Genomic DNA, 230,686 nt, shown 5'->3' with positions numbered 1-230,686 from the left:
TTCCGCAAACACGGATCGAATATCTGGTTCCAATGGGACGCGAAAGATCTGCTTCCCGAGGGTTTTGCTTCTGTGCACAGTCCGAACGGAACGTTCAAAAAAGAGATGGACATTATGGATGTCTGGTTTGATTCCGGATCGACGCATCAGGGAGTGCTGACGACCCGCCCAGAACTGCGCCGGCCGGCGGATATGTATCTCGAAGGTTCCGACCAATACCGCGGCTGGTTCAATTCTTCGCTGGCGACAGCGGTGGCGGTTACGGGACATGCGCCGTACAGGCAAGTGCTCAGCCACGGATTCACACTTGACGGCCGGGGGCTGAAAATGAGCAAGTCCGTCGGCAACGTCATTGACCCGATGAAAGTGATGAAACAGTTCGGAGCCGACATTATCCGGCTCTGGGTCGCATCCGTCGACTATCAGGCGGACGCCAGGGTCTCGAATGACATTCTCGCGCAGGTGGCGGAAGTTTATCGTAAAATCCGCAATACGATTCGTTTTATGCTCGGCAATCTGAACGATTTCGATCCGAAAAATGCAGTGGCCGTTGAGGATATGCCGGAACTGGAACAATTCATGACGGTTAAGTTGAATGAATTGGTGGATACATGCCTGAAGAGCTACAACGACTACCAGTTCCTGAATGTTTATAAGGCCGTTCAAAACTACTGTACGACGGATCTGAGTGCTTTTTACATGGACATTGTGAAAGACGCGCTTTATGTTCAGCCGAGAGCAAGCCTTGTCCGCCGTGCCGCACAGACGGTGCTCTACAGGACTGCAGTGGCCCTGACTAAATTGCTGTCGCCGATCATCCCGCATACGGCCGAAGAAATCTGGCAGTTCATCCCGGGTGCCGCTCGGGTTTCCGCTTACGTTCAGCTGACCGACATGCCGGAACCGGTTCATGTGCCGGATGCGAAGGCGCTTGAAGAGAAATGGGAAAAGATTCTTGCGGTTCGCGACGACGTGCTGAAGTCGCTGGAAAAGGCCCGGGATGCCAAACTGATCGGCAAATCGCTTGAAGCGTCGGTTGCTTTGTATCTGCCCGAGAATATGAAATGGTTAAAAGAACAGCCCGCTCTGGACAAACTGTTTATCGTCTCCCATGTCGACTGTTCCGACGGTCCGGACTCCGCTCCTGAAACGGCGGACCGCTATTCTCCGGAAGCCGTGAACGTCGGCCGCGCCGAAGGGGAAAAATGCGAACGCTGCTGGGCGATCCTGCCGACAGTCGGACAGGATCCGGAGCATCCGACTCTGTGTGCCTCATGCTGTGAAACGGTCAAACATGACTATGCGGGTGTCAGTCTCGACGACTGACCGGCCCGGCGGCCTGTGACAGAAGAAAAATTTTTCCTTAAGGCGTAATTTTTTCGCCGTCTTAAAATGCCCCCTTTACTGCACACTAAACATGTGCGCGGAATAAAGGGGGATTTAATTTGTTCAGCTACCGCAGGATAAAGAAACAACTGCTTAAACGCAAAGAAATGCTCGAAAAAAAAATGAAAAGCGACATGGAGACCGCCGCGGAACTGGGGTCGGTTTCCGACATTGCATCGGGAGAGCTGTCCGCTTATGATAACCATCCGGCAGAATCCGCCACACAGCTTTATGAACGGGAGAAGGATCTGGCTTTCAGCAAACGCATGCATGATGAATGGAACGATATTAATGACGCTCTGGCAAAAATGGAAAAAGGGACGTACGGCATTGATGAAATAACAGGCAAAAAGATTCCGATTGCACGCATGAAAGCGCTTCCGACAGCCAGAACCGCGGTTGAAAACGCACCGCCGAAACATAGCCGGAAAGAACGCCCGGTTGAAGAATCGCTGATCGCCGATTCCGGCCGAACGGGGTTCTCGGCTTTGAATCAAAGCGGTTTCGACGAACAGAACGCCTTTGATCTGGTCTCCGAATACAATGATCAGGAGATGATTTATGAAGACACTCCTTATAGCGATGATGAAGAAGGGATCGGTTTTGTCGAAGTTGTGGAAGCGATAGCGGCCACGGACATTGACGGCTATTCGGGCGACGAAAGGGTCCGCTTCTTAAGAAATCAGTACTACGATCAGTGGATGGACGGGATCGACGAAAGCGACCCGGCCGAGCACTGAAAATGGCGGCGGACGGCACGGTCCGCCGCCGTACATAATCTATTCCGGGATCCGGACGCGAAGGAAGCGGTTTTTAGGGCTGAGGGATGCCCGGCCGGGGCCAAGTGTGCTAAAATGCAGAAAGGATGCAATTGTCTTTTTAAAGAGAGAAAAGCTTGGAGGAATTTAAGTGATCTTCTACATAATTGCACTGATCATTCTGGCGCTCGATCAGTTATCCAAATGGCTGGTCGTTCAGAATATGAGCGTCGGAGAGGATATTCCGGTCATCCCGCATGTGTTCTACCTGACTTCGCTTCGCAACACGGGAGCCGCCTGGAATATACTGGAGGGACAGTTTGTCTTCTTTTTTATCATAACAGCCGTTGTGCTTGGAATCGTGATTTATTATATGCAGAAGGCGGGAAGAAAGCAGCCGCTGCTCGGAACGGCTCTTGCTCTGATTATCGGCGGAACGCTCGGAAATTTTGCGGATCGGCTTTTCAGGGGCGAAGTCGTCGATTTTATCCACATCTATATTATTCATTACAGCTACCCCGTGTTCAATATTGCCGATTCCTCGCTTTTCATCGGTGTCGTTTTGCTGATTATTTATCTTGTCGTGGACGGGAGGAGAAAGAATTAGGTAATGACGGATCTGGAGAAAGTTGCGCTTCAGCGCGATGAAGGAAAACGAATCGACAAGTGGGCTGCCGGACTGCTCGGCTCCGAGTCGCGAAACCGCCTGCAGCAGTTGATTAAAGATGGATATGTCCGGGTTAATGATCAGGGCGTCAAGGCCAATTATCGCTTGAAGGAAGGCGACCGGGTCACGATTTTTCTGCCTGATCCCGATCCGGTGGATATCCCCGCGGAAGCTATTCCGCTTGATATTGTCTATGAAGACGATCAGGTAATTGTCGTCAATAAACCGAGAGGGATGGTGGTCCATCCGGCCCCCGGCCATCTGACCGGCACACTTGTCAATGCCTTGCTCTATCACTGCAAGGATCTGTCGGGGATTAACGGCGTGCTGCGCCCGGGCATCGTCCACCGGATCGATAAGGATACCTCGGGCCTGCTGATGGCGGCGAAAACAGACGATGCCCACCGTTGTCTGGCAAAACAGCTAAAAGACAAGACGACGCGGCGTCTCTATCTGGCCATTGTCCACGGTGAATTATCCGATCCGTCCGGGACGATCGATGCCCCGATCGGCCGCGACGAAAAAGATCGGAAAAAGATGGCGGTGACCGCTCGCAACGGCAAAAGGGCCGTTACGCATTTCAAGGTGCTTGAGCGTTTTACCGGCTACACGTATGTCGCCTGCCGCCTGGAGACGGGACGGACGCATCAGATCCGTGTGCACATGGCTTATATCGGGCATCCGCTTGCCGGCGATCCGAAATACGGGCCGAGAAAGACACTGGCTATCGGCGGACAGGCGCTGCACGCCGCCGAGCTTGGCTTTACCCATCCGAAGACGCGCCGGTTTATGCTTTTCAAAGCGGAACCGCCGGCCGATTTCCAGAACCTGCTGAAAAAACTGCGCCGGTCGGTTTTAAAGTAAAATCCAGTGCTGCCTCTCAAATTTATACAAAGAGCACTGCGCTTTAAGAAAAACGATAATGAGTATCCCCCTCAACTCATGTATCCCGTCGGGGCGCATCGTGGAAGCGCCGTCGATTTTTCCGAAAAACGATCAGTTTTCACGAGCGGCCGTCCGGTGCCCCGAATGTTTGTGCGAACGGCGACCTATTCTGCTGAAAAGGGAGATACCTTGTATGGACAGACGTTACATGGCGGAAACACCTGATCTTCTTCTTCGGCCTGCTGCGTACCCCCGTAAATCGGTGTGCGCCGAAAAACGCATCAGTTAATCGCCGTAAAGCAGTAAAGTGCAAAATATTAACAGTAATCGGCAGTAAACGGACCGGAATCAATAGGTGCGAATGATCGGAACAGCAATTTGTACCCGATTGATTAAATCAACCCGCGGCCGGTAATTTTGGCCGTTTATCGGTCGACGCACCGAATCGTGTTAAAGCCGCACCGAAATAGAGAAAAGCCGCACCAAACAAGAGAGGTCGCCCCGAATCCGGCTATAGACGCACCGAAATGCGGAGAAGCCGCCCCGAAATGCCGAAAAAGCGCACCGAATCGGGCCAAACTTGCACCAAATCGTCGGGAAGCCGCACCAAACAAGAGAGGTCGCCCCGAATCCGGCTATAGACGCACCGAAATGCGGAGAAGCCGCACCAAAATGCCGAAAAAGCGCACCGAATCGGGCCAAACTTGCACCAAATCGTCGGGAAGCCGCACCAAACAAGAGAGGTTGCCCCGAATCGGGCTGCAGTTAGGTGCTGTTTTTCGGTCGGCGCCGGTGCTTAATCGGTCTTCGAGGATACATCCGGTTTATCAACCGTGACAGAAAGTTTATCAACTGCTGCAAAAGTTTGTTCATCGCAGAAACGCTCGCCGTCTGTGAAAACGTGCCATCGTGTCCGGAACTTATCCTCCTCCAAAAATATACCGGTTCTCGTTCGAAAACACGGTTCTTCGCGAAAACCGATCGACCGGAATACGGATGTCGATTCATTTTGAATTGACATTCGGACAGAATTTTGTCATACTGAATGCAGTTGAATGAATTCCTTTTAAATAAGTCCCGAGAGGCTGAAAAGGGTAATGGACGTTGACAGTGTATTTTGTCGGCAGTACAGTCTCTTGCTTCTAAACAGGCAAGTTTTTTTTATGGCTGAATAAGGGCAGCAGGTGAGTTTTGCTTTGGAAGAAAAAGAAATCATGGATGAGAAAGCGATCGCCAGGGCGCTGACACGACTGGCTCACGAGGTGATCGAGCGCAACGAAGGCATCGCTTCGGTCGTGCTGATCGGCATCAGGACAAGAGGCATTTATCTGGCCGACCGGCTTGCTGAAAGGATCGCCGGAATTGAGAACAGCAAAGTATCGGTCGGTGAGCTTGACATCACTCTCTATCGTGATGATTTAAAACAGAAGACGGCGGACCCGGAATTCAGCGGCAGCAGGATTCCGGTATCGATCGAAGGGAAAACCGTGATTCTGGTCGATGACGTGCTGTATACGGGACGGACGGCGAGGGCGGCAATGGATGCGCTGATGGATATCGGGCGGCCGCAGCGGATCCAGCTGGCGGTACTGATTGACCGCGGGCACCGTGAACTTCCGATTCGTCCGGACTATATCGGGAAAAATGTACCGACGTCGAAAGAAGAAATCATTGCCGTTCAGCTCAAAGAGGTGGATGGAGCCGACCGGGTCGTTATTCGGACACGGAACAAATAATTGAATAGCGTTCGTTAAGCATCTTTTAAGGGCAGTCCCGAGAGACTGATAAAGAGCAGCGTTAGCGCGGAACAGCGGTATTTTGCACATAACCTCTTTGTCGGATCTCCGGCAGAGAGGTTTTTTCTTGATTTTGAAGAGAACGGAACCGTTTTAGAAACGGCCTGCCTCGCGGTGAGACACATATTAAAAAATGGGGAGGAATCACGACATGGTCAATCTGCTCAGTTTAAGCGATTTAAGCCTGGATGAAATTGACGGCATTCTGAATCGTGCGCAACAAATTCTGGATATGAAGGAACGCGGCTGGTTTGCTCCGAAACAGACGCTGGTCGCCAATCTTTTCTTTGAACCGAGTACGAGAACACGGTTCAGTTTTGAAACGGCGGAAAAAAGGCTTGGCTTTCACGTCCTCAATTTCAGCAGCCAGGCGTCCAGTACCCAGAAGGGGGAATCGCTGTACGATACGGTCCGGACGATGCAGGCCATCGGCGCGCAGGCGGTGGTCGTCCGCCACCGAAGAGAAGGCTACTACCGCGAACTGATGCGCGGCATCGGCATCCCCGTCCTGAATGCCGGAGACGGCGCCGGGGACCACCCGACCCAGGCTCTGCTCGATTTGCTGACCCTTCGGCAGGAATTTCTGCTCTTCAAAGGGCTTACTGTGGCAATCATCGGCGATCTCAGGTACAGCCGGGTTGCCCGCTCCGACGCAAATGTGCTGTCCCGGCTCGGATGCCGGGTCCTTCTGTCCGGTCCGGAAGCGTGGAAGAATGACAGCCTTCCCGGCGACTATGTAACGGTCGACGAGGCTGTCCGTGCTGCTGACGCCGTCATCATGCTCAGAATTCAGCATGAACGGCATGAACAGGCGATGAAAATGACGAAAGAAGCGTATCATTGCCGTTACGGCCTGACGCGCGAACGGGCTGCTGTTATGCATCCGGGCAGCATCATTATGCATCCGGGCCCGATTAACAGAGGAGTGGAACTGGACGGCGATCTGGTCGAATCCGGTCGCTCGCGTTACTTCAAACAGATCGGCAATGGAGTGGCTGTCCGCATGGCAAGTCTTGAATGGGCGCTTCGTATAAAAAAGGAGGCCGAGGAAAATGATCGGGTTGCCGAAAAATGGTGAGGCCTTCCCGGCTGCTCTGCTCCGGGAAAATCTGAGCATGAATAATCCGCGAAAAGAAGAAACGGCCGGCGTGAATGAATCTGCATCAAAAGGGAAAGGCGCACCGTTAAACGGCAGAAAATTGCCGGAGCCGGCCGCGGGCGTCGGAGCAGTGGTTTGCGAAAAGGGAGTGACTGCAGGTTGAAGAGACAGCTTGTGCTGGAAAACGGGGAAAGTTTTAGCGGAGAAGGATTCGGCGGCAGCACGGAGATAAGCGGAGAAGTCATTTTTAATACGGGGATGACAGGGTATCAGGAAGTTCTGACCGATCCTTCCTACTATGGGCAGATTGTAACTCTGACTTATCCGCTGATCGGAAATTACGGCATTAATCGTTCGGACAACGAATCGGTCCGTCCGAGAATTTCCGGACTGATTGTCAAAGAAGTGTCGAAAACGCCTGCACACTGGCAGAAAGACAAAACGATGAGCGACTGGCTGGCCGAGTACGGCGTTCCGGCGATCGAAGGGATCGATACACGAAGGCTGACCCGAATCATCAGAGAACACGGAACATTGAGGGGGAGGATTGTATCGGCGGAGGCCGATGCGGCAATGGTAGCCGAAGCACTCAGAAACCGGCCGCTGCCGACCGATCAGATCAGCCATGTCTCGACACGTTCTGTCTATGAGACTCCAGGCCCCGGTCCGCGTATCGTCCTTGTCGATTTCGGAGCAAAGCAGGGCATTCTGCGTGAATGCATCAAGCGCGGCTGCGATGTCGTCATTGTTCCCTACCGGACGTCTGCGCGTGAGATTCTTAAACTTCATCCCGACGGCATTCTGCTCAGCAACGGCCCGGGAAATCCGAAGGACGTTCCCGGGGCCGTCCGAATGGTCGGAGAAATATTGGGTAAAATTCCGCTTTTCGGCGTGTGCCTCGGCCATCAATTATTCGCGCTGGCATCGGGTGCCAATACGGTAAAAATGCGGTTCGGCCATCGCGGAGTCAATCATCCTGTCCGCGACCTGCGCACCGGCAGATTCATGATTACGTCGCAGAATCACGGGTTTACGGTCGAAAAAGGATCTCTGCGGGACACGGAACTTGAGGTGACCCATCTGGCGATTAACGACGGGACGGTCGAAGGGCTGAGGCATAAGCGCTATCCCGCGTTCAGCGTTCAGTTTCACCCCGAAGCTTCGCCGGGACCGGACGACAGTCAGGGCCTTTTCGATGACTTTCTGAAAATGGTCAATAACTATAAGAAAGAAGGTGTCCGGTTTGCCTAAGCGGACGGATATTCACAAAATCCTCGTGATCGGTTCCGGACCGATCATTATCGGCCAGGCAGCCGAATTTGATTATTCGGGCACGCAGGCCTGCCAGTCGCTCAGAGAAGAAGGATTCGAGGTTGTGCTTGTCAATTCCAATCCGGCGACGATCATGACGGATACGGATATTGCCGACCGGGTTTATATTGAACCGCTGAACGTGGAGTTTGTCAGCAGGATTATCCGCAAGGAACGTCCCGACGGTTTGCTCGCTACCCTAGGCGGACAGACCGGGCTCAATCTCGCCGTCCGGCTCCATCAGTCCGGCCTTCTCGATGAACTCAATGTCCGCTTCCTCGGAACGAGCCTTGAAAGCATTGAGAAAGCAGAGGACCGTGAAAAATTCAGAGAGCTGATGATTGCACTCGGCGAACCGGTGCCTGCGAGTAAAACGGTGACCAATCCCGCTGAGGCGCGTGACTTTATCCGGGAAATAGATCTGCCGGCGATCATCCGTCCGGCATTTACATTGGGCGGCACCGGCGGAGGCATTGCAGCGACCGAAGAGGAATTTGAGACGATTACGGAAAACGGACTGAAGCTGAGCCCGGCTCATCAGGTGCTGATTGAGAAAAGTATCGCCGGGTTCAAGGAAATCGAATTCGAGGTGATGCGGGATGCCAACGACGGTGCCATTTCTGTCTGCCATATGGAGAATGTCGATCCGGTCGGCATCCATACCGGCGACTCCATTGTCGCCGCTCCCTGCCAGACGCTGAGCGACCGCGATCTTCAGCGCCTGCGCAGCGTATCCCTTAGAATTGTCCGTGCCCTGAAAATCGAGGGCGGCTGTAACGTCCAGCTGGCGCTCGATCCGGACAGCGACCGCTATTATGTTATCGAAGTCAATCCGCGGGTCAGCCGCTCTTCCGCACTGGCTTCAAAAGCGACAGGCTACCCGATTGCCAAAGTAGCTGCAAAAATTGCTGCCGGCTACCATCTGGACGAAATCAAAAACGCGGTCACCGGCACGACTTATGCAAGCTTTGAGCCGGCCCTTGACTATGTGGTGACGAAGATTCCGCGCTGGCCGTTTGACAAGTTCGATGATGCCAAACGGACACTGGGTACTCAAATGAAGGCAACAGGCGAGGTTATGGCCATTGGCAGAACATTTGAAGAGTCGCTCCTGAAAGCCGTCCGTTCGCTTGAAAACGGAAGCCTGCATCTGGAACTGAACGAAGCGGCGGAGATGACGCCGGACGATCTCTATGAGAACATTCGGAAAACCGATGATCGAAGGCTGTTCTTCATTGCCGAAGCGCTGAGGCGGGGGGCGCCTCTGGACGGGCTGTGCCAAATGACGAAGATCAACCGCTTTTTTCTGGAAAAGATTGCCCGTATCGTGGCAATCGAAGATCTTCTGAAGAAGCACCCCCGCGATCCATCCGCTCTCTGTGAAGCAAAAAAATCCGGCTTTTCCGATGCGAAGATCGCCGGCTGCTGGAAGATGACAGAGTCTGCCGTTGCGGCATGGCGCAAATCGCGGGGGATCCGTCCCGTCTATAAAATGGTCGATACGTGCGCCGGCGAATTCGAATCAAAGACACCCTATTACTACAGCACCTACGAGGAAGAAAATGAATCTGCGGTTTCGGACCGGCAGAGCGTCGTTGTGCTTGGTTCGGGTCCGATACGGATCGGGCAGGGTGTCGAATTCGACTATGCGACCGTTCATGCTGTATGGGCCATTAAACGGCAAGGCTATGAAGCGATTATGATCAACAACAACCCGGAGACCGTATCCACCGACTTCAGTGTTGCTGATAAACTGTATGTCGAGCCGCTGACTCTGGAAGACGTCCTGCACGTGATCGAACTGGAAAAACCGAAAGGCGTCGTCGTTCAGTTCGGCGGGCAGACGGCAATCAATCTTGCCGCCGGTTTGGCGGCAAACGGAGTGCGGATACTCGGAACATCGCTGGATGCGATGGATCAGGCGGAAGACCGCGACCGTTTTGAACAGCTGCTCCTGAGGCTGGATGTCGACCGGCCGGAAGGAGATACCGCCTTCTCAACGGAAGAAGCCTTAAAGATAGCGGCGAAACTGGGCTATCCTGTTCTCGTCCGCCCGTCCTATGTCCTTGGCGGACGCGCGATGGAAATTGTCTATCACGAAAAAGATCTGATCCATTATATGAAAAATGCGGTGCGTATCAATCCGCAGCATCCGGTTCTGATTGACAGATATCTGGTCGGGACTGAAATCGAACTGGATGCACTGTCCGACGGAACGGATGTTTACATCCCGGGGATTATGGAACATATCGAGCGGGCCGGCGTTCACTCCGGCGATTCGATTGCCGTCTACCCGACACAGACTCTGAGTGAAAAAATCAAAAAGCAGATTGTCGATACGGCGATTAAAATAGCGAGAGGGCTCGGTGTGGTCGGCCTGCTTAATATCCAGTTTGTCATTCATCGCGATCGCGTGTATGTCATCGAGGTCAATCCGCGGGCAAGCCGGACCGTGCCCTTTCTGAGCAAAATCACAGGTGTTCCGATGGCCAACGCGGCCGCCCGGCTGATTCTCGGCGCAACGTTGAACGGGCTCGGTTATGAGACGGGCATCCATCCGGAGCCGGAGAAAGCCGTTTTTGTCAAGGTGCCGGTCTTTTCCTTCGCTAAACTGCGCCGGGTTGACGTGACGCTCGGACCGGAGATGAAATCGACCGGCGAAGTCATGGGGCAGGACGAAACACTGGAAAAAGCTTTATATAAAGGGCTTCTGGCGGCGGGGATGGCGATTCCCTCCCACGGCTCGGTTCTGTTTACGATCGCCGACAAGGATAAGGAAGAAGCTCTGGCACTCGTCAGGCGTTTTTATAATATCGGCTATAACATTCTTGCCACTGAGGGCACGGCTAAAATGATCGCGGCTCAGCATCTGCCGGTGACCGTCGTCAATAAGATCGGAGGAGAGGCGCCGAATCTTCTGAACGTGATCAGGCACGGAGGGGCTCAGTTCGTGGTCAACACACTGACAAAAGGGCAGCGCCCGGCAAGAGACGGCTTCCGGATCCGCAGAGAATCCGTCGAGAACGGCGTCGTCTGCCTGACCTCGCTCGATACAACGGAAGCACTGCTGACCGTGCTTGAGTCGCTGGCCTTTCGCACGGAATGCATGCCGCCAATGGACGATCTCCGCACGGATGCCGTCGAAGATTCGCATTCTGCCGCAGACAAGGCGGGTGTGGTTCGATGATGCAGGAAAATATGCTGGTTACCGCCCAGCGCAAGATAGCGGATAACATTTTTGAGATAAAACTGCATGGAGAAATGACGGCCGCCGTTTCGCAGCCCGGACAATTTGTCCATATCCGTGTGAACGGATCGGATTCGATCAATCCGCTGCTTCGCAGGCCGATCAGCATCTGTTCAGTTGATAAGAAAGAGAAGGAAATGACGCTGATATACCGTCGCAGCGGGCTGGGCACAGATCTGTTGTCTCATGCGGGCAAAGGCGGGCGGATTGATGTGCTCGGACCGCTCGGGCATGGATTCCCGCTGCAGCAGGCGGAAGCTGCCGCAAAGGTCCTGATCGTCGGCGGCGGCGTCGGCATTCCACCGCTCTACGGACTGTCGCGGGAACTCGCCGGGAAGGGCGTCCGGATTACTCATGTGCTCGGTTTCCGCTCGGCAAAAGATGTCTTCTATGAAGATCGGTTTTCCGGGCTGGGGCGAACCGTTCTGCTGACAGAAGACGGAACAGGCGGCCGCAAAGGCCGTGTCACCGATGTGCTCGATGGTATAGATTTTACAGCTGCTTTTGCCTGCGGCCCGCTGCCGATGCTGAAGGCGATTAAGAGCCTGATCCCCGACAAGCCGCTGTATCTTTCGCTGGAACAGCGGATGGCCTGCGGCATCGGAGCCTGTCTGGCCTGCGCCGTCCGCGTCTCAGACAAAAATGATGCGAAAGGCTACCGGCGTGTCTGCTGCGACGGTCCGGTTTTCAGAGCGGGGGAGGTTGAATTATGCTAGAAGTCCATCTGCCAGGTCTCGACTTGAAAAATCCGGTGATGCCGGCCTCCGGCTGTTTTGCTTTCGGTGCCGAATACGGACGGCTTTACGACTTAAATAAGCTTGGGGCCGTCATTATCAAAGCGGCGACGCTTGAACCGCGTTTCGGCAATCCGGCGCCGCGCGTTGCCGAGACACCGGGCGGCATGCTGAACGCGATCGGCCTGCAGAATCCCGGCGTCGATCGGATCATCCGTGATGAATTGCCGAGACTTGCCGGGCTCAATGTGCCGGTCATCGCCAATATTGCCGGAAGCGACATGTCCGATTATGTGGCGACGGCAGAAAAAATATCAAAGGTTCCCGTCGTCAAAGCACTGGAGCTCAACATATCCTGCCCCAATGTGAAACGCGGCGGCATGATGTTCGGCACGGTTCCTGAAGTAGCGGCCGAGCTGACGGCCAAAGTCAAAGCGGTCTCGCAAAAACCTGTCTACGTCAAATTGTCGCCCAATGTAACGGATATTGTTGCCATGGCTCAGGCTGTCGAAGCTGCCGGAGCGGACGGCCTGTCGATGATCAACACGCTGCTCGGCATGCGGATCGACCTTAAAACACAGAAACCGGTTCTGGCCAACCAAACAGGCGGGCTGAGCGGCCCGGCGATTAAACCGGTGGCGATCCGAATGATTTATGAAGTCAGCCGGAAGGTCGGGATCCCGATCATCGGCATGGGCGGCATTCAGGATGCAGATGACGTGATTGAATACTTTTTGGCCGGAGCAAGCGCAGTCGCTGTCGGAACGGCGAATTTCATCGATCCGTTTGTCTGCCCGAAAATTATCGGGCAGCTTCCGAAGAAACTTGAAGCACTGCATGTAACGAATATTAACGAACTGGTCGGGAGGAGCTGGAAGCCTTGCGCGAAGAAGAACGCATCATCATTGCGCTAGATTTATCAACGAAAGACGAGATGTTCCGCATTCTGAAACGGATCAATCAGCCGGGCTGCTACGTTAAGGTCGGAATGGAGCTTTATCTTCAGGAAGGTGCGGATGTCGTCCGGGAACTGAAAGACCGCGGCTATTCCGTCTTCCTTGATTTGAAATTGCACGATATTCCCCATACTGTGAACAAAGCGATGAAAGGCCTGGCGCGCGTCGGTGCGGACATGGTGAACGTCCATGCAGCCGGAGGATCGGAAATGATGAGAGCGGCAGTCGACGGACTTGGAGACGGCGCATTAAAGAAACGTCCGATCTGTCTTGCGGTGACGCAGCTGACCAGCACGGACCAGAGCATGCTTGAAGATGAGCTGATGATCGGGTATCCGATGATCGACGTGATCAAACATTACGGCGAACTGGCCTTCCGGTCCGGCCTGGACGGTGTTGTCTGTTCGGCATGGGAAGCCGGACAAATAAAAGCCTGCACATCCCCTTCTTTTCTTGCCGTTACACCCGGAATACGTCTTGAATCGGATGCGGCCGGCGACCAGAAACGAGTGGCATCGCCGGCGCAGGCGCGAAGACTCGGCAGCGACTATATCGTTGTCGGCCGCAGCATTACGAGTGCTGTCGATCCGGCGGCGGCTTTTAGCAGGATATTAGACGAATGGAGGAATAAAGAATGGATTATAAACAATTGATTGCCGGTCATCTATTAAAAATTAACGCGGTTGTTCTCAATCCCGACACACCGTTTACATGGGCATCGGGCATCCAGTCGCCCGTCTACTGCGATAATCGGCTTATTCTGGCCTATCCGGCGATCCGGGCCGATGTTGTCAAAGCCTTCGTCCGTCTGATCAAAGCCGAGTTTCCGGATACGGAGGTGATCGCCGGGACGGCGACTGCCGGAATTCCGCATGCCGCCTGGATTGCTGAAGCGCTGCATCTTCCGATGGCCTATGTCCGCTCGTCCGCAAAATCACACGGCCGGAAAAAGCAGATTGAAGGCCTGATCAGGCCCGGACAGAAAGCGGTCGTGATCGATGATTTGATTTCGACGGGCGGCAGCGTGCTGACGGCTGTTCGCGCGCTGGAAAAAGCGGATGCCGATGTACAGGGCGTGGCCGCTATTTTTACATATCAGCTTCCGCAGGCAGACAGGAATTTCAGTGAAGCGAATACGAAACTGAAGACATTAACGGATTTTGAAACGCTGATCCATCTTGCGGTTGCTCAGGGAGTCATCAGTGGCGCCCAGCTCCGGCAGTTAAAGAAATGGTATGCGGATCCGGCTTCGGACAACTGGAAAACACTCAAATTATAAGAATAAAAGGGTGCTCAGCGCATCCTTTTCACTAAAATGTGAGATAATTCCGGCAAAAAGTATGTCAGATAATCTAACATAAATGATGCAGACCTAAAAAGTTACGGTCTATAATGAATCTATTAAAAGTGAAAGGGATGATTCTCCATTCAAAAATTGGAACGATGTTCCACTGAACGAAACATTAAAAATTAAAAGAGAGGGAAGATGAGCAGGTGTCGGAATTGGGTGCAAAGGCAAAGATTAACGTGGGCCAGGAAAATGAAAAAATCGGCAAATATCAACATCAGACGGTTTGGGCTGCTTCAATCGGCTATGCAATGGATGGACTGGACATGATGATGCTTTCGTTTGTATTGCCTCTGATTATTGCTTATTTCGGAATTAATTCGGCTCAGGCAGGGAGCATTTCTACGATCACGCTGCTGGGCGTCGTTCTTGGCGGCTACCTATTCGGCGTGATGGCTGACGTATATGGACGTGTCCGGGTCTTTACCTGGACGATTTTAATATTTTCATTGTTTACCGGTTTGTGTGCTTTCGCACCTAATTTTTCAACATTTAATGTATTTAGGTTCTTTTCCGGGCTCGGCCTCGGCGGAGAATTCGGAATCGGCATGACACTCGTTACCGAATCCTGGCCGAAAAAATACCGGACACGTGCGACTTCATATGTGGCGGTCGGGTATCAGGCCGGGACGGTTTTGGCAACGTTAACTGCTGCACTGATTGCACCGCATTTCGGCTGGAGAGGCGTATTCCTCGTCGGCGTCATTCCGGCCATTTTAGCCTGGTGGACGAGGAGACATCTCGACGAACCGGAAATGTGGAAAAATATCAAAAAAGAGAAAAAGAACAGAGTTTCCATCTCCGAACTTTTTCATTCTTCAAAGATAACCGGAACGACACTGGGTCTGATTGTTGTTTGCAGTGTGCAGAATTTCGGCTATTACGGCATTATGTCCTGGATGCCGACAATGCTGGCAAAACAGCATCATTATACAATCAGCGGCACAACCTACTGGACGCTTTCAACAATTGTCGGCATGGTCGTCGGCATCGTTTTCTTCGGCTGGCTCGCCGACCGCTGGGGACGAAAACCGGCGTACATTACTTTTCAGATATGCGCCGCATTAATCATTTGGATTTACTTCCAGATTTCAAACCCGACGCTGCTTGTTATTCTGGGCTCGGTGCTCGGCTTTTTTGTCAACGGAATGATGGGCGGATACGGTGCACTGCTTGCCGAACATTACCGTACGGAGGCAAGATCGACGGCTGAAAATATTATTTTTAACACAGGACGGTTCGTAGGCGGATTTGCCCCATTACTGATCGGCATTTTTGCCCTGAACAGTTCCCTGAGCGCCGTACTTGGATTTCTCTCCCTCATATATGTCCTGGCCGCGGCGTCGATGCTTTTTCTTGTACCGGAAACGAAGGGAAAGGAACTGGTCTGAGCTGACCGGCAATTGATATAATGAGTGTATCGGAGGGGGATGTTTCTTATCGAATGGATGGATCGTTTTGTTAAACTGATGGATGTGATCAGCGACTGTCCGTCCCCGGGCATCGGCATCGCGGAAATTTCCCGGCGGACCTTGCTCAGCAAGGGAACGATTCATCGGATGCTGCAGGACATGCTTGCCCACAAACTGGTTGTACAGAATCCTGAGACAAAAAAATATTTGCTGGGCCCCAAGTCGATGAAATGGGGAAGTGCTTTTTTGAAGATGCAGGATCCGCTGGGCCTGCTGTCAAAGTATTGCAATGATATCGGGGAAAAGACAAAATTGTATGCTTTTATCTGCCGATTCCAGGGGGACGAGATTTTCTGCACCTATACGCATCAGCCGTCCGAGGTGCGCAACAGTTTTTTTGTTCACGTGGGCCAGCGCATGCCGCTGCACTGTTCGGCGGCAGCCAAGATTATTTTAGCCTATCAATCGCCCGATATCATTCATCAATTACTCGAAAAAGAATCATTAAAACGTTATACAGATTTTACAATGACTGATAAATCAGAAATATACAAAGAAATCCGGGAAGCCCGTCAGAACCGGATTGCTTTCTGCAGGCAGGAGCTGGAACTGGGCGTTGCAGCGTTGTCTGTTCCGATTTTTCATAACGCCGATCAGACGGTCCTGAGCATCAGCCTGGTTGGCGAGCACTATCACATTGAATCGCGAAAGGAAACATTGATTCAGGACCTGCACGCGGCGTCACTGGAAGCCAGCGATCATTTGATGTCGATGAATGCTCTAAGCTCGGTCATCTGATTTTTTCCGGGAAGGAGGAATAGTGATGAAGAGGACCCATGAAATTCGGATGGCGATGACGGGTGATTCGTTTATTACTCAGCGTTTGCCGAGAGATGATGCGTCTCTGCAGGCGATCCGGGAACTGCTGATGGATGCGGACGTGCGGTTCACCAATCTTGAAACGACGGTGCATAACTTTGATGCCTACCCGTCTGCAGCAAGCGGCGGAACGTGGGCGGCTTCGCGGCCGAGTGTTCTGAAAGACTTGCGCTGGCTGAATTTTAACTTGCTCGCCTGCGCAAACAATCATTCTCTCGATTGGTCGCACAATGGTTTGCTGCAGACGATTCATTATCTCAGTCAAGAAGACTGGACATTTGCCGGCATCGGCAGCAATCTGGCTGAAGCAGGCCGGCCGTGCTATCTGGATACAAAAAATGGCCGGGTTGCCTTAATTTCCGTCACTGCGACATTTGAGAACTGGCATCGGGCAGGCGAGCAGCGTCCTGACGTGATCGGCAGGCCGGGGATCAATCCGCTCGGACATCATGCGATTCATTACGTTCCCGACCGCTGGATGCAGGTGCTGAAACAGATCGATCAGCAGACGGACATTGATGCGAAAGCCAATCTTGACATAATAGAAGGTTTTAAATCCGGCAACGGCGGCAGTTTTTGCGTTGGAGGAGCAGAATTCCGTTTGGGGAAACCGGGGACGTCAACCTTGATGGACCGCGGGGACGCTGAAAGAATCGGCCGTTCTATCCGCGAAGCTTCGCGTCAGGCAGACGTTGTGTTCATCAGCATCCATTCCCATGAAATGAGAGGGATGGATAAAGAACAACCGGCGGAATTTATCAGACAGTTCGCGAGATTCTGTATTGATCAGGGAGCACAGGCGCTGATCGGACATGGGCCCCATGTGCTTCGCGGAATCGAACTTTATAAAGGATGCCCGATTTTTTACAGCCTGGGCGATTTTATTTTTCAAAATGATACCGTTGAAAGGCAGCCGGCTGAGTTTTATGATCTTTATCACCTTGACTCGGACAGTACACCGGCGGATGGTTTTGATGCCCGCAGCGATCATGGAAACAGGGGCCTTGCTGCGAATCCGAAAGTCTTTGAATCGGTTATTGGATCGATGATCTTAGAGAATGGCCGGGTTGAAGAAATCCGGCTGACGCCCATCACAATGGGATTTGATAAGCCGCGATCAGGCAAGGGCCGCCCATCCCTGGCTTCTTCTTCCGACGGCACACGGATCATCGGACGCTTGAAAAAGCTGTCGGAACCTTTTGGGACAAAGATCTCAATCAGAGAAGGGATTGGCTGCATTTCAATAAGAGAGAATCAGCGGGTCAGTGAATTAAGCGAGGATGGCGATAGAAATGGTGAAGATCAATCGATGGAAACAGACTTTTGATCGCATGAATCAGTTCGGAAAAACAGATAATGGAATGACTCGGCTAGCTTACAGTAAAGAAGAGCAGGGGGTGACGGATTGTTTCATCGCCTGCTGCCGGGCATCGGGATTGGCTGTCACATTTGACCCGGCCGGAAATGTGATCGCGAGACGTCCGGGAGAGGATCCCGATTTGCCGGCCGTCGGACTCGGCTCGCATCTGGATACCGTATATGAAGGCGGCCAATACGACGGGGTTGTCGGGACACTGGCTGCTCTTGAAATTGTCCGTGACTTAAATGACCGCAAGATCCGGACGAGGCGGCCGATTGATATTTTCTCCTTTGCCTGTGAAGAATCTTCTCGTTTTGGATTTTCGATGATCGGGAGTAAACTGATGGCCGGCCTGATCAAAAAAGAAGATATTGCAAAATTAACGGACAAACAAGGCGAAACCATTCAGTCGATTTTTACTCGCCGCGGTTTAGATTTTGATAAAGTTGAAGAGGCCGGACGATCGCCGAATTCACTGGCTGCTTTTCTGGAATTGCACATTGAACAGGGACCGATTCTCGAGGCGCAAAACAGGGAAATCGGTGTGGTGACCGGCATCGCCGCGCCGACCCGGTTTTCCATATGTGTCAAAGGACACGCCGCCCATTCCGGATCAACGCCAATGAATCAGCGCCATGATGCGTTAATCGGAGCCGCCGAGATAGCGCTCGAACTGGAAAAGGCGGCAAGACGGGAGATGGCATACGGGACCGTGGCGACGGTCGGCGACATTGAAATTGAACCCGGAGCTATGAACGTTGTACCGGGTGAGACAAATCTGAAGGTAGACATCCGCAGTATTTCCAGGCCTTCGAAAAACAGGGTTGTTCAGCATCTGTATGAAACGATTGACCGGCTCGAACAGACGCGTCACTTGAGAATCGAACGGACGATGATCAGTGACGAGGAACCCGTCCGTTTGGATGGGCAGGTTATCGCTTCTTTTGAGAAGGCCTGCAAGAAATTGAAAGCCAGCTATGTAAAGATGCCGAGCGGCGCCGGCCACGATACGATGAACATGGCTGCGCTCTGTCCCGCCGGCATGATTTTTATTCCGTCTGTCGGGGGTATCAGCCATCATCCGGATGAACATACCGACCTGTCTCAAATCGTCAAAGGGATTGAGATCCTGGAGGAAACGGTGCTTCAGTGGGCGGAATCCCCTTCGGATGCCGACAGCGGGGAAGGAACAACGTATGAAAAATCTTCACTCTAAGATTCTTTTCAATCGGCCGGTGAACGATCGTTACTGGAAAATGGCCGTCGATGCTGCGGCACTTGAAGAGCCTGTCAGCCCCGGACAGTTTTTTCATATCCGCTGCAGCGACAACTGGAAAAATCTGCTGCGCCGGCCGTTCAGTATTTATCATTTTGATCGCCGTACGCGGATTCTGGAATTTCTTTATCTGGTAAAGGGGCCGGGGACACAGGCATTAACGGGAAGGAAGCCGGGGGAGACGCTCGATATGATCGGACCGCTCGGCAAGCCATTTACGCTTCCCGCCGGAGATGCGCCGATTTTGCTCGTGGCCCGAGGCGTAGGAGTAGCGACGCTTCATGCGCTGGCCCGGTCCGCAGCGGCGGACGGCAGCAGGACGGTTGCTATTGTCAGTGCCCGAAGACGTGAAGACCTGCTTGCCGTCGATGATTTGAAACAGTCCGGCGCTGCGGTATACGCCGTAACGGACGAAGATGGGACAAGTGCCGTGGATCAGGTTAAAAGACTGGCGGAAAAGCTGATTGAAAACGATGGTTTTTCTGCAGTTTATACGTGCGGATCGAGAAGGCTGGCGAAATTAATCCAGAACCTGGCAGTTTCCCGCAATCTGTATGGCGAAATAGCTATGGAAGCCCGTATGGCCTGCGGCCTGGGCGACTGTTACGCCTGCGCGTGCCCGGTCCGCAGAGAAAGAGGAATTGAAATGGCGCGGATCTGCTGCGAAGGTCCCGTTTTTCCGCTTCGCCAGGCGATACTTTCATGACCCGGAGGCCGGATTTATCAATAAAAATCAGTCGATTGATGTTAAAAAATCCGATTATGCCGGCATCCGGCACGTTTGGCATGGAAATGTCGCCTTTCATCGATTTTAACCGGTTGGGGGCGATCGTTCCCAAAAGCATCACGCTGAACGAACGGCCGGGAAACAAGGGCCCGCGTATTTGCGAAACTGAGGGCGGCATGATCAATTCGATCGGTATTCAGAGCAAGGGTATCGATTATTATATTGACTCGATCATCCCGGATTTCGCGAAGTACAATGTCCCGCTTATTGCCAGCATATCAGGCGATACGATCGATGAATTTGCCGTTCTGGCGCAACGCCTGAGCGAAATAGAAAAAGTCGCGGCTCTTGAACTGAATATCTCATGTCCGAACCTGCGCAACGACGGCATTGCTTTCGGCATGAACGAGAAAACAACGGAAGAATTAGTCGGGACAGTCAGGCAGGCAACGGACAGGCCGCTGATTGTCAAATTGTCGCCTAATGTCACGCATATACAGGATATAGCCTGTGCGGCGGAAAAAGGCGGGGCCGATGCGCTGACGGTTGCCAATACGTTTCTAGCGATGGCGATCGATACTGAGACACGCCGGCCCAAGATCGGCAACCTGATGGGCGGATTTTCCGGGCCGGCAGTCAGGCCGCTGATCATCCGGCTGATTTTTCAGGTTCATCAGGTTACAGCCCTTCCGATCATCGGAAGCGGCGGCGTCATGACGGGCCGGGATGTGATTGAAATGATGCTGGCTGGTGCATCGGCCGTCCAGGTCGGCACCGCGAATTTTATTAGGCCGGCCGCGATGCTGGACATTATTGACGAAGTGACCGACTACATGATCAGACATCACATTGATCGAATTGCGGATCTTGTTGGGAAAATCGATTTAGATGAGAGGGAAAAAGGATGATATGGGATTATGTCGTTAAAAATGGTCAACTTGTCACGCCCGATCAGTCGTTTCAAGCAAATATTTATATCAAGGACGGCCGGATTGCAGCCATTTCCGACCGGCTGTTGGAGGGTACGGCAAAAAAAGAAACGGATGCGAGCGGCAAATATGTTTTGCCGGGGCTGATCGACATTCACGTCCATTCCAGAGATCCGGGCCCGACTTATAAGGAAGATTTTTTTCATTCCACTCAGGCGGCGGCTGCGGGCGGGATTACCACTGTTTTTGAAATGCCGAATACGACCCCTCCGACAAACAATGTGGAAAATTTTCATCGGCAGGTTGCCAATCTGACCGGCAAAGCACATGTTGATTTTGCTGTCTGGGCGCTTTGCCTCGGGCATCTGAACAATGCGGATATTCCCGCTCTCCATGAGGCGGGAGCCGTCGGATTCAAATTCTTCTGGGGTTATGCCATTAACAAAAAGACGTTCCAGCTGACGTATAATTACAAACCGGGTATGGATGACGTCATTCCGCCTTTTTCCGACGGCGAAGTGTATGGGATTTTCCAGACCGTAGCTAAAACTGGGAATGTTCTCGCCATTCATGCCGAGGACAGCAGCCTGATCCAGGCTCTGACTGAAAAAGTGGAAAAATCCGGACGCAGAGACTATGATGCCCTGCTGGAGGGGCGTCCCAATCTGGCTGAGGAAATCACCATTCAAATGGCCCTGTCATTCGCCCGCGAATCGGGTGCCCGTCTGCATGTGCTGCATGTCAGCACGGGAGAAGGGGCTGAACTTGTCCGGCAGGCGAAGGCGAAAGGCTATCCGGTGAGTGCCGAAACGTGTCCGCATTATCTGTTCCTGAGCAATGAAGATTATCCGCGAGTCGGCCCGGTCCTTAAAGTCTATCCGCCCGTTAAATACAAGAAGGATCAAGAGCGCCTGTGGAGAGGGATCGCCGACGGCACGATTACGATTGTATCTTCCGATCATGCGCCGCACACGGCGGAGGAAAAAGACGGCGATCTCTGGTCGATCCCCGCAGGCATGTGCGGCACGGAGACACTTGCGCCGCTGATGCTGAACGCAGTCAATGAGGGACGCCTTTCGCTTCAGAAACTGACCGCTCTTCTGTCGGAAAATCCGGCTAAACGGTTTGGCATATATCCGCAGAAAGGATCGCTTGAGGTCGGAACCGATGCCGATCTGACGATTGTCGACATGGATCAGGAAACAGTAATCAAAGCCGAAAATCTGCACAGTAAAAGCAAGGTGACCGCTTTTGACGGCCGGCCGATCAAGGGATTGCCGATCGAAACCGTTGTTCGCGGCGAAACCGTCATGAAGAACGGAGAAATTGTCCATACCCCGTTCGGCCGTCTGGTTATCCCGAAAAAATAAGAGAAAAATAGGCAGGAGTCCTTCATTGGAAGAATTGCTGCTTCTTTTTGCAATACTTTGAAATCGTTTACATTTAAAGGATCTTTAGATGAAAAAATTTTTGAATGATTGTTACGATCCGGCTTTCGCACCTTAGTATGAACGGATGAAGCCTGATGTCATTGAGCAAACCTGTTATCCGCTGCACCCGCCGCCTCTTAATTGATTTATTGATCTTCTGATTTGTTGTAAGAAGTCCATCATCAAAAATTTTGAAATGAGTATCCCCCTCAATTCATGTATCCCGCCGGGCCGCAGCATGAAAGCGCCATCGATTTTTCCGAAAAACAATCGGTTTGCGCGAGCGGCAGTCTGGTGTTCTGAATGTTCATGCGAACGGCGATGGATTCCGCTGAAAAAAGAGGGACATCCTGCGCGGACAGGCGTTACATGGCGGAAACACCCGTTTTTTTCGCGTATTCTTGTAAATCATCGGAGAACGAGGGTGTATCATCGATAAATCGCCGCTTACCTTTGGTAAAGTGCAAAATATTAACCGGCAGAAAATCAGACGGACTGCAATTAATAAGTGCGAATGATCGGAACAGCAAGTTGTACCCGATTGACTGAATCAACCGCGGCAGGCAGTTTAACAGTTTATCAGCCGCCGCACCGAATCCGGTTTCAGACGCACCGAAACGGGAGAAAGTCGCACCGAAACGAGCTATAGACGCACCGAAAAGCCGGGAAGACGCACCAAACAAGAGAGGTCGCACCGAATCCGGCTTCAGCCGCACCGAACCGCCGAAGAGTCGCACCGAATCCGGCTTCAGCCGCACCGAAACGGGAGAAAGTCGCACCGAATCCGGCAGGAGTCGCATCGAAATGCCGGGAAGACGCACCAAACCAGAGCAGTCGCACCGAAACGAGCTATAGCCGCACCGAAATGCAGAATAGTTGCACCGAATCCGGCTTCAGACGCACCGAAACGGGAGAAAGTCGCACCGAAACGAGCTATAGACGCACCAAACAAGAGCGGTCGCACCGAATCCGGCTCCAGCCGCACCGAAATGCAGAATAGTTGCACCGAATCCGGTAGGAGTCGCACCGAAAAGCCGGGAAGACGCACCAAACAAGAGCAGTCGCACCGAATCCGGCTCCAGCCGCACCGAAATGCAGAATAGTTGCACCGAATCCGGCAGGAGTCGCACCGAAAAGCCGGGAAGACGCACCGAACCAGAGCAGTCGCACCGAATCCGGTTCCAGTCGCACCGAAATGCAGAATAGTCGCACCGAATCCGACCACAATCCGACGCTGTTTTTCGGTCGACGCCGGCGTTTAATCGGTCTTTGCAGGTACACCCGGTTCATCAACCGCGACAGGAAGTTTGTCGACTGCTGCAGAAGTTTGTTCATTGCGGAAACGCTCTCCGTCTTTCAAGAGAACGATGATTTCAGGAAGAGTCGATCATCAGTTGACGGCACAACAGACAATAAGCTAAAGGGATACTCGTATTTGAATACGAGATTTTGTCTCGAGATTTACACGGTGAAGCTTGAATATTTGTCTGACAAATTTTATGATTAGTTTTCCTGAAAATATTGTATGAGTCCATATCCCGCAGAAACAAAAAATACAATGCAACGGCTGTCAATCAGATTAAAATTGAAATGGTGCCGACGGCTGCTTAAAGATAAGTTGAATAGGATCACCCTTTCCGTTTGACTTTCAGGGCGCGCTGTGACATTATGTAGCATGTATTACGAGACTCGAAATTTACGTATATCGTATTATATAGATAGATTAGAAGAGAGGCAGACGGATGGATGAAAACATGATAGTCCATAAACTAATTGACCTTGTTCAGTACAAGGATATTTATCAGCAGCAGAGCTCTGGAATCAAACCGCAGGATATGTATGTCCTTGAAAGAATCTATTTTCATAAAACCGTTCAGATCAGGGATCTCACAAAAGACTACGGTATTCCGCCGTCCACCCTTACCGGAATATTGGACAGGCTGGAGCGTAAAAAGTATATCCGGCGTATCAGAAAGGCTAATGACAGACGGGCGATTGAGCTCGTAGCTTCAGACGAGGGCGATGCCGTTTTGCAGAGACATATATGTGAAGACAGACTCTTCGCCCGGAATCTGTTCAATACTCTTCCGCCTGAGCAGCGCCAGCAGCTTTTGAGCCTTTTGGATGAACTGCTCATCAACGTGAGCAGAGAAAATCTGTTTCATGAGGGTGGATAAAAGGGAGGGTTTGTATTGGCTCAGATAGAATTCCAGAACGTCTCTTACCGCCATGAAAAAAAATCCATACTTAAAGACATTTCAATGAATGTTGAGCCGGGCGATTATATTTCTATCATGGGGCCTTCCGGCAGTGGAAAAAGTACGTTCTTAAAACTTTGCTGCCACCTGATCAGCCCGACCGGGGGCAGGATTTTGTTTAACAATGAAGATCTTATGCGGCAGGATCCCATTCAAATAAGAGAAAAAATCAGCTACTGTTTTCAGACGCCTGTGCTTTTTGGAGAAACGGTAAGGGATAATTTATCGTTCGTCTATTCCATCCGCAAACGTGCTGCAGACTGGAAGAGGGTGGATTTTCTCTTTTCCCGGTTTAATATGAGCCGGGATTATCTGAATCATAAGATTGAGGGCCTTTCCGGCGGAGAGAAACAAAGGATCGCCCTGATCCGGACTTTGCTTTTCAGGCCTGATGTTTTGCTGCTTGATGAAGTGACTTCGGCTCTTGATGCCGATAACACGCTCATCGTGGAGAGGGCAATTGAGGCGCTGAATCAGGAGGGGATAACCATTCTATGGGTGACACACAATCCTGAACAAGGAAAAAAATACGCCGGCAAGCTATTGACCATAGAGGACGGTCAAATAAAATCATTGGAGAAACTCAGATGAACGAAGCCAATGTCAGTATCACTTCCCTTCTTATTGCGTCTTCACTTGTGATGGTCTCTTTGCTTTTTTCCTATTTTCAGAAGCTCAGACTAGAGAAAGAAACCTTGATTAGTGTCATTAGAGCTATTATCCAGCTTATTGCGGTCAGCTATATCCTTGAGTATATTTTTGGCCTGAACAATCCGTTATTTACGACATTGCTGATTGTGATTATGACGTTTAATGCCGCGTATAACGCATCCAAAAGAGGAAAGGGAATGAAAAACGGGCTTCTCGTCTCCTTCGTATCAATTGCGGCTGGAGCCGGGATGACCCTGTCCGTCCTGGTCCTTTCAGGTGCGATTAAATATCAGCCCAATCAGATCATTCCGGTCGGCGGGATGATTATAAGCAATGCCATGGTTGCGCTTGGGCTATGCTTCCGCCAGCTGTCTGCCGACTTTAAAAGCAGACGGGATGAGGTGGAAACCAAGCTCTCGCTTGGAGCGGATATTCTGCCGTCCTCCATTGAAATTATCCGTGATTCGATCCGGACGGGCATGCTTCCAACGATTGATTCAGCCAAAACACTTGGAATCGTTTCTCTGCCGGGCATGATGACGGGGCTCATTCTCGCCGGGATTTCGCCTCTTCAAGCGATCCGCTATCAGATTATGGTGACTTTCATGCTACTGTCGACAACGGCAATATCTTCCTTTATCGCTTGCTATCTTTCTTACAGGAACTTTTTCAATAAACGGAAGCAGCTGCAGTAAAGATAAGATCATCCAACAACGGTTAATAACACATAATCACGATCCTGAAAAAAATCATAGGAAAAAATAAAGCCGCTGAAAAGTCATAAAAATTTACGAGGGCATCATTTCTCACATAAAGTGCAGAAATGGTGCCCCTTTCCTTTATAATTGAAATATTCATGATCAAGCAGGCGGTACGATAAATCTCCAGCAATCGTCCATGATCCTGAGCTCATGCATAGAACTTTACGACTTGATTGTTCCAAGAACAATCTTTTGCGGGAAATGAATGAACCTGTTTCTTTTTCTTTTGTGATTAACGAACTAAAAAAATGACCCATTTTTTATTAAGCAGATGTATTCATGCCCGGTGAAGATATTGCTGTGCTTTATCCCCACAATAAGATGGCGCTCACCGGAGTCTCATTTTCAACCGCGGATGCGGCAGTCTGCTCTGCTCTGATCATCCAATCTGACAAAAACAAAGGAAAATCGATAACACGCGAGGCATTAATATCGCAGTTAAAGGGTGACCTGGAAATGAATCGTCCATTTGATTTAGGCTATATAGTTATCATTGTTGCGATGATATTACGAATCTTATTGAATATTCTTGTGATCATTTTCATTATACTGGCAATCATCAACTGGCTTCGGAAAAGACAGGGGGAAACGGGCATTTCCTTAAAAATTCTCGTGATTGCTACCCTGATCGTATTCATTTTGAATATAGCGGTTTTCATTTTGGCCGGTTTGCTGCCCTCATCATCCACATCCATTATGTGAAAACAAGCGGCTTCCTTCTTTCTGTTAGCTTATGAAAATAGTCGCAGTGAATGAAAATCCCGGATTGAATTCGGAATCATTCTTGACGCACGGCGCCCTGGGGTGAGACAATAAAAGCTGATAACTATTATAGTGTTATAGTGTGTTGGAAAAGCGAGCAGCCGATGCCCGCTTTTTTTGAAAGCGAGGGATCCATCATGTCTTTTGACGGCATTGTCACCCGCGCCGTTGTCCGGAGTCTGCAGGACTTCGTCGGCGGACGGGTTGCAAAAATATATCAACCGACGGCAACCGATCTGATTTTTCATCTGCGTTCCAGGAGTGCGCACGGAAAGTTGCTGATTTCCGTCAATGCAGCGTTTGCGCGGCTGCATCTGACCCGCCTGACTGAAGGAAATCCGCAGGAGCCGCCGATGTTCTGCATGTTGCTGCGCAAGCATCTGGAAGGCAGTGTGATTGAGCGGATCGAACAGGTTGGACTGGAGCGGATTGTTCACATCGATTTCCGAACGCGCAATGAACTCGGAGACTTATCGGAGAAACAGCTGATTATCGAATTAATGGGCCGGCACAGCAACGTCATTCTGATCGACAAAGATTCGGGCCGGATCATCGACAGCGTGAAGCATCTGACGTCCGCTGTCAACCGTTACCGGACGGTGCTGCCGGGTGAAACCTATGTCGCTCCGCCCGATCAGGGAAAACTGAATCCGCTGGAGATGCCGGTGAAGGATCTGATCAGCCAGCTGGAATGGAATGGCGGGCGGATCGACCGCCAGATCGTCGGTGCCGTCAGCGGTTTCTCGCCGCTGATCGGCAGTGAAATTGTCCATCGGGCCGGCCTGCCTTATCAGGAGGCGATTGCCCGTGCTTTTGAGATCGTGCAGGCCGCGATCCGCAATCATGACTATCGTCCGAATATTATCTATGGCAAAGGCGGCAGAGATGAGTGCCATGTGCTTGACCTGACTCACCTGGAAGGCAAGAAGCAAGAATTCTCCGATGTGAATGAAATGCTTGATCATTTTTATGTGGTAAAGGCGGAAACGGATGCCGTTAAGCAGAAAGCCGGCGATCTCAGCCACTTTATCGCACTGGAACTGAAAAAAAACAAAGCGAAACTGAAGAAACTTGAGAAGACCGTGCGGGAAGCGGACAATGCCGATACCTACCGCCTGTACGGCGAGCTGCTGACGGCGAACATGCACCGTTTCAAAAGGGGGGACCGCGCAGTCGAGGCCGTCAATTACTATGACGGCAATCAGGCGACCGTCACGATTCCTCTGAATCCGAACCGGACACCGTCGGGAAACGCCCAGGCTTGGTTTAAAAAATACAACAAAGCGAAGACCGCCAAACGGGTTGTCCGCGATCAGATCGGCCGGACAAAAGAGGAAATTGTCTATTTTGATAATCTGATGCAGCAGGTGGAAACGGCTTCGCTCAAGGACATCGCCGGGATCCGCGAGGAGCTTGAAGAGGGGGGCTATCTGAAAAAGAAACGGCCCGCCCGCGGGAAAAAGAAAAAAACGCGCCCCGAAATCGACCGCTATTATGCGTCGGACGGAACAGAGATCCTCGTTGGCAAAAATAACAAACAGAATGATTATCTGACGACAAAAGTAGGCGGGCGCGAAGAGGTGTGGCTGCACACAAAAAATATTCCGGGCTCGCATGTCGTGATCCGATCGGAACAGCCGAGCGAACGGACGCTTGCCGAAGCGGCGGCGCTGGCCGCTTTTTTCAGCAAATCGCGGCTGGGAAGCGGCGTCCCTGTTGACTATACAAAAGTAAAGTTCGTGAAAAAGCCGGGCGGCGCGAAACCCGGATTCGTCATCTATACGGATCAGAGGACACTCTATGTGACCCCGGATGAATCGCTTGTCCTGAAATTAAGGAAGAAACCCGAAGCCGAGGGGCAGGGCGGGTAAAGTTCTCCGCAGCGGCCGCAAAAATGACAAAAAACAGGTCGACATATTTTGCGGGTTTGCTTGCTTCAAAGGTGCTGTTTTGTTTAAAATGAGAGGGTGGAAGTGATTGGATGATAAACAGCATGACCGGTTTCGGCGCGGCATCGCTCAAACAGGATGAGACGACTGTCCGGGTTGAGCTGAAATCAGTGAATCATCGCTTTTTCGATCTTTCTCTCAACATCCCCAGACCTTTATTCTATCTGGAAGATAAAATCAGGAAGACCGTTCATTCCTATATTAAGAGAGGTGCGCTGACTCTTTTTTTAATGATCGACGGCAGTAAAGCCGTTGCCCCGCAGGTCGGTACGAATTGGCAGGTCGTCGATCAGTATCTGGACGCGGCCAGAGAAATGGAACGGCGCTGCGGCGGAAAAGAATGGGACTTCAGCAATATCCTGCTTTTACCAGGTGTTTTTTCCGTCCGGGAGGCAGACGGGTCGGCGGCGAGAGCAATGGAGCCGCTTGTCCTGAAGACGATCGGCCGGGCCTGCGAACAGCTTGTCGGGATGAGGCGGAGGGAAGGCGCCCGGCTCGGCGAGGATCTTCGAAAAAAGGTTGATTGGGTCGAACAGCAGATTTCCGAGCTCGCGGGATTTGCACCTCGCGTGCATGAAGCTTATGAGCAGCGGCTCAGGCATGATGTGTCTGACTTTCTGGGAAATCATTATGCGATCGATGAGGAGAGGCTGATGAATGAAATCGCCGTTTTTGCAGATAAGTCGGCGGTTGATGAAGAGCTGATCCGGATGAAGAGCCATCTTTCCCAATTCCGGGCTTTACTTGACGAGCCCCTGCCGGTCGGCCGCCGGCTTGACTTTCTTATTCAGGAAATGAACCGCGAAATGAATACAATCGGTTCGAAGGGAAACAGTGCCGAAGTGAGCGGAAGGGTTGTATCCATTAAAGGCGAGGTTGAAAAACTAAGGGAGCAGGTTCAGAATGTTGAATGACGTTATCACGAACAGGGAAGTGATTGTGCTGTGATCAGATTAATCAATATAGGATTCGGGAATATTGCGTCCGCGGGCAGAATTGTCTCGATTATCAGTCCCGAATCGCAGCCGATCAAGCGGCTGATCAAAGTCGCCCGGGATCATAATAAACTGATCGATGCCACATACGGCCGAAGGACCCGGGCGGTTATTGTCATGGATAGTGACCACGTCATCCTTTCTTCTGTGCAGCCGGAGACGGTTTCCCAGAGATTGATTCAGCATGACGATGTGACGGATGATGCATGAAAGGTTGGAGGTCTGTGCATGAGTTTTAAGGAGAAAGGGCTGCTGGTTGTTCTTTCGGGACCGTCCGGAGTCGGAAAGGGAACAGTCTGCAAGGCATTAAGAGAGAGAGGAAGTTCCCTTCAATATTCCATTTCTGTGACGACCAGAAAACCGAGAGAAGGCGAGATCGACGGGGTTCACTATTTTTTCAGGACCCGCGGACAGTTCCAGCAAATGATCAAAAAGGGGCAGCTGTTGGAATGGGCCGAATATGTCGGTAATTTTTACGGCACTCCGGTTGATTACGTGAAGAGCACTCTCGATAACGGGAAGGACGTCATTCTGGAAATTGAGGTCCAGGGAGCTCTTCAAGTCAAACATCGCTTTCCGGACGGCCTCTTTATTTTCCTTGCGCCGCCGGATCTGAAAGAATTGAAAAAACGGATTATCGGACGGGGCACGGAAACGGCCGAACTGATAGAAAGCAGAATGACCGTCGCCAGATCGGAGATGGAACTCATGCAGAACTATGACTACGTCGTCGAGAACGATCAGGTGGAAAAAGCCTGCGACCGGATTGAGGCAATTGTGCTTGCGGAACATTGCCGGGTGGATCGGCTGATTGAAAAGTATCAAAAAAATGAAGGAGCTGATGGACTATGATGATTTATCCGTCCATTGATAGTTTATTGGAGAAGGTCAACTCAACTTATACGCTGGTCACGCTTTCAGCGAAACGTGCACGCCAGCTTCAGGACGGAACGGGCCATTTGATGGTCGAACATCCGCGTTCCGATAAAGCGATCGGCCAGGCCCTTGAAGAAATCAACGCCGGCCTTCTGTATTACAAAAACTGATCATCCGGGCTCTGATCGGATACATCAACAACCTTTCTGCAGGTTGTTGTTTTTTGTACAACCGCAGGGTAACGGGCTTTCAAACTAAAAAACGGGATTTACCGATCGTCAGCGCGTAGAGAAAGATCCGGCGTTGCGAGGAAAGGGGAGAAAAAAATGACGCTTTCCGGGAAAAAAATTGTGCTCGGCCTGACCGGCGGCATAGCTGCATATAAAGCCGCCGAACTTTCGAGCCTGCTTGTGAAATCGGGAGCAATCGTCGATGTGGTCATGACCGAAGCTGCCAAGCGTTTTATTGGCGAGGCGACTTTTCAGGCACTGACACGCCGGCCGGTTTATGAAAGTGTGTTCGCGGAAAAAAGAGAGGGGCAGATCGCCCATATTGATCTTGCCGATACGGCGGATCTGCTGCTTGTCGCTCCGGCGACGGCAAATATGATTGGAAAACTGGCGGCGGGCCTGGCCGACGATATGCTTTCGACAGTGATTCTGGCGTCCAAGGCTCCGGTATGGATTGCTCCGGCCATGAACGTGAACATGTATGCTCATCCTGCTGTTCAAAAAAATCTTCGGACACTTGAGGAGTTCGGCTATCGGCTGATCGGTCCCGATCAGGGGAGACTGGCGTGCGGCTGGACCGGGAAGGGGCGGCTGGTTGAACCGAAAGCCCTGTTCGCGGAAATCGAGGCCTACTTTGCCGGCACCGGGCCGGCCGATTTGCTGCCTGCGCTTAATGGAAAGAAGATTCTGGTTACTGCGGGCCCGACATTGGAAGCGATCGATCCTGTGCGCTATTTCAGCAATCACTCAAGCGGTAAAATGGGCTATGCCGTTGCCTGTGCCGCCAAACGGGCGGGCGCCGAAGTGACGCTTATAGCCGGTCCTACCCAGCTGGAAGCGCCTCAGGATGTTCCTGTCATTAAAGTGAATTCGGCTCGTGAGATGTACGAAGCGGTGGTCAAACGGTTTGAAACCGTCGATGCTGTTGTTAAAGCGGCCGCAGTGGCTGATTATCGGCCGGAGACGGTCAGCCAACACAAAATCAAAAAGGGCGACGGTCCGCTGGTCGTAACGCTGGTCCGCAATCCTGATATTCTCAAGGAAATCGGCAGCCGGAAAACCCATCAGCTGCTGGTCGGTTTTGCGGCCGAAACGGAGGATCTGGAAACAAACGCAAGGCAGAAGCTGGAGGAAAAGCATCTTGATTTACTTGTCGCCAACCGGGTGGAGGATGGATTCAGAAAAGACACGAACAAGGTCACCTTTTTCTTTGCCGACGGCCGGCGGCAGGCACTCGAACAAATGTCAAAACAGAAGGTTGCCGAGGAGATTTGCCGGGCGCTTGCCGGTCTCCTGGAAACGAGCGTTCTGCATTGATTGCCGAAGTCTATGTTGATATAGCGGCCAGCCCCGTTGACAAGCCTTTCGATTATCAGATTCCTGAAGCGCTTTCTGATTTTGTCAGGCCGGGAATGCGGGTGATCGTACCGTTCGGAAGGACCCGGCGGCTCGGGTTCGTCGTATCGCTTAAAGAAGAATCCTCTTTCGGCAAATTAAAAACCATTGAACGCCTCGTCGACCATCTGCCGGTGCTGACCGGTGAATTACTGGATCTCGGCCGCTGGCTCGCCGATACAACGCTTTGTCCGACCGTTTCCGCCTTTCTGGCGATGCTGCCGGCGGTGATGAAAGCCGACTATCATAAAGGTCTGACGGTTGAAAATCCGGACCGGCTGCGCCAGCGCTTTCCGCAGCTGAGCCGGATTTTTCTCTCTGAAAAGACGATCGAATGGGACACGGTTGAAAAAAAGCATCCTGAACTGTTAAAAGAAGTGAACGAGGCGCTTGATGAAAACATCATTTCCCTGAACCGGCTTGTCGGAAATCAGGCCCGTGCCAGAAAAGTCCTGGCGTTTTCCGCGGCTGTCCCGCGGGAGGAGCTGCTCCGGGCCGAGGGAGAGCTTGACGGACGGTCGAAACGGCAAAAAGAAGCGCTGTCTTTTTTTATCGATCGGCCGCTTCGATTGCCGGTGAACGAACTGATTCATAAATATCATCTGAGCAGAGAAGCCCTGGGGCGATTAGAAAAAAAAGGCTTGCTGAAACGGGAAATGGTTGAGCAGTTCCGCAATCCTTATCGTCGGCCGGGCCCGCCGACCCGTCCGCTTCCTCTGACCGCGGAACAGAATCAGGCACTGGCTCCGATTCTTGGTTCAATCGAAAAGGACGAGCCCCGTGTTTTTCTTTGTCACGGGGTGACGGGCAGCGGCAAGACCGAGATTTATCTTCAGGCCATCCAGAAAGTGATTGCGCTCGGAAAGCAGGCGATTGTGCTAGTTCCGGAAATCTCGCTGACCCCGCAGATGGTGGAGCGTTTCAAGGGACGTTTCGGCGATGAGGTGGCCGTCATGCACAGCGGCCTGAGCCGGGGCGAAAAATACGATGAGTGGCGCAAAATCCGAAAGGGCCTTGTCAAGGTAGCTGTCGGGGCACGATCGGCCGTTTTTGCTCCTTTCGAACGGCTGGGCCTGATTGTGATCGATGAAGAACACGAGACAAGCTATAAGCAGGACGACAGTCCCCGCTACCATGCCCGGGATGTAGCTATTTATCGCGGACGCCGCCACGGCTGTCCCGTCGTGCTCGGCAGCGCGACACCGTCTCTGGAGTCTTTTGCCAGGGCTCAGAAGAAAGTCTATACGCTGCTCACACTGAAAGACCGTTTCAACCATCATCCGATGCCGCCGGTTGAGATTGTCGATCTGCGCGAAGAAATGCGGGCGGGCAACCATTCGATGTTTTCAAGAGCTCTGTTTTTTAAAATCAAGGACCGGCTGGAAAAAAGAGAACAGATCTTACTGTTTCTGAATCGGCGCGGGTATTCGACTTTTGTCATGTGCCGGTCGTGCGGAACCGTGATCAAATGCCCGCACTGCGACATTTCATTGACATACCATCATGCCGGCCGCCTGCTCAAGTGTCATTACTGCGGTTATGAAGAACGGATGCCCGACACCTGTCCGTCGTGCGGCAGCGATTCTATGCGTTATTTCGGAACGGGGACGCAGAAGGTAGAAGCCGAGCTGAATCGCCTGCTTCCCGAGGCACGGGTCATCAGGATGGATGTCGATACGACAAGGCAGAAGGGCGGCCATGAAAAACTGCTGCGCCGGTTCGGTGCGCATCAGGCGGATATTTTGCTTGGGACCCAGATGATCGCCAAGGGCCTTGATTTTCCGAAAGTGACGCTGGTCGGCGTTCTGGCGGCGGATTCGATGCTCCATCTTCCCGACTTCCGGGCATCCGAAAAAACCTTTCAGCTTCTGACGCAGGTTTCCGGCAGGGCCGGCAGACATGATCTTGCGGGAGAGGTTGTCATTCAAAGCTATACGCCGGATCATTATGCCATAGTCGACGCGGCGCATCACGATTATATGCGCTTTTATCACGAGGAAATGCAGCTCCGGCGCCGTCACGGCTATCCTCCGTTCTACTTTCTCGTACTTATTAATCTGACCCATCCGGAACCGGCGCGGGCGGCGGATGCGGCAGAGCGCATTGTCTCGATGCTGAAGAACAACCTGTCGCAATCGGCACGGATATACGGACCCGTTGTTCCCGCGATTGCCAGGATAAAAGATAGATATCGCTATCAGTGCATGGTAAAATACAAAAGAGAGCCTGAACTTTTCCCGATCCTGAAAAAGATCTCGCTGCATTTTCAGAATACGGAAAAAGACGGTCTGCAACTGTCGATCGATCTGAATCCCGTTGTTTTAATGTGAAAACGGAAACGGGCAGAGGACAATAAAGAGGATGATTGAATGAAAGTGATTTTTATGGGAACGCCTGATTTTGCCGTCCCTGTTTTACAAAGACTGCTGGATGATAGAAATTATGAAATCCGCTGCGTGGTGACCCAGCCGGATCGCCCGAAGGGAAGGAAGCACACGCTGACACCGTCCCCGGTCAAACTTTTAGCGCTAAAATATCGGATCCCGGTGCTGCAGCCGGAAAAGGTGCGCGATCCGGAAGCGGTGCGTGAAATTCTGTCCTATAGTCCGGACTTATTGATTACGGCGGCGTACGGCCAGATCCTTCCGCAATCCCTGCTTGAGGCGCCGCCGCTCGGGAGCATAAACGTACATGCTTCCCTTCTCCCCGAATACCGCGGCGCGGCACCGATTCAGCAGGCGGTCATCGATGGAAAGAAGGAATCCGGGGTCACAATTATGTACATGGTCCGCAAACTTGATGCCGGAGACATTCTGACCCAGGTTCGCGTAGCGATTGGCGACAGCGACACGTTCGGCATTCTTCACGACAAACTGAGTGCCGCCGGTAGCGATCTGCTGATGAAGACGCTGCCCGAACTGGCGGCCGGGCGTTTGACGCCGGTGCGGCAGGATGAAGCGAAAGCGACTTTTGCTCCGAGTATCAAGCACGAGGACGAGGCGATCGATTGGAACGAACCCGCGGAAACCGTCCGCAATTTGATACGCGGCCTTAATCCTTATCCGGGCGCTTTTACGCGGCTGGACGGAAAGATCTTTAAAATTTATGCCGCACGGCTTTCAAAACAGAAAACCGCTGCGGCACCGGGCACGGTCATCGATACGGGCGAAGAGGGCTTCCTGGTTGCCGCCGGATCGGGGAGCGTGCTTGAGGTGGCCGAATGCCAGCCGGCCGGGAAAAAACGGATGAGTGCCGCCGATTTTCTGCGGGGAAAAGGACTCGAAATCGGCGCGCTGCTGGGGAAAGAAGCATGACCCGTCATTCGGCACGGGAGACGGCTCTTGATTTGCTGCTCTCGATCACAGAAAATCATGCCTACAGCCAGCTGGCGCTCAATGATGTCTTATCGGGGAGCGGCCTGTCTGTAAGAGACAGAGCTCTGGTGACGACAATTGTCTACGGCGTGCTGCAGCGCAGGCTGACGCTGGATTATTTTCTGTCCGCTTTTACCGGAAGCGATCGCAAACTGGATCAATGGGTCAGGCTGCTCCTGCAGCTCTCTTTTTACCAGAAACTCTATCTGGACCGCATTCCCGATCACGCAATTGTCAACGAAGCGGTGTCGATTGCCAAGCGGCGGGGACATCGGGGAACGGCAGGATTCGTTAATGCTGTATTGAGGCAGTTTCTGCGGCAGGGGGCTCCCGATCTTTCGGCCGTTCTTCCGGAAAGCCGGCGGCTGTCTATCCAGTACAGTACGCCCGAATGGCTGCTGGACATGTGGGAGAAACAGTGGGGCCGGGAAACGTCGCTCAAGATTGCCGAAGCGGGGAACAGGATTCCCTGCACATTTGTCCGTGTCAATCGATTGAAGATTTCCAGAAAGGCGCTGGCGGAAAAGCTGGCAGCAGAAGGTGTCCGTACATCGGCCGGCGGTCTGTCCCCCGACTGTCTGCGGGTCGAGGAGGGCCAGCCGGCGGCAACCGAGGCTTATAAAGCAGGACGGATGACAATTCAGGATCAGAGTTCGATGCTTGTCGCCGATGCCCTTGCCCCCGCGGCGGGGATGACGGTTCTTGATGCGTGCGCGGGACCGGGAGGGAAAACCGCCCATCTTGCCGAGCGGATGGGAAACAAAGGAAAGATTGTCGCACTCGATCTTCATGAGCATCGGACGAAACTGATTGACAAGACTGCCGCGCGCCTTGAAATTTCTATCATTGAAACACGGGCTATGGACGCAAGAAATGCCCTTAAAATCTATGGCGAAGCATCCTTTGACCGTGTGCTTCTGGATGCTCCGTGTTCCGGTTTCGGCGTCATCCGCCGCAAACCGGAAATTAAATGGGAGAAGACACGTGCGGACGCCGAGCGGCTTGTATCGATTCAACGTTCGCTTCTTGAAGCGTCCGCACCCCTGGTCAAAGCGGGCGGATGGCTGGTCTACAGTACGTGTACCATTAATCGTGCGGAAAACGATGACTTGTTGAACCGTTTTTTATCGCAACATCACGATTTTAGTTGGGAACCTGCTTTTTTTTCACGTTTTCCGTCGGCCGTTCAGGCTTGCCGTTTGTCGCCGCAGGCATCGATGCTTCAGCTGATGCCGTTTCAGTTTGGAACGGACGGATTTTTTATCGGATGTTTGAGAAAAAAAAGAATATAATGTTGCCGCACGGGGAGCGTGACACAGGTGAAGGCTGTATACGGTACGGATCGCGGGAAAATCAGGAATCACAATGAAGACAGCATCGGCGTTTTTTACGGTGACGGGCAGATTCTGGCGGTTGTCGCAGACGGCATGGGCGGCCACGCGGCGGGTGATGTTGCGAGCCGGATGGCCATTGAAGTGATTCAGTCGAAATGGGAAAAAGTTTCCGGCACACTGAATGAAAGCGAAGCCGTGCAATGGCTGAATCAGCTGGTCCGCTCGATTAATGTACATTTGTACGACTATGCGGCGGAACATGAGGAGTGCAGAGGAATGGGGACAACCATAGCCGCTGCTTTTTGCAGAAAGGATTTTGTTGTCGTTTCCGCCGTCGGCGACAGCCGAATTTACATATGGAAACAGGGAGAACCGATCCGGCAGATTACCGAGGATCACACGCTCGTCAATGAACTTGTTAAGAGCGGCCAGATCACGAAGAAAGATGCTGAGGTTCATCCGAAAAAACATATACTGATGCGCGCGCTCGGAACCGAGCCGGCAATTGAACTGGATACGTCGACACTGACCTGGCCGGACGGAGCCCTGCTCATGATCTGTTCAGACGGGCTGACCAACAAACTGTCGGACGAGACGATCGGTCGGATAATGGGAAACGGGCGTTCACTGCAAGAGAAAACAGAGACGATGATCAGTGAGGCAAATAATGCGGGCGGAGAAGACAATATATCAATGATCATCGTCTCCCGTGATGGTGAAGAAGTATGATTGGAAGAAGAGTCGGAGGAAGATACCAGATTCTGTCGCGCCTCGGAGAGGGCGGCATGGCAATTGTTTATAAAGCAAAGGACCTGATCCTGGACAGATTTGTTGCAGTGAAAATTTTGCGGCCGGAACTGGCGGGGGACGAGGAATTTGTCAGGCGTTTTCATCGCGAAGCGGAATCGGTGGCCAGTCTGTCGCATCCGAACATTGTGGCAATTTACGATATCGGAGAAGAGGAAGACTGCTACTATATCGTCATGGAATATGTCCATGCGATGACTTTGAAAGAATTTATCAAGGATTATTCACCGATATCGATCAGTGAATCCGTCGATATTATGAAACAGGTTGCCAGAGCGATCGCACACGCCCATGCACGCGGCATTGTACACCGCGATATCAAGCCGCACAATATCCTGATTGACGAAGAAGAACATGTTAAAGTCACCGATTTCGGCATTGCACTCGCGATCAGCGATTCGACAATTACCTACACGCATTCCATTATTGGTTCGGCTCATTACCTTTCTCCGGAACAGGCGCGCGGAGGAAAAGCAACCGTTAAATCGGATATTTATGCGTTCGGCATCGTCATGTTTGAGCTGCTCACGGGCAGGCTTCCCTTCCCGGGAACGTCGCCCGTATCCGTAGCGCTCAAGCATCTTAGCGAACCGATGCCCCTGCCGAGCGATTTCCGTCCGGAAATTCCGCAGAGCCTGGAGAACATCATCATCAGGGCTCTGGCCAAACGTCCGCAGGATCGCTATGAAAGCATGACCGACCTTTATGAAGATCTGGAAACCTCGCTGAATCCGGATCGTGCCGGGGAAAGCCGGCTGATTCTGGCAGCGGACCAGGCGGATGATCCCGACGACGATGATGAGAAAACAATCAAAATGGCGCCGGTTGTAGCCGGCCGGTCGGAGGATACGATCGCTGCGGAACAACCGCCCGCGGCGCCGGATCCTGAAAAAGACGGCAAAAAGAAAAAGAAAAAAAGAAGATGGCCGGTCGTTTTCGGCATTCTGCTGCTTTTGATCGCTGCCGGACTGGTCATCGGCCTTACGCTGCTGCCAAAGCTTTTCTATGTTGAAAATGTCCGTGTCCCGGATGTAACCGGGAAAACCTATCAACAGGCCGAACAAATCTTAACGAATAAAAACCTTAAGGTCACCCGCACAAATCAACACAGCGCCACGGTGAAAAAGGGTCTGGTTTTTCTGCAGAATCCTGCGGCCGGCACCGATGTAAAAGCGAAAACCGCGGTCGGACTCTTTGTCAGCGAAGGGCCGAGTTCCGTGCAAGTGCAGAATTATGTGGGCTATGACCGGGATTCGGTCGCCAATTCTTTGCAAGGCCAGGGATTTAAAAAAATTGTCTGGCATCAGCAGGAATCATTAGGATTCCCGGACGGGGAAATTATCAGCCAGAATCCTGCGGCGGGAACGCAGGTCGTACCGTCCGATACGGTGCTGGAGCTGACGTACAGTACCGGCAATCCGAATGTGACCGTTCCGGATCTCAGCGGCAAAACTCAGGATCAGGCGAACCAGCAGCTGAAGTCGCTCGGCCTCAGCGCCGCCTTTGCAACCGGTACTTATTCCGATACGGTTCAGAAGGGCAATGTCCTGAGCCAGGATCCGGCTCCGGGAAGTCTGATGGCCAAGGGGTCGTCGGTCCGGCTCGCCTTATCGAAAGGAAGCGAGCCTCAGTCGAAAGAAATCGATCAGCCGATAAAAGTTGTCTATTCAAAAGGAAATGGCGGGAACAAGGGGCAGCCGGTCCGTGTCCAGATCTATTATACGGATGCAAATCACACTGATACACTTTTCACCGATGAAAGTATCACCGATACGAAAACTTATACCATTCCTTTTATCCTGAACCCGGGGCAACAGGGGTCGTACAGCATTCTGCTCGACGGGGTCCAGAAAAAAACAGGGACGGTTAATTATCCGAATTAAGGAGATGGATTTCTCTTTGTACCGTGATACCGCCGGCTTCCAGGCGGATGAAACGGCCGGGAACCCGATCCGGATTTGATTGAAAGGCCCGGTCTATGGCTTGCCCGCAAACAGAAGAACGGACCGATCACCATAATTTTTATGAGGAGCTTAAGCATGCCTGAAGGAATGATCATTAAGGCCCTGAGCGGGTTTTACTATGTCACAGACGGGAATCGGCAGGTCCGCTGCCGGGCGAGAGGCGTTTTCAGAAAACGCCACGTTGTGCCCCTGGTCGGCGACCACGTGACCTATGAGGCAAAGAAAGCGACCGAAGGATATATCCTTTCTGTTGGTCAACGGAGCACTATGCTCAATCGTCCGCCGATCGCTAATGTAGATCAGGCAGTTCTCGTTTTTTCCGTTGCCGAACCGGCTTTTGATGATCAACTGCTTGATCGGTTTCTCGTACATATGGAGGCACACCGCATCCCTTCGCTGATCTGTCTGACAAAATGGGACCTTCTCGATGCCGGCGGCGATGAAGCGATGCGCAAGTTGATGGCACGCTACACGAAAATCGGTTATCCCGTGATCAGGACTTCCAGTGTGAAAAATCTTGGACTTGCAGATTTACGCAAACATCTGGAAGGCATGATCAACGTCATCACCGGCCAGTCCGGCGTCGGGAAGTCTTCCCTTCTTAATGGGCTGGATCATTCGCTGAGCATTGACACTCAGGAAATTTCGCAATCGCTCGGACGAGGAAAGCATACCACAAGGCATGTCGAACTGCTTCCGATTGCGGCGGGCGGATTTGTTGCAGATACACCCGGTTTCAGCTCCCTTGAGATTCCGCCGCTTTCTCCCGGTGAACTGGAACAATGCTTCCCGGAATTTTCAGAGTTTCGGACATTGTGCCGGTTCAGAGGCTGCACGCACTTTGCTGAGCCCGGCTGTGCGGTGAAAAAGGCCGTGAAAGAACACCTGATTGACGTGAACCGATATGCTCATTATCAGGCTTTTTCTCAGGAAATCGGCAAAAGGAAACGCCGCTATTAATGATAGAACTGAGGATCCGGTTAAGGGCGGGTTAAATTTGCCTGCAATCAGGACATTGGAAGTAATCTTTCGCCCCACTTCTTCCGGCAAATAAAGAGGCTGACTCGGAAAGGCACGGATCAGCAGTTTTTCATTAAAATAAGCGGTCATCAAAAAAAACTGTTGACTCAAAGGCCATTCCTTGACTGGTGCACTGAGCCGGTGAAAAAGTCTTTCACTGCTCTATAAAAAAAGATGAACGGCTACGGGATAGAAGAATACTGTCTGACCGGATTCAGAAAGCTGAACCGAACATGAGCGGCCGCACCGAATCGAGGCAAAGCCACACCGAAATGAAGAAAAGTCGCACCGAATTGGGGCAAAGCCGCACTGAAATGAAGAAAAGTCGCACCGAACCGCCGGAATGTCGCACCGAATCGAGACAAAGTTGCACCGAAATGCAGAAAAGTTGTGCCGAGCCGTGTGCGAATCGCCCTGGACAAGAGGGGACGCACCGAATCGAGGCAAAGCCACACCGAACCGCCGGAATGTCGCACCAAAATACTGAAAAGTTGTGCCGAACCGTGTACGAATCGCCCAGGACAAGAGGGGACGCACCGAATCGAGGCAAAGTCGCACCGAATCGAGGCAAAGCCACACCGAAATGCAGAAAAGTTGTGCCGAGCCGTGTGCGAATCGCCCTGGACAAGAGGGGACGCACCGAATTGGGGCAAAGCCGCACCAAAATGCTGAAAAGATGTGCCGAGCCGTGTGCGAATCGCCCAGGACAAGAGGGGCCGCACCGAATCGAGGCAAAGCCACACCGAAATGCAGAAAAGTTGTGCCGAGCCGTGTGCGAATCGCCCTGGACAAGAGGGGACGCACCGAATTGGGGCAAAGCCGCACCAAAATGCTGAAAAGATGTGCCGAGCCGTGTGCGAATCGCCCAGGACAAGAGGGGCCGCACCGAATCGAGGCAAAGTCGCACCGAACCGCCGGAATGTCGCACCGAATCGAGGCAAAGCCGCACCGAAATGCAGAAAAGTCGCACCAAAATACTGAAAAGTTGTGCCGAGCCGTGTACGAATCGCCCAGGACAAGAGGGGCCGCACCGAATCGAGGCAAAGTCGCACCGAATTGGGGCAAAGCCGCACCGAAATGCAGAAAAGATGTGCCGAGCCGTGTGCGAATCGCCCAGGACAAGAGGGGCCGCACCGAATCGAGGCAAAGCCACACCGAAATGCAGAAAAGTCGCACCGAATCGCCGGAATGTCGCACCGAATCGGGGCAAAGTCGCACCGAATCAAGGCAAAACCGCACCGAACCGCGAATAAGCCGTTCCAAAATTCAGTTTTCAGTGTTTCAACAATGCCGTACAAAAGTCTGCGACTCAAATAAACGGCGTGGATCAGGTCGATCATTCATTTGATCGGGAAGCAGAAATGTTTAAAGGAGATGATCAAGAAATGCGTATCGCGATTGTTGCCGGAGGTCCGAGAACATTGATTCCAGACCTTACTTCCGACTTTTTTAAAGATTGTCTGTGGGTGGGAGCCGATCACGGAACATACATTTTACTGGAAAATCATCTATCTCCCGTTCGCGCTTTCGGCGACTTCGACTCTTTGTCGGATGAAGAAAGAAGTGAAGTCTTCGGAGCGGGGATCAGACTTGATACTTATCCGCGGGAAAAAGATAAAACAGATCTGGAACTGGCGCTTGACTGGGCGCTCGGCAGGGATCCGGATGAATGCCTGATCCTCGGTGCAACGGGAGGAAGGCTGGATCATGGGCTCGCCAATGTCCAAATGTTGCTCAAGGGCGTCGATAAAAAGACAAAACTGATTCTGCTGGACAAAAAAAATTGTATCACCTTGCTTACTCCGGGCATATATCATGTAAAGAGAAAGCACGTGTATCCTTATCTTTCTTTTTTGTCTCTGACTGAAAAGGTCGCGGGGCTGACCCTGAGAGGCGTCAAATATCCATTGACCGAGGCGGAGCTGTTGCTTGGATCGAGCCTCTGCATCAGCAACGAGGCGGAGGCCGAAATTTTCACGATTTCTTTTTCTGAAGGTATTCTGCTCATGATGCGCTGCAGTGACTGACACGGATTGATGATCATAGTTCCGGTACACGCTGCATATAGTTTAGAAGCGCGCAAAAAAGGCCGACGACGCAAGAAGCAAGGGGGAGCAAATCGATGAAATTTTATACAATTAAGCTGCCGAGATTTTTAGCGAGTATTGTGAGAGCCCTCCTCGGGTCCTTTCGTAAGGGGTAAGGGCACCTGTCAATGCGAAAAAGGCACCCTTGCAGAACGGGGGCCTTTTTTGCACGAACAGAACGGGAATGTTCCGATTCTTTTCTTTTATAGGGATTCAATAAAAGAGCGCCGATATGGGTGCTTTTTAACCCAAGCGGCGCTTCGCAATTATCCGGCCGTCAGACGCGTTCAACTTTGCCGGCCTTCAGTGCCTTGGTGGAAACATAGACACGTTTCGGCTTGCCGTCCACAAGAATGCGCACTTTCTGCAGATTTGCTTTAAACGTTCTTTTTGATTTATTTTCAGCAAATGAGCGATTCTGTCCGAACTTTGTCGTCTTTCCGGTTACAAAACAGCGGCGTCCCACGAAAATAACCTCCTTGCCAAACTATAATAATAAGCAACATTCCCATCTTATCATGTGGAGGCATTGCTTGCAATAGGGAGGAGCGGGCCGCCCGGCAAACACGTATTCAAAAGCAACAACTGATGCGCCCGCACGCAAAAGAATACCGCACGGAGATTTTTCCCGGCAGATCGTTTCATAAGCAGCAGTCATGTGAGGCCTTCAACCGCATCGCAATTCAGTTCTATAAATGATATGGGACATGCCCGGATTATTGCCGGCGATTTTTGAATCATTCCGCCGCTCGCTTAATGATTCGCTGTCGCATAGTCCTGCCTGCGCCTTCCTTCAATCCGCCATGCAGACGGCGGTCTTCCTGATCGGCCGGTGCTTTCAAATTCTGGCAGGCTAGTGTAAAATAGCGATAATGATCGATCATTGATTCGATAGGCAGATTTTGTTCCGGCCGGTGCGTGCTTCCGGCGGATGATCAGTGAAAAACGAGAATAGAGGGAGGAACCCGTAATGTCAATCTCGATTAATAATACCTATGGACAAATCGATATCTCGACAGATGTCATCGCGAAAATTGTCGGCGGTGCGGCTCTTGACTGCTACGGAATTGTTGGTATGGCCTCGAAAAATCAGCTCAAGGACGGATTTGCGGAGCTGTTGAAGAAAGATAATTTCAGCCGCGGTGTGATTATTCATTTCGATGAAGAACAAAACCTGATGATCGATATGTACATCATCGTCAGCTATGGTACGCAAATTTCGGAAGTCGCCGTGAATGTGCAGAACAAGGTGAAGGAAACATTGAACGCTGCATTGGGAATCGATGCTGCAGCCATCAATATATTTGTCCAGGGTGTCAGGCTGACAGAAGACGAAGTGCCGACTGAAAACAGAAAATCGGAAGCTTAAGAGAGGGGCATGCAGTTGTGAAATATCGCAGCGTTTTTGACATCATCGGCCCGATTATGATCGGTCCCTCCAGTTCCCACACGGCCGGTGCGGCCAAAATCGGGCGCGTCGCGCGGAAACTCTTCAGCGATCGTCCGCAGCAGGTCGATGTGACTTTATATGGTTCGTTTGCCGAAACCTATCGGGGACACGGTACCGATGTGGCACTGGCCGCCGGTTTGCTTGGCTTTGACGCAAACGATCCCAGGCTGCCCGATGCGCTGACAATAGCCGCCGATCAGCGGATGTCCGTTACTTTTACCGCTGACAGAGACACGCAGGTCGATCATCCGAATACGGCACGGCTTCATTTGACAAAGGAAAAGAACGAACTGGATCTCGTCGGCGTGTCAATCGGCGGCGGCAAAATCGAGATCACGGAGGTAGACGGTTTTTCCATTTCATTATCGGGGAGCAATCCTGCTCTGCTTGTGCTGCACCGCGACAAATATGGCGCAGTGGCGGAAGTCGCCGGGCTGATCGCAAAATATGAAATGAATATCTCTTACATGGAAGTTTCCCGGCATGAAAAGGGCCATCTGGCGATGATGGTTATCCAGACTGACGAGGAGATCGGCGAGGGACTGGCTGCAGAGGTTTCGGCTCTTCCCAATATGCTTAATGTTGCCGTATTATCCTGAGCCTGGAAACATTGACGAAAGGCACGGAGGGATTTTCTTTATGTTCAAAACTGTAGCAGAATTGGTGGAACTGGCACAAGACAGGAGTTTGCCTGTTTCCGAAGTGATGATTCAGACTGAAAGGGAAACGACAGGAAAAAGCCGTGAGGATATCTTTTCCAGAATGGCAGACAATCTTGATGTGATGGAAAAAGCGGTACAAAGAGGCATTCATGAAGACATTCGTTCGCATTCAGGCCTGACCGGCGGAGATGCCCGGCTTCTTCAGAAATATCTGTCGTCGGGCCGCTCTCTTTCCGGGGATGTTCTGCTCAATGCCGTAGTAAATGCCATGGCGACCAACGAAGTCAATGCGGCCATGGGGACGATCTGCGCCACGCCGACTGCGGGTTCGGCAGGCGTTGTGCCGGGTACGCTGTTCGGGCTGGCCCGGAAACTGCAGCCGGTGCGGGAACAAATGGTACGCTATCTGTTCACTGCCGGCGCGTTCGGGTTCGTCATTGCCAATAACGCATCGATATCCGGGGCTGCCGGCGGCTGCCAGGCGGAAGTCGGATCGGCGGCCGGCATGGCAGCGGCGGCGGCTGTGGAACTGGCCGGAGGAACGCCGCTTCAGTCGGCCCACGCTATGGCGATCGCACTCGGAAATATGCTTGGACTGATCTGCGATCCCGTGGCCGGGCTGGTTGAAGTCCCGTGTGTCAAGCGCAATGCCATCGGCGCATCCACCGCTATTGTCGCCGCCGATATGGCGCTGGCCGGCATTCAAAGCAAGATTCCCTGCGACGAAGTCATCGGCGCTATGTACCAGGTAGGCAGAATGATGCCGGCGGCGTTCAGGGAAACGGCCCAGGGAGGGCTGGCCGCTACTCCGTCCGGGAAAAAGCTGAAGAATGAAATATTCGGCCGGACCGGCCGCCCGTCGGTGCCTGATCAGCGATGACGATTTCCAGTGACCGGCAGCTTGTCTGCGATCTGCAGGGTGTCGGCCGGACATCGGCGGAAGAACTGAAACAGCTCGGCATCGTCACCCTTGAAGATTTATTCAGCTATTATCCTTATCGTTATGACAATTACGAAATCAGGGATCTGGCGGACGTCCGCGATGATCAGCATGTCACGGTTGCCGGCAAGGTGCACAGCGAACCGGTTCTTACCTTTTATGCCAAAAAAAGATCGAGGCTCGCCATCCGTGTCCTTTCCGGCCGTTATTTAATTACGGTGGTCGCCTTTAACCGGCCGTACTTAAAAAAGAGGCTGAAGCTGGGGGACGAAGTCACAGTCACGGGAAAATGGGAAAAAAACCGGGCCGTTCTGACCGCTTCGGAGTTCCATATCGGGCTGCCGAAACGTGATGAAAGCATCGCTCCGGTTTATCCGGTCAAAGGCGGCCTGACGGTCAGACGCCTGAGAGCGATCGTCAGACAGGCCCTCCGGCAGTATGCCGACAGCCTCACTGAAAATCTTCCTTCAGAAATAATTAAAGATTACAAATTAATGGGGCGCAGGGAAGCCATCTGCGAAATCCATTTTCCCTCGGAGCGGAGCAGATTGAGGCAGGCCAGACGCCGCCTCGTCTATGAAGAATTTCTGAATTACGAGCTGAAAATGCAGGCGTACAGGCTGAAAAAGCGGCGCTCTTCACACGGGATCGCCATGGCAGTCCAAAGAGACCGTCTCCGGAATTTTCTCAGCGCCCTTCCTTTTTCCCTGACACGCGCTCAGGAAAGAGTGGTCGATGAGATTCTGCACGACATGGCGTCGCCGGCTGCGATGAACCGGCTTCTTCAGGGAGACGTCGGTTCGGGAAAAACCGTCGTTGCGGCGATCGCGCTTTATGCGGCCGCGACTGCAGGCTATCAGGGCGCGTTGATGGCTCCGACGGAAATTCTCGCGGAACAGCATGCGGACGGCCTGCAAAAACTGCTCGGGCTTTTTTCCGTCAACGTAGCGTTATTGACCGGAAGCATCCGTGGAAAACGCAGGAAACTGCTTCTTGACGGGCTGAAGGGAGGCACGATCCATGTACTGGTCGGCACGCACGCCCTGATTCAGGACGAGGTCGTGTTCAACCGGCTCGGGCTTGTGGTTACCGATGAACAGCACAGATTCGGTGTCGGACAGCGCAGAGAATTGCGCGGCAAAGGGCAGGATCCGGATGTGCTTTACATGACGGCGACACCGATACCGCGCACGCTGGCAATATCCGTTTTCGGCGATATGGATGTCTCGACGCTCGATGAGATGCCCGGCGGCCGGAAGGCGATTAAAACGTACTGGGTCCGTCATGAAATGATGGAGCGGGTCATTCAATTCATGAGGAGCGAACTGGGACAGGGCAGACAGGCCTACGTTATTTGCCCGCTGATCGAAGAGTCGGAGCAGCTTGATGTACAGAATGCAATGGATGTTCATGCGCGGCTGACCCGGGCGCTTCCGGATTACTGCGTCGGCTTGATGCACGGCAGAATGGCTTCGGAAGAAAAAGAAGCTGTAATGGCCAGCTTTAAAAATAACAAGACTCATGTGCTTGTATCGACGACTGTCGTGGAAGTCGGGGTGAATGTGCCGAACGCGACGCTTATGGTGATCTACGATGCCGACCGCTTCGGGCTCTCTCAGCTTCACCAGCTGCGCGGCCGCGTCGGCCGGGGCGACAGCCAATCTTATTGCGTGCTCGTCGCAAATAGCCGCTCAGAAACCGCCATGGAAAAGATGAGAATGATGACGGAAACGGCGGACGGCTTCCGGCTTTCGGCTTTTGACTTGAAACTGCGCGGACCCGGCGACTTTTTCGGCAAGAAGCAAAGCGGTCTGCCTCAGTTCAGGCTTGCCGACATGGTCCATGATTACCGGACACTGGCGGCAGCAAGAGACGATGCCGCGAGATTGGTAAAAGATCCGCATTTTTGGAAGAGTGAAGCGTTTCTGCCGCTGCGAAAGCCGCTGGTGGAAGCCGGCATTCTGAATCATGAGCAGCTGGACTAAGCCGGGCAGAGTTCCCTGCAGCCGGAGTCGCAGCCGGAAAATGCCATGTACAGCTACCCGGAAAGCGGTGGATATGATATACTTACTATTATTACCTAGTCTTAAAAGGACGTTAGAAGCGACGGTGTCAAAGTAATGAGAAAAAGCAAAATGGACCGGCAGGCGTTATTGAAACAAACGATTGCCGAAAATCCGTTTGTCACCGATGACGAGCTGGCGCACAAGTTTTCGGTCAGTGTTCAGACGATCAGGCTTGATCGCCTGGAGCTTTCGATACCCGAGTTAAGAGAGCGGATCAAGCATGTGGCGAGGCGGCAGTTCGACGATGTCAAGGCTCTTCACGAAGATGAAGTGATCGGGGAAATTGTCGATCTGCAGCTCGATTCGAGTGCCATTTCTCTGCTCGAAATCAATCAGGACCTTGTTTTTTCACGCACGGGGATCGCAAGAGGACACCATCTGTTCGCCCAGGCCAACTCGCTTGCCGTCGCGGTGATCGATGACGACTTGGCGTTGACATCCAAAGCGTCGATTCATTTTATCCGGCCGGTCAGGGTCGGAGAACGCGTCATTGCTAAAGCGAGGGTGACGCGGGTGGAAAGGGTACGCACGATCGTGGAAGTGAACAGTTATGCAGGACAGGATCACGTTTTTAAGGGCACTTTTACTATGTATCGCTCGCACGGCGCAAGAGGGCGGGCGCGAAAGTGAAGCTATTGCCGCTGCCGGGCATAGGGTCCGGCAGTCCCGCCTCTTTTCATATGCTTTTGCCGTGACTGAAATGACGATTCAACATCAGCATATTGGGCTTGTGATTCAGGAGGTTTGATGAATATGGGTAAATGTGCATTTGTATTTCCGGGACAGGGATCGCAGAGTGTCGGCATGGGTGCGGATCTGATTAAAACGGTACCGGAAGCGGAAAAAATTTTTAAAGCGGCCGACACCCGCCTCGGTTTCTCTTTAACCGATCTGATTTTGAACGGACCGGAAGAAGAGCTGAAACGGACGGAAAATACGCAGCCGGCCCTTCTGACCGTGAGTGCGGCGCTGCACGCGCTGCTTTCCGGGGAAGGGATCAAAGCCGACTATTTGGCCGGCCACAGCCTCGGCGAGTACAGTGCGCTCTATGCTGCGGGCGTGCTCGGATTTGAAGATGCGGTTTATGCGGTCCGGGAACGAGGCCTGCTCATGGAGGCCGCCGTCCCGGCAGGCCGGGGAACCATGGCCGCCGTTCTCGGCCTTGACGCCGCCGCTCTTAAAGAAGTATGCGGACAAGCATCGGCCGGGAACGAATCGGCTCAGATTGCCAATCTGAATGCTCCGGGACAAATCGTGATTTCCGGTACCGTTGACGGTGTGGCGGAGGCGTCGCAGCTGGCCAGGGAAGCAGGTGCCCGCCGCGTCCTTCCGCTCTCGGTCAGCGGGCCGTTTCACTCCGAGCTGATGAAACCGGCGGCGGAAAAAATGCGTAGAATACTTGACGGGCTTCCTTTTGAGAATGCGAAAATTCCGGTCGTGGCCAACAGCACGGCGCAAACGGAAACGACAGCCGACGAGATCCGTGTTCACTTGATCGAACAGCTCTATTCGCCGGTGCGCTGGATCGAATCCGTTGAAAAGCTTAAATCGCTGGGGGTCGATACTTATATCGAGGTCGGGCCGGGAAGGGTACTTTCCGGGCTGATTAAGAAAATTCATCGCGGTGCCGTTATTCTTCAAGTCAATGATCTGAAAACTTTGAAAGAGACGGCCGAGAAGCTTGGGGGGAGAAAATAATTTGATACTCAAAGATAAGACGGCGCTGGTCACCGGCGCTTCAAGAGGAATAGGGAAGGCGATTGCCCTTGAACTGGCGCGTGCGGGGGCCTCGGTCGTCGTCAATTACTCGGGCAATAAAACCCGGGCCGAAGAAACAGCAGCGCAGATCAGGGAACTGGGTACGGAAGCCTTGACCTACCAGTGCGACGTAGCAAATGAGGAAGATGTTCAGGAGATGGTGCGGACGGCCGTTCAAAAATTCGGACATCTGGACATCGTTGTCAACAATGCCGGAATCATACGCGACGGTCTGATCATGCGGCTGAAGGAAGAAGACTGGGACGCCGTGCTGAATACAAATCTCAAAGGTGTTTTTCTTGTGACTAAGGCGGCGCTTCGTCCGATGATGCGGCAGAAACAGGGGAAGATTATCAATGTGGCCTCGGTCGTCGGCATCCTCGGCAATGCGGGCCAGGCGAATTATGTCGCCGCCAAAGCAGGTGTGATCGGCCTAACCAAATCCACGGCCCGCGAGGTTGCCTCACGCGGCATCACGGCCAATGCGGTCGCTCCGGGATTTATCTCAACAGAAATGACGGAAAAATTTCCGGAAAAGATTAAAGAAAAGATGAAGTCGGAGATTCCTCTTCATAGGCTTGGGACGCCGGAAGATGTGGCCGGGGTTGTCAAATTTCTGGCTTCGGAGGACAGCGGCTATATGACCGGGCAGATTTTAAGTGTTGACGGCGGTATGGCGATGCAATAAAATGATTTAGGCGTGTGTTTTGATAGGCGGCGGCTTTTACGCAAAAAGGCGGAAGATTATTTTGACTCATATTTATTTTCCTGTTATTTTTTAAATGTGTGTCCTTGAGAGGGGGTGAAGACATGGCAGAAGATGATGTACTGGAACGTGTAAAAAAAATCGTTGTCGACAGGCTGGATGTGGATGAAGCAGATGTAAAGCCTGAAGCTTCTTTTAAAGAAGACCTCGACGCCGATTCTCTCGATATTGTGGAACTTGTCATGGAACTGGAAGATGAATTCAATTTGGAAATTTCTGATGAAGATGCAGAAAAAATTCAAACGGTTGGCGATGTCGTTACTTACATACAGAGCCACAAATCTTGACATCATAACAATGAAGTCCCGTTTTGTAATCATTTATGGATACGGGACTTTTTTCTTTCATTTCACCCATTCTTGACGGATGGCTGAATGATCAGGTTTGGGGGCAATTGGAGGTGACGGCTGATGTCCGTTTCAAAAAAAGTGAAGGAATATGAAAAAGAAACGATTGACAGGCTCCATCAGTTTCTAAAAGAGTTTTCGATTATTTTCACGGATGAAGCTTTGCTGAAAAAGGCTTTTACCCATTCATCCTATGTGAATGAGCATCGCCGCGAGCTGCAGGAGGATTACGAACGTCTGGAATTTCTGGGAGACGCTGTACTTGAGTTAATGGTTTCGCAGTATCTGTTCAAACATTTTCCGGATTTGTCGGAGGGCGATATGACCAAGTTCCGCGCCGCTATTGTCTGCGAAACCGGGCTTGTCCAGTTTGCCTCCTCGCTGTCATTCGAAAATAAGATTTTTCTCGGCCGCGGCGAGGAGGCTACGGGCGGACGAAAACGGCCGGCCCTGCTGGCGGATGTTTTCGAAGCGTTCATCGGCGCCCTGTATCTCGATCAGGGTCTGGATACGGTCAATCAGTTTTTGAAAAGGGTTGTCTATCCCAGGATCAGCGACGGTACTTTTTCCCATGTGATGGATTTTAAAAGCCAGCTCCAGGAGACGATCCAGCGAAAAGACCTTGGAGAGCTCGATTATGACGTCATTATGGAAAAGGGACCCGGCCATCAGCGTGAATTTTTATCGAAAGTCCTTCTGAACGGCGAAGTGATCGGCAGCGGACGGGGACATTCAAAAAAAGATTCCGAACAGAGTGCAGCACGCGAGGCGCTCAAAAGTATCGACGGATAACAAAAACAGCCGGGAACGCTCGGCTGTTTTTGTTATCCGGGTCCCGGCAAGGCAGGCGATGTGCTAAAATGATGGAGTTAATAGAAACGGAGGGATCGGGATGTATCTCAAGAGACTGGATGTTTCCGGCTTCAAATCGTTTGCCAATAAAACATCTGTTGAGTTCGTTCCCGGTGTGACCGCGGTCGTCGGACCGAATGGAAGCGGCAAGAGCAACATTACGGAAGCGATCCGCTGGGTCCTTGGAGAACAGTCCGCAAAATCGCTGCGCGGTTCGAAGATGGAAGATATTATTTTTTCAGGAAGCGACGCCAAAAAGGCGGTTAATATGGCGGAGGTTACGCTGACGCTTGAAAATACGGATCATTACCTGCCTTTTGATTACAGCGAAATCAGCGTGACCAGGCGGGTATTCCGTTCCGGCGACAGCGAGTTTCTGTTGAATCGCCGGAGCTGCCGGCTTAAAGATATCGTTGATCTTTTTATGGATTCCGGGCTTGGAAAAGAAGCCTATTCCGTCATTGGCCAGGGGAAAATCGATGAAATTTTAAACAGCAAAGCCGAAGATAAACGAAGAATTTTCGAAGAAGCATCCGGCGTGCTGAAATATAAATTGCGTAAACAAACAGCGGAGAAACAACTGGAAGAAGCCGTGGTCAATCTGAATCGAGTCGAAGATATTCTGCATGAACTGAACAGCCGGCTCGGTCCGCTTGAAGAACAGGCGTCGACCGCCAGGGAGTATCTGGCCAAAAAAGAAGAGCTTGAAACAGTCGATGTTGCGCTTCTTGCCTACGATATCGGAGAGGTACATACGCACTGGTCGGCTTCAAAAAGCCGCGCGGAGAGCCTGAATCAGAAGAAAAAGGCGATGGCTCTTGACATTGAAGAAAAAGAGAAGCTTTTTCGTTCGAATCGCGAGGCTCTTGACAGATTGAATCGCGATATCGACCTTCTGCAGTCAGAGTCGGCCGAATCGGGTGAAAAGGTCGAGAAAATGCTCGGTCAAAAAGAAGTGGCGGCCGAGCGCCGGAAACATGCGAAAAGCAGCGCCCTGGAACTGCAAGAACGGCTCGAAAAGCTCGAGGAGCAGCTCGAGTCCGAGCGCCGTGCCCTGAACGGCAGCGAGTCGGCCTATCAGGCGGAGCGTTTAAAACTGAATGAGCTTCAGAAAAAGCTGAAAGGAAAGCTGGCCGAATTCGACGGATTTGAACATAATCTCGATGAAAGGATTGAAAAACTGAAGGGCGAGTACATCGAAGTGCTCAACCGGCAGGCTTCCATGCGCAATGAGCGGCGCTATCTGAACGATCAGCAGAAGTCGCTTCTGCAAAAGAAAAATCGGGTGGAAGCAAATTCTGAAGACGTCCGGAAAAGCGCCGAGGATGCGCGGAAGAGAAAAGAAAAACTTGTTTTTGAAATGAAGCGGCAGGCGGAAGAAGGCACGAATCTGCAAAAAACGCTGGCAGCATGCGAATCGCAGCTGGAAAAGGAACATGACCGCTACAGCAGGCAGAAAGAAGCGTTTGAAAAAGTCGACCTTTTGATTAAGCAAGCCGTCTCGCGAAGGGAAATGCTTGAGGCGCTCAGGGAAGAATATGCCGGTTATAATCAGGGCGTCAAGGCTGTTCTGAAAAACAGAAATAAGCTCTCCGGCATTCACGGAGCGGTGGCGGAGCTTATTCATGTGGATAAAACATACGGAACGGCGGTCGAAACGGCGCTCGGGGCATCGTCCCAGCACGTGATCGTCTCTGATGAGGCATCGGGGAGGGAAGCGATCCGTTTTTTACGCAGCCGTCAGGCGGGACGTGCGACCTTTCTGCCCGTCTCCGTTATGAAGGCACGATCGCTTCCTTACGGCGACAGGACACGCCTTTCCAAACATCCCGATTTTGTCGGGACAGCCGAGGAACTCGTTCATTGCGATCAGGCATACTGTGATGTGATCGGGCATCTGCTCGGAGCGGTTGTGATTGCCCGGAACCTGGCGGGGGCCAACAGCCTGGCCAAGCTGCTGGGCTACCGGTACAGAATTGTGACGCTTGACGGCGATGTCGTGGCTCCTGGCGGCGCAATGACCGGCGGCAGTCTGCGGCAGAACCGCGCCGGCTTAATCGGGCGGGCGGCGGAAATTGACCGGCTTACGGCGCAGATCGGGGAGATGCGCGCGAAGAAAGAGCAACTGGAGCGCGGCTTCTCAGAACTGAAGAACCGGATCGCTGCCGATGAGCTGCGGACGGGGAAATTGCGGGAAAACGTCAGGCAGGCGGCCGAGACCTACCGGAAGCTTGAGGAGCAGGTTCATGAAGCGGAAGCAGAAGAAAAAAACAGTTCCGAGAAATATCAGCTGCTCGCCAGGGAAACCGGAGACTTTACTTCCGAACAGCAGACGATTGCGCAGCGCCTGAAGGAAATCGACCGCGATCTTGCCATGCACACACAAAAGGGAGAGGATCTGAGTTCGCGCATTGATCGGCTGTCTGAGAACAGAAAGAACCGCGATTCCAGCAAGGCGGCTCTGCAGGCGGAGATTACTTCGCTGAAGGTGGAAACCGCCAGGCAGGGGCAGATCGTCGCTCATCAGAAAGAAAAAGCAGGGCAGTCGGGCGCACGTGTCGATGATCTGATTGCTTCTATCGAGGCGCTCAGATTATCCATCGACGATGTCCATTCGGAATTAAAGGATCAGTCCGACAGTACAAAGACGCTTGAACAGAAAGTTCAGGCAGCAAAACTGGAAAAAGAAAGACTCAGCGGGCTTCTGACAGAAAAGAAAGAGCTTCGCCGCGGCAAACAGGAACATTTATCGGAAGAAGAACGGCTTCTTAAAGAAAAGCGGCAGGCGCTTGATCGGCTGACCAATGCTTTTCAGGAAGAAAATCTGGCACTGGGCCGTCTGGACGTCCAGCTGGATCATTTGCTGGATACGTTGCGGGAAGACTATGAACTGACGATCGAAGCGGCCAGGGAGAAATATCCGCTGACGATGGATGTGGCGGAAGCCCGTAAAAAAGTAAAATTGATTAAACGGGCTGTTGAAGAGCTGGGGACTGTGAATCTCGGCGCCATAGACGAATATAAGGATGTTTCGGAACGGGAACATTTTCTTGCTGCACAAAGAGACGATCTGCTGAAAGCGAGAGCAACGCTGGAGAATGTCATGACGGAGATGGACCGCGAAGTCGGGCAGCGTTTTTCAAAAACGTTTAAAAAAATCCGGGAACAGTTTCAGGTGGTCTTTCAGGAGCTTTTCGGCGGAGGACGGGCCGATCTGAAGCTGATTGATCCGGATGATCTGCTGAACAGCGGTATTGAGATCCTGGCTGAACCGCCGGGGAAAAAACTGCAGCGCCTGTCTCTGCTCTCGGGGGGAGAGCGTGCACTGACGGCGATCGCCCTTCTATTTGCCATTCTTAAGGTACGTCCGGTTCCCTTCTGCGTGCTCGATGAAGTGGAGGCGGCGCTTGACGACGCCAATGTCGACCGCTTTGCCGGTTTTTTGAAGAAATTCAGCGCTGAGACGCAATTTATTGTCGTGACCCACCGTCACGGGACAATGGAGCATGCGGATGTGCTGTACGGCGTTACCATGCAGGAATCCGGGATATCGCGGCTGGTATCCGTCCGCCTCGAAGAAACAGAAGAACTGATCTCGGCAAATCGCTGATAGAAACCGTTTTGAAATAAAAAAAGACTGCGAAGGAGGGAAAGACATGAGCTTTTTCAGTAAAATGAAGGAGAAGCTGACAGGGCGTACGGAGACGGTGACCGATAAATTTCGTGACGGCCTGTCGAAAACGAGACAGTCGTTCTCAGAAAAAATGAACAACCTTGTCAAACGCTATCGCAAGGTGGATGAGGACTTTTTTGAAGAATTGGAAGATATTCTGATTGAGTCCGATGTCGGCGTCACGACCGTGATGGATCTGGTTGAAAAATTAAAAGATGAAGCGAGGACACGCAATATTAAAGACAGCGATAAGCTGAAAGACGTCATTGTCGAAGTACTCTCCGGATTCCTGACAAAGAATCCGGATGAAACAAAACTGAACCTGAATCCGGACGGACTGACGGTTATTCTCATGGTCGGTGTCAATGGTGCGGGCAAAACGACGACGGCGGGCAAACTGGCAAACAGGCTGAAGAGTGAAGGCAGAACCGTTTTGCTTGCGGCAGCGGATACGTTCAGGGCCGGGGCGATCGACCAGCTCCAGGTCTGGGGAGACCGTGCCGGCATCGACGTGATCAAACACCGGGAAGGTTCCGATCCCGCTTCGGTCGTCTTTGACGCTCTGAAGGCCGCAGAATCCCGGCATTCGGATGTACTGATCTGCGATACGGCCGGCCGGCTCCAGAATAAAGTCAACCTGATGAAAGAATTGGAGAAGATCAAACGGGTCATAGCCCGGGAATTGCCGGGAGCGCCGCAGGAAGTGCTGCTCGTTCTCGATGCGACGACCGGCCAGAATGCGCTGAATCAGGCCAAGCTTTTTCGCCAGGCCTCAAATGTCACGGGAATTGTCCTGACGAAGCTGGACGGTACGGCTAAAGGCGGTATTGTGCTGGCCGTCCGCCACGAGCTGGACCTTCCGGTGAAACTCGTCGGCCTCGGAGAAAAAATCAACGATCTGCATGCCTTTGATGCCGATGCTTTTGTGTACGGACTCGTTTCCGCCATGTTTGAAACGTCGGATGGCGAAGCAGAAGCAGAAGATTCTTCGCGGCAATCATAAAAATGAAGGAAAAAACTTGACAGGCCAAGACTGTTCCTGTATCATTGTTCCGTAAAGTAAAAGACCTTTACAGTCAAGGGGATTTTGCCATGCTTGAGAAGATCTTAAGGGTCAACGCCCTATACGATTTCTATCAGCCGCTTCTCACTTCTAAGCAGCAGGAATATCTAAATCTTTATTATCTTAATGATTTTTCACTCGGCGAGATAGCCGAAAAATGCCAGGTGACGAGACAGGCGGTCTATGACAACCTGAAGCGGGCGGAAGCCGCGCTTGAGGCGTTCGAGGAAAAATTAGGATTGCTGCGCAAATATCGGGCGCGTCTTTCTCTCATTTCCGAACTCAGGGAGCAGGCAAACTGTCTGAGCGGCGAAGAACACCGGAAGCTGAATTCGGCTCTTGACAAGCTGGAAAATTTAGACTAGGAAGTGGGAAGAATGGCATTTGAAAGCCTTGCAGGCAGACTGCAGGAGACGATGAAGAAAATTCGCGGCAAGGGCAAGGTTTCCGAAGCCGATGTGAAGCAGATGGGCCGTGAGATCCGCCTGGCGCTTCTTGAAGCCGATGTCAACTTCAAGGTCGTTAAATCATTTGTCCGCCGTGTACAGGAACGGGCGGTCGGGCAGGAAGTTTTGAAAAGTCTGACGCCCGGACAGCAGGTGATCAAAGTCGTTCAGCAGGAACTGACGAACCTGATGGGCGGAGATCAGACCAAGCTGAACTTTGCCGCTAAACCGCCGACCATCATTCTCTTTGTCGGCCTTCAGGGTGCCGGGAAAACGACCTCTGCCGCAAAACTGGCCAATTTTATCCGCAAGGCGAACAATAAGAAACCGTTGATGATTGCCGCCGATGTTTACCGCCCGGCAGCGATCAAGCAGCTGCAGACGTTGGGCGGGCAGCTGAATATCCCGGTTTTTACGCTGGGCGATAAGGTCAGCCCGGTGGAGATTGTCCGCCAGGGTATTGAGCAGGCAAAGGCGGAGCACAATGATGTGATCCTGATTGATACGGCAGGAAGGCTGCACGTGGACGATGTGCTGATGGATGAATTGGAACAGATCAAAGCGATCAGCCATCCGGACGAAATCTTCCTGGTCGTCGATGCGATGACCGGCCAGGATGCCGTGAATGTGGCCGGCAGTTTTAACGACCGTCTCGATCTTACCGGCGTCATCATGACCAAGCTGGACGGAGACACGCGGGGCGGGGCGGCACTTTCCATCCGATCCGTCACGGGAACGCCGATCAAGTTTGTCGGAACGGGCGAGAAAATGGATGCAATCGAACCGTTCCACCCTGACCGCATGGCTTCGCGTATATTGGGAATGGGCGATGTTCTTTCATTGATTGAGAAGGCACAGGCCTCCGTCGATGAAAAAAAAGCCCGGGAGATGGAGCAGAAGCTGCGGTCTGTCAGCTTTACTCTGGACGATTTTCTCGATCAGATCGGCCAGGTCCGCAAGATGGGGCCGATCGACGATCTGCTGGCGATGATGCCCGGAGCCAATCGTTTCAAGGGCATGAAGAACATGAAGATCGATGAGAAGAAAATCGACCAGATCGAAGCGATCATCCGCTCGATGACGCCGTCGGAGAAAAGCGATCCGGAGATCATCAACTCCAGCCGCAGAAAACGGATTGCGCTTGGCAGCGGTACATCGATCGCCGATGTCAATCGGCTGTTGAAACAATTTAAAGACATGAAGAAAATGATGAAACAGTTTATGGGCAAGGCGAAGGGGAAGAAACGCGGCAATCCGTTTAACCTGCCGTTTATGTGATCATCCGTTTCTTCGAAAAGTTGATAAAATGATTGATAATTTTAAAGGGGAAGGTGTTTGTTTATGTCAGTTAAGATTCGTTTAAAACGTATGGGAGCCAAGAAGCGTCCTTTTTACAGAGTCGTTGTTGCGGATTCACGTGCACCGCGCGACGGGCGCTTCATTGAGGAAATAGGGACTTACAATCCGGTTTCAACGCCGAAAACATTTGATGTGAATGAAGAAAAGGCGCTTGACTGGCTGAAAAAGGGCGCGCAGCCGTCCGATACGGTGCGCAACTTGTTTTCGAAAAAGGGCCTGATGGAAAAGTTCCACAACAGCAAGCTGAAAAAATAATCTTCAGAATTTGAAATTTTAAGGAGCGGAAGCGCAATGGACGAACTGATTAAAGCCATGGTTGTCCCGCTCATTGATTACCCCGAGGATGTTCAGATTCAGAGACAGGAAGATGAGAAACAGATTACCTATGTTCTTGCTGTGAATAAGAAGGACATGGGCAGAGTGATCGGCAAACGCGGCCGTGTAGCCGGAGCTCTGCGCACGATTGTCTCCGCCGCAGGCAGTGCAAAGGGGAAAAACGTCCAGTTCCTGATTCGTGAATAAGTGCAAAGAAAAAGAGGAGGGAAACCGGCCCTTCTCTTTTTCGCCTGCGGAAGCGATGCCTTTCAGCCATCGGATGAGGAGGAAGTTCAGTGACAGACTGGATCTATGTAGGAAAAATAGTCAATACCCGCGGAATCAAAGGTGAAGTGAAAGTCGTCAGTGTAACGGACTTTCCCGAAAAACGGTTTGCCAGGGGCGCGGTGCTCTATGTTCACGATGACCGCACGTCGTCGTACGAGCCGCTTACGGTCGCCGAACACCGGCGCCACAAGCAGTTCGATCTTCTTACCTTTGAGCGCTTCGGCACAATCAACGAAGTTGAGAAATACAAGGGATGTTCGCTTTATGTTTCAAAAGACCAGCTTGCACAACTTGAGAACGGCGATTTTTATTACCACCAGATTATTGGTGCGGATGTCGTTACCGACGCCGGAGAGCATCTCGGCGAGGTCAAAGAGATTCTTTCACCGGGAGCCAACGATGTCTGGGTGATCCGGACAAAGGGAAAAGATTTACTGCTGCCGTACATTACGGATGTCGTAAAGGCCGTTGACACCGAACATAGGCGTATTACGGTGCATTTGATTCCGGGACTGATCGATGATGAGGATTGATGTTCTGTCGCTGTTTCCCGCCATGTTTCATGGAGTGTTTAACGAGTCGATCCTCGGGAAAGCTGCTGAAAAGGGTGCCGTCTCTTACCACATCACAGATTTTCGCGATTACACGGTAAACAAACATAGAAAAGTGGACGACTATCCGTTCGGAGGGGGCGCGGGCATGGTCCTGATGCCGCAGCCGATTTTTGACGCGATCGAAGCTGTTCGCACGGAGGCCGATTTTTCTCCGCGTATTATTTTAACTTCTCCTCAGGGGAAACCGTTCAGGCAAAAAGATGCGGAACAACTGTCAGCCGAGGAGCAGCTGATCTTTATCTGCGGGCATTATGAAGGATTCGACGAGCGGATTCCCCGGTACCTGGTCACAGATGAATATTCGATCGGCGATTTCGTCATGACCGGGGGAGAGCTTGCCGCCATGGCAATGATCGACAGCATTGTCCGCCTGATTCCGGGCGTGCTCGGAAATGACACATCGGCAGTCACAGATTCTTTCTCCGACGGGCTGCTCGAGCATCCTCATTATACCCGCCCGGCCGATTTTCGCGGAATGACGGTGCCTGATGTGCTGATGTCCGGCAATCATGAAAAAATTGCCGAATGGCGCCGCAAAGAATCTTTAAGACGGACGTTTCTGCGCCGCCCGGATCTGCTGACAGGCCGTGCCTTTTCACAGAAAGAAACGGAGTGGCTCGCGGAATTCAAACGCGAAAATAAGGAATGAGACTTTGCGGAGCCGGCCAAAGGCCCGTTCCCGAATTTTAACTTGCACGAAGCGGATCGGTTATGGTAACATAGTTTTCGTGGCAATTATGAGCAGAATACGATGTTCCGCTGCAGTTTGACGGACTGTAAGAGCATTTGTACGGAAGGAGGCCATTTTAATATGCCAAATATACTTGATGAAATTACAAAGGAACAGCTGCGGAACGATATTCCCGATTTCAGACCGGGCGATACTTTGAAAGTACACGTGAAGATCATTGAAGGCACACACGAACGTGTTCAGATTTTCGAGGGCGTCGTGATCAAGCGCCACGGCAGCGGGATCAGCGCAACATTCACCGTTCGCAAAATATCTTACGGCGTGGGTGTCGAAAGAGCGTTTCCTGTGAATTCGCCTAAGATTGATAAAATTGAAGTTGTCCGCCACGGCAAGGTTCGCCGTGCGAAGCTTTATTATCTGCGCAATCTGCGCGGCAAAAAAGCGCGTATTAAGAGCAAATAAGCAGTGCCGGAGATACGGACAAGATAAAAGGGGGCCTGGGGTTAACCGGGCCTCTTTTTATTAATGGCTTTATTATAATGCATTAAGGGGGGAGCAATTTGACGATACAATGGTATCCCGGTCATATGGCCAAGGCAAAGCGGCAGATGATTGAAAGGATCAGGCAGATCGATGTCGTCATCGAACTGGCCGACAGCAGGATTCCTGCCTCTTCGCGCAATCCGCTGGTCGGAGAGATCGCGTCGGGCAAGCCGAGACTGCTGGTTTTGAATAAGATCGATATGGCGGATCGTGAAGCGACCAAGCTGTGGAAAAGCCATTTTGAAAGCCAGGGTCTGACGGTTCACCTTGTCGACAGCCGGACCGGCGAGGGAATATCCGCCATTCCGGAAACGGTTCACCGTCTGACGGCAGGACGCAGAGCAAGAATGGAGAAAAACGGGTTCCGGCCTCACGCCGATCGCGCTCTGATACTCGGTATTCCGAATGTCGGCAAATCGACGCTGATCAACAGAATGGCCGGAAAGAAAATTGCCAAAATCGGAGACCGTCCCGGAATAACGACGGCACAGCAATGGATAAAAATCGGGAAAACGATGGAACTTCTTGACACGCCGGGTATTTTATGGCCTAAATTCGACGATCCCGAGGTCGGGCTCCGTCTGGCAGCAACAGGAGCGATCAAGGAGGAACTGTTTGATTTTCAGGAAGTCGCTCTTTTTCTGCTGAAAATCATGATCGGCCGTTACCGTCAGCAGCTGGCCGGCCGATACAGCCTGGCCGGGCTGCCTGAACTGGCCGGCACGGAAGAAGATCATAACCGGCTGATCGGATTGTTTGATGCGATCGGGAGAAATCGCGGCTGTCTCGTCGGCGGTGGCCGGGTCGATTATGATCGTACCGCGGAGATTATTGTCCGTGATTATCGCCGCCAGAAACTGGGCTGCCTGACTCTTGAAATGCCGTGAGCATGCAGTCACCCTGGCTTCCGAAAAATGGAAAAACAAGCATTTAATAAACTGAAAACAGCGTCCGATAAATAAATCGAGGAGCATGGAAATGGGACCATCGTCAATTGCACGGATTAAAGAAGAATTATCGCAGGCGCACCGGCTGTCGCCGGAAAGAAAGCAGATGCTGGAGAACGATCCGCGAAAAGGCGTCCGCCGTCTGTTCAGGCTATGGGAAGAACGGCAGTTTCGGGCACGGCGTCTGATTGAAAAGTTTAATGAGATGAACCGCATGGAAGACGACCTGCACGGCCAGGGCGTTAAAAACATCGCCGGCATCGACGAGGCCGGACGGGGTCCGCTGGCTGGACCCGTCGTGGCCGCCTGTGTGATTCTGAACCCGACTGTCGTTCTGCCCGGAATCAATGATTCAAAGCAGCTATCGGCGACGAAACGGAACGAGTATTATGATCAGATCAAGAAAACGGCCGTATCGATCGGCATCGGGATCGTTTCGGCGCACGAGATCGATGAAATCAATATTTACCGTGCTGCCAAAAAGGCGATGCTGCTTGCCGTCGGACAGATGAGTGTCCGTCCGGGCCACCTTCTGATCGATGCGATGGAGCTGCCCGTCGATCTTGATCAGACTTCTCTGATCAAAGGGGACGCCAGGAGCAATTCGATCGCGGCGGCTTCGATTATCGCTAAAGTGACGAGGGACCGGATCATGGACGGATTGGATGAAGTCTATCCGGGCTACGGTTTTTCAGGACATAAAGGGTATGGAACGAGGCAGCATCTGCAGGCGATCGGAAAACTGGGCCCATGTCCGGAACATCGCCTGACTTTTGCCCCGCTTAAACGATGAATCGATCAGTATGAAGGTGATCCCTTGAATTTTCAGCCTTATGCAGTCAGCCAAAGTCAATTGATCGGAACCTTTGCGCCCGATCAGATTCTTCGCGGCCGGGTTCTTGAGATTCTTCCGGACCGGACGGCCCTAGTCCAGCTGGGAGCAAAAAGAATGGTTGCCAAGGTCGACGTCGTCGTACCGCCTCTGAAAGTCGGCCAGGACTATCTTTTTCAAATCCGGCAGAATGCGAATCCTGTGCTGGCGAGGGTTATTGACCGGAAATCGCCGGAAGCGGATCGGACAGCCGGATCGATGGTTGATGACGTGCTCTCGACCCTGAATTTGAAAAATGAATCGCTAACCCGAAGCATCATTCAGGCGTTTCTTGATCACGGCGATGCGTTGTCGCGCCGTTCGATTCTTGCTGCACGTGCTCTGTTAAGCGGCGCGGCCGGGTCTTCGGAAGATATTCCGGTTATTCGCTGGATGCTGAGCCGCAACCTGCCGATGACGCCCGTTTTTTTTCAGGCGGCAAAAAACCAGATTCATTCTCCTGCCCTCTCTTCACAACTGATCGGTCTGAAAAACGAACTCAGTCATCTGGCCGTTCCGACACCTTCTCTGCAATCACTGAAAGCCGCCCTCGATAAATTTCCGGCAACGGAGGGCGCTCCGTCACTGGCTTTTGCCGCCGGTCTGCTCGGTGCGAGGAAGACCGCTGCTTTGCTGCAGTCCTTTCTTAAAGGACAGGTTCCGGACCTGCAGTCGGCCGTGAAACAATTAGCACTGGTGAAATTTATCAAAAGCCCGATGATGGCTTCCGACGCGGAAGCGCTGCTGGGCAAAATCGGAAGCAAACTGCAGCCGGAAGCATTTATCGGAACCTTTACCGACTATATTTCCACCCATTCCGGAGAACCCGCGCTGCAAAGCGTCCTGAACGGCGCAGGCAGCCCGGGGCTGCTGTATAATGTGCTGAAACAGATCGGCTTCGATTACGAATACAGCCTCGGCATCCTTCTTAAAAACGGAAATCCGCCGAAAACGGGTACGATTAAGGAAAATCTGCTCGCCGTCCTTCAGGACGCGGAAACACCGGCAGAAGTCAGAAAAACGGTCGGCCAGGTTGTTCAAAGGATCACCGGCGAGCAGATCCAGATGGTTTCTTCCGATCCGTTTGTGGCCCAGTTTTCACTTCAGCTGCCGCTGCCCTTTCAAAAAGAAATCCGCCAGGCAACGGTTTACTGGGAGGGGAAAAAGAATGGCCGGAGAATGATCGATCCGGACTACTGCACGATTCTTTTCAGCCTGGATTTAAAGTATTTGAAACAGACACTGGTCAGCATGCGTGTCCAGAATCGTTCCGTCACGCTGACAGTACAGAACGACTCCGCCGATTTGCGGGCAATGCTGAAAAAGGGGCAGCCGATTCTGGCCGAAAAACTTGAAGCCTTCGACTATCATCTTCTCTCTCTCGTTCAGACAAAGAAGCTCGATGACCGCCTTGTCGAAAAAATAACGAGGCCGCTCGCGGTGTCTAACTATACATTGGATGTGAAGATATGACTGAGCCCGCCCCGAAGAAAAAAAAACAGGCTGTCGCCCTTAATTATGAACATGGGAAAGATGAGGTTCCTTATGTTTCCGCTAAGGGAGAAGGGGAACTGGCGAAAAAAATTATTGCGAAAGCCAAAGAGTACAATATCCCGATCCAGGAAGATGCCGCACTGGTCTCCATGCTTTCCGAACTGAATCTGAACGAAATCATTCCTGCGGAGCTCTATGGAGCCGTGGCGGAAATATTTGCTTTTCTTTATCAAATGGACGAACAATCAAAACCGAAAAAAAATTAGCGGTTTCCCGCGAAATGCGTTCGATATCTGTCAATAATCCGCAAAATCTTTATAATCCTCCGAATCCAAATTCCTTCTCATTTTATGTTAGGTCAATACGCCAATAATCCGCAAGACTTTTCTAATCCCCTGAATCCTGCATCATTTTTCACACTGTTCATATACTTAATCATCCATTATGTAAAACTCAAATCTAACAGAGTTCCACCGCAAATTAGAATTTTTTGCGACAAACTTGTGACAAATTAGTAGACAAAATCACAAATCTTTGTCTATACTGTTAAAGTAAAGGCTTTCAATTATTTAACAATTCAAATATTGGAAGAAGGGGAATTCATGAATATTCATGAGTATCAGGGAAAACAGCTTCTGAATAAGTACGGCGTTGCCGTTCCTCATGGCTATGTCGCTTTTACGGAAGATCAGGCGGTCGAAGCGGCAGAGAAACTTCAAACGGATATCAAAGTGGTTAAAGCTCAGATCCACGCAGGCGGCCGCGGAAAAGCAGGCGGCGTAAAAATTGCCAGATCCAACGAAGAAGTCCGGGCCTTTGCGGATGAATTGCTCGGCAAGGTGCTGGTCACTCATCAGACCGGGCCGGCGGGCAAAGAAGTCAAACGTCTGCTTATTGAGGAAGGAAGCGATATTGATAAAGAATACTATCTCGGTATCGTGCTGGACCGCTCCTCATCCCGTGTGGCTGTGATTGCTTCTTCGGAAGGCGGTATGGAGATTGAACAGGTAGCGGAAAAATTTCCGGACAAGATTTATCGCGAATCGGTCGACCCTTTAATCGGACTCTCCCCTTTTCAGGCGCGGCGGATTGCGTTCAGCATCGGCATCCCCAAAAAGCTTGTAAATAAAGCTGTTAAATTTATGCTCGGCCTGTATCAGGTTTTTGTTGAAAAGGATTGCTCCATTGCGGAAATCAATCCTTTGGTCGTCACGAAAGGCGGAGATGTTCTGGCGCTTGATGCCAAACTGAACTTCGACGATAACGGCCTGTACAGAAACAAGGATATTCTCGATTTCCGCGATCTCGATGAAGAAGATGAGAAAGAAATTGAGGCGTCAAAATACGGTCTGAACTACATCGCACTGGAAGGAAATATCGGCTGCCTGGTTAATGGAGCGGGACTGGCGATGGCAACCATGGACATCATCAAATCGTTCCACGGCGATCCGGCTAATTTTCTTGATGTCGGGGGCGGAGCGAGCAAAGAAAAAGTCGAGGCCGCTTTTAAACTGATTATGTCCGATCAGCATGTCAAGGGCATTCTCGTGAACATCTTCGGCGGCATTATGAAGTGTGACGTGATTGCCGAGGGCATTGTCGCAGCCACGGAAAAAATCGGCCTGACCATACCGCTTGTCGTTCGCCTGGAAGGAACGAATGTCGATCTTGGAAAAGAAATCCTGCACCGGTCCGGTTTGAACATCACACCGGCTCAGACGATGGCGGATGCCGCGAAAAAAATCGTGTCGCTTGTCGATCAGGCGGCTGGAGGTGTTGCAAAGTGAGTATTCTTGTCAATAAAAACACAAAAGTGATCGTACAGGGCATCACCGGTTCCCAGGGGCTCTTCCATACAAAACAGATGCTTGATTACGGAACGCAAATAGTCGGCGGGGTTACGCCCGGCAAAGGCGGCACGACAGTCGAAGGGGTGCCGGTCTTTGATACGGTCCGTGAAGCCGTTGAGAAAACAGGGGCGGACAGTTCCGTCATCTATGTTCCCCCGGCTTTCGCGGCGGACGCGATTCTGGAAGCTGCGGATGCCGGAATTCCGCTTGTTATCACAATAACAGAAGGAATTCCGATTCTGGACATGGTGAAAGTCAAACGTTATCTTGCAGACAAAAAGACGCGTCTGATTGGGCCGAACTGCCCCGGAGTGCTGTCAGCCGATGAATGCAAGATCGGCATCATGCCGGGCTATATCCATAAAAAAGGCCATGTCGGCGTTGTTTCCCGTTCCGGCACCCTGACTTATGAGGCGGTCCATCAATTGACTCAGCTCAACATTGGCCAGACAACGGCGGTAGGAATCGGCGGCGATCCGGTCAACGGAACAAGCTTTATCGACGTGCTTCGATTATTCAGCGAGGATCCGGAGACCTACGCCGTCGTTCTGATCGGCGAGATCGGCGGAAACAGCGAAGAAGAGGCGGCTAAGTGGGCGAAAAGCCACACAGATAAGCCGATCGTCGGTTTTATCGGCGGCCGGACGGCGCCTCCGGGCAAGAGAATGGGTCATGCCGGCGCGATTATCTCGGGCGGTAAAGGAACCGCTGATCAGAAAATCCGGGTGATGCGCGAGCAAGGGATCGCCATCGCGGAAACACCGGCGCAAATCGGCGAAACAATGGTCGGGCTCCTGAAAGAAAGAGGACTTTATAAAGACTGCCTCATCGCAAATTCCTGAAAAAAATGGGAAAACGCATCTGTCCGCGTTTTCCCCCCTTTTTTAAATACTCCGTATCAGAACCGCAGCATTAAAAGATACCGTTGCCCACGTCCTTTTTTATCCCCCTTTATTCCACTACGCAAACAGGAAGGTGCACATCCATGGATGACTTGACACGAAAGCTGATCCAGCTTGATCACTGCCGCGGGCTGGGCAGAAAAACCATTTCCGCATTTTTGAAAACGGACCCCGGACTCAGCCGGGCGGCAGATTACTCATTCAAAGAGCTCACGGAAATTTATCGCATGTCTCCGGTGCGTGCCGAACAGTTTCTGAAAGATTTTCATACTTTTAATCCTGAACGGATGATTCAGAGGTATGAGCGACAGGGAATTTCGATTGTTTCCGTTCATAGTCCGGATTACCCGCATTATTTGAAGAAAATTTTTGATCCGCCCCATTTGCTTTATATGAAAGGGAAAAAGGAGAGACTCAAAGATCTGAAGATGCTGAGTGTCGTCGGCACAAGATATCCGAGCACCGAAGCGAGCCGGATCATGGACTATCTGCTTACCCCGCTGATCGAATCGGGATGGACGATTGTCAGCGGCCTTGCTCTCGGAATTGACGGGCTGGCGCATGCGCTCGCTTTAAAGGGACAGACGATCGCGGTTCTCGGATCCGGCCTCTATTTCCCCTACCCGCTGCAGCACAGGTCCCTTTTTAACGAATTGATTGAACATCAGCTCGTGATCAGCGAGTATCCGCCGCCTTCCAGGCCGGAACGATGGCGTTTCCCCGAAAGAAACCGTGTCATCAGCGGCCTGACACTCGGTACGCTGGTCATTGAGGCGAAAGAGCGCAGCGGTTCGCTGATTACGGCGGATCAGGCATTGGAACAGGGGCGCGAAGTGTTTGCCGTGCCCGGCTCTGTTTTTAAAGAAAACAGCAAGGGCACGCATCGCCTGATCCAGCAAGGAGCTAAATTGGTGACACAGCCCGGCGATATTCTTGAAGAACTGCGGGTCTGAAAATGTCCTGTTTTTTAACGTGAGAACGATTTCACAACCCATATTATTCCATTTACACGTCTTTCGTTGCGCTCATTATTTTGCTTTGCGTTTGACAAAGCAATAATCAATCATTAATATTAGTGAAGATTTGAATAATCTCAGAAAGGGGGAGCAACATCATGGACGAATATCTCGTCATTGTGGAATCTCCCGCTAAAGCAAAAACAATCAAACGCTACCTAGGACCGAAATATCAAGTAAAGGCATCCATGGGCCATGTACGAGATCTGCCCAGGAGCCAGATGGGTGTCGATATTAATGACCACTATAAACCAAGGTATATTACAATAAGAGGCAAAGGCCCCGTGATCAAGGATCTGAAAAGCGCGGCGCGCAAGGCGAAAAAAGTCTATCTGGCAGCCGACCCGGACCGCGAGGGCGAGGCAATCGCCTGGCATCTGGCACACAGTCTGGATATAGACGATCATTCGGACTGCAGAGTGGTATTTAACGAAATCACGAAACCTGCGATCAAGGAAGCATTTAAAAAGCCGAGAAAGATAAACATGGATCTAGTGGATGCCCAGCAGGCACGAAGAGTTCTGGACCGTCTGGTCGGTTATAACATCAGTCCGTTATTATGGAAAAAAGTGAAAAAAGGGCTGAGTGCCGGACGTGTTCAATCGGTCGCGCTTCGAATGATTATAGAGCGGGAGAATGAGATTAAAGCGTTCATTCCGCAAGAATACTGGTCGCTCATCGGTAAATTCCGGACCGGCGATGAGACTTTTGAGGCGGCTTTTTACGGACTCGACGGCAAAAAAACGCAGCTGAAAACAAAAGAAGATGTAGAACGGGTGCTTTCCCGATTAGGCGATCCGCATTTCCTGATACAGAATGTCCAGAAAAGGGAACGTCTCAGGAATCCGGTTCTGCCTTTTATTACTTCATCGCTGCAACAGGAAGCCGGGCGCAAACTTAACTTCAGAGCCAGAAAAACAATGATGATCGCCCAGCAGCTCTACGAAGGAATTGAAATAGGAAAGCAGGGTACGACCGGACTGATCACTTACATGAGAACGGACTCGACCCGGATCTCGGATATAGCGAAGGCAGAGGCCAAGACTTACATTACCGATCATTTCGGTGCACGTTATGTCGGCAAAAATCAGGCCAAACCGAAAAATTCCGAGAATGTGCAGGACGCGCACGAGGGGATCCGCCCTACTTCCGTGATGAGGCATCCGAAAGAGATCAAAGAATACTTAAGCAATGATCAATTTAAGCTTTACAAATTAATTTGGGAGCGGTTTATTGCCAGTCAGATGGCGCCGGCCGTCCTGGATACGGTTCGCGCCGATCTTGTCCAGAAGGGCGTGACATTCAGGGCAACCGGTTCGAAGATCAAGTTTCAAGGATTTATGAAAGTGTATGTCGAGAGCAGCGACGACGGCAAAAAAGCGGAATCTGCTCACGATAAGAACAACTTCCTGCCTGAATTGGAAGACGGGATGACGGCGGTTAAAGAAAGCACGGAATCGAAACAGCATTTTACCCAGCCGCCGCCGCGCTACACGGAAGCGTCGCTTGTCAAGAAGATGGAGGAAGTCGGCATCGGGCGTCCGTCGACCTATGCACCGACCATTGATACGATTCAGCGAAGAAACTATGTGACGATGGATGCGAAACGATTTGTCCCGACCGAACTCGGAGAAATCGTTCTCAATCTGATTGTTGAATTTTTCCCGGAAATTATCAACATTGACTTTACGGCACAGATGGAGACGGATTTGGATGAAGTCGAAGAAGGCAAGGAGAACTGGATTGCGATCGTCGATAATTTCTATAAGGAGTTCTCGCAAAGGCTTTCCAAGGCTGAGAAAGAAATGCAATCGGTCACGGTGAAAGATGAACCCGCCGGAATCATCTGTGAAAAATGCGGCCATGAGATGGTCTACAAAATGGGACGGTTCGGTAAATTTCTTGCCTGCTCCAATTTTCCGGAGTGCCGAAACACAAAACCGATATTGAAGAAGACGGGCGTTGTCTGCCCGAAGTGCGGAAAAGGCGAAGTCGTCGAGCGCCGCAGCAAGAAGCACAGAATTTTTTACGGCTGTGACCGTTACCCCGAATGCGATTTTGTATCATGGGATAAACCGATTCAGCGGCAGTGCCCGAAATGCGGATCCCACCTGGTGGAAAAGAAAGCGAAAAACGGGAAAACTGTTCAATGTCCGAATTGTGATTATCGGGAAGAAGTGCAGTAAAGAAATGAGTAAACGAACCGATAGTAAAAACGGAGGGGACGATTAGGACCTGACGGGGACGTTGAAGGATGATTGGCGGATGTCCCGGCGGATTGCCGCCGGCTACTCTTTTCTAGAAAAAGTGAGGAAACAAATGTGGCAGAACAAGCAGTAACCGTTGTCGGAGCTGGATTGGCAGGCAGTGAGGCTGCCTGGCAGATTGCAAAAAGAGGCATCGCGGTCAATTTGTATGAGATGCGGCCGGGCAAGCAGACACCGGCCCATCATACGGATCAGTTCGCCGAACTTGTGTGCACCAATTCACTGCGGTCGAACAGTCTTGCCAATGCGGTAGGCATATTGAAAGAAGAAATGCGCCGGCTCGATTCTGTAATCATGGCTGCTGCGGATTCGGCAAGTGTGCCGGCGGGAGGAGCACTTGCCGTGGACCGCCACGATTTCTCAGGCCGGGTGACAGCCCTTATAAGGAACCATCCGAACATCCGGATTATTCATGAAGAAATGGCCGGCATACCGGAAGGGCCCACGGTCATTGCGACAGGGCCTTTGACATCGGACCGGCTTTCGGCTTCATTGAAAAGACTGACGGGAGAAGATTACTTCTATTTTTATGATGCGGCCGCGCCGATTGTTGCCGGGGAAACAATCGACCGGGAAACCGTTTACCTGAAGTCCAGATATGACAAAGGGGATGCAGCTTATCTCAATTGTCCGATGACCCGGGAAGAGTTCCGCCGCTTTTATGAGGCCTTGGTTTCTGCAGAAACCGCGCCGCTGAAAGATTTTGAGAAGGAAAACTATTTTAACGGATGCATGCCGGTTGAAGTGATGGCCGGGCGCGGCGAAAGAACCATTCTTTTCGGCCCGCTTAAACCGGTGGGCCTTGAAGATCCGAGGACCGGGAAACGTCCTTATGCGGTCGTTCAGCTGCGCCGGGACAACGCCGCGGGCACACTTTTTAATATGGTCGGTTTTCAGACGCATTTGAAATGGGGCGAGCAGAAAAGGGTATTCCGCATGATACCGGGTCTGGAGAATGCCGAAATTGTCCGTTACGGCGTCATGCATCGCAATACATTTCTGAATTCGCCGCAGCTTTTGAGTGCAACCTATCAGACAAAGGCGAGGGACGATCTGTTTTTTGCCGGGCAGATGACGGGAGTGGAGGGCTACGTTGAATCGGCCGCTTCAGGATTAATTGCCGGCATAAATGCCGCCCGCCTTGTCTCGGGGGCACAGCCCGTTGTTTTTCCCGGGGAAACGGTGATCGGCAGCATGGCCCGCTACATTGCAACGGCTCCTTCGAGTCATTTTCAGCCGATGAATGCCAATTTTGGTTTATTAAAACCTCTCGACGAGCGGATAAAAGACAAAAAAGAACGGGCCGGCCGCTTTGCCGCCCGGGCACTGAATACAATTCAGAATGTTGCTATAAAACTGTAAATTGTGTTGCTTATTGATTTGACTTGTGCTAACATGAAAAAGCAAGAGGCCGTATGCTCAGATTGACCCTATTTATGATTGTTTCATTGAATGATTCTTTACCGCTTGTAAATAGATCGGAAAGGTCTGTCCCGCTTGATTCAGCGGAGCAGGCTTGTTCCATGCGCAGAAACCATGTTTTCTTTTTCAGAAAAGTGTTTCCGCTCGCTTTCACATAGCTGGAAGGAGGATTTTTATGGGGGCTTTTCATGCGACGACGATTTTCGCCATTCATCACAATGGGCGGAGCGCGATGGCCGGAGACGGCCAGGTAACATTCGGTCAGTCGGTGATCATGAAAAAGTCTGCCCGCAAAGTTCGCAGACTGTATCATGGAAAGGTTATTTCCGGATTTGCCGGGTCAGTTGCCGATGCTTTTACTCTGTTTGAAAAATTCGAGGGGCGGCTTGAAGAGTACAATGGCAATCTTCAACGCTCTGCGGTTGAACTGGCCAAAGAATGGCGCGGAGATAAGATGCTGCGCCAGCTTGAGGCGATGCTGATCGTTATGGATAAAAATAATCTCCTTTTGATCTCGGGAACAGGCGAGGTCATCGAACCTGACGACGGCATGCTGGCGATCGGTTCGGGGGGAAACTATGCACTCTCGGCAGGCAGAGCGCTCAAAAGATGGGGTTCTCCCGACCTCTCGGCCAGAGACATCGCCGAGAAGGCGCTGATTATTGCCGGAGAAATCTGTGTTTACACGAATGATCAGATTATTGTTGAGGAACTTTGACTGGAATCATCAAAGGGAGGTTTAAGCTATGTCGGCACCGCTCACGCCAAAACAAATTGTCGAACAGCTTGACCGATACATCATCGGCCAGAAAGAAGCCAAACGGTCTGTGGCCGTTGCTCTGCGCAACCGTTACCGCCGGTCGAAACTGGATGCAAGAATGCGCGAGGAAATCATTCCGAAAAACATTCTGATGATCGGGCCGACAGGTGTCGGCAAAACGGAAATAGCCAGGCGTCTTGCAAAAATCGTCCATGCTCCTTTTGTTAAGTTTGAAGCCACTAAGTTTACGGAAGTCGGCTATGTCGGACGGGATGTAGAGTCGATGGTCCGCGATCTGGTCGAAACGTCCGTCAGGCTTGTCAGAGAAGAAAAAATGAAACAGGTAGAATCGAAGGCCGAAGCGGCGGCGAATAAAAAACTAGTTGAACTGCTCGTCCCGGGCGGGCATAAGTCGGAGCAGCCGAAAAATCCGCTCGAATTTCTTTTCGGCGGGCAGACGAAGGGAACGTCCGAGGCTGACGGTGCCAATCATCAGGCGGACGTCGATTCCTCTCTGCGCGAGAAACGGCTGCAGGCCGAGAAACTGCTCAGGCTCGGGGAGCTTGAGGATCGTCTCGTTTCCGTTGAAGTGACGGAGCAGCAAGGCAATCAGGTTTTTGATCTGTTTCAGAATGCAGGTATGGAACAGTTCGGCGCCAATCTTCAGAACCTTTTGGGAAACCTGGGTCCGAGGCAGACTAAAAAGAAGAAACTGAAGGTAAAGGAAGCGCGGAGGATACTGACCCGGGAAGAAGCCGAGAAACTGCTTGATATGGATGAAGTAACACAGGAAGCTGTTGACCGCGCGGAGCAGTCGGGGATCATTTTTATCGATGAAATCGACAAGATAACGGGAAAAGGGCAAAATGCCGGCGAAGTTTCACGCGAAGGCGTCCAGAGGGACATTTTACCGATTGTCGAAGGATCGACCGTGATGACAAAATACGGACCTGTGAAAACCGACTACGTTCTTTTTATAGCTGCCGGGGCCTTTCATCTCTCCAAACCTTCGGACCTGATCCCTGAATTACAGGGCCGTTTCCCGATCCGCGTTGAGCTGAAAAGCCTGTCGGTTGATGATTTTGTTAATATTCTCGTCAAACCGAACAACGCCCTGATCAAGCAATATAAAGCACTTCTTGAAACAGAAGGTATAAAGATTAAATTTTCTGACGAAGCTATTCATAAAATGGCGTCGATCGCATACGAGGTCAATCAGGATACAGACAATATCGGTGCAAGAAGATTACATACGATTTTGGAGAAACTCTTAGAAGATCTGTCTTTCGAAGCACCGGATATCACACTTCAGGAAGTGGTCATCACGCCTGAATATGTTGATGAAAAATTATCCACAATTGCGAAAAATCGCGATCTCAGCCAATTTATTTTATAGATTGATGCCCGGGGGAGAAGATCCTTAAAGGCAAAAAGACATTCAAGTATCTGGCACGATATTCAGCTGAATATTCGGATGAGTTCATTTAAAAGAACTCATGACACTCAGGAGGAATTTATTATGACATTACTGGAAAAAACGAGAAAGATCAATCAATTGCTTCAAGGAACCAAGACGCAGGTTGATTTTAACGAAATGGCCAAGACGCTGCGCGATGTCATCCAGACAAATACATTTGTCGTCAGCCGGCGCGGCAAGATTCTCGGTCTTTCGCTGAAACTTGAATTCGAAAATGAACGGATACAGAAGATGTTTGAAAGCAGACAGTTTCCGGACAACTACACACAAAATCTTTTCACGGTTGTCCAGACCTCTCCCAATCTTGATATTAACAGCGAGTTCAGCATCTTCCCCGATGAGAATAAAGACTTGTTCGCCAACGGCCTGACAACGGTTGTTCCGATCGTCGGCGGCGGTGAACGGCTGGGTACGCTGATCCTTTCGCGATTGAACGAGACATTCACGGATGAGGATCTGATTCTTGCGGAATACGGAGCGACCGTTGTCGGCATGGAGATCCTCAGGGAGAAAACAAATGAGGTGGAGGAAGAAGCGAGAGAGAAGGCCATTGTTCAGATGGCGATCAGCTCCCTCTCTTACAGCGAATTGGAGGCAATCGAACATATCTTCGACGAACTGGAAGGAAATGAAGGGCTTCTTGTTGCCAGCAAAATTGCCGATCGGGTCGGCATTACCCGTTCGGTCATTGTCAATGCCCTGAGAAAGCTTGAGAGCGCGGGCGTCATTGAATCTAGGTCGCTTGGCATGAAAGGTACGTACATTAAAGTGCTGAATGACAAGTTCCTGCTTGAACTGAATCGAATTAAAGAAGGATAAGCTTTTTATCAGGCAAGTTAAAACGGTTTTAAAGGATTTTTGGTGATCGAGCAGTTGTTCCGATCACCAAAAGTCCTTTTTTTATTCTTTGAAAATTCACATGTTACAAATAGAATAATACTTTCGATCGATACAAACTGTAAAATTTAATATTTTCAATTGATATTTGGTAAAATAGGCCTTTTTTTACCAAGATTATCTATGGATATAAAGGAAAAATCTGGTGAATAAATGCCCTTTTAAGACAAAATATGACAAAATAAAGGTCTATTTACCCATAAAAAAGCTAAACAAGGGGCAGAAAACGGTCGATATAAAAAGATTAGCGTAGACATTAGGCCAAAAGTTGATAAAATGAACTTATAAAGACAAAATAAAAGGATGTGTTGGGAAAATGTTTTCGCTGACTCCCCTATCCGCTATTGAACGGGCTATGAACGGATCAATGGCGGAACAAAATGCAATTTCTCAGAACATTGCTAATGTGGATACCCCCAATTATAAGGCACAAAAAGTAGTTTTTAATGATGTGCTCAATCAGTCAATGCAAACAAATCAGAACAACTCCGATAATTTTCCTCTCACCTCTGCGGATCAGACGGGTTATAGTACGGTGACAGATACATATGGCACCATTCAGAATAACGGAAATAATGTAGATATTGACCATGAGATGTCTGATCTCGCTCAAAATCAATTATACTATCAGGCGCTTGGACAAGCAGCAAGCAATCAATTCCAACAATTCAACACGGTATTGGGAGGGTAAGACGGCATGGGAATGTTCAGCGGACTTGACATCGCGGCTTCAGGTCTTACGGCCCAGCGATTCAGAATGGACGTCGTTTCTTCTAATATAGCGAATGCGGATACGACACGCGAAAAAAACGTCAATGGACAATGGCAGCCCTATGCCAGAAAAGTGGTCAACATGAATACCATTAATCCGTCATTTGAATCGGTTTTTCAAAATTCCCTCGGTTCAGCTGCCGGCGGAGTGGAAGTGAGCAGCGTGACGGAAGATCCGGCTCCTTTTCCCGTTAAATACGATCCGACGAATCCGGATGCCGATGCGAACGGCTATGTGAAACAATCCAATGTCGATCCGCTTAAGGAAATGGTTGACCTAATGGACGCCAACCGCTCGTATGAAGCGGGAGTAACGGCCATCAATGCAGATAAAAACATGCTCTCAAGTGCATTAAATATCGGAAAGTAGGCTATGCGAAATGAGTATTAATCCTGTAGGTTTTGCCCCTTCAACAACTGCCGTTTCTCAGACGTCGCCCAGTGTTTCGTCGGCTCAGCAATCATTTGCGAGTATGCTGGAAAATGCCATCGGAACGGTCAATGATTCTCAGCAGACGGCCAATCAGATGGTAACCGATCTGGCGAACGGAACAAGCAATGTCGATTTGCACAATGTGATGATTGCCATGCAGAAGGCCGATGTCATGCTGAAAACAGCCGTGCAGGTCCGCGACCGGGTCGTCAGCGCTTACCAGGATGTCATGGGAATGCAAATTTGACCGGATCGCCTGACGGAGGATGCTATGAAGGAAAAAGTGTTAGCTTTCATTAAGCGGCTTAAAGAGTTGTGGCTGGGTTTATCAAAAAAGAAAAAGATCTGGATTATCGGAGGGGCGGCAGCACTGGTTCTTGCGATCGTGCTCTTCGTGGTTCTGACAAACGTTAAACAGTACGCGCCGCTTTACAGCAATCTGTCGACGAGCGAAGCGGGACAGATCACGAGTACGCTGGACAGTAAGAAGGTTCCTTATAAACTTTCGGCAGGCGGAACGACGATCAGTGTTCCCTCCAATCAGGTCGACCAGCTGAAGGTCGATCTTGCCGCTCAGGGCATTCCGAAAACAGGAGAAATCGATTATTCTTTTTTCAGTCAGAATGCCGGATTCGGAATGACGGACAACCAGTTTAATGTTCTGCAGCGGGCCGCTATGCAGACGGAGCTGGCCAATCTGATTTCCAACACTCAGGGAGTCAAGTCGGCGAAGGTCATGCTGACACTTCCGCAGAATAGCGGATGGGTCGGAAGTCAGAGTTCGAACGACTCGGCATCGGCGTCGATCATGCTGAACGTATCCCCGGGTTTTCAGCTGACCAGCACGCAAATAAACGGGCTCTACCACTTGGTTTCCAAAAGTGTGCCGAATCTTCCCGAAAACAATATCGTTATTATGGACCAGTACTATAACTACTATGATCCGAAGAGCAACAGCGGCGGAAATTCGACTCTTTCCACCTATAATCAGCAGCAGCAGATCGTTCACGACATTGAAAATAACTTTCAGCGCCGGGTGACGCAGATGCTGACGCTGATGATGGGACAGGGCAAGGTCGTGGTCAATGTTACGGCCAACGTTGATTTTACGCAGTCCAAGGAAAAACAGGATTTGGTGGAGCCTGTCAATCAGCAGACGATGGAGGGACTTGCCTCCAGCACGCAGCATATCACTGAGACTTATACAGGACAGGGAGCAGGCGGACAGGTGGGAACCGGCACAAATGCCGTCCCGACTTATCAGGCAGGCACAAACGGCAACGGGACTTATCAGAAAGTCCAGGACCAGGTCAACTATGTATTTAACAAAATACACCGCGATGTGACGAACAGTCCTTATAAGATCACCGATCTCGGCATTCAGGTCATGATCGAACCGCCCTCGGCGAATAATAATAATTCTTTGTCGCAGCAGCGCATCAATGACGTGAAACAAATTCTGAATTCGATTGTCCAGACATCTATATCCGACAATCAGGGACAGGAATTGTCCGCCAATGTCGTCAATCAGAAGACATCGATCACGGTAGGACGGCTGAACGGCCAAATGTCGCAGGCCGCTCCGTCGATGAACTGGTGGCCCTATATTATCGGCGGCGGACTGCTTCTGCTGATTGCCGGGCTGGTCGTATGGCTGATCCTGTACAGAAGAAGAAGAGCCGCGTCTGAAGAAGAAGCTTATGTAGAAGATATTCCGCAGGAGGATGAACTTAAAGAATCACTGGAAGATGAAAATCCGGAACAGAAAAAATACAATGAAATTGAAAAAATGGCAAAACAAAAGCCCGATCAATTTGTGAGGCTGCTCAGAGGCTGGCTTTCCGACGAACGATGAAGGGAGGAGTACCAATTGGCAGAACGAAGAAATAAACTGACAGGGAAACAAAAGGCCGCGATCCTCATGATCGCACTCGGGACCGAGGTATCGGCTACCATTTTTAAACATTTGACGGAACAGGAGATCGAAGAACTGACTCTGGAAATATCAAATGTACGAAAAATCGATCCCGATATGAAAAAACAGATCATTGATGAATTTTTTCAGACCGCGCTGGCACAGGAGTACATCTCGCAGGGCGGAATCGGCTATGCCAAGCAAATTCTTGAAAAAGCTCTGGGTCCCGACGAGGCAAAACAGATTATTCAGCGGCTGACGACGACACTGCAGGTCAGGCCTTTCGACTTTATGAGGAAAAGCGATCCCCAGCAGATTCTGAATTTTATTCAGAATGAGCACCCGCAAACGATTGCCCTAGTGCTTTCTTACCTGGATGCTCAGCAGGCTGCGACCGTTCTGTCCGCTCTTCCTGAGGAAAATCAGGCGGATATCGCCAAAAGAGTCGCCCAAATGGACCGCACGTCTCCTGAAGTAATTGCTCAGGTGGAAAGAGTACTGGAGAAAAAAATATCCACTTCATCCGTGAATCAGGATTATACAAGGACAGGAGGCATTGCTTCCATTGTCAACGTTCTGAACGGTGTCGATCGGGCGACCGAGAAGAATATACTGGATCGCCTGGAAAAAAATGATTCAGATCTGGCAGAAGAGATCAAGAAAAGAATGTTTGTGTTTGAGGATATCATTGTCCTTGATGACCGGGCTATTCAGCGGGTGATCCGGGAAAGCGAGAACGAAGATCTGATTCTGGCAATGCGCACGGCGAGCGACGAGGTGAAAGATTTACTGTTCCATAATATGTCCGATCGTATGGCGGCCAGCTTTAAGGAAGAAATGGAATATATGGGACCTGTCCGCCTGCATGATGTGGAGGAAGCGCAGACAAGAATCGTAAATACGATCAGAAAACTGGAGGACGCCGGAGAAATTGTCATTGCCCGCGGTCAGGGGGATGATGTGATTGTCTAACCTCATTAAATCTCCCGAGAAGGTTAACGACAGACAAGTGATCGGGCTGTCGGCAGCGATCGACCCGGAACTGGATGCTCTAAACAGTAAGATGGACCGGGAATCTGTCGAAAGGAGTCTGGAAGAAAGAATACGCCGGGCAAAACGGGAAGCAGCGGAGATTTTGGAGGAGGCAGGGCAGAAACGTCTGGAATTCGATAAACAGATGGAAAACGATGCTGCCGAAGCGAAAAAAAGAAGAGATGAGACCTTCAGGCTTAAGGAAAAAGAAGGCTATGAGGCAGGTTTCAAGAAAGGGGCTTCCGAGGGAGAAAAAAGCTTTGAGTCGCGTGTGGCTCAGGCTAATCAGCTGATCAATCAGGCACGTGCGGCTTACCGGAGCTACCTGGAGGATGCAGAGCCGGAAATTCTGAAGCTGTCGATGGCCGTCGCTGAAAAGATCATCGGCATTTCCCTTGCGCTGGATAAGGACAAATGGTTTTCCCTTGTTTCAAAGGCCGTTCATGAGGCAAAGGATCAGGAAACGATAAAAATTACCGTTTCACCCGACCGTTTTGAGGTACTGAATCAGCGCAAAAACGAAATGGATTCGCTCGTTCAGGATGCTAAAATTTTTATTTACGCGGACGGCGATTTTGCCGAAAATGATTGTACTATCGAAACGGCTTTCGGGAAGATCGTTGCCAGTGTAGACAGCCAGTTATCCGTCATCAAGGAAAAATTAAAAGAACTGATGGAGGAGAAACGAAAATGAATGCGGACCGATTGATCGAAGCACTTCCATCAATTGACAGTTACCGCCGGTTCGGTAAAATCAATCGCGTCGTCGGTCTATTAGTCGAATCGAAGGGCCCGTCTTCATCCGTCGGCGACGTCTGTATTATTCATATGAAAGGCGGCCAGCGAAAAGTCCTGGCAGAGGTGGTCGGGTTTCGGGAAGAAAGCATTCTTCTGATGCCGTACACCTCCGTGGCCCATATTTCTCCGGGCTGTCTCGTTGAGGCGACAGGAAAGCCTCTTGAGATTAAGGTCAATGACGAGCTTCTCGGCCAGGTTTGCGACAGCATGGGGCTGCCAATGTCAGGTATGCATTTTTCAAAGCCGTTTGCGGTTGTTCCGACGAATCAGCCGCCCCCCGATCCGTTGAAGAGGCCGCGGATCAGCGAGCAGATTGAACTGGGAGTCCGTTCGATCGGCGGACTTCTGACCGTCGGCAAAGGCCAGCGTGTCGGGATTTTCGCCGGCAGCGGCGTCGGGAAGAGTACGCTGATGGGCATGATTGCCAGAAATACTTCTGCGGATTTAAATGTGATTGCTCTGATCGGCGAGCGCGGGCGTGAGGTCCGGGAATTTCTGGAAAAGGATCTGGGGCCGGAAGGAATAAAACGTTCAATCGTGATTGTTGCAACCGGCGATCAGCCGGCCTTAATGCGAATTAAAGGGGCGATGACGGCAACCGCTATTGCCGAATATTTCCGCTCAAGAGGAAAAGATGTCCTTTTGATGATGGATTCACTGACGCGCGTGGCAATGAGCCAGCGGGAAATCGGGCTGGCGGTCGGAGAGCCGCCGACCACCAAGGGCTATCCTCCGTCGGTTTTCGCCATGCTGCCCCGTCTCCTGGAAAGAACCGGTACGGACGTGAACGGGACCATCACCGCGTTTTATACAGTCCTGGTCGACGGAGACGATCTGGACGAACCGATTTCCGACACGGCGAGAGGCATTCTTGACGGGCATATCGTTCTTGATCGCGCACTTGCGCAAAAGGGCCAGTATCCGGCAGTCAATCTGCTGAAAAGTGTCAGCCGCGTCATGAATGAAATCGATACTCCCGAACATCTGGAAGCCGCAGGACACTTTCGAGCGCTTCTTGCCCAATATACCGAGTCTGAGGACCTGATCAGCATCGGTGCTTATAAGCCCGGAAGCTCGGCGGCTATCGATGAAGCGATCCAGTTTCATCCGAAGATGATCCGTTACCTGTGCCAGCCCCAGTCGCTGAAAGTGCCGTTGGATGAAGCGATTGATCAGTTGATCAAAGAATTCGGCAGAGGAGCTGAAAACAGTGCATGATTTTCGTTTTGAACGTGTGATGAAAATAGCGGAAAGCGAAAAGAAGACTCTGGAAGTACAGTATCGATTGCTTTTTGACCATTTCGAACAGCTGGCCCACGGACTCCTGGATTTGATCGAAGAGAAGAAATCCATTCAGAAAAATCTTCAGGACAAAATGAAGCAGTCGATTACCATTGATTTGGTAAAAAGCCAGATTTACGATGTGGAAAAAACGGAACGCCTGATCGACGAACAGACCGTGCAGTATGAACGGGCAAAGAATCAACTGGAACAATTCAAGGCCGTTTTGCTGAGAAAAGCGATCGAGGTGAAAAAATACGAGAAAATAAAACAAAAACAGATGTTTATGAATCACAGCGACGCACGAAAAAAAGAAACGAAAATGCTGGATGAGGTAGCTGCACTTCATTCTGCAAATAACGGCTGAAGGGATGAGCAAAATGGAGGAGAAAAAGAGCGGTTTCGGCTCGCGTTTATTAAAAATTCTTCTTGCTGTTCTCGTTCCTATTGTTTTTCTGCTTTTATTGGTTGGTATGCTTCTGAAACTGGCCGGATTAAATCCGATTGTCGAAGTCAAGGGCCTCCTGTTCGGGAACAATGCTGCGCAGACTTTCGGAGGGACGTCTTCGAACCAGATAACAACCCTGAAGCAGCAGATCGCTGCGCAACAGTCAACCATCAAACAGCTGCAGAGCGATAACACAAGCAAATCGGACCAGATTTCCCAGCTGAACACGCAGCTGCAGCAGGCGCAGGCGGCGGCCAGTCAGAAGAGCAGCGCGTCTGCGAGCCAGGCACAGACGGCAAGAGATGCCGTCTATGCACAAACCTATCGAAATATGGATCCAGCAAAGGCGGCGGCTATTTTTGAAAAACTGCCGACCAAGCAGGCGGCAGAATACATAAACATGCTGGACGACAAAACCAAAGCGTCAATCCTGCAGAACATGCCGGCGGACAAAGCAGCGGCGCTGACCCCGCTGCTTCAGGCACAGCCCGCGGCAGCGAGTACAAGCGGGACGGGCTCAAGCTCCGTGTCGACTTCCGCATCGAGCGGCACTTACCCGTAAAACAGGAAGGGGCAGGACCGTAACACGCTTTGATTTGAAAGGAGGTGATAGCATGACCATGAATCAGGTAACTGTCCCGGTTTCAACCGTTTCCGGCACGGTGAGCCCGCTCAAAAAAAATTCTGAAAAACAAATGGCCAATTCCTCTTTTTCAGCGATTATGAGCCGGTTCCGTTCGCCTGCCGACCCTTTGGCAGACGGGCAGGATCCGAAGGGAGCCTTCAATGAGAGCCCATTTCCGTCAGCCGGCCGGCCGGCGGAAAAATCCGGCAAACGATCAGATACTTCGGATTCCGTAGCGGAAAAATCCAATGAACGATCGGGTATTTCGAATTTCGCGGCGGAAGAATCCGGCAAACGATCAAATATTTCGGATTCCGTGGTGCGGAAATCTAAAAAACGATCGAATACTTCGGGTTCTGTATCGGAAAAGAAGAAAGAAAAACAGGAAAAGCGATCGACGCTCGGTCCGGCTGAAACGGATCTCCCGACCGCCGATGTATCGGCCGACGTTAAAAGTGAAAAATCAAGAACCGGCAGCAGCACGGATATGCCGAAAATCAAACGGCATCAAGGCAGTGCTCAGGCTGCAGCCGCGGAGCCGGCCGGGACAAAGGGTGCGGTTTCTCCGAAAACGGGAAAGCCGCATGCCGCCTCTTATTCCGTCCTTTCCGTTAAACTTTCGCAGGCTGCCGCGGTAAAAGGAACGGACCGCTTGGAAGCAACGAACGGTCCTCCCGGATTTCACTCCGTCCTTTCTGTCAGGGCTGCGACGGCTGAAGGCGCAGAAAAGAGTTCTGTGCCCCGGCCGCCGGGCGATCGGAAAACAGGCGGTTCGCAGGCTTCCGAAGGAACGGAAGCCGCTGCAGCGGCCGGCCGGAAAACAAATGTGACAAATTTCTCAACCGAACATTTTGTGAAGGGCAAGGGATTAACGGCTGCGGCGGCCGGTTCCCCGGAGAAATCAGCTGGTCCTGCTGCTCAGCCGTCTGAGCTTCCGGCCGGTCCGTCGGCCGGAAGCATTCAGGAGGCAGTGAGTTCAAGAGAAATGGGATCTGCTTTATTAAATGGGGGGCTCCAGGCGGCGCGGATGAGCGATTCCGCGGCAGCGGAAGTTCAGACCGCTTTGATTCATCGCCAGTCTGCCGGGAAGCAGAACCGTTCTTTTTCTGCAGATCCGATAACAGACAAAAAATTGATATCGGCAGAAACAACGAATAAATCTTTAACATTGAGCGGCCGGGAAGCCGGCACGTCACCCGCTAAAGAAAGCGGATCTGAGCATTCAGGCCCGCTGCAGCCCTCCGCTTTCGGCAGGCCGATGAGTAAAGTGGAACTGTGGATGGCTTTTCAGAAGGGCGGCGGGTCGGCGGATAAGGAAACGCCCGTGCCCAGGCAGGTTTCGGAGACCGTCTCGGAATGGCTGGCCAAGTCGTCTTTTCACATGGACAATAATGGGGAGCAGACACTGACAATGACGCTTAAACCCGAACAGCTTGGCCGGGTGATTATTACGCTGACGAAGAACGCAGACGGCGGCATCGCCGCCCGGATGGCGACCGAGACGAAGGCTGCGAAAGACTTGCTCGAGTCGGGATTGATTCAGCTGAAGGAGAATTTTGCCGGCAGCGGGATTCCGATGACCCAAATCGATGTCGTGAGAAGCGGGCAGACTTCAAGTGCTATGTTTCAGCAGGCGGCTCAGAACCAGCAGTCCTTTCAGGGAGGCGGCGGCCAGTCGGGCGGCCGGAAAGAGGAGCAGCGGCAAAAGGCGGAGACGATGTCGGTGGAAAATGAGGATCACGGCCATTCATTTCTGGAATGGCTGACGGGAGGAATCTAAAGAATGAGTACATCTCCAACAACAGCGGCAGGTTCGGCCTCGGCAGTGTCGTCAAGCTCGAGCAGTACCCTGAACAAGGACGATTTTCTGAAGCTTCTCGTGGCGCAGCTGACCAACCAGGACCCGACGTCACCGATGGATGATACGCAGATGGTTTCGCAGTTGGCTCAGTTTTCAGCTCTTGAACAGACACAGAACGTGGCAACGGCGGTCAATCAATTGGTAGCTGTCGAAAACAATAACAGCCTGTCCAGCCAGGCTACGATCATCGGCAAAGAAATCACCTGGCAGCCGGCGGATGACGGCAGCAGCGATACAACGCCGGGTCCTGCAAGCGACATCGTCAAATCGGTAACATTAAAAGACGGGCAGATCAGCTATATAACAAACGGCGGGCAGTCGGTGGATCCGTCGACGGTTACGGAAATCAGTGATTCATCAGGAAGCAAGGCATCGTAGCGGGAAATCAGGGATTGAAAGAGACGCATATTTTTCGAATGTTAACGGAACGATTGTGATCAATCATTGAAAAAGCGGCCGTACCTTTTTAAGAAAGGCTGAGGCTGCGGATTGTATAGAAGCAGCCGATTAAAAAAGGAGGAATCATTCATGTTATTGCGTTCATTAGGGGCAGGCGTTTCGGGATTGAAGAACTTTCAGACGGATCTGGATGTGATCGGCAACAATATCGCCAACGTCGACACGGCGGGATTTAAGAAGGGCCGGGTTAATTTTGAAGATATTTTCAGCCAGCAGCTGCAGGGAGCGCAGGCGAACCAGAATGGGATTCAGGTCGGCCTCGGCTCGCAGACCGGTTCGATCGACAATATCACGACCGGCGGCACGGTCAACCCGACAAGCAATCCTTATGACCTTGCCATCAACGGCGAAGGCTATTTTCAGGTCAGCGACGGCTCGGGCAATGTCTATTACACAAGAGCAGGGGATTTTAAGCTGAACAGCGCGGGAACCGCTCTTGTCAATTCACAGGGAATGACGCTTACTGTTGATCCGACCGGGCAGGATCACAATACTTATCAGGATCTTTCCTCATTTACGGTTGACAAACAAGGCAACATTGTCGGAACGACGACGGCCGGTGCGAGTGTGAAGCTGGGCCGGGTGGAACTCTTTACGTTCTCGAATCCGGCAGGACTTGATAAAGTGGGCAACTCACTGTTTCAGGAATCGGCCGCATCCGGCGCTGCCGACGGAACTGCGGCGACAAACGGCCAGGGTGATATCCAGCAAGACGCACTCGAACTTTCCAATGTCGACCTGACCGATGAAATGACGAATCTGATTGAGGCAGAGCGGGCCTATCAGGCAAATTCCAAGACGATTACGACGGCCGATCAGGTTCTTCAGACGCTTGTCAATCTGAAACAGTGATGGAAGGGAGGATAGAGCAGGGTGCTCGCTTCGCAGCCCCGCTCAATTTTTGACACTTATGATTCAGCTGACACGCTTTAACGGACAAACTTTTCTATTAAATGTTTTTCTTATTGAACAAGTCGAGGCCCTGCCCGACACGACGATCACATTGACAACGGGTAAGAAGCTGGTTGTCAGGGAAACGGCCGATCAGGTCGATCAGCGCATAACCCGTTTTCTGAAACAAATCTCCTGGATGCCTGCGGCTCGGGCGGAAGAAAGTGTCATGCGATGTTTAAAAACAGAGTAGTCGGAACGTTGTTTGTTATCATGGCATTGATGATTATCGGCATTGCCGCCGCTTTCTTTGTGATGAATCGAACAGCCCAGAGTAAGGTCGATGTGAAAAATCCGACCATTGATCAGATCGTCAACAATCTCACGGTGACGACGGGAGAGATTACAACAAACATTAGCGGAGATCACTTCATTAAGGTTGATTTCAAAATACAGGTTTCCAACAGTGCCGCTAAGGACGAATTAACCAAACGATCTTTTGAGGTAAAGAACGCCGTCATTTATACGGTTTCCGGCATGAAGCCCGCAGACGTTCAGGATCAAAAGGGAATAGCAAATCTGGAGAACCTGCTTCGAAACCGGCTGAACGGTTTTCTAAAGAGCGGAACGGTGACACATGTTTATACGACCGAGAAAATCGTTCAGTAAGCCATCACAGGGTGAAAAGAGATGATCCGATAATTGGCCGATATATTGTCGCAGTCTGAAATCGATGCGCTGCTCTCAGCCATTTCAACAGGTGAGATGGATGCTGAAGAGCTGAAAAAAGCAGAAAGTAAACCTAAAGTCCGTATTTATGATTTTAAAAGAGCCCTGCGGTTTTCGAAGGACCAGATCAGAAGCCTGACCCGGATTCATGAAAATTATGCGAGAATGCTGACTACTTATTTTTCCGCCCAGCTGAGGACTTACGTGCAAATATCCGTGGCTTCCGTGGATCAGGTCCCTTATGAAGAATTTATCCGCTCGATTCCGTCGACTACGGTCCTGAATATTGTCGAGGCCCCTCCGCTGGAAGGGCACTTGATCATTGAGATTAATCCGAATGTCGCCTATTCCATGCTTGACCGCCTTCTGGGGGGTGAAGGCACCAGCATTAACAAGATTGAGAACCTGACCGAAATTGAGACCAATCTGATGAAAAGCCTGTTCGAAGGATCTCTTCCTTCTTTAAAAGAGGCATGGTCCTCCGTCGTTGAGGATCTTGATCCCAGGTTGCTTGAATTCGAGACCAATCCGCAGTTTCTTCAGCTTGTCTCTCCGAACGAGACGGTTATTGTCATCTCGCTGTCGGCGGTCATCGGCAAATCCAGCGGCATGATTAACCTCTGTATCCCTCACGTTGTCCTGGAGCCGGTGATCCAGAAACTGTCGATGCACTATTGGATGAATGAAAAAAAGAATGATCCGACAGAGGAAGAGTATCATGCACTGCGGCGACGTGTTGAAAATTCAGTGGTAGATATGCGTGCCTGTCTGGGAAGTTCAAAAATTACCGTGAAAGAGCTGCTGCAGTTGGAGGTCGGGGACGTGATTAAGCTGAATCAGCATTTGGAGGATCCGATTGTGATTGAAGTCGGGGGTTTTCCTAAATTTATCGCTCAGCCAGGGAAAAAGAATAAGCAAATGGCTGTTCAAATCATTAAACCCAGCATAGAGGAGGATACCCTTAATGAGTGACGGACAACTTTCACAAGAAGAAATCGATGCACTTCTCGGCCGTCAGTCAGGTGCCGATAAGCAGGAGGCCCCGAAGAAGGAAGCTAAAGAAGCTAAAACGGAAGATTTGTCCGAGCTCGAAGAAGACGTGCTCGGCGAAATCGGCAATATCTCTTTCGGCAGTGCGGCAACCGCCCTGTCCACCATTTTGAATCAGAAAGTCGAAATTACGACGCCTGTGGTCCGGATTGTCAACAGACATAGTCTCGGCGAAGAATTTCCCGTTCCCCATGTGTCCGTACTGGTCAACTATACACAGGGATTTCAGGGATCGTGCATGCTCGTGATCCAAACGCAGGATGCCAGCGTCATTGCCGACCTGATGATGGGCGGGGACGGGACCCATCCGACCTCCGAAATCAATGAAATGGAAATGAGTGCCGTCCAGGAAGCGATGAACCAGATGATGGGCTCATCTTCCACAGCGATGTCGACAGTCTTCAATCGCCGTATCGACATTTCACCGCCCGAACTGACGTTAATGGATGTGAAAACCCATCAGGGAACCGAATATATTCCGGCGGATGAGAACATGTTTGAAATTTCCTTCAGCCTTAAGATAGGGGCGTTGGTCGACTCCCATATCATGCAGCTTGTTCCGATTCCCTTCGGAAAACAGCTTGTCAGCCTGCTGATGAGCGAGACGGGCGGCGGTCAAGGCAATAAAAAAGAAGAGCCGGCTGCCGGCGGAGAATCAGATAATCGTTCCGAAGAAAAAACGGCGGCGGCAGCGGAACAGGCCGTCCGGACGTCGCCTCCGCTGAATCCCGAAGCCCGGAAAGAACGGGAAAACAGTGCCGACAAGGCTCAATCCGGCCGTTCCGCGGAACGGCCGGATCCAGGCGCCGATCATAAAGACGTCCGGCCGGCGGAGTTTTCCGATTTCGGCGAGGAACCGCCTTTATCCGGCAAGAAAGCACCGCGCAATCTGGAGCTCTTAATGGATATTCCGCTCGACGTCAGCGTCGAACTCGGGCATACGCAGAAAACCGTAAAAGAAGTACTTGAATTGGGCCCGGGGTCGATTATTGAGCTGGATAAGCTGGCCGGCGAAGCTATTGACATTTTGGTTAATCAAAAGTATGTGGCAAAAGGCGAAGTCGTCGTCGTCGATGAAAATTTTGGCATCCGGATTACCGAAATACTGAATCACTTCGATAGAATTAAAGATCTATAAACCTTTTCATCCAATAGAGTAAGAGACAACATGCTTAAAAACTTTTGGAGGGATTTTTGTGGCGGGACGCATTCTTGTTGTAGACGATGCAGCTTTTATGAGAATGATGCTGAAAGATATTCTGACAAAGAACGGATACGAGGTCGTGGGCGAGGGGGCGAACGGGAACGAGGCGGTGGATAAATATGAGGAGCTGAGGCCGGATCTTGTGACCCTGGACATCACAATGCCGGAGCTTGACGGGATTCAGGCGCTGAAAAAAATCCGGTCAATCGATACGGACTGCAAGGTCATCATGTGCTCCGCAATGGGTCAGCAATCGATGGTGATCGATGCCATTCAGGCCGGAGCCAAAGACTTTATCGTCAAACCCTTCCAGGCCGACCGCGTCATTGAGGCGATCAAAAAGACTCTGGGGTAATTGAGGAAGGTGACAGTGTGTTTCAAAGATGGCTGTTCTCTGTGATTGTCGTTCTCGCCCTTTTTCTCGGGCACGGCGCCAATGCTTCGGCTGCGAGCTCCGGAAACGGGACAGTCGAAGATATGTATAAAAGTCAGCAGAATACGCAGCATTCGGTTACCCAGACCAAGAGTACGGGAAGCAGCAGTACGGCTGCGAATAGTCAGTCGGGCGCTTCGATGAACGGAAATACGAATCTGTTCGTCGCTTTCTTTCAATTAGTCGTTGCTTTGCTGGTCGTTCTCGGACTCATCTATCTTTTGTATCATTTTGTGGCCAGACGGACCGGAAGATTCCGTGAGGGCGGTTTGCTGAAAAATTTAGGCGGCGTATCCGTCGGTCCCAACCGTTCGGTACAGCTCATCCGCCTTGAAAATGAAGTTCTGGTGGTCGGTGTCGGCGAGTCGGTGCGGCTGCTCAAGGAAATAACGGATCCGAAGATCATTGAAAGCCTGGTCAATCAGGAGGAAAAGCCGCAGCTTATCGAAAGCCATGTCAGGAAGATTGTCAATTGGACGGCGGAGAAAACGTTGAAAAAACGGAACGTGCAGGATAAAGACAGGGCGAAATCTTTGAAGCTGCAGCTTAAGGAATCTCTTAATCGATTGGAAAAGGAGCGCTCAGATAGAATGGAAGAGATTTTACAGGGGGAAGAGAAGCATGAATAGCATACCGGGGATCTCTTCGAGTTTTTTCACAAGTCAGCCTCAGGGAGTAGCGACGACCGTACAGCTCCTTCTTGTCCTGACGATCCTGTCCCTTGCTCCTGCCATTCTTATTATGATGACGTCCTTTACACGCATTATTGTCGTTCTGTCTTTTGTACGGACGTCCCTGTCGACTCAGCAGACACCGCCCAACCAGGTACTGATCGGGCTGGCTCTTTTTCTGACCTTTTTCATCATGGCGCCGGTCTACGGACAGATCAACACGAACGCCATTCAGCCTTATCTGAAGGGGAATATCAGCCAGCAGCAGGCGATCAAGAAGGCCGAAGCGCCGGTTAAAGAATTTATGGCCAAAGAGACGCGCCAGAAGGATCTTGAACTGTTTATGAGCTACGGAAAGTACAAGATGCCGAAAAAAATCGACGATATTCCGCTGACGGCCCTTGTCCCCGCATTTACGATCAGTGAACTGAAAACGGCCTTTCAAATGGGCTTCATGATTTTTATTCCCTTCCTGGTCATTGACATGGTCGTTGCCAGCATCCTGATGGCGATGGGAATGATGATGCTTCCGCCTGTGATGATTTCGCTTCCTTTCAAGATTTTATTATTTATTATGGTAGACGGATGGTACTTGATTGTTGCATCGCTCCTAAAAAGTTATTAGGAAGAAGGGGAGAAAAATGAGTTCGGAAATGGTCCTTTCCATTGCGGATCAAAGTGTGATGGCGATCTTGATGGTCGGCGGCCCGCTGCTCATCATCTCGCTGGTTGTCGGTCTGATCGTCAGTATTTTTCAGGCGGCGACGCAAATTCAGGAACAGACGCTGGCTTTCATACCGAAGATTGCATCGGTTCTGTTCGGGTTGATTTTTTTCGGCCCGTGGATGCTGGAGAAAATGCTCGCATTTACGGAGAACATTTTTGCCAATCTTCCTAACTTTATCAGATAGCAAGGGAACAAAAAAGAGTGTCTATTCTAAATATCATTCCTGTATTTTTACTTGTTCTGGTCAGAATTGCCAGCTTTCTGGCGACAATGCCTGTTTTTTCCTATCGGACCATTCCGGCCCGGACTAAAATAGGGCTCGCGGTTGCACTGTCCTTACTGATCGATGTGACTCTGTTCAAGAACCAGACAATACCTCTCGACGGGACGTTTTTTCTTCTGATAATCAAAGAAGCGGTCGTCGGATTGTCGATGGGTTTTGTAGCTGCCGTGATCACGTATGCGGTGGAGCTGGCCGGTTCATTTATCGATCTGCAGATGGGTTTTGCCATCGCCAACACGATCAGCCCCGAAAACGGAGTTTCTTCTCCGCTGACCGGCCAATTGCTCAGCATGCTTCAGGTGCTTTTTTTCCTTGGCGTCGATGCCCATCATATGCTGATCAGCGGTTTAATGTACAGTTTTAAACTGATTCCACTCAGTTCGATGAATATACACCTGGCAAGCGGGAACACGGTCGATTTCGTGGCGCGGCTGACCGCACAGATGTTTGTGATTGCCATGCAGCTTGCCATGCCGATTATCGGCTGCCTCTTTCTTGTGGATGTGGCGATCGGTCTTGTGGCCCGTACCGTACCGCAGGTTAACGTTTTTGTCGTCGGGCTGCCTATGAAGATCATCGTCGGATTCCTGGTGATGCTTATTGTCTTTCCAATGTATATCGGACTCTTTCGCGTGATTTTCGACTCAATGACGGACATTTTCAGCAATTATATGCGCCTGCTGGGGAGTTAGTGTCTATGCTACATTTTCATTATCCTGTCGATCTGCAGTATTTTGCAGGAGAGAAAACTGAAAAGGCGACGCCGCACAAACGTGAAGAAACCCGGAAAAAGGGACAGGTTTTCAAGAGTGCCGATCTGAGTACAGCAGTCAGTCTGCTCGCTTTTTTCCTTTATTTTCGAATAGCGGGCGGGTCGGTCGGCGAAAAGCTTTCGGAAATGATGACCAATATTTATAGTAATAAGCTGCATACGGATCTTACAGAAAATAATGTTCATCAGCTGTTTTCCGAAATTACGCTTCAATCTCTCAGTATGCTGCTGCCGATTCTGATACTGACACTGGTCGTCGGCATCGCGGGACAGCTGTTTCAGGTCGGTTTCCTTTTTCACCCTGAATTGCTGCTGTTCAAGGCCGAACGTATCAGCCTGCTGAGCGGGTTGAAGCGGATTTACTCCTTGAGAGCCGTTATTGAACTATTGAAATCCATTCTGAAAATTTCAATCATTGGCCTTGTCGCCTTTTCAGTCATCTGGATCAACCGTGCGCCCATATCGGAAACCGCCAGTAAATCAATCGGAGACGGCCTCGGCACGATGGCCACGGTTGTCCTGGATATGGGCCTGGCAGCCTCTCTGGCACTGATTGTGCTGTCTCTGCTTGATTATCTGTTCCAAAAGTACGACTACGAAAAAAATATACGGATGTCCAAGCAGGATATAAAAGATGAGTACAAAGAGATGGAGGGGGATCCGCAAATAAAGGCGAAAATCCGGGAAAGACAAAAACAGATGGCCATGCACCGCATGATGCAGGATCTTCCTCATGCAGACGTCGTCATTACCAACCCGACGCATTTTGCAGTTGCTCTGCAATATGATGCCGAAAAAATGAGTGCGCCGAAAGTTATTGCCAAAGGTTCGGATTATCTTGCCTTGAAGATAAAAGAGATCGCGCGGGAGCACGGGATCACCATCATTGAGAAGAGGCCGCTCGCAAGGGCTCTTTATCACCGGCTTGAAGTCGGCGACTCTGTGCCCGAAGAGTTTTTTAAGGCGGTTGCTGAAATACTTGCCTATGTTTATCGTTTGAAAGGAAAGGCCGGAAGGCGGAGAGGAGGGAAACAATGAAAAGCCGGGATTATATTGTGATGTTTGGCGTGATTATGATCGTCATGATGCTGATTATCCCTCTTCCGTCATCTTTGCTCAGCTTTCTGATTGTATTGAATATATCTCTTGCCCTAATCATTCTCCTCATCACCCTGAATGTGCGGGAGGCACTGGATTTTTCGGTTTTTCCTTCTTTGCTCCTGATTATGACTCTGTTCAGGATCGGATTGAATGTTTCGACGACCCGGCTGATCCTGTCAAAAGGGGACGCCGGCCAGGTTATCTCGGCTTTCGGCCAGTTCGTTGTCGGAGGCAATGTGATTGTCGGCCTGGTCGTTTTCATGATTCTGATCATCGTCCAGTTCATCGTGATCACGAAAGGGGCGGAACGGGTCGCCGAAGTCGCCGCCCGCTTTACGCTGGACGCGATGCCGGGCAAGCAGATGAGTATAGATGCCGATATGAATGCGGGACTGATCAATGATCAGGAGGCCAAAAAAAGGCGCGAGAAGATAACGCGTGAAGCCGATTTCTACGGAGCGATGGACGGCGCCAGTAAATTTGTAAAGGGCGATGCAATTGCCAGTATGATCATCGTCGCCATTAACTTAGTTGTCGGCATGATCATCGGCATGGCGCAATTGGGGATGTCGCTGGCGAGTGCCGCACAAAATTTCAGCCTCCTGTCTGTCGGCGACGGCATTGTCAGCCAGATCCCCGCCCTGCTCATTTCGACAGCGACAGGCATTGTGGTGACGCGGTCTTCGTCGGAAAGCAACATGGGAAAAGAAGTGGCCGATCAGCTGCTCGCCTATCCGGCGACGCTGGTTGTCACCGGTATCGTGATCTTTATCCTCGGGCTGACGCCGATCGGCATGGTCGCGACATTGCCGATTGCCCTGCTTTTGGTTGCCGGGGGTCTGATGATCCGGCGCAATCGCCGCAAGGCCGTACAGACTGTTGCTGAAGATCAGGGCAGGCAAAGGGAGCAGAAGTTCAAGAGCCAGGAGAACGTGATCAGCCTGCTGAATATGGATCCGGTCGAATTCGAATTCGGCTATGCACTGGTGCCGCTCGCGGACAGCAGCCAGGGAGGGGATCTTCTGGACAGGATCGTCATGATTCGGCGCCAGCTTGCGCTTGAACTGGGAATCATTCTGCCGGTCGTCCGCATCCGCGACAACATTCAGCTCGAGCCGGACAGTTATCGGATCAAGATCAACGGAAGTGAGGTAGCAAACGGCAAATTGATGCTCGATCATTATCTGGCAATGAGCCCCGGCGTTGAGGACGATTCCATTAAAGGAATTGAAACGAAGGAGCCGGCATTCGGACTGAAGGCGCTTTGGATCGATGAACCGACAAAAGAACGTGCGGAAATGGCCGGATATACCGTTGTAGACCCTCCTTCAGTCGTTTCAACGCATCTGACGGAAGTGCTGCGCCGTCATGCTTACGAACTGATCGGACGCCAGGAGGTCAAGCAGCTTGTCGATCATTTGAAAGAACAGTATCCCGCGCTTGTCGAAGCCGTGACACCGGAACCGCTCAGCATCGGCGAAGTGCAGAAAGTGCTGGTTAATTTATTAAAGGAAAAACTGTCGATCAGAAAACTTCCTGTTATCTTTGAAACGCTCGCCGATTATGCTCCGATGACCAAAGATCCGGGATTGCTGACCGAATACGTGCGTCAGTCTCTGTCCAGACAGATTACCGAACAGTTTGCGAAACAGGGCGAGTCGCTTAAAGTGCTGACGCTGAGTCCGGATCTTGAGCGGAAAATTTCGGAGTCCGTGCAGAAAACGGAGCACGGGAATTTTCTGGCGATGGATACCGAAACCACGACAAGACTATTGAAAAATTTATCGGAGGCTGTCGGGAAGTGGGCGGACATGGACAGCGATCCGGTGATCCTCTGTTCGCCTGCCGTCCGCATGTACGTTCATCAGTTGACAGAACGCTATTTTCCGAACATTTACGTTTTGTCCTATAATGAACTGGAAACGAATGTGGAAGTCCAAAGCATCGGGGTGTTGAATGCGGCATGAAGATGAAGAAAATTATTGCTCCAACGATGACCCAGGCCATTGAGAAAGTCAAACAAGAGCTCGGAAACGATGCGGTTATTTTTCATACGAAAAAAGTCAAAAGCGGCCGTTTCTTTAATCTGTTTAAAAAAGAAAATGTAGAGGTGCTGGCAGCAAGTGATCCGGAACAGGATTTCCCGCTAAAAACTCTTTCGAAGACTGCCGAAAATAAGGATGAAAAGCCGCTTTTTCTTGCCGATAAAGAAATCGGCCTGCCCTTTCGCAGGACAGCGGATAAGGTTGACCGATTGTTTTCGGGACCCGAAAACGTCGAACGGTTTCGTAAACTGCTGAAAGATCAGGGGTTAAATGAAAAACATATCGATGAGCAACTGCAATTGCTGGTCAAGAAATGGTATCAGAGTGATGAAAAACTGACGGGAGCGGAACTGTCGCGTCTGCTGCGGGCGCAGCTGATCCAAAAGCTGGATCCGCGCCGTTTTCAAAGCCCGATTCTGCCCAACAAATATGTGATGCTGATCGGTCCGACCGGGGTCGGGAAAACGACGACCATCGCAAAACTGGCAGGGCGTGCCGTACTGGACGAAGGGAAAAAGGTAGCGTTTATCACTTCCGATACGTTTCGCATTGCAGCCATCGATCAGCTGAAGATGTACGCAGATATTTTAAATATTCCTATAGATGTAGCCTACACGGAGAAAGATTTCCAGGAATTGATCGAGAAATACGCGGATTTCGATCATGTTTTCATCGATACGGCGGGCAGAAATTTTCAGAATGAACAGTATATCCGGGAACTTGCCCGGCTGATCAACGATGATCGGCGCATCGGCCTCTATCTGGTTATTTCGGCAACTTCCAAGTATGAGGACATCAGTACAATGATCGATCAATTTAATCGGCTGCCGGCAGAACGGCTGATCGTCTCTAAGATTGACGAAACACAGACTTACGGAGCCATTATCAGCACGCTGCTGAATCATCCGCAGCTGACTCTTGCTTACATAACGAATGGACAGAATGTTCCGGATGATTTGCAGGCTCCGGACGTTCGCGAACTGATAAATCATATGCTGGGTGATATCAATGAACAATGATCAGGCTGAAAAATTGAGACAGCGGGCAGCTGCTGAAAAAAAAGCCGATTCGGAAGCCGTCGTTATCGGTGTGATCAGCGGTAAAGGCGGTGTCGGCAAATCTGTCTTTTCCGTGAATTTTTCCATTGCGCTGAGCGAGATGGGCAAAAAAATGCTGATTATTGATCTGGATATCGGAATGGGCAACATCGAACATCTGGTGGGCCGCTCGTCGCTTCCCGATATTGCGGACTGCGCACACGATCATCTTCAGCTTTCGGATGCTATTTTCAAAGGACCCGGGAATATTTCTTTCATTGCCGGAGGAAACGGTTTGTCTACACTGTTCCGTCCGGATGGAGAGCATCTTGATGCATTTCTCAGGCAGATCGAACAAATCAAAAGAAACTATGATTTTATTCTCTTTGACTTTGGAGCCGGCGTAACGGACGATATGCTTCATTATATTCTTGCCGTTCACCAGATGATTCTGGTGACGACGCCGGAGCCCCCGGCAATGGCGGACGGCTATTCCGCTCTTAAAATAATCTGTTCAAAAAATGCTGCACTGCCGGTTTTCTGTGTGGTGAATATGACGGGTAATTCACGTGAGGGGAAAGAAACGTGGCAAAGATTGTCCGGAGCGGCGAAAAAATATATTCATATCGATCTGCAGTGGCTGACTGCTTTACATCGCGACAATGCCGTAATTCGTTCTGTGAGAGAACAAAGCCCCTGTGTTCTCCGCTATCCCCATTCCAGATTCAGTATTGACATGAGACTTTTGGCGCGGGCTTTCCTTGTGCAATATCAGCATGAACAGGCCGTTTCTTCATTTTCTCCGTTTGTCTTAAGAGTCAAAAAATATTTTGAACTATTGAGAGGTAAGTAATTATGGACCCCATTCGAGTGCTGGTTGTCGACGATTCGGCCTTTATGAGGCAGACATTAAAAGCCATGATCGAAGAAGACGCGTCCATGCGCGTGATTGCAACAGCAAGAAACGCCGATGATGCACTGAGAAAACTGGCGAAATACGAACCGGATGTCGTAACTCTGGATATCATTCTTTCAGGAGAAAAAGACGGCCTTTATGTCCTTCATGAGATGATGTCACGGCAGCCGACACCGACTATTGTAGTCAGCGGGGCTTCGGACGAAAGCGCAAATTATGTGATTGAAGCGATCAGCAGCGGAGCGTTTGATTTTATTTTCAAGCCCTCTGCCAGGCCGGGAGATATCGAACGGATTCAGCTTGAACTGCAGACAAAAATTCGTCAGGCTGTTCGTTCGAGACCGGCCGTTCACTCCCGGACAATGGAACGCAGCGGAGAGGAGCCTCTCCGGTCCGATTCCGGCATCCCGTCGGCGACAGCCGGGACAGCAGCGGCCGCCGGCGACGCGTCGCTTGTCCTGATCGGAACTTCGACAGGCGGTCCGAAAGCTCTGCAGACCGTTGTTCCCGCCCTGAAGAAAAATTTGCCGGCTCCGGTTCTGATTGTCCAGCACATGCCCCCGAAATTTACTCAATCGCTTGCGGAACGGCTGAACGGACTCTCACAGCTGACGGTCTGCGAAGCAAAAGATGGCGAAGTTCTCAAGAAAGGGCGTGTCTATATCGCACCCGGGGGTATTCATTTGCAGGTCTCACAGGATGAGGGCGGCGGCCTTTCCGTTCATCTTCTCGATTCGGTGCCTGTCCACGGGGTCAGGCCTGCCGTGGATGTGACGCTTAGATCTCTTCTGCAGATTAAAGCCTATTCTTTTGTTATTGCGATTTTAACCGGAATGGGCAGGGACGGTGCCGAAGGCCTGGAAGCGTTGAAGAAAAAAAGAAAGAATATTTATGCCATAGCTGAATCAAAGGAGTCATGTATTGTATACGGTATGCCCAAGGCGGCAATAGAGACGGGGAAAGTCGACGAGGTATGTCCGCTGACTCGGGTTGCTCCGGCAATCTGCCGCCAATTTGGAATTCAGGGAGCTGACTGAAAATGGACATGAGCCAGTACTTAGGGGTATTTATTGATGAAGCCCGTGAGCACTTACAGAATCTGAATGATAAATTATCGGTCATGGGGGAGAACGGCGGCGATCCCGAACTGCTCAACAGTATTTTCCGGTCCGCCCATACTTTAAAAGGCAGTTCGGGCCAGATGGGGTTTGCAGATATGATGGAACTGACGCATACGATGGAAAATGTTTTCGATGCGCTGCGGCATGAAAAAATTGAAGTGTCCGATACAATGATCGATGTTTTATTTGAAGCTCTGGATATGCTGGAATCAATGGTCGACTCTATTGAACAAGGCGGCAGCGACAAAAAAGATGCGACGGCCGTGACGGAAAAACTGCGCGCGCTTACCGGCGGTTCGCAGGAGGCTCCGCAGCGGACAGCCGAGGCCAAAGAGGCTGCAGCGGCAGCCGCCGAAAAAGCGGCCGGCCCGGACCGAAGCAGGCCGGCCGGAGCGGACGGTTTTGACGATTACGAGAATGAGGCGGTGAAGCAGGCACTGGCTCAGGGCATGAACGTTTATCGGGTCGTCGTGACATTGCATCGGGATTGTGTGCTGAAAGCGGCCCGTGCTCTGATGGTCTCCAACGCGCTCGAAAAAATCGGCACGATCATGAAGTCCGTTCCGTCTACTGAAGACATTGAGAATGAGGCCTTTGACAGACAGTTTACTTATTTTCTGGTTACCGGCAAGAAAGAACAAGACGTTTATACCGCTGTAATGGCTATTTCGGAAATTGACCGTGCCGATGTGTCTCCGGCCGGGGCCGGCGGTTCCGGGCAGCCCGGCAAAGAGGCGGATCAGCCGAAAACAAACGGCCGCGGGCAGAAAAACGAGCCGCCTGCCCGACAGGGCCGTCCGGCCATCGCCAAAACGATCCGCGTCAATCTCGACCGGCTCGATCATCTCCTTAATCTTTTTGAAGAAATGATTATTGACCGCAGTCGCCTGGAAGATATTTCATCTTCTCTTCATAACCCGGAATTGAAGGAATCGGTCGATGCGCTGAAAAGAACATCCGACCAGCTTCAGGAAACGATTCTGAATCTGCGAATGGAACCGGTTGAACAGGTATTCAACCGGTTTCCAAGAATGGTGCGCAGCCTGTCGAAAGAGCTGAATAAAAAAGTAAAACTTGTAATCAGCGGAGCGGAGACAGAACTGGATCGAACGGTCATCGAAGAAATCGGCGACCCGCTGATGCACATGATTCGCAATTCGATGGATCACGGCATTGAACATCCGGATGTCCGCAGCGAAAAGGGTAAATCTGCGGAGGGAATTCTTTCGCTTAAAGCCTATCACAGCGGCAGCCACGTCATTATTGAAATCGAAGACGACGGAGCGGGCATCAACCGCGAGAAAGTCCTGGCGAAGGCGGTGGAAAAAGGCCTTGTAGCTAAAGAGTCGGCCGCTCTTCTTTCAGATCAGGATGTTTACCATCTGCTCTTTGAATCCGGATTCAGCACAGCGGATAAAATTTCCGATATTTCAGGACGCGGCGTCGGGCTCGACGTCGTCGAGAGCAAAATTCATTCGCTGAGCGGGACGGTTCAGGTCGATTCAGCACCCGGCAAGGGGACTAAATTTACGGTAAAACTCCCCCTGACTCTTTCCATTATTAATGCCCTGATGATCCAGACCGGCACGGAAATATATGCCGTACCGATTACCTCGATCGTCGAAACGGCGCTGATCCGCCAGTTGGAAATCCGTTCGGTAAACGGTCTCCGGGTCATGAACTATCGGAACCGGATTGTCCCTCTGCTCAGTCTTAAAGAGTACCTGAATATTCCGGCTTCCGAAGAGACGTCATCCGACTCAAAGAAAAGCGAAGCAACCTGCTCGGGTTCTGTCGTTCTCGTAAGAAGCGGCGACAGGCTGGCAGGCATTGTCACGGAAAAACTGCTCGGTTACCAGGATATCGTCATTAAACCATTGGGCCGGTATTTAAAATCCGTGAAAGGATTTTCCGGCGCAGCCATTCTTGGCGACGGGAAAGTCGCATTGATTCTTGACTGCCGCGTCCTGACCGGCCGGCAGACGAAGAGGTCCCAAATAGAAAATGCATGAGGAGGAATGGAACATGGAAGGAGAGTCATTCAAGGTCATTCTTTTTAAACTGAATGGTGAAACGTACGGTGTCCCGATTGACCAGGTGCTGTCCATTGAACGTGTTCAGCCCGTGACGCGAGTGCCGAATGCAGCGGAATATGTCCTGGGCGTGATGAATCTTCGCGGGTTAATCGTTCCGGTGATTGATGTGCGCCGCCGCTTTCATATGAACCGCAGCGAATTGACAGCGGAAAGCCGCGTCGTCATTGCCGATGTAGGCGAAATCCAGGTTGGCCTGCTCGTGGATTCGGCGAAAGAAGTCATGAATATTAAGAAAGACAGCATTGAAAAAACACCCGACATTGTCGGCGGACCTGAGGCGGAATACATAAATGGCGTCGCCAGGATTACCAATGACGATCTGCTGATTTTGCTGAATCTGGACCGGGTGCTGAGCGACGAAGAAATCGGTGAAATCAAACAAATCGAGGTGTGATACGGGTGGATGATTTTAAAAGGCTGCAGCCTGCTCATCTTGATCTGCTTAAAGAAGTGGGGAATATCGGTGCGGGCCACGCGGCTACCGCCCTGTCGCTCCTTTTAAATAAACGGATAGAGCTTAAGATTCCCGCAGTCAAGATGATGACTCTAGCCGAACTTCTTGACCGCGATACAGAGAAACATGTGGCTGCTTCATACATTCAAGTCGGGGGCGGACTGAACGGGCACTTTTTCATGATGTTCGAAGTGGGCCTGGCCAATCGGCTGATCCGGGAACTCGTGCCGGCGGCTTCGGTGTTTGACGGCGGAATAGGCAAATCGGCTTTCAGTGAAATCAGCAATATTTTATGCGGTTCTTATTTATCCGCTCTTTCCGCTTTACTGAAAGTATCTCTGAAGCAGTCTCCGCCGATCTGCGCGATTGATATGGAAGGCGCCATACTCGGCGAAGGGCTTGTCGAGCTTTCGCTTCGCGATGATTCGGTGATCTTAATGGATGCGGTTCTGCATGATTGTGCAAACAGCGATCAATTAAAAGGAGAATTTCTTTTTTTCCCCGCTCCTGAATCCATGGACGCTATTTTTAAATTAATGGAAGGGAAGTCGTCTTTGTGATTCATGTCGGACTGTCGGAAATTAAATTTGCTGAAAGTCCCGAAACGTTAAAAACGATGGGCCTTGGCTCGTGCGTCGGCGTGATTGTGTTCAGTGAAAGGGAACGAAGCGCCGGTATGGCCCATGTCATGCTGCCGGATTCATCGCTCGCCCGTTCGAATCATTTTCCGCCCGGCAAATTCGCCAATACGGCGATTCCGGAAATGCTCAGGATGCTGACGATCCAACACGGGTTCTCTCCCGGATCGCTGAAGGCCAAAATAGCGGGAGGAGCCGAAATGTTCAAATCAAGCCGGCCGCTGCCTATGGGCAGTATCGGTAAACGCAACGTAGCAGCCGTAAGAAAACAGCTTGCATTTTTTCATATTCCGATTGTTGCGGAAGAAACCGGTGATGATTACGGAAGAACCATTGAATTCTTCACCGAAACATGCAGCCTTTTAATCCGTGCGATTTATAGAGGCGAGCGAATCATTTAGCCGGAAGTGCCAAAGGAAGGGGGAGAAAAGATGGCCAAAACTGATACCAGGGAATTGCAGTACTGGGACCGCTGGATCCGGTCGCGCGACAAGGATGCGGCTGACGATCTCCTTCGGCTTTACATGCCCCTTGTTCATTATCATGTACAGCGAATCAGCGCCGGACTGCCCCGGAATATTGATCGCGGCGAACTGCAAAGTTACGGGTTGCTGGGTCTCTATGACGCACTTGAAAAATTCGATAAAGAACGTGATCTGAAATTCGACACATACGCTTCATTCCGTATCCGCGGCGCCATTCTTGACGGCCTGCGAAGGGAAGATTGGATGCCCCGGTCGATCCGCGAGAAAAGCAAGAAAATTGAAAGAGCCGCGGAGAAAATCGAACAGGAAAAATTAGGCTCGGCGTCAATGGAAGAGGTTGCGGAATCATGCGGCATGAAGGTCGATGAAGTTTCACAGGTTCTCTCGGAAGGCCTGCTGTCGAATCTTCTCTCACTGGATGATAGTTCACCGACCGGAAAAAATGATTATTCTTCTGCCGCCATTGAAGATTTCCGGACCGTTCTGCCGGATACGCATCTGATTGATCAGGAAAACAGGCGCGCCCTTGCCCGGGAAATTGACAAACTGGGAGACAATGAGCGGCTTGTGATCACATTGTTCTATTATGAGGAACTGACCCTGACGGAAATCGGCCGGGTGCTCGGTCTGTCGACCTCGCGGATTTCCCAGATTCACAGTAAAGCCTTATTTAAATTGAGACGTTTTCTGAAGAGCCCGCTCTACGATTAATTTTGAGAATTGAAGGTGAGAACGGTGACGATCGCGTGGATCATTTTTAACTTTGTCCTGATTATTCTGATTCTGTATCTGATCCTGCATCTGTACCAGAGGATCCGGGTGCTTGAACAGATAAAGACCGATCGGATTCTTGACGATATAAATGAAGCTTTTACCGCTTATCTGGAAGATGTCCGCAAAGAAAACGAGCGGCTGGCTTCGAAAGTCGAGATTTTAATGAAAAAAAATGCAGTTTCGCCGGAAGAAACGGAAATGCAGGGAGAAAATACGGCCGGGCCGCTTCAGCCGGAAGAGGAGAAACGGTCCGAAACGCCTGCTTTCGGCCAATTGCTGAAAGAGAAAATCGCAGAAATTCCCGATGACGGAAATCCGGCCCAGGTTGCGGACGGCGAAGCGTCCGCCGATAAAACCGGGGAACCGGCCTCATGGGTACCGCCCGTTGATCAGATCCGGGACAGCCTTGAGGAATCGCCCTTTTTTCAGGCTATGAAACTTCAGAAAAAAGGGTACACTGTCAATGAGATAGCCAAAAAAATGAACCGCGGGGCAGGGGAGATTGAGCTATTGTTAAAATTCGGCAATAAAGTGTCCCGCTGATCTTGTAACCCTATTCGGTTTGTGGTATAGTAACGATTGGTGTCAATCACACACGCAGACTGATTCATGTACGGGTGCTGAATAATTCAGCCGTACATGAAAAAGAGGCCGGCGGAGGAATAAAACCAACAGGAGGATTTAAAATGGCAGTTATTTCTATGAAACAGTTGCTGGAATCCGGTGTGCATTTCGGTCATCAGACACGGCGCTGGAATCCGAAAATGAAACCTTATATTTTTACGGAGAGAAACGGCATCTATATTATTGACCTGCAGAAGACGGTCAAAAAAGTTGAAGAAGCCTACCAGTTTGTCAGAAGTATTGCGGCGGACGGCGGAAAAATTCTTTTTGTCGGCACAAAGAAACAAGCGCAGGATTCGGTGAAGGCCGAAGCGGAACGCTCGGGCCAGTATTACATCAATCAGCGCTGGCTGGGCGGTACGCTGACCAACTTCGAAACGATCAGAAAGCGGATCAAGCGGCTGAAAGATATTGAGAAGATGCAGGAGGACGGTACATTTGATGTACTTCCTAAAAAAGAAGTCGTCGGCCTCAGAAAAGAATTGGCACGGCTTGAGAAATTCCTCGGAGGAATCAAGGAAATGGAAAGCCTGCCTCAGGCACTGTTCGTGATCGATCCCCGCAAGGAAAGAATCGCAATTACCGAAGCGCGCAAACTCAGCATCCCGATCATTGCGATTGTGGATACAAACTGTGATCCCGATGAAGTGGATGTTGTCATCCCGGGCAACGATGATGCGATCCGCGCTGTCAAGCTTCTGACAGGGAAAATGGCCGATGCGGTTCTCGAAGCAAACCAGGGCGAAGAGACCGAGGAAGCTGCGGCTGCGCCGGAACAGGCGCAAGCCCCTGCCGAAGAACCTGTAAAAGCAGAATAAGAAAAGACATGGACAGATAACAGGGTGATAAGGGGAAAAGCCTTTTATCACTCTTTTAGTGAAAAAAGCAAAAGGATAAAATGATAGGAGGATGCGCATTGGCTGCAATTAGTGCAAAATTGGTTAAAGAACTGCGTGATCTTACCGGCGCCGGAATTATGGACTGCAAAAGGGCGCTCTCGGAAACGGAAGGCGACATTAAGAAAGCAATAGATGTACTGAGAGAAAAGGGAATCGCCAAAGCAGCCAAAAAATCGGGGCGGATTGCTGCTGAAGGCCTGACGGAGATCAAGATCGCCAGCAACAAGGCGGTCGCACTCGAGGTCAACTCGGAAACGGATTTTGTTGCCAAGAACGCAGAGTTCAGACAGTTGATTGAAACGCTGGCCGGACATCTGCTTAATCACGAGCCGGCGGATGTTGAGGAAGCTTTGAAACAGCGCCTTGACACAGGGGAAACGGTTAATGAATATATTAACGCCGCTATCGCGAAAATCGGAGAGAAGCTGTCTCTGCGGCGTTTTACCGTTCTCCATAAAGCAGAGAATGAAATTTTCGGCGCGTATCTTCATATGGGAGGCCGCATCGCCGCGCTGACCAGGCTTTCCGGCGGGGATGCCGAAACGGCAAAAGATATCGCCATGCACGTTGCAGCCATTAAACCGCGTTATCTCACGGAGAAAGAGATTCCGGCAGACGTAGTCGCCCATGAAAAAGAAGTTTTGACTAAAGAAGCACTGGGAGAAGGGAAGCCGGCCAATATTGTCGAAAAAATGGTTGCCGGCCGCCTCAATAAATTTTTTAAGGAAATCTGTCTGGTCGATCAGCCGTTTGTTAAAGACGGCGACGTCACTGTTAAGAACTATTTGAAGAGCAAAAATGCTGAAATCGTCGCATTTGTCCGTTATGAAGTCGGCGAAGGCATCGAAAAGAAAGAAGAAAATTTTGCTGAAGAAGTCAAAGCTCAAATGAAACAATGATTGGCGCCCGCGGATGTGCTGCAGGAACGGAAGGCATAAGAAACAGTTCGCGTTCTGTTCAACAGCTTTGCAGCATCTCTGTGAGACATAGGATGAAAAAATGGGGCACGGATCACGTGTCCCATTTTTTAGAATTAAAATTAAATACGGCGAAGGGATAGATGAATGATGCCGGAGAAGGCAAAATATAAGCGGGTCATCCTTAAATTGAGCGGAGAAGCACTGGCAGGTGCAAGCGGATACGGGATCGATCCGAAAGTCATCCGTTCAATTACCGAGCAGGTAAAGGAAGTGGTCGACCTCGGCGTTGAAGTGGCGATCGTCGTCGGAGCCGGGAATATCTGGCGCGGGAAAACAGGCAGCGAAATGGGCATGGACCGTGCGCAGGCCGATTATATGGGGATGCTGGCAACTGTGCTCAACGCGCTTGCACTGCAGGACAGCCTGGAGGGGCTGGGCGTTGAAACAAGGGTGCAGACGTCAATCGATATGAGGCAGGTAGCGGAACCGTATATTCGCAGACGGGCAATCCGCCATCTTGAAAAGGGACGTGTCGTTATATTTGCCGCCGGAACGGGGAATCCATATTTTTCAACGGATACGACAGCGGCGCTGAGAGCGGCCGAGATCGAAGCCGACGTGATTTTAATGGCCAAAAACAATGTGGACGGTGTTTATTCGGCAGATCCGAAAGTCGATAAAAGTGCTAAGAAATATAAAGAAATTTCGTATCTGCGTGTTCTGAACGAAGGCCTTCAGGTAATGGATTCAACGGCCTCTTCACTGAGCATGGATAACGATATTCCGCTTGTCGTTTTCTCACTGGCCGCGGGAAATATTAAACGTGCCGTTCTGGGGGAAGACATCGGTACGGTTGTAAAGGGGAGATAATCAATGGCTCAGGACGATATTCTGAAAGAAACAAAGGAACGCATGGAGAAAGCGGTGAAATCGTTTCAGCGCGAATTGGTGACGATTCGTGCCGGACGCGCCAATCCGTCGATTTTAAATAAAGTGACCGTTGAGTATTACGGTGCGGAAACGCCGCTGAGACAAATTGCCGCCATTACTGCGCCGGAAGCCCGGCTGCTCGTTGTCCAGCCATACGATCGTACGGCCATGGCGGATATTGAACGGGGTATACTGAAATCGGACTTAGGTATTACGCCGACAAACGACGGGACGGTCATCCGCATTGCCATCCCTCTGCTTACGGAAGAAAGACGCGCGGAACTCGTAAAACTTGTTAAAAAGATTGCTGAAGAAGCCAAGGTTGCCGTCCGAAACGTGCGCCGCGATGCGAATGATCAATTGAAAAAGATGGAGAAGAACAATGAATTGACCAAGGACGATGTTCGTGACGCTGAAGAAAACGTTCAGAAGCTGACCGATGGGACAATAAAAAAAATCGACATGATTTCAGCCGATAAGGAAAAGGAAATAATGGATATTTAGACGGCGCTGCGAATCACGCGGATGTTCTCTTTCACACATCCGGGATTAGTGAAGAATCAGAATGATTGACTGCTGACTGATGCGCCGTAAGATCCTGCTGTCTTCATTCAGCATCGACAATGGGGGAAAGAGGATGTTTGAGAAATTTTCCTTAACTAGGACAGGGAAAGCGGGCAAACAGGAACAGCTTCCCGACAGCCTGCAAAAAATTCCGGCGCACGTTGCCATTATCATGGACGGAAACGGACGATGGGCTCAGAGAAGAGGCCTGCCGAGAATTGCCGGACACCGGGAAGCATTAAAAACTGTCAAGAAAGTGACAAATGAAGCGAACCGATTAGGCATTAAGGTGCTCACGCTTTTTGCTTTTTCCACTGAAAACTGGAAACGGCCGAAAACGGAAGTGGAATTTCTGATGAAGCTTCCCGAGCAATTTCTCAACTCTTACCTTGCTGAATTAGTTGAAAATAACGTACAGGTCCGCATGATGGGAGATATGTCGCGTATCCCGTCCCACACCATGAGAGCCGTCGACCGGGCTGTAAACGAGACAAGAAATAATGACGGGCTGATTTTGAACTTTGCTCTCAACTACGGCAGCCATTCGGAAATTGTCGGTGCAGTGAAGGCCCTGATTCGCGATGTTCAGCTGAACAAGCTGGATCGGGAAAATATCGACGAAGAAGTGCTGTCCGGCTATCTGCTGAGCCATTCTCTGCCCGACCCCGATCTGCTGATCCGAACGGGCGGCGAGGTCCGTCTCAGTAATTTCATGCTCTGGCAGCTTGCCTACACGGAGCTGTTTTTTACCGATGTTTATTGGCCGGATTTTGATGAAGAGAACCTCCAGGAAGCTGTTCGGGAATTTGCAACGAGACAGCGGCGATACGGGGGGATTGAGGAAAAAGGGAGCGAGAAGCGATGAAGCAGAGAGTGATTACGGCGATCCTGGGCGGTGGACTTTTTATTGCAATCCTGGCCGTCGGATCCGTCCCGTTTGCACTCCTGTCCGCTGTGATTGCCGTGATCTGCTATATGGAACTGGCGGCAATGGACAAGCTTTCCTTGTTCTCTCCGGAAGTCTTACTCGGAGCGGTTTGCGTGGCCGCGATCGTCCTTGCTACGTTTTTTCCCTCGGAAGATGCATTTAATCTTCTGCTCATTAAGTTACTGGCGGTTCTGATGCTGCTGCTGATCGGTGCAACTGTCTTTCTAAAAAATCGTTTTCATTTTCAACAGGCTGCCTATCTCCTGATGTCGGTTTTTTACATAGGATTTTCTTATCATTTGCTTGTCCGGGCGAGGCTCGGCAGCTTCGCCCTTTCTTTGTTTGTGCTGATCATCATCTGGGCATCGGACAGCGGCGCTTATTTTATCGGCAGAAAGTGGGGCAGGCGCAAGCTTGCTCCGGAAATCAGCCCGAACAAGACCAAAGAAGGAGCAGCCGGTGCGCTGATTACGGCTTTGATCGTCGCCGTCCTTTTCCGGCTCATCCTGCGTGAACCGATTTTTCCATCGTGGGGGTTATACCTTCTCGTCACTTTGCTTATATCGGCTTTCGGTCAGCTGGGCGATTTGGGAGAGTCCGCACTGAAACGCCATTTCGGCGTTAAAGATTCGGGAAAAATCCTTCCGGGCCATGGCGGATTGCTTGATCGATTCGACAGTCTGATTTTCGTTCTGCCGATTTTATATTTGATTGGAGTTATTAACTGAAAAGAGGGATCGGTGTTGAAGCGGATCAGTTTACTGGGGGCAACCGGATCGGTAGGGACGCAGACGCTTGCGGTGATTCGCGAGCATCCGGAACATTTTGCAGTGGCCGCCATGGCTTTTGGCGAGAATATTGAAAAAGCGCTGCCGCTGATCGATGAGTTCAAGCCCAGACTGGTTGCCGTGAAAAACAGGCAGATTGCCGAACGGCTGAAAGTTGAGCGCGGGGGCCGGGAAAAGATCGTTTACGGACCTGAAGGGATGATCGAGGCGGCGGCTTTCGCGGACAGCGACATGCTTGTCAATGCCGTGCTCGGCAGCATAGGACTTGAACCGACTCTCGCCGCAATCGAGGCGGGGAAAAAGATCGGGCTGGCCAATAAAGAGACACTGGTGACCGCGGGGCATCTTGTCATGGAGCAGGCTAAGAAAGCGGGTGTTTCCATCATTCCTATCGACAGTGAGCACTCCGCCATTTTCCAGTCGCTGCAGGGACAGGACCGTACGGCTCTTTCCCGGCTGATCCTGACAGCGTCGGGCGGCAGTTTCCGCGACAGGACGCGGGAAGAACTGAAGGACGTCACGGTCGCCGATGCACTAAAGCATCCGAACTGGTCGATGGGTGCAAAGATTACGGTCGATTCGGCGACGTTGCTGAATAAGGGCCTGGAAGTGATCGAGGCACACTGGCTTTTTCAAGTGCCGTACGATCGGATTGATATCGTCGTCCACAGAGAAAGTATTATTCATTCTCTGGTTGAATATGCTGATCACAGTGTCATTGCTCAGCTCGGGCTGCCGAGCATGCTCGTCCCGATCCAGTATGCGCTCACTTATCCTAAAAGACTTGAACTCAAACAGACAAAAAGGTTAAACTTATGGGAAATAGGAACGCTTCATTTTCAAAAGTTGGACAGACAAAGATTTCCCGCCGTTTCCCTGGCCTACGCCGCAGGAAAAGCCGGCGGAACGATGCCTGCCGTACTGAATGCAGCAAACGAAGTGGCCGTGCAGGCTTTCCTCAGCGGAGAAATTCCTTTTTTGGAGATTGAGCCGCTGGTTGAAGCGGCGCTTGAGCATCATCAGCCGGAGCGCGAGCCGGGTCTCGAAGCGATTGAAGAGGCAGACCGGCTTGCCCGCGCGTTTGTCCGTTCGCAGATCCGCAAAAAATAACCGCGAAAGAGGTGGAAGACATTGTGGAAACTTTGATCGTCGTTGTTCTGATTTTCGGACTGCTCGTTTCCATTCATGAACTCGGCCATTTGTTTGTTGCCAAGCGATCCGGCATTCTCTGCCGCGAATTTGCGATTGGTTTCGGGCCGAAAATTTTCGCGATAAAAAAGGGAGAAACGGTTTATACCGTGCGGCTTCTTCCGATCGGCGGCTATGTGCGGATGGCCGGAGAGGATCCCGAAATAGTTGAAATCAAGCCGGGACAAAGTGTCGGCCTGTTTTTTGATTCAAGGGGCCGGGTCACGAGAATCGTGACGAATCATCTTGAAAAATATGCAGACGCGCGATTTCTGACTGTGGAACATTGTGATCTGGAAAAGGATCTGTTTATTTCCGGTTACGAGGAAGAAGACGGACCGATCGTTCATTATGACCTGGATCGCCAGGCAACCTATGTAGTTGATGATCAGGATTTTCAGATTGCGCCGCTGGACAGACAGTTCGCCTCACAACCGCTTTTGGCACGCTTTCTTACCATTTTTGCCGGCCCGTTTATGAATCTTGTACTGGCCGTGATTATTTTCATTATCTACTTCAGCATTCAGGGGGTGCCTTCCAATTCCCCGCTTCTCGGGAATACGATTGCGGGCTATCCCGCACAAAAGGCCGGACTGCAGGCGAATGACCGGGTCCTTCAGATCAATCATCAGAAAATGGGCAGCTGGCAGTCGATCATGAACTACATCAGCGCCCACCCTAAAGAAAAGATGACATTTACCGTGGACCGGGCCGGGAAAATCCGCAACATCAGTGTTGTGTCCGATCAGCGTAAGGCGGAAAAGGGCATGGAAGGGTTTATCGGCGTATACGCGCCGACGCATCACTCCCTCGTTGCTTCTCTTGAGGGCGGCGTGACGCAGACGGTCTACTGGATCCAGATGGAACTGAGCGCGCTGAAAATGATGATCACCGGCGGATTTAATCTCAATCAGCTGGCCGGACCCGTCGGTATTTATAAAGCCACGGGGCAGGTCGTTTCCCAAGGGTTCCTTATCATTCTGAACTGGACGGCGTTTCTCAGCGTCAACCTGGCGGTTATTAACCTGCTGCCGCTTCCCGCTCTGGACGGCGGCCGGCTGCTGTTCCTGATCGTCGAGGCGCTTCGGGGGAAGCCGGTCGAACCGCAGAAAGAAGCGTTTGTTCACTTCATCGGTTTCGCTTTTTTAATGCTTTTGATGATACTTGTTACATGGAACGATATACAGAATTTATTTTTGCGTTAGACAGTTATCATACAGTATGGGGTGCGATACATGAGACAGAGCCGAATGTTTATCCCGACATTGAAGGAAGTGCCGGCAGATGCCGAATCCGCCAGCCATCGCCTGCTTTTGCGCGGCGGTTTCATCAGGCAGAATGCGGCGGGAGTCTATTCCTACCTGCCGCTCGGGTATAAAGTCATTAAAAAGATTGAGGCGATTGTCCGGGAAGAGATGGACCGGGCCGGCGCGCAGGAACTGCTGATGCCGGCGATGCAGCCTGCCGAACTCTGGCATGAATCCGGCCGCTGGGACGTCTACGGACCGGAACTGATGCGGCTGAAAGACCGGCACGGGCGTTATTTCGCTCTCGGGGCGACAGGAGAAGAGCTGATCACAAGCCTGGTGCGCGATACGCTTAATTCTTATAAGAAACTGCCTGTCATTCTTTATCAGATTCAGACAAAATACAGGGACGAAAAAAGGCCGCGCTTCGGTTTGCTGCGCGGAAGAGAATTTATTATGAAGGATGCCTATTCCTTTCATGCGACGGAAGAAAGCCTGGACGAAGCGTATCGGCTTATTTTCCAGGCCTACTGCCGCGTCTTTGACCGCTGCGGGCTGAAGTACAGAGCCGTCCTCGCCGATTCGGGAGCCATGGGCGGGAAGGACACACATGAATTTCAGGCGCTCGCTGAAATCGGAGAGGACACCATTGCTTATTCGGACCGTTCGGATTACGCAGCCAATCTGGAAATGGCTCAAGTCGTCGACCGGGAGCAAAAAAGGGCTGCCGGCAGCCTGCCCCTTGAAAGAAAAGCGGGCAGGGCGGACGCAGACGACAATGATCGGATAAAGGCCGAATGGTTTAAGACCCGCTCGGCAACCGTTCTTGTTTTCTTGCGGATCGGCGATGAAGTCAATGATGTTAAGGTGAAGAATGCCCTGGGAACAGACTGGATCGAATCGCTCGATCCGCCGCACAAAGCGGACGCGCTTCATCCCGGAGCGGGCGTAAAAATTCTGGCCGACAATGGGCTGAAATCGCTGACTCGGGCTGTTTTGTACAGTGAAAGGGAAGATTGTTCCTATCTGCATATCGATCCCGAGCGCGACCTGAGCATTGAGAACTTTTTTGATCTCCGTTTCATTAAGGAGGGCGATCCTTCGCCGGACGGCAAAGGAACGATCAAATTCGCAAAGGGGATCGAAATCGGGCAGGTATTTAAACTCGGGACGAAATATTCCGAGTCGATGAATGCCCTGTTTCTTGATTCGGAAGGGAAGAATCAGCCGCTGATTATGGGATGCTACGGAATCGGCATTTCACGGACGCTTTCGGCGGTCTGCGAACAGTATCATGACGGGGACGGGCTGATCTGGCCGCAGTCGCTTGCCCCGTTTACGATCCACCTGATTACCGTTAATCCGAAGAACGGGGATCAGCTTTCCCTGTCGGACAAACTCTATCACGACCTTCAGGACAAAGGTTTTGACGTGCTCTGGGACGATCGGAAAGAGCGTGCGGGTGTCAAGTTTGCCGACAGCGATCTGATCGGCTGCCCTGTACAGGTCATTGTCGGCAAGAAAGCGGCTGACCGTATCGTCGAAGTTGCGGGCCGCAGGGAGAAGAAGCGGGTCGAAACAGACACGGACGGACTTGAACAGGCTGTTTCGGAGTTACTGAGTGAACGGAATTAATCGATGATTTATTTGGCAGAGGGAGCCCGGCAGCATACGCAGCTCCCTTTTCTTTTTTACGATTTCTCCGTTTCTGTCTCAAGTGGCCGATCAGCTGCGGCCGGATGTGCATTATAATAGAATCATAGCGAAAGGAGATCATGAAATGACTGAGCCTCTATCCAAATCGGCACGCTGGACCCTTCTGATGCAGCAAATCGAAGCTCCTGAAGACTGGATGAACAGCTATTTCAGCCGCGGGGAAATCGGAAAACTGACCGTATATAAGGAAGAACGCCGCTGGCACTTTGATTTCATTGTCGAGCGTGTGCTGCCCCGCCACATTTTTGAATGGCTCGGTACACAGCTTAAAAAACACTTTCAATCTATCGTCAGCAGTGTCGGTTTTTCCGTACAGGCGCGGACTGAAGAAGGCATCGGGGAGTCGTTTGAAGAGTACTGGCCGGCGGTCTGCGCACATCTCCTGGCAGCTTTTCCTTCATTGAAGAGATGTCTCTCCGGACAAAACCCGCATTTAAACGGAAAGCAGCTCTGTTTTTCCGTTTCGAATGAAACGGAAGCGGGTTTGATCAAACGGAAATTGCCGCATGCGGTCAATGAACAGCTGCGCGGCTGCGGGTTTCCGCCGCTGACGCTTGACGCTAGAATCGATCAGGAGAATAAGGAAAAAACCTATGATTCTTTCGTGAAGAAGCGTGAAGAAGAAGACCGGCAGAAAGTCGTCCAGACAATGCTGGAAAGAAAAAAAGCGGAGGAAGCTGCGGACGACGGGCCGTCCGCGGGGCCGTTTAAGATCGGCTACGAGATACACGATGAGCCGGTTGCCATCGAGACGATACAGGATGAAGAGCGCCGGGTGACCATTCAAGGTTACATATTCGACGTAGAGACACGTGAACTGCGCAGCGGGCGAACGCTGCTGCTCTTTAAAATAACGGATTATACGGATTCGCTGATGATCAAAATCTTTTCCAGGGATAAAGAGGATGCCGGAAAATTTCAGGATCTGAAGAAAGGTATGTGGGTGAAGGTCAGAGGCGGCGTGCAGAATGACAGTTTTGCCCGCGATCTGGTCATGATTGCCAATGATGTAGAGGAAATTCCGCCTCATAAAAAGCTTGATACGGCGCCTGAAGGAAAGAAAAGAGTGGAACTTCACGCGCACACCGTGATGAGTCAGATGGATGCCGTGGTCACGGCCGGCTCACTGATCAAGCGGGCCGGGGAATGGGGCCATCGGGCTATCGCCATTACGGACCATGCCGTCGTCCAGTCTTTTCCAGAAGCATATTCCGCAGGGAAAAAGTACGGGATCAAAGTGCTGTACGGTGTCGAGGCCAACCTGATCGATGACGGCGTGCCGATTGCCTATAATACAGCACACCGGCTGCTGTCGGATGATACGTATGTCGTCTTCGATGTTGAAACAACGGGGCTGTCCGCCGTCTATGACACGATCATCGAATTTGCGGCGGTCAAGATGAAAAACGGTGAGGTACTTGAAAAATTCGATCAGTTCGCCAATCCGCATCATCCGCTCTCCAGAAAAATTACGGAACTGACGAGTATTACGGATGAGATGCTGAAAGACGCACCGGACGACGGTGAAGTGATCGAAGCCTTCCGAACGTTCGCGGGCGACAGCATCCTCGTTGCCCATAATGCGACTTTCGATATGGGATTTCTAAACAACGGCTATAAGAGACTCGGTCATGAAGAAGCGGCCAATCCGGTCATCGACACGCTTGAACTCGGGCGCTTCCTTTACCCGGGCTTTAAAAACCACAAACTGGACACGCTCTGCAAGGCATTCAACATTGAACTGACGCATCACCACCGGGCGATCTACGATACGGAGGCGACCGGCTATCTTGCATGGAAAATGCTTCGGGATGCCGCAGCAAAGGGCATGCTCTACCATGATCAGCTGAACGATAATCTGGGCAAGGGCAACATGGACCGCATTCGTCCGTCGCATGTCATCCTGCTCGTAAAAAACCAGACCGGACTGAAAAACCTTTATAAACTGGTTTCGCTGGCTCATGTGAAATATTTTTACCGTGTGCCGAGAATTCCCCGTTCGATTCTGGCCAAATACCGTGAAGGGCTGATCATCGGATCGGGCTGCGACAAGGGTGAATTGTTCGAAGCGATGATGCAGAAGTCGGCGGAGGCGGCCGAAAAAATCGCTGCATTTTATGACTACATCGAGATTCAGCCGCCCGCGAACTACATGCATCTTGTCGAGAAGGGGATCGTGCGCGACGAACTGGCCCTTAAAGACGTTATGATCAAGCTCGTGAAGCTTGGCGAAAAGATGAATAAACCGGTGGTAGCGACCGGTGATGTGCATTATCTGGATGAGCATGACAGAATCTACCGGAAAATCCTGATCGCTTCCCAGGCCGGCAATCCGCTCAATCGCCAGACACAGCCCGACGTCCATTTTCGGACGACCGATGAGATGCTTGAATGTATGAATTTTCTCGGCGAAGAGAACGCGAGAAAAGTTGTCGTCGACAATCCGAATGCGATTGCCGACGCGATCGGCGAGGTTATGCCGGTGAAGGACAAACTCTATACTCCGACAATCGACGGAGCGGAAGAGGAAGTCAAACAGAAGACTTACGGCCGGGCACATTTTCTGTACGGCGACCGGCTTCCCGAAATCGTCGAAAAAAGACTGGAGAAGGAATTGAAGAGTATCATCGGCCACGGATTTTCCGTTATCTATCTGATTGCCCATAAGCTCGTTAAAAAGTCGCTGTCCGACGGCTATCTGGTCGGTTCGAGAGGTTCGGTCGGATCGTCGCTTGTTGCGACGATGCTTGAGATTACCGAAGTGAACCCTTTGCCGCCCCACTATCTGTGCCCTAAATGCCATCATGTCGAATTTTTTACCGACGGATCGGTTGCCTGCGGGTTTGACCTTCCCGACCGGAATTGTCCCGAATGCGGAACGGCGATGAAAAAAGACGGGCACGACATTCCTTTTGAAACGTTTCTCGGGTTCAAGGGAGACAAAGTCCCGGACATTGACCTCAACTTTTCCGGAGATTACCAGCCGGTTGCCCATAATTATACAAAGGTGCTGTTTGGCGAAGATAAAGTCTATCGCGCCGGCACGATCGGCACGATCGCCGATAAAACGGCATACGGCTATGTTAAGGGCTACGAGGAGGAGACGGGCGACCGTTTCCGGGGGGCTGAACGCGACCGGCTCGCTGCGGGCTGTACCGGCGCCAAACGGACGACCGGCCAGCATCCGGGAGGCATTGTCGTCGTTCCCCGGGACATGGAAATCTATGATTTTACACCCGTTCAGTATCCGGCCGATGACCGGACGGCGGATTGGCAGACGACGCATTTTGATTTCCATTCGATTCATGATAATATTTTGAAACTGGACATTCTCGGTCATGATGATCCGACCGTCATCCGTATGCTGCAGGACCTGAGCGGCATCAATCCGAAAACAATTCCTACCGACGATCGGGAAGTCATGAAAATTTTCAGCACGACGGAATCACTCGGCGTGACGCCGGAGCAGATCCGCTGCAAAACCGGAACCCTCGGCATTCCCGAATTCGGCACCCGTTTTGTCCGGCAAATGCTTGAGGACACCAAACCGACAACGTTCGCCGAACTCGTCCAGATTTCCGGGCTGTCGCACGGGACCGATGTCTGGCTCGGCAATGCCCAGCCTCTGATCGATAACGGCACCTGCGTCCTTAAAGATGTCATCTCCTGCCGCGATGATATTATGATTGATCTGATGCATAAAGGGCTTGAACCGTCACATGCCTTTAAAATCATGGAATCCGTCCGCAAGGGCAAAGGCCTGAACGACGATTGGATCGCCGAAATGAAAGAAAATAACGTGCCGGACTGGTATATGGACTCTTGTCTGAAGATCAAATATATGTTTCCGAAGGCTCATGCGACAGCCTATGTATTGATGGCTTTTCGCATTGCCTACTTCAAGATACATTATCCGATTCTCTTTTATGCGACCTATTTCTCCGTCAGAGCCGATGATTTTGATATCGATGTCATGAAACAGGGATCCGCGGCCATCAATGAAAAAATGGATGAAATCGGGAGGAAAGGAAACGATGCGCTGCCTAAAGAAAAAAGCCTGCTGACGGTTCTGGAAGTTGCACTTGAAATGTGCGAACGCGGATTCAGTTTTCAGTCTGTCGATCTTTACCGTTCGGATGCCACCCGTTTTCTCGTCGACGGCGGCACGCTGATCCCGCCTTTTAACGCGATTCCCGGCGTCGGAACAAACGCGGCAAAAGCAATTGCCAAAGCGCGCGATGAAGGGGAGTTTCTGTCGAAGGAAGACCTGCAGAAACGGGCTAAAATTTCAAAAACAGTATTGGAATATCTTGAAGGCCAGGGATGCCTTGAAGGGATGCCCGATGCCAATCAGCTCTCCCTCTTCTGAAAGCAATAACTGCCTCAGGACAACTTTTTCTGCTGTTCTTGCCTTAAAAAGACGGGTATGTTATAGTAGCTATGGAAATACTGGAAATAGTTCGTCTGCAAAGAGTGGGAATTTCCCACTCTTTCGTTTTCCAAAGGAGGCTGGACATGGCTGGTGCGATCGCGAAGATGACGGATGAATTGATCTCTCCGATTTTGCGTGAATTAGATCTTGAGCTCGTCGATATCGAGTACGTGAAAGAAGGGAAGAATCGGTTCCTGCGTGTCTTTATTGATTCTCCGCGAGGCGTCGATCTGGATACCTGCGCGGCTGTCAGCGAGAAATTAAGCCAGGCACTTGATGCGAGCGATCCGATCAAAGAGGCTTATTTCCTTGAAGTCTCGTCTGCCGGCGCAGAAAGACCGCTGAAAAAGTATGAGGATTATCTGAAATCCGTGGGCAAAGACGTGCATGTGACAACCTATGAGCCTCTGCATGGTTCAAAAGTCTTTGAGGGACGGCTGACAGAGGTAAACAGGGAATGCGTGACACTGATGATTAAAAATAAGACAAGAATGGATTCCATGACGCTTCCGTTTGACAAGATTGCGAGCGGCCGGCTTGCGATCATTTTTTAGACAGGTGATTTGCGGGTGTGAAAAGGGGGAGAAAAAATGAGCAGTGATTTGGTGGAAGCCATCACGGCACTGGAAAAAGATAAGGGTATCAGCAAAGAGGTCCTGCTTGAAGCGCTTGAGGCTGCACTCATTTCGGCGTATAAACGCAATTTCGATCAGGCTCAGAATGTCCGCGTCGACATTGATGAAGGACTCGGCCAGATCAAAGTATACGCACGAAAAGAAGTGGTCGAATCCGTAGAAAATAAAAATCTGCAGGTGTCGCTGGAGCAGGCGAAAAGTCTGAATCCGCACTATCAGCTCGGCGATACGGTGGAAATCGAAGTCACTCCGCGCAACTTCGGCAGGATTGCCGCACAGACGGCGAAGCAGGTTGTCACGCAGAGAGTGCGCGAAGCGGAGCGCGGTGTGATTTTTTCCGAGTTTATTGATCGCGAGGACGACATCATGACGGGCATTGTCCAGCGTCTTGATCATCGCTTCATTTATGTCGATCTGGGTCGCGTCGAAGCCCTTCTTCCCCAGTCGGAGCAGATGCCGAACGAAACCTACCGTCCGCACGACCGGATAAAAGTTTATATAACGAAAGTCGAAAATGCGAAAAAGGGCCCGATGATCACTGTATCGCGGACACATCCCGGTTTGCTGAAGCGCCTTTTTGAACTAGAAGTCCCGGAGATCTTTGACGGAACGGTTGAGATTAAATCAATCTCCCGCGAAGCGGGCGACCGCTCAAAAATTGCGGTCTATGCCGAAGATCCGACCGTTGATGCGGTCGGCGCCTGTGTCGGTCAGAAGGGCGCCAGGGTTCAGACGATCGTGAATGAACTGAAGGGTGAAAAGATCGATATTGTCCTCTGGTCCGAAGATCCGGTAACCTATGTTGCTAACGCGCTCAGCCCTTCTAAAGTCGTCAAAGTCATTGTGCATGAAGAAGAAAAAGCGACCACAGTTGTTGTGCCCGACTATCAGCTTTCCCTTGCAATCGGGAAAAAAGGGCAGAACGCGCGCCTTGCCGCGAAGCTGACCGGATGGAAAATCGATATAAAGAGCGAAACAGAAGCGGAAGAGGCCGGCCTTCTGGAGGACCTCGCGGACGAAAAGGCGGATGTTGATCCTGAGCATCCGGAAAGTGAGGCAGCAGGACAAGAAACAAAAAACGATGACGGTGAAACGCTGACAGAGGATCCTTCTGAAACGGAAGATAAATAAAGGGAGGGCTGATCAAATGCCGAAACAGCGGAAAATACCGATGCGAAAGTGCATTGCCTGCCAGGAATCGGCCGAAAAGAAAGGACTGTTCCGGATTGTGCGCTCGCCGGAAGGAACCGTCTTTCTCGATTCGACCGGAAAGAAAAACGGACGAGGCGCCTATCTGTCAAAGAAAGCGTCCTGCGTCAGCAAGGCAAAAGAGAAAAATCTTCTTTCCCGCCATTTGGGCGTGCCCGTTCCCGACACTGTTTTTGACGAAATGTTTGCTTATCTGGAGGATCATCCCGAGAATGCCGGAGAAGAATGATCCGTGGTACGCATTGCTGGGACTGGCAAAACGGGCGGGAAAGGTTGTTGCAGGGGAAGAAACGGTTCTGAAAGCAATCCGCGGGCACAAAGCCGGAGTCGTCATCATGTCGTCGGACGCCTCGGATCGCACCAAAAAGACCGTGAACAATAAGTGCATTTTTTACAAAGTACCGATATTTGAAACATCGGAAAGGGTGACGCTCGGTCGGGCGATCGGTCAGCCGCCGCGTGTATTGATTGCGGTAACGGACAGCCGGTTTGCTGCAAGGCTGATTGAATGGCTCGGACCATCAACACGGGGGTGAATATATGACGAAAATGCGTGTTTATGAATATGCCAAGGAGCATAAACTAACGAGCAAGGAAATTATTTCGAATCTTGAAGGACTCGGCTATTCCGTCAAGAGCCACATGTCTATTATTGAAGATAATGCAATCAAACAATTGAATAAAAAATTAAAAATAAAAACAGTCACGGTCCATCAGGCAGAAACCGTAAAACCGAAAAAAAAGAATGAAGAGGGTCCAGTGAACCAAGCAAAGATCAAGAATACGCGAGCCAACCGTCCGACTAGGGAATTGAATGAAAAACAATCCGTTACGACAAAAGGAAGACAGGGAACCGGCCGGAAAAACACCGCTGCAAACGATGGCGGCGGCGAAGGAAATCATTTCGGCGGCAGACGAAGCGGCGGCAGACGAAACAGCCGTTTCAATTCGAAAAGGCGCGGGGGCCAGCAGCATGGGAACCGTCAGAGACAGGAAATCAAGCTTCCGGAAAAAATAATGCTGTCCGGAACGCTGACTGTCGGACAGTTTGCCGAAAAGCTCGGCCGTCCGTCGACCGACATTATTAAGAAGTTGATGGCGCTGGGCGTAATGGCGACGAAGAATCAGGATCTCGATAAAGATACAATCGGACTGCTCGCCGCTGATTACGGCGTTGCCGTTGAAGAAGAAGTTATCGTCGACGAAGCCAATTTTGAACAGGAAGGCCTCGGCATCGATGAAAAGACGGCCGTGGTCCGTCCTCCGGTTGTCACGATCATGGGCCATGTCGACCATGGGAAAACGACGTTGCTTGATTCGATACGCCATACGAAAATCACGGCCGGAGAAGCAGGCGGCATTACCCAGCATATCGGAGCTTACCAGGTTACACATGACGGGAAAAAGATTACTTTTCTGGATACGCCGGGCCACGCCGCTTTTACAACGATGCGGGCCAGAGGAGCGGAGATCACCGATATCACGGTGCTTGTGGTAGCGGCGGACGACGGAGTGATGCCGCAGACCATTGAGGCGATTCATCATGCCCGGGCGGCCAAAGTTCCGATCATCGTTGCCGTCAATAAAATCGACAAACCGAATGCCAATCCGGATCACGTCATGCAGGAACTGTCGGAACAGGGACTGGTGCCCGAAGATTGGGGCGGAGACACGATCTTCGTGAAGATATCCGCAAAAAAGGGTACGGGAATCGACGATCTCCTTGAAATGATCCTGCTTGTCGCGGAAATGGAAGAATGTAAAGCCAATCCTGAAAAAATGGCACGCGGCGCCGTCATCGAGGCACAGCTTGATAAAGGAAAAGGCCCGGTTGCCACGCTGCTCATTCAAAACGGGACATTGAAAATAGGCGACCCCATTGTGGTCGGCAATACGTTCGGACGGGTGCGGGCGATGGTCAACGATGTCGGCCGCCGCGTCAAGAAAGCCGGCCCCTCGATGCCGGTTGAAATCACCGGCCTGAATAATGTGCCTCAGGCGGGCGATCAGTTTATCGTTTTTGAAGATGAGAAAAAAGCGCGCCAGATCGGCGAAACCCGTGCCGAACGCGCACTGATCACGGAACGGAAGGAAACAACGAGCAAAGTCAGCCTGGATGATCTGTTTGAAAAGATAAAGGAAGGCGAAATGAAAGAAATCAATGTCGTCATTAAAGCAGACGTACAGGGATCTGTCGAAGCGCTTTCGGGATCGCTGAAGAAAATCGATGTGGACGGCGTAAAAATCAATATCATCCACGAGGGAGTCGGCGGCATCAGTGAATCGGATATTATCCTTGCCTCGGCTTCCAACGCGATCATCATCGGTTTTAATGTCCGTCCCGATAATCATGCGAAGAAAGTGGCGGAAGAGGAAAAGGTGGATATTCGCCTGTACCGTGTGATTTACGACGCGATCGATGAAATGGAAGCCGCCATGAAGGGAATGCTGGATCCGGAATATAAGGAAAAAGTGATCGGGCAGCTCGAAGTCCGTACAATTTTCAAAGTGTCGAAAATCGGCACTATAGCGGGATGCTATGTCACGGACGGAAAAATTGCCAAGGATGCCGGCATACGGCTCGTTCGAAACGGCGTCGTTATCTACGAGGGACATGTGGATACGCTGAAGCGTTTCAAAGATGATGCCAAAGAGGTCAAGTCTGGATTCGAATGCGGCGTAACGCTGGAGAATTTTAACGACATCAAGGAGGGCGATACAATGGAGGCTTATGTTATGGAGGAAGTTCAGCCGAAATGATGATCGGTCTTGTGCAGTGTGAATGCATACTGTACAGTGCACAGTCTTTGAAAGAAAAACGCACCGTGATCCTCAGTATCCTGCGTAAAGCAGTAAACGGGCACAATCTTGCGGCAAGCGAGACTGCGTATCAGGATAGCTGGCAACGCACCAAACTGGCATTCGTTTCCGTCGGGACTTCCAGAACTCATGTGGAACGCGAGTTGGCTCGGGCTCTGTCCCTCATTGACGGTCGCGTTGACATTGAACGCGCGGACACGGTTTATGAATGGCTTTGAGAAGGAGGGTGAACCCATGGCAAATTTACGGGTGCATCGCGTTGCCGAACAGATGAAGAAGGAAATGAGCGATATCATTGAACACCGGATCAAGGATCCCAGGGTCGGTTTTGTGACCGTGACGGGGGTTGACGTAACCGGCGATCTTCAGGATGCCACCGTATATATCAGCGTGCTCGGAGACGACCAAAAGAAAACCGCGACGCTTGAAGGCCTGGCCAAAGCAAAGGGATTTATACGAAGTGAAATCGGCAAACGGATTCGTCTGAGAAAGACGCCGGAAATTCAATTCAAATTCGATCAATCGGTTGAATACGGAAATCATATCGATCAATTGATTGACGATCTGCACAGAAGAGAAAAAGAGTAAGGTGGACCTTTCATGAGCGAATATGACGGACTTCTGCCGCTCTACAAACCGCGCGGAATCACGTCTCACGATTGTGTTGCCCGTCTCCGGAGGCTTCTGGGCTTCAGAAAAATCGGGCACGCGGGGACGCTGGATCCGGATGTGGACGGCGTCCTGATTCTCTGCCTGGGAAGAGCTACAAAAGTGGCCCAGTACCTGCTTGAATACGGCAAAAGGTACAAGGGCGTGATTCGTCTCGGGACGGCGACAGCAACGGAGGACGCAGGCGGCGAAATCGTTGAAAGCAAAGAGATCGTTCGGCCGATTGCCCGATCGCGGATTGAACGGGTGTTCGGCTCTTTCAAAGGCGAGATCCGTCAGTGCCCGCCGATGTATTCTGCTGTGAAGGTAAACGGCAGAAAACTTTATGAGTATGCCAGAGAAGGGATAACGGTTGAACGTCCGGTCCGTCGTGTCCGTATTTTTAACTTAGTCATTGCCGGCGGCGAAGAGAACTTTTTGCCGGACATTCCCTTTGAAGTTTCATGCAGCAAGGGGACATACGTGAGGACGCTGGCGGCGGATATCGGGCGGGAGCTGGGCTATCCTGCCCATCTGCAGATGCTGACGCGGACAAAAGAGGGGCCTTTTGAATTAAAGGACTCTCTGACATTTGAACAAGTTGAAGATCTGATCGGCCATCGTCAATTTTCCGCATGTCTGAAGCCGCTGGAATCAGGGCTCGGCATGCTGGACCGCTGGACCGTCGGCGACTTGCTGGAAAGAAAAATTATTCACGGAGCCGTTCTTCCCGCTCCTGAGGGATTCCGTAATCATGCTTATGCGGTTTATAATAACAAGGGAAACTGTTTGGCGGTTTACCGTCTCCACCCTGATAGACAGGGAATGGTCAAACCGGAAAAAGTGCTTGTGACCGGGGATTGCTGAATCAATGAGAAAGCGCCGACAGTATTTCAGTCTAGCGAGAGTAGAAGGTGCCTGCATTGGAAAGAATTTTTTTGGAAAAGATCCCTTTTATCGAAAAAATCGACAGCAATGAAAAAGTAATCGCATTGGGAAATTTTGACGGTGTACATCTAGGACACCAAAAAGTGATCCGAAAGGCCGTGGAAATTGCCCGGGAAAAGGGACTCGCATCCGCGGTCATGACTTTTTATCCTCATCCGTCGGTCGTTCTTAAACCGTCGGCCAAGCGGGCGGATTATCTTACGCCTCTGGAAATGAAAGCAGATTTAATTGAGAAACTAGGAGTCGATCTCCTTTTTTTCGTTCGCTTCGATATAGCGCTCAGCCGGCTGTCGCCGCAGGATTTCGTCGATAACTATCTGATCAGGCTGCACGCCAAACATGTGGTTGCCGGCTATGATTTTACATTCGGGCGTATGGCCGGCGGCAATATGGATAACATCGACGATTATTCGCGAAGCATGTTCAGCTATACGGTCGTCCCCAAAGTTGAGATGTTCGGCGAAAAAGTGAGCACTACCCATATCCGTGCTCTGGTCGCTGGAGGAGACGTTGATAATGCGTCACTGCTTCTCGGCCGGCCGTACCGGACGTCCGGCACGGTCGGACACGGAGACGGGCGGGGCCGGACGTTGGGCTTCCCGACGGCGAATGTTGAATCAAAAGACGTCTTTGTCATGCCGCCGAACGGTGTTTACGCCGTCCGGCTGATTGTTGACGGGGAAGCCATGGACAGCGTATGCAGCATCGGCACCCGTCCTACCTTCTATGATGAAACGGATGCGAAAACAACCGTTGAGGTCTATGTACTGAATTATGACGGCGATCTCTACGATAAAAAAGTGTCGATTGACTGGTATAAACGTCTCCGGACCGAGGAAAAGTTTCAGAGTGCGGATGCGCTGATTGACCAGATGGAAAAAGATAAAGCAGATGCCTTCGATTTTTTTGATTCGGAAAGAGCGAAAAGCAAATAAGACCGATGATCTGAATGATCTTGAATTTGCGGCGGAAAACGTGTATCATGATACGGTACGGATTTAATGTGTACAAGAACCTTTGCCCGGCTGCTCGTTCCACCGGCGGCGGCTGAGCTCGAGGGGATTCAGGACAGGGAGGTGAAAGCTGATGGCTTTAACGAAAGAACGCAAAACTCAGCTGATTCATGAGTACCAGACTCATGAGAACGACACCGGTTCACCGGAAGTTCAGGTTGCCGTTCTGACGGAGCAGATTAATGCACTGAACGAACATTTGAAGCTGCACAAGAAGGATCATCATTCTCGTCGCGGCCTCTTGAAAATGGTCGGGAAACGTCGTAATTTGCTGACTTATCTGCGCGGTGCGGATGTTAAAAGATACCGTGATTTAATTACCAGATTGGGACTGCGTCGATAAAAGAAGCGAAAAAGCGGGAGATTTCCCGCCTTTTTTATACTATACGGAAAATACCAGATCCGGCGGCACCATGAACGCCTTAATAGAGTGCTGCGGCCTGTCCGGCAGCCGCAAATAACCGCCGGATCCACCGACCGGCAGATTTTCTTTATGGGCAGGGAGCCTGATCGAAGAGGAGGACAAAAAAGTCGGGAGGCGTTCCCCAGGCTTTTGTCCGGGCCGCCCGGCCTTCGCATAAAATTAGTTTTCGCTTATGGACGGAAAAACAGGTCCGCCGTTCCAAAAAGGTGATGGGAGAAGCCCGGATCGGCGGGCTGTTTTGCTATGTTTACAGAAAAGAGGTGTTACGGAGACATGGAGCAGTCGAAACGTGTTTTTGAAATGGAATGGGCCGGACGGCCGCTGCGTATCGAGATCGGGGAAATCGCCAAGCAGGCCAACGGTGCTGCACTTGTCTATTATGGCGATACGGCCGTTCTTTCTACGGCAACGGCATCGAAAGAGCCGAAAGAAGGATCTTTTTTTCCATTGACAGTCAATTATGAGGAACGGGCGTACGCGGTCGGCAAGATTCCGGGCGGCTTCATCAAAAGAGAAGGCCGGCCGAGCGATATGGCAACGCTTGCCGCCCGCCTGATTGACCGGCCGATCCGTCCGCTGTTCCCCGACGGGTTCCGCAATGAAGTACAGATTGTCAATATGGTGCTCAGCCTTGATCTGAACTGCAGCGCGCAGATGGCGGCCATGCTCGGATCGTCCGTCGCTTTATCGATTTCCGATATCCCCTTCGGCGGGCCGATCGCGGGCGTTGTCATCGGCCGGGTGGACGGAAAATTTGTCGTCAATCCGACTGTTGAACAGGCCGAAAAAAGTGATATGAGTCTGACCGTCGCAGGCACCAAAGAAGCCGTGAATATGGTCGAGGCGGGAGCGGATCAGATTCCGGAAGAAGTGATACTCGACGCGATTCTTCTGGCTCACGAACAGATCAGACAGCTGATTGCTTTTGAAGAACAGATTGCCGCTGCTGTAGGAAAAGACAAAATGGAGCCCGAGCTCTTCAGAGCGGACGCCGACTTGGAAATGCGTATTCGCGGCCTTGTAGGCGACCGTCTGGACAAAGCGATGCGGACGAAAGAAAAGCAGGCGCGTGACCGGGCAATCAATGAAGTGAAGCAATCAGTCATCTCGGTTTTTCAGGGGGAAAACGAAAATGGCGAAGAGCCGGTTGATCCGGCACTTGTGGAAGGGATTCTGCACGGTATCCTCAAAGAAGAAGTCAGACGGATGATCGTCGTCGAACATCTTCGTCCCGACGGACGGGCAATAGATGAAATCCGTCCGCTTGCCGCACGGGTCGGCCTTCTGCCGAGGGCACACGGTTCCGGGCTGTTCACCCGGGGACAGACACAGGCGCTCAGCGTCTGCACACTGGGACCGCTCAGTGATTTTCAGGCATTGGATGATTTTGCTGCCGAAGATTCCAAACGATTCATGCATCACTATAATTTTCCCGGGTTCTGCACCGGCGAAGCCCGGCCGATCCGATCGCCCGGCCGCCGGGAAATCGGACACGGAGCGCTCGGCGAACGCGCGCTGGCGCCGGTGATCCCTTCTGAAAAGGAATTCCCTTATACGATCCGCTGCGTCTCGGAAGTGCTGGAATCAAACGGATCGTCTTCCCAGGCAAGCATCTGCGGCAGCACGCTGGCGCTTATGGACGCCGGGGTTCCGATCAAGGCGCCGGTCGCGGGCATTGCCATGGGCCTCGTCAAACACGGCAACGATGTTGTTGTCCTGACGGATATCCAGGGCCTGGAAGATTCACTGGGGGATATGGATTTTAAATGTGCCGGAACGGAAAAAGGCGTGACAGCGCTTCAGATGGACATTAAGATTTCCGGGGTGACGCGCGATATCCTGTCCCGTGCTTTACGGCAGGCCAGGGAAGGCCGCATGAAGATCATGAAGACGATCCTGGCGGCAATACCCGGGCCGCGTCCGCATCTTTCCAAGTTTGCTCCGAAGATCCTGAAGATGTCGATCCATCCGGAAAAAATCCGCGATGTGATCGGAGCGGGAGGAAAGGTGATCAATAAGATCATTGATGAAACGGGTGTCAAGATCGACATCGAACAGGACGGCTCCGTTGTTATTTTCTCGGCCGATGAAACGGGAAGCCGTCGGGCAAAGCAGATGATTGAGGATCTGGTTCGCGAGGCGAAGGTCGGGGAAGTCTACATCGGAAAAGTCAAACGTATTGAGAAGTTCGGAGCATTTGTCGGCCTGTTCGGACATACAGACGGACTGATCCACATATCGGAATTGGACGACAAACGTGTCGATAAAGTGGAAGATGTCGTTAAAATCGGCGATGAAGTCCGGGTTAAGGTTATTGATATTGATCGTCAGGGCAGGATTAAACTTTCGCGCAAAGCGGCTCTTTCAGATTCGGGAGCCCGGAAGGAAACCAACGTGCGCTGAGAGCAGGAATCATAAATAATGGACAGGTCTTTTGGCTGAGTCGGTGCCGCAGGTCCGGCTTCTTTTTTTGGGCCCTTTTGTTTTTTTATCCGATCCGCTGAGCGTTACTCATAATCTTAATGAAAAAGACATAAAAGAATATGAATCTATTTGTCTGCTATTTTTCATCGTGCTATAGTATATAGTAATTTAGAATGAGAATATCGAGTGAGAAGAAAAACGGGAGGATTTTTCGTGGTTATAAAACACAAATGTTCGAACGGCGTTCGCGTTTTACTGGAAAAGATGCCGTTTGTCCGTTCAGCGAGTATCGGTATCTGGATCGGAACAGGTTCAAGATACGAAAATGAATCAAACAACGGTATCTCGCATTTCATTGAACATATGCTGTTTAAGGGGACCGAGAAGCGAAGCGCGCGAGAGATTGCCGAGGCGTTTGACCGGATCGGGGGCCAGGTCAACGCGTTCACTTCAAAAGAGTGTACTTGTTTTTACGCCAAAGTCATGGACAGCGATGCATCCTACGCGGTTCATGTGCTTGCCGATATGCTGTTTCACTCCCGCTTCGACAGTGCGGATCTTGAGAAGGAAAAGCAGGTCATCGGCGAAGAGATCAAGATGTACGAGGATACTCCGGACGATCTGGTCCATGATTTGCTCAGTGCCGCGAGTTTTGCCCATCATCCCCTCGGTTATCCGATTCTCGGAACCAAGCAGACGCTGGCGGATTTCAACCGGGACGATTTGAAATCGCATATGCATACGCATTATACGCCGGATAACATCGTCGTTTCTGCGGCCGGAAATCTTGACGAGTCGTTTACTGACGAGATCGACCGGATTTTTGCGGACTACAGAGTGCCGGAAAGCGAGGAACGCCAGCCGGCCCCTTCGTTCAGCCCCGGTAAAATAGCGCGTAAGAAGGAAACGGAACAGGCTCATATCTGTCTTGGCTATGCGGGGGTATCGAGCAGCGATGAGAAAATGGTGCCGCTGATGGTCATGAACAATGCCCTGGGCGGGAGCATGAGCAGCCGCCTTTTTCAGAACATCCGCGAGGATCGGGGCCTTGCCTATTCCGTCTTTTCATTTCACACGGCCTTTAAAGACAGCGGCCTTCTGACAGTGTACGCAGGCACGGGAGCCGATCAGATTGAAGAACTGGGACAGACAATCCTTGAAACAATCCGGACGATGACAAAAGAAGGCCTGACCGAGAAAGAACTGGACAGCAGCAAGGCACAGATCAAGGGGAATATCATCCTCGGGCTGGAAAGCACAAACAGCCGGATGAGCAGAAATGCAAAGAACGAGCTGATTCTCGGACACGACCGTCCGATCGATGAAATGATCAATCAGATTGATGCCGTGACTCTGGACGATGTGCACGATGTGGCGGAATCGATCTTTGATAAACCGTACTCCTGTTCCATCGTCAGCCCGACCGGAAAAATGCCGGCCGCCCTTTAATGCACTTCCGAGCCGGCAAATGTCGGAAAACTCGGCTTCATCCCAAATCTCCGGCAGATGAGGCCTTTGCTGCGGGGACTTGGGCGACTCATGCCGGACCGGCCGCAGGACACGGCGCCGATGTCCGGCCGCTTAAGAGATCATCCTGAAAAATTTTTGCTTCTTATTTGCAAAATAAAGTCCCGGAAAAATTCTGATCATTTTTCCGGGACTTTTTCTATGCTCTCAGCACAATCGTTTTCACAACAGCGGGCATTCGTCATACCATAAAGTGTTGAAAGAAAATCAGGCTATATAGTGAAAGACAGCCATGCGGAGGGAAAGTCGATGCTGACAAACAGGCACATCGTAATCTTGGGAGGGGACGCTCGGCAGATTGAAGTGATAAGCAAACTGACCGCACTGGATGCACATCTGTCGCTGATCGGTTTTGATCAGCTGAACCGGAATTTCAACGGGGCCATTAAAAAAAATATGGAAGAGATCCGGGCGAAAGAAGTAGACAGCCTGATTCTTCCGGTCAGCGGAACGGATGAAGAAGGGAATGTCGAGACGACATTTTCCAACGAAACGATCAAATTGACCAAAGGCTGGCTTCAGGAAACTCCGACGCACTGCGCCATCTATTCGGGGATCTCGACGCCTTTTCTTGATAAAGTCTCACGCGAAACGGGACGTGAGGTCGTTAAATTATTTGAGCGTGACGATGTCGCTATCTATAACTCTATCCCGACGGTTGAGGGAACGATCATGATGGTGATTCAGCATACGGATATCACCATCCATCATGCGAATGTGATCATTCTCGGACTGGGCCGGACGGGAATGAGTCTGGCCAGGGCCTTTTCGGCGCTCGGCGCCCATGTCAAAGTGGGCGCCCGCCGTCCGGAACATATTGCCCGGGCGGTGGAGATGGGGCTCAAAGCATTTTACCTGAAGGATCTGGCGGATCAGGTGCAGGATAACGAAATATGCATCAATACGATTCCGGCCATGGTGCTGACCAGTAAAGTGCTGTCCCGCATGCCGGCCAGCAGTTTTATTATGGACATCGCTTCGCTTCCCGGGGGGACGGATTTCCGCTATGCAAAAAAGAGGGGCATCAAGGCCATTATTACACCGGGGCTTCCCGGACTTGTTGCTCCGAAAACAGCAGGCCAGATTATTGCCAATGTGCTGACGGAATTGTTGCTGGATAAATTTTCAGGGGAGGCGGAATAAGATGAGCCTTGAAGGGAAACATATCGGATTCGGAATCACCGGGTCGCACTGCACCTACAGCCAGGTCGTTCCGGAAGTTGAAAAACTGATGGAAGCGGGATGTAAAGTAACGGCTTTTGTCACCTATACGGTAAAGCAGACGGTGACTCGTTTTGGAAGCGGGGCAGACTGGGTCGGGAAAGTCGAGACGATTACAGGACATGAGGTTGTCGATTCAATTGTCAAAGCCGAACCCTACGGGCCGAAAAAACCGCTTGACTGTATGATCATCGCGCCTCTTACCGGAAACTCATTGAGCAAATTCGCCAATGCCCAGACAGACAGTCCCGTCCTGATGGCGGCCAAGGCGACATTAAGAAACGGCCGTCCTGTCGTGCTCGGTGTTTCAACAAACGACGGGCTCGGGCTTAATCTGCAGAATATTGCAAAATTAATCGTTGCAAAAAATATTTATTTTATTCCGTTCGGCCAGGATGATCCTGTGCACAAGCCGAATTCGCTGGTCGGCCGGATGGATTTGATGATTAATACGGTAGAATCGGCCCTGCTGGGGGAACAGCTTCAGCCGCTACTTGTCGATAAAACAAAGCAAGATTGACGTTTCATGTTTTTTCCCGGGCTGAATATGATAAAATAGAACTGGATTTCTAAGGGAGAGAGCTGTTTTCTGCAATTCTCCCTTTCTTTCGACTATCGGTAATTATATAATAGATGAAATGAGATGTCTATTGAACAGGAAGATCGGCCTGTCACAAACGGAGGACTGAACGCAGCTGTGGGGGACCGCGGGAGCCATTGCTCTGAAACGCTTGAAGGCTCACCGCTTCCGCTGAAAACCCGCTTCCGCCGATTGAAACCTGACGAAAAAGGCGAACGGATCGATTTGCAGCATTCTCCCAAGGTGGAAAGGATGATAGCGATTTGAAGATCATTGTACAGAAATTCGGCGGGACATCCGTCCAGACTCAGGAAATGAGAGATCATGCAGTTCAGCATGTGATGAAAGCCGTAAGCGAAGGCTATAAAGTGATTGTTGTCGTTTCCGCGATGGGCCGTGCGGGGGATCCTTATGCCACCGACACACTGCTCGGCCTCGTCGATGAATATGACAGCTCGGCGCGCGAGAGGGACATTCTGATGTCCTGCGGAGAAACGATTTCGATGGTTGTTTTTTCGAACATGCTGAAAAAGGCGGGCATCCGGTCCGAAGCCATGACAGGTGCACAGGCGGGCTTTCGGACAAACCGGACGTTTAACGAGGCGAAGATCATTGAGATGAAAGTCGGCCCTCTGCTCAAGAAGCTTGAAGGCCTTGATACGGTCGTCGTTGCCGGTTTTCAGGGACAGACAGCGGACGGCGAAATAACGACTCTCGGGCGCGGGGGCAGCGATACATCGGCCGCGGCGCTGGGGGCGGCTGTCGATGCGGAATGGATCGATATTTTTACGGATGTAAATGGCGTCATGACGGCAGATCCGCGCATTGTCAGCGATGCACGCAGACTTTCGGTCCTTACGTACAATGAGGTTTGCAACCTCGCTTATCAGGGGGCCAAAGTGATCCATCCGCGGGCGGTTGAAATTGCCATGACGGCGAAAATTCCGATACACATCCGGTCGACGATGTCGGAAGGGCTTGGCACGCTCGTCACGACGATGAACCGGGCGGGCCGCGGACAGGATATTCAGGAACGGCCGGTAACCGGGATCACCTATGTCAAGGGAGTCACACAGATCCGCGTCCGCGCCGGCAAAGAAGAGTACGACCTTCAGGCGAAAGTGTTCAAAGCGATGGCGGAACAGGGAATCAGTGTCGATCTGATCAATATCAGTCCGAACGGCGTTGTTTACACAGTGATGGAAAAGGTGACTGATCTGGCCGTCGCAACGCTGAAAAAATTGGGCTACGCACCGGATGTGCTGAGCGGATGCGCTAAGGTTTCGGCTGTAGGAGCGGGAATGGCCGGTGTGCCCGGAGTTGCTTCGCGGATTGTGAACGCGCTTACGGAACAGGGAATCCGTATCCTGCAATCCGCCGATTCCCATAATACAATCTGGGTCCTGGTTGAACAGGCGAGGATGAAGGATGCCGTGAACGCACTGCACCATGCTTTCCACCTGGAAAGGGAACAGGAAGAAGCCGATTTGGAACAACCAAAACAGGAGTGAGAAAAATGGATTTTGGCAGATTATTGACTGCAATGGCCACACCGTTTGATGAAAACGGAGACCTCAGTCTGGAACGTACGACCGACCTTCTGGAGCATTTGATACAAAACGGTTCGGAAGGCGTTGTTGTTGCCGGGACAACAGGAGAATCGCCGACACTGACGAACGAAGAAAAACTGGTGCTTTTTGAACATGTTGTAAAAGTGGCAGACGGGCGTCTGAAAGTCATCGTAGGGACCGGAGGAAATAATACAAAACAGTCCGTTGCGTTTTCGGAAGAAGCTTCGAAGCTTGGCGTCGATGCCGTTATGGCTGTGGCACCCTATTATAACAAACCGAACCAGGAAGGACTTTACGAGCATTACAAGGCAATTGCCGAACATGTGGAGGTACCGGTTGTCATCTATAATATCCCCGGCCGTTCAAAAGTAAATATATCCGCCGGAACAATCATTCGGCTCTCTGAGATCGATAATATCGTTGCCGTCAAAGAAGCAAGCGGAGATCTGGATCAGATGGCGGCGATTATCGCCGGAACGGACGATGATTTTCATCTGTACAGCGGCGACGACGGCCTGACGCTGCCCGTTCTTGCGATCGGCGGCCAGGGTGTGATCTCTGTTTCGTCGCACGTCATCGGTCCTGAGATGAAAGACATGATCGCGGCTTTTCTGGACGGAAACATCAAAAAGGCGGCATGTCTGCACCGGGCGATGCTTCCGCTCATGCGGGAGCTTTTTGCGGCACCCAGCCCTGCACCGATCAAGACGCTGCTTAATCACCTGGGCATTGCAGTCGGAGGCGTCCGTCTGCCGATGGTCGGATTGACGGATGAGGAGAAAGACTCGCTGTTCGATGTATATAATCGTTTTAAAAACTTTTCTGAACAGGAAATCAGAAACAGCTGAATAGGGAAATAAAGGGTGGATAGGGATGCGGGTTCCTTATTCGCCCTTTTCATTCATCCAAAATAAATGATAGTCAGGGGGCGATCGGCATGAGAGTCTTGTTGAGCGGATTCGCGCCGTACGGCGAGGATCATATCAACCCTTCCTGGGAAGCGGTACGGCGGTTGGACGGCATGCGGGCTGTTGGTAATGTAACACTCTTTGCAACGAGGCTGCCTGTCGTTTATGGAGAAGCGATAGAAAGATTGATTTCATCGATCCATGTGATCAAGCCGGATGTGACGATCGCTGTCGGACAGGCCGGTGGAAGAATGCAAATCACTCCCGAACGCATTGCGATCAATGTGAGCGATGCAGCGGTACCTGATAACGCGGGCCGGATGCTGACCGATCAGGCGATCGTTTCAGACGGACCGGCCGCGTACTGGTCGACTCTGCCGATCCGTAAGATTGTTCATGCGATCAAAGGTCTCGGCATTCCCGCAGGGCTCTCCAATACGGCAGGCACTTTCGTCTGCAACCAGGTTTTCTATGGATTGATGCACGAGCTGAGCCATTCCGAGCAGACGAGAATCGGCGGCTTTATTCACGTTCCTTATATGCCTGAGCAGACTCTGGACAAACTGACGCCCTGTCTCTCGCTCGATATGATCACGAAGGCACTGAAGTGTGCCGCCGTTGTTTCTGCCAAAGCACTGATGCCGGATCACAAATTAACGGAAATTAATTAGGAAAGCATTCTTTTTCTTCGGACTCCCTGGGGCGAACATGTTTTTTATTTAAAATTGTACTTTGCATAAGGCTTTGGGTATAATAAAGTCAGTGATTAGTTCGGGTCAAAAGCGATGACTGCTCAATTTAATAGGAGGAATGCCCATTGACACATTCGAAGCAGGACAATGTGCGAATCTATGCAATGGGCGGCGTTGGCGAAATTGGAAATAATATGACAGTCATTGAGGTCAGTCATGACATTTATATTATTGATGCGGGACTGATGCACCCGCATGAAGATATGCTCGGAGTCGATACCGTGATTCCCGATGTGTCCTACCTGACTGAAAACAGGGAACGGATTAAAGCTGTGCTGTTGACGCACGGGCATCAGGCCAATATCGGCGCTCTCCCTTATTTGCTGAGGGAACTGGATGTGCCGGTTTACGGGACGGAGCTGACTCTGGCTCTTGTCAGAGAAAGCCTGAAGGAATCGGGTGAAAATGTACGCAAAGATGCTCTTGTTATCATCGATCCCGATAAGGATCTGAAAATCGGCCATTGCAATTTTTCTTTTTTTCGTACCTACCACAGCGTTCCCGATGCGATCGGCATTGCCATTCAGACGACGCAGGGAATGATTGTCCATACAGGCGACTATAAATTTGATTTTACGCCGGTCGGTGGAGTACGGACCGATGTCAGCAAGATTGCGGCGATCGGCGATAAAGGGGTGCTTTGTCTGCTTTCCGACAGCAAACATGCGGAAATCCCGGGAAAGGCGCCTTCAGATTCTGTGATCGGCGATCAATTCAGCCATTTGCTTTACTCAGCGTCCGGCCGGGTCATTATGACGGTCCACGCGACCAATATTCACCGCATCCAGCAATTTGTTGATGCCTGCATGCAGCATCACCGGAAAGTGACCATTGACGGGCGCCTTCTGGAAAGAATTATTTCAATAGCCGTTAAAGAAGGATTCCTTAATGTCCCCAGAAATACTTTCCTTTCCTGGGAAAAGGCACTGAAGTGTCCGAAGGAAGAACTGGCCGTCATTACGAGCGGTCCTGACGGTGATCCGCTTACTTCTCTGACCGGCATGGCTAATCATTTGCACAAAAAATTGAAGCTGCAGGAAAACGATCTGATTATTTACGCGGCGTCATTGACCCCGAGCAATGAAAAAACGGTCACGAATGCCATCGACCAGTTAATGAGTGAAGGAGCCCAGGTAATCTTCGGAAAGAGCGTGCACGTTTCCGGGCATGGTTCCGCCGAAGATATAAAGCTGATGCTTCAGCTGACCCGTCCGAAATATTTAATTCCGATTGACGGAGAATTTAAAATGATGAAGGCTCATCAGGCAATTGCCGAATCGATGGGGCTTCCGCCGCATCATGTCTTTCTCCTCGACAAGGGGGATGTGGTCGAATTTACAGACGGGGAAGCCAAACAGGCCGAAGCGGTGCCTGCGGGCCGGCTGCTCGTTGACGGACTTGGGGTCGGCGATGTCGGAAACATTGTATTAAGGGACCGGCGGATGCTTTCACAGGACGGCACAGTCATTGTTGTTGTCACACTGGGGAGGCGGACGAAACGGATCCTCGCCGGGCCGGAACTCATTACACGCGGTTTTGTGTACGTCCGAGAATCAGAAGATCTACTGGAAGAAGCTAATCATATTGTTTCCGAAGTGCTTTCAAAGGCACTCACGCAGCATGTATCCGAGTGGTCATCGCTTAAAAGCGGAATACGTGACGCCTTAAGCCGTTACTTTTTTGACAAAACCAAACGCCGTCCAATGATATTGCCAATTATCATGGAATATTAAAAGGGTGAGCCGTGACCGCGGCTCACCCTTTTAAATAAGACGATGCCCAATTGCGCTGCCGCCATCGGCTCAATTGATGACTCGCAACATTCGAAAATCATATGGCTGACAGCTGCTTTTTCGATAAGTGCCCGTCACAAATAGAAAATATCAAGCCCCATTGAAAACTTTGCGAAATACGGATTAATAGAGTAAATTAAGGACAGTGGCTTACTGAAGCCTTCTGAAGAGCCGTCAGGAATTCCTGACCGATACATTTGTGGCAAGCCTTATCATTAAAGAGACGGCTGCTTCATTTTTTTCATTGAATCGAGGTAGAATTATGGCCAATAAAAAGCGGAAGAGAGTCCGGACCAGGAAGGGATGGAAAGAAACGCTGATCTATGAAGTCGGCGGTCTTGCCATGTTTGCAATGACCTGCATCGGGATCAGCAGCCTTGGGGCGGCAGGAGAGGTGCTTAAAGAAGCCTGCCGCTTTTTAGCCGGAGACTGGTGGAACATTCTTCTTCTTTTTTCTCTGGCTCTGTCAATCTATTATATTGTGATGCGGAAGCAGCCCGTCTTTTTTACAAGAAAACTGACTGGTATGTATTTGCTCACTTTTTCGGTGCTTCTTTTCAGTCATGTGAGACTGTTTGAGATACTCTCCGCAACGAATGTGTGGCAGAACCGATCCGTTATATTCAACACGTTTGTTTTATTTCAGGGCGATTTATCGGGAAACGTTCCGAGCCAGGGGCTGGGGGGAGGCATGATCGGTGCAGTCGGCTTTGCGTTTTTCCATTATCTTTTTTCAACCACGGGAACGTTATTCATGGCCGCCTTTCTCTCTCTTGTTTCTCTGATCCTGATTACGGGCCTTTCTCTCCGGGACACCGCGAAGAAATTATTCGGAGGCCTGTTCGCCGGGGCGGCAAAAAACCTTAAAGAAGGTGCCGGCCGCCTGAAACCCCTTCTGAAAAGGAAAGAAAAGAAGAAGGAACGGCCGGATTCCGCCGATCTGAACGGAAAGCAGGAGAATATTTCTGCGGTGAGCCCGGTTCAGGAACCGGAGATTCATGATTTTAATGAACGGGTGACTGCGCCCGCCGACTCGGCGGCCGATCTGTCCAAAATAGAAGCGAAACGCGAACCTGAAGAAGAGCGGGCTGCCGGAGGGCCGGATTTTGCACAGGAAGCGCCTGAAAATGAAGATTATCAGCTGCCTCAGCTCGATCTGCTTCATCATCCGAGAAAGAATGCGCAAAATAACGAACGGAAACATATCGCTGAAAACGTGCGCACGCTTGAGCGAACATTCGAAAGCTTCGGAGTGAGGGCCGCCGTCCGCGAAGTGCATCTCGGCCCTGCCGTGACGCGTTACGAAGTTTATCCCGAAGCCGGCGTCAAGGTCAGCCGCATCCTCGGTTTAAGCGATGATCTTGCTCTCGCGCTTGCTGCCAAGGATATTCGCATAGAGGCGCCGATACCGGGAAAATCGGCCGTCGGCATTGAAGTGCCTAACCGCGAAGTGGCTATGGTCGGACTCCGGGAGGTCCTGGAGTCAAAAAATGCCAAACGTGCGACTTCGAAACTGACCGTCGGCCTCGGCCGCGATATTTCGGGCGAGCCGATTCTGGCCGATCTGAATAAAATGCCCCACCTGCTTGTCGCCGGAGCAACAGGCAGCGGGAAAAGCGTCTGCATCAACAGTATTATTATCACGCTGCTGATGCGCACCAAGCCGAGCGAAGTGAAACTTTTCATGATTGACCCTAAAATGGTTGAACTGAATGTGTATAACGGCATTCCCCATCTGCTGACGCCGGTCGTCACCGATCCGGCAAAAGCGGCTCAGGGGCTGAAAAATGTCGTCGGCGAAATGGAAAGACGCTACGAACTTTTCTCGGAAAGCGGCACGCGGAACCTCGAGAGCTACAATGAAACGGTCAGAAGGTTTAATGAAAAGCATGAAGAAAAGCAACCGCTGATGCCTTATATTGTCGTCATTATCGATGAGCTCGCCGATCTGATGATGGTCGCCTCCAAGGATGTCGAAGAGACGGTTACGCGTCTGGCACAGATGGCGAGAGCGGCCGGCATTCATTTAATCATTGCGACTCAGCGCCCTTCGGTCGATATTATCACCGGAGTGATTAAGGCGAATATCCCGTCCAGAATCGCTTTCAGTGTTTCGTCAATGATGGACTCGCGGACGATTCTCGATTCCGGAGGCGCCGAAAAGCTTCTTGGAAAAGGGGACATGCTGTTTCTGCCGATCGGAGCCTCCAAACCGACACGTATACAGGGCGCTTTTCTTTCAGATGATGAAGTTGAAAATGTGGTTCAGTATGTAATCGGACAGCAAAAGGCCAACTACAGAAAAGATATGATGCCGGCCGACCAGCCGGAAAGCGGCCGGGAAAAAGTGGATGACGAACTGTTCGACGATGCTGTGCAGCTGGTGGTCGGCATGCAGACCGCCAGTGTTTCGATGCTGCAGCGCCGGTTCCGCATCGGCTATACGCGTGCCGCCCGTCTGATTGATGCGATGGAGGAGCGCCATATTGTCGGCCCTTATGAAGGAAGCAAGCCCAGGGCCGTGCTGATTACGAAACAGGACGACGAAGCTTCGACACGCTGACGGCCGAGTATCCGGCTGCCGGCCTGCCGGGTATAATAAATACAGAACAAAAAAGGAAGGACAGCAGGTGATGCATGTGGGCAGAACGCTGATTACCGGGGCAAGCGGAGCCATAGGAAGGGCAACGGCGAAAAAACTGGCCGCTGCCGGGAAATCTTTGTTTCTCCACTACAATAAGGGAGAGGAAGCGGCCTTCCGGCTTGCAGCCGAACTTGCGGAAAACCATCCGGATCAGATATTTTCGTGTGTCCGGGCGGATCTTGCGAAAGAATCGGGGCCTGACGAACTGCTTGCACGCCTCGACGGTCCGGTCGACGCCGTCGTTTATAACTGCGGGAAAAGCCAGGTCGGGCTGTTTCAGGACGTTGCCTCGGAAACCGTCAAGGAGTTTGTTCAGCTTCAGCTCGTCAGCCCATTCCGGCTGCTTCAGCAGCTGATCCGTCCGATGATCCGCGGGCAGAGAGGGAACATTGTTTTTGTCTCCTCTATTTGGGGACTGACCGGCGCTTCGACGGAAGTACTGTATTCGATGGTCAAGGGAGGACAGAATACATTGGTCAAGGCGCTGGCCAAGGAGCTGGCACCGAGCGGCATCCCCGTTAATGCGGTTGCTCCCGGAGCGGTGGACACGCCGATGATGAATGATTTTAATAAAGAGGACATCGACCTGATCAAAGAAGCAATTCCGATGGGAAGGCTCGGACGCCCCGAGGAAATTGCCGCATTGATCGCTTTTCTGATCGGCTCCGATGCTGCTTATATCAGCGGCCAGATTATCTCCGTGAACGGTGCGTGGTACTGCTGAATGGATGAGTTTTCCTGCATAAGCCGGATCTGTTGAGACACGCTATGAAAAGCAACACAAAAGTATCTCAGGGAGGCGAGTGGATGTCTGTTTTGGACAATTGGGATCATTGGAAAGATTTTCTGGGCGATCGGATTCAGCAGGCCAAGAGTCTGGGCGTTGATCAGGAGGCGTTGTCCGGTTTCGCCAAAAAAATCGGGGATTATCTGAATGAAAATGTAGATCCGAAGACTGAACAGGAACGTGTTCTGTCTGACTTATGGAATGTGGCGGACGAACATGAACGACTCGTTCTGGCGAGTCTGATGATTAAATTGGTCACTTCGGATACTGATGCCGCAGAGCGATCTGTTTAAACAGATGCCTGCAAAAAAGAGATGCCTGACGGTGTCTCTTTTTTTTAAAAACGGTGTCGTTAAACAGGAAAAATTATGATAGAATTATGACTGATGGTTCATGAAGAAAAACCTGTCTCCGTTTTCCAATGGACGGATTGAATAGAAAAACTCATCCATTTTTCCTATAGGGCACAAGGAAATACCTCTTGAAAACCTGTATATTTTAAGATAAATTGAACTGTATTGTTTTTTATGGGGAGGATCTCCATGGCAGACGGTAAGGAATGGTATCTGGAATACGAAATACATAGAAACAGGCCTGGTCTGCTGGGAGATGTGTCATCGCTGCTTGGCATGCTTGGAGTCAATATATTAACAATAAACGGTGTAGATCATGAGCGAAGAGGGCTGCTCGTCGCTGCCCGCGATGATAAGCAAATCGAACGTTTTCTTTCCATTGCTGAAACGATGGAGACCATTCATCTGACAAAAGTGCGCCCGCCGACTTTAAGCGACCGTCTGGCGGTCCGCCACGGGCGTTATATTGAGAGGGACACGGGGGATCGCAAGACGTTTCGGTTTACAAGGGATGAAATCGGTCTGCTTGTTGATTTTATGGCCGAATTGTTTAAGATGTCCGGGCATCCTCTGCTTGGTATAAGGGGGCTTCCCCGGGTCGGCAAATCCGAATCAGTTATTGCCGCAAGTGTTTCCGCAAATAAACGATGGATATTTGTTTCTTCGACATTGCTCAAGCAGACCGTTCGTACCCGGTTGTCTGACGATGAGCGTTCAACGGATCACATTTACGTGATTGACGGTGTTGTTTCCAAAAGAAGAGGCTCGGAGAGTCACTGGGATTTGATACGACAGCTTATGCGGGCCCCTGTGACTAAAGTCATCGAACATCCTGATGATTTTGTAAGGGAAACAGAGTATACATTGGAAGATTTTGACTACCTTCTGGAATTGCGCAATCATCAGGACGAGCAGATCAGGAGCAGCGACGATTCCATTCATTCGGATTTTCCCCGGTCTGATTTTAATTAACAATGACAATGGCAGGTGTTATTAGTGAGTGAACTAGGTCAAACATTGAAGGAGGCCCGTGAAGCGAAGGGACTCTCTCTGGACGATCTGCAGGAGGAAACCAAGATCCAGAAACGCTATCTTCAGGCAATAGAAGACGGCGATTTCAAGCAGTTGCCCGGAGATTTTTACACAAGGGCATTTATCAAAAGCTACGCGGAAGCCGTAGGAGTGGATTTCGGCGAGTTGTCCGAGCAAAATGCCAGTGAACTTCCCCAAGTGCATCGGGAGCCTGCCGAAATCCGCACGCTTCCGCCCGACGGAAGTGAAGAGATGCCTGCTTCAAGAACCGTCCGGCATCAGGCGGCGCGTTCCGGCACAAAAGGCTGGTCTTCTTTTCTGAGTAAGGCAATTATTGCTGTTTTTGTTCTGATTGCGATTATGATTGTTTATATTCTGGCCACTAATTTGATGGGCGGGCATTCGAGCCAGGCTCCCAAGGGCAGCCAGGGAGGTGCTTCTTCTGTTTCCTTCAAGGGGAGCAGTTCCTCAACGGCAAAATCCGGAAATTCAGGTGCTCAATCGAATTCTTTGGCGCAGAAAAACAATTCGGCTTCTTCATCGGTACAGCAGAGCCTGAAAATGGACGGGTCACAGGGGTCGACGACGACCTACACGCTTTCCGGAACGACTAAATTTGCCGTATCTCTTTCCGCAGCGAAGGGGAAAAGCTCATGGATCAGCGCCACGGATGTCAAAAGCGGCCATCAGCTTGTTCAGGGAATCGCGTCGGGATCCAAGGCTTTTAACTTTGATGCATCCAATGTCCAGTCTCTGCGCATCGATGTCGGCAACGCACCGAATACCGTGCTGAAGATCAACGGCAAGAATTTCACATTTCCCAGCCAGACAATCGTTCAGACGATTATTATTAATTTTAATAAATAAGCAGACCCTTGAGTTGGAGTCAGCCGGATCCGGCGGCTCCTTTTTTCATGCGGCCGGCAAAGTGTGAAAGTTATGTGTCTGTAAAAAGAGAATGGATATTTTTTTCTCTTAAAAAGGAGGATTCTGTCATGAATATCGCCAATAAATTAACTGTATCCCGCATGATTATGATCCCCGTTTTTCTTGTTTTTTTGCTTGCCCCGATCGATCTTGGCACTGCAGGTTCAGGGGGCTTTGCGCTTCCGGTTTCCCAAATGCTTGCCGGCTTCATCTTCATTATTGCTTCCATAACTGACCTGCTTGACGGCCGGATTGCGAGAAAACGCCGCCTTGTGACAAACTTTGGAAAATTTTCCGATCCTCTGGCCGATAAGCTGCTGGTGATGAGTGCCTTTGTGTCGTTTGCCGGTATGGAAAGGATAGCCTCATGGATTGTCATCGTCATTCTTGCCCGCGAGTTCGCAGTTACCGGCCTGCGTCTGGTGGCTGCGGGCGAAGGCGATGTGATTGCCGCAGGACAGATGGGAAAATGGAAGACACTCTTTCAGATGCTGACCGTCATCTCCTTTTTATTCAACAACATTCCTTTCGGCCTGAGCGGATTCCCTTTAGATCAGTTCCTTCTTTGGATCGCCCTGCTGCTGACGATCCTGTCCGGCATCGATTATTTCTATAAGAACCGTGAAGTCTTGCTTCGTTCGAAGTGAATCTTGGCGGTTGCACTTCGTGCCGGACTGCCAGATAATAAAATAAGAAAAGGCAAGTCTGGAAAATAGGAAGGGAGAATTCTGATTTTATGAATGCGGAAATTATTGCAGTAGGTTCAGAATTGCTGCTTGGACAGATCGCCAATACAAACGCCCGGTTTATTTCCGAGCGGCTGGCTTTGCTGGGCATTGATGTTTACTTTCATACCGTGTGCGGCGATAACAGAGGGCGTCTTCTCGATGTGATAAAAAACGCTGAATCGCGTGCAGATCTGCTGATCTTTACCGGAGGCCTCGGGCCGACGAAAGACGATCTTACAAAAGAAACGGTTGCGCAGGCGCTTGGCAGATCCCTTGTGACGGATCAGGAAGCAATGGACAGCATGCTCGACTATTTTCGAGTGACCGGACGGGAGATGACGGAGAATAACCGGAAGCAGGCTCTTGTCATTGAAGGCAGCCATGTACTTCCGAATCGTCAGGGGATGGCACCCGGGATGATTGTCGAGCAGGACGGCCGTCTGTATCTGCTGATGCCCGGAGTCCCTTCCGAAATGAAACCGATGTTTCTCGACTTTGCCGGCGACTATCTGGCGCATCGCCATCCGCAGCACATTCAATCGCGTGTTCTCCGTTTCTTCGGGATCGGAGAGTCTCAGCTGGAAACCAAAATTATCGATCTGATCGATGCCCAGTCCAATCCGACGATTGCGCCGCTGGCCAAGGAAAGCGAAGTGACGCTCAGACTGACGGCAAAACATGAAAGCCTGGATGAAGCTGTTAAAATGCTTGACCGGATTGAACGGCGGATCAATGAGAGGGTAGGCCGATATCTCTACGGATACGGAGAAGAAACACTGGCGGAGGTCGTATTCAAGCTTCTGACCAATCAGCAGAAGACGATTGCCTTTGCGGAAAGCTTGACCGGCGGTATGGCCGCAGAATGGCTGACCGGGTTTTCCGGCGCTTCCTCTGTACTGAACGGCGCTGTCGTCTGCTACACGAACCCGGTAAAAGAACAGGTGCTGAAGGTGCCCTTGGCCGTTTTGAACGGGGAAGGCGCCGTGAGCGGAAGGTGTGCCGAAATAATGGCTGCCTCCGTCAGGGATTTATGCGGTTCGGATCTCGGCGTCGGCTTTACCGGTGTCGCCGGACCTGATAAAAGCGAAGGCAAAGAAGTCGGCACGGTCTACATCGGTTTCGCGGATGCGGAAGGTGCGAAAAGCTATTTGTTCCATTTCAACGGGTCGCGCCGGAAAATCAGGACGCAGTCCGTCAAAACCGGGTATGATCTGATCAGGCGCCATCTCTGCCATCTGCCGATCCTTGAGAAATAAAATCTGTCCGGAAAGGCCAGACAGACAAATACGAACAAATATTCCCAGAACGCTTGTGCTGATTCTGGAAAAAGGTTATGATGATAGAAGGATGTCTTAAGGAGATGAATCGAAACAATGGCTGAAAAGAATGAAAGAAAAGCGGCACTTGACAATGCCCTGCGTCAGATTGAAAAACAATTTGGCAAAGGTTCGATTATGAGGCTGGGGGAACAGCCGGAACAACGTGTTTCCACCGTATCGAGCGGTTCGCTGGCCCTGGATATTGCGATGGGTGTCGGCGGCTACCCGCGCGGCCGCATTATTGAAATTTACGGGCCTGAATCTTCAGGGAAAACGACCGTGGCGCTCCATGCGATCGCCGAAGCGCAGAAAGGCGGCGGCCAGGCGGCCTTTATCGATGCCGAACATGCACTGGATCCCGTATACGCGGAACATCTCGGCGTGAACATTGACGAATTGCTGCTGTCGCAGCCGGACACCGGCGAACAGGCGCTTGAAATTGCCGAAGCCCTGGTCCGGAGCGGCGCGATTGATATCATTGTCGTCGATTCCGTGGCCGCTCTTGTTCCCAAGGCGGAAATTGAAGGAGAAATGGGCGACGCGCATGTCGGGCTGCAGGCGCGGCTGATGTCGCAGGCCTTGCGGAAATTGTCCGGCGTCATCAGCAAATCAAAGACAACAGCCATTTTCATCAATCAGATCCGTGAGAAGATCGGCGTGATGTTCGGCAATCCGGAGACCACCCCGGGCGGACGGGCCCTGAAATTCTATGCGTCGGTCCGTCTTGAAGTGCGCCGTGCCGAAGCACTTAAGGTCGGCAATGACATTGTCGGCAACCGCACAAGAATTAAAGTAGCCAAGAATAAGGTTGCTCCCCCGTTCAAACAGGCAGAGGTCGATATTATGTACGGCCATGGGATTTCTCAGGAAGGAGAAATTCTGGATATTGGAGCAGAGCTTGATATCGTCGAGAAAAGCGGCGCGTGGTATTCATATAATAAAGAACGGCTCGGTCAGGGCCGTGAAAATGCCAAATTGTTTTTAAAAGAAAATGAGCCGATAAAGGACGAGATCAGGAAACAAATCCGTGCTCATTATCACCTGGACGACGGACCGGCCGATGAGACGGCTTCGGAAGATGCGGAACAGCCCGCGGGCAAAGAATCGAATTAAGCTTTGCGGAAATTGCTCAGCGGGCGGGCGCCTTTGGAAATTGATGAAGTGAATAGATGAATATGATTAGATAAAGGGATTGTGCTGGAAAAAGGACGTAAGGGTTCCGTGAACAGTACAGTTCTTTTAGACTAAATTTGCAGAATATTCGTAAAAAAATGTTCGGCATTTGTAACTTGCTTTCATTATTATGCGTCAATTATGCCGCAAGGTTGACAACCCAAAATCTCAACTATAAAATTAAACTGTAACTTCCATGTAATTGATTTGTGAATATGTAAACTTTTCTAAAAGTATGTGCTTAAAAAGCGGCGATTGAGGATATCAGGGAGAGCGGATCGTTTCACGGCAAGCGGAGACGCCTTTTCTTCACATGAGAAGAAACAAAACCGCGATGCAATTTCCGGTTTCTTATATTGTTTCTTTATTAAGCTCATCCGAAAGTAAAAGTGAATGATTTTACTTCTTGACGATATGGGAAGGCAAGGAGGTGAAAAGATGACTAGTCTTATTGTTACAATCATCTCCATTGCGCTTATCTCTGTAGTTTGTCTGTTTGTTGGGTATACGATCCGAAAAAAAATTGCCGAGGCTAAGATTACTTCTGCGGAGACTGCTGCGCATCAAATCATTGACGATGCCCATCGTGATGCGGAAGCGTTGAAGAAAGAAACCCTTCTTGAAGCAAAGGATGAAATTCATACTTTCAGGTCACAAGCTGAAAATGAAGCCCGGGAACGCAGAAATGAACTTCAAAAGCAAGAAAATCGCCTGGCACAGAAAGAGGATCTGCTGGATCGGAAAAGCGAATCTCTTGATAATAAGGAAAGTTCATTGGGAAAAAAGGAGGAAGCACTTAGCAAGAAACATCGACAAATTGAAGAGATGGAGAGCAAAGTGGAGGAATTGCTGCAAAAACAGCAGTCGGAGCTGGAGCGCATTTCCGGACTGACGAACGAAGAAGCCAAAGAGCTGATTCTGAATCAGGTAAAACAGGAAACAGCTCATGAGGCTGCTCAAGTTGCCAAGGATATTGAGACCCGGGCAAAAGAAGATGCCGAAAAGAAAGCGAAAAGCATTCTTTCGCTGGCGATTCAGCGCTGTGCGGCGGACCACGTTGCCGAGACAACCGTATCGGTTGTTAATCTGCCCAATGATGAGATGAAAGGGCGGATCATCGGAAGGGAAGGACGGAACATCCGCACACTGGAGACGCTGACGGGAATTGATCTGATCATCGACGATACTCCGGAGGCTGTGATCCTGTCCGGTTTTGATCCGATCCGGCGCGAAGTCGCGAGGATTGCTTTGGAGAAGCTCGTTCAGGACGGACGGATTCATCCGGCGCGCATTGAAGAAATGGTTGAAAAGGCGCGCCATGAAGTAGATGAAAAAATCCGGGATTACGGCGAACAAACCACTTTTGAGGTCGGCATTCACAGTCTGCATCCGGATCTGATCAAGATTTTAGGCCGCCTGCATTTCAGAACGAGCTACGGCCAGAATGTTCTTAAGCACTCTGTGGAAGTTGCTTTTCTGTGCGGCATGATGGCCGCGGAGCTCGGCGAGGATGAGATGCTGGCCAGACGTGCCGGATTGCTTCATGACATTGGAAAAGCAATCGATCATGAAGTAGAGGGAAGTCACGTCGAGATCGGTGTCGAACTGGCGACAAAATATAAAGAACATCCTGTTGTAATTAACAGTATTGCTTCTCATCATGGAGATACAGAAGCTACATCTGTCATATCCGTACTGGTTGCGGCGGCGGATGCACTGTCGGCGGCCAGGCCGGGTGCCCGGCGCGAAACGCTGGAGACGTATATTCACCGTCTTGAAAAACTGGAAGAAATATCCGAGTCTTTCGAAGGCGTCGAAAAGTCGTATGCGATCCAGGCGGGACGCGAAATTCGTATTATCGTCCAGCCGGATGTTATTGATGACGCAAAGTCTTATCAGCTGGCGCATGATATTACCCGGAAGATTGAGAATGAGCTTGATTATCCCGGAAATATCAAGGTTACCGTCATCCGTGAGACACGGGCAGTGGAGTATGCAAAATAAAAAAAGCGGCTGATTGCCGCTTTTTTTATTCGTTTTTTCTTTGCCGTCCATCAGGCTATTTTGAGATTCCTTAATCGAATCGTTGTTTGCCGGCAGCGTTTGTCGTCAATTTCTCGAATCGGTTCAGTTAAAAGAAAAGAGTGTGTGTCATATGAGAATTTTATTTATAGGGGACGTTTACGGAAAGACCGGGCGCGAGATGGTCGAACAATATTTGCCGAAACTGAAAGACTCTTATCATCCGGATGCAATAATTATCAATGCCGAAAATGCCGCTCACGGAAAAGGCATTACGAAAAAAATATACAATCGGCTGACAGAACTTGGAGCGGACATGCTCACAATGGGCAACCATACGTGGGATAACCGTGAAATTTTCGAATTTATTGACGATGCAAAACGAATGGTCCGTCCGGCGAACTTTCCCGAAGGAACGCCCGGCACCGGACTGCGCATCATTCCGATCAATAAAGTCCGCATGGCGGTAATTAACATTCAGGGCCGCGTTTTTCTGCCGGCAATCGACGATCCGTTCCGTACGGCCGATCGGCTGGTTGCGGATGCACGGGAAAAGACGCCGATTATTTTTGTAGATATTCATGCAGAGACGACCAGCGAAAAACTGGCTCTGGGCCGCTATCTCGACGGCCGCGTCTCGGCGGTCATCGGGACGCACACACATGTGCAGACGGCGGATGAACGGATTTTTCCGGGAGGGACGGCTTACTTGTCCGATGCAGGAATGACGGGACCGTACAACGGCATCATCGGAGTAGAGCGGACGGCGGTCGTAAGAAGATTTCTGACCTCAATGCCGGTCCGCTTCGAGAGCGAAGAAGGGCCGGGTCAGCTGAGCGCAGTCATCGTCGACATCGATGAGCAGAACGGGAAGGCGACGCACATAGAACGGCTGCTGATTAATGATGATCATCCTTTTTTTGAGTGAGCCGCGTCCGGCCGGTTAAAAGGCAGGAATAGTCATCCTTAAGGGGAATATAGTAAATTATGGGCAATCCTCATAAGGAGATGACAAACGGAAATGGATGTATTAAAAGTTTCAGCAAAATCTATACCTAACTCTGTTGCCGGTGCCCTTGCCCACGCGATGAGGGAACAAAAAACGGCAGAAATTCAGGCAATCGGAGCGGGTGCACTCAACCAGGCCGTCAAGGCTGTTGCGATTGCCAGAGGTTTTGTCGCTCCGAGCGGACTCGATCTGATCTGCATTCCTGCTTTTACGGATATTGTGATCGACGGCGAAGAACGGACGGCGATCAAACTGATCGTCGAGCCCAGGTGATTTTTTACCTTATTACGGGGATTTTTTATATGCAAGTGAACGAGAATAACGAAAAAGTGACGAACTCACAGTATTTCATCAAAAAGGCTGTTTCAAAAGCCTCTTATTAAGACTCAGGAACCGGAGAGAAGTTTGTAAAAACACCTCTCCGGTTCTTCTTTTCTATCCTTAGTCGGGCGGATAATGGGAGGATGTCGGAAATCCGCTAAAAGAACACAGCAAACGAGACCTGACGAGGTGAATTTTTATACGAGAATGAAAACCTCCTTATCGGGTGGAAATCCTTTAACGCTCCTATCGGCTGAGCGTTTTTTCTCTTTCCCATTAGGGTCTTGCATCCGGTCGCACTTTGACAGGCTGTTTCCGCTCGGGTCCAATTTCTTCGATTAATAAAAAATCAGCCTTTTCTGCAAAAATAGTAAAAAACAGGAAATTATGATATCATATTAATATGATTATAAAAGAATAAGGATATAAGGGAGGGGTTTATTTTGAAAGAAACAAAAGCCTGGAAAATGAATGGTTTCGTCGGCCTGCTGGTCATACTGGTTTTGCTTGGTGCGGGGATTGCCGCAGAGATATCGGCTATTTTGTGGGCCGCCGTATTATTGTGGCTCGCTGCTCTTGTGCTGATGACCGGCATGACCGTCATCCCACCGAATAAAACGAAAGTCGTCACTTTTTTCGGACGTTATGCAGGCAGTGTTCAGGACAATGGAATCTTCCTGACGGTTCCCTTATCCGTCAGAAGGACTGTTTCACTCCGTGTCCGCAACTTCAACAGCCAGAAGCTGAAAGTCAACGACGTGGAAGGCAATCCGATCGAAATCGCTGCCGTGGTCGTATTTAAAGTGGTGGACTCGGCAAAGGCGCTGTTTGATGTCGATAATTACACTCAATTCGTTGAGATTCAAAGCGAGACGGCCGTTCGTCATATTGCCTCCAAGTATCCGTATGATAATTTTGAAGAGCAGGGGCTGTCGCTGAGAAGCAATGCGGCGGAGATCTCCGATGTACTGAAGGAAGAGCTTCAGAACCGGCTTACCCTTGCCGGAGTCGCTGTTGTCGAAACGAGGCTGACACATCTTGCCTACTCGACGGAAGTAGCGCAGGCGATGCTTCAGCGCCAGCAGGCGGCAGCGATCATTTCTGCCAGGCAGAAAATTGTTGAGGGGGCCGTAGGCATGGCTCAGATGGCCATCCAGCGTCTTGAAAAGGATCATGTGATCGAACTGGACGAGGAACGAAAAGTGAACATGATTAATAATCTGATGGTCGCCATTGTTTCGGAAAAGGGGACGCAGCCGGTGATCAATACGGGAAGTCTTTACTGAGGAACGGAGTTTTTGCATGGCACAGAAAAAAAGTTTTTTGTTGAGAATGGATCGCGACCTTTACGAGATTCTGCAGAGATGGGCGGCCGACGAATTTCGAAGTGTAAACGGCCAGATCGAATTTTTGCTGCGCGAAGCCGTGAAACGCTCGGGAAAAACGGATAAAAAGGAAAAGTAAATACGGTTCTGCGTTTTCGGCAGCCCTTCTGCCGGCAGCCTCTTTTTTCTCAGTAGCAAGCGGCTGTCTTGTAAAATCACCGTGCCGATTGGCGATGCTTTAATTGATTTACCGGAAGAAAACGTTTTCAATCCGGGCGGGATATTGTAAAATTGAGTCGGAAGGGATAGCGCCACAGGGGGTGATGCTGATGCTTGTAGAAGATCTGATGATTAAAGACGTGATTTCCGTGCATGAGAATGATTCGATTGAAGCGCTGATCAGGACATTGATTGTACACAAGATTGGCAGCGTACCCGTTTTGAATGATCAGGACAAACTGGCCGGCTTTGTGACTGACGGGGATATACTTCGCGCTGTTTCCCCGATGCAGCAGACGATTTATGATTTTTATGTGATGATCGTCGCTGTTGAAGCTGAAACCCCGCGTGATAAAGTCAGGGATCTCCTAAATGAGAAGGTAAAAGACATTATGAAAAAAAGGAACATCCAGACCGTTTATGTGAATAAGGATGTGGACGCCGTGTTGAAAATCCTTTCCCATCACCATTTTAAAAAATTGCCGGTTATTGACGGTGAGCGGCATGTTGTGGGAATAATCAGCCGGAGCAACCTCATACGTTATATCGGAGAGCTGGCAATCAGTAAAAAGTAACGCGTGCCATCAGGCTGCAGGATCCGGCGGGCACTCCGGCCTTTGCAGCGGGCGGATATGCTGCGGACAGACAAAACAGGACAGATCTCCTGAAGCCGAATCGCTCGATTGGTTTTGGGAGATTTTTGATTGAATGAGTTTTCTAACATTTTAAATGAAACAAGCCGGCGTTTTTTTATCAGTGCGGATGTGCAGTCGAACGAGACTCATTTTAGGAAGATGAAAGGGCATGCTCGATTTTGGGGCTGAAAAAATCCGGGTGCGCATGCTTGAAAAAGGAAGACGCGGAACGGAGTTTTAAGAAACATCTTCCTTTACAGATTATTCATGAAAGCGATATCATAAAATGGTATGGATAAACTTTTTAAATAATCGGAAACAAATGATGACAGGGGCGAGTATATGTCGATTCCAAGAAACGCTTATCAGCAAATCAAAATGATCATACGCGATCAGAGCCGGGTGCTGACAAGCGAAGAAGATCTGGTCAGTTATGGTTATGATGCGTCATTCGGATTTTATCTGCCGGATCTGGTGGTTCAGGTCATCTCTGTCGAAGAAACGGCCGGGATTTTAAAATTGGCCAACCGATTTAAAATTCCCGTAACGCCGAGAGGACAGGCGTCGAGCCTGAGCGGCGGGCCGCTTCCCGTAAAGGGGGGCATTGTTCTCGACGTCTCGCAGTGGAATCGGAAGCTGATCGTGGACAGTGAGGATCTGGTCGCCGTTGTCTCGCCGGGGGTTGTCACGGCGCGGATCGATAAAGAGGCGGCAAAATACGGTCTGATGTATCCTCCTGATCCGGGAAGCTCGCAGATGTCGACGATTGCCGGCAATCTGGCCGAAAATTCCGGCGGACCGAGATGCCTGAAATACGGGGTGACGAAGGATTATGTAATCGGGCTCGAAGTCGTGACGCCGCAGGGCGAAGTCATGCGGACCGGAGGACGTACCGTAAAAAACGTCAGCGGTTATGATCTGACAAAACTGATTGTCGGGTCGGAGGGAACGCTGGGTGTGATTACGGAAGCGACCTTGCGTCTCGTTCCGAGGCCGCCGTCGTCGCGGACGCTGATGATCATTTTCAATCATTTTATCGATTCAGGGAGAATGGTAACCCAAATACTGACATCCGGCATTTTACCGGCCAAAATTGAAATGATGGATCAGGCGTCGATCCGGGCAGTTGAAGCCTATAAACCTCTCGGGCTGCCGACCGATGCCGAAGCTATTCTGCTTGTCGCCCTCGACGGTCATCCCGCCGCTGTGAAAGATGAGTCGGAAAAAATAGCTGAAATAGCGAAAGGTGTCGGCGCTAGAGAAATAAAAGCCGCCGAAACGGATCGGGAGGCCGGCGAGTTATGGCAGGCACGCAGGCTTGTTTCGCCGGCGATTGTTCGCACAAAACCGACCAAAATTTCGGAAGATGCAACGGTTCCAAGAAGTAAGATTCCTGAGTTCTGTGCCCGTCTTCAGGAAATCAAAATGAAATACCGGATTGACCTTGTCGTGTTCGGCCATGCGGGCGACGGCAATCTTCATCCGAATATTATCTGCGACAAAAGGGATAAAGAAGAGATGAAGAGAGTCGAAAAGGCGATTGAGGCAATCTTTCACACGGCACTCAACTTGGGCGGAACCTTATCGGGAGAACACGGCATAGGCACAATGAAAAGCGCATACATGCCCTGGGAATTCTCGCCGGAGGCACTCGATATGATGAAACGGATCAAGACAGCGTGGGATCCTAATAATATTCTGAATCCGTCGAAAATTTTCCCGGTTCCGGGACAGAGGCTGGTGCTGTCGGAATGAGCGGCGATCCGAGAGAAAAACTGGCCTACGATGAAACGTTTGATTGCATTCAATGCGGCAGCTGCCTCCCGGCGTGCCCGACCTATAAAACAATGGGCAAAGAGACGCAGTCGCCGCGCGGGCGGATCAATCTCGTAAAAATGGCGGCGGAAGGGAAAATTGCGCTCGATAAACTAAGAGAGCCGATTAGTCTCTGCCTGGGCTGCCGCGCCTGCGAACGTGTCTGTCCGACAAACGTCAAGTACGGCAAAATTCTTGAATCCGCCAAAGAGGCGCTCTATGAACGGGAAACAGAGACTGGTTCACCGGTCAAGCGATTTGAGGAGGACCTGTTCTACAAACAGATTTTTCCAAATAGGCATATGCTGCATACCGCAAGCAATATCCTGTGGTTTTATCAGAAATCGGGATTAAAAACGGTGGCTCATTTAACCGGCATGAACAAGCTGCTTCCTCATAATCTGGAAACTTTTGAACAGGCAACGCCGAGAATTTCCAGCCCGGGCCACCGGCATCAGCGGCCGAAAAAATTATCTCCGGAGGGCAGGCCGTTATTCAAAGTCGGCTTTTTCACCGGCTGTGTCATGGATGCCGTGTTTGACAGAATTAACGACCTGAGCATGAAACTGCTTGCGGCTTCCGGCTGCGAGGTGGTCGCGGTGGAGGGTCAGACGTGCTGCGGAGCGCTTCACGATCACGGCGGCCGGACGGATCTGACCAGAGAACTGGCTAAACAGAATATTGAAGTATTCGAACAGGGGTCGTTTGATTATATTGTTAATAATGCCGGAGGATGCGGCGCAATGCTTGGCGAGTATGCTCATCTGTTTGCGGATGATGAAACATGGCGGCAGCGTGCCGAACGTTTCGCAGAAAAATCGGTGGATATCAGTGTGCTTTTAGCACGGCTGACGCTGCCGATTAAGCGGGATATTCACCGCCGGATCACTTTTCAGCCGTCCTGTCATATGACCAATGTCCAGAAAGTCATTGACGAGCCGCTGCAGCTGATCCGCCGTGTGAAGGGCATTGATTTTCATCCATTGGACGATCCGGACTTTTGCTGCGGGTCCGCCGGCGTCTACAACATCGTCAATTATGAAGAGTCGATGAAAATTCTTGATGTGAAAATGGCGGATGTGAAGGATAAGAATCCGGACCTCATCGTCACCACCAATCCCGGCTGTCTGCTGCAGATGAAAGCCGGGATCGAGCGCGAAAACTTAAGCGATCACATCAGAGCCGTGCATCTCGTTGAACTGCTTGCGGCAGCGTGCGACCTGAATTAATCAATTTTTAAAGCAGAACCGCCGGCAGGCCCTGCCGGCGGTTCTGCTTTCTTCCCTGCATTCGATTGAAAAAGGAATGATTGCGTGAACGAACTGCCTGCGCATTTTACCTCTGCCGGCCGAAAAAGCGCACGTGATGACCGATAAACGAGAGTTAGTTTAAATAGTGGACACGTCAAAATGGGATTCCGCATGATTAAACTATCCTAGAAAGGGCGTGTTCGAACATGGCCTTCTCGCAACGAAAGTCAGACCCAGCGCCGCGTGGTAGGTTTTAGAGGACCAGCCTCTTTCTTTTTAAGTGTCCACTTTATTGACAGAACTCCATAACAACCGATAGATCAATTGACGATCGATATATATCCAATAAAACTGATCAAACGTTATGTATGGAAACAGCCAGGGAAAAGGTTGCTAAGATTAAATAGGACGAGGGGAATTGTTTTAAAACACAGCTGACATTGGGAAAGGAGCTTTCGATCGCTATGCGTAAATGGCAATCTGTCGCTGTTCTGCTAGTCTCTATGCTTTTATTTAATGTGACTCTTTTGTTAGAAGCTACTCATCCGGTAAATTCTTATGCCAATTCTTACCGCAACAACAGCATTTGGATTTCTGTAGGTATTATGGCTTTCTTTTATTTAATATTCCTGCTTCTGACTCCTTTCAAGAATAGGACGATTAGTATTGTTCTTGGTGTTTTTCATCTTTTGATGTTCACTATTTTTATAGCACCTTTCATAACGGCAATAAATAGTTATCCAGCTAATCCCTTCACTTTACTGGCACTTCCTGTTTCATTTATTGGTTTAATTGCATCGTTTTATTGGGGCTATAAACTTATAAGATTTGGAATAAAATGATTCCAATACGTTTGAATTCTGAATTTGTTGTGTCAATAGGACACGCTGATGCAGAAGGTTTTTGCACAAGTGATATTTTATATTTTTTACTCTTACGGGAGTAAGGAAAGAAGGAGCGGCAGACTTGGAGCTTCCGATCGAGAAAGCCATTATTATTGAAAGAAAAATACGATACGACGGCACGATTGCCGAATATTATTGCCGACGGGTGAAAATCGGAAAAGAGGATGCGGTTCTTTGCTATAGACTGGAAAATTCTGTTTCGCTGCATGGCAGCGAGACAGAGTTGACGATTCCCGAAGGCAGTCGCACCGTTTCTTATTATTGGACAGACAGACCCTATAACGTTTATATCTGGACAGATCAGAACGGGCGCTATATCGGTTCTTACCTTAACATTGTCGGGAATACACGGATTTCAGACCGTGTTGTTTCCTATGAAGATCTGATTCTGGATGTTTTGGTACTTCCCGACGGGAGTTACAGTGTTTTGGACGAAGATGAGCTACCGGAACCGCTGGAACAATTTAAACAGGGATATGTGAGCCGTATCCTCCGTTCCCTGCTCCGGTCGCTTGATTCTCTGCTTCCGCCATTGATCGAGCAGGCGAAAAATCTTAAATAAAAAAGGCCCGCGGACGGTGAACGGATCCCCCCGAGAACTAAAAAAGCCATAAACACGGTCATCATAGCCCCGTACTTACAGCTTTTTCCTTGATCATCTCTTTGAAGCTCCGATCGGAAAGACAGGATTTGAACCTGCGACCACATGGCCCCCAGCCATGTGCTCTACCAAGCTGAGCTACTTTCCGACGATTGATAAAATCCGGGTCATCCGGAATTCATCCAAACATAAACAGTCAATGTATACATTATAATGCGCCTGCACCGCACGGTCAAGGTATTTTTTCAAGCCGGGCCAACTACGGGTTCTTTCTATATAATTCATGTTTTTGTATTCTAAACATATCCATCAAATGTATTAAGACAGAGAATGAGGGCGGACGATGAGCGAAAGAATTTTAATTTCTGATCCGGCAGTTCCCGATGCATGGCTTTGAACGCTGCGCCTGCAGTCTGTTCGGCTGACAGGGAGAGCTGTTATCTGGATAACCCGCGTTGAGAAACTTTTTGGGGGCGTGGGACTCCACCAGTTGTTTTCACACACTGACCGTGCGAAACGGTTGTATAATTGATGTAACCTCTTTGTTGCCGGTTTCAAGTCCTGGGAAATAGACTCATTTCCAGCTGAATGAGTAAATGAAAGGATGTTGTTTCATGAGCAAAGATGATAACTTATCCAACGGACAGAAAGCCACGGACAAAGTGCAGCTTGCAGGCGGGAGATCCCCGCTTCCAAGAGCTCAAAGAGTAGGCCCGGTCAATCCTGAAGAAGAAATAACGGTCACTGTTCTTCTGCATCGGCCGCCCATTGAAGCACTGCTTGCGAAAACGGAAACTCCTTCATTGAAAAAAAAGAACTATCTCAGCCGTGAAAAGTTCGCGGCAACCTATGGCGCGAAGCAAGAGGATATAAAAAAAGTGGAACAGTTTGCAAGGACCCGCAAATTGAGCGTTTCGGAAGTGAACGCGGCTGCCGGGACTGTGCAGCTGAAGGGGACGGCCGCTTCTCTTAATCAGGCTTTCGGTGTCGAACTTGAAAAATATAAGCATCCCGATTTTACTTATCGGGGACATCGCGGACCGGTTATGATTCCGTCTGAGCTGGACGGAGTTGTTGAGGCGGTTTTCGGCTTGGATAACCGGCCTCAGGTTAGAACGCATTTTCAGATTTTTCAGCAAGGCAAGTATTCGGTACGCAGCGAACAGAAGGGTACGTCCTATACCCCGCCGCAGGTGGCACAGCTCTACCGCTTTCCGTCGGATATCGATTGCAGTAAGCAATGTATCGGCATCATTGAGCTGGGCGGAGGCTATACGGACGCGGAACTGCAGCAATATTTTTCTTCTCTCGGCATCACGGAGCCGTCGGTCAAGAGTGTTTCAGTCAATGGCGGAAGCAATCAGCCGACCGGCGATCCGGGCGGAGCCGACGGGGAAGTTGTCCTTGATATTGAGGTCGCTGCCGCCGTTGCTCCAGGGGTAAACATCGTTGTCTATTTTGCTCCCAACACCGATGCGGGATTTCTGAATGCCATCAATACGGCGATACATGATACCGGAAACAAGCCCTCCGTTGTTTCGATCAGCTGGGGGGCCGCGGAAAGCGAGTGGACACAACAGGCGATGGCAGCCATGGATCGGGCTGCACAGGATGCCGCGGCTGTAGGCGTGACGATCTGCTGTGCCGCGGGAGATCGCGGCTCAGCAGACGGAGTCGGCGACGGCCTCGTTCATGTCGATTTTCCGGCATCCAGTCCGCACATGCTCGCCTGCGGCGGCACAAGGCTTGAAGGGAGCGGGGCCACCATAACCAACGAAACGGTTTGGGACGACGGTCCCGACAGCAGTACCGGCGGCGGGGTCAGTGACTCTTTCAAGCTTCCTGCCTGGCAGAATTCAGCCAATGTCCCGTCTTCCGCGAATCCCGGGGGGAAATCGGGCCGCGGCGTTCCCGACGTTGCCGGCAATGCCGATCCGGGAACGGGCTATCAGATATTAGTAGACGGGCAGCAGACGGTGATCGGCGGGACCAGTGCAGTGGCTCCGCTCTGGTCCGGGCTGATTGCCCTGATCAATCAGCAGCTCGGCCATGCGATCGGGTTCATCCAGCCCGTTCTTTATAATGCGTCCGCACGCTCTGCTTTGCGCGATATCACGCAGGGCAATAATGATTCCAGCCGAATAAAAGGAGCCTATGCCGCCGGGCCGGGCTGGGATGCCTGCACAGGGCTGGGAAGCCCGGTCGGAAGCCAGCTGTCCGGCGTATTTCAGAATCAGTAAAAAATGAATAAAACGCATCAAGCGGGGACGGCCGGTTCCCGCTTTTATTTTGGATGCTGAATGCGCGGACAGCGGTACTGATCTTCAGCGGGAAATAACGGTCGATGCCGGTGCTTTATCGATTGTCAGTGAAAATAACAGTTGACACTGTCGCTTTATCGGTTTATCAGCAGGGTAATAACGGTCGATGCCGATGCTTTAGGTCATCAACAGGTCATCGACACCGTCGCTTTATCGGTTTATCAGCAGGGCAATAACGGTCGATGCCGGTGCTTTATCGGTCGTCAGCAAAATATATCGGCCATTGTCAGCGATCTGCTCATCTTCCGCATCAGGGGCCAGGCTGTCTTCAATGGGCGGTTTCGGTGCAACGCCTGTTTTGTCGAGCTCAGCCATCATCTTGGTGCCGTCAGAACGCGGAAACGAAACTTTGTACTATAATGAATCAAACAGAAGCTTTCGCTTCAGTCACTGAATGCGGTAAGCTGGGGCAGTGCACAACTTTAAAGGAGGAGGATGATCACGCGCCTTCAAATTGCCGAAGTATCGGACGCAGCGTTTATTCATGAGATCATGATCCAGGCTTTTATTGAATATAAGCAGACTGCCGCGCCTTCAAGTGCCCTTGAAGAGTCCGTATCATCTGTTTCGGACGCTTTAAAAGACGGGGAGCAGGCGCTGATTGCTTTTGATGATCGGGATGAAGCAGCCGGAATGGTCCGTTTTCGCTTAAAAGAGACTGCCGTTTATTTTTTCCGGCTGTCGGTTGTACCGGAAAAAAGGGGCTGCGGCATTGCCAAACGGCTTCTAAAAGCACTTGAGGACTATGCCGGGCAGAATAATAAATATGAATTGATATGCCGGGTCCGCGAAAAAGCAGCTAAAAATCTGAACTTATATCGTTCATTGGGCTATAGCATTTTTGACAGGGAGGTTGTATATAAACCAAACGGTGTCCAGATAGCGGTCGTTTTTATGAGAAAACGGCTTGAAAGACAGGTTTAAGGATGTTCCTTCGGTTCCGTCTTTTTAAGGCAGGACTGAGAGAGAGCCTGCTCATACTGAACAGCCGGTCAGCGCGCGGCTCAATTGTAAGCTCTGCAGATAAGAAGCCTCCTTTAAGACGGATACAAATTCATACGGGATGGCCCGATAGGGAAAAATTAAGATCCGTTCGTTTTTCGATAAACGCGCACAGCAGGGCAGAGGTTATCCAACCGTTTATGAACTCTCCGATCCATCGGCTATTGAAAGCCGTTTAAGTTTCTGAAAATCCAGTAGGAATAGATATAGGAAAAGGCAATTGTAAGGACAAGAACGGCGACCAGGATAACGGCCGGCCACCTGCCGGGCAGAAATCCTCCGGCTCCGAGACAGGCGCCGGATACAATAAACACTCTCGATCCCATCCGATGCGTTTTCCTCCAGACCGTTTCGTTGCTCAAAGTCCACGGCGTTCTGATTCCGATGAAAAAGTTCGGTTTCAGGGACTGCATGTAATTTCCGAGCAGGATAAACAGACAGCCGACCATAAGATACGTGATATAAGGGACCGTAAGGCGGGGATTGAGGCTGCTGAAAAGCGTCAGACAACTAATGATAAAGAAAAAAAAGAACGAAATATTACGTATGCGCTCGTAGCTTTTTAAAAAGTACTGATAATTTTTCCTTCTCGGGTCAATCATCGGTATGAGAAGAAACAGGGCGTAACCGACGATCATGATTCCTAAAGAGAGGATCACGGCTTGGAGCTTCGGTGCATAGCGATTGGCGTATCCGTTTATTCCCCAGTGAATCGGCACCCGAGCGGGAATTTTCGGATAAAAATAGATCCACAGGCCTAGAGCAATCAAGAACAAAAGAATAGGAAACAGATGTTTTTTCATGACCTTTTTTCTCCTCCGTCCACAAAATGCAGCAGCCAGCTAATGAATTCCTGAAAAACCGTTGTATTTAACGAATAAACAATAAATTGCCCCTTTTTTATGTCATTGACCAATCCCGCGTTTTTTAATAAGTTGAGATGCCGTGAAATACTGGGCTTTGACATCTCAAAACGGCTTGAGATCTCTCCGGCCGTCAAATCGCTCTTTTTCAGCAAATCAAGAATTTTTCTTCGCGTCGGATCGGCCAGTGCCTTAAACACGGCGCTGCTGTTCAACTGCGGCCACTTCTTTCTATAGAATTACACATTTAACTAATTAGCTAATTATCTAATTTGGATTATACCAGAAAAACGGCAGGTGACAAGATTGTGGGAACGGTATATGGAACATCTTTATGAGTCCGGCAGATTTTCGCGGGAAAATACGGGTTCAGGAGAGGGATATTCGCGGAAACCGAACCTTCTGCGGATCTGGCTGAGCAGTTTATTTTTTGAATCGGATTCTTTATTGTATCCAAAGATTGAATCCATGTTGCGGCGGACTGTCCGGATTCGGCATTATCAATCGGCGGCAGGCTGTGAAACGATTGGCTGCATAGAACGCAGGCGGTAAAAAAACTATGCTGAGAGTGGTGAATCCTGCCGAACAATAATCGGACTGCCTGACGTGCTTTCAAGCAGATCGCCGATCAGTGTCCCGGCAGGATACGGATTCGGTGTAGCTTGGCCTTTGACGCAGTCGGAGCCAACGTTGCTCTTATACCGTAATCCTTATAAATTTTTATAATAAAATAAGATCCAGGCATCTTCCGGGTCGAATGTGCCTGAATCTTTTTTTCCCAAAGCTGTTCAATCTACGGATATGGAAGAAACGGCGGGGGCGCTGTGTTTCTGAATATAGACCATCTGACCGCCGTAATGCCCTGTGAGAGCGAGCGTGATTGACCCTAAGATGCAGAAGGCCAGAACAAGCGGCATGAAAATACGGCTTTTAATAAAGTGAAGCAGTATTCTTGCGCCCAAAGCTGCAGCGAACAGGAGCATCGTCACAGCTGCGTATATTTTATGAATGCGAACGACGCTTAGATAGCCGTTTCCCCAGTGCGTGCTGGCAAATTGCTCGGCTCCGTCCCCGCTCAGGGAGGCGACGATACCTGACAGAAAACCGACGACAAGCAAATATAAGGCCGCTTTATCAAAGAAGTCTTTCTTCCAGATAACGGCAATGATCTGCGTCACGGTTGCCAGAAGCAGCAGGGCGATAGGAAAATGGACGAGCAAGGGGTGAAGCGGTGATCCGAACATATGAATCCTCTCCTTTGTAAACAGGACAAGCATACATAAAAAAACTGAAAAAGAACTGAATGAATCGATACGGGTATCCCTTTAGCTCATTTTCCAGCTGTGCCGTCAACTGATGTCGATTCCTCCTGAAACCATCTGTCTCTTGAAAGGCGAAGAGCGTTTCCATGATTAACAGACTTCTGCAGCAGTTGATAAACTTCTGTCGCGGTTGATAAACCGGGTGTAATAGCTGAAGACCGATTAAGCACCGTCGACGACCGATAAACTGCTCCGAACGGTCGATAAACCGGGTGTAACGACCGATAAACTGCCTGCCGCGGCCGATAATGGATAAAATCCGAGCCATACAGCCAGGCCACCGATCAGTATCGGTCCGAGAATTCTCGGACCGAAAAATTGCTAATCGACCTGAAACAGCGATCTATCGCTCCGAAATGGGTTCAATTCGCCCTGTTTTGGCCAAGTATCGCCTCGTCAAGAGCTTATCGCCCTGAAAAAAGAATGAATCGCCCTAAAGCAGTAGACAATCGCCCTGAAATGGTTGCGATTCGCCCTGTTTTGGTCAAGTATCGCCCCGTCAAGAGTTTATCGCCCTGAAAAAAGAATGAATCGCCCTAAAGCAGTAGACAATCGCCCTGAAATGGTTGCGATTCGCCCTGTTTTGGCCAAGTATCGCCTCGTCAAGAGCTTATCGCCCTGAAAAAAGAATGAATCGCCCTAAAGCAATAGACAATCGCCCTGAAATGGTTGCGATTCGCCCTGTTTTGGCCAAGTATCGCCCCGTCAAGAGCTTATCGCCCTGAAAAAAGAATGAATCGCCCTAAAGCAATAGACAATCGCCCTGAAATGGTTGCGATTCGCCCTGTTTTGGCCAAGTATCGCCCCGTCAAGAGTTTATCGCTCTAAAAAAGAATGAATCGCCGGCTGCATGAACATTCCGAGCAATAGGCTGCCGCTCGTGCAAACCGATCGTTTTCGGAAAAATCTGTGGCGCTTTCACGGCGTGGCCCGACGGGATACCATGAGTTGAGGGGAATATTCATTTTAATCGAATGCCTTTAAAATCGGCAGGATCACTTGAAACGTTGTCCCCTTCCCGGGCATGCTTTTCAGGTCAATCTGACCGCTATAAGCCGTGATGATTTCCCGGGCGATCGACAGTCCGAGCCCGCTTCCCCCGCTCTGCCGGGTCCTGCCTTTCTCGACCCGATAGAAACGTTCAAAGATATGCTTCTGATCTTCTTCGGGAATGCCGATGCCGGTGTCTTCAACTGAAAAGCAGAGCAGCCGCCTTTTTTCATCCGTCGATATTTTCAGCGTGACAAGGCCGCCCTTTTGTGTATACTTTAAGGCGTTGTCCAGAAAAATGGTCAGCAGCTGCTTGATTTCGGTCGGATTGGCATTCAGAAAAACGGTCTTTGAAGGCAAAGTATAAGAAAATCTTTTTTGTGCACGGTCCGCTTTTTGCTTGTAATAGGGAATCATCGGCCGGGTCAGCCGGCCGAGCGGGAAATCCGATCTTTTTGATGCCAGGGCACCGCGGTCGGCCCGCGCCAGAGCGAGGAGATGGCTGATCAGTGTATTCATTTCAGAAACTTCATCTTTTAAATCTTTCAGTGTTTCCTGCGATGATTCGGACAGGCGCTCTTTTTCTTCGGCCTCGAAGAATTCAAGCGAAGCGGAGAAAACGCTGAGCGGCGTCCGCATTTCATGGCTTGCGTCGGCGACAAAGGCCCGCTGTTTTTCATAATTGCGCTTGACGGGAAGGACGGCCCGTCTGGCGAGAAAATGGGCGATAATCACTGAAAGGCAGGCGGCACCGAGGCTGAGCACAAACAACAGCCTGAACCAGCCTTCGATTTGTTCATGCGTCCGGTTGATCTCCTTGCCGACTAAAATGTAACCAAGCTGACGGCCATCCTTCTCAACGGGTTCCATGGCGTAAATAATCAGGCTTTTTTCGCCATGCGGCGTCACGGCTTCTATTAATCCCGTCTTTTGTCTCTTGGCTATTTTCTGAATCATGCTGCGGCGGAGATCGTCGGGAAGCGCTCCCCGGTAAACAACATCGTTCCCGTTGTTCGCCAGAAAGGCAAACAGATGCAGCGAATGTTTGAAAACGCCGCCTTCAAGTTTCTGGGTGTGGGCATATTCCGAAGCCTGGTCGCCGGCAATGTCGTCAACCTGCCAGCTCACCGACTGGTAGATCATATTTCTGAACACAAAGAAGAGAATAACAAAAATGACGGCCAAAGTCAGAAAGAACCATATACTGTAAGTGAGGGTCAGCTTGCGCTGAAGGGTCTTAAACATGGTCGTCCACCCACATGTAGCCTAAACCGCGTATCGTTTTTATGTAGCTGTTTCTTTTTGACTGACCCAATTTTTTTCTCAGCAGCTTGACATAGGCTTCCATGGTGTTGAATGTCACCTCGCTGTCCTCCTCCCAGACTCTTGACAGAATATTTTCTTTTGAAAGCACCCTGCCGGAATTTTTCACAAAATAGACGAGCAGCTGGAATTCCCGCGGCGTCAGGCTGATGGACAGATCGCCCTTTTTCGTCAGATGATTGGTGAGATCGATCGTCAGGTCATGGGTATGCATCACATCATGATCGATCGGGAAAAAGTTCCTTCTCGACAGCGAGCGGATGCGCGCGAACAGTTCTTCAAAGGCGAATGGTTTCATCATGTAATCATCCGCGCCGGCGTCAAGCCCGCTGACCCGGTCGTCCAGGGATCCTCTCGCTGTCAGCATTAAGATTGCCCCGCTGTATCCGTCTTTGCGGAGGGCCTTGCTGACCTCGATACCGTCGTGCCCGGGCAGCATCCAGTCCAGAACAATCACATCGTAATCTCCGGTCATCGCCTGGTCGTAGGCGCTTGTCCCGTCCATCACCCAGTCCGCTGTGAACTGTTCTTTTTTCAACATTTTTATCATTAATTTTCCTAAACGCTGATCATCTTCCGCAAGCAGTATTTTCATGTTTTTATCCCTCATTCATTATCAGATCCACTATTAGTATAGCATGGTTTATATTGATGAAATCCGATCCGGACGTTTTCGGCACGGCCCTTTTCTTTCAATAGAATGTTGAGTTTGTTATAATTTAGGGATGAGATTTGAAAGGGGGCCATGCTGTGGTCGAATCAAAATTCAGCAAAGTTGATTTTTCAAAATATTTCCAGCCGCCTTCTCTCAGGGCAGCCAGAAGGCGCCGCAGAGAATCGGTTCATATCATAAATAATTTCAGTATTCCCGACGACATGAAAGCGATCGGGCGGGGCAAAAAATATCTGGTTGAAACCTATGGCTGTCAGATGAACGAGCATGATACCGAGGTCATGGGCGGAATCCTTGAGGAAATGGGTTATCAGGAGACTGAAGACGTCTATGACGCCGATGTCATTTTAATAAATACGTGTGCGATCCGTGAAAATGCCGAAAACAAGGTGTTCGGCGAAATCGGCCATCTGAAACCTCTGAAAAGGGAAAAACCGGGGCTGATTCTCGGCGTCTGCGGCTGTATGGCGCAGGAGGAGACGGTAGTTAATAAGATTCTGCAAAAGTATCCTCAGGTTGATCTGATTTTCGGCACCCACAACATTCATCGCCTGCCGCAGCTCCTGAAAGAAGCGCTTTTCAGCAAGGAAATGGTCGTCGAAGTCTGGTCGAAAGAGGGCGACATTGTTGAAAATCTGCCCCAGTCGCGGCGCGGACATTTTCAGGCCTGGGTCAATATTATGTACGGCTGCGATAAATTCTGCACCTATTGTATTGTGCCGTATACGCGCGGCAAAGAAAGAAGCCGCCGGCCCGAAGAAATTATTGAGGAAGTCCGCGATCTTGCCCGCCGGGGGTATAAGGAGATCACACTGCTTGGACAGAATGTCAACGCTTATGGCAAAGATTTGCAGGATCTTGAAGATTACGGACTTGGCAATCTGATGGATGAAATCCGCAAAATCGGCATTCCGCGTGTGCGCTTTACAACAAGCCATCCGAAAGATTTCGATGATCATCTGATCGAGGTGCTGGGCAAGGGCGGCAATCTGTGCGAACACATTCATCTTCCGGTACAGTCGGGAAATTCGGAGATTCTGAAGATTATGGGCCGCGGCTACACGCGCGAACGCTATCTGAGTCTATTCAATAAAATTAAAAAAGCGGTGCCGAATGCTTCGTTTACAACCGACATCATTGTCGGGTTTCCGAACGAAACGGAAGAACAGTTCGAGGATACGCTCTCTCTTGTCCGCGAATGCCGCTTTGACGGTGCTTACACGTTTATCTATTCTCCGCGTGCCGGGACGCCGGCTGCCCGCATGACGGACAATGTGCCGATGGAAGTCAAGAAGGAACGGCTTCTGCGCCTGAATAAACTGATTGACGAACTGGCGTCAGCAAGCAATGCCCGTTATCAGGACCAGGTGGTTGAGGTGCTGGTTGAAGGGGAGAGCCGAAAAAACAGCGAAGTTCTGTCGGGCCATACACGGACAAACAAGGTGGTCAATTTTCGGGGACCGAAATCATTGATCGGCGAACTGGTCCATGTCAAAATTACGGATGCAAAGATGTGGTCGCTCGATGGTGAGTGGCAGAGAGAACCTGAGGCTGCCGGGCGATGAACAAATCTTATTCAACAGAAGACATCTTGGCCAGGGCCAGGAAAATCGCCGACCACCTGGCATCTGCGGAGCCGATCCGTTTTTACAAGCAGGCTGAAACGAAAATCAGCGCCAATCAAAAAGTACAGCGTCTGATCGATGAAATCAAAAAGCTTCAAAAGGAATCGGTCAATCTGCAGCATTTTCAAAAACACGAAGCCTACAGACAAAATGAGGAAAAAATCGACCGTCTGCAGGCGGAACTGAATGCGATTCCCGTGGTTCAGGAATTCAGGCAGTCTCAGGAAGATGTCAATGATTTTCTGCAGCTGATGGTCAATCTGATGTCGAAACGCATAGGCGGGGAAGCGCAGCAGACTGAAACACGGAAACCGGAATAGATTTCTACAGTCCGCCGCACGGCTGCAGCTGAGCGGCAATCCGCCGAAAAAAGGTTTTACGTACGGAAGATCCTGCCGGGCATTTTTCGCCCGAAAGCATTTCTCCTTGCCATTCACACGTGTCATTCGCCCTGCATAACATGACAGTGAAGAAGGCAAAGGAGGTTTGGACTTTTGGCAGAGAATGCTTACAGGGAAATTATTACAAAGGCTGTCTGCGGCAAAGGGAAAAAATTCAGCCAGTCTGCGCATACCGTGACACCAACGCATAAACCTTCGAACATCCTCGGATGCTGGGTCATCAACCATAAATTCAAGACGCAATACCAGAAGGATGCCGTCGTCGTCGAAGGAACTTATGACATTAATACCTGGTATTCTTACAACAACAACACGAGGACGGAAGTGGTTTGCGAAACGGTCGGCTATCGGGACCGTGTGCCGCTGACTCTCCGTGACAAAAGGGCATTTTCCGATCGGGCGGATGTTTCGTGCCGCCCGCTTCAGGAACCGAATTGTCTGGAAGCGAAGATCGCGCCGAACGGCAACAAGGTCGTGGCGCAGGTTGAAAGAGAATTTCTGGTCGAGGTCATCGGCGAAACAAAAGTAAAGGTCAGGGTCGATGACGACGGACTGATCGAAGCGGAAGAGACCGAAGAGGATGAAGAGCTGGAAAAGGAATTGAACGGGCTTGACTCGGAATTTCTGACAGAAGATGAGGATACCGAATCGGAAGAATGAGGGAGAAGAGCAGATCTTCTCTCTTTCTTTTTTTATGAAAAGATTCCGCCGACTGTGCGGCCTGTGCAGCGCTTATCATCTCTTAAACGTGTGCTATAATTAAAAGATAGGTAAAAGAAAGAAGTTGGAGTGGGCGATTAATGAGTTATACACCGATGATTCAGCAATATCTGGCCATTAAAGCGCAGTATCCCGACGCTTTTTTGTTTTTCCGGTTGGGTGATTTTTATGAAATGTTCTTTGAGGACGCAAAGAAAGCGTCGAAAGAGCTTGAAATCGCATTGACTTCACGGAACGGCGGAAAGGATGAATACATACCGATGTGCGGCGTGCCGTATCATGCGGTCAAGCAGTACATCAAGGTATTGATCGATAAGGGTTACAAGATTGCCATCTGCGAACAGATGGAGGATCCGAAGCTGGCTAAGGGGATGGTCAAACGGGAAGTGATTCAGATGATCACGCCCGGGACGGTCATGGAGGACGAGTCGCTCGAACCGAAAAAAAATAATTATCTGGCGGCTCTGAGCGCATTCGGCGACGGTTCGTACGGGTTCGCGCTGAGCGACCTGACGACCGGAGAGACGAAGGTCACTCTGATTTCGGCATGGGACGGCGTGATTCAGGAGATCGATGCGAACGATGTGCGTGAGGTGGTGCTTGATCCCCGTTTTGATGAAGAAAAAAAGAAGATGCTGGTGGAACAGCTCGGTGTGACCGTTTCTGAGAATGAACGTGATACGGTTCCCATAGAGCTGGCAGCCAACGCGGCAGGAATCGATCAGGAAAAACTGCTTTCCGCGCTCGGCAGGCTGCTGGACTATCTTCAGACGACGCAGAAACGCTCGCTGGATCATCTTCAGCCGGCCGATGTCTATCATATTAATGAATACATGATGATTGATCCCCATTCACGGCGCAATCTGGAGCTGACTCAGACGAACCGCAATAAAAAAACATACGGCTCGCTGCTTTGGCTGCTCGACGACGTCAAAACGGCGATGGGCGGCAGACGGCTGAAACAGTGGATTGAGAAACCGCTGCTGAATCAGGAGAAGATTGAAGAACGGCTCGCTGCCGTGGGTGCGCTGAAGGCGCATATGCTGGAACGCGAGACACTGCGTTCCGCGCTCGGCAACGTCTACGACCTCGAACGTCTGGTCGGACGCGTGTCGTTCGGGAATGTCAATCCGCGTGAAGTGGTGCAGCTGAAACGTTCTCTCGAACAGGTTCCGCAAATTAAGCAGGTGCTTGCCGGGATCAAGGACGGCCCGTTGACGCGTTATGGTGAAGAGATGGATCCGTGTGCCGAGGTCTGCTCGCTGATCGGCCGGGCAATCGTCGATGATCCGCCGTTTTCCACGGCAGACGGCGGTATGATCAAGCAGGGATACGATGAAACGCTGGACCGTTATCGCGACGCCTCCAAAAACGGAAAACGCTGGATCGCCGAACTGGAAGCGAAAGAGCGGCAGGAAACCGGGATTAGATCACTTAAAGTCGGCTATAATCGTGTATTCGGTTATTATATCGAGGTGTCGCGGCCCAATCTTAAACTGCTGCCGGAAGGGCGCTACGAAAGAAGACAAACGCTGTCCAATGCCGAACGGTTCATTACGCCGGAGCTAAAAGAAAAAGAGCGGATCATCCTCGAAGCGGAGGAGAAACGGGTCGGCCTTGAGTATCGGATTTTCAGCGACGTCCGTCTTAAAATCAAGGAATACGCGGCGCGTCTGCAGCAACTGGCAAGACTGGTAAGCAGCCTCGATGTTCTCCAGAGTTTTGCTTCCGTCAGCGACAGAAACGGTTATGTTGCGCCTTCTTTTTCAAACAAAAGAATTCTTAAAATCAAGAACAGCCGTCATCCGGTTATTGAGAAAGTGATGCGCGACGGTGCCTTCGTTGCCAATGATATCAGCATGGACCGAGCATGCGACATGCTGCTGATCACGGGTCCGAATATGGGCGGAAAAAGCACATACATGCGCCAGGCCGCTCTTGCGGCGATCATGGCTCAGATCGGCTGTTTTGTCCCGGCCGACGAGGCTGTGCTGCCGGTCTTTGATCAGATCTTTACCCGGATAGGGGCTGCGGACGATCTCGTATCCGGTCAGAGTACCTTCATGGTGGAAATGAACGAAGCGAAATATGCTTTGACCCATGCCACTCAGAACAGCCTGATTCTGCTCGATGAAATCGGGCGGGGGACGTCGACCTATGACGGAATTGCCATTGCCCAGGCAATCGTTGAATATATTCACCGTCATATTTCCGCAAAAACTTTTTTTTCAACGCATTATCATGAGCTGACGTTTCTTGAAGAGAAGCTGCCGAGGCTGAAAAATATTCATGTCGGCGCTATGGAAGAAAACGGGAAAGTGGTTTTTCTGCATAAAGTCCTTGACGGCCAGGCCGACAAGAGTTATGGAATCCATGTGGCCAAGCTTGCCGGCCTGCCGGACGATCTGATTGAGCGTGCAGATGAGATTTTAAAAGGACTGGAACAGCCTTCGAACAACGATAGGGTTAAAGAAGAACGGCCGGATTCCGGCCATGAACACGAGACGATCAGGGAAACAGCGGCAGCCGATGAGCCTTCCTCTCCGGATCCGGAAAACGAGGGAACGGAACAACTCGCTTTCTTTGCCGACCCCGCTCCCAGATCGGCGAAAAAGGCAATGAATACACGGGAGCAGAAGGTCATTCATCAGCTTTCCGGGCTTGACCTGCTGACGATGACGCCGATGGAAGCGATGAACCGCCTGTATGCCCTGCAAAAAGAATTAAAGCAGTGAGTCTGCTCGATAAGAAAAAGGAAGGGATGAAGAATGGGCGTCATTAAACGGCTCAGTGAGTCGCTGGCCAATAAAATCGCGGCCGGCGAGGTCGTCGAGCGGCCGGCTTCGGTTGTCAAGGAACTGGTCGAGAACGCGATCGACGCGGAGGCGGGCTCTGTAAAGATCGAGGTGGAAGAGGGCGGCCTGAAAACGATAAAGGTCACCGATAACGGTCGGGGGTTCGCTTCCGAAGACTGCCTGATTGCCTTCGAACGGCACGCGACAAGTAAAATTCACAATGACTCGGATCTCTTTCATATCCATACGCTCGGTTTCCGCGGCGAGGCGCTGCCCAGCATCGCGGCTGTTTCCTATCTGGAACTGAAAACGTCGGACGGTGAAAACCCCGGAACGCATCTTTTACTGCAGGGAGGACATCTCATCCAGTCCGGAATTGCCGAGAGCAGAAAGGGAACCGAGATCAAGGTCAGCCGGCTCTTTTACAATACGCCCGCACGGCTGAAGTACCTGAAAAGTATCCACACGGAACTGGGCCGGATCACCGATGTTGTCAATCGGATGGCACTGTCCTATCCGAGTATCCGCTTCAGCCTGGTTCATGAAGGCAAAACGGTTTTTCAAACGAACGGCAGCGGCGAGCTCAGCCATGTGCTGAGTGCCATTTACGGCATCCGCACGGCAAAAGCCGCGATTCCTTTTTCCGGCGACTCGCTTGATTTTCATGTCGAGGGGCTGGCCGTCCATCCGCAGATTTCCCGCGCCGGCCGTCAGTATGTCTATATATTCGTCAACAATCGCTATATCAGAAACTATCCGATTTTCGGCGCGATCATGGAAGGCTACCATACCTTAACAATGATCGGCCGTTATCCGATATGCGTGATCCATATTAAAATGGATCCTTCTCTGATTGACGTCAACGTTCACCCGGCAAAACTTGAGGCGCGTATCAGCAAAGAAAGGGATCTTTGCGCCCTGGTTACAAGTATCATCCGTTCGGCTTTTCACAGGGAACGTCTGATTCCTTCGGTCAGCACAAGAAAAAATCCCGAAGATCGTCCTCAATCCGCGCAGCAGGCGATGAATTTTTCGCCGGGTGTTGTGACCGGTCCGGATTTTTCGGCAGAAGGGAAGACATCCCCGGAAGAAATAGGGGATTTTCCGCCTTCTTTTGCCGAGCCGGAGCAGGTTCGCGAACTGGATCAAAGCGCGTTCAGCGTTGAAAAAACGACGGTGCCGGGCGAAACAGCCGCGGCTTCTGAAACGACGGATAATGACGAGATTTTGCCGCCATCGCCGGATGCGCTGCCGGCCGGCCGGGAACCGCAGCGGCGGATGCCGAAACTCTATCCGATCGGCCAGATGCACGGCACCTACATTTTTGCCCAAAATGAAGACGGGCTGTATATTATCGACCAGCACGCTGCCCAGGAAAGAATCAAATACGAGTATTACCGCGAGAAGGTCGGAGAAAACACCCGCGAGGTCCAGGAACTGCTCGTGCCGATGACTTTTGAATTCACTGCCGCAGAATATGAAACCGTTCAGGAATACCGGGATTATCTGGATCAGATCGGCCTCCACTTTGAATCGTTCGGCGACCGGACATTGATTATCCGTTCTCATCCGACCTGGATGCCGAAAGGGCGCGAACCGGAGATGATCGGGGATATTGTTCAGCAGCTCAAAGAGAGCGGAAAAATATCCATCAAGAAGCTGCGCGAAAAGCTGGCGATGACGATGTCGTGCAAACGTTCGATAAAAGCCAATCACTACCTGCGCCCGGATGAGATCGAGGCGCTGCTCGATTCGCTTAGCAGAGCGCATGATCCGTTCACCTGTCCTCACGGACGTCCGGTTCTCGTTCACTTCACGACCTACGAAATGGAAAAGATGTTTAAACGCATACAGTAAAGGGATTTTTCGAGGGGAAAATGCGATTTGCCCCCACTTTTTTAGTAAGTCAGATAAGATTCTAAGTGATCGATCAACTTGTTCTCCAGATTCTGAGTGAAATGGATATAGACATTAGCTGTAAATTCGACGTTGCTGTGGCCTAGCCGTTTGCTGACGGACTGAATATCGACGCCGCTTTCGAGCAGCATAATTGCATGCGTATGCCGGAGTCCGTGCGGAGTGATGTGCTTATCCAAATCCGTTTTGGCTAGGAGCGTATCGATGACTTTGTTCACGCCGTATTCGCTCATCTCTGATCCGTTGGGCAGGGTGATCATGTACTTTGAATCCAAATATTTTTTGTGACTCAGCTTATTTGCCTTTTGCCATGTTTTATACATTTTTAGAACAGCAACCAGCATATCATCGATGGCAATCGTTCGAATACTTGATTTTGTTTTCGGCAAATGTTCACCTGTGTGATCACGGGATTTGGTGATTCTGATTGTGAACCAAGTCAGCGTCAGCCCAGATCAGAGCGAGCATTTCTCCTTTTCGCATCCCGTCCGTAGGAGGAGAGAGGCAATCACGAAAGGATGAAAAGACGACTGCCGGGCGGCTTCCATAAAGACTGAGACTTCATCCCGTGTTAAGCGGTTGAGCTTCACTTCGTCATCGTTTACGATGGAGATGTTATGAAACTTGTTCTTCGGAATAAGTTCCAGTTCTGCAGCTTTATTAAATGCCGTACAGACGATTGAATGCATAGATTGTACGGTTTTTTTTTTGTACTTCTTTTGCAGTTTATTGATGCGTCGAGTGCATAAAAGGATGACGCATTTGTTGAAGATCTGGTTCGTCAAAGAGTATGGTAAGTTTTGTAATCCTGACAGAAAACACGCGGCAGTCTGAAGGTGATTCGTTAGCTAATAGGACACCGGGTGGTGTGCCCTTTATGGGATGCCTGTATGGGGTTGGATAATAAAGAATTAACGGAATGAAACAGAAGAAATGAATTCGCTGTAAGCTATTTTTATTGAACTTCCGGACTTGTTTTGCCTGAGTATTTATGTGTATGAGGAGTCGCACCGTTTATTGTAGTCGTACCTTTGAACTCGTGATAATGGCCTCCGCTTTGGAGGGGAATGGCTGGACCTGTGACGCCTCTTATTTCATGACGGTGGCCATCGTCAACAGAAGTAAATGTAAAGTATCTGTGCGTATGCGGGACACCGCTGGGAGCGGGTTCGGTCGTTCCGGCATATTTGTGAGCGTGCCCTACATCAAAAGAGGTGACCCCGCGAAACTCGTGAACATGAACTGGCCTGCCGTCCCAACCTGTTATAAAAAGTTGGTGGGAGTGTAATGGATTCGAATCATCAGAAAGGTACATGAAACCAGAAACAGGGATTTCCATTTATTAGGCTCCTTTTTAAAACAAGAATTTTGAAACAGTAATTCATATTCTTGAGAGTTTGATCTAGAACGGGAATTTAACTTAATGATAATAGGGCACCCTACCGGATGCCCTTTGAAGAAGGATGTCTGCTGGGTGCCGACGGATACGGCAGTTGTTTTTAATAAACGAAGGCAGTGCCGACAATAATTAACAGAATGAACAGTACAACAATCAGAGCAAACATACTGCTGCCCTCTCCGCTGCCACTGTAGTCGCAACTAGATCCATCATCATATTCCAAGAGAGCCCCTCCTTGTCATTTGAAAATACACTGTATGAGCGGACAGGCGATCACGAGTGGATAAATGGATGAATGAAATAGTTCTGTTTTGTCGATGGCAGGAATGAATCAACTCTGATAAAGAGAAATCCCTTGAACAACGAGATGCTGAGTGATTGGATAAGGCACGCGAAGGGGGGGCGGGGCAATATGGAAAGAAACGTTTTAGATCAACCCAGTGGCTGCACGGATATCAGAAATCGCTTTTTTGACGAGGTGATATGTAGAGCAGCAACTAAGGTTTGCAAAGCGGTTCATTAATTCGCAGTCCTCATAACAACGCAATAAAAAGTCCCTCAATAGTTGAGGGACGATGATTACCAAACTTGCCTTACCTTTGCCTAGACCCTAGCCAAATTCATCGGCCACAAAATCGGGCGCTTCATCCTCTTTCCCACAATTCAGGCATCTGAAGCTTATCGTCTTGATCTCTTCATCTAATCTCAGTGGATTTTCTTCCAGCCAACTCAAATCCGGATTCTTTTTACTTTGCCTTTTTTTTTCGTTCACTGTCTTTCCTCTATCTTTGAATCCAGTCCACATCTTCCAGATAATGATACAGATACCCATAGCGGACATGCCGGATCTCGGTCAGTTCCATCTCTTGTTGACAGCAGAGACACAGAAAGGGATCTCGGTCAAATGCCTCTCTCATTTGCTGACGGCAGGTTTTTCTTTTCTGTTCAAAAGGTAATCGTATGAAATATAATCACTCGGCCGCCACTCATGACGGTTATCGAGGGTCTCCTCAGTCACCAGTGTATGGACATGCGGATTGAATTTCAGATCTCTGCCGAAAGTATGGATGACAGTGATCACCCCCACCTGCAACTGCCGCTTCTTATCTTTTCGATGATCATAAAATTTAAAGACTTCGGCGACTTTCCGACTTAACTCATTGAGTTTTGATCGATCATAATAGAAAACATTTCGCAGGTCCTTTGGGACGGTGAAAACCAGATGACGGCGGGGAACATCAAAGATCATGTCCTGTTGCTTATCCGACCAGTCATCCGTATACTTCTTTCCGCACTTATGACAAAAACAGCTCTTACAGATTAAGCAGACGAAGACAGGAACAGGATCTCCTTCACAGCCTAAGCATTCATACTTGGCATAGCCCAGATCACGCGTCCCACATTTGATCGCCTTCTGAACCGTTTCCCTGATATCCCCACGATAAGCCTCGGGAGCCGATCCGAGTGGAGTTTCCAAAATCCATCGAAATGTTCTCTAAGAATCTGCTTCACCACACCGCTTTCTGTTTCCCCATGATTCGGACCCTTCCTGAATATTCTATTGCCAGTTTAACGGACAGTTATCCACAGGTCGATATTTTTATAATTTCTTAAACAAATAAAAAAACCCGCTTTGCGGGCATACATACTTTTTATTTAAGTGAAGAAACAATTTGTTTCATCGTGACATACACTATATTTATATTACCTTGCTTTTTTGTTTTTGAAAAAATTGACTATTCTAGATTTGAGTGTATCATTTCTTTTCTGATTTTTTAATGCAGTTGCAGAGATGGCTTTACCCGCATTTTTTTCTAAAGCAGCTAATGTCTGTGGCAATTTGGTAATATCTGATTCTCGGATATATTTTATAGCCAAATTAAATCCACCTTTCCTTTTAAGTCCATTCGACGGCACTAACGGTATTCAGTGGAAAGAGATCTTTGACATTATTTATGTCTGTTAGGACGGCGTATTCATTCGTTACTTCTGTTAAAGTAGCAGTTGAAAACAAATTACCTGAATATGTGGTGACCTGTTGACCGATTAGTGGAGCCAATCTTTGCGCAATCAGAGGAAAGGATATTCCTGATCCGCTTGATGACATGCATGGTCCGGGGCCTGTTCCTGGACCTGTTCCTGGGCCTGTACCTGGTCCGGTGCATGGACCTGTTCCGGGACCTGATTGATTTGCCATAAATTAACCTCCCTTTACTTTTCTATTAATAAATTATGTACTGAATCATGTAAGAGAAACGGCATAGTTCTTAAGTGATTATGATTAAAAAGTAAAAAGAAGCATGTCAAAAAATGACGTTAGCGTGATTTAAGAAAAAAATAAGAAAGATATCCAGTAATTTTACATAAAAAAGAGCCGGTCATTTGACCGGCAATTAATAACTTTTTGCTCAAAAAATTTATCAAATCAAGTGACAATTAATTCGACCAGAACGGGCGTAGCGCCGTCAAGTGCATCTCCGTCAGGAATCGTAATCGAGGCGGTGGAAAGAGTCGAAGTACTTGCAGTTTGCAGGACTCCATTGATGTAAAGATTGTAGTATGCAAAAGCACTTGGAAATGCAGTGATAGTTGCACCTGTGTCATTTGTAAATGAAGTTGCTGCAATAGCGAAAGCAGCGCCTGTCCCCGTCCCCGAACTTAACGTTGAGACGAATTTTCTACTTGCGATAAAGGATTGGACAATGGCCAAATGGATCGCTCCTTTCTTTGTTGGATTTAATATATCATATGCTATATTTCAATGACTGCATGAGCTAGATGAGTAATATAAATGTTCATTTTGAGATAATTCAAGAAATTGAGTCTATCGCGTACTAATATATTTGTTTATATGACTATGACTATTGGTGCTGTTTGACTATTTTGCATAAAAACCGTTAGAAGCCGGGATGAATTTTTTTCATCTCGGCTTTTAGTCATTTTTATATAGGAAATAGAAAACCCCATGCCTTAGAGCAGGGGGCGGCTAAAAGAATGTTGAGATGGGTCTGAAACAATTACAGTATGCGCATTATAGGTGATTAAAATATTCTTTAGTGTGTCAGCAGTTGATTGAAGACAGCTCTTTTTCTCCTTTTGCGACCGTCGAAAACGGTGAACGGCCGGACAAGGTCGCTGCCAGGCTGCTTGAAGGCAGGATTGCGATCCTGATACACCTGGTACTCACCGTTCCGTATATGTTGATTGAGGCCTTTCAGGTTCCCGACGACTATTACTTGCGGATATTCAACGCCAATCTGACGCGCCTTATCCGGCTTATCGTATGTTAACGCTGCCGGCTTTTTACATTGCTGTTACTACTCTCCATCAGGAAATGACTCCGACCATCCTTCTGATTAAGCTGACCGTTGCCTGAGATGGCATCCCTTTTCCGGTGTTGCTTGAAGTGCTGATGAGTGAAACGATTTTTCTGCTGATCAGAGAATCGGGCATCCGGATGCCCCGGGCGACCGGAACAGCGGTGACGATTGTGGACACGCTGGTCATGGGAGACGCGGCAGTGAATGACGGTATCATCAGTGTCCCGACGGGATTATCGCGTCCTTGTCGGGACTCGCCGGCCTAATGCTTCCGGCCATATATCATGCGATCGTTGTTTTCAGATATTTCCTGATCCTTTTGGGCGGATCCTTCGGGCTATTCGGAATGGTGACCGGATTAATGTGCATTCTAGCCCATGTGTGCTCATTAAGAAGTTTTGGGACCCCTTTTATGGTTCCTTTTGCGCCGGTTTTCTGAAATGAATTGATCTTTAGACTCCCGGCCTGGATGATGAAAGGAGGCCGCAGTCCACCACGTGGACTCGATCCACTCGCCGGGATGATCTTCAGAAACCCGGTCCGCGTAGAAAATAGTAGCCGAATTGAATCGGCAGTACAAAATAGCTGTCGACGACGTTAGGAATGTTATCAGTCAAGAAATTTTCAAAATTAATCTTATCGATCGTTTGCCGTTTGAAATCTGTTTTCATAACAGTCATGTCTGACTTTTTGCCGTATTTGTCCTGCGTGGGAAAAGTAACATTAAGTGCTATTTCTTTAACTTCTTTGATTCCTCTAACATGTTTCAATACGTTTACCGCATCTTTCCACATACCCTTTTTAATCATGTTTGTCGAAAGATCTGCTTGACCGTAAACTTAAGCGAAAACAAAGCCGTTGTCTTTGTTGAAATTAAAGCTGATGATTGAATTTTTACCGTTAAAAGTTTTATTAAACGCATCGTTACCCTGGATCGCTGCTCTTATTTTATCTTCAGTTGATTGACTTTTTGCTGTCTGTTTTGCGGTAAAGTTGAAGCCGCTTTCGATTTATCATTCTGTACTGACGGCTGATCTCAATTTGGAATAAAGAACCCCATGATCAGCAAAATAATCAACAGATACCCGATGCCGGCCGTAATCATTTTCCATCTCTTTCCCGACCGAAAGCCAAGAATTTTACGGTACCATTTGCGCTGAATATATTCTGTTTTAATTTCATGTGATTCAAGATGGAGGAGTACTTCTTTGATTTCGGGTACCCTAATATACACCGATTTAGCCCCATTCAGTTTAATCCGGGCACTCAGTGCTAATCTATCGATCTCTGCTCGGTTAAAATCTGACCAGGAATATGGCTCGGCTATTTTAACTTCTTTATCGTATAATGTGAAGATGTCAAAACCATCGTTATGAATCGAAATATATTGCTCAGCAAAAGCTCCAACGTCACCACCGCTTACAACAATACCATGTTGAAGGTCGTGATCAGAAATATACTTTTTGATGGTATCCAGAGATCTTGGCTTCATGTCAGGCATTTTAAACCCCTCGGTATCTTTTTCTTAATTATACAAAAAATCCCGTCTTCGCGACGGGATAAATAATTATATTTTTTTCCTCAATTTACACCCTATTTAATAATTAACGGTCAGTAATTCTGCCCCCATCTTTTTGAATTGAACTGAAACATCCTGAAATGATATTCTTAAAAATGCCTATATATCAGGCTTTTTAAAAAGTATGATTTTGCTTAAAAAGCTCCTATTAATCGACCTACGAAATGGAGAAGATGCTTAAACGCATACAGTAAAGGGATTTTTCGGAGACTGTCTCAAAAGTTGATTTTCCGACGATGAACAGTCTCCTTAATTATTTTTGAAATGGACAGACCGACTTTTGAATCTTATCGGCGCCTCCCTTGGGGACGGCCTCATCTTAACGAGACAGGCTGAAAGCTGTGCAAAATGCGTTCTTAAGATGAAGAGTTCAATAACAACGAAAAAATATATAGAGTAGTGAGTGTTCCCGGGGATCCGGACTTTTTGTGTTTGAATCAATGAAAAGATGGGTGATAAATAAGGAGGTTTAACCGGAACGATACAACCGGCATTCTTCCTTTGAATTAAGTTGCCGCGTAAAAAAATAGTTGTTTACTCATACTACAGTCGTACCATGATTCGAAATGTTTTTTCTGCTCTATAATGAATGGTAAGAGAAAGACGATTGTGCAGTTGACGATTCTGCGCAGCAGCTGTGGAAAGGGAATTTATGAGATGAAAATAAAAAAAACATATTTTCGAATGTATGTTAACGATCTGGATAAAGTTTTGCCATACTATGAAAAATTGTTTGGTACGCATCCGGACTTACGATTTAAATATCCGGAAATGCACCTGGAATTAGCTTCAATCGGTGATTTTCTGTTCGTCGCCGGGAAATCTGAAGATCTGAAACCATTCAGTATGACAAAATTGACTTTCATGGTTGACTCGCTGGACGATTTTCTCATCTATTTTGAACACAACAATGTTGCGATAATAAGGGAGCCGCGAATTGTACCAACCGGTAAAAATGTAACAGTCAGGCACCCTGACGGTCTTATTGCGGAATATGTTGAACATCAACCTGCCCAAGTAAAAGCAGTTAATCTGACTAAAAGCAAGTAAATTTAATAGATAGATTTCGCAGCTGACGAATTCCGTACAACAATCTGATCGGATTAGAAAACTAGACCAAACCGGAGAAAGGCGGGACGGAACGCTGAGAAAATTATCAGTCGCACCGAACCTGAGCGGTCGCACCGAATCGATTGGAACTCGCACCAAAACGGGAGAAAGTCGCACCGAATCGGGCTTAACTTGCACCGAACCTGAGCGGTCGCACCGAATCACTGGAATGTCGCACCAAAACAGGAAAAAGTCGCACCGAATCAGGCTTAACTTGCACCGAACCTGAGCGGTCGCACCGAATCACTGGAATGTCGCACCAAAACGGGAGAAAGTCGCACCGAATCAGGCTTAACTTGCACCGAACCTGAGCGGTCGCACCAAATCGGTTGGAACTCGCACCAAAACGGGAGAAAGTCGCACCGAATCAGGCTTAACTTGCACCGAACCTGAGCGGTCGCACCGAATCGATTGGAACTCGCACCAAAACGGGAGAAAGTCGCACCGAATCGGGCTTAATTTGCACCGAACCTGAGGGGTCGCACCGGATCACTGGAATGTCGCACCAAAACAGGAGAAAGTCGCACCGAATCGGGCTTAACTTGCACCGAACCTGAGCGGTCGCACCGAATCACTGGAATGTCGCACCAAAACGGGAGAAAGTCGCACCGAATCGGGCTTAACTTGCACCGAACCTGAGCGGTCGCACCGAATCACTGGAATGTCGCACCAAAACGGGAGAAAGTCGCACCGAATCAGGCAGAACCTGCACCGAACCTGAGGGGTCGCACCGAATCGATTGGAACTCGCACCAAAACGGGAGAAAGTCGCACCGAATCGGGCTTAACTTGCACCAAAACAGGAGAAAGTCGCACCGAATCAGACTTAACTTGCACCGAACCTGAGGGGTCGCACCAAATCGGTTGGAACTCGCACCAAAACAGGAGAAAGTCGCACCGAATCAGGCAGAACCCGCATCGAACCTGAGGGGTCGCACCAAATCGGTTGGAACTCGCACCAAAACAGGAGAAAGTTGCACCGAATCAGGCTTAACTTGCACCGAATCACTGGAAAGTCGCACCTGAACGCCGAAAACTCGCACCGAAACGTTAAACGGACCTGTTTCAAGAAGGTTTTTCGTCGTCGCAGTAATTTTATCGGCTAACGCACCTCGTTTATCGGTCATCATGGCAATCTTATCGATCAACATACCTGGTTTATCGGTCGTCACAGTAACTCTATCGGTCGACGGACCCGTTTTATCGGTCGTTGTGCCCCAATGGCACCGGACTCACTCCCTAATCCGGCTGAGCCAGCATGACAAAAAAGTTCATCATTGCATATTTTCATGACTTTTTGCTCCATCCCTATTGGTCTTACTACATCCTCAATAAAGCAACTTTTTGGGTGATGTAAATAAAGAATTTTAATTGCATGCGTCAATGGCATTGGAAGATTCATACGACTTAATATTTAATGGATGAAGGATCACAAGTTGAAAACGAATCTATCCAGAATATATAGACCCTCTTTTTCGGCTTTTGGATCGGGCGTTGCTTCGCGGGTCCCGGGATGCACCTGAAAAAGCTCCGTTGATTCCTCACCTCAACAGAGCTCTAAAAGCATATTAAGCAAAGTTTATTCTTTTTCATCTTTTGGCAATCTGCTAATCTGCGCCTTATTATGCAGATTCAGTTTATGGAGGATAGCTGAAAATTCGGATGGTTCCTTCGTTAGGTGAACCATGTCAGCGATTTTCCTGAAGGACCCTGCACGAGGCAGTACATTATAGCATCCGGTTCTTTGTTATGGCTTGGCAGTTCTATCGGCAGCGTCGGATTTTGTGGCGGCATTTGTTGTTTTTGATAATTGGATTTTGAGCCACTCTGATAACATCATCGTGAGCCATCCTTGACTTGTAAATTGGAAATTATGGGATGTCTTGACATGGAGCCTCTAGAGGCATGACTGCTCTCGAAAAGCGTCGCACCAAGGTTTTTCGAGCAGCGGCAAGTTTATCATGCCTCCCTCTCCATGTAAAGACGATGCTCCAACTGGAAATGGAGTGGCTCACGGTTGTATGAGCGAGATGGCGCTATTTCAATTATCAAAAACATTTGTTATTTTATGGCGGTCCGATTTATATTTTGAAGGAAAAGTTAATCCTTCTTAACGACGGAAGTGTGCATCTCAATATTATATTTTTTTATCTTTCGATACAGTGTGTTTCGCCCTACGCCAAGCTGCCGGGCGGCTTGTGACAGGTTGCCCTGACATTGCTCGAGCAACGCGCTAATCTGATCGCTTTCGCTGCGAAAACCTTCTGAACGTATCGGAGGAAGGTGCTTCGGTGTACTGATTTCATTCCGTATATACTCCGGTAATAAATCCATGGTAATCGGTTTTTCATCGGAGAAAATCAGCATCTTTTCGACGACGTTTTTTAACTCTCTTACATTTCCCGGCCAGGAATAGCCGGCCAATGCGTCAATTACCTGATTGGAAATCGGCCGGTATGAAATATGCAACTGATTGGATAGCATATTGATAAAATATTCGGTAAGGAGCGGAATATCGGAACGCCTTTCTTTCAGGAGGGGTAATTCCAGCTCCACAACGCTCAGACGGTAAAAGAGATCAGAACGAAATTTCCCGGTTTGGACAGCTGCCCTGAGGTTCTGGTTAGTCGCCGCGATTAAGCGAACGTCACATGTTCTGTTCGTATTGGATCCAATGCGCATGAGTGTTTTTTCCTGAATAACCCGGAGAAAGCTGACTTGAATTTCAAGCGGCATTTCTCCGATCTCATCGAGAAAAAGCGTGCCTTGATCCGCATATTCGAATTTGCCGATTGCCCCGCCGGTTTTGGCGCCGGTAAAAGCACCGCTTTCATAACCGAACAGTTCACTTGCGAACAATTCTTTTGGAATGGCGCCGCAATTGATTGCAACGAATGGGCCGCTTCGGCCGCTGAGTCTATGAATGGCCCTCGCCACCACTTCCTTGCCGGTGCCGGTCTCGCCGAGCAGCAGCACATTCGTATTGTATTTGGCAATCTTATGAACGACAGCATCTATTTTTTTCCATGGTTTGCTAACACCGACGTAATCGATGATCGGACTATTATCTCGCAGAATTATCTTCTTTTTATTGGTTTTTAGATTGTCCGGCTGATTGATCCCAAGGCACACAAGGTGATGTTCCAGTCCATTAGGTAAATAGATCGTTCTCTTTTCCACCACTTGATATTCGGTCACTTTGGAACGATTTCGAAAATAAATCATTCTGGGTTGCGACATTGCCTCGTCATCTAGTATCCAGTGTATATCTTCTTTATGGACAAGGTAGCGGGCAATATTTTCACGGCCGTAGTTTTCAATTGTATAGTGCCAGACGATTTTTTCCCCGGCCGTGTTTGCAGTCAGAATGTTGCCCACTTTATCAAGAATCAGAATTGGTTGGGGATGCGCGTTAATGATGCCGGAAAACAGATTCGCCGTTGACAGTAAGTGACGTTCCTGAACATTATTCAGCAGCTTTGAGATGATCTTGGCTCCTTCAATACAACAGATAAGGGCGTGCTCGGGAAGTGAATAAAATGGATTTGTCATCGTCAGAACTGCTGTCATTTGATGCTGAGTAAAGATAGGGGCGCTTACCCCTGAATAATCTTGAGAAACCGTGCGGTAATGTTCAAAACCTTCGAGACGGAATGGTTTCTTTTCATTAAGGGTGACGGTGATACTGCCATTTCCACATGTTTTTTCTTCAATTTGTGTACCGTATGTCCGTGGATAGGCGTCCAATGGTGTTTTTAGTTCAAAAACAAACCCTTTCTCATCACAGATGCTGATATTGCACTTGAAAATTGCCAATAAATAAAGGATCACAGGATGTGCCATCTCCAGCAAATCTGTATGTCCTTTTTTGACTTGTATCAATCGCTCTTCTGAGAATGAGGGGAAATCCGATGACCATGGATCCACGTTCAGCTGACGACAGCGAAGCCATGAACGTGCGACTTCCGGCCGGATATTTTCCTTGAGAAGCTTGCCTTTTCCGATAAATGTTCTCCAGGCAGTTAAAATATTGTCTGATTCATAAGTCATGATGAACAAACCTCCGCTTCCTGAGAATATATTTTCACAGGATCATGTACTTGTTCTTCATGGTTGGAGGATAGAATTAGCGATTTTTAATTTCAAACCACTGAATAATAACATTCACCACTGCCTAAAAATAAAACAGTTAAATTGAAACCTAACTCCAACGGCAATCGCTGGCCTCGTTCAGGTGCACAGCCAAGAGAAAAATTCACTTTGAACAGAATCAGTCAGAAAAATGCCTGCGCATATTCTGCCCCTCAATGCCCATCATTTTTCGATATTTGGCAACTGTACGTCTGGATACGATGACATCGCGATCCATGATTTGGCACATAATCTCATGATCGCTTAAAGGATCATTTGGATTTTCATGATCGATGATCTGACGAATTAATAGTTTGATCTGGTTGCTTGTGATTGTTGGTTTTGACGGTTGCTTGAGAGATGACGGAAAGAAGTCTTTCAAGGCATAAACGCCCCATGGCGTATCCACATATTTTTGACTGACCGCTCGGCTGACCGTTGAGATATGGATACCGATTTCACTAGCAACCTGCTTCATTGTAAGCGGTTTAATATTTGAAGGCCCCAGCTCAAAAAAAGGCATCTGGTGATGGACGATGCATAAAGCAACTTTTTGCAAAGTGAAATAACGCATTCGTAGTTGACCGATTAGTGTTTTTGCTTCATATTGCCGTTTGATAATATACTCCCGGTCAATACCGCTCGTCCGCGGATTGTCTGCAAGACATGAATAGTAAGCATTGACAGATAATTTCTGAATAAAACGGTCATTTACGGAAACATCAAAATGACGACCGGCTCCTCGTCTGACAACGACATCTGGAATCGTATAATTAATCAGCGTGTTTTGACAAAATCTCAAACCCGGACGCGGGTTAAGCTTACGGATACAATTGACGGCATTTTGTATCCGATGCTTGCTGACTCCATACTTATTGGAAAGCCTTGAGTATTTTCCGGCAGCAAGATCAGTAAGTTCGCGACTGATGAGGGCTTCAATGAGTCCCCGGTCCGGCAGATCCGGACTGACTTGATGGAGCAGACACTCTTCAAGTGAGGCCGCACCGATGCCTGCCGGAGAAAAGGATTGTATCCGGCGCAAAATGGTTTCCACTGAATCGCGGGATTGTCCGTATTGATAAGCAATTTCACACAGTTCCCCGCAAAAGTAACCATTATCATCGATGTTATTAATAATCTCTTCTCCAATTAATTTCTGAATCTTTGAATAGCAGCATAATGTCAGTTGAAGATGCAGAAAACCACGAAGTGTTTCAGTTTCAGGAACCTCCCCGGCATATTTCAAGGTGTCGGTGATTTTCTCTTCAAAGTCCGCGGTATGCCTGCTGCTGAACAGTCGATCTGATACCTCGTTTGGATCTGCCGACATTTTACACAATAATTCTTCCGGTTCTTCATTTGTCCGATCATTTTCAAGCAAGGGATTATTGCAGATGCATTCATTGACAAACGCACCTAAATCGTCGATGGGTAACGCCAGAACCTGCAATCCCTGTATAAGTCTTGGGCTGATTTTCTGTTGCGTTTTGGGTGTGAGAAGCAGTTGATTAGTCAACACAATCCCTCTTTCTTACTATTTAGAAAAACTGATAGAAAAATAATTTTAATTACCATGGTTTTGTGGTATTTTGACAAAAAAGCCGTTATTTGCAAATTATTAATAATTGCTAGTGATATGATTCAGTGCCAATCACTTGAATTCGGCGGCAGAAAGCCGATTTGCCAAATCATTTTATTGTTTCAGCGTTTGATTAACGACTTCGGAAACGGGTGTAGAAATGTCTTTGCTATTAATGCTGGAACTGATGTATGCGTCTCCATTTCTGCCATCATAATGAAGCGGGTTTTAGCAGAAGAACACCACGATTCAATAATCGACGGGATCTGCAGTTCATTTTCAGTGATAGCACGTAAGTCCATGCAGAATCACATTTATTTTATTTTCGGTTAAATATCGGCCGGAAATCCGCTGAAATCGTCTACTATGCTGCCCCCTGTCTTACTGCGCATTGCTGTGGATCTGTGACTGTCTGCACATGTTTTGTATTGTTAAATACGACTATGGTGATCTTATCGAATAAATGTTGTCCCCGTTTAATGATATCAATGTTCCCGAACATTACGGGCTTGGAATTTCCGGGATATCCGGGGTATACGATATTTTTTCATGAATTAAATCACTACGGGCATACGTTGTGTTAATGTCTGAAGGTTTACTGATGCATTGTGAAGGCATTCACTAAGAGTCTGCTTAAATAACAAATATTCAGACGTCCGAATACCTTTAGATTATTTTATGGTGAATGAGCTGTCAATATCGATCAATTGAATTCACGACATCGTAACCTACGGACCGGAGAGTATGGCGGATTGATGGCAAATGGAACACATTGTCAAAGGAGACAAAACAATGTGTTCCATTATTGAGCTCATGAAATGATTAATGATTCCTGCACTCTATTTGTTTCAGAAAATGTTATTCCTGCCATACCAGACGGCTGTTTCTGATTGATGAATACAAGATAAGCAACGTTTTTTACAGGCAAACAGAATCTCTGGGCAGGGTGGCACGGCATTTGCAGTATATCAACTATGTGTGCACATTGAGCATTGCAGAATAAGTTCGCTGTCAGTTGATTTGGACAAGCAAGGGGGAAATACGATGAGAAGAGAAGAGATTCCAAGTTTCGGAACATTGCGGAATCTTAAAGTTATTAACGCGGCGGCGGTTGTCGCCGGGCCATTTATGTGTGGACTGTTTGCGGAGCAAGGCGCTGATGTCATTGAATTGGAGAGCACCCGTGCGCAAGATATGTTTCGTAATTTTGGCGATGCATGGTCGACGGAACGAAGAAACCAGCGGATGAGCTCTTTGAACATTCCGACTCCGGAAGGCAAAGCTGTCCTGTTGCGAATGATCAAATGGGCAGATTTGCTTGTTGAATCCAACAAGGGCGGAACGTGGAAGAAATGGGGGCTAACGGATGAAGTCTTATGGGAAGCCAATCCAAAGCTGGTTATTGTTCATATTTCCGGTTTTGGACAAACTGGGGATCCCGATTATGTCTCACGCCCGTCGTTCGACAGCATCGGCCAAGCATTCAGCGGTTTTATGAGCATTAACGGCATGCCGGAACCCAATCCGCCGTATGTTACGAAACCATTCACCGGTGATTATATTACCGGATTGTTCGGTGCATGGTCAGCACTGGCTGGCGTGATCCGAGCCAGAGAAACCGGCATCGGAGAAAGCATCGATGTGGCGCAATATGAAGCAATGGCCCGCCTGCAAGGGAACTATTTGTCAGATGGCGTGAACAAAGGCATTCAGTATCCGCGCATGGGTAACCTTGACGTGATCGGTGCTTGTAATGGGACGGAAAGATGTAAAGATGGTTGGATATTCATAGCGGTCGGGGGTGCCGCTCCTGTACGAAAACTGATCAATCTTCTTGGGTTTGAACATGATCCGGATTTTGAAGGTATCATACAAACCATTGATAGGCAGCACCCGCAAAGGGCAAAAAAGTTTGTTAAAGCGCTGGAAACGTTTTGCGCTGAGCGGACAGTTGATGAAGTCGACCGGATCTTGAGTCAATTGAAAGTGCCATGCAGTAAGATTATGACCTATCAGATGATGCTTGAGCATCCGCATTATCAGGCAAGGGAGACAATCACGGAATGGCATGATGAAATGACGAATCGGACGGTTAAAGGTGTAAATATGATTCCGAAGTTCAAAAAAAATCCAGGACAAATTTTTCGCGGCGGCGCAAAGTATGGTACCGACAATGAGGATGTGATGCATGAGTTTGGTTATACGGATAAAGAGATCAAAGCGCTGTACGAGAAAGGCATTATGAAAAAGCCAGAGTAACAAGCCCTGATTTTTCGCAAAGTGGATCTGCCGAGAAATCATCTACAATATGGGGAGGTCAAACAAATGCACTATGCATGGAAAATTTTAATTTCGTGTCTGGGATTTTACGCTTTAGTTATCGGAGTGCTCTGCAATACGGCCGGCATTTTTCTGACGCCTGTCATGAATGAACTGGGTTGGAGCCGGACGGATGCCTCCATGTATCTAACGATCTTTCCGCTTGTCGCAGCGGTCATGCAGCCGGTTGTCGGAAAAATGCTGCAAAAATACAGTCCGAGAATGCTATTAACGGTGTCCGTAGTTGTCTTCGGACTTGCCTATATCGCCACAGGATGGGCGCAGGCCGTCTGGCAGTGGAATGTGTTCGGCGTTATTTACGGCATAACTGCGGCTTTCTATATGTATATCCCTACACCTTGGCTGATAAATAACTGGTTTTCTAAAAAAGCCGGCTTTGCTCTTGGTATTGCCAGTGCAGCTCTCAGCTTGTTCGCTGCCTTTGCCAGTCCGATCGGTCAGGCGATGATCACTTCCGTTGGCTGGCGGGAGACAAGAATAATATTAGGTATCGTTGTCCTTATTATCGCTGTACCTCTGACGTGGTTCTTTGTCCGCAAATCGCCAAGCGAAATGGGACTTAAACCTTATGGTTACGAAGAAAATAGCACGGCATCTGACCAGGCGGCGGCCTCTTCAGAAAGCAGCGGCTTAAGTGTCAAAAAAGCAGTTAAAACGCCCGCTTTTTATTTGCTGATTCTTCTTGCAGGCATCTATTGCCTGAACGCATCATTTTTCCAGCAAATACCGAGTTTTGCAGCGATTGGAAAGTTAGGAGCCGCTGCCGGTGCCATGGCTGTCTCAATCATTATGGTCGGCGGCATCATCGGCAAGTTTATTCTTGGCTGGCTGAACGATGCTTTAGGTACGCGCGTCATGAGTCTATTCAGTGCCATTTGCGGGGCCATCGGCATGGCGCTGGCTTATTTCGCCGGCAGCAATGTTCTCATGTTTTATGTTGGTATGGTTATCTTCGGATTTGGCTATTCAGGCCTCAGCCTAGTATGCCCAATGATCACCAAGGGCACTTTTGGTCCCAAAGATTACAGCCAGATATATTCTTATGTTACAACAGGTATTTTTTTGTTCAGTGCTGCAGCGCCGCTGCTTTATGCCCGCATTTTCGATGCGACAAAATCGTTTAACATCAGTTTCTACATTGTCATTATTGGCTATATTGTTGCAGCCTTTTTAGCCCCAATCATCATGGGTATGGGAAAGAGGCTGCAGAGGAATAGTTAAAAAATGATGGCAAAGGCTGAAAGATTGAAGAACAGATCTGTTCGTAACCTGCTTGAAAATCAATTTGAGCGACTGAAGCACTTATTAATAAGCTGTGATGGCAGAAATATCTTTATGGTTGTCTGCAAGGTGTTTTCATGTCGCAGGCCTGCGTTTAAATATCGGACGAACTATGAGGAATTCTATCATGTTGTCTTTTAAACCTATCACTATTCAGAATCAGGCTGTTATCAGTGATTATGTAAGATGTTCAGATATCCGGTCGAGCAGCTATTGTTTTGTGGACTTGCTGATCTGGCAACGGCAGTTCAACACGCAATTTTGTATCGCGGATGATCTTCTGTTTATCAAAATGAGATCTTATATTGGTGACCGGTCGGTATATCTTATGCCTGTCGGTTCCGGAAACTTTGCCAATGGAATTCTCCGAATCTTGGAAGATGCCGGCATGCACGGCCAAATTCCGGTCATTACAGCCCTGTCGGCCGAGGGTCTGGAGAAAATTGAGCATTTATTCCCAAATCGATTCAGCTTTTGTGAGATGAGAGGGTCTGAAGATTATATCTATAGAAGTGAAGACTTGATTGATTTATGCGGAAGAAAATTTCATGAAAAGAAGAACCATATCAATCATTTTCGGAAAACATATGCCGGCAGATGGCATTATGGCAACATGTCTGAAAGTGATATGGGCGCTGTCCTGTCTTTCCATGAACAATGGATGAACAGTTACAGTTTGGATAAAAATCGTTATTTACTTGGTGAAAGGCAGGCATTGATATGTGCTTTTCATTATTTTGATCGATTAAAGCTACGCGGCAGTTTACTCTATTTGGATCATCGTTTGATCGGCTTTGCTATCGGCATTCAAGGTTTAAACGATACGTTCATCGTTCAATTTGAAAAGGCTGATCGCAAGATCGTGGGCGCTTACCAGATGATCAACCAACTGTTTGCGCAGCATCACTGCCGACAAGTCCAGTGGATCAATCGTGAAGAAGATTTAGGAATTAAGGGGCTTCGCCGAGCCAAATTGACTTATCACCCGGTGTGGCTTAATGTCGAATATCAGGCAACCTGCAAACGTGAATATTGAGGAGCTGTTTATGATTATTCGCTATGCAAGTTCAGGTGATCTTTCGGAAATTCAGCATTTGTGGGCGCTTGGATTTCCGGGAGAAGAAGAGTTTTCACGGATTTACTTTCGGGATTATTTTAATCTGCAGAATACATTGATTGTTCAAGACAGAGGAAAACTCTGCGCCATGCTGCAGGTATTTCCGTATTTGCTGAAAATCGGGCGACGGGTCGATCGTGTCAGCTATATCTACGGAGCCTGCACGCATCCGCAGTACCGAGGACGCGGCATTATGCGCTTTCTTTTCGCAAACGTTGAAAGGCTTAGACGAACGGCGGGAGATGCAGCGACTGTGCTGATTCCCCAGGAGCGGCGCCTGTTTGATTATTATCGGCGTTTAGGCTATAAGCAGGGATTCTTTATCAAGAATAGCCAATGGACAATTCGTCCGGGCAACAGATCGGATGTGAATCTGAGACAGGCGGAATACAAAGACGTTGAGCGCATGAATGCGTTATATGAACACAATGTACGCTTAACGGATGGATTCATTGTCCGTTTGCGCGATGATTGGCTGAAGCAAATGGCGTTATTCCGTGCAACGGGCGGCGATGTTTTTTATCTGGACAGACATGGAGAGTGTGCTGCCTATGGATTTGTCTCAGAGAAAAAAGGATTGCCGTGGATTCAGGAAGGCTGCGCGATGGATTCTAAGGGATTATCCGATCTTGCAAATGGCATAGGGTCGGCATATGGCCGTGAACAAGTGTTGCTTTCAACTTGCGTTTCATACGGTGAATCCGGTGAACCAATCGGCTGTATTAAATTCCTGAGTTCGGAGCGGCCCATATGTTTTTCCGGTTATATGAATCTGATGTATAACTGACTCTCTTGCAAGCCGAACAAGATTTACAAGGCTTGCCTGATTGTGCGTCCGTTCTGCATATAAAGTCAGGAATTCTGCAGAAAAGTTATCGATGACATTTTCTAAAACAGAAATTGCTGTCTCGAATGATCCAAAAGAAGGAGAGCTGAAAGCATGGCTGAAGGTATGAAGGATATTATTAATGATCTCGTTGCTGAACAAGTATACGTGGACGGGCTCGTCAATCATTTATCGGAAGAACAATTTCTGAAGAAAATCCCGGCAGAGATTGTCAAAACGTGGGATATTAAGGACGAGATCATCCATATTGCTTTTTTTGATTATGCGGCCAAGAAATTAATGCGCGGAACAGCCAGCGATTTAATGGAAATTTCAAAGGAAGCCGATCAGGACGACTATTACCGCGCACTTAAGTATCGATATATGACCGGTGAAGAGGCACTAAATTGGTGGCGTGAAGAACGCACGCAGATGACAGCCACATTCTACGATACTCAGCCAAAGGATCGCATTCCGTGGGCACCGGGATTGCCGATGTCGGCCAAGTCGCTCGTATCGGCACGACTGATGGAACTTTGGGGACATTCTGTGGATATTTGCGATGCTCTAGGGCTTGAACCGGTTGTTGAAGACCGGATCAAGAGTACGCTGTTCTTGTCTTGGCGGGCTCGTCCCAATGCCTATCGCATTAATCATATTGACCTGCCGGAAACGCCGATTTATCTGGAACTGACGCTGCCTTCGGGGAAATTGTGGACTCAGGGAGATCCTCAAGCGGCTGATTACATTAGGGGGAGTGCGAAAGAATGGGCGCTTGTATCGGTCCGCCGACGTAACTGGATGGATACAGATTTAACGGTTGTCGGTCAGGAAGCCCGCCGGTATGCCAGCATTGTGCAGACTTTTGCCGGAGAAGCGGAAGAAGCACCGCCAGCGCGCCGTCTGCGCTGAACTCAATATGATGTCATAAGGGCCGTTTGCTGGAACGGCCCTTTTTTAAATAGGCCCGTCCCGATAAGTCTGGTGCAAATCGTCAGTGATTAGTGAAAGGCAATGCTGACCGACTTCCGGATTACCGACTGCTTTTGTTCCGTGATGATCGTCGGGCGTGCAAACTGTTCTGCTTTTGTTCCGATGCTGCAGTTTTTATGACAGCCTTGTGACCAAACTGATATTAAAATAGTTTGTTTTCCCGTTATTTTGAGCCGGGCAGATACTGGGGCAATATACCTTAGTTCGCGTATACACTGATGGCTGAATCCGATGCACAAGGCAAAGAAGACAGGAAGAAATTTTTTGTTGGCATGGCATTTGCTCTCTAATATAAGTGAGGCCGCGATCAATCAATGCATCGTGTGCACACAGGATAACGGAGCGATCGGGCTTCATTGATGACCACAGTTGAGAATGGAGTGAGGGTATGGATGTTGTTGTATGTTACAAAATTGTACCGGAAGAACAGGATATTGTTGTGAATGCCGATCGGACGCTGGCGTTTGATCGAGCAGAGTTGAAGATCGGTCAGTATGATTTAATCGCAATCGAAGCCGGTATGCAGATTGCCGAATCGACGGGTGGAAAAGTAATTGCCGTGACGGCGGGAGGCGCACAGATTGAAAGTACTAAATTAAAAAAAAGTATTCTATCAAGAGGACCTCATGAACTCCGGCTGATCAGTGACGAGCCTTTTAATGAAATGGACAGTTATTTGACCGCTAAAGTACTGGCTGCTGCGTTACAAAAGGTAGGGCACTATGATCTGGTTCTCTGCGGGGAAGGTTCATCCGATCTTTATGCTCAGCAGGTCGGCGTTCAATTAGGAGAATTGCTGCATGCTGCCACAATGAACGGTGTCAGCAAAATCACGCCGGACGGCGACAACATTGTTGTGGAGCGAACGTTGGAGGATGGTGCAGAGACGCTCAGAATGCCTTTGCCATGTGTGCTGTCGGTAACAGCCGACATCGCTGAGACCCGTGTTCCGTCCATGAAGGACATTTTAAGAGCGGGGAAAAAGCCGAGTATAAGCTGGTCGGCCAGCGATATCGATCTTGAAGCAGCCGATCGCCGGGTTGAAACTGTCGACACACTGGCTCCCCAAAAACAGGCACGCAAACATGAGATAATCGAGGGCGACGAGCCGGAACAAGTTGCCGGACTGTATGACAAATTACGGAAAGAACTGTGATCGGGAGGCCAAACAGGGTGGCAAAGTTAAATAAAATTTTTGTATTCAGCGATCATTTAGCGGACTATGCAGAACTGTCGGCGGGGGCCGGACAATTAGCCGAGACGGCATCTGGCCTTGTCATCGGAACAAAGGAAGAAGCCGAAAGAGCCGCTGACTATGGACTGAAAATTTACTGGATAGACCAATCATCCACAGACATTCCAGTGGAAAATTATACACTGGTTGTTGCGGCGCTTATCAAACAAGAGCAGCCTGATCTGATTCTAATGAGAAGCAACAGACGAGACAAATTGATGGCTGGACGCTTAGGTGTCATGCTGAAGGCCGGTGTGGTAAGTGATGCCATTCAATTTGATGTAATCGATGATCGGATTTTGACCATTCGGCATCTCGTGTACGGAGGAGCGGCCGTTCGGACTGAGAAACCTGTGACACGCATGAAAATTGCTTTAGTGGGACCGGGTGTCTTCACGGCATCTGCTGAGGAATCCGGCATTTCACCAGGTCCGGGTATTATCAGCTTGAATGATGTACCCATCGAATCGCATATCGTCCGCCTGAACACTCATCCTAAAAAACAGGCAGCAGCCAGCCTTAATAAGGCTAAATACGTTGTCAGCATCGGTCGCGGTCTGGAAAAACAGGAAGATCTTGAACTTATTGAGCAGTTTGCCGCGACGCTCGGTGCAGAAATAGCTTGTTCACGGCCGGTTGCCGAAGGTGAAAAATGGCTGCCGAAAGAGCGTTATGTCGGCGTATCCGGTGCGATCATTGCACCCGATATTTATTTTGCATTGGGTATCTCCGGGCAGGTTCAACACATGGTCGGTGTGAGCCGCTCACGGATTATCGTTGCTGTCAATAAGGACAAAAACGCACCCATTTTCCGCGAGGCGGACTACGGGCTCGTCGGTGATCTGTACAAAGTAGTTCCGGAATTGATAAAGCTTGTGCAGCAATAAAAAGAAATATGGTGAAGACAAATGAGCGAAGAAAAATTTGACGCTATTATTGTTGGCGGCGGGCTCGCCGGATCGACGGCGGCCTATGTACTTGCCGGTGCGGGAATGGAAGTTGTTGTTGTTGAACGGGGCGATTACAGCGGTTCAAAAAATATGACCGGCGGGCGGCTGTACGGGCACAGTCTGGAAAAACTGATTCCGAATTTTGCGTCCGCCGCTCCGATTGAACGTAAAGTCACGAAGGAACGAATCAGTCTGATGACTGACCGGGCAGCAACAACGCTTGATTATTTAAGCGGGGAATCAGCTGCCCTTGAACAATCTTCTTATGTTGTTCTGCGCGCGAAATTTGATCGCTGGCTGGCTGAGCAGGCTGAAAACAGAGGCGCCATGTTTATCTACGGTGTTCGGGTGGATGACCTGATTATTCACAACGGAAAAGTATGCGGGATTGTTGCCGGCGATGAAAGAATGGAAGCGGATGTCGTCATACTGGCGGATGGCGTCAATTCATTGCTCGCACAGAAGGCAGGATTGAAGCAGGAACTTTCTCCCGATCAGGTCGCGGTCGGTGTTAAAGAAATCATTGAGCTGGGTGAAAAGCAAATTCAGGATCGATTTAACTTGACAGACGATGATGGATTGGCCTGGCTGTTTGCTGGTTCCTGCACCGGAGGGACTATCGGCGGTGGTTTCCTATATACCAACAGAACGAGTATTTCATTAGGTATTGTGACAACTGTTGCCGACATCGGTTTTTCGGACAAAAGCGTGCCGGCGATGCTTGACGATTTCAAAAATCATGATTTGATTCGTCCACTGATCAAGGGAGGAACGCTGACCGAATATTCCGCTCATCTTGTGCCTGAAGGCGGCTTAAAGAGCATTCCCGTTTTGTATCGGGACGGCGTTCTTGTCACTGGCGATGCAGCCAATTTTGTTATCAATATTGGCTACATGGTACGGGGAATGGATCTGGCAATTGAATCCGGCAGGCTGGCTGCTGAGACGGTCATACAGGCGAAAGAAAGGCAAGATTATTCGGCAAATACATTATCCGCCTATCAGAAGGCGTTGGATCAAAGTTTCGTTTTGAAAGATTTAAAGCGGTACCGGAATTTTCCTGCTTTTATGGAGAATCATCGGATCTATAACGATTATCCGGCAATGGTGAATACTTTGATGCACGATCTGTTTGTTGTGGACGGACATGAATCTGTGACTCTGTTGTCAAAGGTGAGAAAAAGCGTGAAACGAGTAGGCATTCTTCGGCTTCTAAAAGATGCCTTTAAGGGGGTTAGAGCTTTATGAACCCGTTGAGTACGGAACAAAAACTCAGTGTCGACAAAATTCATGTCAACGAGGCACGCGCACATATCCGGATCAATTGTGATTTTCCGGATAGAGAGCATTTGAAGAAACTCATGCTGGCTTGTCCTGCCGGACTTTACAAATTAAACGAGCAGAATACCCTAACCTTTGATTATGCCGGATGTCTGGAGTGCGGGACATGCAGAGTATTAAGCATGTCCAGATTTATTACAGATTGGGACTATCCGGAGGGCGGGTTCGGTATTGTTTACAGACAAGGTTGAGGGGAGTCTTTCCAGCCCTGCGGAAACAGATGATAGAGTGATTTATATAAGCAAAGGTGGAATAAGAAATGACGCGATTTCCCACGCTAAGTTCTCCAATTCAGATTGGAAACATGGTCTTAAAGAACAGAATGATGACGACTTCAATGTCGCCGGGGCATGGGTATGTGGATGATGAAGGCGGACCGACGCCGCGCATGCTCCATTATCTTCAGGAGCGTGCGGCGGGACAAACGGCACTGATCTGCCAGACGGTGGCCTTTTTTTATCGCAGGCCGGGTTTCGGCCATCCGCTGCCATTTGCTTACAATGATCGGCACCTAAACGGATTGAAAAAAATGGCGGATGCGGTGAAACCTGCTGGTGCGTTTCTGATCGGACAGCCGTGGGCCGTCCACGATTGGAAACCTTCGGATGAAGAGGAAGAAAAACCTTGGGGACCATCGAATGTCGTGATTCTGAAAGGGATGACACCGTTCACGCCGATGAAAAAAGAGCACATCGAGATCTTTAAAGAACAGATGGTACGCTGTGCACGGACACTTCAGAAAGCCGGCTGGGACGGTGTGGAAGTGATGGCCGGCGTTGGCGGGATTCTAAACCGATTTATATCCCCTGCAACAAACAATCGAACCGATGAATATGGCGGCAGCCTTGAGAACCGCTGCCGGCTGACGGTCGAAGTGATTCAAGCGATCAGAAAAGCTTGCGGACCTGACTTTGCCATATTATGCCGCTGGTCGCCCATTGAATATGTGAAAGGCATTCAGGAGGGGATGGATGTTGAACAGTCGCTGGCCGTCGTTCCTTATCTGGAACGGGCAGGCATTGACATGCACAATCTGGCAATCGGCTGGCATGAGTCTTCGGTTCCGCTGACAACAAAAGATATACCGGACGGCCACTGGTCCTGGGTATCGGAGAAGATCAAACAAGTTGCGAAGAAACCAGTAGCAACCGGATATCGTGAAACCGATCCGTTTATTATGGAACAGATACTGAAACAAGGGAAAGCAGATTTGATCGCCGGGCTGCGCTATAACATTGCTGATCCGGAATTCGTCAGAAAAGTGATAGAAGATCGTCCCGAAGATATCAACATGTGTATTTGCTGCTGCCGCTGCCTTGATGACGTAGTCAGCGAGGGTAAGCCGCTTGAATATTGCGGTGTGAACCCGCGGCTTGGCGCGGAATTAGACCAACCGTTCAAGCCGGTCGAACGTGTAAAGCGTGTGATGGTTATCGGCAGCGGCCCTGGTGGGTTGTCTGCTGCAAAAACGGCAGCGGAAAGAGGCCATCAGGTAACAATCTATGAACGAGGTCCGAGAATTGGCGGCTGCCTTGTCATGAGTGCCATTTTCAGCCCGATGTATGAACGTCTCAAAAACTATTATCAGACATATCTCAAAAAACATCCGGAAATCAAAGTAAAGCTTCATACAAAGGTGACACCTGAATTAGTTGATGCAATTAAACCTGACGCGGTCATTGTTGCCGTTGGCGGGCATCCTGTCTCGCTCGATGTTCCCGGCAGCAAAGGGAAGCATGTGGTTCAGTCTCATGATTTTCTTGAAATGCTCAATGGGAAGCCGCCCAAAAAGCCGGGATTATTCAATAAAGTGATGTGGAATTGCGGATCGGTCTTTCTGAGATTTTTCTACACCCCTCAGCTTGCAAGAACATTCATGAGCCTTTCTCACTGGCCGCTTGGGAAAAGAATCGCGATTATCGGCGGCGGCCTGCCGGGGTGTGAACTGGGCAAGGAAATGATGAAGCACAACCGCGAACTTACCATTTTCGAGGAAAGAAAAAAAATCGGCTGGGATGTGGGCGGCAGCGACCGTTTCCATATCCGCAGTGCTTTTAAAAAGTCGCCGCATGTTACGCTCAATGCACAGACAAAAGTCACACGTATTAATGAGACCGGCGTTTTTGCAGAGAATCAGGAGGGCCATGAATATTTTACACCGGCGGACACGGTCACCGTTACACTGGGTTTTGAAAAGAATATGGAGCTTGTTGATGCACTCAAGTCCAGAGTGAAGGAAATATACGCCGTCGGGGATTGTATCGAACCGGCACGGATGGCCGATGCAACGAAAGCCGGCTATCGCGCAGCCATTCATCTGTAGAATGTTCTGGATAATAGAAAGGAGCGACGTTCCGATGGAAAAAACAATCTATTATGAGATGAAAAAAGACGGTATTGCTTTTCTTGTAATAAATAAACCGCAAAGGAAAAATGCCATCGACGGTCAGATGATGGACGATCTGACCGTCAATCTGATGGCTTTAGACAATGATGCAAACGTCCAGGTCATCGTTTTAAAAGGCCAGGGTGAACATTTCTCTGCGGGCGGTGATCTGAAACAAAATGAGGGACGAAACCTGACGGTTGGTCAAAGCCGGCAATTACTGAAAAAATATACACGCACAGTACTGACAATTCAGCAGCTGAACAAACCAGTGATTGCAATGGTTGATGGCTATGCGATCGGAGGAGCGATGAGCCTTGCGCTCGCCTGTGACTTAATTGTTGTTTCGGACCGAGCGAAATTCATTGCAAATTTTGTTCAAATCGGGATTGTGCCTGAGATGGGAGCGATGCTGTTTCTTCCGCAGCTCATAGGTCCCTACCGTGCCAAGGAATTGTGGTATTCGGGTCGGACAGTTGGCGCAGATGAGGCTTGTCGGCTTGGTTTCGCTAACAGAATAGCCACACCGGACAATTTGGAGAAAGAGACTATGGAACTGGCTGAAAGCATTGCCGGACTGTCTGCGCCTGCTGTGCAGATCACTAAAAACATCACGAACGGTGTCTTGCGCCCGATGCTCCATCTGATTTTGGAGGCGGAATCGACGGCTTCACCCTTTTGTACGCAAACGCGGGAATATCAGATAATGGCAAAAAATTTTAACAAATAATGTATGGTATCGATCTGACAGTCATTTTAGATTCAATGGATAGGAGGTGTCAATGAATGAATAAAATTCGCGGCCGGAGATCGGGAAACATTCATTATGCCTGGAAAATATTTGCATGTTGTTGCGCGGTCAATGCCTGTGTATTGGGAATTGTTGCCAACACGGCCGGTATCTATCTTCAGCCCGTCAGCGCTGAGATGGGCTGGCCGCTTGCGAAAATGAATTTCTATCTGACGATTATTCAGATCGTCATGACCGTCACACTGCCGATTGTCGGAATCGTATTACCGAAAATAAATATTAAATTGTCGATCGGGCTTTCATGTTTTGTGATGGGGGCGACTTATGCTTTAAGCGCAGCGTTCCATTCGCTGACTGACTGGTATATTGCCGGCGTCATTCTTGGAATCTGCTATGCGTTTTTAATGTATATTCCGATTCCGTTGTTAATTAATAATTGGTTTAAAAAATATGTCGGCACGATTCTTGGCATTGTTGCAGCCGGTGCCAGCCTAGTCGCTGCTTTTACCAACCCGCTCGGCAGTTTGCTGATTACACAACATGGATGGCGGGTGGCGAGAATTGTTCTTGGGTTGGCTTCGATTTTACTGTCGGTTCCGCTAGTCATCGCTTTCTTGAAATATCGGCCGGAGGATATCGGCCTGAGACCCTACGGAACAGATGAAAATGCGGTAAATAACCGGGAAGGACAGGCCATCCGAGGTATGACGGCCAGGCAAGCAGCGAAAACGTTTCCTTTTTACTTCGTTTTTATTTTCTCCGGACTGCTCGTCATGAGTGCCTCGATGCTCCAACAGGTCCCTGGGTATGCAGTATCTGTGGGATTGTCGCCGACAGTGGGAGCGACCGGTGTTTCCTGCATTATGATCGGCGGCATTTTCGGAAAAATTGTGCTGGGAGGCCTGACGGATCGATGGGGATTCGCCAAAGCAGCCATTGTCGGTTGTTTATGCGGTTTACTGGGTGTCACCACACTTCTTCTGTCCGGGAATCGCCTGATCCTTTTTTTCATCGGAACTTTTCTTTTTGGCGGAGCCTACGCGGCCATTGTGGTTATTCCGCCGATGGCCGTGCGCGGAACGTTCGGCACCAAAGAGTACAGTCAGATCTATTCGTGGATTACAGTTGCGAACGGTGCGTTCGGTGCACTGACTCCCATTGCTGTCGGGATTATTTTTGATCGAACACATTCGTACAGCCTTTCATGGGAGATCTGTTTGGCTGCCTATGTGATCGTTGTCTTGCTTGTCGTCCTGACGCGAGTGACAAGCAGAAAACTAAGATCTCGGTATGAGATCAATTTGTAAACCGATTTCGATTTTAGGAAGAAAGGAGAGAAAGTATCTTGCTTTACCAGAATGTTGCAGAATTCTTGTTGCTGAACGCTGGACGTTATCCTCAGAAAACAGCGCTTGTTCATGGGCAGGAACGGATGACCTATCGACAACTCAATGAAACCGTTAATCGCCTCACCTATGGATTGCGCAGACTGGGCATCAGATCCGGTGATCCGGTCGGTTATCTGTTCCCCAATTCCATTCGATTAATTGAAATCTATTATGCACTTCAAAAGATTGGGGCTGTGGCTGTTCCGCTGAATACGCGATTGATTGCCAAAGAACTGAAGTTTCTTTTGCGGTCTTCACGTTGCAAAAGTTTAATCTTTGCTGAAGCATGCAGAGAGAAAGTTTCTTCTATAGAAAATGATTTTCCAACGGTTCAGTTTATTATCGATGCAAAGCAGACTCACACCAAAGAGATCAGTTTGTACACGCTTTTCACAGAAAGCACTGAGGAACCCCCTCTTTACAAGAACGGATATGCCTTGTCGCGCATTCAATTCACCGGCGGTACGACAGGGCTTCCTAAAGGGGTGATGCGGACTCACTTTAGCGATATAGCGGAAATCATCAGTGTGATGATGTCAAGCAAAATCGGGGCAACTTCGGATGAGACGGTTCTGATTCAATGTCCAATGGATCATCACGGCGGGCACAGTTGGTTTACCTCAGTCATTGGTGCCGGAGCGACCCTGATTATTTGCGATCACTTTAATGAGCAGAACATATTGTCTGCCATTGAACACGAACAAGTCACATATTTATTGTTATTGCCACCTTCATCCTATCTGCGGCTTCTTGAGTTTCCGTCTTTCCGCAACTATGATGTTCGTTCCGTGCGGCTTGTTCAAAGTGCGGCGGGGAGTACGACACCGGAAATTATCAGAAAAATTTATCAGGGATTTCCAAATTGTCAAATGAATTACGGATGGGGTCAGACGGAGAGCGGCACGGGATCCAGTCTTGTACTGACACTTGAAATGGCGGACTGGCAGCTTCCTGAAGCTGCCAGTATCGGGAAACCGATGCCTTTTATTGAGATGAAGATACTGGGAGAAGACGATAAGGAAGTGCCGATCGGGAAAATTGGCGAGTGTATCGTCAGAGGACCGACGATCATGGCCGGTTATTATGATCAGCCCAAACTGACAGAAAAGGTCAGGCTTGCGCATGGGTGGCTGCGAACGGGTGACATGATGAAGAAAGATGTCAATGGCAACTTTTATCTCATGTCTCGAAAGAAAGAAATGATCAAAACCGGCGGAGAGAATGTGTTCGCACAAGAGGTAGCCGATGTGATCCGAAAACATGAGAAAGTCCAAGACTGTATTGTCTTCGGCATTCCGGATAAAAAGTTTGGGGAAGCAATCATGGCAGTGTTACAGCTCAGGAAAGGCATGTCCATGACGCTGAGTGAACTGCAGGAGCATTGCAAAAAATATCTGGCTAGTTATAAAAAACCGCTTTATATAGAAACGATTGATTGTTTTCCAAGGAATGATGCGGGTAAGATGCAAAAATACAAACTTGTGCAGAAATTCAGAGAGAAAATGACGATTCAAAACAAGGTGGGCTGAGTGTGGTCAGAAAAGTTTTCTCACATCCGGATGTCTATTTAATTGAAATGCCTTTACAAGGCAATCCTCTGAAAAGCGTCAATGCTTATATCGTCAAAAGCCGGGAGAAGAGCCTGATTGTCGATACGGGTCTTAACACCCCGGAGAGTTTGCATGCTTTTAAAGAGGGAATCCATGATCTGTCAATTGACCCAAAAAGGACAGATATTTTTCTGACTCATTGCCACCCTGACCATGCGGAACTTGCTTATACACCTGGAAACACATTCTCCACCGTTGCGATCAGTCGTCAAGAGTATCTTTTTTCACTTAGGAAAACGTCCGAATCTTATTTTTTTCAGCTCATGAAACGGAGTAAAGATGAAGGGTTTCCGATACAGGAGATTAGTCAATTTTACCGCCCAAAAGCTGGTAGAAAAAAGGACTTTTTAAAAGCAGGGAATCTTCGTTTACTTGACGGGCACAGCAAGATGAGGATCGGTTCTTACGAATGGACATGCATTTCGACGCCAGGACATACGCCGGGCCATATGTGCCTTTATCTACCAGAACGTCAGTTGATGATGACGGGCGATCATGTGCTTTTTGCCATTAGTCCGGTCATTGGTTTTATGCCTGGAATCCGTGATCCATTAGGAAATTACTTGCAAAGTTTATACAATTTAAAAAAGATGGTCATTCAGTTTGCTTTTCCCGGACACGGAAATAGCGGTATGCCCGCTACCGAACGCATTAACCAGCTGATTAAGCACCACCAAAAAAGACTGAATGAAATCGAACGTCTCACATTTGAATGGCCGCATGCAAACAGTTATGAACTTGCAGGGAAAGTGAACTGGTCAACCGGCGGTGTTGCGTGGGAACAGTTGTCCCCAGGGCAGAGATGGATGGCGTTTACGGAAACCGTGGCTCATCTGGATCATCTCGTATGCGGTCATCGTATTCAGAGACAATGACGAGGATCTGTCAGCGATGTTTCCCATGGATTATCGTTGATCTGATCTTTCAGCAAAAATGATAGATGGAGTGTGTTTGAGATGGATTTTACGATAACGGAAGAACAAGAACTGCTGCTTGAGAGTTTGCGGGAAATTATGGCGCGCGACTGTACGGAAGATTATATGAAATATTGCAATGCGAATAAGCAATACCCAACCAGATTTGAAAAAGCATTGGCTGATAATGGATTTAATTTGCTTGGTATTCCGGAAGAATATGGAGGAACGCCTGTCGATACGACAACCATGATGCTGGTTGCCGAGGAGATTACTAAAAATGGCGGTCCGCACTTTACCTTTGGACAGGCATTATCGATTGCCGATATGCTGAAGTTTGGTTCGGAGAGTCAAAAAAAGGATACGATGGATGCCATTAAGGCGGGAAGAATTGCTTTTGTTCTCGGTTTTACCGAGCCGCAGGCAGGGTCTGACAGCAGTTCGATTCAGACCACTTTCAGGAGAAAGGATGGAAAAGTGTTCATTAACGGTCATAAGACGTTTATGAGCAATGCCGCCCGGGCGCCTTACATGCTCTGTCTGGCCAGAAATGCTGATGAATCGGATGATGTAAATAAGCGGCACGCTTTCTCGATGTGGTGGATCCCGATGAATGCGCCGGGTGTCAAAATTGAGCGCATTGACAAGATCGGCTGGCATATGCTTGATACGTGCGAGGTTTATCTTGAGAATGTCGAACTGGAAGAAAAAGATCTTGTCGGCGTTGAAGGCGACGGTTTCATGCAGGCGATGATTAATTTTGAGGTTGAGCGGCTGTATATCGCCGCTTCGCTGCTCGGCATGGCTGAGTGTGCTTTTGAAGATGCCGCAAAATATGCCAATCAGCGGGTACAGTTTGGTAAGCCGATCGGCAGCCGGCAGTTGATTCAGGAGAAAATTACGTATATGAAAATTAAGATTGAGAATATGCGAAACATGGTCTATAAGTGCGCGTGGGAAATCGATCATCATCAACCCGTACAGATCTCGTCGGCTTTGGCTAAGCTATACTGTGCACAGTCAGCGAACGAAGTGATCGACGATGCGATGCAGATTATGGGAGGGATCGGCTATACGACTGACTGCCGGATCTCCCGCCTTTGGGTCGATGCCCGTGTGCATCGGATCGGCGGAGGAACAGACGAGATCATGATCCATATTGCCGGCCGGGCAATTTTAAAGCAGTATCAGTAAGCGTCAGCTCGATATGAATGATTAAGCAAAATCGTATATAAAATATGGCTGATTGGGAAGATGTTTTCAAATAAAGTGAATAAAAAAAGTGAGCGGTTAAAATGACCGCCCGCTTTTTTTGCGTTTTTCCTGACACCCAGTGCCCATCTTTTGCTGAAGGGACAGCTCCGGACAAACCTCCGTTTCAGGCGGTCCCGTATGGACGATTGGAACAGTCTTTTCCGCGTTGTTTGATCACTCGGCCGATTGAATGCCGGAAGAGAGGCAGATGAGCGGACAATGGCGGAACGATCGGCGCTAGACTCATGGGCCCGACAAGAATCTGATACGAAAAGCAGCAAGAACAGGTGAATGTAACAAACAACTTGCCGGAAATCGTTGAAAATCCGGATCCCGGCCGGGGCATAAGGCTGGCGATAAGGGCAGATGTATCTAAACGACTTGTTCTTATGTACGGCCTTTTCTGAGCGTCGTTTTTTGATTCTATCACAGAGAATGTTGACACATGCGCAATTCCGGGACTCCCTCCGGTCCCTGCTGATGTTGAAGTAAAATCCGTTTCATGCTTTCGGAAAGCGGCCCGGATTTTTCCTGCCGGTAGTCGAAATGAACTAATGTCACGTGACCCCGCGCATGCCAGCGTCCTTCTTCATCTGAAACGGCATGTTCGACGTTGAAACTTGAATGAGCAATAGACCCGATCCACGTATAAACCGTAATCTTTTCATTATAAGTCGTCTGATGAAGATAGTCACAATGTGAGGACGCCACGATGACTTGAAAATCATTTAAATCGAGACTGGGTGTGAACAGCCGAAAAATTCCCCGCGTCCCTTCTTCAAAGTAGGTATAGTAGACAGCATTGTTTACATGGCGCATGCCGTCACAGTCATTCAGTCGAACAGTCAGGTGGGTCTTAAACATTGCATGATTCCTCCCGCAGCTGATTTAGAATTTCTTTTTCTATTCTATTTATCTGTCCGGTTATCCGGACCGTTATTGCAGCGATAGACTAATAGAATATTTCATACGTAACCTTATCAAGTTCTTAATTTAACGCCGATTTCATTTATAGTTTCATCAAAAGGAAACCGGATTTTTGTTGATTTCCTGTAAATAAAGTTCAACGCGTTTGCACCGCAAAATACCGTACTTCAAATAAAACAGGTGGAATATCCGCCGCCTGCTCCGTTCCTCAGGTTCAGTGAGTTGACACAATTGTCACGATTTCAGATCGTGCGAGCGGTTATCTCTCCATCAAGGATGGGCATTGAATCGAAAAGCCGTATTTCATTTTTAACGCCCGATCGGAGGCGGGAGGAACAAATTCGGATACATCGCCGCCTTGCTGGGCAATTTCTTTGACAATACTTGAACTCAAAAAGGAATACTGATTGCTGCTCATGATGAAACATGTCTCAGCTTCTGGAGCCAATTTTTTATTAACAGATGAAATCTGCAGTTCATATTCGAAATCGGAAATGGCCCGCAGACCGCGCAGAATGATCGCACACTTTTTTTTCTTAAGATAATCGACAAGCAGACCGTCGAAGCTGTCGATTGACACATTTTTAAGATGTCCGGCCGCTTTGAGCAGCAAAAGCATTCGTTCTTCAAGAGTAAACAACGGCCGCTTTGATGAGTTATTGAGAACGGCGACGATGAGGTGATCAAATATCTGGCTTCCGCGTGTAATAATGTCGAGATGACCCCGTGTCACCGGATCGAAACTGCCGGGATAAATAGCGGTTTGTAACATGACGCTTCCTCCTTTTTTAGTGAAACAGGGCGTGCTAAATCTGAACTCTCCACAAACCGTGGCGATTACAATAGGCGTAAGCAGCAAAACCGCGTTTGCAGTGAAAGACGCAGTTAATACAAACATCACGGTTACAGTAAGCGTAAGCGTCCTCATCGGCAAGTGCAAAAGTGACAAGCGGATATTGCGCGACTCTCAGTCTTTTGAATTGACTGCCTGTAGCTGTTTTTAAATAGACCCACTCGATCCGATGCGTTTTATCCATGGGATGCGGCCGGCTGCTGATTTCAACTTTTGCCGCATGAGATTTTGAGATGCCTCCGGTGAATGTCAGCAGCGGTAAGTGTTCTTCTTCTCCATTGCCGCTATCTTTTGGAATTAATTGCTCCATTTTCTGGCCGCAACATGTCGGATCGGAGGCCGGTGAAGACTTGATTTCTTGAATAAACAGTCGATGACATTTGTTGCAGACAAAAAAATGGGGATCTGCACTGATCAATTCCGGCCGTTTGTTGAGTATTTTCTGCCTTTTCATTTGTAATCTCAGTTGCCTTGCGTCCATTTTTTCATCTCCCGATGGTTATTGAGCTGCTGAAAGTCCACCTGCATAGAGGCCAACCCTCCAAATAACTGAATATAAGGAGGGCAGTCTATACATAAAATCTATTGTTGGGACGGTCATTCTGAAATCTATTTTATACGGCGGATTTTTCTTCTTTAATGGCGTCAATCAATGCAGGCAAAATCTCAAGTACATCCCCCACGACCGCATAATCGGCAATTTTAAAAATGGGCGCATCTGCATCTTTATTAATAGCAACGATTATTTTTGAACCCTTCATGCCGGAAAGATGCTGGATAGCACCAGAGATGCCGCAGGCGATATACAGATCCGGCCGTACTGTTTTTCCCGATTGTCCGACCTGATGCGGAGCGGAGATCCATCCGGCATCGATCACCGCGCGAGTCGCGCCGACGGCACCGCCGAGGAGATCGGCTAATTCTTTGACAAGAGCGAAATTCTCTGCCGTTCCCATTCCCCTTCCGCCGGAGACAACGACTTTTGCTTCTTCAAGCGGAATACCGGAGGCATCCTGAGCATTTTTTATCGTGTCGATAATCTTAATATGAGAATTGCCTGGAATGCCGGCGATTTCTTCTTGAACGATCTGTATATCTTTGGCAGTCTCACTTTTTTTCTTCTCGAAAACACCGGCGCGGAATGTGGCAATCTGCGGGCGGATTTCCGGGCTGGACAGTGATAAAAGGGCATTCCCTGCATAAATGGAACGCGTCCAGACGATGCTGCCGTCTTTGCCGGCCGTCAGCGACTGACAATTCATTGCTGCGCTTGTTTTTAGCTTTCCTGCCAGACGTGCTGCGATTTCGCTGCCATCGTCGGTATCGCTGAACAAGATAACTGCCGGTCTGTATTTTTCTGTGAGTGAGGCGAGCGCCTGTGTCTTGCCGGCTGTCTCGATTGCGTCCGCGATGTGGATCCGGATCGTTTGGTCCGCGCCGTATTCTGCTGCTGTTTTTGCGGCTTGATCGGCTGATTGCCCAATGTATACGCCGGTCAATCTTCCGCCTGTCCGATCGGCGATGTCCCTGCCCCTGCTAAGCAATTCCAGGCACGAATTTCTGAGCGTGCCGTCTTTTTCTTCAAGGTAAACCCAAACATTGCTGCAACTTGAAACGTCCATTGTTTTTCCCCCTTAGACAAGCTTGTCGGCAGCAAGATAGTCAAACAATTTCTGTGCGCTGTCCCGCCCTGATTTCTCACAGATTGAGATGCCGGTCTTCTTAGGCTCAGGTGCGGAAATTTTCAAATGATGCAGTGGCGGTGCTTCGAAAGAAAGATTCAATTCAGATACTTTTATTTGTTCAATTTTTGCGCGGTTGGCCGCCATTTTGCTTTTGATTGTTGCAAGACGCGGTTCGTTGAGCGTATCGCTTGCCGTCAGCAATATGGGATAATTCGTTTCAATGACTTGGTAACCGTCTTCTGTCTTGTGATCAACGGTTAATTTTTCATCATTCACGACGATTTTGGTGACATGCCTGATCTGCGGGATGTTTCCTTGTTCCGCCAATTGAATGCCGACCTGACCGGCATTGGTATCCATTGCCTGATCGCCGCAGAAAATCACGTCGAAGGATCCGAGTTTTTTAATCGCGGCAGCAAGGATGGCACCGGTTGCAAACGCATCCGGCGATCTGAACTGATCGTTTTGAATAAGCACGGCCCTGTCGGCTCCGACTGCGATACATGCCTTCAAAGATTTAAGCGCCTGATCGTTTCCTACGCTGACAACGGTTACCGATCCGCCTAATTGTTCTTTTAACTGAACGGCCGCTTCAAGCGCGTTTTTGTCGTATTCACTGATTGCAAGGGCCGCACCGGAGAAATCCAGCTGGTTCTTTGCCGCATCCCACTTGATTTCCAGGTTGTCGGGCACTTGTTTCGCACACACAAGCAAATTCATTATGAACGCCTCCATTTATTAAAAAAAATCAGGCAAGCAATTTTCGTGAGATGACAATTCTTTGAATCTGATTTGTACCCTCGAAAATCTGGAATACTTTCGCGTCCCGCATCAGTTTCTCGACCGGATATTCTTTGCTTACACCGTATCCGCCGAAAATCTGCACAGCGTCGGTCGTCACTTTAACGACCGTATCACCGCAGAAGGTTTTTGTAATTGCGCCTGCTGTGACGACATCCCGGCCTTCATCAATCAGGTTCATCGCGTACTGGACGAGACGGCGGGCGGCTTCGGTCTGAATCTCCATATCGGCAAGCATCATTTGTATGGCCTGAAAATTTGCGATTGGCCGGCCGAATTGTTCTCTTTCCTTTGCGTATTTGACACTTTCATCGATGGCAGACTGGCAGATACCGAGGGCCAGACTGCCGACGAATGCGCGTGAGATGTTGAGTGCGTTCATGGCGATTTTAAAACCGTCTCCCTCACTGCCGATCAGATGGCCGGCAGGAACGTGAACGTTTTCAAAAATAACATCTGTCGTGTTGGAGAGCCGCAGTCCCATTTTGTCCTCTTCTTTTCCGACGGTGATGCCGGGACGGCTTCTTTCAATGATGAAAGCAGAAATACCTTTTGTACGCTGACTTTTATCGGTCGAAAAGAATGCGACATAAACATCGGCAACGCCGCCGTTCGTGACAAAGCATTTGCTGCCATTGAGGATGTATTCATCACCCTCTTTAACGGCCGTCGCGCGGATTGATCCGGCATCGGATCCGGCATTCGGCTCAGTCAGTGAGAAAGCGGCGAACGCTCCCGGAACGATAATGTCGGCAAACAATTTTTTTTGAGCCTCGTTGCCGGAAAGGATGACGCCGCGAAGCGCGACGAAGGTCGTGACGAGCGAAATGGCGAAGCCTGCATCGACTTTGGCCAATTCTTCGAAAATAATAGAGGTTGTTTTGAAATCAAGCCCCGCTCCGCCGAATTCTTGGGGAATTTCCAGAACGTGCAGTCCCATATCGAATGCTTCCTGCAGCAGTTCTCTGGGAAATTCGCCTTGACGGTCGAATTCTTTTACGTGCGGTTTGACTTTCTTTTGAGCGAATTCGCGGACCAGATCTCTGAGTTCCCGTTGCTCGTCGGTTAAGATGTATTCCACAATAAAAACCCCCAATGTGCAGTATATTGAGAAACCATTCACAGCTTCGATCTCACACTCAATATACTGCAATGAATAATGGGGCACAATTTAATGTTTACACACGTCTTTTGATTTTCAACTGATTTTCAATGAATCACGAAATCTGATTTAATGTTAAGAATAACTAATGAATGGTACATTGGCTTAACGTAAAAAGTTCAACGTTGTTCTTTTTTTCCTTCTTTTTGAGCCTCTTTTACGATAAAATCCCGGAAATTAAGAACGATCGGCGATTTAGTTTGATGCGGGATGACCAGTGACAGCATTCTCGGTATTTTCGGATGGATGCGGATTACGGCAATGTTTTCCCAAAGAATGTGAGTCACGATTTTTGAGGAAATAAAGGCGACGCCCTGATCCTCTGAGACCAGGCCCAGGCACGTGTCAACATAGTTTGTATAATAGACATAATTGGGTTCAAATCCGGCTTTGCTGCAGGCAGCCATGACGTCATGATAAAGGCCCGCCGATTTGGAGAAACGAATAAACGCTTCGTTGCGCAGATCTTTCAATTCGACGACTTCCGACTTGGCCAAAGGATGTTTTTTTGATGTGACGAGGACAACTTCGTCTTCCACGAGGGGAAAAGTATCCAATCTGAATTTTCCGGGCTCGGCTTTATCGGCGGCTGTTAGAAAAGCTGCATCGATCTTACTGCTGAATAAAAGCGGGTACAGATCAAAACATTCGGCTTCGTGTATATTCACATGGACGTGCGGATAATGCTTGTCAAATTCACCAATAAAATGCGTGATCCCATATGCTTTCAGCGCGGGTGTTCCTCCAATCTCCAGCTCCCCTTTTTCGCCGACCGCATATTGATTCATTTTTTGTTTTAACTGCATGACACATGTATCGATCGTTTGTGCATAATCGATAAAGTCGCAGCCGGCTTCCGTGGGCTTTACGACTCGTGTCGTGCGTGAAAAAAGTTCAACGCCGAGTTCCTCTTCAAGCTTTTTCAGCTGCTGAGAAAGAGAAGAAGGAGTGATACTCAATTCATTGGCGGCATTGGTTAAATTGTTCCATTTTTGAATGGCCAGAACGTATTTTACTTGGATTAGTTCCATAAAGGCTCCTCCAATACGTGATATGTGAAGCGATAAAAGATCACTTGAACAATGAAAGTGGTTGCATACCGATTCCATTGATTAATTATAGTGAAAAGAGATAAAGTGTCTCAATGATTTCATGGAAAATACAAAATTTTTAAAAAAAGAAATCATTTAGTGAGATCGTGTATAGACACAAACATTATTCGTGGCTTTGTGAATAAAATAACAATTTGGGCCAATAGGCAAACATTTGCTAAATAATCGGCGTGCATCAGAGCATATATCAGGATTGCTCAAAAATGAAATGAGGTTAACGTATTCCAAATTGTTTTTGATTATGAAACGGCTTACATTATAGACGTGCAAGGGAAGCGACTTCAAAGAATTCTTTGCACGATGGCTCGACAATGTCGTCATGCCAGGGGTTTGCCAAACGCCTATAAGCGGAGTGGATCCATGGATAGAGCCGGCAATAACTCCTTTACGGAGAAAAAATGGAGGAGAATTGGGTATGAAGCTCACGGATCAGGAACTTAAAGATTTGTGTCTGAAGACGCGTCATGTCGTTGAAAACGATCTTGAAGCGCTGCAGCCGGAAATCGAACAAACGCATGTTTTCCCGAAAGAATATTTCGATGTCTGCCGCGAAAACAAATTATTTGCTCTGACACTTCCGGAACAATTCGGCGGATTGGGGTTGAGTGTCGAACAATTTTTCCCGGTACTCGAAGAAATCTGCCGCGGACCGGGCGGCATGCGCATGAATTTGCACTATGCTAACGGTCTTGATTGGGATATTCTGTACGAACATGGCTCTCAGAAACTGAAAGACAAGTACATGAACAAATTTGCCAGCGGCGAGTTTTTCACGAACTTTGCCCTGACTGAACCGGATTGCGGCACCGGTGCCGATATTCGAACGACGGCCGTAAAAAAGGGCAACAAATGGGTTTTGAATGGCAAGAAAACGTTGATTTCGCACACCGATATTTCTGGGGCCAGCTATGTGATTGCAGTCACAGATGAAAACAAACGCAAAAAAGGCGGAATCACAGCATTCTTTGTGGAGCAGGATCTGCCTGGATTTACTGTTGAGCCGATGCCGCACATGATGGGCTGCCGCGGTGCCGGACATGGTTATATCTTTTTAAAAGATGTCGAGGTCGACGACGATCATGTACTTGGCAATGTCGGCGAAGGTCTGGAAATCTTCATGGATGCGCTCGCACTGTCCCGTGCGTCGATCGGTGTCAGCTGCCTCGGACTGTCACAGAGATTCCTTGAATTGGCGATTGCCCGTGCGAAAGATCGTGTCACTTTCGGCAAACCGCTGATTAAACGTCAGGCCGTTCAGCAAATGATCGCCGATATGGGCACACAGGTCTACGCGCTGCGTACCATTTTGATGGATACGGCACGGCAATTCGATCACGGTGAAAGCATTGAAATGAAAGCATCGATGAGCAAGCTGTTCGGTATTGATACCGTTCGTACCGTCTCTGATTCCTGCCTGGAAATCTTTGGCGGCATCGGCTATTTTGAGGACAATCCTTACGGCCCGGTTGAAAGAATGTACCGCGATGCCCGTGCCCTTTGGTTTGAAGAGGGTCCGCGCACGGTACAGCGTCTGACGGCGGCCCGTCCGCTGATCGCAAACGGCGGATTTATTGAGTAACAGCCGCATTCAAAAAAAGAGTAATGGAGCATGGCAGGAGCACAAACTCGTGCTCCATTATTTCATTCGGAAAATTGAAAATAATATTGGCGCTTGTTGTTCCTTCACCCAAAATGTGCATTCGTACAGAAAAATTCATGGATTAAATGAGGCGAAGCGAAATGATAAACAATGGAAAAGTGGGTCATGTCCGCTGGGGGATTACCACTCTCCTGATTTTTGATTATATCGTTCTTTATATGGGGAGAGTGGCCATGTCGACGGCAGGCCCGGCGTTAATGAAGCAGTACGGCTGGGACGCGACGCAGTTTGGCTGGATATCGACCGCCTTTTTTATCGGCTATGCGGTGACGATGATTCCGGCCGGCTGGCTGGCCGATCGTTTCGGCGGCGGGCTGGTACTGATCTTTGGTACGTTATGGTTCTGCATTTTCACCTTTCTGACACCTTTTGGATCGACCCTCGGTCTGATGATGGTGATCAGGATTTTGGTCGGTATCGGTCAGGGTGTGTTCGTTCCTTCTAATTCTTCCATTCTCTCGCGGTGGTTTCCCAAGAAAGAATCCGGAAAAGGAATGGGCTTTCTGCTGATGGGTATTCCGATCGGCATTGCCATTACAATGGTTGCCGCTTCGTGGCTACTCAGTTCTTTCGGATGGAAAACGCTTTTTATCTCCTTTGCCTGCCTGGGACCGATCTGGTGTCTGTTTTGGTGGAAATTCGGTAAAAACACACCGGCCCAGCATCCGAAAATAAGCAAAGAAGAGATGGACTATATCAACAGTGATCAGCCGGCTGCTGCTCAGGCGGCTGCCGGCGGACCGGAACTGAAAAAATCGGATATTTTTTCAAATTTTTCGGTCTGGGCCTGCGCAATTTCATATTTTTGTTCAAACTATCTCTTTTTTCTTTTTATGACCTGGCTGCCGACTTATTTTGCCCTGGGCCGGGGTATTAAGGTCAGTTCAAGTCTTTTCTATTCCATGCTGCCTTATCTTGTCGCGATCATCACTTATCCGCTCGGCGGAACGGTTGCCGATATTTGGACAAAGAAATATGGCCCGAATATCGGCCGCAAACTCGGCCCGATTACCGGATTGGCGCTGGCCGGCGTTTTCCTGCTGTTTGGTACGCAGGCGTCGAATATCTGGATGGCGGTCGGTCTCATGTCGCTTTCCAACGGATTGCTTTGTTTTACGATGGGGTCTTACTTCTCGATTCCTATGGACTTCTCAAAGAAAAATACGGGAACGATTTCCGGATTCAACGGCTTTATCGGCACATTTGCCGGCATTGTCGCGCCAGTCGTCAGCGGCTGGGTCATCGATGTCAGCGGGCAGTATTCATCGGCTTTATATCTTGGAGCAGCCGTTGCCGTGCTGGGTGCGATCATTATGCTGTTTGCCAGAATCCGGCCGCTGGCGGGCCGCAGTAAGCAAGAAGACGTGGCCTGATGACAGTCCTGAATGCAATTAAAAATAAAATGGCAGGAAGTTTATACTTATCGTTTTGCCAAGGAGGAATACAAAATGAAACCATTGGAAGGCATCAAGATCGTTGAAATGACTTCTTTTATTGCCGCGCCGGCAGTTCCAAGAGTACTCGGGGAATGGGGCGCCGACGTTATTAAGATTGAATCACTGAAAGGCGATCCGAGCCGCACGCAGGGGGGAGTATGGAACATTCCTTACAGCGTTGAGGAGAATCCCGGCTTCGACATTGCTAATGTCAATAAGCGTTTTGTCAGCCTCAATTTAAAAAGTGAAGCAGGCAAAGAAGCGGCTTATAAAATATTGGAAAACGCCGATGTGCTGGTCACAAGTTTTCGGACGAAAGCACTGCAGCGCCTTGGCTTTTCCTATGAACTATTAAGTGAAAAATTTCCGAAACTTGTGTTTGCTCAGATTCTCGGCTATGGAGAAAACGGTCCGGAGAAAGATGCCGCCGGCTTCGACGCGACAGCTTATGTTGCCCGCGGCGGCATCCTGACATCAATGACTGAGCCGGGTGAATCTCCGCTGAATGAAGTCAACGCCTACGGCGATTTTCAGGCGGCGATGTGCCTGGCTTCAGGAATATGCGCGGCGCTTGTCGGCAGAAACAAAAGCGGCAAAGGCGATAAAGTGACGGTCAGCCTCCATCACACAGCGCTGTTCATGATGAATATTGCGATTGTCGCATCGGAATATGGCAACAAGTACCCGAAATCGCGGCGAAAAGTCGCCAATCCGTTTAACAATACGTATAAATCGAAAGACAACAGGTGGTTTGTTTTCTGCGCGCCGGAGTATAATCGTGATTTTAACAAGGTCATGAGGATGCTCGATCGTCCCGATCTTATTGATAATGAAAAATACCGGACAGTCGAGCGTGTCAATGAATTGGGTGTCAACTCGGAGATTATCGACATTATCAGCGAGCAGATGGCAAAGAAAAATCTCGATGAATTAACCCGCCTTTTCAAAGAGAACGACCTTGCTTTTGAGAAAGGGTACACGCCGGATGAAATTCTGGAAGATGAAGAAGCGTGGGCCAATGATTGCTTGAGAAAGGTCAAATATCCGACGGGCGGCGAAGCCACATTAATTACTTCACCGGTTCGTTTCAAGAGTATCAGCAGCCCGCCGATGAATCTTTCTAAGCCGCTTGGTTACCATACGCGCGAAGTGCTTAAAGACGCAGGTTATTCTGATGAACGCATTGAAGCCATGGAAAAAGATAATGTATTGATATGCGGCGATAACTAACAGGCGGATTGGGTTGTCCATATTAATGAAGAAAACTGCAAAGACAGTAAAGGAGCAATGACTATGGCCGACGAAAAGTTTCAAGTCATCGTGATCGGCGCCGGACTCGCGGGCATCGCCGCCGCTTATCGCCTGGCAGAAGCGGGAAAAGAGGTCATGCTTGTTGACAGGGGCGAGTATCCCGGGGCAAAGAATGTCAGCGGCGGCCGGATTTACACTTATGCTTTGAAAAAACTGATGCCGGAAACATGGCAACATGCACCGCTTGAACGGGAGATCAAGCGGGAAATAATGATGATGATGACTGACGCAGACAGTATGATGATCGACACGACCTTTGCTTCTCCCAAAGCACAGTCGTTTTCAGTTCTCAGAAGTTCTTTTGATGCCTGGCTTGCTTCACAGGCGGAAGAAGCAGGAGCTATGCTGATTCCGGGAACGACCGTCGACGGGCTGCTCATCCGCGATCAGAAGGTATGCGGCATTCAAACAGGCGGCGAAACCATTGAAGCTGATCTGGTGATCGATGCAGAAGGTGTCAATGCATGGGTCGCCGAACGCGCCGGGCTCCGTCCTAAAGTGGCTGTCAATGATATCGCTGTCGGCGTTAAGTGCGTTTTTAAGCTGTCCGAAACGTCAATCAATGAACGCTTCAACGTTTCTTCCGGAGAAGGCGCGGCGATGCTGTGCGCGGGAGACTGTACGCAGGGAATCAGCGGCGGAGCCTTTTTCTATACAAATAGGGAGAGCATCTCGACCGGTATCGTTGCCGATACGTCTTCGCTGAAAGCCTCCGGACTTTCACTGACAGATATGCTTGAACGCTATCTCCGGCATCCGGCGATTGCCCGCTATCTCAGCGGCGCCGAATTGATCGAATATAGCGCACATTTGATTCCGGAAGGCGGATTTCAGTCGCTGCCGCCGCTTTATGCGAATGGATTTCTAATTGCCGGCGATGCGGCGGGTTTCGTCATCAACCGCGGATTTACCGTGCGCGGGATGGATTATGCGCTGATGTCCGGCATCGCTGCGGCGGAAACAGCGATCGAGGCGATTGATGCCGATGATTTTTCAAAAGAGAAACTGAAAATCTATCAGGATAAACTGGAACCGACGGTATTAAAAGATCTGAAAACACTCAAACACGCGCATGATTATATCGCGCACTCGAAGTACTTGTTTACGACTTATCCGCAGCTTGCGACCGATCTGATGAGCCGCCTGTACACTGCCGACGGTACACCTTCTAAATCGGTTATCAGCATGGCCAGGCAAATGATGAAGGATGACAAAGTGCCGCTGTTCCATGTTTTAAAAGATGCTTTTAAAGGAAGTCGTTCACTATGATCAACATGAAAATGGATGAATGTCTGGCTAAAAACCGTTTTGACAGCGACGACCGCCATCCCCACATCATCATTGATCCGCAGCAATGCCTGACGTGCGTCCATAAAGCATGTACGCGCTGCTGTCCGGCAGAACGTTATCAGTGGGATGAAGCGCAGCAGCAGTTAAAATTTGACCATGTCGGCTGCCTGGAATGCGGCAACTGCCGGTTTGTCTGTGAACGGCTGAATCAGGGTGTGCCCGGTTATTCATGGAATTACCCGGAACAAGGGAAAGGCATTATTTTCAGAAGAGGCTGACCCGTACGTCTTTAGCGATGTGAACGTTATCGTGTTGCACGCTTTAAATGCTTCGATGAAAGGCTGGTGAATGGTATGCCGTTCGGGATCAAATTAACACAGTCGCAGGTCCATAAATATCGCTGCGAAGGACAATGGGGCGACGCTACATTAGCCGATTATTGGCGGATGGCAGTTTTATGTTTCCCGGATAAGGTTGCGGTCAGCGACAGCCACGGTAAATGCTTTACCTATCGGGAAACGGACTGCGCGGCTGATAAAGTCGCTGCTTTCCTTATAAAAACAGGTGTGTGTCCGGGAGATTTTGTCTCCGTTCAGCTGCCGGGCTGGGCTGAGTTTGCCGTTATTTACGCCGCGTGTCTGAAAGTCGGGGCCGTCATCAACCCGATTTTACCCAATTTTCAGCTTCACGAATTGTCCTATATTCTGAACAAGTGTGAATCTAAGGTACTCTTTATGCCCGTCCGATTCAGAAAACAAGACTATCTGTCCAATATTTCGCCATTGAAAACAGATGTTCCGTCTTTAAAAAAGATTGTCGCCGTTGAAAAGGAAGATGAAACGGCCGGCCAGCTGACGCTTTCAAAAATATTGGAACCGTTCGCCCCTGCGGCAGGTTATCGTCTGCGACGTGCCGATGATCTGGCGGCTGTGCTTTTTACTTCGGGGACTGAAGGCTTCCCGAAAGGGGTTATGTTGACACATAATAATATCATTGCCAGCGAAAGAGCGTTCTGTGCAAATTTTCATCTGGATTATCTGGACAAAATTTTTATGCCGGCGCCGGTCGCTCACGCTATCGGTTTTCATCATGGAGTCACGGCTTCTTTTATGCTTGGAGCGACGTGCCTGCTGGAAGATGTGTATTGCGCCGAAGAAGCTGTGCGGCTCATCACTGAAGAATGCTGCAGCATCGCAATGGCGAGCACACCTGTTGTTTATGATCTGATCCGCTGCCTTCATGAGCAAAAGCGGACACTTCCGTCGCTGCACGTTTTCTTGTGCGGCGGATCAGCTGTTCCGCGTATGCTCCTGCAGCAGGCGCTTACTGTCGGCCTGAGAATCATGAGCATCTATGGTTCGACGGAAAGCGTACCGCACACTGCTGCGAAACCGGACGATCCAGCGGATCTGCTGCTCACGGACGGTTGTGCTCTGCCGGGCATTGAAATTAAAGTTGTTGACAAAAGCCGCAAAGAAGTAGACTCCGGTACAGAAGGCGAGGAGGCGTCGCGCGGGCCGAACGTATTTGTCGGATACCTGAAAGAGCCCGACCTGACTGCCAAAGTGCTTGACGATGACGGCTGGTATTACAGCGGTGATTTATGCAGGCAGGATCCCAGAGGCTACATCCGGATCACCGGAAGAATGAAAGATATCATCATCAGGGGCGGCGAAAATATCAGCAGTGCCGAGGTCGAATGGATACTCATGCAACATCCGAATGTATCCGAAGCGAGCGTTGTCGGCATGCCGGACAAAAGGCTCGGGGAACGATCCTGTGCCTATGTTGTTCTTAAAAATCCGGCAAAAGGGCTGACACTGCCTGAAGTTCAGAAGTTTTTCCGCTGCCTTCATGTGGCTAAATATAAATATCCCGAACGAATAGAAGTAGTCGGACAATTGCCTCACACCGCTTCAATGAAAGTTAAAAAATATATACTAAGAAAAGACATCAGGCGAAAGATGCAGAACTGAATGGATGGATCGTCGAGTGGTTGATTATTGGTATTGTATGGCGTGAGACTGCTGATTCATCTCAAAACCTTATTGGCCGAACGGAGAGAGCAAGATTCGGTATAACTCTGACCGAAACAAAGTGAGATCCAGTATAGCGTATTAAAACATGTAAATGCCCCTAAAATTGGATTTTATCTGATCCAGCTTTAGGGGGTTTTGTATAGCTGAATATTTATTCGGCTGAGACTGACAGAGCAGGGTAAGCTCATATTAACAGCTTTCGCACCGTTACCCATGGCCGTAATGACTGGGATATTTGAGATATTTGAATCCGAAGAATGCATCGTGCTTGATTCTCTTATAGAATGATTGGTGCATCCTAGTCGGCAAAATAGACGGGACCGGATGAGATCTTTTTTCACACAATAAGACAATTGGTTGATTCATTTGATCCTGATTTAATAGACCGGGAGAAGCGGCCTATGATAAAAAGAGTTTCTGCAAAAAAGGACATTTTAATAAATGGTACGAAGAGAGGGAGGGTATGAAAAAGCGTGCCCATAAAATAGCATCGGTCATCGGTTTTTATCCGTGCCTGTGAACGGTATATATGAAAGACTACAGCGGCAGAAAGACTGTAAAATGGGTTCCTTCATTATATTTGCTTTTTACCGTGATTCTGCCATCGCACAACTCGATAATTTTTTTAACGAGAGGAAGTCCCAAGCCGTTTCCGGATGAACTTCTGGTCGTGTTTCCCTGATAGAATTTGTCGAAAATATGGTGGATGACAGCCTCCGTCATGCCGATTCCGTTATCGGAAATATCCACCCGTATCATTCCTTGATCCTGGATCAGTGAAACATTTACTGTTCCGTCCTGCTTTGAAAATTTGATGGCATTGTCCAGCAGGTTGATCCAAACCTGCATTAACAAATCTTCTTTTCCCAAATAAGTCATATTTATCAGATCGATCTCGAAGTTAATATTCTTTTTACTCCAATTCGGCTCCAGCAGAAGAATGGCCTGGCGTATTTGCTCATCGAGCCGGAATGTTTGTTTATCCATAACCAAACCCTGATTTTCCAGTTTTGAAAGTATCAGAATATTGCCGCATAGAGTAGTCAGCTGCCGTGTACTCTCGAGGATCATTTGTATATATTCGTCCTTGTCTTTATCGGAGAGCGTTTTATCCTGCAGAAGGGTTGCGTACCCCTCGATGGTCGTAATCGGAGTTTTAAATTCGTGAGAAACATTGACGACAAAATCATTTCGCAAGGTTTCAATGCTGGATAATTCATGGACCATGATGTTAAAATTGCGGGTTAATTCATGGATTTCATTAATATGACTGGTTTCATTAAGCTTTATATTAAAATCTCCTTTGGCCACCTGTTTGGCTGCTTTACTGAATTGCGTAATCGGTTTAAGAATTTTTTTCCCGACAAATAGCGAAATGACGGTACCGATGACGATACTCATAAACATTAAGATCGAAATGGGAATTAAGGGCGTTCTGTCGGAAGGATTAAGGTAGCCGAAATGGAGGAGAATAAAGGCGATGATCGTCATGATCATGGCGGTGACCAACATGATTAGAAAAACGACAATAGCAAAATAAAGCCATAATGTTGTATGTGCCTTTTTATTTTTCATATTTTACCGCCTTATAGCCTAATCCTCTGACCGTTTTAATCTGGAAATCTTTGCATGCCTTTAAGTGGTCGCGAAGGCGGTTGATATGAACATCTACCGTTCTTTCATCTGTTTCTGAATCCATACCCCATATTTCCTCCATTAGTTGCTGCCGCGTAAAGATCTTGTTTGGAAAAGATATCAATTTATAAAGCAACCTGAATTCTTTCTGCGGGAGAGAAACAGTCCCGCCATTAAACGAAACTGTCTGGGAATCATAAACGATCCTGGTACTTCCGCACACTATTTCCCGCTCGCTGACGATCTTCGCCCGGCGGAGCAGGGCCTGAACGCGAAGAACCATTTCATTTACATTAATAGGCTTTACCATATAATCGTCAATTCCGCTGAGAAACCCCTTCCGTTTATCTTCGAAGTTTTCTTTTACCGTAATCATCAGGACAGGCAGGTTAAAATCTGCATTGCGCAGCGCCTTTGTCAATTGGTAACCGTCCATCTTGGGCATCATAATATCGGAAATAATTAAATCAATATACTGGCTGTCCAGCATTTTAAGAGCCTGTGCGCCGTCAAAAGCAGCAAAAGTATGATAACCGTGCCGCGAAAGAACCGTGCAGAATAGCTTGTTTAATTTCAAATCATCTTCAACGACAAGGATGTTAAACATGGCTTCACTCCCTATAAAGACTGAGAAAATTATGACACACTTATATTAACTCATTGTAAACGGGTACGGAATCCTGGATACATGGCGGATGGCACCCTGGCCTTCTATGGGAATAAATGCAGAAGCGTCATTCCCGTTATTGGACGGATTAACCGACTCTTTAATCCTTCATGTATAGATTAGGTTTTTTTCGGAGTATCATCCAGTTGATATTCAGTTTATTTTAGTGTGTTATATTACTTGGTGACGACTGAATAGAAGGAGTATGTCGATGCTGCAAATAAGGGAAATATCCAAAAGCTATACTACCGGTGATTTTACCCAAATTGCCCTGGATAAAGTGAGCCTGAATTTCAGGGAAAATGAATTTGTCTCCATACTCGGCCAGAGCGGATCGGGTAAAACAACCCTGCTCAATATGATCGGCGGTCTCGATCAATATGACAGCGGCGATCTTATTATCAACGGCAAATCAACAAAAAAGTTTAAGGATCGAGATTGGGATGCCTATCGAAATAACAGTGTAGGATTCATATTTCAAAGCTATAACCTGATTCCGCATTTAAGCCTTTTAGACAATGTGGAAATGAGCATGACATTAAGCGGTGTTTCAAATAGAGAAAAGCGCAGAAGGGCCTTAGATGTCCTGGAAAAGGTCGGCCTTAAGGATCACATCCACAAAAAACCGAATCAATTATCGGGGGGGCAGATGCAGCGGGTCGCCATTGCCAGAGCGCTTTCTAATGATCCGGATATTATTCTGGCGGATGAGCCTACCGGTGCGCTTGACACAGAAACAAGCGAACAGATCATGGAGCTTATAAAGCAGATTTCCAGGAATAAGCTGGTTATTATGGTCACACATAATCCTGATCTGGCTCAAAGATATTCTAATCGAATTATCAGAATTTCTGACGGAAAAGTGATTTCAGATTCCAACCCAATAAATACCGCCGAGGTTTCCGGAAACTATCGGTTGAAAAAAACAAGCATGAGTTTTTTCACGGCCTTAAAATTATCCTGGAAGAATATTTTGACAAAAAAAGGGCGGACTTCCCTGACGGCTTTTGCTTCAAGTATCGGTATTATCGGAATCGCTCTTGTATTGGCTCTGTCAAATGGATTTAATCAGCAAATCAATAGTTTTGAATCCGGTACTCTGTCCAATTATCCGATCACGATAAGCCAGTCATCTGCCAGCATCAGCCAGCCGTCGACTTCTACAAAGAAAAATAGCTCGATTAAATATACGAATAAGCCGGCTGTTTATTCGTATGACTCTTCTAAAAATACAGCTGCCCATACAAATAAAATCACACAAAGTTATGTGGATTATGTCAAAAAAATACAGCCCTCTCTTTTAGATGCCGTCTCCTTCACGCGCAGCGTAAACATGAATCTGCTTAAGAAGAGCGGAAACAAAGCAGTTCCTGTAGATACGGCTAATCTTAATCTCGGTTCCTACCCTGACAAACCTGCCGGCGGCAACTATTTCAGCCAGTATTATCATTTACTTGCAGGAAACCTGCCGAAAGATAAAACGGATCTCGTTATGGTAGTTGATGAATATAACCGTCTCGACACATCGCTGCTTAAAGAACTGGGAATTAATTCTAAAGATGGAGAAAGTATAAGTTTTGATAAAATCATCGGAAAACAATTCAAATTGATCCTGAATAATGAATATTATAAAAAATCAGGGAATACCTATACAGTTAACGGCTCCCCCAATGATCTGTCCAATCTGTATAACAGCGGCCAGGCTATAACCTTAAGAATTTCCGGAATCGTCCGCATTAAAGAGGATACAAAGACTCCTTCACTTTCTTCCGGTGTTTATTATTCTGACCAACTGGCGCAATATTTTATTGGGAACGCATCAAATTCTGAGATTGTCAAAGCACAGAAAGAAGCAGATTATGATGTGCTGACCGGTTCATCTTTTTCCGCTGATTCCGGAAGTCCATCGAGTGCCGGCTCAAGCGGCGGCTTCGGTCCCAATATGAGCAGAAGCACGTCGGCTACGGGAGGAAGCACGAAAGTGTCATTGACGAAAAATGAGGTTCTTGCTTCTCTGGGATCGACGAGTATTCCGACCTCTATTGCTCTCTATCCGAAAGATTTTGATGCCAAGCAGAAGGTAACTGACTATCTTGATAAATGGAATGCCGGCCGCAAAGCGTCAGACAAAATTAACTATCAGGATCTTGCGGCGATGATGACAAAATTATCCGGCAGCATCATGAGCGCGATTACCCTGGTGCTTATCGCATTTGCGGCAATATCTCTGATCGTATCCATGATCATGGTCGGGATCATTATCTATATCTCCGTTCTGGAAAGGACAAAAGAAATCGGCGTTCTTCGTGCACTGGGAGCCAGGAAGAGAGACATAACGCGGGTATTTAATGCGGAGACCTTTATAATTGGTACCTGTTCCGGCCTTATGGGTATAGGAATTGCCTATCTTTTGGAAATCCCGGCCAATATCATACTCTATAATTTGACATCCTTGAAAAATGTAGCTCAGCTAAATCCTTTGCATGCCGCGGCTCTCGTTGTCATTAGCATCGTACTGACATTGATCGGCGGATTGATTCCCGCCAAAATGGCAGCCAGAAGAGATCCGGTTGAAGCGCTGCGCAGCGAATGATCCGTGTCATCGGATGCCCTTTGATTTTGGGCGAATGGAAATAAAAGGCTCTGACCCGGGGCCCTTTTAATATACGGCATACGGCCGATCGATCAGATTTAACGCATCACTTCAAGGAGGTAATCATTGAAAGTAACGAGTATAATTGCCGAATCGACGGATGATTAATAGATTAGGGCATCGAAAAGTCACTGTGTCAATTAAGCCGGTTATTCAGATGCTTGAACAACTGCATCAAAAAAACCGGTAAATTTAATTAAATTTTAAGAAACAGGTCCTATTATAAAAGATGAACAAAATGTAACTCTCCCAAAAATAGACCTTTAGGGGTCTGTTTTTGATTTTACGAATTATTTATAGACCCGTTATATTCGGGTAATATTCATTTGATAAGATACAGATGCTTGCTTATAGCATGACTTACCCTGTATCGATTATCCAAAACCCATTTAAGCCTGAAGCAGGGCTTATTTTTTTATCCAGCGGAAAAGATCGTCCATTTTTGTTGCCGGCTGTTTTGAATCGCTTGTCCGGGGACTGGCATCGCTGTAAGTGATCCTGTGAAAATAATTGGAAAGTTCCGTTCCGATTTTTTGAAGAAGAGGATGACAAGAAAGTATATGCACTCGGCAAAAGGAGCAGAGAAGCGATTGTAATCTATGCCCGGTGACGATTAAGAAATACGGAAGATTTGAATAACCGGGAAGGAAAAGTCGTTGCGGAAAATCAAACGATGAACAGGTCATCGGCTTTTAACTAAGCAATTTGCTGAATTCCGCGGGGAGAAAACGTTTAGAAGAGCAGCATCTATGAGCGGGATTCATTTTTGGGCCTTTGGGCCGCGTCCTTCCTGCTAAACCGGGCCTGTTGTTTCTCCTGGTCATCATCATTGACATACCGCGAATGTGAATTATAATTTAGTTAATGATCAGGGCGACAGGGTGACAGACGTTCGGAATATGTCCTGGCGTTATCAGGTAGAAACAGTTGTAAAGATCTGTTTTTTAAATAAATAGCAAAAGTTCTTATCAAGAGTGGCGGAGGGACTGGCCCAATGAAACCCGACAACCAGCACGTTGTGCATGGTGTCAATTCCAGCAGATTCAATTCTGGCAGATAAGAGAACACGGCCAAGGGCTGCTTTTCTGATTCTGCGGAAAGCAGCCTTTTTTGTATGCACGTGATCTCTGTTCAATCCGCAGCGGTGCGATCAAAAAGGTCTGATTAACAAATTGAATGGCAGAAGGGAAAATACGATGAAAGGTATGATTGCATGGCAAAATTAACGGATAGTCAGCTCGAATCGGTACTGATTAAGTACCGTCATCACTTCCATGAGTATCCGGAGTTGGCTGACAATGAATTTAAAACGACTGAGAAGATTAAGGAGATTTTGACCCGTTGGAATATTAAAATCTTATCGACTCATTTGAAAACCGGCGTTTTCGCCGAAATAGGTCTAAAGGACGGCCCCACGCTTGGCCTGCGTGCCGATATTGATGCGTTGCCGATCCAGGAAGAATCCGGCGTTCCATTTCATTCAAAAGTTCCCGGCAAAATGCATGCCTGCGGCCATGATACGCATATTGCTTCATTGCTGGGCGGTGCTTATCTGATTAAGCAGCGGGAAGCAGAACTGCCCGGAAAAGTCCGTCTGCTTTTCCAACCCTCTGAGGAAGCTAATGAAGGTGCTTTGCAGGTGATTAATGACGGTCAGCTTGACGGTGTTGATGCCATCATCGGTTTTCACAATACACCCAATCAACCGATAGGACGTGTCGGATTGAAGCCGGGTATTGCCAGCGGCGCCATTGATAAATTCAAAGTGACGCTGACCGGTATTGGCGCCCACGCTTCCGCACCGCAAAACGGCCGTGATCCGATCGTTGCTTTAGGCGCGGAAATCGGTGCCCTTCAATCGATTATCAGCCGCAATATCAATGCTTTGTCCGGCGGTGTTTTGAGTATTACGCATGTTACCGCCGGAAATACATGGAATATTTTACCGGAAACTGCTTTTTTTGAGGGGACCGTTCGGACCGCGAATAAAGAAGTGCGCGAGACGATAAAAAAACGATTTCCGCAAATAGTCGATGCCACCGCTAAAGCCTATGGAGTGACTGCGGACATTGACTGGTATACCGGTGATCCGTCCGTCGTTAACGATCCCGGACTAACGGCCATTGTCCGGGATGAAACTAGCAAATTTACGGATACATATGAATTAACTCCCGGTTTAGGAAGTGATGACTTTGCCTGTTTCCAGGAGCATGTCCCGGGCGTTTATGCGGATATCGGCAACGGCGGTCATGTCAGTGTCCACAACCCGCGATTTACTGCCGACGACGGTCTCCTGATCTACGGGGCTCGTTTTTTTGAAAGAAATAGTTTCAGATTATTACACGAACTGTCTAACAGCAAATGAATCAATGATCTCCTATCATTGCATCGTCTGACGTCCGCCAGATCGGACAGGTCTGAAAGGTGCGGGCCAGCAGGCCGGATAACCTATCGTTTTTTGAATGAGAAGTTCCAGGGAAAGGCCGGCGTTGCCGGGCCATTGGCACCAAAAATACGGATGATTCGCCGGCGTGTTTGTTACGCTCACGGACACTGGCAAGGGCAAAACGGAAAAAATAAGTTTGAATCAGTTTGGAGCTGGAAAGAGTATGGACATTCGAGAGATGGTTCCCGGGGACTATGAGGGCGCCTATGATTTGTGGTCGAGGGTACCGGGAATGAATTTAAGATCCCTGGATAACAGTTACGAAGGTATTGCCCGGATAATCCGGAAAAATCCGGAGACTTGTTTTGTCGCCGTGGAAAACGGCCGGATCGTCGGCACGATTCTCGGCGGGACGGACGGCCGCAAGGGCTTTATTTACCATACGGCAGTCGATCCCGTCTATCGGGGGAGAAGAATCGGCACTCTTTTAATTGATCGTGTCTGTGAAAATTTTAGAAAAGAGAAGATCACAAAGATCGGACTGTTTGTTGTGCTCGATAATGAAGACGGAAAAAGTTTCTGGAGAAAAAAAGGCTGGAATTTCCGGCCGGATATTGTGTACCTGGATAAGGATCTGTAGAAAGCACGGACCATGAAGACGGATCATTAACAAAAAGCAGAGCAATGAGCAATAAGGCTTTACCGCGCCTGCAGTTGTTTTTCGGGAAAAGCAGCGGGGCAATCGCTCATTCGGTTGTCTCAATTGATTGACCCGCAAACACCGGATGAATCGATTGCCAGTTCGGATAAACTTCAGTTCATTATATGGCCGTATCAGCAGAGGGGGCACTTTGGATGCCGGAGGAAAAACCAGAAAGATTCGACACTTTGAAAATACATGCGGGATATGATCCGAAAGAACATAACTATGCCTCATCGGTTCCGATTTACCAGACGGCAGCTTTTGGTTTTGGCGATTCGGACCGGGCAGCACGGCTTGTTAATTTTAAGGAAAAAGGGTTCAGTTATTCCCGGGTAAGCAACCCAACTGTCGCCGTTCTGGAAAAACGGATTGCAGATCTTGACGGCGGTGCGGATGCAGTCGCCGTAGGTTCCGGAATGGCGGCCGTTTCCTATACCATTCTTAATCTGACTGAAGGCGGCGGCCGGATCGCGGCGGCCGCAAACATTTACGGTGCAAGTTTTGATGAGTTTCGCACGCTTTTTCCCAAATATGGTATTTATTTTGATTTTATTGATGACATCAATGACTGGAATCAGGTTGAATCCGCGATCAAGGAAGATACGAAAGCGATCTTTGTGGAAAGTGTGACCAATCCGGCAACAACTGTGGCGGATATAGCGGCTCTGGCCCAGCTGGCGCACAGGCACGGAATTCCCCTGGTCGTCGATAATACCTTCCCGACGCCCTGCCTTTTTAATCCGATCCGCTATGGCGCGGATCTTGTTGTTTATTCATCGACTAAGGGGATCAGCGGGCATGGCGAAGTGATTTCCGGCCTGATTGTCGACGCAGGCAACTTTGATTTCGGCAATGGCAGGTTCAAACAGTTTGAAGAAAAAGAATTTATCCTCGGAAATGAGGAGGAACACATGCAGAGAAGCTTTGTCGAAGCTTTCGGCAATAAAGCTTTTGCCGCCCGGCTCCGGCTCAAATATCTCCGTCTGTTCGGCGCCGTGCTCGGTCCGTTTGAGGCTTATCTTGTCCTTCTCGGCATTGAGACTCTGTCGGAGAGACTGGACAAACAAGTTGCCAGCGCCAAAAAGATTGCGGAGTTTCTGACAGCCAATCCACATGTCAGAACCGTTCAGTACTCCGGCCTGCCGGATCATCCGCAGCATGAACTGGTAAAAAAATATTTTCCCAGAGGTGTGGGAGCCATCTTTGCATTTGACATGGACGGAACGGAGGAGCAGACAAAGAAAGTTCTGGATTCGGTAAAAATTTTCAGCTATCTGCCCAATGTCGGCGATGTACGCTCACTGATCGTAAATCCATGCCGGACAACGCATCGTGAGATCCCTTCTGCCTACAGGAGACGGGGCGGGCTGTCCGACACGGTGATCAGGCTCTCGATCGGTCTGGAAGATGCAGATGATCTGATCGCCGATCTCGATCAGGCGATCCGCACGGCATTTGCTTAAAAATGAATGAATTAGGAGGAAAGCCGATGGATCTTGGAAAAATTGTCAGAGGCGGTCCAAGCCGGTATATCTGCTCGAATGATGCGATCACTTACTTGGATGAAATGGCCGCGCCTTTTTCGTCGATACATATTGTTACGGGTAAAAACTCATTTGCGGCTTTTCAAAAGATCTATAAGAAAGAAGTCAGATGGCCGATTCATCGCTACGACGGCACATCCAGTCATGAGGATATGGATCGTCTGACCAATGAAATCGGACAGGCTGATTTAATCATCGGCATCGGCGGCGGCCGTGCTTTGGATACGGCTAAAGGGGTGAATCATCGGCTGCACTCGCAGTATATTTGCATCCCAACCGTACTCGGGACATGCTCGGCTTATACGCCGCTCGCAATTATCTATGATGCACAGCATGTTCACATTGGCCGGGATCATTTTGAGGAATCCGCTTATGCTGTGCTGGTCGATCTGTCCTTACTGATCGATTCGCCGAAAAATTATTATATCTCCGGCATCGGTGATACACTGGCCAAATGGTATGAAGCGGAATCGATTCGAAAGGATGAGACACAGACGGCGGATCCTTTCGTTTCACTGGGACTCGATGCGGCACTGGATACGAAAAAACTGCTGCTTCGTTATGCAGGGGAAGCGGTGGCAAGCCTTGAAGCGCGCCGGATCAGTCCGGCTTTCCGCGTTGTTTCCGATGTCATCGTCGGTCTGTCCGGAACAGTCGGCAGTTTCGCCCGTGATTTTGGCCGTGCTTCCGGAGCCCATGCGATTCATAATGCCATGAGCAAGATCCCGGAGACAAACCGCCTGCCGCACGGAGTCAAGGTTGCTTATGGCCTGCTCGTTCTCCTGCTGACCGAGGGCAATGAAGCGGAAGTACGGAAACTCCTGCCTTTCTATAAGCAGATCGGTCTCAGCTATTCGCTCAATCAGTTCGGCATGAACGATGTCAATCAAGCGAAAGAAACCCTGGCAAAAGAATGTGTCGGGACAGAAACCGGATTTTATTTTGTGTTTAAGAAGATCAGTGTCGATTTTATCCTGAGTGCGATCAACAAGGTTGAATCGATGGCTGCCGAGACAGATCGGGACGAACAGTCTGTATGCCCGATTGTCGATAAGGCGGGCGGGGCTGACTGAAGCATAGATTCCTGATAGAAGCAGTCAAATCGTGTTGTCTCTTGCATACTGCTATACGACCGGCAGGTGGTGCTTTCTGCCTGTTTAGTGAAATTGAAAACGATGCCAAATGAACCCGCAACCAAATTGTTGACAAATTCCAACATGAATGACAGCTGAATTATTATTGGCCTCTCCCCCGAAAGCCAAACAGGTACAACGAAAAAACAATGATCATGATCCTGACTTCATCCTTTCTCTTATGTGTCTCCCAAAACGGCATGCACAAAAATCTATTGGCCGGTCTTTTGATGGTATGTACCGGCAATGATCGATGGGCCTCCATCATTCCAACTGCAGGAGGCGCTTAACAGAGACATCACTTTTCTGATTTGATATCTCCGGCGGGTTTTGTTGATTGATCTTTGTGCTTTGTACGTCCTGTCCGGGCACACGGAATAGGGATGATTCACCTTTTGAGGGTTCGCACGCAGCTCTTCGGCTGTTTCCTGTGAACGCAACAATGTTTTCTCTGATCGGGCGAAGCGATGCCGGGAGCCGAATCCGGCAGTCGGAAAAAAAGATCATTTATCCTCAATTCTGAAATCCCAAAATATCATAGTTAAATATGTTGTAATACAAGATTTTCAGATATATACTATAAGATAATGATACAAGAATCTTGGATAAAGAGGAGTGAGATCTATAAAGAATTCATTAACCATCAGAATGAAGGGAAGCGATAAGCGGATTCAGAACGGACTGTTTTTAATTGGTTCTGTTTTTTTAACGATGACATTTTCAGAGATTGCGGTCCAAATAAATCAAATGTACAACACGGCCAGTTACAAGATATCTCATTTTATCGTTCGATCTGAGTTGAAAAAGTTTTGCATTTTTGTGTATTGCAATTTCTGTTAATGACTCGTCAAATTGCCCGATCGCTTTATCTAATGCGTTTGGCTGCTGATCATTGGATAAATGCCTTAAGACACTGTTCTGACAAACAGAGATTCTGAAAGAGCTTAGCGCCTGTCAGCAATTAAAAAGTTACTGCTTGCATTTGTTCAGCAATCTGCATACCAAAATAAATAACCGGGGGTTGAAATAATGAGCCAGGAAGTAGATCTTACCGATCAGCTTCAAGCCAGGCGTGAAAAGCTGAAAGAACTGATCGAAGAAGGGATAAATCCGTTCGGCGGCCGGTACGAGCGCACGCACGATAGTGGAAAAGTTCGTGCATTGTACGGTTCAATGGGAATGGAAGAATTAGAGAAGAAGCACGTACCTGTTGTGATGGCGGGGCGGATAATGACGGTGAGACGGAAGGGAAAGGCCGGTTTCGCCGATATTCAAGATTTCAGCGGCAGGATCCAACTGTATGTAAGAAAGGACAGCGTCGGCGCAGATCAGTATAAAATCTTCAGCCGGATTGATATCGGCGATTTTGTCGGTGTCGAAGGGACAGTTTTCAAGACGCATGTCGGTGAGCTTTCAATCAAAGTTGCTAAATTCAGCATTCTCTCTAAAGCGATGCGTCCGCTTCCGGATAAGTTTCATGGATTGAAAGATGTGGAAAAGCGCTATCGCCAGCGTTATCTGGATTTGATTGTCAATCCTGAAATCAAAGAAACCTTTGTTCTAAGAAGTAAGATTATAAAATCTATTCGTGACATCCTTGATGGTCTCGGTTATCTCGAAGTTGAAACGCCGACGATGCACCTGATACCCGGCGGTGCTTCCGCCCGCCCGTTTGTTACTCATCACAATGCACTGGGTATCGATTTATACATGCGGATAGCCCTTGAATTGCATCTTAAGCGTCTGATCATTGGCGGCTTCGAAAAGGTTTATGAAATCGGACGCGTTTATCGCAATGAGGGGATTGATACGAAGCATAATCCTGAATTCACCATGCTGGAACTTTATGCGGCTTATGGAGATTTACGGAGCGTCATGGAGCTAACGGAAAATCTGATTTCGGATCTTGCCGAGAGAGTGCTGGGGACAACGAAAATTACCTATGAAGGCCGGCCATTGGAACTTAAACCACGCTGGAAGCGGGTACACATGGTTGATGCGATCAAAGAAGCGACAGGAGTGGATCTGTGGCCGCAGATGTCGGATGAGGAAGCGCGGAAGCTGGCACTGGAGCACGGCATTGAGATCAAGGACGATATGACTTACGGGTATGTCGTTAATGAATTTTTTGAACAAAAGGTTGAGAAGACTCTGATCCAGCCGACGTTCGTTTTCGGACATCCATTGGTGATTTCTCCTCTTGCAAAGAAAGACAGCGCAGATCCCAGATTCAGCGACCGGTTTGAACTGTTTATTGTCGGACGGGAGTATGCCAATGCGTTCAGCGAGTTGAATGATCCGATTGACCAGAGAAAACGCTTTGAGCAGCAGATGGAGGAACGGGCAGCGGGCAATGATGAAGCTCAGATGATTGATGAGGACTTTCTTGAAGCAATGGAGTACGGAATGCCGCCGACCGGCGGACTCGGCATAGGCATTGATCGTCTGGTCATGCTTCTAACGAATTCGGCATCGATTCGCGATGTATTATTATTTCCGCAGATGAGAAAAAGAGAAGATTGAACGATGCTCTATCAGCTGGATGGTGAAATAAAATCTGAAATACGGTTCTGTTTTTCATATATGTGTCAGAGCTCCAGATACATTGGGCAATAAACTGCCCTCTAAAGATTTTGAGGCATGCGATGAAAAGGATCAAAACGATAAAACTGCCTGTCTGCAGAGTGCTTTTCGAAAAATATTGTTTTAAATGCTCTGATGCACCTGCAGCTTGGACAGGGTTGATTATTTGATATATGATGCCTCAATTTTAATTTGCCGGATATTTGTTGTCTGCATGTACCGCCGTTAAAGTCGGCCCTTTTAAGAAGGGCCTAGATAGAGACATTGAAAAAGCCCTTTCCTGAATAGGTAAGGGCTTTTTCAATGCCGGCTTTTTCTAGCTGTCTGATGTTCCGTATGAATGGCCCGGGATTTTCTTGGCCGCATCCTGTGAGGCAGTCCCGTTTATCCGGGTTCAAAAAATGCGTGAGACAACCGTACTCTTTCATATTTTGAATGTCTCATTGTGTCTGGGATTTCGCTCCGGCCCAGTTCCTGAGTGGTCCCGACATTCTGCAGAAATAATCAGATACCCGGGAGGCCTCTGATCTTTCCATCCTGATTTTTTGAACACTTCTTTATTACGTCTCCAAATGATCCCCATTTAAACAATATTGCTGCACCATTTGCTCAGAGTCTGCATTGTGCCGGACAGCGGCCGGTGGATGACAGGTTCTTTGCCGGCATCTCCGGATCGATTGGTAATGGTTTCGGGGATCACATCCTGTCCCGGTCAGAGTTCCGGAGTGCGGTCTTTTTTCCTGGGAAAATCAGTGAATCGTCCGGGCAGCACATGTGCCGTACGGCCTTTATCACGGCTGCCGGATTCTTTCAATGACGCCGCGGCACAATTGACGCCAATCTTTAAGAGCCTGATTAACAATCCGATTGGGGGATGACATCAGGCGGCCCCGATAAGAATTTTATCCAACGCTTCTTTTTTAGTACAGAAATCCCCCCTTGTCACTCTCCTTTTTTATATTTCTTAGGAATATACTTTTTGTTTATTATTTTTGTCTGCCTTTCAATTGCCTCAAGTTGTATCAGCATAGATTCAATGGCTTCATCACTTAACGGCCTCCCATAAAAGGCCAGTACGCCTTTATCCTTGCCATTAATTAGATTTTTTTTAAGCTTATTCATGGTTTTCGCAATATCGTCCTCGTCTTTTTCGGTTAGATCGGGATTGTTCGTTCGCTCGAGCAGATAATCTGTTGAAGCATCCAACACATTTGCTAAATTTTTTAACATTTCATTAGAGGGTGTACTATATCCCGTTTCATAGTTGGATATGGTCGTTTTTTTAATGTTTAATATTTCTGCTAATTGGGCCTGTGTTAATCCATGTTCTTTTCGCAATTGTTTAATTCTGTCCCCAAGCAAATTGATCATTCCTTATAGTTGGCTTATTTAGTTCAAATATATTGTACTATTTTTTAATTATTTCACACAACATTCAAATATATCATATTTAATTTGTTGTTATACAAGTTTTTTGGATATATACTAGAACTGTAAATACAAGATACTTGGATATTGAGGGGGTGGGTTTATGAGAAATGATAAATTAATTAAAGCGGGGAGGCGAAAAAAGTAGCAGGGAAAAAGCGGCCAAGACTTATATATAACCAAAAATTATCATTATAAATGGAAAGACAAGTTTTCTAATTAGATGATGTTTTTAATTTATGTATACGGATTATGAAATTTTTTTTGAATATAAAGTACAAGAATATCAAACAAAAACTAATCAATTAGTTACACGTAAAAAGTTTCAATAGGATCTTTGTGTAAGCGTATACAATAAAACAATTTCTCATAGGGAGGTTTAAATCGGTAAATGAAACATCTTAAAATTGCCTACGATCCCGAAGCAGAACGCTATTTTTCAACCACGCGGGAGAAGGTCCGGATCGAAGACACGGACTTCACCGACGTCGCCGGCGTCGTGCTGACCGACGGTCGGGCGGCGTTCGTCGATAAAGTCTCCGAGACTCAGTTCGGGATCCCCATCTTTATGATCGTGAAAAACAATTATACCAGCCTCGACAAAGCGACGCTGGAAAAAATCTTCCACCTGATGGACTGCAATCATTATGACGAGAAACTTTACAGCCGGCAGATCGAGGCGGCTGCGGAGGAATATGAAGAGAATGTTTTGCCGCCCTTTTTTAAAAACTTAAGCAAGTATTTCGATCAGGGGAATCTTCAATTTGACACTCCGGGGCACCACGGAGGCCAGTTTTTCCGAAAGCATCCGGCCGGACGCTATTTCTATGACTTTTACGGAGAAAACGTTTTCCGCTCGGACATCAGCAGTTCAGATGTAAAGCTCGGCGATCTGCTGATTCACGAGGGGCCGGCCTATCAGGCGGAGCGGCACGCGGCGAAAGTCTACAACGCGGACAAGACCTACTTCGTGATGAACGGCACCTCCACTTCCAACGCCG

General features: G+C 49.5%; 219 protein-coding genes, 1 tRNA gene and 1 riboswitch (1 of these 221 cut by a window edge). Of the genes, 186 read left to right on the top strand and 34 right to left on the bottom strand.

Annotated elements, in window-relative coordinates:
• The 20 genes from ileS to allB form a co-directional block, all read left to right on the top strand.
• Window positions 1-1,326: the end of an isoleucine--tRNA ligase gene (ileS, locus tag OYT88_RS01095; protein WP_274397506.1), read on the top strand. The gene continues 1,452 nt to the left of window position 1, outside the view; the window shows 1,326 of its 2,778 coding nt (coding positions 1,453-2,778); the start codon falls outside the window, past its left edge; its stop codon occupies window positions 1,324-1,326.
• A gap of 119 nt (window positions 1,327-1,445) precedes the next feature.
• Entirely contained in the window at window positions 1,446-2,126 is a 681-nt protein-coding gene (locus OYT88_RS01090) for a TraR/DksA C4-type zinc finger protein (protein WP_274397505.1), read from the top strand.
• A gap of 169 nt (window positions 2,127-2,295) precedes the next feature.
• Window positions 2,296-2,751, top strand: coding sequence for a signal peptidase II (gene lspA / locus OYT88_RS01085; RefSeq protein WP_274397504.1), 456 nt, complete (start codon window positions 2,296-2,298; stop codon window positions 2,749-2,751).
• A gap of 3 nt (window positions 2,752-2,754) precedes the next feature.
• Window positions 2,755-3,675, top strand: coding sequence for an RluA family pseudouridine synthase (locus tag OYT88_RS01080; RefSeq protein WP_274397502.1), 921 nt, complete (start codon window positions 2,755-2,757; stop codon window positions 3,673-3,675).
• A gap of 1,217 nt (window positions 3,676-4,892) precedes the next feature.
• Complete coding sequence (gene pyrR / locus OYT88_RS01075) at window positions 4,893-5,432, top strand: bifunctional pyr operon transcriptional regulator/uracil phosphoribosyltransferase PyrR (protein ID WP_274397500.1); 540 nt, start codon at window positions 4,893-4,895, stop codon at window positions 5,430-5,432.
• A gap of 211 nt (window positions 5,433-5,643) precedes the next feature.
• Window positions 5,644-6,570, top strand: coding sequence for an aspartate carbamoyltransferase catalytic subunit (locus tag OYT88_RS01070; RefSeq protein ID WP_274397498.1), 927 nt, complete (start codon window positions 5,644-5,646; stop codon window positions 6,568-6,570).
• Complete coding sequence (locus tag OYT88_RS01065) at window positions 6,545-6,754, top strand: hypothetical protein (RefSeq protein WP_274397497.1); 210 nt, start codon at window positions 6,545-6,547, stop codon at window positions 6,752-6,754. The genes OYT88_RS01070 and OYT88_RS01065 overlap by 26 nt, the downstream gene beginning before the upstream one ends.
• A complete protein-coding gene (gene carA / locus OYT88_RS01060; RefSeq protein ID WP_274397496.1) occupies window positions 6,751-7,842 on the top strand; it encodes a glutamine-hydrolyzing carbamoyl-phosphate synthase small subunit in 1,092 nt (363 codons plus the stop codon). The genes OYT88_RS01065 and carA overlap by 4 nt, the downstream gene beginning before the upstream one ends.
• Window positions 7,835-11,089, top strand: coding sequence for a carbamoyl-phosphate synthase large subunit (carB, locus tag OYT88_RS01055; protein WP_274397495.1), 3,255 nt, complete (start codon window positions 7,835-7,837; stop codon window positions 11,087-11,089). The genes carA and carB overlap by 8 nt, the downstream gene beginning before the upstream one ends.
• The gene (locus tag OYT88_RS01050) at window positions 11,086-11,865 is read left to right on the top strand and encodes a dihydroorotate dehydrogenase electron transfer subunit (protein WP_274397494.1); all 780 of its coding nucleotides are present in this window, start codon (window positions 11,086-11,088) and stop codon (window positions 11,863-11,865) included. The genes carB and OYT88_RS01050 overlap by 4 nt, the downstream gene beginning before the upstream one ends.
• A complete protein-coding gene (locus OYT88_RS01045; protein ID WP_274397493.1) occupies window positions 11,859-12,797 on the top strand; it encodes a dihydroorotate dehydrogenase in 939 nt (312 codons plus the stop codon). Before OYT88_RS01050 ends, OYT88_RS01045 begins: the two co-directional genes overlap by 7 nt.
• Before the next feature lie 20 nt (window positions 12,798-12,817).
• Window positions 12,818-13,492, top strand: coding sequence for an orotidine-5'-phosphate decarboxylase (gene pyrF / locus OYT88_RS01040; RefSeq protein WP_274397867.1), 675 nt, complete (start codon window positions 12,818-12,820; stop codon window positions 13,490-13,492).
• A complete protein-coding gene (gene pyrE, locus OYT88_RS01035) occupies window positions 13,474-14,118 on the top strand; it encodes an orotate phosphoribosyltransferase (protein ID WP_274397491.1) in 645 nt (214 codons plus the stop codon). The genes pyrF and pyrE overlap by 19 nt, the downstream gene beginning before the upstream one ends.
• Before the next feature lie 224 nt (window positions 14,119-14,342).
• Complete coding sequence (locus OYT88_RS01030) at window positions 14,343-15,578, top strand: MFS transporter (RefSeq protein ID WP_274397490.1); 1,236 nt, start codon at window positions 14,343-14,345, stop codon at window positions 15,576-15,578.
• A 39-nt stretch (window positions 15,579-15,617) separates the two neighbouring features.
• The gene (locus tag OYT88_RS01025; protein ID WP_274397489.1) at window positions 15,618-16,397 is read left to right on the top strand and encodes an IclR family transcriptional regulator; all 780 of its coding nucleotides are present in this window, start codon (window positions 15,618-15,620) and stop codon (window positions 16,395-16,397) included.
• A 25-nt stretch (window positions 16,398-16,422) separates the two neighbouring features.
• Complete coding sequence (locus tag OYT88_RS01020) at window positions 16,423-17,805, top strand: CapA family protein (RefSeq protein WP_274397488.1); 1,383 nt, start codon at window positions 16,423-16,425, stop codon at window positions 17,803-17,805.
• Window positions 17,771-19,054, top strand: a complete 1,284-nt coding sequence (locus tag OYT88_RS01015; RefSeq protein ID WP_274397487.1) for a Zn-dependent hydrolase — start codon at window positions 17,771-17,773, stop codon at window positions 19,052-19,054. The genes OYT88_RS01020 and OYT88_RS01015 overlap by 35 nt, the downstream gene beginning before the upstream one ends.
• The gene (locus OYT88_RS01010) at window positions 19,035-19,820 is read left to right on the top strand and encodes a dihydroorotate dehydrogenase electron transfer subunit (protein WP_274397486.1); all 786 of its coding nucleotides are present in this window, start codon (window positions 19,035-19,037) and stop codon (window positions 19,818-19,820) included. The genes OYT88_RS01015 and OYT88_RS01010 overlap by 20 nt, the downstream gene beginning before the upstream one ends.
• On the top strand, window positions 19,817-20,749 hold the full coding sequence (locus OYT88_RS01005; RefSeq protein WP_274397485.1) for a dihydroorotate dehydrogenase: 933 nt from the start codon (window positions 19,817-19,819) through the stop codon (window positions 20,747-20,749). Before OYT88_RS01010 ends, OYT88_RS01005 begins: the two co-directional genes overlap by 4 nt.
• Window positions 20,746-22,140, top strand: a complete 1,395-nt coding sequence (gene allB, locus OYT88_RS01000) for an allantoinase AllB (protein WP_274397484.1) — start codon at window positions 20,746-20,748, stop codon at window positions 22,138-22,140. The genes OYT88_RS01005 and allB overlap by 4 nt, the downstream gene beginning before the upstream one ends.
• Before the next feature lie 425 nt (window positions 22,141-22,565).
• Here allB and OYT88_RS00995 read toward each other — a convergent pair whose 3' ends face one another.
• Window positions 22,566-23,024 carry a hypothetical protein gene (locus tag OYT88_RS00995; RefSeq protein WP_274397483.1) on the bottom strand — a complete coding sequence of 153 codons (459 nt, stop codon included), beginning with the start codon at window positions 23,022-23,024 and terminating at the stop codon, window positions 22,566-22,568.
• A 69-nt stretch (window positions 23,025-23,093) separates the two neighbouring features.
• The gene (locus tag OYT88_RS00990) at window positions 23,094-23,267 is read right to left on the bottom strand and encodes a hypothetical protein (RefSeq protein WP_274397482.1); all 174 of its coding nucleotides are present in this window, start codon (window positions 23,265-23,267) and stop codon (window positions 23,094-23,096) included.
• Window positions 23,268-23,942: 675 nt separating this feature from the next.
• On the opposite strand from OYT88_RS00990, the gene OYT88_RS00985 reads away from it, so the two are divergent.
• From OYT88_RS00985 to rsgA, 16 genes are all read left to right on the top strand, one after another.
• Window positions 23,943-24,377: a MarR family winged helix-turn-helix transcriptional regulator gene (locus OYT88_RS00985; RefSeq protein ID WP_274397481.1), complete on the top strand. Its 435-nt coding sequence runs from the start codon at window positions 23,943-23,945 to the stop codon at window positions 24,375-24,377.
• A 15-nt stretch (window positions 24,378-24,392) separates the two neighbouring features.
• Window positions 24,393-25,049 carry an ABC transporter ATP-binding protein gene (locus tag OYT88_RS00980; protein WP_274397480.1) on the top strand — a complete coding sequence of 219 codons (657 nt, stop codon included), beginning with the start codon at window positions 24,393-24,395 and terminating at the stop codon, window positions 25,047-25,049.
• Window positions 25,046-25,804: an ABC transporter permease gene (locus OYT88_RS00975; protein WP_274397479.1), complete on the top strand. Its 759-nt coding sequence runs from the start codon at window positions 25,046-25,048 to the stop codon at window positions 25,802-25,804. Before OYT88_RS00980 ends, OYT88_RS00975 begins: the two co-directional genes overlap by 4 nt.
• 345 nt (window positions 25,805-26,149) lie before the next feature.
• Window positions 26,150-26,572 carry a hypothetical protein gene (locus tag OYT88_RS00970; RefSeq protein WP_274397478.1) on the top strand — a complete coding sequence of 141 codons (423 nt, stop codon included), beginning with the start codon at window positions 26,150-26,152 and terminating at the stop codon, window positions 26,570-26,572.
• Between the two features lie 197 nt (window positions 26,573-26,769).
• A complete protein-coding gene (locus OYT88_RS00965; protein ID WP_274397477.1) occupies window positions 26,770-28,503 on the top strand; it encodes an Rqc2 family fibronectin-binding protein in 1,734 nt (577 codons plus the stop codon).
• A 110-nt stretch (window positions 28,504-28,613) separates the two neighbouring features.
• Window positions 28,614-29,495, top strand: a complete 882-nt coding sequence (locus tag OYT88_RS00960; protein WP_274397475.1) for a YicC/YloC family endoribonuclease — start codon at window positions 28,614-28,616, stop codon at window positions 29,493-29,495.
• A 30-nt stretch (window positions 29,496-29,525) separates the two neighbouring features.
• Window positions 29,526-29,786: an extracellular matrix/biofilm regulator RemA gene (gene remA, locus OYT88_RS00955; RefSeq protein ID WP_274397473.1), complete on the top strand. Its 261-nt coding sequence runs from the start codon at window positions 29,526-29,528 to the stop codon at window positions 29,784-29,786.
• A gap of 18 nt (window positions 29,787-29,804) precedes the next feature.
• The gene (gene gmk, locus OYT88_RS00950) at window positions 29,805-30,428 is read left to right on the top strand and encodes a guanylate kinase (protein ID WP_274397471.1); all 624 of its coding nucleotides are present in this window, start codon (window positions 29,805-29,807) and stop codon (window positions 30,426-30,428) included.
• Complete coding sequence (gene rpoZ / locus OYT88_RS00945; RefSeq protein ID WP_274397469.1) at window positions 30,425-30,622, top strand: DNA-directed RNA polymerase subunit omega; 198 nt, start codon at window positions 30,425-30,427, stop codon at window positions 30,620-30,622. The genes gmk and rpoZ overlap by 4 nt, the downstream gene beginning before the upstream one ends.
• Window positions 30,623-30,778: 156 nt before the next feature.
• The gene (gene coaBC, locus OYT88_RS00940) at window positions 30,779-31,999 is read left to right on the top strand and encodes a bifunctional phosphopantothenoylcysteine decarboxylase/phosphopantothenate--cysteine ligase CoaBC (RefSeq protein ID WP_274397467.1); all 1,221 of its coding nucleotides are present in this window, start codon (window positions 30,779-30,781) and stop codon (window positions 31,997-31,999) included.
• Window positions 31,996-34,407, top strand: coding sequence for a primosomal protein N' (priA, locus tag OYT88_RS00935; RefSeq protein ID WP_274397466.1), 2,412 nt, complete (start codon window positions 31,996-31,998; stop codon window positions 34,405-34,407). Before coaBC ends, priA begins: the two co-directional genes overlap by 4 nt.
• A 39-nt stretch (window positions 34,408-34,446) precedes the next feature.
• The gene (fmt, locus tag OYT88_RS00930) at window positions 34,447-35,391 is read left to right on the top strand and encodes a methionyl-tRNA formyltransferase (RefSeq protein WP_274397464.1); all 945 of its coding nucleotides are present in this window, start codon (window positions 34,447-34,449) and stop codon (window positions 35,389-35,391) included.
• Window positions 35,388-36,743: a 16S rRNA (cytosine(967)-C(5))-methyltransferase RsmB gene (gene rsmB / locus OYT88_RS00925; RefSeq protein WP_274397462.1), complete on the top strand. Its 1,356-nt coding sequence runs from the start codon at window positions 35,388-35,390 to the stop codon at window positions 36,741-36,743. The genes fmt and rsmB overlap by 4 nt, the downstream gene beginning before the upstream one ends.
• A 27-nt stretch (window positions 36,744-36,770) precedes the next feature.
• Complete coding sequence (locus OYT88_RS00920) at window positions 36,771-37,514, top strand: Stp1/IreP family PP2C-type Ser/Thr phosphatase (RefSeq protein ID WP_274397461.1); 744 nt, start codon at window positions 36,771-36,773, stop codon at window positions 37,512-37,514.
• Window positions 37,511-39,475, top strand: coding sequence for a Stk1 family PASTA domain-containing Ser/Thr kinase (pknB, locus tag OYT88_RS00915; protein WP_274397460.1), 1,965 nt, complete (start codon window positions 37,511-37,513; stop codon window positions 39,473-39,475). The genes OYT88_RS00920 and pknB overlap by 4 nt, the downstream gene beginning before the upstream one ends.
• A 156-nt stretch (window positions 39,476-39,631) precedes the next feature.
• Window positions 39,632-40,516, top strand: a complete 885-nt coding sequence (gene rsgA / locus OYT88_RS00910; RefSeq protein WP_274397459.1) for a ribosome small subunit-dependent GTPase A — start codon at window positions 39,632-39,634, stop codon at window positions 40,514-40,516.
• A 242-nt stretch (window positions 40,517-40,758) separates the two neighbouring features.
• Here rsgA and OYT88_RS00905 read toward each other — a convergent pair whose 3' ends face one another.
• Window positions 40,759-40,998: a hypothetical protein gene (locus OYT88_RS00905; protein WP_274397458.1), complete on the bottom strand. Its 240-nt coding sequence runs from the start codon at window positions 40,996-40,998 to the stop codon at window positions 40,759-40,761.
• 963 nt (window positions 40,999-41,961) lie between these two features.
• Between OYT88_RS00905 and OYT88_RS00900 the strand changes: the two genes are divergently transcribed.
• Together OYT88_RS00900 and spoVM are read left to right on the top strand one after the other, a co-directional pair.
• Complete coding sequence (locus tag OYT88_RS00900; protein ID WP_274397457.1) at window positions 41,962-42,603, top strand: thiamine diphosphokinase; 642 nt, start codon at window positions 41,962-41,964, stop codon at window positions 42,601-42,603.
• 95 nt (window positions 42,604-42,698) lie between these two features.
• Window positions 42,699-42,779 carry a stage V sporulation protein SpoVM gene (gene spoVM / locus OYT88_RS00895; protein ID WP_188801779.1) on the top strand — a complete coding sequence of 27 codons (81 nt, stop codon included), beginning with the start codon at window positions 42,699-42,701 and terminating at the stop codon, window positions 42,777-42,779.
• Between the two features lie 161 nt (window positions 42,780-42,940).
• Here the strand turns inward: spoVM and rpmB are convergent, their stop codons facing one another.
• On the bottom strand, window positions 42,941-43,129 hold the full coding sequence (gene rpmB, locus OYT88_RS00890) for a 50S ribosomal protein L28 (protein ID WP_023508941.1): 189 nt from the start codon (window positions 43,127-43,129) through the stop codon (window positions 42,941-42,943).
• A 504-nt stretch (window positions 43,130-43,633) separates the two neighbouring features.
• Between rpmB and OYT88_RS00885 the strand changes: the two genes are divergently transcribed.
• The 109 genes from OYT88_RS00885 (at window position 43,634) to OYT88_RS00345 (ending at window position 153,184) form a co-directional block, all read left to right on the top strand.
• Window positions 43,634-44,032, top strand: coding sequence for an Asp23/Gls24 family envelope stress response protein (locus OYT88_RS00885; RefSeq protein WP_274397455.1), 399 nt, complete (start codon window positions 43,634-43,636; stop codon window positions 44,030-44,032).
• A gap of 17 nt (window positions 44,033-44,049) precedes the next feature.
• Entirely contained in the window at window positions 44,050-44,712 is a 663-nt protein-coding gene (sdaAB, locus tag OYT88_RS00880; RefSeq protein WP_274397454.1) for an L-serine ammonia-lyase, iron-sulfur-dependent subunit beta, read from the top strand.
• A 40-nt stretch (window positions 44,713-44,752) separates the two neighbouring features.
• On the top strand, window positions 44,753-45,655 hold the full coding sequence (gene sdaAA / locus OYT88_RS00875; protein WP_274397453.1) for an L-serine ammonia-lyase, iron-sulfur-dependent, subunit alpha: 903 nt from the start codon (window positions 44,753-44,755) through the stop codon (window positions 45,653-45,655).
• The gene (gene recG, locus OYT88_RS00870) at window positions 45,652-47,700 is read left to right on the top strand and encodes an ATP-dependent DNA helicase RecG (protein ID WP_274397452.1); all 2,049 of its coding nucleotides are present in this window, start codon (window positions 45,652-45,654) and stop codon (window positions 47,698-47,700) included. Before sdaAA ends, recG begins: the two co-directional genes overlap by 4 nt.
• Before the next feature lie 135 nt (window positions 47,701-47,835).
• On the top strand, window positions 47,836-48,411 hold the full coding sequence (gene fapR / locus OYT88_RS00865) for a transcription factor FapR (protein ID WP_274397450.1): 576 nt from the start codon (window positions 47,836-47,838) through the stop codon (window positions 48,409-48,411).
• A 123-nt stretch (window positions 48,412-48,534) separates the two neighbouring features.
• A complete protein-coding gene (gene fabD, locus OYT88_RS00860) occupies window positions 48,535-49,479 on the top strand; it encodes an ACP S-malonyltransferase (protein WP_274397449.1) in 945 nt (314 codons plus the stop codon).
• A gap of 4 nt (window positions 49,480-49,483) precedes the next feature.
• Window positions 49,484-50,227: a 3-oxoacyl-[acyl-carrier-protein] reductase gene (gene fabG / locus OYT88_RS00855; RefSeq protein ID WP_274397864.1), complete on the top strand. Its 744-nt coding sequence runs from the start codon at window positions 49,484-49,486 to the stop codon at window positions 50,225-50,227.
• A 122-nt stretch (window positions 50,228-50,349) separates the two neighbouring features.
• On the top strand, window positions 50,350-50,592 hold the full coding sequence (gene acpP / locus OYT88_RS00850) for an acyl carrier protein (protein ID WP_274397448.1): 243 nt from the start codon (window positions 50,350-50,352) through the stop codon (window positions 50,590-50,592).
• Window positions 50,593-50,715: 123 nt separating this feature from the next.
• Window positions 50,716-51,444, top strand: a complete 729-nt coding sequence (rnc, locus tag OYT88_RS00845; RefSeq protein WP_274397447.1) for a ribonuclease III — start codon at window positions 50,716-50,718, stop codon at window positions 51,442-51,444.
• Window positions 51,445-51,544: 100 nt separating this feature from the next.
• Entirely contained in the window at window positions 51,545-55,114 is a 3,570-nt protein-coding gene (gene smc / locus OYT88_RS00840; RefSeq protein ID WP_274397446.1) for a chromosome segregation protein SMC, read from the top strand.
• Window positions 55,115-55,160: 46 nt separating this feature from the next.
• A complete protein-coding gene (gene ftsY, locus OYT88_RS00835; protein WP_274397445.1) occupies window positions 55,161-56,180 on the top strand; it encodes a signal recognition particle-docking protein FtsY in 1,020 nt (339 codons plus the stop codon).
• 89 nt (window positions 56,181-56,269) lie between these two features.
• A complete protein-coding gene (locus tag OYT88_RS00830; protein WP_274397444.1) occupies window positions 56,270-56,605 on the top strand; it encodes a putative DNA-binding protein in 336 nt (111 codons plus the stop codon).
• Window positions 56,606-56,617: 12 nt separating this feature from the next.
• Window positions 56,618-57,964 carry a signal recognition particle protein gene (ffh, locus tag OYT88_RS00825; protein ID WP_274397443.1) on the top strand — a complete coding sequence of 449 codons (1,347 nt, stop codon included), beginning with the start codon at window positions 56,618-56,620 and terminating at the stop codon, window positions 57,962-57,964.
• Window positions 57,965-58,027: 63 nt separating this feature from the next.
• Window positions 58,028-58,300, top strand: a complete 273-nt coding sequence (gene rpsP / locus OYT88_RS00820; RefSeq protein ID WP_274397442.1) for a 30S ribosomal protein S16 — start codon at window positions 58,028-58,030, stop codon at window positions 58,298-58,300.
• A 36-nt stretch (window positions 58,301-58,336) separates the two neighbouring features.
• On the top strand, window positions 58,337-58,567 hold the full coding sequence (locus OYT88_RS00815; RefSeq protein WP_274397441.1) for a KH domain-containing protein: 231 nt from the start codon (window positions 58,337-58,339) through the stop codon (window positions 58,565-58,567).
• Window positions 58,568-58,656: 89 nt separating this feature from the next.
• Window positions 58,657-59,181: a ribosome maturation factor RimM gene (gene rimM / locus OYT88_RS00810; protein WP_274397440.1), complete on the top strand. Its 525-nt coding sequence runs from the start codon at window positions 58,657-58,659 to the stop codon at window positions 59,179-59,181.
• On the top strand, window positions 59,171-59,911 hold the full coding sequence (trmD, locus tag OYT88_RS00805; protein WP_274397439.1) for a tRNA (guanosine(37)-N1)-methyltransferase TrmD: 741 nt from the start codon (window positions 59,171-59,173) through the stop codon (window positions 59,909-59,911). The genes rimM and trmD overlap by 11 nt, the downstream gene beginning before the upstream one ends.
• A 162-nt stretch (window positions 59,912-60,073) precedes the next feature.
• A complete protein-coding gene (rplS, locus tag OYT88_RS00800; protein ID WP_274397438.1) occupies window positions 60,074-60,415 on the top strand; it encodes a 50S ribosomal protein L19 in 342 nt (113 codons plus the stop codon).
• 98 nt (window positions 60,416-60,513) lie between these two features.
• Window positions 60,514-61,383 (top strand): ribosome biogenesis GTPase YlqF, encoded by an 870-nt coding sequence (ylqF, locus tag OYT88_RS00795; protein WP_274397437.1) that lies wholly within the window; start codon window positions 60,514-60,516, stop codon window positions 61,381-61,383.
• A 91-nt stretch (window positions 61,384-61,474) separates the two neighbouring features.
• The gene (rnhB, locus tag OYT88_RS00790; RefSeq protein ID WP_274397436.1) at window positions 61,475-62,236 is read left to right on the top strand and encodes a ribonuclease HII; all 762 of its coding nucleotides are present in this window, start codon (window positions 61,475-61,477) and stop codon (window positions 62,234-62,236) included.
• A 24-nt stretch (window positions 62,237-62,260) separates the two neighbouring features.
• On the top strand, window positions 62,261-63,787 hold the full coding sequence (locus tag OYT88_RS00785; protein ID WP_274397435.1) for a hypothetical protein: 1,527 nt from the start codon (window positions 62,261-62,263) through the stop codon (window positions 63,785-63,787).
• On the top strand, window positions 63,784-64,074 hold the full coding sequence (locus OYT88_RS00780; protein ID WP_274397434.1) for an EscU/YscU/HrcU family type III secretion system export apparatus switch protein: 291 nt from the start codon (window positions 63,784-63,786) through the stop codon (window positions 64,072-64,074). The genes OYT88_RS00785 and OYT88_RS00780 overlap by 4 nt, the downstream gene beginning before the upstream one ends.
• 336 nt (window positions 64,075-64,410) lie before the next feature.
• The gene (gene sucC / locus OYT88_RS00775; RefSeq protein ID WP_274397433.1) at window positions 64,411-65,595 is read left to right on the top strand and encodes an ADP-forming succinate--CoA ligase subunit beta; all 1,185 of its coding nucleotides are present in this window, start codon (window positions 64,411-64,413) and stop codon (window positions 65,593-65,595) included.
• Complete coding sequence (sucD, locus tag OYT88_RS00770) at window positions 65,592-66,500, top strand: succinate--CoA ligase subunit alpha (RefSeq protein WP_274397432.1); 909 nt, start codon at window positions 65,592-65,594, stop codon at window positions 66,498-66,500. Before sucC ends, sucD begins: the two co-directional genes overlap by 4 nt.
• Before the next feature lie 143 nt (window positions 66,501-66,643).
• Window positions 66,644-67,513 carry a DNA-processing protein DprA gene (gene dprA / locus OYT88_RS00765; protein WP_274397431.1) on the top strand — a complete coding sequence of 290 codons (870 nt, stop codon included), beginning with the start codon at window positions 66,644-66,646 and terminating at the stop codon, window positions 67,511-67,513.
• 161 nt (window positions 67,514-67,674) lie between these two features.
• Window positions 67,675-69,762, top strand: a complete 2,088-nt coding sequence (gene topA / locus OYT88_RS00760; RefSeq protein WP_274397430.1) for a type I DNA topoisomerase — start codon at window positions 67,675-67,677, stop codon at window positions 69,760-69,762.
• A 135-nt stretch (window positions 69,763-69,897) separates the two neighbouring features.
• Window positions 69,898-71,205 carry an FADH(2)-oxidizing methylenetetrahydrofolate--tRNA-(uracil(54)-C(5))-methyltransferase TrmFO gene (gene trmFO / locus OYT88_RS00755; RefSeq protein WP_274397429.1) on the top strand — a complete coding sequence of 436 codons (1,308 nt, stop codon included), beginning with the start codon at window positions 69,898-69,900 and terminating at the stop codon, window positions 71,203-71,205.
• 235 nt (window positions 71,206-71,440) lie between these two features.
• Window positions 71,441-71,983: an ATP-dependent protease subunit HslV gene (hslV, locus tag OYT88_RS00750; protein WP_274397427.1), complete on the top strand. Its 543-nt coding sequence runs from the start codon at window positions 71,441-71,443 to the stop codon at window positions 71,981-71,983.
• Window positions 71,984-72,011: 28 nt separating this feature from the next.
• Entirely contained in the window at window positions 72,012-73,421 is a 1,410-nt protein-coding gene (gene hslU / locus OYT88_RS00745) for an ATP-dependent protease ATPase subunit HslU (protein WP_274397426.1), read from the top strand.
• Window positions 73,422-73,544: 123 nt separating this feature from the next.
• A complete protein-coding gene (codY, locus tag OYT88_RS00740; RefSeq protein ID WP_274397425.1) occupies window positions 73,545-74,321 on the top strand; it encodes a GTP-sensing pleiotropic transcriptional regulator CodY in 777 nt (258 codons plus the stop codon).
• A 394-nt stretch (window positions 74,322-74,715) separates the two neighbouring features.
• On the top strand, window positions 74,716-75,090 hold the full coding sequence (flgB, locus tag OYT88_RS00735; RefSeq protein ID WP_274397424.1) for a flagellar basal body rod protein FlgB: 375 nt from the start codon (window positions 74,716-74,718) through the stop codon (window positions 75,088-75,090).
• Window positions 75,091-75,096: 6 nt separating this feature from the next.
• Window positions 75,097-75,540 carry a flagellar basal body rod protein FlgC gene (gene flgC, locus OYT88_RS00730; protein ID WP_274397423.1) on the top strand — a complete coding sequence of 148 codons (444 nt, stop codon included), beginning with the start codon at window positions 75,097-75,099 and terminating at the stop codon, window positions 75,538-75,540.
• 10 nt (window positions 75,541-75,550) lie between these two features.
• Window positions 75,551-75,850 carry a flagellar hook-basal body complex protein FliE gene (gene fliE / locus OYT88_RS00725; RefSeq protein WP_274397422.1) on the top strand — a complete coding sequence of 100 codons (300 nt, stop codon included), beginning with the start codon at window positions 75,551-75,553 and terminating at the stop codon, window positions 75,848-75,850.
• 24 nt (window positions 75,851-75,874) lie between these two features.
• On the top strand, window positions 75,875-77,458 hold the full coding sequence (gene fliF, locus OYT88_RS00720) for a flagellar basal-body MS-ring/collar protein FliF (RefSeq protein WP_274397421.1): 1,584 nt from the start codon (window positions 75,875-75,877) through the stop codon (window positions 77,456-77,458).
• 15 nt (window positions 77,459-77,473) lie between these two features.
• Window positions 77,474-78,490 carry a flagellar motor switch protein FliG gene (gene fliG, locus OYT88_RS00715; RefSeq protein WP_274397419.1) on the top strand — a complete coding sequence of 339 codons (1,017 nt, stop codon included), beginning with the start codon at window positions 77,474-77,476 and terminating at the stop codon, window positions 78,488-78,490.
• Complete coding sequence (gene fliH, locus OYT88_RS00710) at window positions 78,483-79,244, top strand: flagellar assembly protein FliH (protein ID WP_274397418.1); 762 nt, start codon at window positions 78,483-78,485, stop codon at window positions 79,242-79,244. The genes fliG and fliH overlap by 8 nt, the downstream gene beginning before the upstream one ends.
• Window positions 79,241-80,566, top strand: a complete 1,326-nt coding sequence (gene fliI, locus OYT88_RS00705) for a flagellar protein export ATPase FliI (protein ID WP_274397417.1) — start codon at window positions 79,241-79,243, stop codon at window positions 80,564-80,566. Before fliH ends, fliI begins: the two co-directional genes overlap by 4 nt.
• Window positions 80,559-80,996, top strand: coding sequence for a flagellar export protein FliJ (gene fliJ / locus OYT88_RS00700; protein ID WP_274397416.1), 438 nt, complete (start codon window positions 80,559-80,561; stop codon window positions 80,994-80,996). Before fliI ends, fliJ begins: the two co-directional genes overlap by 8 nt.
• A gap of 13 nt (window positions 80,997-81,009) precedes the next feature.
• Complete coding sequence (locus tag OYT88_RS00695; protein WP_274397415.1) at window positions 81,010-81,639, top strand: MotE family protein; 630 nt, start codon at window positions 81,010-81,012, stop codon at window positions 81,637-81,639.
• Between the two features lie 52 nt (window positions 81,640-81,691).
• The gene (locus OYT88_RS00690) at window positions 81,692-83,482 is read left to right on the top strand and encodes a flagellar hook-length control protein FliK (protein ID WP_274397414.1); all 1,791 of its coding nucleotides are present in this window, start codon (window positions 81,692-81,694) and stop codon (window positions 83,480-83,482) included.
• A 3-nt stretch (window positions 83,483-83,485) separates the two neighbouring features.
• Window positions 83,486-83,941, top strand: a complete 456-nt coding sequence (locus OYT88_RS00685) for a flagellar hook capping FlgD N-terminal domain-containing protein (RefSeq protein WP_274397413.1) — start codon at window positions 83,486-83,488, stop codon at window positions 83,939-83,941.
• 150 nt (window positions 83,942-84,091) lie between these two features.
• On the top strand, window positions 84,092-84,874 hold the full coding sequence (locus tag OYT88_RS00680) for a flagellar hook-basal body complex protein (protein ID WP_274397412.1): 783 nt from the start codon (window positions 84,092-84,094) through the stop codon (window positions 84,872-84,874).
• A gap of 58 nt (window positions 84,875-84,932) precedes the next feature.
• The gene (locus tag OYT88_RS00675; RefSeq protein ID WP_274397863.1) at window positions 84,933-85,166 is read left to right on the top strand and encodes a flagellar FlbD family protein; all 234 of its coding nucleotides are present in this window, start codon (window positions 84,933-84,935) and stop codon (window positions 85,164-85,166) included.
• A complete protein-coding gene (locus tag OYT88_RS00670) occupies window positions 85,148-85,582 on the top strand; it encodes a flagellar basal body-associated FliL family protein (protein ID WP_274397411.1) in 435 nt (144 codons plus the stop codon). Before OYT88_RS00675 ends, OYT88_RS00670 begins: the two co-directional genes overlap by 19 nt.
• 33 nt (window positions 85,583-85,615) lie before the next feature.
• Window positions 85,616-86,614: a flagellar motor switch protein FliM gene (fliM, locus tag OYT88_RS00665; RefSeq protein WP_274397410.1), complete on the top strand. Its 999-nt coding sequence runs from the start codon at window positions 85,616-85,618 to the stop codon at window positions 86,612-86,614.
• Window positions 86,607-87,830, top strand: coding sequence for a flagellar motor switch phosphatase FliY (fliY, locus tag OYT88_RS00660; RefSeq protein WP_274397407.1), 1,224 nt, complete (start codon window positions 86,607-86,609; stop codon window positions 87,828-87,830). Before fliM ends, fliY begins: the two co-directional genes overlap by 8 nt.
• 58 nt (window positions 87,831-87,888) lie before the next feature.
• Entirely contained in the window at window positions 87,889-88,251 is a 363-nt protein-coding gene (locus tag OYT88_RS00655) for a response regulator (RefSeq protein ID WP_274397406.1), read from the top strand.
• 17 nt (window positions 88,252-88,268) lie between these two features.
• Window positions 88,269-88,958, top strand: a complete 690-nt coding sequence (locus tag OYT88_RS00650) for a flagellar biosynthetic protein FliO (protein ID WP_274397405.1) — start codon at window positions 88,269-88,271, stop codon at window positions 88,956-88,958.
• Window positions 88,951-89,625 carry a flagellar type III secretion system pore protein FliP gene (gene fliP / locus OYT88_RS00645; RefSeq protein ID WP_274397404.1) on the top strand — a complete coding sequence of 225 codons (675 nt, stop codon included), beginning with the start codon at window positions 88,951-88,953 and terminating at the stop codon, window positions 89,623-89,625. Before OYT88_RS00650 ends, fliP begins: the two co-directional genes overlap by 8 nt.
• A gap of 16 nt (window positions 89,626-89,641) precedes the next feature.
• Window positions 89,642-89,911 (top strand): flagellar biosynthesis protein FliQ, encoded by a 270-nt coding sequence (gene fliQ / locus OYT88_RS00640; RefSeq protein ID WP_274397403.1) that lies wholly within the window; start codon window positions 89,642-89,644, stop codon window positions 89,909-89,911.
• Window positions 89,912-89,928: 17 nt separating this feature from the next.
• Window positions 89,929-90,702 carry a flagellar biosynthetic protein FliR gene (gene fliR, locus OYT88_RS00635; RefSeq protein WP_274397402.1) on the top strand — a complete coding sequence of 258 codons (774 nt, stop codon included), beginning with the start codon at window positions 89,929-89,931 and terminating at the stop codon, window positions 90,700-90,702.
• Window positions 90,703-90,707: 5 nt separating this feature from the next.
• Entirely contained in the window at window positions 90,708-91,820 is a 1,113-nt protein-coding gene (gene flhB, locus OYT88_RS00630) for a flagellar biosynthesis protein FlhB (protein WP_274397401.1), read from the top strand.
• Window positions 91,817-93,850, top strand: a complete 2,034-nt coding sequence (flhA, locus tag OYT88_RS00625) for a flagellar biosynthesis protein FlhA (RefSeq protein ID WP_274397400.1) — start codon at window positions 91,817-91,819, stop codon at window positions 93,848-93,850. The genes flhB and flhA overlap by 4 nt, the downstream gene beginning before the upstream one ends.
• Window positions 93,847-94,947 (top strand): flagellar biosynthesis protein FlhF, encoded by a 1,101-nt coding sequence (locus OYT88_RS00620; protein ID WP_274397399.1) that lies wholly within the window; start codon window positions 93,847-93,849, stop codon window positions 94,945-94,947. Before flhA ends, OYT88_RS00620 begins: the two co-directional genes overlap by 4 nt.
• A complete protein-coding gene (locus OYT88_RS00615) occupies window positions 94,937-95,818 on the top strand; it encodes a P-loop NTPase (protein WP_274397398.1) in 882 nt (293 codons plus the stop codon). Before OYT88_RS00620 ends, OYT88_RS00615 begins: the two co-directional genes overlap by 11 nt.
• A gap of 2 nt (window positions 95,819-95,820) precedes the next feature.
• On the top strand, window positions 95,821-96,918 hold the full coding sequence (gene cheB, locus OYT88_RS00610) for a protein-glutamate methylesterase/protein-glutamine glutaminase (protein ID WP_274397397.1): 1,098 nt from the start codon (window positions 95,821-95,823) through the stop codon (window positions 96,916-96,918).
• Window positions 96,919-96,920: 2 nt separating this feature from the next.
• Window positions 96,921-99,014: a chemotaxis protein CheA gene (locus tag OYT88_RS00605; protein WP_274397395.1), complete on the top strand. Its 2,094-nt coding sequence runs from the start codon at window positions 96,921-96,923 to the stop codon at window positions 99,012-99,014.
• Window positions 99,015-99,027: 13 nt separating this feature from the next.
• Window positions 99,028-99,492 carry a chemotaxis protein CheW gene (locus OYT88_RS00600; protein ID WP_274397394.1) on the top strand — a complete coding sequence of 155 codons (465 nt, stop codon included), beginning with the start codon at window positions 99,028-99,030 and terminating at the stop codon, window positions 99,490-99,492.
• Between the two features lie 5 nt (window positions 99,493-99,497).
• Window positions 99,498-100,112 (top strand): chemotaxis protein CheC, encoded by a 615-nt coding sequence (locus OYT88_RS00595; protein WP_274397393.1) that lies wholly within the window; start codon window positions 99,498-99,500, stop codon window positions 100,110-100,112.
• Window positions 100,109-100,591 carry a chemotaxis protein CheD gene (locus OYT88_RS00590; protein WP_274397392.1) on the top strand — a complete coding sequence of 161 codons (483 nt, stop codon included), beginning with the start codon at window positions 100,109-100,111 and terminating at the stop codon, window positions 100,589-100,591. The genes OYT88_RS00595 and OYT88_RS00590 overlap by 4 nt, the downstream gene beginning before the upstream one ends.
• 30 nt (window positions 100,592-100,621) lie before the next feature.
• Window positions 100,622-101,386, top strand: a complete 765-nt coding sequence (locus OYT88_RS00585) for a FliA/WhiG family RNA polymerase sigma factor (RefSeq protein ID WP_274397391.1) — start codon at window positions 100,622-100,624, stop codon at window positions 101,384-101,386.
• 24 nt (window positions 101,387-101,410) lie between these two features.
• On the top strand, window positions 101,411-101,992 hold the full coding sequence (locus OYT88_RS00580) for a hypothetical protein (protein ID WP_274397390.1): 582 nt from the start codon (window positions 101,411-101,413) through the stop codon (window positions 101,990-101,992).
• 143 nt (window positions 101,993-102,135) lie between these two features.
• Window positions 102,136-102,891 carry a 30S ribosomal protein S2 gene (gene rpsB, locus OYT88_RS00575; protein ID WP_274397389.1) on the top strand — a complete coding sequence of 252 codons (756 nt, stop codon included), beginning with the start codon at window positions 102,136-102,138 and terminating at the stop codon, window positions 102,889-102,891.
• A 98-nt stretch (window positions 102,892-102,989) separates the two neighbouring features.
• On the top strand, window positions 102,990-103,871 hold the full coding sequence (gene tsf, locus OYT88_RS00570; protein ID WP_274397388.1) for a translation elongation factor Ts: 882 nt from the start codon (window positions 102,990-102,992) through the stop codon (window positions 103,869-103,871).
• Window positions 103,872-104,039: 168 nt separating this feature from the next.
• The gene (gene pyrH, locus OYT88_RS00565) at window positions 104,040-104,762 is read left to right on the top strand and encodes a UMP kinase (RefSeq protein WP_274397387.1); all 723 of its coding nucleotides are present in this window, start codon (window positions 104,040-104,042) and stop codon (window positions 104,760-104,762) included.
• A 3-nt stretch (window positions 104,763-104,765) separates the two neighbouring features.
• Window positions 104,766-105,326, top strand: a complete 561-nt coding sequence (gene frr / locus OYT88_RS00560) for a ribosome recycling factor (RefSeq protein ID WP_274397386.1) — start codon at window positions 104,766-104,768, stop codon at window positions 105,324-105,326.
• Between the two features lie 133 nt (window positions 105,327-105,459).
• Window positions 105,460-106,251 carry an undecaprenyl pyrophosphate synthase gene (uppS, locus tag OYT88_RS00555; protein ID WP_274397385.1) on the top strand — a complete coding sequence of 264 codons (792 nt, stop codon included), beginning with the start codon at window positions 105,460-105,462 and terminating at the stop codon, window positions 106,249-106,251.
• Window positions 106,248-107,042, top strand: a complete 795-nt coding sequence (locus tag OYT88_RS00550; protein WP_274397384.1) for a phosphatidate cytidylyltransferase — start codon at window positions 106,248-106,250, stop codon at window positions 107,040-107,042. The genes uppS and OYT88_RS00550 overlap by 4 nt, the downstream gene beginning before the upstream one ends.
• Before the next feature lie 15 nt (window positions 107,043-107,057).
• A complete protein-coding gene (locus tag OYT88_RS00545) occupies window positions 107,058-108,212 on the top strand; it encodes a 1-deoxy-D-xylulose-5-phosphate reductoisomerase (RefSeq protein ID WP_274397383.1) in 1,155 nt (384 codons plus the stop codon).
• 23 nt (window positions 108,213-108,235) lie between these two features.
• Complete coding sequence (gene rseP / locus OYT88_RS00540; protein ID WP_274397382.1) at window positions 108,236-109,495, top strand: RIP metalloprotease RseP; 1,260 nt, start codon at window positions 108,236-108,238, stop codon at window positions 109,493-109,495.
• Between the two features lie 30 nt (window positions 109,496-109,525).
• Entirely contained in the window at window positions 109,526-111,172 is a 1,647-nt protein-coding gene (locus OYT88_RS00535; RefSeq protein ID WP_274397381.1) for a proline--tRNA ligase, read from the top strand.
• A 145-nt stretch (window positions 111,173-111,317) separates the two neighbouring features.
• Window positions 111,318-115,622: a PolC-type DNA polymerase III gene (locus OYT88_RS00530; RefSeq protein ID WP_274397380.1), complete on the top strand. Its 4,305-nt coding sequence runs from the start codon at window positions 111,318-111,320 to the stop codon at window positions 115,620-115,622.
• A gap of 146 nt (window positions 115,623-115,768) precedes the next feature.
• Entirely contained in the window at window positions 115,769-116,239 is a 471-nt protein-coding gene (rimP, locus tag OYT88_RS00525) for a ribosome maturation factor RimP (RefSeq protein WP_274397379.1), read from the top strand.
• A gap of 36 nt (window positions 116,240-116,275) precedes the next feature.
• Window positions 116,276-117,451, top strand: coding sequence for a transcription termination factor NusA (gene nusA, locus OYT88_RS00520; protein WP_274397378.1), 1,176 nt, complete (start codon window positions 116,276-116,278; stop codon window positions 117,449-117,451).
• 16 nt (window positions 117,452-117,467) lie between these two features.
• The gene (gene rnpM / locus OYT88_RS00515; RefSeq protein WP_274397377.1) at window positions 117,468-117,758 is read left to right on the top strand and encodes an RNase P modulator RnpM; all 291 of its coding nucleotides are present in this window, start codon (window positions 117,468-117,470) and stop codon (window positions 117,756-117,758) included.
• Window positions 117,742-118,065 (top strand): L7Ae/L30e/S12e/Gadd45 family ribosomal protein, encoded by a 324-nt coding sequence (locus OYT88_RS00510; RefSeq protein WP_274397376.1) that lies wholly within the window; start codon window positions 117,742-117,744, stop codon window positions 118,063-118,065. Before rnpM ends, OYT88_RS00510 begins: the two co-directional genes overlap by 17 nt.
• 4 nt (window positions 118,066-118,069) lie before the next feature.
• On the top strand, window positions 118,070-120,289 hold the full coding sequence (gene infB, locus OYT88_RS00505; RefSeq protein WP_274397375.1) for a translation initiation factor IF-2: 2,220 nt from the start codon (window positions 118,070-118,072) through the stop codon (window positions 120,287-120,289).
• A complete protein-coding gene (locus OYT88_RS00500; RefSeq protein ID WP_274397374.1) occupies window positions 120,286-120,567 on the top strand; it encodes a DUF503 domain-containing protein in 282 nt (93 codons plus the stop codon). The genes infB and OYT88_RS00500 overlap by 4 nt, the downstream gene beginning before the upstream one ends.
• Window positions 120,568-120,583: 16 nt before the next feature.
• Window positions 120,584-120,937, top strand: a complete 354-nt coding sequence (gene rbfA / locus OYT88_RS00495) for a 30S ribosome-binding factor RbfA (protein ID WP_274397373.1) — start codon at window positions 120,584-120,586, stop codon at window positions 120,935-120,937.
• Window positions 120,938-120,949: 12 nt separating this feature from the next.
• Entirely contained in the window at window positions 120,950-121,864 is a 915-nt protein-coding gene (gene truB / locus OYT88_RS00490; protein WP_274397372.1) for a tRNA pseudouridine(55) synthase TruB, read from the top strand.
• Window positions 121,865-121,920: 56 nt separating this feature from the next.
• Entirely contained in the window at window positions 121,921-122,880 is a 960-nt protein-coding gene (locus OYT88_RS00485) for a bifunctional riboflavin kinase/FAD synthetase (RefSeq protein WP_274397371.1), read from the top strand.
• 151 nt (window positions 122,881-123,031) lie between these two features.
• Complete coding sequence (rpsO, locus tag OYT88_RS00480; protein ID WP_274397370.1) at window positions 123,032-123,301, top strand: 30S ribosomal protein S15; 270 nt, start codon at window positions 123,032-123,034, stop codon at window positions 123,299-123,301.
• A 354-nt stretch (window positions 123,302-123,655) separates the two neighbouring features.
• Window positions 123,656-125,785, top strand: coding sequence for a polyribonucleotide nucleotidyltransferase (gene pnp / locus OYT88_RS00475; protein ID WP_274397862.1), 2,130 nt, complete (start codon window positions 123,656-123,658; stop codon window positions 125,783-125,785).
• A 234-nt stretch (window positions 125,786-126,019) separates the two neighbouring features.
• Window positions 126,020-127,255 carry a M16 family metallopeptidase gene (locus OYT88_RS00470; RefSeq protein ID WP_274397369.1) on the top strand — a complete coding sequence of 412 codons (1,236 nt, stop codon included), beginning with the start codon at window positions 126,020-126,022 and terminating at the stop codon, window positions 127,253-127,255.
• A gap of 327 nt (window positions 127,256-127,582) precedes the next feature.
• Window positions 127,583-128,476, top strand: coding sequence for a dipicolinic acid synthetase subunit A (dpaA, locus tag OYT88_RS00465; RefSeq protein WP_274397368.1), 894 nt, complete (start codon window positions 127,583-127,585; stop codon window positions 128,474-128,476).
• A gap of 1 nt (window position 128,477) precedes the next feature.
• Complete coding sequence (locus OYT88_RS00460; RefSeq protein ID WP_274397367.1) at window positions 128,478-129,074, top strand: dipicolinate synthase subunit B; 597 nt, start codon at window positions 128,478-128,480, stop codon at window positions 129,072-129,074.
• 123 nt (window positions 129,075-129,197) lie between these two features.
• Window positions 129,198-129,401 carry a hypothetical protein gene (locus OYT88_RS00455; protein ID WP_274397366.1) on the top strand — a complete coding sequence of 68 codons (204 nt, stop codon included), beginning with the start codon at window positions 129,198-129,200 and terminating at the stop codon, window positions 129,399-129,401.
• A complete protein-coding gene (dapG, locus tag OYT88_RS00450) occupies window positions 129,398-130,645 on the top strand; it encodes an aspartate kinase (protein ID WP_274397365.1) in 1,248 nt (415 codons plus the stop codon). The genes OYT88_RS00455 and dapG overlap by 4 nt, the downstream gene beginning before the upstream one ends.
• A 5-nt stretch (window positions 130,646-130,650) precedes the next feature.
• On the top strand, window positions 130,651-131,553 hold the full coding sequence (gene dapA / locus OYT88_RS00445) for a 4-hydroxy-tetrahydrodipicolinate synthase (protein WP_274397364.1): 903 nt from the start codon (window positions 130,651-130,653) through the stop codon (window positions 131,551-131,553).
• A gap of 83 nt (window positions 131,554-131,636) precedes the next feature.
• A complete protein-coding gene (pcp, locus tag OYT88_RS00440) occupies window positions 131,637-132,284 on the top strand; it encodes a pyroglutamyl-peptidase I (RefSeq protein WP_274397861.1) in 648 nt (215 codons plus the stop codon).
• Window positions 132,285-132,430: 146 nt separating this feature from the next.
• A complete protein-coding gene (locus OYT88_RS00435) occupies window positions 132,431-134,098 on the top strand; it encodes a ribonuclease J (protein ID WP_274397363.1) in 1,668 nt (555 codons plus the stop codon).
• A 322-nt stretch (window positions 134,099-134,420) separates the two neighbouring features.
• Window positions 134,421-136,721, top strand: a complete 2,301-nt coding sequence (locus tag OYT88_RS00430) for a DNA translocase FtsK (RefSeq protein WP_274397362.1) — start codon at window positions 134,421-134,423, stop codon at window positions 136,719-136,721.
• Window positions 136,722-136,791: 70 nt separating this feature from the next.
• Window positions 136,792-137,526 (top strand): elongation factor P 5-aminopentanone reductase, encoded by a 735-nt coding sequence (gene ymfI, locus OYT88_RS00425; protein WP_274397361.1) that lies wholly within the window; start codon window positions 136,792-136,794, stop codon window positions 137,524-137,526.
• A gap of 83 nt (window positions 137,527-137,609) precedes the next feature.
• Window positions 137,610-137,882, top strand: a complete 273-nt coding sequence (locus OYT88_RS00420) for a DUF3243 domain-containing protein (protein WP_274397360.1) — start codon at window positions 137,610-137,612, stop codon at window positions 137,880-137,882.
• Between the two features lie 249 nt (window positions 137,883-138,131).
• Window positions 138,132-138,914, top strand: coding sequence for a DUF3388 domain-containing protein (locus tag OYT88_RS00415; protein ID WP_274397359.1), 783 nt, complete (start codon window positions 138,132-138,134; stop codon window positions 138,912-138,914).
• A 24-nt stretch (window positions 138,915-138,938) separates the two neighbouring features.
• Entirely contained in the window at window positions 138,939-139,841 is a 903-nt protein-coding gene (locus OYT88_RS00410; RefSeq protein ID WP_274397358.1) for a helix-turn-helix domain-containing protein, read from the top strand.
• 128 nt (window positions 139,842-139,969) lie between these two features.
• Complete coding sequence (pgsA, locus tag OYT88_RS00405; RefSeq protein ID WP_274397357.1) at window positions 139,970-140,548, top strand: CDP-diacylglycerol--glycerol-3-phosphate 3-phosphatidyltransferase; 579 nt, start codon at window positions 139,970-139,972, stop codon at window positions 140,546-140,548.
• Window positions 140,549-140,637: 89 nt separating this feature from the next.
• Entirely contained in the window at window positions 140,638-141,885 is a 1,248-nt protein-coding gene (locus OYT88_RS00400; RefSeq protein WP_274397356.1) for a competence/damage-inducible protein A, read from the top strand.
• Window positions 141,886-142,002: 117 nt separating this feature from the next.
• The gene (gene recA, locus OYT88_RS00395) at window positions 142,003-143,061 is read left to right on the top strand and encodes a recombinase RecA (protein WP_274397355.1); all 1,059 of its coding nucleotides are present in this window, start codon (window positions 142,003-142,005) and stop codon (window positions 143,059-143,061) included.
• 498 nt (window positions 143,062-143,559) lie between these two features.
• Complete coding sequence (rny, locus tag OYT88_RS00390; protein WP_274397354.1) at window positions 143,560-145,125, top strand: ribonuclease Y; 1,566 nt, start codon at window positions 143,560-143,562, stop codon at window positions 145,123-145,125.
• A 151-nt stretch (window positions 145,126-145,276) separates the two neighbouring features.
• Window positions 145,277-146,071, top strand: a complete 795-nt coding sequence (locus OYT88_RS00385) for a TIGR00282 family metallophosphoesterase (RefSeq protein WP_274397353.1) — start codon at window positions 145,277-145,279, stop codon at window positions 146,069-146,071.
• 93 nt (window positions 146,072-146,164) lie between these two features.
• The gene (locus tag OYT88_RS00380) at window positions 146,165-146,425 is read left to right on the top strand and encodes a stage V sporulation protein S (protein WP_274397352.1); all 261 of its coding nucleotides are present in this window, start codon (window positions 146,165-146,167) and stop codon (window positions 146,423-146,425) included.
• Between the two features lie 491 nt (window positions 146,426-146,916).
• Window positions 146,917-147,759, top strand: a complete 843-nt coding sequence (locus OYT88_RS00375) for an SPFH domain-containing protein (RefSeq protein ID WP_274397351.1) — start codon at window positions 146,917-146,919, stop codon at window positions 147,757-147,759.
• A 16-nt stretch (window positions 147,760-147,775) separates the two neighbouring features.
• Complete coding sequence (locus tag OYT88_RS00370) at window positions 147,776-147,937, top strand: type II toxin-antitoxin system antitoxin (RefSeq protein WP_274397350.1); 162 nt, start codon at window positions 147,776-147,778, stop codon at window positions 147,935-147,937.
• A gap of 190 nt (window positions 147,938-148,127) precedes the next feature.
• On the top strand, window positions 148,128-148,592 hold the full coding sequence (locus tag OYT88_RS00365) for a CBS domain-containing protein (protein ID WP_274397349.1): 465 nt from the start codon (window positions 148,128-148,130) through the stop codon (window positions 148,590-148,592).
• 402 nt (window positions 148,593-148,994) lie between these two features.
• On the top strand, window positions 148,995-150,407 hold the full coding sequence (locus OYT88_RS00360; RefSeq protein WP_274397348.1) for an FAD-binding oxidoreductase: 1,413 nt from the start codon (window positions 148,995-148,997) through the stop codon (window positions 150,405-150,407).
• Window positions 150,404-151,696: a (Fe-S)-binding protein gene (locus OYT88_RS00355; protein ID WP_274397347.1), complete on the top strand. Its 1,293-nt coding sequence runs from the start codon at window positions 150,404-150,406 to the stop codon at window positions 151,694-151,696. The genes OYT88_RS00360 and OYT88_RS00355 overlap by 4 nt, the downstream gene beginning before the upstream one ends.
• Window positions 151,697-152,181: 485 nt before the next feature.
• On the top strand, window positions 152,182-152,559 hold the full coding sequence (locus OYT88_RS00350) for a YdeH family membrane protein (protein ID WP_274397346.1): 378 nt from the start codon (window positions 152,182-152,184) through the stop codon (window positions 152,557-152,559).
• 124 nt (window positions 152,560-152,683) lie between these two features.
• Window positions 152,684-153,184: a DUF402 domain-containing protein gene (locus OYT88_RS00345; RefSeq protein ID WP_274397345.1), complete on the top strand. Its 501-nt coding sequence runs from the start codon at window positions 152,684-152,686 to the stop codon at window positions 153,182-153,184.
• Between the two features lie 113 nt (window positions 153,185-153,297).
• Here the strand turns inward: OYT88_RS00345 and OYT88_RS00340 are convergent.
• Window positions 153,298-153,371, bottom strand: a tRNA-Pro gene (locus OYT88_RS00340).
• 466 nt (window positions 153,372-153,837) lie between these two features.
• On the opposite strand from OYT88_RS00340, the gene OYT88_RS00335 reads away from it, so the two are divergent.
• Window positions 153,838-155,463: a S53 family peptidase gene (locus OYT88_RS00335; protein WP_274397344.1), complete on the top strand. Its 1,626-nt coding sequence runs from the start codon at window positions 153,838-153,840 to the stop codon at window positions 155,461-155,463.
• Window positions 155,464-155,694: 231 nt separating this feature from the next.
• Here the strand turns inward: OYT88_RS00335 and OYT88_RS00330 are convergent, their stop codons facing one another.
• A complete protein-coding gene (locus OYT88_RS00330; RefSeq protein WP_274397343.1) occupies window positions 155,695-155,859 on the bottom strand; it encodes a hypothetical protein in 165 nt (54 codons plus the stop codon).
• A 120-nt stretch (window positions 155,860-155,979) separates the two neighbouring features.
• Here OYT88_RS00330 and OYT88_RS00325 point away from each other — a divergent pair, with 120 nt between their 5' ends.
• Entirely contained in the window at window positions 155,980-156,468 is a 489-nt protein-coding gene (locus OYT88_RS00325; protein WP_274397342.1) for a GNAT family N-acetyltransferase, read from the top strand.
• A 239-nt stretch (window positions 156,469-156,707) separates the two neighbouring features.
• Here the strand turns inward: OYT88_RS00325 and OYT88_RS00320 are convergent, their stop codons facing one another.
• From OYT88_RS00320 to OYT88_RS00300, 5 genes are all read right to left on the bottom strand, one after another.
• Window positions 156,708-157,349: an SdpI family protein gene (locus tag OYT88_RS00320; protein ID WP_274397341.1), complete on the bottom strand. Its 642-nt coding sequence runs from the start codon at window positions 157,347-157,349 to the stop codon at window positions 156,708-156,710.
• Window positions 157,346-157,624: an autorepressor SdpR family transcription factor gene (locus OYT88_RS00315; protein ID WP_274397340.1), complete on the bottom strand. Its 279-nt coding sequence runs from the start codon at window positions 157,622-157,624 to the stop codon at window positions 157,346-157,348. Before OYT88_RS00315 ends, OYT88_RS00320 begins: the two co-directional genes overlap by 4 nt.
• A 573-nt stretch (window positions 157,625-158,197) precedes the next feature.
• Window positions 158,198-158,653: a DUF2231 domain-containing protein gene (locus OYT88_RS00310; protein WP_274397339.1), complete on the bottom strand. Its 456-nt coding sequence runs from the start codon at window positions 158,651-158,653 to the stop codon at window positions 158,198-158,200.
• A gap of 1,044 nt (window positions 158,654-159,697) precedes the next feature.
• Window positions 159,698-160,966 carry a sensor histidine kinase gene (locus OYT88_RS00305; RefSeq protein ID WP_274397338.1) on the bottom strand — a complete coding sequence of 423 codons (1,269 nt, stop codon included), beginning with the start codon at window positions 160,964-160,966 and terminating at the stop codon, window positions 159,698-159,700.
• On the bottom strand, window positions 160,959-161,639 hold the full coding sequence (locus OYT88_RS00300; RefSeq protein ID WP_274397337.1) for a response regulator transcription factor: 681 nt from the start codon (window positions 161,637-161,639) through the stop codon (window positions 160,959-160,961). Before OYT88_RS00300 ends, OYT88_RS00305 begins: the two co-directional genes overlap by 8 nt.
• Before the next feature lie 155 nt (window positions 161,640-161,794).
• On the opposite strand from OYT88_RS00300, the gene miaB reads away from it, so the two are divergent.
• From miaB to mutL, 5 genes are all read left to right on the top strand, one after another.
• Window positions 161,795-163,282 (top strand): tRNA (N6-isopentenyl adenosine(37)-C2)-methylthiotransferase MiaB, encoded by a 1,488-nt coding sequence (gene miaB / locus OYT88_RS00295; protein WP_274397336.1) that lies wholly within the window; start codon window positions 161,795-161,797, stop codon window positions 163,280-163,282.
• A complete protein-coding gene (locus tag OYT88_RS00290; protein WP_274397335.1) occupies window positions 163,279-163,662 on the top strand; it encodes a YlbF/YmcA family competence regulator in 384 nt (127 codons plus the stop codon). Before miaB ends, OYT88_RS00290 begins: the two co-directional genes overlap by 4 nt.
• Before the next feature lie 174 nt (window positions 163,663-163,836).
• Window positions 163,837-164,403 (top strand): outer spore coat protein CotE, encoded by a 567-nt coding sequence (gene cotE / locus OYT88_RS00285; protein ID WP_274397334.1) that lies wholly within the window; start codon window positions 163,837-163,839, stop codon window positions 164,401-164,403.
• Between the two features lie 140 nt (window positions 164,404-164,543).
• Window positions 164,544-167,198 carry a DNA mismatch repair protein MutS gene (mutS, locus tag OYT88_RS00280; RefSeq protein ID WP_274397333.1) on the top strand — a complete coding sequence of 885 codons (2,655 nt, stop codon included), beginning with the start codon at window positions 164,544-164,546 and terminating at the stop codon, window positions 167,196-167,198.
• A 33-nt stretch (window positions 167,199-167,231) separates the two neighbouring features.
• Window positions 167,232-169,115: a DNA mismatch repair endonuclease MutL gene (gene mutL / locus OYT88_RS00275; RefSeq protein ID WP_274397332.1), complete on the top strand. Its 1,884-nt coding sequence runs from the start codon at window positions 167,232-167,234 to the stop codon at window positions 169,113-169,115.
• A gap of 41 nt (window positions 169,116-169,156) precedes the next feature.
• Here mutL and OYT88_RS00270 read toward each other — a convergent pair whose 3' ends face one another.
• The 8 genes from OYT88_RS00270 to OYT88_RS00235 all read right to left on the bottom strand — a co-directional run bounded on the left by OYT88_RS00270 (window position 169,157) and on the right by OYT88_RS00235 (window position 173,284).
• Complete coding sequence (locus tag OYT88_RS00270; protein ID WP_338000534.1) at window positions 169,157-169,564, bottom strand: site-specific integrase; 408 nt, start codon at window positions 169,562-169,564, stop codon at window positions 169,157-169,159.
• A gap of 566 nt (window positions 169,565-170,130) precedes the next feature.
• Window positions 170,131-170,514, bottom strand: a complete 384-nt coding sequence (locus tag OYT88_RS00265) for a YmaF family protein (protein ID WP_274397331.1) — start codon at window positions 170,512-170,514, stop codon at window positions 170,131-170,133.
• 160 nt (window positions 170,515-170,674) lie between these two features.
• Entirely contained in the window at window positions 170,675-170,797 is a 123-nt protein-coding gene (locus OYT88_RS00260; RefSeq protein WP_274397330.1) for a YjcZ family sporulation protein, read from the bottom strand.
• A 387-nt stretch (window positions 170,798-171,184) separates the two neighbouring features.
• The gene (locus OYT88_RS00255; RefSeq protein WP_274397329.1) at window positions 171,185-171,346 is read right to left on the bottom strand and encodes a hypothetical protein; all 162 of its coding nucleotides are present in this window, start codon (window positions 171,344-171,346) and stop codon (window positions 171,185-171,187) included.
• 141 nt (window positions 171,347-171,487) lie between these two features.
• Entirely contained in the window at window positions 171,488-172,051 is a 564-nt protein-coding gene (locus tag OYT88_RS00250) for an IS91 family transposase (protein WP_274397328.1), read from the bottom strand.
• Window positions 172,052-172,278: 227 nt separating this feature from the next.
• Window positions 172,279-172,452: a hypothetical protein gene (locus tag OYT88_RS00245; protein ID WP_274397327.1), complete on the bottom strand. Its 174-nt coding sequence runs from the start codon at window positions 172,450-172,452 to the stop codon at window positions 172,279-172,281.
• A 19-nt stretch (window positions 172,453-172,471) separates the two neighbouring features.
• On the bottom strand, window positions 172,472-172,771 hold the full coding sequence (locus OYT88_RS00240) for a hypothetical protein (protein ID WP_274397326.1): 300 nt from the start codon (window positions 172,769-172,771) through the stop codon (window positions 172,472-172,474).
• 228 nt (window positions 172,772-172,999) lie between these two features.
• The gene (locus tag OYT88_RS00235; protein WP_274397325.1) at window positions 173,000-173,284 is read right to left on the bottom strand and encodes a DUF4183 domain-containing protein; all 285 of its coding nucleotides are present in this window, start codon (window positions 173,282-173,284) and stop codon (window positions 173,000-173,002) included.
• 358 nt (window positions 173,285-173,642) lie between these two features.
• Between OYT88_RS00235 and OYT88_RS00230 the strand changes: the two genes are divergently transcribed.
• The 3 genes from OYT88_RS00230 (at window position 173,643) to OYT88_RS20860 (ending at window position 174,333) form a co-directional block, all read left to right on the top strand.
• Window positions 173,643-173,864, top strand: a complete 222-nt coding sequence (locus OYT88_RS00230) for a spore germination protein (protein WP_274397324.1) — start codon at window positions 173,643-173,645, stop codon at window positions 173,862-173,864.
• A gap of 92 nt (window positions 173,865-173,956) precedes the next feature.
• Window positions 173,957-174,160, top strand: coding sequence for a spore germination protein (locus tag OYT88_RS00225; RefSeq protein ID WP_274397859.1), 204 nt, complete (start codon window positions 173,957-173,959; stop codon window positions 174,158-174,160).
• A complete protein-coding gene (locus tag OYT88_RS20860; RefSeq protein ID WP_443217485.1) occupies window positions 174,160-174,333 on the top strand; it encodes a spore germination protein in 174 nt (57 codons plus the stop codon). The genes OYT88_RS00225 and OYT88_RS20860 overlap by 1 nt, the downstream gene beginning before the upstream one ends.
• 88 nt (window positions 174,334-174,421) lie before the next feature.
• On the opposite strand, the gene OYT88_RS00220 is transcribed toward OYT88_RS20860, so the two are convergent.
• Window positions 174,422-174,703 carry a hypothetical protein gene (locus OYT88_RS00220; protein ID WP_274397323.1) on the bottom strand — a complete coding sequence of 94 codons (282 nt, stop codon included), beginning with the start codon at window positions 174,701-174,703 and terminating at the stop codon, window positions 174,422-174,424.
• 227 nt (window positions 174,704-174,930) lie between these two features.
• Window positions 174,931-175,395, bottom strand: a complete 465-nt coding sequence (locus tag OYT88_RS00215) for a hypothetical protein (RefSeq protein WP_274397322.1) — start codon at window positions 175,393-175,395, stop codon at window positions 174,931-174,933.
• A gap of 735 nt (window positions 175,396-176,130) precedes the next feature.
• Between OYT88_RS00215 and OYT88_RS00210 the strand changes: the two genes are divergently transcribed.
• Window positions 176,131-176,523, top strand: a complete 393-nt coding sequence (locus tag OYT88_RS00210) for a VOC family protein (protein ID WP_274397321.1) — start codon at window positions 176,131-176,133, stop codon at window positions 176,521-176,523.
• A gap of 961 nt (window positions 176,524-177,484) precedes the next feature.
• On the opposite strand, the gene OYT88_RS00205 is transcribed toward OYT88_RS00210, so the two are convergent.
• The 3 genes from OYT88_RS00205 to rpoN all read right to left on the bottom strand — a co-directional run bounded on the left by OYT88_RS00205 (window position 177,485) and on the right by rpoN (window position 182,229).
• Window positions 177,485-177,733 carry a hypothetical protein gene (locus OYT88_RS00205; RefSeq protein WP_274397320.1) on the bottom strand — a complete coding sequence of 83 codons (249 nt, stop codon included), beginning with the start codon at window positions 177,731-177,733 and terminating at the stop codon, window positions 177,485-177,487.
• 949 nt (window positions 177,734-178,682) lie between these two features.
• On the bottom strand, window positions 178,683-180,632 hold the full coding sequence (locus OYT88_RS00200; RefSeq protein WP_274397319.1) for a sigma-54 interaction domain-containing protein: 1,950 nt from the start codon (window positions 180,630-180,632) through the stop codon (window positions 178,683-178,685).
• 220 nt (window positions 180,633-180,852) lie between these two features.
• Window positions 180,853-182,229 carry an RNA polymerase factor sigma-54 gene (gene rpoN / locus OYT88_RS00195; RefSeq protein WP_274397318.1) on the bottom strand — a complete coding sequence of 459 codons (1,377 nt, stop codon included), beginning with the start codon at window positions 182,227-182,229 and terminating at the stop codon, window positions 180,853-180,855.
• Between the two features lie 1,107 nt (window positions 182,230-183,336).
• On the opposite strand from rpoN, the gene OYT88_RS00190 reads away from it, so the two are divergent.
• The 15 genes from OYT88_RS00190 (at window position 183,337) to OYT88_RS00120 (ending at window position 200,617) form a co-directional block, all read left to right on the top strand.
• Window positions 183,337-184,551, top strand: coding sequence for a CoA transferase (locus OYT88_RS00190; protein ID WP_274397317.1), 1,215 nt, complete (start codon window positions 183,337-183,339; stop codon window positions 184,549-184,551).
• A 66-nt stretch (window positions 184,552-184,617) separates the two neighbouring features.
• Entirely contained in the window at window positions 184,618-185,853 is a 1,236-nt protein-coding gene (locus OYT88_RS00185; RefSeq protein ID WP_274397316.1) for an MFS transporter, read from the top strand.
• 97 nt (window positions 185,854-185,950) lie between these two features.
• Window positions 185,951-186,949, top strand: coding sequence for a DUF2156 domain-containing protein (locus tag OYT88_RS00180; RefSeq protein ID WP_274397315.1), 999 nt, complete (start codon window positions 185,951-185,953; stop codon window positions 186,947-186,949).
• 10 nt (window positions 186,950-186,959) lie between these two features.
• Window positions 186,960-187,817, top strand: coding sequence for a GNAT family N-acetyltransferase (locus OYT88_RS00175; protein WP_274397314.1), 858 nt, complete (start codon window positions 186,960-186,962; stop codon window positions 187,815-187,817).
• Window positions 187,818-187,970: 153 nt separating this feature from the next.
• Window positions 187,971-188,768, top strand: a complete 798-nt coding sequence (locus tag OYT88_RS00170) for a TIGR03084 family metal-binding protein (RefSeq protein ID WP_274397313.1) — start codon at window positions 187,971-187,973, stop codon at window positions 188,766-188,768.
• Window positions 188,769-189,237: 469 nt separating this feature from the next.
• Window positions 189,238-190,005: an electron transfer flavoprotein gene (locus OYT88_RS00165; protein WP_274397312.1), complete on the top strand. Its 768-nt coding sequence runs from the start codon at window positions 189,238-189,240 to the stop codon at window positions 190,003-190,005.
• A 17-nt stretch (window positions 190,006-190,022) separates the two neighbouring features.
• Window positions 190,023-190,970: an electron transfer flavoprotein subunit alpha/FixB family protein gene (locus OYT88_RS00160; RefSeq protein ID WP_274397311.1), complete on the top strand. Its 948-nt coding sequence runs from the start codon at window positions 190,023-190,025 to the stop codon at window positions 190,968-190,970.
• Window positions 190,971-190,991: 21 nt separating this feature from the next.
• Window positions 190,992-192,281 carry an FAD-dependent oxidoreductase gene (locus OYT88_RS00155; protein ID WP_274397310.1) on the top strand — a complete coding sequence of 430 codons (1,290 nt, stop codon included), beginning with the start codon at window positions 190,992-190,994 and terminating at the stop codon, window positions 192,279-192,281.
• The gene (locus OYT88_RS00150) at window positions 192,278-192,565 is read left to right on the top strand and encodes a 4Fe-4S dicluster domain-containing protein (RefSeq protein ID WP_274397309.1); all 288 of its coding nucleotides are present in this window, start codon (window positions 192,278-192,280) and stop codon (window positions 192,563-192,565) included. The genes OYT88_RS00155 and OYT88_RS00150 overlap by 4 nt, the downstream gene beginning before the upstream one ends.
• A 68-nt stretch (window positions 192,566-192,633) precedes the next feature.
• Window positions 192,634-194,697 carry an oxidoreductase gene (locus OYT88_RS00145; RefSeq protein ID WP_274397308.1) on the top strand — a complete coding sequence of 688 codons (2,064 nt, stop codon included), beginning with the start codon at window positions 192,634-192,636 and terminating at the stop codon, window positions 194,695-194,697.
• A gap of 34 nt (window positions 194,698-194,731) precedes the next feature.
• Complete coding sequence (locus OYT88_RS00140; protein WP_274397307.1) at window positions 194,732-195,490, top strand: enoyl-CoA hydratase/isomerase family protein; 759 nt, start codon at window positions 194,732-194,734, stop codon at window positions 195,488-195,490.
• A 56-nt stretch (window positions 195,491-195,546) separates the two neighbouring features.
• Complete coding sequence (locus OYT88_RS00135; RefSeq protein ID WP_274397306.1) at window positions 195,547-196,818, top strand: MFS transporter; 1,272 nt, start codon at window positions 195,547-195,549, stop codon at window positions 196,816-196,818.
• A gap of 38 nt (window positions 196,819-196,856) precedes the next feature.
• A complete protein-coding gene (locus OYT88_RS00130) occupies window positions 196,857-198,428 on the top strand; it encodes a class I adenylate-forming enzyme family protein (RefSeq protein ID WP_274397305.1) in 1,572 nt (523 codons plus the stop codon).
• A gap of 2 nt (window positions 198,429-198,430) precedes the next feature.
• Entirely contained in the window at window positions 198,431-199,384 is a 954-nt protein-coding gene (locus OYT88_RS00125; RefSeq protein ID WP_274397304.1) for an MBL fold metallo-hydrolase, read from the top strand.
• Window positions 199,385-199,465: 81 nt separating this feature from the next.
• The gene (locus OYT88_RS00120; RefSeq protein ID WP_274397303.1) at window positions 199,466-200,617 is read left to right on the top strand and encodes an acyl-CoA dehydrogenase; all 1,152 of its coding nucleotides are present in this window, start codon (window positions 199,466-199,468) and stop codon (window positions 200,615-200,617) included.
• A 486-nt stretch (window positions 200,618-201,103) separates the two neighbouring features.
• On the opposite strand, the gene OYT88_RS00115 is transcribed toward OYT88_RS00120, so the two are convergent.
• The 7 genes from OYT88_RS00115 to OYT88_RS00085 form a co-directional block, all read right to left on the bottom strand.
• Window positions 201,104-201,541, bottom strand: a complete 438-nt coding sequence (locus OYT88_RS00115) for an acyl-CoA thioesterase (protein WP_274397302.1) — start codon at window positions 201,539-201,541, stop codon at window positions 201,104-201,106.
• Between the two features lie 322 nt (window positions 201,542-201,863).
• A complete protein-coding gene (gene coaD / locus OYT88_RS00110) occupies window positions 201,864-202,376 on the bottom strand; it encodes a pantetheine-phosphate adenylyltransferase (RefSeq protein ID WP_274397301.1) in 513 nt (170 codons plus the stop codon).
• Between the two features lie 34 nt (window positions 202,377-202,410).
• On the bottom strand, window positions 202,411-202,938 hold the full coding sequence (locus tag OYT88_RS00105; RefSeq protein WP_274397300.1) for a desulfoferrodoxin family protein: 528 nt from the start codon (window positions 202,936-202,938) through the stop codon (window positions 202,411-202,413).
• A gap of 133 nt (window positions 202,939-203,071) precedes the next feature.
• Window positions 203,072-204,079 (bottom strand): electron transfer flavoprotein subunit alpha/FixB family protein, encoded by a 1,008-nt coding sequence (locus OYT88_RS00100; RefSeq protein WP_274397299.1) that lies wholly within the window; start codon window positions 204,077-204,079, stop codon window positions 203,072-203,074.
• A gap of 12 nt (window positions 204,080-204,091) precedes the next feature.
• Window positions 204,092-204,862: an electron transfer flavoprotein subunit beta/FixA family protein gene (locus tag OYT88_RS00095; protein ID WP_274397298.1), complete on the bottom strand. Its 771-nt coding sequence runs from the start codon at window positions 204,860-204,862 to the stop codon at window positions 204,092-204,094.
• 28 nt (window positions 204,863-204,890) lie between these two features.
• On the bottom strand, window positions 204,891-206,024 hold the full coding sequence (locus OYT88_RS00090; protein WP_274397297.1) for an acyl-CoA dehydrogenase family protein: 1,134 nt from the start codon (window positions 206,022-206,024) through the stop codon (window positions 204,891-204,893).
• Between the two features lie 200 nt (window positions 206,025-206,224).
• Window positions 206,225-207,136, bottom strand: a complete 912-nt coding sequence (locus tag OYT88_RS00085) for a LysR family transcriptional regulator (protein WP_274397296.1) — start codon at window positions 207,134-207,136, stop codon at window positions 206,225-206,227.
• A 496-nt stretch (window positions 207,137-207,632) separates the two neighbouring features.
• Between OYT88_RS00085 and OYT88_RS00080 the strand changes: the two genes are divergently transcribed.
• The 6 genes from OYT88_RS00080 to fadK all read left to right on the top strand — a co-directional run bounded on the left by OYT88_RS00080 (window position 207,633) and on the right by fadK (window position 214,890).
• Window positions 207,633-208,796 (top strand): acyl-CoA dehydrogenase family protein, encoded by a 1,164-nt coding sequence (locus OYT88_RS00080; RefSeq protein ID WP_274397295.1) that lies wholly within the window; start codon window positions 207,633-207,635, stop codon window positions 208,794-208,796.
• A gap of 161 nt (window positions 208,797-208,957) precedes the next feature.
• Window positions 208,958-210,250, top strand: a complete 1,293-nt coding sequence (locus tag OYT88_RS00075; RefSeq protein WP_274397294.1) for an MFS transporter — start codon at window positions 208,958-208,960, stop codon at window positions 210,248-210,250.
• A gap of 75 nt (window positions 210,251-210,325) precedes the next feature.
• Entirely contained in the window at window positions 210,326-211,543 is a 1,218-nt protein-coding gene (locus OYT88_RS00070) for a CaiB/BaiF CoA transferase family protein (RefSeq protein WP_274397293.1), read from the top strand.
• A 63-nt stretch (window positions 211,544-211,606) separates the two neighbouring features.
• Entirely contained in the window at window positions 211,607-212,893 is a 1,287-nt protein-coding gene (locus OYT88_RS00065; protein ID WP_274397292.1) for an FAD-dependent oxidoreductase, read from the top strand.
• The gene (locus OYT88_RS00060; protein WP_274397291.1) at window positions 212,890-213,192 is read left to right on the top strand and encodes a ferredoxin family protein; all 303 of its coding nucleotides are present in this window, start codon (window positions 212,890-212,892) and stop codon (window positions 213,190-213,192) included. The genes OYT88_RS00065 and OYT88_RS00060 overlap by 4 nt, the downstream gene beginning before the upstream one ends.
• Window positions 213,193-213,267: 75 nt before the next feature.
• Window positions 213,268-214,890 carry a medium-chain fatty-acid--CoA ligase gene (gene fadK, locus OYT88_RS00055; protein ID WP_274397290.1) on the top strand — a complete coding sequence of 541 codons (1,623 nt, stop codon included), beginning with the start codon at window positions 213,268-213,270 and terminating at the stop codon, window positions 214,888-214,890.
• A gap of 600 nt (window positions 214,891-215,490) precedes the next feature.
• On the opposite strand, the gene OYT88_RS00050 is transcribed toward fadK, so the two are convergent.
• Entirely contained in the window at window positions 215,491-216,528 is a 1,038-nt protein-coding gene (locus OYT88_RS00050; RefSeq protein WP_274397289.1) for a HAMP domain-containing sensor histidine kinase, read from the bottom strand.
• Window positions 216,518-217,195, bottom strand: coding sequence for a response regulator transcription factor (locus tag OYT88_RS00045; RefSeq protein ID WP_274397288.1), 678 nt, complete (start codon window positions 217,193-217,195; stop codon window positions 216,518-216,520). The genes OYT88_RS00050 and OYT88_RS00045 overlap by 11 nt, the downstream gene beginning before the upstream one ends.
• 271 nt (window positions 217,196-217,466) lie before the next feature.
• On the opposite strand from OYT88_RS00045, the gene OYT88_RS00040 reads away from it, so the two are divergent.
• From OYT88_RS00040 to lysS, 6 genes are all read left to right on the top strand, one after another.
• Window positions 217,467-219,848 carry an ABC transporter ATP-binding protein/permease gene (locus tag OYT88_RS00040; RefSeq protein ID WP_274397287.1) on the top strand — a complete coding sequence of 794 codons (2,382 nt, stop codon included), beginning with the start codon at window positions 217,467-217,469 and terminating at the stop codon, window positions 219,846-219,848.
• 1,022 nt (window positions 219,849-220,870) lie between these two features.
• Window positions 220,871-220,971: riboswitch (SAM riboswitch) on the top strand.
• 150 nt (window positions 220,972-221,121) lie between these two features.
• A complete protein-coding gene (locus OYT88_RS00035) occupies window positions 221,122-222,273 on the top strand; it encodes an amidohydrolase (RefSeq protein ID WP_274397286.1) in 1,152 nt (383 codons plus the stop codon).
• 244 nt (window positions 222,274-222,517) lie between these two features.
• Complete coding sequence (locus tag OYT88_RS00030) at window positions 222,518-222,934, top strand: GNAT family N-acetyltransferase (RefSeq protein ID WP_274397285.1); 417 nt, start codon at window positions 222,518-222,520, stop codon at window positions 222,932-222,934.
• A 215-nt stretch (window positions 222,935-223,149) separates the two neighbouring features.
• Window positions 223,150-224,460, top strand: coding sequence for an O-acetylhomoserine aminocarboxypropyltransferase/cysteine synthase family protein (locus OYT88_RS00025; protein WP_274397284.1), 1,311 nt, complete (start codon window positions 223,150-223,152; stop codon window positions 224,458-224,460).
• A 26-nt stretch (window positions 224,461-224,486) separates the two neighbouring features.
• Window positions 224,487-225,614 carry an iron-containing alcohol dehydrogenase family protein gene (locus tag OYT88_RS00020; protein WP_274397283.1) on the top strand — a complete coding sequence of 376 codons (1,128 nt, stop codon included), beginning with the start codon at window positions 224,487-224,489 and terminating at the stop codon, window positions 225,612-225,614.
• Window positions 225,615-226,703: 1,089 nt separating this feature from the next.
• On the top strand, window positions 226,704-228,197 hold the full coding sequence (lysS, locus tag OYT88_RS00015) for a lysine--tRNA ligase (protein ID WP_274397282.1): 1,494 nt from the start codon (window positions 226,704-226,706) through the stop codon (window positions 228,195-228,197).
• Window positions 228,198-229,199: 1,002 nt separating this feature from the next.
• On the opposite strand, the gene relB is transcribed toward lysS, so the two are convergent.
• Complete coding sequence (relB, locus tag OYT88_RS00010) at window positions 229,200-229,619, bottom strand: type II toxin-antitoxin system RelB family anti-toxin (protein ID WP_274397281.1); 420 nt, start codon at window positions 229,617-229,619, stop codon at window positions 229,200-229,202.
• A 457-nt stretch (window positions 229,620-230,076) separates the two neighbouring features.
• On the opposite strand from relB, the gene OYT88_RS00005 reads away from it, so the two are divergent.
• The coding region (locus OYT88_RS00005; protein ID WP_274397280.1) for an Orn/Lys/Arg decarboxylase N-terminal domain-containing protein at window positions 230,077-230,686 on the top strand (610 nt) is incomplete at its 3' end.

The sequence above is a fragment of the Sporolactobacillus sp. CQH2019 genome, from assembly GCF_028765345.1.
GTDB lineage: Bacteria > Bacillota > Bacilli > Bacillales > Sporolactobacillaceae > Sporolactobacillus.
This window is presented reverse-complemented; position numbering and strand designations above follow the sequence as displayed.

What these genes read in the sequence shown, in the direction of transcription:
- OYT88_RS01080 (WP_274397502.1), top strand. Translation starts at nt 2,755, where the DNA reads ATGACGGATCTGGAGAAAGTTGCGCTTCAGCGCGATGAAGGAAAACGA.
- OYT88_RS01070 (WP_274397498.1), top strand. Translation starts at nt 5,644, where the DNA reads ATGGTCAATCTGCTCAGTTTAAGCGATTTAAGCCTGGATGAAATTGAC.
- OYT88_RS01065 (WP_274397497.1), top strand. Translation starts at nt 6,545, where the DNA reads ATGATCGGGTTGCCGAAAAATGGTGAGGCCTTCCCGGCTGCTCTGCTC.
- OYT88_RS01050 (WP_274397494.1), top strand. Translation starts at nt 11,086, where the DNA reads ATGATGCAGGAAAATATGCTGGTTACCGCCCAGCGCAAGATAGCGGAT.
- OYT88_RS01045 (WP_274397493.1), top strand. Translation starts at nt 11,859, where the DNA reads ATGCTAGAAGTCCATCTGCCAGGTCTCGACTTGAAAAATCCGGTGATG.
- pyrF (WP_274397867.1), top strand. Translation starts at nt 12,818, where the DNA reads ATGTTCCGCATTCTGAAACGGATCAATCAGCCGGGCTGCTACGTTAAG.
- pyrE (WP_274397491.1), top strand. Translation starts at nt 13,474, where the DNA reads ATGGATTATAAACAATTGATTGCCGGTCATCTATTAAAAATTAACGCG.
- OYT88_RS01025 (WP_274397489.1), top strand. Translation starts at nt 15,618, where the DNA reads ATGTTTCTTATCGAATGGATGGATCGTTTTGTTAAACTGATGGATGTG.
- OYT88_RS01020 (WP_274397488.1), top strand. Translation starts at nt 16,423, where the DNA reads ATGAAGAGGACCCATGAAATTCGGATGGCGATGACGGGTGATTCGTTT.
- OYT88_RS01015 (WP_274397487.1), top strand. Translation starts at nt 17,771, where the DNA reads ATGGTGAAGATCAATCGATGGAAACAGACTTTTGATCGCATGAATCAG.
- OYT88_RS01010 (WP_274397486.1), top strand. Translation starts at nt 19,035, where the DNA reads ATGAAAAATCTTCACTCTAAGATTCTTTTCAATCGGCCGGTGAACGAT.
- OYT88_RS01005 (WP_274397485.1), top strand. Translation starts at nt 19,817, where the DNA reads ATGACCCGGAGGCCGGATTTATCAATAAAAATCAGTCGATTGATGTTA.
- allB (WP_274397484.1), top strand. Translation starts at nt 20,746, where the DNA reads ATGATATGGGATTATGTCGTTAAAAATGGTCAACTTGTCACGCCCGAT.
- OYT88_RS00985 (WP_274397481.1), top strand. Translation starts at nt 23,943, where the DNA reads ATGGATGAAAACATGATAGTCCATAAACTAATTGACCTTGTTCAGTAC.
- OYT88_RS00975 (WP_274397479.1), top strand. Translation starts at nt 25,046, where the DNA reads ATGAACGAAGCCAATGTCAGTATCACTTCCCTTCTTATTGCGTCTTCA.
- OYT88_RS00970 (WP_274397478.1), top strand. Translation starts at nt 26,150, where the DNA reads ATGCCCGGTGAAGATATTGCTGTGCTTTATCCCCACAATAAGATGGCG.
- OYT88_RS00965 (WP_274397477.1), top strand. Translation starts at nt 26,770, where the DNA reads ATGTCTTTTGACGGCATTGTCACCCGCGCCGTTGTCCGGAGTCTGCAG.
- OYT88_RS00960 (WP_274397475.1), top strand. Translation starts at nt 28,614, where the DNA reads ATGATAAACAGCATGACCGGTTTCGGCGCGGCATCGCTCAAACAGGAT.
- gmk (WP_274397471.1), top strand. Translation starts at nt 29,805, where the DNA reads ATGAGTTTTAAGGAGAAAGGGCTGCTGGTTGTTCTTTCGGGACCGTCC.
- rpoZ (WP_274397469.1), top strand. Translation starts at nt 30,425, where the DNA reads ATGATGATTTATCCGTCCATTGATAGTTTATTGGAGAAGGTCAACTCA.
- coaBC (WP_274397467.1), top strand. Translation starts at nt 30,779, where the DNA reads ATGACGCTTTCCGGGAAAAAAATTGTGCTCGGCCTGACCGGCGGCATA.
- fmt (WP_274397464.1), top strand. Translation starts at nt 34,447, where the DNA reads ATGAAAGTGATTTTTATGGGAACGCCTGATTTTGCCGTCCCTGTTTTA.
- rsmB (WP_274397462.1), top strand. Translation starts at nt 35,388, where the DNA reads ATGACCCGTCATTCGGCACGGGAGACGGCTCTTGATTTGCTGCTCTCG.
- pknB (WP_274397460.1), top strand. Translation starts at nt 37,511, where the DNA reads ATGATTGGAAGAAGAGTCGGAGGAAGATACCAGATTCTGTCGCGCCTC.
- rsgA (WP_274397459.1), top strand. Translation starts at nt 39,632, where the DNA reads ATGCCTGAAGGAATGATCATTAAGGCCCTGAGCGGGTTTTACTATGTC.
- OYT88_RS00900 (WP_274397457.1), top strand. Translation starts at nt 41,962, where the DNA reads ATGCGTATCGCGATTGTTGCCGGAGGTCCGAGAACATTGATTCCAGAC.
- spoVM (WP_188801779.1), top strand. Translation starts at nt 42,699, where the DNA reads ATGAAATTTTATACAATTAAGCTGCCGAGATTTTTAGCGAGTATTGTG.
- OYT88_RS00885 (WP_274397455.1), top strand. Translation starts at nt 43,634, where the DNA reads ATGTCAATCTCGATTAATAATACCTATGGACAAATCGATATCTCGACA.
- sdaAA (WP_274397453.1), top strand. Translation starts at nt 44,753, where the DNA reads ATGTTCAAAACTGTAGCAGAATTGGTGGAACTGGCACAAGACAGGAGT.
- recG (WP_274397452.1), top strand. Translation starts at nt 45,652, where the DNA reads ATGACGATTTCCAGTGACCGGCAGCTTGTCTGCGATCTGCAGGGTGTC.
- fapR (WP_274397450.1), top strand. Translation starts at nt 47,836, where the DNA reads ATGAGAAAAAGCAAAATGGACCGGCAGGCGTTATTGAAACAAACGATT.
- fabD (WP_274397449.1), top strand. Translation starts at nt 48,535, where the DNA reads ATGGGTAAATGTGCATTTGTATTTCCGGGACAGGGATCGCAGAGTGTC.
- acpP (WP_274397448.1), top strand. Translation starts at nt 50,350, where the DNA reads ATGGCAGAAGATGATGTACTGGAACGTGTAAAAAAAATCGTTGTCGAC.
- rnc (WP_274397447.1), top strand. Translation starts at nt 50,716, where the DNA reads ATGTCCGTTTCAAAAAAAGTGAAGGAATATGAAAAAGAAACGATTGAC.
- smc (WP_274397446.1), top strand. Translation starts at nt 51,545, where the DNA reads ATGTATCTCAAGAGACTGGATGTTTCCGGCTTCAAATCGTTTGCCAAT.
- ftsY (WP_274397445.1), top strand. Translation starts at nt 55,161, where the DNA reads ATGAGCTTTTTCAGTAAAATGAAGGAGAAGCTGACAGGGCGTACGGAG.
- OYT88_RS00830 (WP_274397444.1), top strand. Translation starts at nt 56,270, where the DNA reads ATGCTTGAGAAGATCTTAAGGGTCAACGCCCTATACGATTTCTATCAG.
- ffh (WP_274397443.1), top strand. Translation starts at nt 56,618, where the DNA reads ATGGCATTTGAAAGCCTTGCAGGCAGACTGCAGGAGACGATGAAGAAA.
- rpsP (WP_274397442.1), top strand. Translation starts at nt 58,028, where the DNA reads ATGTCAGTTAAGATTCGTTTAAAACGTATGGGAGCCAAGAAGCGTCCT.
- OYT88_RS00815 (WP_274397441.1), top strand. Translation starts at nt 58,337, where the DNA reads ATGGACGAACTGATTAAAGCCATGGTTGTCCCGCTCATTGATTACCCC.
- trmD (WP_274397439.1), top strand. Translation starts at nt 59,171, where the DNA reads ATGAGGATTGATGTTCTGTCGCTGTTTCCCGCCATGTTTCATGGAGTG.
- rplS (WP_274397438.1), top strand. Translation starts at nt 60,074, where the DNA reads ATGCCAAATATACTTGATGAAATTACAAAGGAACAGCTGCGGAACGAT.
- rnhB (WP_274397436.1), top strand. Translation starts at nt 61,475, where the DNA reads ATGGGACCATCGTCAATTGCACGGATTAAAGAAGAATTATCGCAGGCG.
- OYT88_RS00780 (WP_274397434.1), top strand. Translation starts at nt 63,784, where the DNA reads ATGACTGAGCCCGCCCCGAAGAAAAAAAAACAGGCTGTCGCCCTTAAT.
- sucC (WP_274397433.1), top strand. Translation starts at nt 64,411, where the DNA reads ATGAATATTCATGAGTATCAGGGAAAACAGCTTCTGAATAAGTACGGC.
- dprA (WP_274397431.1), top strand. Translation starts at nt 66,644, where the DNA reads ATGGATGACTTGACACGAAAGCTGATCCAGCTTGATCACTGCCGCGGG.
- topA (WP_274397430.1), top strand. Translation starts at nt 67,675, where the DNA reads ATGGACGAATATCTCGTCATTGTGGAATCTCCCGCTAAAGCAAAAACA.
- hslV (WP_274397427.1), top strand. Translation starts at nt 71,441, where the DNA reads ATGGGGGCTTTTCATGCGACGACGATTTTCGCCATTCATCACAATGGG.
- hslU (WP_274397426.1), top strand. Translation starts at nt 72,012, where the DNA reads ATGTCGGCACCGCTCACGCCAAAACAAATTGTCGAACAGCTTGACCGA.
- codY (WP_274397425.1), top strand. Translation starts at nt 73,545, where the DNA reads ATGACATTACTGGAAAAAACGAGAAAGATCAATCAATTGCTTCAAGGA.
- flgB (WP_274397424.1), top strand. Translation starts at nt 74,716, where the DNA reads ATGTTTTCGCTGACTCCCCTATCCGCTATTGAACGGGCTATGAACGGA.
- flgC (WP_274397423.1), top strand. Translation starts at nt 75,097, where the DNA reads ATGGGAATGTTCAGCGGACTTGACATCGCGGCTTCAGGTCTTACGGCC.
- fliE (WP_274397422.1), top strand. Translation starts at nt 75,551, where the DNA reads ATGAGTATTAATCCTGTAGGTTTTGCCCCTTCAACAACTGCCGTTTCT.
- fliF (WP_274397421.1), top strand. Translation starts at nt 75,875, where the DNA reads ATGAAGGAAAAAGTGTTAGCTTTCATTAAGCGGCTTAAAGAGTTGTGG.
- fliI (WP_274397417.1), top strand. Translation starts at nt 79,241, where the DNA reads ATGAATGCGGACCGATTGATCGAAGCACTTCCATCAATTGACAGTTAC.
- OYT88_RS00695 (WP_274397415.1), top strand. Translation starts at nt 81,010, where the DNA reads ATGGAGGAGAAAAAGAGCGGTTTCGGCTCGCGTTTATTAAAAATTCTT.
- OYT88_RS00690 (WP_274397414.1), top strand. Translation starts at nt 81,692, where the DNA reads ATGACCATGAATCAGGTAACTGTCCCGGTTTCAACCGTTTCCGGCACG.
- OYT88_RS00685 (WP_274397413.1), top strand. Translation starts at nt 83,486, where the DNA reads ATGAGTACATCTCCAACAACAGCGGCAGGTTCGGCCTCGGCAGTGTCG.
- OYT88_RS00680 (WP_274397412.1), top strand. Translation starts at nt 84,092, where the DNA reads ATGTTATTGCGTTCATTAGGGGCAGGCGTTTCGGGATTGAAGAACTTT.
- OYT88_RS00675 (WP_274397863.1), top strand. Translation starts at nt 84,933, where the DNA reads ATGATTCAGCTGACACGCTTTAACGGACAAACTTTTCTATTAAATGTT.
- OYT88_RS00670 (WP_274397411.1), top strand. Translation starts at nt 85,148, where the DNA reads ATGTTTAAAAACAGAGTAGTCGGAACGTTGTTTGTTATCATGGCATTG.
- fliY (WP_274397407.1), top strand. Translation starts at nt 86,607, where the DNA reads ATGAGTGACGGACAACTTTCACAAGAAGAAATCGATGCACTTCTCGGC.
- fliP (WP_274397404.1), top strand. Translation starts at nt 88,951, where the DNA reads ATGAATAGCATACCGGGGATCTCTTCGAGTTTTTTCACAAGTCAGCCT.
- fliQ (WP_274397403.1), top strand. Translation starts at nt 89,642, where the DNA reads ATGAGTTCGGAAATGGTCCTTTCCATTGCGGATCAAAGTGTGATGGCG.
- flhB (WP_274397401.1), top strand. Translation starts at nt 90,708, where the DNA reads ATGCTACATTTTCATTATCCTGTCGATCTGCAGTATTTTGCAGGAGAG.
- flhA (WP_274397400.1), top strand. Translation starts at nt 91,817, where the DNA reads ATGAAAAGCCGGGATTATATTGTGATGTTTGGCGTGATTATGATCGTC.
- OYT88_RS00620 (WP_274397399.1), top strand. Translation starts at nt 93,847, where the DNA reads ATGAAGATGAAGAAAATTATTGCTCCAACGATGACCCAGGCCATTGAG.
- OYT88_RS00615 (WP_274397398.1), top strand. Translation starts at nt 94,937, where the DNA reads ATGAACAATGATCAGGCTGAAAAATTGAGACAGCGGGCAGCTGCTGAA.
- cheB (WP_274397397.1), top strand. Translation starts at nt 95,821, where the DNA reads ATGGACCCCATTCGAGTGCTGGTTGTCGACGATTCGGCCTTTATGAGG.
- OYT88_RS00605 (WP_274397395.1), top strand. Translation starts at nt 96,921, where the DNA reads ATGGACATGAGCCAGTACTTAGGGGTATTTATTGATGAAGCCCGTGAG.
- OYT88_RS00600 (WP_274397394.1), top strand. Translation starts at nt 99,028, where the DNA reads ATGGAAGGAGAGTCATTCAAGGTCATTCTTTTTAAACTGAATGGTGAA.
- OYT88_RS00585 (WP_274397391.1), top strand. Translation starts at nt 100,622, where the DNA reads ATGGCCAAAACTGATACCAGGGAATTGCAGTACTGGGACCGCTGGATC.
- rpsB (WP_274397389.1), top strand. Translation starts at nt 102,136, where the DNA reads ATGGCAGTTATTTCTATGAAACAGTTGCTGGAATCCGGTGTGCATTTC.
- pyrH (WP_274397387.1), top strand. Translation starts at nt 104,040, where the DNA reads ATGCCGGAGAAGGCAAAATATAAGCGGGTCATCCTTAAATTGAGCGGA.
- frr (WP_274397386.1), top strand. Translation starts at nt 104,766, where the DNA reads ATGGCTCAGGACGATATTCTGAAAGAAACAAAGGAACGCATGGAGAAA.
- uppS (WP_274397385.1), top strand. Translation starts at nt 105,460, where the DNA reads ATGTTTGAGAAATTTTCCTTAACTAGGACAGGGAAAGCGGGCAAACAG.
- OYT88_RS00550 (WP_274397384.1), top strand. Translation starts at nt 106,248, where the DNA reads ATGAAGCAGAGAGTGATTACGGCGATCCTGGGCGGTGGACTTTTTATT.
- OYT88_RS00535 (WP_274397381.1), top strand. Translation starts at nt 109,526, where the DNA reads ATGAGACAGAGCCGAATGTTTATCCCGACATTGAAGGAAGTGCCGGCA.
- OYT88_RS00530 (WP_274397380.1), top strand. Translation starts at nt 111,318, where the DNA reads ATGACTGAGCCTCTATCCAAATCGGCACGCTGGACCCTTCTGATGCAG.
- rimP (WP_274397379.1), top strand. Translation starts at nt 115,769, where the DNA reads ATGGCTGGTGCGATCGCGAAGATGACGGATGAATTGATCTCTCCGATT.
- nusA (WP_274397378.1), top strand. Translation starts at nt 116,276, where the DNA reads ATGAGCAGTGATTTGGTGGAAGCCATCACGGCACTGGAAAAAGATAAG.
- rnpM (WP_274397377.1), top strand. Translation starts at nt 117,468, where the DNA reads ATGCCGAAACAGCGGAAAATACCGATGCGAAAGTGCATTGCCTGCCAG.
- OYT88_RS00510 (WP_274397376.1), top strand. Translation starts at nt 117,742, where the DNA reads ATGCCGGAGAAGAATGATCCGTGGTACGCATTGCTGGGACTGGCAAAA.
- infB (WP_274397375.1), top strand. Translation starts at nt 118,070, where the DNA reads ATGACGAAAATGCGTGTTTATGAATATGCCAAGGAGCATAAACTAACG.
- OYT88_RS00500 (WP_274397374.1), top strand. Translation starts at nt 120,286, where the DNA reads ATGATGATCGGTCTTGTGCAGTGTGAATGCATACTGTACAGTGCACAG.
- rbfA (WP_274397373.1), top strand. Translation starts at nt 120,584, where the DNA reads ATGGCAAATTTACGGGTGCATCGCGTTGCCGAACAGATGAAGAAGGAA.
- truB (WP_274397372.1), top strand. Translation starts at nt 120,950, where the DNA reads ATGAGCGAATATGACGGACTTCTGCCGCTCTACAAACCGCGCGGAATC.
- rpsO (WP_274397370.1), top strand. Translation starts at nt 123,032, where the DNA reads ATGGCTTTAACGAAAGAACGCAAAACTCAGCTGATTCATGAGTACCAG.
- pnp (WP_274397862.1), top strand. Translation starts at nt 123,656, where the DNA reads ATGGAGCAGTCGAAACGTGTTTTTGAAATGGAATGGGCCGGACGGCCG.
- dpaA (WP_274397368.1), top strand. Translation starts at nt 127,583, where the DNA reads ATGCTGACAAACAGGCACATCGTAATCTTGGGAGGGGACGCTCGGCAG.
- OYT88_RS00460 (WP_274397367.1), top strand. Translation starts at nt 128,478, where the DNA reads ATGAGCCTTGAAGGGAAACATATCGGATTCGGAATCACCGGGTCGCAC.
- OYT88_RS00455 (WP_274397366.1), top strand. Translation starts at nt 129,198, where the DNA reads ATGTCTATTGAACAGGAAGATCGGCCTGTCACAAACGGAGGACTGAAC.
- dapA (WP_274397364.1), top strand. Translation starts at nt 130,651, where the DNA reads ATGGATTTTGGCAGATTATTGACTGCAATGGCCACACCGTTTGATGAA.
- OYT88_RS00430 (WP_274397362.1), top strand. Translation starts at nt 134,421, where the DNA reads ATGGCCAATAAAAAGCGGAAGAGAGTCCGGACCAGGAAGGGATGGAAA.
- ymfI (WP_274397361.1), top strand. Translation starts at nt 136,792, where the DNA reads ATGCATGTGGGCAGAACGCTGATTACCGGGGCAAGCGGAGCCATAGGA.
- OYT88_RS00420 (WP_274397360.1), top strand. Translation starts at nt 137,610, where the DNA reads ATGTCTGTTTTGGACAATTGGGATCATTGGAAAGATTTTCTGGGCGAT.
- OYT88_RS00415 (WP_274397359.1), top strand. Translation starts at nt 138,132, where the DNA reads ATGGCAGACGGTAAGGAATGGTATCTGGAATACGAAATACATAGAAAC.
- pgsA (WP_274397357.1), top strand. Translation starts at nt 139,970, where the DNA reads ATGAATATCGCCAATAAATTAACTGTATCCCGCATGATTATGATCCCC.
- OYT88_RS00400 (WP_274397356.1), top strand. Translation starts at nt 140,638, where the DNA reads ATGAATGCGGAAATTATTGCAGTAGGTTCAGAATTGCTGCTTGGACAG.
- recA (WP_274397355.1), top strand. Translation starts at nt 142,003, where the DNA reads ATGGCTGAAAAGAATGAAAGAAAAGCGGCACTTGACAATGCCCTGCGT.
- rny (WP_274397354.1), top strand. Translation starts at nt 143,560, where the DNA reads ATGACTAGTCTTATTGTTACAATCATCTCCATTGCGCTTATCTCTGTA.
- OYT88_RS00385 (WP_274397353.1), top strand. Translation starts at nt 145,277, where the DNA reads ATGAGAATTTTATTTATAGGGGACGTTTACGGAAAGACCGGGCGCGAG.
- OYT88_RS00380 (WP_274397352.1), top strand. Translation starts at nt 146,165, where the DNA reads ATGGATGTATTAAAAGTTTCAGCAAAATCTATACCTAACTCTGTTGCC.
- OYT88_RS00370 (WP_274397350.1), top strand. Translation starts at nt 147,776, where the DNA reads ATGGCACAGAAAAAAAGTTTTTTGTTGAGAATGGATCGCGACCTTTAC.
- OYT88_RS00365 (WP_274397349.1), top strand. Translation starts at nt 148,128, where the DNA reads ATGCTTGTAGAAGATCTGATGATTAAAGACGTGATTTCCGTGCATGAG.
- OYT88_RS00360 (WP_274397348.1), top strand. Translation starts at nt 148,995, where the DNA reads ATGTCGATTCCAAGAAACGCTTATCAGCAAATCAAAATGATCATACGC.
- OYT88_RS00355 (WP_274397347.1), top strand. Translation starts at nt 150,404, where the DNA reads ATGAGCGGCGATCCGAGAGAAAAACTGGCCTACGATGAAACGTTTGAT.
- OYT88_RS00350 (WP_274397346.1), top strand. Translation starts at nt 152,182, where the DNA reads ATGCGTAAATGGCAATCTGTCGCTGTTCTGCTAGTCTCTATGCTTTTA.
- OYT88_RS00335 (WP_274397344.1), top strand. Translation starts at nt 153,838, where the DNA reads ATGAGCAAAGATGATAACTTATCCAACGGACAGAAAGCCACGGACAAA.
- OYT88_RS00330 (WP_274397343.1), bottom strand. Translation starts at nt 155,859, where the DNA reads ATGGCTGAGCTCGACAAAACAGGCGTTGCACCGAAACCGCCCATTGAA.
- OYT88_RS00325 (WP_274397342.1), top strand. Translation starts at nt 155,980, where the DNA reads ATGATCACGCGCCTTCAAATTGCCGAAGTATCGGACGCAGCGTTTATT.
- OYT88_RS00320 (WP_274397341.1), bottom strand. Translation starts at nt 157,349, where the DNA reads ATGAAAAAACATCTGTTTCCTATTCTTTTGTTCTTGATTGCTCTAGGC.
- OYT88_RS00310 (WP_274397339.1), bottom strand. Translation starts at nt 158,653, where the DNA reads ATGTTCGGATCACCGCTTCACCCCTTGCTCGTCCATTTTCCTATCGCC.
- OYT88_RS00305 (WP_274397338.1), bottom strand. Translation starts at nt 160,966, where the DNA reads ATGTTTAAGACCCTTCAGCGCAAGCTGACCCTCACTTACAGTATATGG.
- OYT88_RS00300 (WP_274397337.1), bottom strand. Translation starts at nt 161,639, where the DNA reads ATGAAAATACTGCTTGCGGAAGATGATCAGCGTTTAGGAAAATTAATG.
- OYT88_RS00290 (WP_274397335.1), top strand. Translation starts at nt 163,279, where the DNA reads ATGAACAAATCTTATTCAACAGAAGACATCTTGGCCAGGGCCAGGAAA.
- mutS (WP_274397333.1), top strand. Translation starts at nt 164,544, where the DNA reads ATGAGTTATACACCGATGATTCAGCAATATCTGGCCATTAAAGCGCAG.
- mutL (WP_274397332.1), top strand. Translation starts at nt 167,232, where the DNA reads ATGGGCGTCATTAAACGGCTCAGTGAGTCGCTGGCCAATAAAATCGCG.
- OYT88_RS00265 (WP_274397331.1), bottom strand. Translation starts at nt 170,514, where the DNA reads ATGGAAATCCCTGTTTCTGGTTTCATGTACCTTTCTGATGATTCGAAT.
- OYT88_RS00240 (WP_274397326.1), bottom strand. Translation starts at nt 172,771, where the DNA reads ATGGCAAATCAATCAGGTCCCGGAACAGGTCCATGCACCGGACCAGGT.
- OYT88_RS20860 (WP_443217485.1), top strand. Translation starts at nt 174,160, where the DNA reads ATGCTTCCGGCCATATATCATGCGATCGTTGTTTTCAGATATTTCCTG.
- OYT88_RS00220 (WP_274397323.1), bottom strand. Translation starts at nt 174,703, where the DNA reads ATGATTAAAAAGGGTATGTGGAAAGATGCGGTAAACGTATTGAAACAT.
- OYT88_RS00215 (WP_274397322.1), bottom strand. Translation starts at nt 175,395, where the DNA reads ATGCCTGACATGAAGCCAAGATCTCTGGATACCATCAAAAAGTATATT.
- OYT88_RS00210 (WP_274397321.1), top strand. Translation starts at nt 176,131, where the DNA reads ATGAAAATAAAAAAAACATATTTTCGAATGTATGTTAACGATCTGGAT.
- OYT88_RS00205 (WP_274397320.1), bottom strand. Translation starts at nt 177,733, where the DNA reads ATGTTGATCGATAAGATTGCCATGATGACCGATAAACGAGGTGCGTTA.
- OYT88_RS00200 (WP_274397319.1), bottom strand. Translation starts at nt 180,632, where the DNA reads ATGACTTATGAATCAGACAATATTTTAACTGCCTGGAGAACATTTATC.
- OYT88_RS00190 (WP_274397317.1), top strand. Translation starts at nt 183,337, where the DNA reads ATGAGAAGAGAAGAGATTCCAAGTTTCGGAACATTGCGGAATCTTAAA.
- OYT88_RS00185 (WP_274397316.1), top strand. Translation starts at nt 184,618, where the DNA reads ATGCACTATGCATGGAAAATTTTAATTTCGTGTCTGGGATTTTACGCT.
- OYT88_RS00180 (WP_274397315.1), top strand. Translation starts at nt 185,951, where the DNA reads ATGGCAGAAATATCTTTATGGTTGTCTGCAAGGTGTTTTCATGTCGCA.
- OYT88_RS00175 (WP_274397314.1), top strand. Translation starts at nt 186,960, where the DNA reads ATGATTATTCGCTATGCAAGTTCAGGTGATCTTTCGGAAATTCAGCAT.
- OYT88_RS00170 (WP_274397313.1), top strand. Translation starts at nt 187,971, where the DNA reads ATGGCTGAAGGTATGAAGGATATTATTAATGATCTCGTTGCTGAACAA.
- OYT88_RS00165 (WP_274397312.1), top strand. Translation starts at nt 189,238, where the DNA reads ATGGATGTTGTTGTATGTTACAAAATTGTACCGGAAGAACAGGATATT.
- OYT88_RS00155 (WP_274397310.1), top strand. Translation starts at nt 190,992, where the DNA reads ATGAGCGAAGAAAAATTTGACGCTATTATTGTTGGCGGCGGGCTCGCC.
- OYT88_RS00150 (WP_274397309.1), top strand. Translation starts at nt 192,278, where the DNA reads ATGAACCCGTTGAGTACGGAACAAAAACTCAGTGTCGACAAAATTCAT.
- OYT88_RS00145 (WP_274397308.1), top strand. Translation starts at nt 192,634, where the DNA reads ATGACGCGATTTCCCACGCTAAGTTCTCCAATTCAGATTGGAAACATG.
- OYT88_RS00140 (WP_274397307.1), top strand. Translation starts at nt 194,732, where the DNA reads ATGGAAAAAACAATCTATTATGAGATGAAAAAAGACGGTATTGCTTTT.
- OYT88_RS00135 (WP_274397306.1), top strand. Translation starts at nt 195,547, where the DNA reads ATGAATAAAATTCGCGGCCGGAGATCGGGAAACATTCATTATGCCTGG.
- OYT88_RS00120 (WP_274397303.1), top strand. Translation starts at nt 199,466, where the DNA reads ATGGATTTTACGATAACGGAAGAACAAGAACTGCTGCTTGAGAGTTTG.
- OYT88_RS00115 (WP_274397302.1), bottom strand. Translation starts at nt 201,541, where the DNA reads ATGTTTAAGACCCACCTGACTGTTCGACTGAATGACTGTGACGGCATG.
- coaD (WP_274397301.1), bottom strand. Translation starts at nt 202,376, where the DNA reads ATGTTACAAACCGCTATTTATCCCGGCAGTTTCGATCCGGTGACACGG.
- OYT88_RS00105 (WP_274397300.1), bottom strand. Translation starts at nt 202,938, where the DNA reads ATGGACGCAAGGCAACTGAGATTACAAATGAAAAGGCAGAAAATACTC.
- OYT88_RS00100 (WP_274397299.1), bottom strand. Translation starts at nt 204,079, where the DNA reads ATGGACGTTTCAAGTTGCAGCAATGTTTGGGTTTACCTTGAAGAAAAA.
- OYT88_RS00095 (WP_274397298.1), bottom strand. Translation starts at nt 204,862, where the DNA reads ATGAATTTGCTTGTGTGTGCGAAACAAGTGCCCGACAACCTGGAAATC.
- OYT88_RS00085 (WP_274397296.1), bottom strand. Translation starts at nt 207,136, where the DNA reads ATGGAACTAATCCAAGTAAAATACGTTCTGGCCATTCAAAAATGGAAC.
- OYT88_RS00080 (WP_274397295.1), top strand. Translation starts at nt 207,633, where the DNA reads ATGAAGCTCACGGATCAGGAACTTAAAGATTTGTGTCTGAAGACGCGT.
- OYT88_RS00075 (WP_274397294.1), top strand. Translation starts at nt 208,958, where the DNA reads ATGATAAACAATGGAAAAGTGGGTCATGTCCGCTGGGGGATTACCACT.
- OYT88_RS00070 (WP_274397293.1), top strand. Translation starts at nt 210,326, where the DNA reads ATGAAACCATTGGAAGGCATCAAGATCGTTGAAATGACTTCTTTTATT.
- OYT88_RS00065 (WP_274397292.1), top strand. Translation starts at nt 211,607, where the DNA reads ATGGCCGACGAAAAGTTTCAAGTCATCGTGATCGGCGCCGGACTCGCG.
- OYT88_RS00060 (WP_274397291.1), top strand. Translation starts at nt 212,890, where the DNA reads ATGATCAACATGAAAATGGATGAATGTCTGGCTAAAAACCGTTTTGAC.
- fadK (WP_274397290.1), top strand. Translation starts at nt 213,268, where the DNA reads ATGCCGTTCGGGATCAAATTAACACAGTCGCAGGTCCATAAATATCGC.
- OYT88_RS00050 (WP_274397289.1), bottom strand. Translation starts at nt 216,528, where the DNA reads ATGAAAAATAAAAAGGCACATACAACATTATGGCTTTATTTTGCTATT.
- OYT88_RS00045 (WP_274397288.1), bottom strand. Translation starts at nt 217,195, where the DNA reads ATGTTTAACATCCTTGTCGTTGAAGATGATTTGAAATTAAACAAGCTA.
- OYT88_RS00040 (WP_274397287.1), top strand. Translation starts at nt 217,467, where the DNA reads ATGCTGCAAATAAGGGAAATATCCAAAAGCTATACTACCGGTGATTTT.
- OYT88_RS00035 (WP_274397286.1), top strand. Translation starts at nt 221,122, where the DNA reads ATGGCAAAATTAACGGATAGTCAGCTCGAATCGGTACTGATTAAGTAC.
- OYT88_RS00030 (WP_274397285.1), top strand. Translation starts at nt 222,518, where the DNA reads ATGGACATTCGAGAGATGGTTCCCGGGGACTATGAGGGCGCCTATGAT.
- OYT88_RS00025 (WP_274397284.1), top strand. Translation starts at nt 223,150, where the DNA reads ATGCCGGAGGAAAAACCAGAAAGATTCGACACTTTGAAAATACATGCG.
- OYT88_RS00020 (WP_274397283.1), top strand. Translation starts at nt 224,487, where the DNA reads ATGGATCTTGGAAAAATTGTCAGAGGCGGTCCAAGCCGGTATATCTGC.
- lysS (WP_274397282.1), top strand. Translation starts at nt 226,704, where the DNA reads ATGAGCCAGGAAGTAGATCTTACCGATCAGCTTCAAGCCAGGCGTGAA.